The organism is Nocardioides lacusdianchii (assembly GCF_020102855.1).
GTDB classification, from domain to species: Bacteria; Actinomycetota; Actinomycetes; order Propionibacteriales; family Nocardioidaceae; genus Nocardioides; species Nocardioides lacusdianchii.
Genome location: NZ_JADHZD010000004.1, coordinates 56,732 through 280,821, shown reverse-complemented (window position 1 = coordinate 280,821; position 224,090 = coordinate 56,732). Strand labels below are relative to the sequence as shown.

Below are 224,090 nucleotides of genomic sequence, written 5' to 3'. Positions count from 1 at the left end.
TAGAAGTCGGCGGCGAGCCCGTCGCCGACGTAGGCCTTGATCAGGCCCTCGTAGTAGTCGGCGGGCGCGGTGTGGGCGTGGAAGCTGTCGAAGCTGGCCTGGAAGGCCTGCATCGCCTCGACCGGGTCGGCGCCGAGCTCCTCGAGACGGTCCACCAGCTTCTGCAGGTGGGCGAACTCGGCGGTCGCCATCGCGCCGATGGCGATCTTGTCGCCGATGCCCGGCGCCATCTTGGCGTCCTCGACGAGCCGCTCGAAGGCGGAGAGCTCTCCGTAGGCGATCGCCCCGAGGAGGTCGACGGCGGCGCGGCGGTAGTCCTCGTCGGGCGATTCAGTCATGCGCGCAGCCTAGCGATATCATCACCGTGACCGAGCCGCCGACTTCTTGACCGGCGGCCGCCTGTATGTGCGCGGTTGGCACTCCTGCTTGCACGCCTTCCCGAGTGGACTGACCGCATACGCGTGGGACATCCGACTCTTCGAAAGCGACACATCCGTGACCACCACCTTCCGCGACTTGGGCGTCCTGCCCGAGATCTGCGACGCGCTCGAGCGCGCCGGCATCACCACCCCCTTCGCCATCCAGGAGATGACCCTCTCGGTCGCCCTGCTCGGCACCGACCTGATCGGCCAGGCCCGCACGGGCACCGGCAAGACCCTCGCCTTCGGCATCCCGGTCCTCCAGCGCTCCATCGCGCCGAGCAACCCGGCCTACGCCGACCTCCCGCAGGGCAAGCCGCAGGCCCTCATCGTCGCCCCCACCCGTGAGCTCGCGCTCCAGGTGTCCAACGACCTCCACCTCGCCAGCAAGGACATGGGCCTGCGGGTCCTCACCGTCTACGGCGGCGTCGGCTACGACACCCAGCTCGAGGCCCTCGAGTCCGGCGTCGACATCGTGGTCGGCACCCCCGGTCGCCTCATCGACCTGGCCAACCGCCGTGCCCTCGACCTCTCCCACGTGCACGCGCTCGTGCTCGACGAGGCCGACGAGATGCTCGACCTCGGCTTCCTGCCCGACGTCATCACGCTGCTGTCGAAGACGCCCGAGACCCGCCAGACGATGCTGTTCTCGGCCACCATGCCGTCGGCGATCGTCGCGCTGGCCCGCACCCACATGCGCCACCCGATGAACATCCGCGCCGAGTCGTCGTACGACACCACGATGGTGCCGGCGACCGCGCAGTTCATCTACCTGGCCCACGACCTCGACAAGCCCGAGATCATCGGCCGGGTCCTGCAGGCCGAGGACGCCGAGAAGATCATCGTCTTCACCCGCACCAAGCGCCAGGCGCAGCGGGTCGCCGACGACCTCGCCGAGCGCGGGTTCAGCTCCTCCCCCCTGCACGGCGACATGGCCCAGGTCGCGCGCGAGAAGGCGCTGGCGAAGTTCCGCGAGGACAAGATCCGCGTGCTCGTGGCCACCGACGTCGCCGCCCGCGGCATCGACGTGCGCGGCGTGTCCCACGTCATCAACTACACCTGCCCCGAGGACGACAAGACCTACGTCCACCGCATCGGCCGCACCGGCCGCGCGGGCGCCTCGGGCATCGCGATCACCTTCGTCGACTGGGCGGACGTGCACCGCTGGAAGATGATCAACAAGACCCTCGACCTGCCCTTCCCGGAGCCGCAGGAGACCTACTCGACCTCCGAGCACCTCTTCCACGACCAGGGCATCCCGGCCGGCACCAAGGGCCGCATCGTCGACCCCGCGCCGGTGGAGAAGAAGGAGCGCCCGCAGCGCGAGCGCGGCTCGCGTGACGGTGGCTCGCGTGATGGCGGCTCCCGCGACGGCGGCACGCGCGAGAAGGCGTCCGGCGACGCACCGCGTCGGCGCAACCGCAGCCGCAGCAGGACCCGCGGCGGCGCCCCGGTGAAGGACACCCAGGCCTGAGCCCTAGCGGGCCGCCGTCCTCGTGGCGGCGGCCTTCTTGGCCGGCTTCTTCTTCGCCGTCTTCTTCGCCTTCGGCCGGGCGGCGCGCTCCACGAGGTTCTTCGCGACCTCGCGGTAGGCCTGCGCCCCCTTGTTGGTGCGGCTCGTCGCGAGGATCGAGCGACCCGCCGCGGGTGCCTCGGCGAACTTGATCGTCTTGGGGATCGGCGGCTCGACGACCTCGAGGTCGTAGGTCTCGCTGATGGTCTCCAGCACCGTGCGGGCGTGGTTGGTGCGGCCGTCGTAGAGCGTCGGCAGCACGCCCCACACCTCGAGGCCGCGGTTGGTGAAGCGGCGTACGTCGTGGACGGTGTCGAGCAGCTGGCCGACCCCGCGGTGCGACAGCGTCTCGCACTGCAGCGGCACCAGCACGCCGTCGGCAGCCGTGAGCGCGGCGACCGTCAGCACGCCGAGCGAGGGCGGGCAGTCGAGCAGCACCCAGTCGTACGCCTCGTCGCCGAGGTCCTCGGCGAGCTGCTCGAGCGCGCCCTTGATGACGTGCTCGCGCCCGGTGCGGGTCAGCAGGTCGGCCTCCGCGCGGGCGAGCTCGATGGTGGCGGGCAGGACGTCGACGCCGTCCTCGGTCTCGATGATCACCTCGATCGGGTCCACGCCCTGGGTCAGGACGTGGTGGACCGAGACGTCGAGGTCCTCGGGGTCGATGCCGAGGGAGAAGGTCAGGCACGCCTGGGGGTCGAGGTCGACCAGCAGGACGCGATGGCCCAGCTCGGCCAGCGCGGCCCCGATCGACGCGACGGAGGTGGTCTTGGCGACGCCACCCTTCTGGTTGGCGACGGCCAGCGTGATCGGGCTCTGTGTGCTCATCACCGCCCATTGTGCCGGACGGGGTCGCGGGCGGTGGGGTCGTCCTGAAATGCTGGCCGCATGCCTCCCCAGAAGACGACCTCCCTCATCACCGGCGCGACCGCCGGCATCGGCCACGAGTACGCCGTCCAGCTCGCCGCGCGCGGCGACGACCTCGTCCTGGTCGCCCGCGACGCGGCCCGCCTCGAGGCGGTGGCCGAGGAGCTTCGCCGCGCCCACCAGGTCGACGTCGAGGTGCTGGTCGCCGACCTCACCGACCGCGCGGACCTGGCCCGCGTGGAGGCGCGCCTGGCCGATCGCGACAACCCGGTCGACCTGCTGGTCAACAACGCCGGCTTCGGGCTGAAGAAGCGCTTCCTCGACAACACCGCCGACGAGGAGACCGCGATGCTCGAGGTGCTGGTCACCGCGGTGCTGCGGCTGAGCCACGCCGCTCTCGGCGCGATGGCCGAGCGCGGCCACGGGGGAATCATCAACGTCTCCAGCGTCGCCGCCTTCCTCCCCCGGGGCAGCTACTCCGCCGCCAAGGCGTGGGTCAACAGCTTCAGCGAGTGGGCGCACCTGGAGTACGCCTCGCGTGGCGTGAAGGTCATGGCCCTGTGCCCGGGCTTCACCAAGACCGAGTTCCACGAGCGGATGCAGGTCACGCGCGGCGACGGGTTCATGTGGCTCGACGTCGAGTTCCTCGTGAGCACGTCGCTGAAGGACTTCGAGAAGGGTCGCGTCTACTCGATCCCGGGAGCGCAGTACAAGGCCGTCCGCGCGCTCACCTCGGTCATCCCCAACCGGGTGCTGCGGCTGACGCAGTCGATGGGACGGAAGTAGTGCCCGCGACCGCCACCATCGCCGCCGTCCTGTGGGACATGGACGGCACCCTCATCGACAGCGAGCCGATCTGGATCGCGCAGCAGTTCGCCATGGCCGAGCAGCACGGCGGGACGTGGTCGACCGAGCAGGGCCTGGCGCTCGTGGGTGCGGACATGCACGACACCGCGCTGGCGATGCAGGCGGCGGGCGTCGACCTCGAGGCGGCCGAGCTGGTCGCGACGCTGGAGCGCGCGGTCATCGACTCGCTCCGCGAGACCGTGCCGTGGCGTCCGGGTGCACGGGAGCTGCTGACAGCCCTGCGGCAGCAGGGCGTCCCCTGTGCCATCGCGACCACCTCGAGCCACGAGATGGCCGCGCTGGTGGCGGGTGCCGCGCCGGACGGTGCCATCAGCGTGGTCGTCGGTGCCGAGGACGTCACCCGCACCAAGCCGTCGCCCGAGCCCTACCTGCGCGCGGCCGAGCTGCTCGGCGTACGCATCGAGCAGTGTGTGGCGGTCGAGGACTCGTCCAACGGGCTCGCGTCGGCCATGGCGTCGGGTGCCGCGACGCTCGCCGTGCCGAACGACGCGGTGCTGCCTGACGTCGGCGACTTCACCACCTGGCCGACCCTTGCGGGCCGGACGGTCGCAGACCTCGCCGCGCTGCTGGGGTGACGGAGGGCGCCCTGCGAACATCCGGATCTGGTACATGCGCGGTCATGCCTCAGGTCGGCTCCTCGCCCCACCACGGCTCGGTGACCACAACGCGGTACGCCGCCCCCAGCGCGGAGCGGATCTCACCGAGCAGGCGCTTGCCCTCTCGGAGCCATGCGGTGTCGCCGACCGAGTCCAGCGGCACCTTGTCCTCGCTATAGGCGCTGTTCCAGGCCGCCACCTCGGCAACGAGGTCAGGGTGCACCCCTAGCCGACCGAGGTCGACGGGCACGCCCTCCTCGGTCCACACCGGGCCGGGGCCGTAGTCGGGCCAGAACTCCAGGACGGTCACCGAGGCAGTCTGACCATCTTCGACGTGAAGCGCACTCATCTGCCGCGATCGAACAGCGGAGAAGGTCGTTCTGAGTCGGCCAGGAACCGGCCGGGTGCGCGCTTGCAGCCCGATCACCACGCGAATGATCGGGCTGTGGGGCGGTCAGGGTCTCGGGCAATGCCCGGGTGGGTCGCTCCTGATCGTGGCGCCGGAGGGAAGGGTCCACTCGTAGGACCCGTCGTCCAGGTGACGGTAGGAGAAGTCGCCGAAGGTCTTGGCGCGGTGGTGCCTGCGGCACAGGGGCGCGAGGTTCGCCGGTCGGGTCTGCCCCGGCGGACCACCCTCGTCCATCGGGACGTACTCCTCGGTGTGGTCGAGGTCGCAGCGGACTGAGGGGCGCCCGCACCGCGGGTAGACACACGTCTCGTCCCGCAACCGGACCATCTCGGCCATCCGGGCCGGCGGGTCATGGGCGTCGACCGGCGGATGCGCCGCGGGGTCGAGGTCCACGACCGGCTTGACGGTCACCTGCCCTGCACACAGCAGCCACGACCTCAGGCGACCGGCCAGCATCGGTCCCAGCGTGGGTGAGTGGGCGACGCCGTGCCTGTCGTCAAGGAGGTCGCGGTCCGTGACGTGGAAGACCAGCACCGCCTCGCCCTCACTGCCCGAGGACGTGCGGAACGGGTCGGCCGAGCCGTGGGCGACGTCATCGGCGATGCAGACCGCCGGATCGGACTCCGGGTCGAGACCTCGTTCCGGGTCACTGAAATCAGCTGCGGCCAGCAGGTCAAGGGCCTTCTGCGGGTCCGCGAGCACCCCGACAGCGTGCGCCCGCCGCACACCCGCCTCACCCTCGTGGCCCAGCGACCGCATCGTCGCGGCCATCGTCGACACCGTGTGGTCGAACGCGACCGCGTCCGCGGTGTCGAGGGTCATGAACACCGCGGAGGTGCCTGGTGCGCCCTCCTCGTGGTGCACCTCGACCTTCCGAGCGTCCATCGCGGCGTCGTGGTCGGCGATCGCACGGTCGGGGTCGGCGTACAACCGGGCCTCGTGGACCAGCACCCCGACCCGGTGCGGGTTCAACCGACGCGGCTGCCAGGCCAGCAACCGGTCCGCATGCTCTGCCGCACTCAAGGTGAGGTCGCGGGACTCGCTCGCGGCCAGACGGGCCAGGTGCACGGGGACCCGCAGCGCACGCACCAGCGCGCACAGCCGCGGGAGGCGGTGGGCCAGGTCGAGCACGTCACCCAGCAATGCCAACGTCGCCTCGTGGGACACGTCCAACACGGCCGCGAGCTCCATCACGCAGAACTCCGCCACCAGCGGCGTCCCCTCCCCGGCGAGGGGCAGCGCTCGCTCACCGAACAAGGCCGCAGCAGTCCCGGGCGTACGGATCGTGTCCGAGCGCCAGCCCGCAACCTCGCCCGATTCCGCGTCCGGCCCCACCACGTGCGCGTGTGCCCACGCCAGCGCCGCCTCCAGCACCTCCACCTCGACCCGCCGCTTCGCGCTCATCGCCGCGGCCGCACGATCCAGCGCCACCCGGTCGGCGACCAGGGTGTCGGAGGTGAGCGTCGAGGTGGACATGCGTCCATCGTCCCAGACGCCACCGACACCCTGACCTGCCAGATCAGATCTGTGGAGAACTATTTTCGAACAGGTGTCGCACCCGCTCCAATGAGCTCCTGGAGGAGCGCCGCTGAGCCGCTAACAGGCCACCTGACCGACCTCCTCCACGAGCACCGGCGCTCCCGGCTCGCGCAGCTCGGCGGCCGGGACGTCCGCCCACAGGTCGGCGAAGGCGAGGCCGGTGCGCTCCTCGAGCATGTCGAGCGGGACGAGGTAGGTGTCGAAGTCGTCGAGGAAGGCCTGCTCGTCCCAGCGCGCCAGCACGAGGCGCTGGGACAGGACGAACGCCTTGCACCTCAGCTCGCCGTCCATCCTGTAGACGACGACCTTCCAGTGCTCGCGGGGGACCTGCACGATGCCGCGATAGGTCGGGTCGTCCTCGCGGAGCACCGGGCCCGCGAAGAGCGTCAGCCGCCGGTCCTCGAGGCCGTCCTGGGCGAGGACGGCGTTCTCGAGCAGACCCCAGGCGCCACCCCGTCCGGACTGGTTGAAGTCGTCCATCTGGGGCGTGATGTTGGTGAAGAAGAAGGAGTCGGAGTTCGCCGCCCGGGCCTCCTCCAGGCTGCCCCACAGCAGGTCTGAGCGACGGGCCACGTGCCCGCGGTCGAGCCGGTTGTCGGCGTACGCCTCGTCCAGCGTCTGCGCCGACGCGGGGATGCGCGGGTCGGCCCGGAACCGCTCGCCGGACCGGCTGATCGACTCGCTGGGGAAGAGCCGGAGCCCGTCGATGTGCCACGCCACCCACCAGGCCAGGCGGCGGGTGGGGTGCATCTGCACGGTGAAGTGGGTGTAGTCCAGGAGTGCGCCGCCCGCGACCTCACCGGTGCCGGGTGGGGCGAGCGGGGTCTGCAGGAAGTCGCTGTCGTACCCGAGGTCGGCCATGGGACGAGTGTCCCGCGACCGGGACGTCATGAGAACCGGGCGTTCGGACCGCGATTTCCCATGACGCAAGCCCGGCGGCTTCTTCGAGCGGGTACCTAGCGGAGCGCGGCCAACCAGCGGTGCCCCGGATCCACCAGCTCCAGCGAGCTCTGCAACCACGACCGGGCGGTGGGAGCGAGCAGCGGCGCGCAGACCTCGAAGTCCACCTGGTCCTTCGGCCGCACCGCGCGCGCCTTGTGCAGCAGCTGCACCTCGGGTCGCAGGTAGGTGATGCCGTCCCGCTCCCAGAGGATCTCCGCCAGCGGCAGGCTGACCCGGGCATCGCGCTTGAAGGTCCAGGTGGTCTGCGTGGCGTGCATCAGGATGACGTCGTACTCCCACGGCTGCGCACCACTCGGGCGCAACCAGAGGTTCTCGCACTCATCGGAGAGCAGGTCCTCCCCGGGCGCCAGCGGGCGGAGCGTGCCCGAGTCCGCCTGCCAGACGTCGAGGCGACCCGACAGGTGCTCCCGCAGCGCCTGGGCATCGGAGCGCAGGATGCTCGGGTCGACGTCGTCGTGCGGGCGCGCGATGCCGGTGTACGCCTCGATGGCCCAGCCGCCGGCGATCCACCACGGTCGGTCGTAGCCCTGCATCAGGTCGACGGCGTCCTGCGGGGTGCGCGCCAGCCACGGCCCGTAGAGGCGGACGATCTCGTCGTGGTCGAGCACGCGGACCTCAGGGGGCCTGCGAGGAAGCCAGCGACAGCAGCCGTTCGTACTGCTCCGGGTCGGTCGTGTGCACGCCGAGGTCGTGGTCGATCTTGCCGAGCCCGTGGTGGTCGCTGCTGCCGGTGACGGCGAGGTCGAGGTCGCGGGCGATGCCGCGCACTCGGCCCGCTCGGCCGGCGAGTGGTCCTGGTGGTCGACCTCGATGCCGGCGAGGCCGAGGTCCTTGAGCCGTGCGAGCGCCGCGTCGTCGAGGACCGAGCGTCCGCTGCGGCCCCAGGGGTGCGCGATCACGGTGACGCCGCCGGCCGCGACGACGAGCCCGATCATCTCCTCCAGCGGCGTGGCGTAGCGGTTGGCGTAGCCCGGACGGCCCGGGTTGAGCAGGTCGTCGAAGGCCTGGGTGCGGTCGCGCGCGACGCCCATCCGCACCAGCGCGTCGGCGACGTGGGGGCGTCCGGCGGCGACGGATCCGCCTGCCTCACGGCGTACGTCGTCCTCGGTGATGTCGATGCCGTGCCCGCGCAGGGCCGCGACGATCGCAGGGGTGCGCTCGGTGCGGCCGGCGAGGATGCGGTCGAGGGCTGCGACGAGGGGCGGGTACGTCGGGTCGGGGAGGTAGCCGAGCAGGTGCACGCCGCGGTGGCCGAGCCGCGTGCTGATCTCGAGGCCCGGCACGAGCGTGATGCCGACCTCCTCGGCCGCGCGACCTGCCTCCGCCCAGCCCGACATCGCGTCGTGGTCGGTCAGCGCGACGACGTCCAGCCCGGCCGCCGCGGCCGCGCGCACCAGGTCGCCGGGGGTGTCGGTGCCGTCGCTGGCCGCGGAGTGGGTGTGGAGGTCGATCCGCACGTCGGCCTCAGCTGTTCCACTTCAGCAGGACGGGGGTCTCCCGCTCGAAGCCCAGCACCGAGATCGTCGAGACGTCGAGGCGGAAGAAGCGTCCCTCGGTCGCGGACTGCTCGAGCCAGCGGGCGGTGAGCACCCGCAGCGAGTGGCCGTGGGCGAAGACGAGGGTGCGGCGCTGGCCGCGGGCACGCTCCACGACGCGGTCCAGGCGGGCAGCCACTTCCTCGGCGCTCTCGCCACCCGGCGACGGGTGCGTCCACACCGTCCAGCCGGGCACGGTCTCGCGGATCTCGGGCGTGGTGATGCCCTCGTAGTCACCGTAGGCCCACTCGACGAGGTCCTCGTCGGGCTCGGCGTCGGCGAAGCCCGCCAGCTCGGCCGTACGCCGGGCGCGCTGGCGTGGGCTGGTGAGCACGAGGTCGAACTCCACGTCGGCCAGGCGCGGGGCCAGCTCGCAGGCGGCGGCCTCGCCGACCTCGGTCAGCGGCAGGTCGGTGGTGGAGGTGTGCTTGCCGTCGCGGCTCCACTCGGTCTCGCCGTGGCGCACCAGCCAGAGCTCAGGGGCAGGGGCAGACATGCCCGCGAGTCTGCCACGGAGCGGTGCGAGGCCTGCCACGATGCTCGGCATGAGCGCGTCGCCGCCCGCGGACCCCGGCCTGCGGCGCGCCCGCGCGGCGATCGCGGCAGCCTTCTTCACCCAGGGCCTGGTCTTCATCAGCCTCACCACGCGGCTGCCGCGCTTCCAGGACCGCTGGGACCTCGGCGAGCTCGCGCTGTCCGGGGTGCTGCTGATGATGGTGCTGCTCGCCGGCGCCGGGTCGCTCGTCGCCGAGCGGCTCGCCCCGCGCCTCGACAGCGCCGTCGTGCTGCGTGCGGGGCTGCTCGTCATCGCCTGCTCGGTGGCCGCGGTCGTGCTGGCGCCGACCACGCTCGTCTTCGTGCTCGCCCTGGCGGCGTACGGCGTGGGGCTGGGGCTGGTCGACGCGACCGGCAACATGCAGGCGGTCGCCCTCGAGCACCGCATGGGCCGGGTCGTGCTGCCGTCGTGCCACGGCGCGTGGACGCTCGGCGGCGTCGTCGCAGCCGTGCTCACTCTCGCGACGAGCGGGGCACCCTGGTCGGCCGTCGCAGCCGTCGCGGTGCTGCCGCTGGCGGCCACCGCAGCGCCGTACCTCGCCCGCGACCACGGCACGGCCGCCACCTCGACCGAGACGGACGTGCCGTGGCGCGCGATCGTGATGATCGGGCTCGCGCTCGTCGTCTTCTACACGGTGGACACCGCTGCGGCGACGTGGGGACCGGTCTACCTCGACGACGTCTTCGACGCCCCGGAGGACCTGGTCGCCCTGGCCACGCTCCCCTACCTGGTTGCGAGCGGGCTGGTGCGCCTGGTCGGCGACCGGCTCACCGAGCAGGTGGGGGCCGTACGCCTGCTGCGCGCGGGCGCCGCGGTCGCGTTCGTCGCGCTCGCACTCGTGGTGGCGGCCCCGTCGTGGCCGGTGGCCGTGGTCGGCTTCACGCTGCTCGGCTGCGGGGTCGCGGTCGTGGCGCCACTGAGCTTCTCAGCCGCCGCGGCCCTCGCCGGTCGGGACGCCGACCCGGCGACGCGGCACGCGCGGGTGGACGCGGTGGTGGCGCGGTTCAACCAGTTCAACTACGCCGGTGCGCTGCTGGGCGCGGTCATGACCGGCGCAGTGGGCGCGGGCTCGCTGCGCGTCGGCTTCGCCGTGCCGCTGGTGCTGGTCGTGGCGCTCTTCTGGCTGGCGCGCGCCTTCGCGCCGGCGGACGACGTGGTGTCGGAGCCGTCCGCCGGCACGTGAGGCTCAGACCCGGGGCTCAGACCCCGCCGCCGCCGGCCTTGCGGCGGTGCATCGGCTTGGCGACGTTCTTGTCGTTGACCTCCGAGCCGTGGGCCTTCTCGCGCGCCGCTGCGCTGTCGTCGGGGTGGTCGTGGCCCTTCTTGCGCTCGAGGGCCTCCCTCATCTTCGCCTTGATGTCCGCGTTGGGGTCCTGGTCGGCCATGGGGTCCTCCTGGGTTGACGTGAGGGCTCTCGTGCGTCGGACCACCCACCCTGCCAAAGGCGTCAAGAGGGGTCGAGCGATTAACCGCGGCGCGGCTGCCTGAGCACGTCGAGGCGTCCTGCGAGACCGCCCGACATGCGGTGCACGTGCCACCGGCAGTCGCCGAGCATCACGTCGTACGCCGCGTCGCCGAACTCGGCGCGGTAGCGCTCGGGCTCGCGGAGCAGGCGCGCCAGGTGCAGCAGCGCGCGGCCGCCCGCCCCCTCCTGCTCCTGCGACCACTCGCCCCACTCCCCTGCCAGGTCGATCGAGTCGACCACCTCGAGGCCGGAGCGCGCGATCGCGTCGTCCACGACCCGCGCGTCGGCACTGGCGGGCACCACGCCCATCACGTCGAAGAGCCAGTCGGCCTCGTCGAGGGGAAGCAGGTCGGTCGCGACCACCTGGTAGGACACGACGTGGCCGCCCGGACGCAGCACCCGGGCGAACTCCGCCCAGGCGTCCTCGGGGTGCTCGACGTGGACCATCACGTCGCGGCACCAGACCAGGTCGAGCGAGGCGTCGGGCGTCGGGCGTCGGGAGGGCCGTCGCGGTGCCGCGCTCGAAGGAGACCCGCGACGCGATCTCGGGCACGAGGTCGCGCCGGGCCGCGCGGGCCAGGTCGAGGTGGCGCTGCACGGGGTCGATGCCGAGGACCCGCAGGCCGAAGTGCGTCGCCAGCCGGAAGGCGTGGGCCCCTTCACCGCAGCCGACGTCGACCACCCGGCTGTCGGGCGGCAGGTCGAGCTCGCGCACCACCTGCAGCATGATCGAGGGGTCGCGCGGGGCGAGGCTCTCGTCGAGGCGCGACGCGAAGGCCTCCTCGAGGCGCGGGTAGGTGTCGTAGAAGAACTCGCGATCCCAGGCCACGGGGGGAGTCTGCCGCACCCAGTAGGGTCACCGGCATGGCTCGGCGCGTGTTCCTCCACGTCGGCACGGCCAAGTCGGGCACCACCTACCTCCAGGACCTCTGGTGGCGCCACCGCGACGAGCTGCGCGAGCGCGGGCTGCTGCTCCCGGGGACCGGTCGTCGCGAGCACTTCACCGCCGCCGCGCTGGTCAAGGGCATGACCGCCCACGTCGAGCGGCTCGACGAGCACGAGCTCGCGACCTGGCCGCGCCTCGTCGACGAGACCGGATCATGGGCGGGCGACGTCCTCCTCAGCAACGAGCACTTCGCCGACTCACCACCCGACGCGGCTGCCGCGGCGCTGGCCGACCTCGCCGCCGCGGCCGACGAGGTCCACGTCGTGATCACCGCACGCGACCTCGGCCGCGTCCTGCCCTCGGCGTGGCAGCAGCGCGTGAAGATGGGCGCCCGCCAGCCCTACCGCCGCTTCCTCGCCACCGTGCGGCGCGGCGAGGACGACCAGAAGTTCTGGCGCTACCAGGACGTGACCGCCATCGCGGACCGCTGGTCCGCCGGCCTCCCGTCCGACCGCGTCCACCTCGCCGTCGTACCCCCGTCGGGCGCGCCGCGCGACGAGCTCTGGTCGCGCACGGCCGCGGTCCTGGGCCTCGACGTGACGGGGCTCGACACCGAGTCGCGCCGACCGAACGACTCGCTCGGGCTCGTGGAGGCCGAGCTGCTGCGGCGCGTCAACGAGCGCGTCCCCCGCCCGCGCCGCTCACCGGCGCTCACCCGCCACGTCAAGGGCACGTTCGTGCCGGAGGCGCTGGCCGGCTCCGCCGAGCGGGAGTCGTTCGTGCTGCCCGCCCGGCACCACGCCTGGGTCCTCGAGCGCTCGCAGGCCACCGTCGCCGAGCTGGGCGCACGGGCGTACGACGTCGTCGGCGACCTCGTCGACCTGCTGCCCGCCGACCCGCGCGCGGGTCGTACGCCCGACGACGCGACCGATGCCGAGCTGCTGGCCGCGGCCACGACCGTGGTCGCACGCCTGGGCGTCGCGACCGTGCCCGCGACCCTCGACGAGGCGCTCGACCTCGTCACGGCGGACCTCCTGCGGCGGAGCTGACCTCAGCGCGGGACGAGCGCCCAGTAGTCGAGGTCGAGCAGCACGCCGTCGGCGTACTTCCCGTCCTCACCACGCAGCGTCATCGACTCGTCGCGTCCACGGGTCGCCACCAGGCGCAGCCGCAGCGCGCCGACGCCGGGCGCGGCGAGCTCGGCGACGTCCAGCACCTCCGACCACGCGTGGACGGTGTCGGCGGCGAAGGCCGGTGCGACGTGGGCGCCCGCGTTGATCGCGGCGACGAGCTGGGCGTTGGCGAGGCCGTTGAAGGAGAGCGCGCGGGCCAGCGAGATGACGTGGCCGCCGTAGACGAGGCGGCGGCCGTCGGGACGGGCGTCGGTGTTGAAGTGCACCTTCGCGGTGTTCTGCCACAGGCGCGTGGCCATCATGTGCTCGGCATCCGTGAGGGTCACGCCGTCGACGTGGTCGATCCGCTCCCCCACCTCGTAGTCGCCGAGCCGGTGCGGCGATCCGGCCGCCGCGGCGTCGTACGCCGAGAAGTCGAGGCCGGCGGGCACCACCAGGTCGCCGGGAGCGACGGCGTCGGCGAGCGTGGGCACCACGGTCTCGGGGGCCGGGGACTCCGCAGAGCGCTTGTGCACCATCACCCAGCGCGCCCAGTCGAGGACGACCTCGCCGCGCTGGTTGGTCGCGGTCGAGCGCACCCAGACCACGCCCGTGCGACCGTTGGAGTTCTCCTTGAGGCCGATGACCTCCGACCGGGTGCGCAGCGTGTCGCCCGGCACGACGGGCAGGTGGAAGCGGCACTCCGCGTAGCCGAGGTTGGCGACCGCGTTGAGCGAGACGTCGGCGACGGTCTTGCCGAAGGCGACGTGAAAGCCCACCAGCTCCTCGACGGGGTGCGGCGAGAGGCCGACCGAGGCGGCGAACTCCGCCGAGGACGGCACCGCGAAGCGGGTCGGGTAGATCGCGCCGTAGAGCGCGCGGTCACCCTCGGTGATCGTGCGCGGGGTGGCGTGCTCGATGACCTGCCCGAGCGTGAAGTCCTCGAAGAAGTTGCCGGCGTTCGTCTTCATGCCGCACATCGTGCCGCAGCGGCCGCCGTCCGGGCGGCCGCAGTCACGTGGGATGCGTCACGACCGCGTCGGGCCGTCCAGGACCTCGCCCTGCAACGTGGTGACCAGCCGGGCCGTCGCGCCCGAGGGCGAGCGGACGAGGATGGTGATGCGGGGACCGGCTCCGCGGTCGGCCAGGAGCGCCTGCACCAGCCGACCGCGCGGCCCCAGCAGGGAGCGCGTCGCGTCGACATTGGCCGCAAGGCCGCTGGAGCCGAGCGTGCCGAGGTCGACCATCGCCGCAGGGTCGCGGGTCGAGGCCGCCTCCTGGCGCCAGCTCCCGTCGTAGGACCACACCTCCGACCGCGACCGCCCTCCCGGCACCGGGACCCGCACGGTGACGCCGTCGGGCTCGACCCGGACCTCTCGGGCGAGGGTGGTGCCGAACCGTTCCTCGTAGGACCCCACGAAGCGACGGAGCTGGCCGGGCGTGACCTCGAACCCGATCGTCGTCGCCGGCGCGGCGGTCACGTCCTCCCGGAACGTGGTCTCGGAGGAGGGCCCCGCGGCGAGCGCGAAGAGCGCCACCAGGCCCGCGACGCCGCCCCCGACGACGACCAGGAACAGACTGAGGCCCACCAGCACGCCCCCGGAGTGGCGTGCCCGCAGCCCCGGACCTCGCACCGGCACGCGCGCCATCGGCGCCGCCGCGGGCGCTCCGGCGACGGGGCGCAGGTCGCGGGTCAGGGTGACGAGCTCGTCGCGGGTCTCCGCTCCCCGGGCCCTGTCCAGGCGCAGGTCGCGGTCGGCCTGGCCGATCTGGCCGTCGGCGTACGCCGCCTCGATGAGTGCGACGAACCGCTCGCGCTCCGCGTCCTTGACCCCGAACCCCCGCATGGGAGGTGAGTCTAGGCCTCCGACTGCTTGCTGAAGGCGGCGTCGAAGGACTGCGCCGGCGGGTCGAAGTCGAGGGAGCGCAGGTGCGCCAGCGCCTCCGGAGCACCCCGCAGCCGGTCCATGCCGGCGTCCTCCCACTCGACCGAGATCGGGCCGTCGTAGCCGATCGCGGTGAGCGTGCGGAAGCAGTCCTCCCACGGGATGTCGCCGTGCCCGGTGGACACGAAGGTCCAGCCGCGGCGCGGGTCGTCCCAGGGCAGGTGCGAGGAGAGGATCCCGTTGCGGCCGCCGCCCATCCGCATCCGGGTGTCCTTGCAGTCCACGTGGTAGATCCGGTCGGCGAAGTCGGTGATGAAGGCGACCGGGTCGATGCCCTGCCAGAGCATGTGGCTGGGGTCCCAGTTGATGCCGAAGGCCGGGCGGTTGTCGACGGCGTCCAGTGCGCGGCGGGTGGTCCAGTAGTCGTAGGCGATCTCGGACGGGTGCACCTCGTGGGCGAACCGCACGCCGCACTCGTCGAAGACGTCGAGGATCGGGTTCCACCGGTCGGCGAAGTCCTGGTAGCCGGCCTCGATGCGCTCGGCCGGCACGGGCGGGAACATCGCGACGTACTGCCAGATCGAGGACCCGGTGAAGCCGACGACGGTCTTCACGCCGAGCTTCTGCGCGAGCCGGGCGGTCAGCTTCATCTCCTCCGCGGCGCGCTGGCGCACCCCCTCGGGGTCGCCGTCGCCCCACACGCGCTCGCGCACGATCGCCTGGTGGCGGAAGTCGATCGGGTCGTCGCAGATCGCCTGACCGGTGAGGTGGTTGGAGATCGCGTGCAGCTGGAGGCCGTGCTCCTCGAGGATCGCCAGGCGCGAGGCGACGTAGTCGTCGTCGTCCCAGCGCCACGCGTCGAGGTGGTCGCCGGACACCGCGACCTCGAGGCCGTCGTAGCCCCACGAGGCGGCGAGGCGCGCGACCTCCTCCAGCGGCAGGTCGGCCCACTGGCCGGTGAACAGCGTGAACGGTCGTCCCATCAGATCTCCACTCCTCGGTCCACACGGACATGATCGCCGTCGCGCTCGGCGCTGGCCTCGATCGCGGCCAGCACCCGCTGCACGGCGAGCCCGTCCTCGAACGACGGCGTCGGGTCCTGCCCCGCGGCGAGCGCGGCGAGGAGGTCGGCGGCCTGGTTGGTGAACGTGGCGTCCCATCCCAGCACATGTCCCGGTGGCCACCAGCCGTCGACATAGGGGTGGTCCGGCTCGGTGACGAGCACGCGGGAGAAGCTGTCGGCGCCGTCGAGGCACACGTCGAGGTGGTTGAGCGACTCGAGGTCGAAGCGCAGCGCGCCGTCGCTGCCGTAGACCTCGATGCCGAGGGCGTTCTTGCGGGCGGTGGCCATCCGGGTGACCTCCAGGCTGACCACGGCGCCACCGTCGGTGCGCATGGTGGTCCAGGCGGCGTCGTCGACGGTCACGTCCTCGACCCCGTCCGCGCCCGCACGCTGCGGCACGAAGGTGCGGGTCACCGCGTTGACACCGGTGACCTCCTGGCCGAGCAGGAACCGCACCTGGTCGACCGCGTGGGAGGCCAGGTCTCCGAGCGCGCCCGACCCGGCGGTCTCGCGGCGCAGCCGCCACGTCATGGGCGCTGACGCGTCGGCGAGCCAGTCCTGGAGGTAGGCGATGCGCACCTGGCGCACGTCGCCGATGCGGCCGGCGGCCACGTGCTGCCGCGCGAGCGCGAGGGCCGGCACCCGGCGGTAGTTGAAGCCCACCATCGAGTGGACGCCGCGCTCGCGTGCGGCACGGGCGGTCGCGACCATCTTCTCGGCCTCGGCCATCGTGTTGGCGAGCGGTTTCTCGGCGATCACGTGCTTGCCGGCCTCGAGCGCGGCGATCGCGACCTCGGCGTGGAGGTGTCCCGGGACGCAGACGTCCACGACGTCGATGTCGTCGCGCTCGAGCACCGAGCGCCAGTCGGTGGCCGACTCGGCCCAGCCGTACTGGTCGGCGGCCGCCGCGACGGCGTCCGCGTCACGTCCGACCAGCACCTGCTGGCGTACGCCGGGGGCGCCGGGGCGCAGTGCCGCGGCGTTGCGCCAGGCGTGGGAGTGCGCCTTGCCCATGAAGGCGTAGCCGATGACGGCGACGCCGAGGGCGGGAGGTGGGGTGCTCATGGGGTCTCCTGGTGGACCGGTGCGGGGAGGGAGCGCAGGAATGCGAGGCCGTCGCGGGCCAGGTCGTCCTGGGTGGTGGCCAGCGGCCGCCAGATGGAGGCGGCGGTGGCGATGGAGGCGTTGTCGGCGGTGAAGCTCTCGATGACGAGCGGGCCGCCGTAGCCCACCTCGTCGAGCGCGGCGAGGAGCGCCGGCCAGTCGGTCTGGTCCCCGCCCGGGGCCCCGCGGTCGCTGCCGCAGACCTGGACGTGGACGAGGTGCTGCCCGGCGGCGCGCACGGCGTCGGCGCTCGAGCGCTCCTCGATGTTGAGGTGGTAGGTGTCCAGCGCCAGGCCGAGGCCCTCGCCGAGCAGCGGGCCGAGGGCGGTCAGGGCCTGGTCGACGGTGTTGACCAGGGAGGTCTCGTAGCGGTTGAGCGGCTCGATGCCCAGGCGTACGCCGCGGTCGACGGCGTGCGCGACGACGGGTGCGAGGTGGGTGCGCACGGCGTCGTACGCCGCCTGCCGCTCCCCCGCGTCCATCCGCCACACCCGTCCGGTGGCGGCGTAGAACGGTCCGCACACCGACCGCGCGCCGATCGCGGCGGCGAGGTCGATGCAGGCGCGCAGGTAGTCCTGCGTGGCCGGCACGCACGCCGGGTCCACGAGGTCGCGGCCCGGCGCCATCGCGCCCACGACGTACGGCCTCAGGCCGGTCGCGGCGAGCGCGTCGGCGACCACAGGTGCGGTGAGGTCGCCGGCGTTCTCCAGCGGCAGCTCGACGGCGTCGAAGCCCATCGCGGCGACGCGGCGGAGCAGGTCCGCGACGTCCGCGTCGGTGAGCGGTGAGGTCCAGACCCACGTGTTCACGCCGATCTCGCGCATCGGGTCACGGTCCTTTCAGTCAGGGGGTGTCGGTGGGCCGGGCTCGGGACCCGACCCACCGACGTACGGAGGGCGCTGCTCAGCGGTGCCGGATCAGGGGATCTGGCGCTCCTGCCAGACCTCCGGGTAGCCCGGCAGGTCCTCCCCGCCGAACTTCGCGTAGTGGCCGTCAGGCATCCCGTCGTTGGCCTCCAGGAAGTCACCGCGCTCGTCCTCGGTGATCGGGACCTGCGGCAGGACCCACTCCTTCGGGACCTCCTCGCCGGCCCAGATCTTCTCCAGCGCCAGGAGCGGGGTGCGCCACTGGAAGTTGCTGTAGACGGGAGCCAGGCCGGTCAGTCCGGTGTCCTCCCACTTGCGCAGGAAGCTCATCTCGTCCTCGCCGGTCATGACCGGCAGGTCGGCACCGAAGTCCTCGAAGGCCTCGATCGCGGCGACGGCACCGTCGCCGGCGTCCATCCACACACCGTGGACCTCGCCCTTGTTGAGCTCGTCGGTGATGAAGGTCTTGATCTCGGTCGGGTCGGCGCCGGTGAAGAAGTCGACCGCCTCGATCCCGTTCTCGTCGAAGAGCTTCTCGGCTGCGGCCCAGCGCTGCTCGAGGACGTCGACACCGGGCAGGATGCGCAGCGCGACGACCTTGTCGCCCTCCTCGAGGTTGTCGATGAGGAACTCGGCGGTGTCGATGCCCCACGCGAAGCCACCGATCGGGTGGATGAAGGTGGTGGCGCAGTCGGTCTCCACGCCGCGGTCGAAGACCACGACGGGCTTGCCGGTCTCGCACGCACGCTCGACCGCATCGGTCATGGCCGCGGTGGAGTTGGGCGAGATGATGAAGGCGTCGCAGTTGCCCTCGGAGATGAAGTAGTCGATGTCGGCGATCTGGGTGTTGTCGTCGTCGCCGGCGTCGCGGGTCTCCATCTCGGAGATGACGCCCTTGTCCACGAGCGCCTCGAGCTGCTGGTTCATGGTGATCCAGCCGGTCTGGCGCCAGGGGTTGGAGATCGAGGCGTTGGCGAAGCACGCCTTGCCCGCCTGGTCCGACGCGTACTCGGCGGTGTCGGTCATCTCACCGTCGATGTACTGCAGCCACGGGGTCTCGGGGTCGCCCTCGAAGGTCGCAGAGCGCTGCTCGAACTGCTCGTCGTAGACGGCCTGGTCGAACCACTCCTGGTCGTCGGCCGGGCTCTCCTCCGAGGCGTCCGGGGACTCGGAGGACTCCGAGCTCTCGTCGGTCCCCGAGGTGGAGTCCGTGGGGTCCTCGGTGCTGCAGGACGTGGCGAACACCCCGAGCAGCAGTGCCGAGGCCACGGCCATCGGCGCGCGGTGAATCCTTCTGCGCATCAGATTTCTCCTGTTTCTGTGCCCGGGCGGGCAGTGGTGGGTGATGGTGCGGATGCAGCGGGTGGTGCGGGTGGTGAGCTCTTCGAGGGGCGCCGGCCCAGGGACCAGGCGCGGCCGGCGGCAGCGACGGCGAGGATGATGATCACGCCCTGCACGGTCGGCCTCCAGGTCGATTCGATCTCCTGGAAGTTGAGGAACGAGAACAGCAGCTCGAGCGCGAAGGCGCCGGCCGCGGCGGACAGGATCCAGCCGCGTCCACCGCCGAGCACGACCCCGCCGAGGACGACGGCGGTGATCGCCTGGAACTCGTAGCCGGCCCCGACCGAGGGATGCACGCCGGCGTAGCCGACCAGCAGGATGCCGGCGACCGTGGCCGAGAGCGAGGAGAGCATGAAGGCGCGGGTCTTGACCCACCACACGTGCGCGCCGGCCAGCGCGGCGGCGTCCGGGTTGTCGCCCGTCGCGATGATGGTCCGGCCGAACGGCGAGCGCATCAGCCACACACCGCCGACCATGACCAGCACCAGGACGATCACGGGATAGGGCAGCACCTCGACCACGGGCACGTCCTGGATGCCGCCCCGACCGATCTCGCGGAACGAGTCGACCGGGTTGCCGGTCGCCGCCCCGCCGGTCAGGAAGCGGACGAGCCCGCCGAGGGCCAGCATCGTGCCGAGGGTGACGATGAAGCTCGGCACCCGCAGCAGCGTCGTGCCGAGGCCGTTGACCAGCCCCACCAGGGCGCCGATGACCAGCATCAGCACGAGTGCCGGGAGCACCCGTCCCTCGTCGTCGCCGATGTAGTTGCCCGCGATGACGACCTGGGTGGCGATGACCGCGCCCATGGAGAGGTCGAACTCGCCGGAGACGATCACGTAGTACTGGCCCATGGCCGCGATGGCGATCGGCGCGGTCCGGCCGATGAACCGGATCAGCTGCGGCGGCTCGCCGAAGGACGGGTTGGCCGAGAGGACCGCGACGAAGAGGATCGCGGCCAGGATGAAGACCGCCCCGCCGGGCGTGACGGCCCCGCGCACCAGGCGCCGGGGCAGCGAGCCATCGGTCAGCGGGAGCGTGCGGCCGGGCCGGCCCTGGGCGGTCGTCGCGCTCATGCCGACTCCCCCTTCCGGCCCGCGCGGGACGGACCGGTCACGACGTCGAGGACGGCTGGTCGCGAGGCGCCGAAGCGCGGAGGACGGCGTACGACGCTGCGGCGGGCGTAGACGGCGACCGCCAGCACGATCACCAGCCCGCGGACGAAGTCCTTGAGGAACGGGTTGACCTGCATCACGCCCATGACGTTGTCGAGGACCGCGAAGATCGCGACGCCGCCGATGGTGCCCACGACGCTGCCCTTGCCGCCGGCGAGCAGGGTGCCGCCCAGGACGACGGCGGCGATGGAGAGCAGGTCGTAGCGTCCCTGCGACCCGATCGTCGGGGAGCCGACGCCCGTGCGGGAGAGCAGGAGCAGCGCGGCCACGCCGGCCAGCACCGAGCAGAGCACGTGGGCGGCGACCACCGGGAGCGCGGTCCGCACGCCCGACATCCGGGCGACGTCGCGGTTGCCGCCGATGGCGTAGACGTGGTGGCCCAGTCGGGTGTGGCGGAGCATGAGGGTCACGAGGACGGCACAGACCAGCAGGATGACGAAGGCCGTGGGGATCCACCCCGCGATGCCGCTGCGGCCGAGCAGCCTCAGGTCGGGGGCGGCGGCGCCGTGGCTGCCCTGGTAGTTGGTGCCGAGGTAGCCGCTCACGACCAGGCCGATGCCCAGGCTGGCGATGAAGCCGTGCACGTGCAGCAGGCTGACCAGCAGCCCCATCACCAGGCCGATCACGGCGCACAGCGCCAGGGTGTTGACGACCGCTGCCGGGATGTTGCCGTCGAGGCCCTTCATGCCGCCCGCCGCGATCACGGTCGCGAGGCTGACGACGTAGGGCACCGACAGGTCGAGGCTCCCGACCAGGATCACCAGGGTCTGGCCGATCGCGATCAGGCCGAGCACGCTCATCGCGGTCAGGACCGCCCACACGTTGCCCTGGCTGAAGAAGTTGCGGCCCTCCACGCCAGTGAGCACGGCGGAGACGGCCACGACGGCGACCAGCACCAGGTAGATGAGGGCCGTGGAGTCCAGCCGGGTCGCGCGCGTCATGCCGCGTCCCCCTCGTCCACGCCCGTTGCGCCGGTGGCCATGGCGAGCACGGCCTCCTCGCTCGACCCGGCAGGCAGCTCGCCCGCGAGCGTGCCGTCGCGCATCACCAGGATCCGGTCGGACATCCCGATCACCTCGGGGAGCTCGCTGGAGACCATCAGCACGGCCACGCCCTGCCGGGTCAGCTCGCGCATGAGCTCGTAGACGCGGTGCTTGGCGCCCACGTCGATGCCCCGGGTGGGCTCGTCCATCAGCACCACCAGCGGGTCGATGCTCAGCCAGCGGGCGAGCACGACCTTCTGCTGGTTGCCGCCGGAGAGGAACTGCACCTCCTGGCCGAGGCTGTGCGCGGCGACGTCGAGGTTCGACAGCACGCCCGGCATCTCGCGACGGGCCTCGCCGGTGCGCCGCGGGAACACCGAGCGCACCACGCCGAGCGCGTTGTCGAGGATGGACTGGTTGAGCGCGAGCCCCTTGGCCTTGCGGTCCTCGGTGATGAAGGCCAGCCGGGCGCGTACGCCTTGGCGCGGGCTGGTCACCCGCAGCGGGGCGCCGTCCAGGCTGAGGCTGCCGCGGGCGACCGGGTGGACGCCGAAGACGGTCTCGAGGAGCTCGGTGCGGCCCGAGCCCTGCAGGCCGGCGAGACCGACGATCTCCCCCGCCCGGACCTCGAGCGTCACGTCGTCGACGTAGCCGTTGCCGACCCCGCTCAGCGCCAGGCGTACGTCACCGACCTCGACGTCGTCCGGCTTGTCGGGGAAGTACGTCGTCAGCGACCGCCCCACCATCAGCCGGACGAGCTCGCCCTCGGAGAGCTCCGAGGCCGGCTTCGTGGCGACGTGCCGGCCGTCCTTGAGGACGGTGATCGTCTCGCAGAGCTCGAAGACCTCCTTGAGCCGGTGGGAGACGTAGAGGATCGCCACGCCCCGGTCGGTCAGGCGCCGGATGATCGAGTAGAGCAGCTCGACCTCGTGGTCGGCGAGCGCGGCGGTCGGCTCGTCCATCTGGATCACCCGCGCGTCGAAGCTCACCGCCTTCGCGATCTCCACCACCTGCTGCTCGGCGACCGAGAGGCTGCGGACGAGGGTGCCGGCACGGAGTCCGGACACGCCGAGCCCGGCGAGCAGCTCGTCGGTGTCGCGCCGCATCCGGGCGGTGTCGACCGGGCCCACGGCCCCGAAGCGGCGGGGCTCGCGACCGAGCCAGATGTTCTCCGCGATCGTGCGCTCGAGGAGCAGGTTGAACTCCTGGAACACCGTGGAGACGCCGGCGCGCTGGGCCTGCACGGGGTGGCCGAAGGAGACCTGCTCGCCGCCGACCACGATCTCGCCCCGGTCGGGCGTGTGCACGCCGGCCAGCATCTTCATCAGCGTCGACTTGCCGGCGCCGTTCTCGCCCACGAGTCCGTGGACCTGACCGGCGTGCAGCGTCAGGTCCACGTCGGCGAGCACGGTGTTGCCGAAGAAGCTCTTGGTCATCGCCGTGGCGACGAGTGCAGGGGTGTCGGGCACGCGGCAACTGTGGCATGCGTCACGGGCTTTTGTCGAGCACCTTTCAAAAGTCTCATGCCTAGCGTGGAAAGTCGCCGATGTGCTTGACTCCGGCGGTGCGCACCGGCGAGCTCTTCGACCTCCTCCGCGACGGACGGCCGTGGACCCGCGCGCAGCTCGCCGAGGCCACCGGCCTCGCCCGCTCCACCATCACCGCCCGGATCGACGTCCTGATGCGCCTCGGGCTCGTCGCGCCGTTTGGCGGCGCCCGGTCGACGGGCGGCCGGCCGCCCGCCCTCTTCGCGCTCAACCCGACCGCGCGACTCGTCGTCGGGGTCGACGTCGGCGCGACCCACGCCCGGGCCGCGCTGACCGACCTCAACGGCTCGATCCTGGGCGAGGTGGATGCGAGCCTGGCCGTCGCGGAGGGCCCGGAGGTCGTGCTCTCCTGGGTGGTGGAGTCGGTGCGCGACCTCATCGCCGCGAGCGGACGCCCGATCGAGCACCTCGCCGCCATCGGGATCGGCCTGCCGGGCCCCGTCGAGCACTCCACGGGGCGTCCGATCAACCCGCCGATCATGCCCGGCTGGGACCGCTTCGACGTCCCCGGCCGCCTGCAGCAGAGCTATCCGGTGCCGGTGCTCGTCGACAACGACGTCAACATCATGGCGCTGGGCGAGCGCCGCCTGCACCTGCGCGACGTCGACGACCTGGTGCTCATCAAGGTCGCGACCGGCATCGGCGCCGGCATCGTGTCCGGTGGTGTGCTCCAGCGCGGCGCGCAGGGCACCGCGGGGGACCTCGGGCACGTCCGGGTCCCGGGCGCCGACGACGTCCTGTGCCGCTGCGGCAACTCGGGCTGCCTGGAGGCCGTCGCGGCCGGTCCGGCCCTCGCCGCAGCGGTGCGCGCCGAGGGCGTGGCCGCCGAGACCGGCGGCGACGTGGTCGACCTGGTCCGCGCCGGCAGCCGGCCGGCCATGGCCGTCGTGCGGCAGGCCGGGCGCGACATCGGCGAGGTCGTCGCCACCATGGTGAACCTGATCAACCCGTCGGTGGTGGTGATCGGCGGGCAGGTCGCCGGTGCCGGCGAGCACCTGCTGGCCGGGATCCGGGAGTCGGTCTACCAGCGCTCGCTGCCGCTGGCCACCGAGCACCTGCGCATCGTCACCTCACGCGCGGGCGGCGAGGCGGCCGTGCTGGGAGCCTCGGCGCTCGCGATCGAGCACGTGCTCTCCCCCGACGCCGTCGAGGCGGCGAGCGAGGCCCTCGCCATCGCCGACGCGGCGCTCGAGGCAGCCGGTCAGCGCAGCTTGTAGTCCTTGAGCAGGCTGCGCCCGATGATCATCTTCTGGATGTCGGAGGTGCCCTCGCCGATCAGCATGAAGGCCGACTCGCGGTAGAGCCGCTCGATCTCGTACTCCTTGGAGTAGCCGTAGCCACCGTGGATCCGGAAGGACGCCTCGACGACCTCGTTGCAGTACTCCGAGGCCAGCATCTTCGCCATGCCCGCCTCGACGTCCATGCGCTGGCCGGAGTCCTTCATCCGCGCCGCCTTCACCATCATGGTGTGGGCGGTCTCGACCTTGGTCGCCATCTCGGCGAGGCGGAACAGCACGGCCTGGTGCTCGGCGATCGGCTTGCCGAACGTCTCGCGCTGCTGCGAGTAGGCCACACCGAGCTCGAAGGCACGGTTGGCGATGCCGCAGGCCCGGGCCGCGACGTTGACGCGACCGACCTCGACGCCGTCCATCATCTGGTAGAAGCCCTTGCCGGGCTCCCCGCCCAGGACCTGGTCGGCGGAGATGCGGTGGTTCTCGAAGATGGCCTCGGTCGTGTCGACGCCCTTGTAGCCCATCTTGTCGATCTTGCCCGGGATGGTGAGGCCGGGTGCGGTCTCGCCGAAGCCGGGCTCCTTCTCCACCAGGAAGGTCGTCATGTTCTTGTACGGCGTCTCGGCACCCTCGTCGGTCTTGGTCAGCACCGCGATCAGGGTCGACGACCCGCCGTTGGTCAGCCACATCTTCTGGCCGTTGATGACGTAGTCGTCACCGTCACGCACGGCCTTGGTCGAGATCGCCGACACGTCGGACCCGAGGCCGGGCTCGGACATGGAGAAGGCGCCGCGCACCTCGCCGGTGGCCATGCGGGGCAGGTACTTCTGCTTCTGCTCCTCGGTGCCGTGGTGCATGAGCATGTAGGCCACGATGAAGTGGGTGTTGATCACGCCCGAGACGCTCATCCAGCCGCGGGCGATCTCCTCCACGCACAGCGCGTAGGTCAGCAGCGACTCGCCGAGGCCGTCGTACTCCTCGGGGATCATCAGGCCGAAGATGCCGAGCTCCTTGAGCCCCTCGACGATCTCGGTGGGGTACTCGTCCTTGTGCTCGAGCTCGTTGGCCACCGGGATGATCTTCTCGTCCACGAACTGCCGCACGGCCTTGAGGATCTCGGTCTGGTCCTCGGTGAGACCTTCGGTCTGGCAGAGACGAGGCATGGCGTGGGCTCCTGTGCGGTCGCGGGGCGGAACGTTCGGGAGTCTAGTTACGAGTCGTTCACCTGGGCAGGGGCTGCGCCGGAGACTGATGTCACATGCCCGTGCGTGAGAGAATCGCTCCATGCGACCGACTCGTACGACCGCACCCGTCCTCGCCTTCTCGCTCGTGCTGCTGGCCGGCGCCTGCGGTGAGGGGACCAGCCAGTCCGCCGACGACCCCGCTGCGACCAGCGCCAGCCCGGAGCCCACCGCCACGGCGGAGCCGGTCGAGCCGGTCGACTTCGGCAGCGAGCCGACCATCAGCCCGACCTACAAGGACGCCGCCCTGCGCGCGGTCGACGACGAGCTCATCACCATGGTCCCGACCGTCCTCCCCGAGGGCTGGACCACCGTCGGCGGCGGCTACAGCCCCGACCCGCAGTGGTGGCGCATGGAGTTCACCGCCCCCACCGGCGACGTGGTGCTCGACCAGCTCCCCGGCACCAGCGCCGACGCCCTGGCCGAGGCCGACGTCACCGAGGCCGAGGGGGTCGACCTCACCGACTGGGGCACCGGCACCTGGTCGGCGTGGGACCACGACGGCGCCAGCGTGCTGGCGTACGACCTCAAGGGCAGCACCGTGGTCCTCCAGGGCCCGGACGTGGAGACCGTCCGGAGCCTGGCGGAGTCGCTGCTGCCCGCCGAGGACGCGGTCGACCAGGAGGGCTGACCTCCCGGTCCGACCTCCTGCGTCAGTCGTTCTCCCACGTCGGGCCGCCGCCGCGCAGGCGGTCGGGCTCGACGGTCACCATCGGGTTCATGCCGACCCGGCGACCGTTGACCATCCGCCACGACGAGTACGTCGTGGTGTAGGCGTCGCGGCTGTAGGGCTTCTCCCACATCAGGTTGAAGTTCGCCATGTAGTCGCGGACCAGGCCACGGCCGTGCATCGAGAACATGATCTCGTCCTGCGGGGTGCCCAGGCTCGACCAGTTGGTCGACCCGGTCCAGACGATGTGCGAGTCGGGGACGCCCTTGTAGGAGCCCTTCAGCACGAAGTACTTGTGGTGGGTGTAGCGCTCGATGCTCTCCGGCATGTTGTCGATCTCGGGATCACCGGTGGGCACGTCGTCGCGCAGGTTGAAGCCGGTGGAGCGCAGGGGCACGCGGCCCCGCGCAGTCGGCGCACCGATCTGCTGCTTGGTGTGGAAGCCCATCAGGCCGTAGTTCACCCGCAGGTTGCATCCCTGCGCGTGGAGCTCGCGGAGCTTGTCGGCGATGTAGTTGCCGCGGTTGCCGCGCATCGTGTGCATCGACAGCGCCAGCTGGGTGCGGCGCGGCGCGCCGGCGGCGTCGGTGTAGGTGCACTGGATGTTGTTGAGGATGCCCATGACGACATCGGTCTTCTGCGTGGTGTAGCGCGGGAAGACGATGTTGAAGTACTTCTCCATGTCGCCGGCGGGGCACACACGCCCGGCGGAGCAGAAGCCGTAGGACGGCCGGCGCTTGTCCCAGTCGGGGCGCATGTCGTTGAAGAGCGCCTCGAACTGGTCGTAGAGGGTGCGCTTGCCGACCGAGGTCCACAGGTCGTTCCACTGCCAGCGCACGGCGTTGAGGGTCATGTTGTAGGAGCCCAGCATGACGACGTTGCGGTTCCGGCCGGTGCGCGAGAACAGGTAGAACTTGCTGTGCAGGTTGTTGTACTCGTTGTTGTCGGCGCGGCAGCCGGAGACGCAGCGCTTGAGGAAGCTCTTCTTCCTGGTGTTGTTGCCCAGCACCTTCTGGATGCGCACCTGCGCGCCGGGGACCAGGTGGTCGTTGAGGAGGACCTGCACCTTGACGCCGCGCTTGTGGGCGCGGATGAGCTCGTCGGCGACGACCTGGCGGTCGAGGGAGTAGGCCGAGATGATGATCTTCTCGCCCTTGGGCGTGTTGCGGATGGCCCGGAGCAGGTGACGCTCGATGACGAAGCGGTCCTTGGGCACCATCGGGTTGTTGAACTTCGGCCCGATCGGCACCTTCCAGCGCTTGTTGGGCTTGCCGGGCTTGCGAGCCGCGAGGGGCGCCGTCCGGAGGTCCGTGGCGGACACGCTGCCGCCCGGCGCCGCGGCGCCCGCGGACGAGGTGCCCACGACGGCAGGCGCCATCAGCGAGGCGGCGAGGCCACAGGTGGCCAGCAGGGCAATGAGCTTCGAACGCACGTACAACTCCCTCGGGGTGCCCCATGGCACCCGGGTCAGTGATTCCCCCGGGACCGCGGCGGCACGTCACCCGTGCTCGCGCGGACGTCGGCCACGATATCAGCGACCAGGCGGGCGGCCGATTCGAGCAGCTCGTCGGCCGTGACGGTCCCGGGCTCGCGACCGGCACCCTTCCCGGCCCCGGCGGCAGGCTCCCCCACTCCCAGGGAGGAGAGGTCCCCGAGCACGTCGAAGCCCCGCGCGGTGATCAGCTCGGCCGCGGAGCGGTCCAGCTCGTCGAACCGGGCACGGTGGTGCTCGGGCAACCCGCCGCGCTCACGCGGCTGCCGCGCCAGCAGGTCCTCGGCCAGGTAGCCGCGGATCCACACGCCGCGGTCGTGGGCGGAGTACGCCGGCAGGTGCTGGTTGACCAGGCGCAGCGTCTCGATCTGCACGATGCCCAGGGCCGGGTTCACCGACTCGGTCGGTACGTCGTAGGCGTCGGGGTCCACGCCCAGCACCTGGGCGAAGTGGCGCCAGTGCAGGTCGGGGGCCTGACCACGGCCCGGCATCATCAGCACGTGGACCCGCTCCCCCGGGAGGTCCGGGGTCCAGCGCTCGAGGACCCCGGCGAGGTCCCAGGTGCGCATGCTGAACTCGGGACCCCCGGCGGGCCGCCCGGCCATCACGTCGTCGAGGCCGACGCTGCTGCCGTTCTTCACCGACTCCTGCCACCCGGCCGAGACCACGCTGGCGGCGTCGCGGGCGGTGACGACGACGTGGACCTCGGCGTCGGGGAAGGCCGCGACGGCGCGCGAGGCCTGCTCGGCGCTGGCCCCGCAGAGGAACTCGTGGGTCAGCAGCACGTCACCGTCGTACGACGCGGCCTCGTCGACGAGCCGCTGCCAGGCGCCGGGCGCGTTCTTGTGCCGCTTGGCCAGTCGCGGGCGCTCCTGCAGGTCGAGGGCGGCCCAGAGGTGCTCGCGGTGCCCGAAGCCGGGGACGAGGAGGCCGTCGGACCGCAGCCGGTCGCGGTTGGCCCAGACGACCTGCTGGAGGTAGGTCGTCCCGGTCTTCGGCAGGCCGATGTGGAGGAAGACCCGGCGCGGACGGCCGGCGCCCCGGCCTGGGCTCAAGAGAAGTCCCCGCGGTACTTCCCGAGCAGCTCCTCCAGCCTCTTCTCGTCGCGGGCGGCGACCGGGAGGAGGAGCTCGGAGACGACGTCGGTGAGCTCGGCGAGGCGCACGTTGAGGGCCCGGTTCTCCTGCACGGCCTCCTCGAGGGCGGCGACGCGTCGCTCGAGGTCGCCTCCCTGGGCTCCCTGCCGGTTCTTCAGTCCGAACATCCCTGCTCCCTCACACGTTCCAGTCGATGATCATGCGGCACACCTGCGAGCTGCCGGAGTCCGCCGAGACGCGCTCACGCACCTCGTGGAGGATCCGGCCGCCCGACTCGGCGACCTCGGCGGCCACGACCGCCGGGTCGAGGGGCTTGCGCGCGCCCGTGCGCCGAGCGTAGCCGTCGCGGCCCTTGTCGCTGAGGAACTGCAGGTGCAGCGCCTCAGTGGTGCCGGCGACCATCATCCGCGCCGAGCGGAGCATGTTGAGCCGGCCGCGGTGCCCGAGGCGCTCGATGACGTGGACGCAGCCCACGGCACGCGGACCCGGGGTCCGCGCGACCCACGCCGACACCGCGAGGACGTGGCGCAGCTCGAGCAGGTTGAACAGCTGGAAGCTCACCCGCGGGTCGTCGGCGCGCCGCTGCGCCTCGGCCTCGTAGGCGAAGGGCTGGAAGTCCAGGCCGATGGCGCGGGTGCCGCGGTCGGCGAAGAACGCCACGTCCGCGCCGCGGCCGCAGCCGATGTCGACGTACGTCGCCAGGTCGGGGTGGCGCTCGACGACCTCCCTCGCGACGGCGGAGACCGACACCTGCTGGTGGATGGTGCGCTTGTGGTAGCCGTGCCACCCGGCACGGCCGGTGCGCATCCCGCGGAACCAGCCGTTGAAGAGCTCGATCGTGCTGGCCGGGGTGGTGAACTTGTAGGCCGGGTCCGGCACCCGCCAGCTCGGTCCGTAGGTCGCGGTGAGGAACTTGTCGGTGTTGGCCGGGACCGGGAACTCGCGGCCCTCCAGCGAGGCGGTGCCGAGGGGGTAGATCCAGTCGCGCCGGAACGGCACGGCGATCTCCCCCATGAGGTAGAGGGTGCCGTCGCGCATGAAGCCGCCGAAGACGTCCAGGCCGCGGTCGAGCCCGTCGCTCTCGCGCACGTGCACCTTGAGCGCGATGGCGCTGTAGCGCGTGACGCGGTAGCCCATGTCGGTGAGCGCACGCTGGATCCGGAAGGACTCGCGGATGACGTCGACCGGGTGGTCGTAGGTGCTGACGTAGCCGAGGTCGGCGTCGCTGTCGTGGCCGATGAGCCCACCGTCGCGGATCGCGCCCAGGGCGGTGCCGTAGGCCAGGAAGGCGTCGAGCCCCGCCTCGCGCAGGGCACCGAGCACCTCCTCGATGGCGTCGAGCAGCGGCTCGACGTGGGCGGCGTCGCGCAGGTCGAACGTCTCGACCAGCTTGAGCGACTTGTCGAGGGCCAGCGGGCGCCCGGCCGGGTTGACGACCTCGATGCGCTCCTGCTTCTCGCCGAGGTGGACGGTGGCGGCGTGGAGCACCGCCCCGCTGCCGGGATCGGTGAGGGTGAGGTCGGTGGTGCCGTCGATGTAGGGCCGCAGCGGCTTGGGCCACCGCACGAGGTGGCCCTCGTCGTGGGGCTCGCCGTCGCGGTGCAACCAGAAGGACCAGATCCGCCGGCCGTCGAAGGCGACGTCGAGCAGCTGCTCGCAGGGGTTCGCGAGGAGCAACCCCTCCTCGTCGATGCGGTGCACGTCCAGCGCGCCGGCACGCCGCAGCTGGCCCAGTGACTTCACGCGGCGGAGTATATCGAGGCCGCGACCGGTCATGGGCCCTCGGTCAGCGTGGCCTGAGCGTGGACCAGCGCGTGGTCGGACGCGCGCCCGCTGTCGGTAGCGGCGTAACCGTCGAACGCAACGCCGGTGGAGCCGAAGACCCAGTCGACCTGCATGCTCGTCGGCGGCGCGCAGGCGGCACCCGTGCTGCCGCCGGAGGCAGACGAGAACACCCCTCCGGCGGTGAAGCGGCAGAAGATCTCCGCGCGCTCGTTGAAGTCGCCGGTGACGATGACGGGGGTGCCGTCCTCGGCGTGCAGCGCCGTCAGGTGGGCAATCTCCATGCCCGCCGCCTCGGCACGCCAACGGGCGTTGTTGCCCAGACGGGGGGTGTCGGCCGGGTTGTGGAAGTTGGCGAACCAGGCGCGGCGGCCCGTGGTGGTCGACTCCAGCAGCACGACCGGCATCTCGATGCGGCTGCCGCCGGCGTACGGGATCGGCAGCGTGTGCGCCTCGACGAGGCGGAACATGCTGGAGCGCCAGGCGATGTTGAAGCGCACGGACTTCGTGCCGAGCGAGAGCCCCGGGTAGAGCGAGTACTCACCCGCGCGGGCGGCGAACATGTTGTGCTGGGTGGACTCGAACTCCTGGAACCCCACGACGTCGATGCCGTTGCTGCGCAGCATCGAGATCGCCATGTCCATGCGTGGGCCGGCGTCGGGGTAGGAGGCGGGCTTGTTGCCCCCCGGGCCGGTGTGCGAGTCGCCGAGGACGTTGAAGCTCGCGACCCGGAAGGAGACGGGCTGGGTGCGCGCCTCCAGCTGCTTCGAGACGCGCTTGGCCAGGCGCCGCTGGGCTGCGCGAAAGCGCCTGACGGACCGGTTGAGCGCCGCCTCGGCCGAGGCGCCGTCGGCGGAGCCGGGCTCCGCCTGGTCCCCGTCCCCGTCCCCGTCACCGTCACCGGAACGGCCGCTGTCCTCGCCCGTCGCCGGCTCGGCGGACCCGCTGCCGGAGGCGTCCGAGGTCTCCGAGCTCGCCGGGTCGGCCGAAGGGCCGACCGGCCCCGGGCCGGAGAAGAACGAGGCCCACACGACGACGGGGACGAGCAGGAGCACCAGCACGGGTGCCCACACCTGCGCGCGCGGCCGGGAAGGGCCGGGCTCGCTCAGTGAGGGATCCTTGTGCTTCACGGCCACCTTCTGCGAGAACGGGAGCCGGAGGTTCGCGGCAGACCTCGACGCAGGGCGGGACCGGCTCGTGAGGCCAGCCTAACCGACGATCAGGACCCCGGCACCGCCAACGGGTCGAAGGCGGAGAACAGCTGGTAGGGGTCCATCGTCGATCCCGGAACCGGCGGCAGGCCGAGCGAGCGGGTCACCAGGTTGGCGACGTCACCGACCCGGACCGGCTGGGTCCCGGAGTAGGCCGGCTGCTGCTTGCCGGGCGAGGTGAGCGCCGGGTTGAGGGCGTAGAGGTCACTGCCCGGCGCCACGCCGGGGCCGGAGACCCACATCGGCACCCGATAGCTCTGCGCCCACGTGGCCGAGGAGCCCTTGGTGCGCTGCGCGCCGCCGGTGCCGGTGACGACGAAGAGCGTGGTGCCGTTCATCGCCGACTGCTTCTCGATGCCGCGCCGGATGGCCGCGATGCGCTGGAACGTCTTGCGCACCGCCTTCTGGTAGGCCGGGCCAGTGTAGCCGTCGGCCTGTCCGGCCTTCATGACGCCCGAGAGCTCGATGACGCTGAGCTGGCTGGCCCGGCGCGCGATCTTCTCGCGCCACCAGCCGACCGCCTTTGCGTCGTCGCTCGTCACCTTGAAGGAGTCGATCTTGGCGGTGCCGTCGTCCTTGCCGTAGGGGTCCTTGCCCCCCGACTGCCGGTTCCAGCTCCGGCGTACCAGCTCGGCCTGTGGGCGGGAGGCGAGGAACGTGGTGCGGTGCGAGGTGTTGTGCGAGAGGTCGAAGATGCTGGAGACGTACTGCCCGGCCGAGGCGTGCACGGTCGAGGGCAGGGACTTCCCCTTGCCGACGCCGTGGCCCCCACCCTTCGGGAAGACCCGGCGACCGCTCAGCAGCGAGACCAGGTTGGCGTCCGGTCCGGTGTTCTCCACGACGGTGCGCGCGTTGGTGGTCAAGGCGCCGTTCTCGGTCAGGCGACCGACCTCGGCGAGGTCGGCACCGTAACCGTTGACGACCGTCGAGGTCAGGCCCGGGACCGCGACGACGACAACGTGATCGATGACGGGAGGCGCGGAGGCCGGGACGACGGCGTTGGCGTAGTAGAGGGGGTGGTCGCTGGTGCGGGCGACGAAGTCGTTCGTGAAGCGGGTGTAGCCGTTGAAGAAGACGTCCTTGGATCCCATGATCCAGTCGATCGCCCCGCCCGTCGGCGCCGAGCAGGTCGAGCCGTCGACGAAGCCGCCGCTCGCGGACCAGAGGTCTGCCGCAGGCGCGACGGCGCAGTAGTAGCCGCTGCCACGCTCGTTCTTGTCGCCGAGGGATATGAACGGCACCCCTGGGTAGGCCGCGCGCAGCTCGTTGGCCAGCGCGACCTCCATGGCGAAGCCCGCGTCACGCCACTGCTGGGCGGGTCCGCGCACGTCGGCGGGGTTGTGGGTGTTGAAGAACCACACCCGGCGACCGGTGTCCTGGTTCTGCAGCAGCACCGCCGGCATCCGGCTCGGCACGCCGTCGAAGTAGGGGATCGGCAGCGTCCGCGCCTCGAGGAGCTGCCAGACCGAGGCGTCCCATCCGATCGAGTTCACCGAGGGTCCAGCGGGGTTGTTCAGCCCCGGGTAGGTCTGCCAGGAGGCGCCCATGAGCTCGGCGAAGCGGGCAGCCTGCGGCGGCTGGAACTCCTGGAAGCCGACCACGTCGAGGTCGCGGTCGCGCAGGATGCTCACCACGCGGTCCATGCGCACGACACCCGAGTCCCAGCCCTTGCGCTTGCCGCCCGGCGCGGTGTGGTCGGCGCCCAGGATGTTGAAGTTGCCGACGCGGAAGGAGGTGGCGGGCGTCGTCTGCACCGCCTCGTCGGCCACGGCCGCCGCCGAGGCGGGCGCCGACGGGCTGAGGAGGAGGCCGGAGGCCAGCGTCAGCGCGACGGCGCAGAGGCGTCGTACGGGGCGCGTGGTGCGCTGGGGAGCGGTCGTGCCGAACATGCTGGGAGCCTCACAGTCGTCGGGGAAGTGGCGTCGTCGAGGTGTCACCGACCAGGCCACTGACCGCGTCAGACCGGCCCCGATCGATGTGACAGAAGTGACTAAAGCGATCAAAGGGTAACACCTGCCCCCGGGTGTGGCCCTGACTCCGCGAGCACCCCGCACGCTACGGTTGCGGACGTGAGCACCACCCCGACCCGCGTCTTCGTGGCCCGGCTCGTCGGGCTGCCGATCTTCGACCCCCAGGGCGACCAGGTGGCCAAGGTGCGCGACCTGGTCGTCGCGCTCCGCACCGAGACGAGCCAGCCGCGTGTCCTCGGCATGGTCGCCGAGGTGTTCGGCCGCCGCCGGATCTTCGTCCCGATGACCCGCATCACCGCCATCGACAGCGGCCAGGTGCACACCACCGGGCTGCTCAACATGCGCCGGTTCGAGCAGCGCTCGACCGAGACGCTCGTGATGGGTCAGATGCTCGACCGGACCGTGACCATCAAGGACCCCTCGGGCGGGGCCGGCGTCACCGGCGTGGTCTTCGACGTGGCGATGGAGCAGGCCCGCAACCGCGACTGGGTGCTCTCGCGCGTGGCCGTGCAGGAGCCCAGCAAGGGCTTCCGCCGGCGCGGGCAGACCCACGTCGCGGAGTGGCGCGACGTCACCGGCCTCACCCGCCACGAGCCCGCGCAGGGCGCGACGCACCTGATCGCCGCGCTCAACGACATGCGCCCCGCCGATGCGGCCAACATGATCCACGACCTGCCCCGGGAGCGGCGTACGGCCGTCGTGGCGGCCCTGGACGACGAGCGCCTGGCCGACGTGCTGGAGGAGCTGCCGGAGGAGGACCAGGTCGAGATCCTCGAGCACCTCGACTCCGAGCGCGCCGCCGACGTCCTCGAGGAGATGTCGGCCGACGACGCCGCAGACTTGATCGCCGACCTCAACCCGGAGACAGCGGCCACCCTGCTCGGGCTGATGGAGCCCGACGAGGCCGAGGACGTGCGGCGCCTGATGTCGTACGCCGACAACACCGCCGGCGCGATGATGACGCCCGAGCCGGTGATCCTCTCCCCCGACGCCACCATCGCCGACGCGCTCGCCCACGTGCGCAACCCGGAGCTGACCCCGTCGCTCGCGGCGCTCGTCTACATCTGCCGCCAGCCGCTCGAGACCCCCACCGGCCGCCTGCTCGGGGCCGCCCACATCCAGCGCCTGCTGCGCGAGCCCCCGTCGACGCTGGTGGCCGCCGCCCTCGACGACTCCATGGACCCGCTGCGCGCCGACGCCTCGATGGACGAGGTGGCCGCCCACCTCGCGACCTACAACCTCGTCGCCGCGCCCGTCGTGGACGACGAGGGCCGCCTCATCGGCGCGGTCACCGTCGACGACCTGCTCGACCACATGCTCCCCGAGGGCTGGCGCGACCGCGCCCCGCGACCGGGTCCGATCGCCGGCCCGGGCAGCGGAGGTGGTGGGCGATGAGCGACAACCGCCGCACCCGGCTGGACACCCCGCGCGACGTCCGTCGCCACCTCGTGCGCCGCCCCTCCTACGACTCCGACGCCTTCGGCTCCTTCGCCGAGCAGTTCGCTCGCTTCATGGGGACCGCGAAGTTCCTGATGTACATGACGCTCTTCGTCATCGTCTGGATGGCGTGGAACACCCTGGCGCCGGCCGACCTGCGCTTCGACGAGTTCCCCTTCATCTTCCTCACCCTCATGCTCAGCCTGCAGGCGTCGTACGCCGCGCCCCTGATCCTGCTCGCGCAGAACCGCCAGGAGCAGCGCGACAAGGTCGTCGCCGAGCAGGACCGGCAGGCCAACGCCCGCGCCCACGCGGACATGGAGTTCCTCGCCCGCGAGGTCGCCTCGCTGCGGATGGCGGTCGGCGAGGTGGCCACCCGCGACTTCCTCCGCTCCGAGCTCCGCGGCCTGCTGGGCGACATCGAGGACCTCTCGACCCGCGGCCCGGAGGACAACGCACAGGCCCCTCCGGACCGCGTGCAGCGGCCGGGACAGTGAGGTCGCGGGGCGGCTCGTAGACTTCGGCATCATGAGCACCCCCACGCAGCAGCAGGTGATGGACGCACTGGCGACCGTCAACGACCCGGAGATCAAGCGGCCGATCACCGACCTGGGGATGGTGGACACCGTCGAGGTCGCCGAGGACGGCTCCGTGGCGGTGCACGTGCTGCTCACCGTGGCCGGGTGCCCGCTCAAGGACACCATCAACCGCGACGTCACCGCGGCCGTCTCGGGCGTCCCCGGGGTCACCTCGGTGGAGCTCACGCTCGGCGTGATGACCGCCGAGCAGCGCGCCGGGCTCAAGGAGATCCTCAGCGACGGCCGCGCCCAGCGCGAGATCCCCTTCGCCCAGGCCGGCTCGCTCACCAAGGTCTACGCCATCGCCAGCGGCAAGGGCGGTGTCGGCAAGTCGTCCGTCACGGTCAACCTCGCCCTCGCGCTCGCCGCGCAGGGCCTGCGCGTCGGCATCGTCGACGCCGACATCTACGGCCACTCGGTGCCCGCGATGCTGGGCATCGCCGACGCCCGCCCGACCCAGGTCGACGACCTGATCATGCCGGTCCCCACGCCCAGCGGCGTCTCGGTCATCTCGATCGGCATGCTCAAGCCGCGCCGCGACCAGGTCGTCGCCTGGCGCGGACCGATGCTCGACCGGGCGCTCGTGCAGATGCTCGCCGACGTCTACTGGGGCGACCTCGACGCCCTCCTGCTCGACCTGCCCCCGGGCACCGGCGACGTGGCGATCTCGCTGGGCCAGCACCTGCCGAGCGCCGAGGTCGTCGTCGTGACGACGCCGCAGGAGGCGGCCGCGGAGGTCGCCGAGCGCGCCGGCACGATGGCCTCGATGATGCACCAGCGCGTCGTCGGCGTCGTGGAGAACATGAGCTACCTCCCCTGCCCGCACTGCCCGGCCGAGGACGACCACCGCCTCGAGGTGTTCGGCAGCGGCGGCGGTGACCGGGTCGCGGCGACGCTGTCGGAGCGCTTCGGCTACGACGTGCCGGTGCTGGCGCGGATCCCGCTGGACATCTCCCTGCGCGAGGGCGGCGACGTCGGCAAGCCCATCGTGGAGGCCGACCCCACGGCCCCTGCGGCGCGGGAGCTCACCAAGGTCGCCACGACGCTGTCGGGTCGCGGTCGAGGACTCGCGGGCCTGCAGCTCGGACTGACCCCCTCCAACAGGTTCTGACCAGTAGGTTCTGACCCATGTTCGACGTGGGGCTCCTCGAGCTGGCCGTGATCGCCCTGGTGGCGGTCGTCGCGCTGGGTCCCGACCGCCTGCCCGACCTGGCCCGGCAGGCCGCCCAGCTGCTGCACCGCGCCCGCGGGCTGGCCCACAACGCGCGCGACGAGCTGCGCAACGAGCTCGGACCGGAGTACTCCGACCTCCAGCTGCGCGACCTCGACCCGCGCTCGATCGTGCGCAAGCACCTGACCGAGGCGATGGCCGAGGTCGACCGCGAGGCCGCGAAGGAGAAGGCCAAGGACTCGCTGCCCCAGGGACAGGTCCCGCCCTACGACGTCGAGGCGACCTGATCCCCGCCTGAGCAGCTAGTCCTCGCGGCTCTGCACGGCGACCAGGCCGGCGTACGGCACCAGCAGCTCGCTGCCCGCGCTGTTGCGGGCCTCCAGGAAGTCGGCGCCGACGCGGTGGACGTATGCCTCGTGGCGGGTGCCGTCGGCCAGGTGCAGGAGGCACCGCGCCCCCGCATCGGCAAGGCGGCGCAGCGCCGCCCGCAGTCCCAGCCGGTCGATCGGCGACCACGCCACCTCGGGCACCGAGCGCCCGCTGGCCCCGTGCACCGCGGCCACCGCGCGGAGCGGGACGATCCAGTCCTGCCGTGTCGCGCCGAGCAGGCACCACTCCTCCCCCACCCGGGCCAGTCGACCCTCGAGGCGACCGACGTGCGGCAGGTCGAGCGCCACGTCCTGGCCGCGGGAGGCCATGAGCCGGCTGGCGAGAGTGACGCCTCCGTACTCGGTGCGGGCCCGATCGGCGAGCTCGGCCTCCCGGTCGGCCTCCCAGGCAGCGGCGGCCTGTCCCTCGAGGTCGTCGAACAGGGCGAAGAGGTCGTGCTCCCAGGACATTTCCCAAGCCTAGGCCGTCGCGGACGGCTGTGGAGAAACCTTTGACAAGCCGGCCAAACCTTCGTTGAATGATGCAAACGCACGCAAACGAAAGGTTCGCGATGTCTCGGGGGACAGCTCGCGCCGCACGACCGGTCGCCGTCTGGCTGGCGGTGAGCGTCGTGGCGCTCGCCTCGGCCGCGGCACTTCCGGGCGCCTGGCAGGCCGTGGCCGACCGGGCCGGACGTCCCGGCGCCGAGGTCGACCTGCTGGTCGCGGCGTGCGCGACCGGGCTCGCGGTGTCGCTCGCCTGGCTGTGGGCGATCACCACGGCCACGGTCGCCGGCGTCCTCGTCGGCTCCGGGCGTCCCGCTGCTCCGCACGGCGCCACTCGGCGACTGGTGCTGCTGGCCTGCGGCGTTGCTGTCGTGGCCGGCAGCGGCACCCCCGCGCTGGCGGCCGACGGCGACGCCAACGGCGCCACGCTGCTCGCCGGGCTCCCGATGCCTGACCGTGCCGTGGCACCTGCTTCCGTGGCGCCCCGGCAGCCCGAGGTGCGGCCAGTCGCGCGTCCTGCTCCCACCGCCGTCTCGCAGACCTACGTCGTGCGCCCCGGCGACTCCCTGTGGTCGATCGCCGACTCCCACCCCGGGCCCGGCACCTCCGGCTCCGTCCACGAGCGGTGGCAGGCGATCTGGCAGGCCAACCGCGACGTCGTGGGCGACGACCCCGACCTGATCCTCCCCGGCCAGGCGCTCCGCCTGCCCGGACCCCACCACCCCGACCGGCCCCAGCCGCGGGCACCGAAGGACGGAGATCGATGATGAGCACACCGGACACCACCCACGCCGAGGTCCACGCCGAGGTCATCCACCTCCGGCCGGCGGCGGCACACGTCCCGGGCTCCCCCGCGAGCGTGCAGGGCGCCCTGGCGCTGGACCTCACCCCGCGCACCGCTCCCCCACGCCCGCGCCTGCGCAGCGCCCGTGCCTCCGACGTGGTCGCGCTCGCCCGCGCCGAGCGCAGCCACGTCGACGCCTTCGTCGGCCGCTACCTGCAGGCGCTCGTGGAGATCGCCTCCGGCGACCGGCCGGTCAGCCAGGTGCTCCGGCACACCGCGCCCGAGGTCTACGAGGACCTGACGTCCCGCGCCCGGACGGTCGCCGCGGCGGCCGGCACCACGCCGGGGCGGACCAGCAGGCCCAACCCGACGCGGCCGGTCGTCGTCGGCGTACGCACCGCGCTGATCCGCGACGACGCGGTCGAGGCCAGCGCGCACGTGCGCTACGGCCGTCGCTCGCGCGCGGTCGCCGCCCGCTTCGAGATCAGGCGGGACCGCTGGCAGTGCGTGGCGATCGCCTGGGGCTGAGCCCCGGGCGATCGTCGCTCAGCCGCCGGCGCGCGTGGTGTGGCCCGAGGCCCCGCCGGGGGCGCCGTGGCACCGCTTGAACTTCTGGCCCGAGCCGCAGGGGCACAGCGAGTTGCGACCGATCCCGGCGAACTCGTCGTCCTCGTCGGCGGGCGCGGCGTGCACCTCGGCCTCGCCGTCCTCCGACGGAGCGCTGTAGGACAGGTTCTGCGGCCGGCTCGGCTTCTCCAGGCCCTTGGCCCGGATGGTGGGCGCCGAGGCGTGGGCGGTGGCCTGCGCGAAGTCGATCTGCGGCGTGGCCGCCGAGACCTGGGGCGCGGCGGGCACGACCTCGTCGTCACCCTCGGCGCCGTCGTCACCGTCCTCCTCGACCTCCACCTGGAGGTTGAAGAGGTAGCCGACCGACTCCTCCTTGATGCCGTCCATCATGGCGGTGAACATGTCGAAGCCCTCGCGCTGGTACTCGACCAGCGGGTCGCGCTGGGCGTAGGCACGCAGCGAGATGCCCTCGCGGAGGTAGTCCATCTCGTAGAGGTGCTCGCGCCACTTGCGGTCGAGGACCGAGAGGACCACGCGGCGCTCGAGCTCGCGCTGGACCTCCTCGCCCATCTCGTCCTCGCGGCGGTCGTAGGCCTCCTGCACGTCCTTCTGGAGGTCCTCGACGAGCTGCTCGCGGCTGATGTTCTCCAGGCCGCCGGCGGCCTTGATGACGCCGTCCTTGGTCAGGCTGACCGGGTAGAGCTGGCCGAGCGCGGTGAAGAGGGCGTCGAGGTCCCACTCCTCCGCATAGCCCTCGGTCGCGCCGCGGACGTAGCCGGCGACGACGTCGTCGAGGAAGCCGCGGATCTGCTCGCCGAGGTCGGCGCCCTCGAGGACACGGCGACGCTCGGCGTAGATGACCTCGCGCTGGCGGCTCATCACGTCGTCGTACTTGAGCACGTTCTTGCGCGACTCGAAGTTCTGCGACTCGATGTTGGCCTGGGCGCCGGCGATGGCGTTGCTGACGCGCTTGGCGTCGATCGGCACGTCGTCGGGGACCTTGAGGACCGTCAGGATCCGGTCGACCCACTCGGACTTGAACAGCCGCATCATCTCGTCCTGGAGCGAGAGGTAGAACCGGGACTCGCCCGGGTCTCCCTGACGCCCGGACCGACCACGCAGCTGGTTGTCGATGCGGCGCGACTCGTGGCGCTCGGTGCCGACGACGTAGAGGCCGCCGAGCTCGCGGACCTCGTCGTGCTCGGCCGCGACCTGGGTCTTGATGCGCTCGAGCATGGCGGGCCACGCGGCGTCGTACGCCTCGGGGTCCTCGACCGGGTCGAGACCCTGCTTGCGCAGCTCCTGGTCGGCGAGGAAGTCGACCGAGCCACCGAGCATGATGTCGGTGCCTCGACCGGCCATGTTGGTGGCGACGGTGACCGCGCCGCGGTGGCCGGCGAGCGCGACGACCTTGGCCTCGTCGGCGTGCTGCTTGGCGTTGAGGACGGTGTGCGGGATGCCGCGCTTCTTGAGCAGGTTGGAGAGGTACTCGGACTTCTCGACCGAGACCGTGCCGATGAGGATCGGCTGGCCCTTCTCGTGGCGCTCGGCGACGTCGTCGGCGACGGCCTCGTACTTCGCCTCCTCGGTGCGGTAGACGAGGTCGACGTTGTCGACGCGCTGCATCGGGCGGTTCGTCGGGATCGGCACCACGCCGAGGCTGTAGATCTTGTCGAACTCCGAGGCCTCGGTCATGGCCGTGCCGGTCATGCCGGAGAGCTTGTCGTAGAGGCGGAAGTAGTTCTGGAGGGTGATCGTGGCGAGGGTCTGGTACTCCTCGCGGACGGTCACGCCCTCCTTGGCCTCGATCGCCTGGTGCAGGCCGTCGTTGTAGCGGCGCCCGGCCAGGATGCGGCCGGTGTGCTCGTCGACGATGAGCACCTCGCCGTCCATGACGACGTACTCCTTGTCGGTGCGGAACAGCTCCTTGGCCTTGATGGAGTTGTTCAGGAACGAGATCAGCGGCGTGTTGACCGAGTCGTAGAGGTTGTCGATGCCGAGGTGGTCCTCGACCTTGGTGATGCCGGGCTCGAGGACCGAGATGGTGCGCTTCTTCTCGTCGACCTCGTAGTCGGTGTCCTTGACGAGCTTGCGGGTGATCTTCGCGAACTCGGCGTACCACTTCACCTCGTCCTGGGTCGGGCCGCTGATGATGAGCGGGGTCCGGGCCTCGTCGATGAGGATCGAGTCGACCTCGTCGACGATCGCGAAGTTGTGGCCGCGCTGGACGCACTCCTCGACCGAGTCGGCCATGTTGTCGCGCAGGTAGTCGAAGCCGAGCTCGTTGTTGGTGCCGTAGGTGATGTCGCAGGCGTAGGCCTCGCGACGCTCGGCGGGACGCATCGACGGCAGGATCACGCCGGTCGTCAGGCCGAGGAAGTGGTGGACGCGACCCATCTGCTCGGACTGGAACCGCGCGAGGTAGTCGTTGACCGTGACGACGTGGACGCCCTTGCCCTCGAGGGCGTTGAGGTAGGCCGGCAGCACCGCGACGAGGGTCTTGCCCTCACCGGTCTTCATCTCGGCGATGTTGCCGAGGTGGAGGGCCGCCGCGCCCATCACCTGGACGTCGAAGGGCCGCATGCCGAGCACGCGCTTGCTGGCCTCGCGGACCGTGGCGAAGGCCTCCGGCATGAGGTCGTCGAGGGTCTCGCCGGCGGCGAGCCGCTCGCGGAACTCCCCGGTCATCGCGCGGAGCTCGTCGTCGGTCATCTTGACGAAGTCGTCCTCGATGGCGTTGACGGCCTTGGACACGGCTTCGAGCTCACGGAGGATCTTGCCCTCGCCGATACGGAGGAGCTTGTCGATGATGGCAGGCACGAGTGGTAACTGTACCTACCGCTCCCACGAGCGGTGCAATGCGTGCGCCAGCTCGCCCGCGAGGTCGCCGCGACCGTCCACCACGACGTCGTCCAGGCCGAGCCAGCCCGCGAGGTGGCGCAGCTCGCCGGCCAGCTCCTCGGCCGTCCCCGGAGGCGCTCCCACCTCGGCGTACGCCCCCGGCACCCGCAGGACGCCGGCGGCGCGGTCCGCCTTGAGGTCGACGCGCGCCACCAGGCGGTCGCCGAGCAGGAACGGCAGGACGTAGTAGCCGTGGACCCGCTTCGCGGCCGGGACGTAGATCTCGATGCGGTAGAAGAAGTCGAACAGCGCCTCGGTGCGCGCCCGCTCCCACACGAGCGGGTCGAAGGGGCTCAGCAGCGTCCGGGCGGCCACGCGCCGCGGCAGGCGGGCGTCGCGGTGGAGGTACGCCGCCCGCTTCCACCCCTGGACCGACACGGGCTCCAGCTCGCCGGACTCCACGAGCTGCTCGATCGCGACGCGCACGCTGGGCGCACCGGGCGCGGGCTGGAGGCGCAGGCGGTAGTAGTCGGCGAGGCACTGCGCGCTCGCCACGCCGTGGGAGCGTGCGGCACGGCGTACGAGCTCGGTGACCGCGTCCTGCGGCGCGGGCGTGGGGGCGTCGAGGACTGCCGCCGGCAGCACCCGCTCGGGCAGGTCGTAGAGCACCTCGAACTGGCTGGTGCGCCCGGCGATCGCGACGTCACCGACGAGGTAGAGGTAGTCGAGCACCTTGCGCGACTCCGACCAGTTCCAGCCCCAGTGCTCCTTGGTGCGGGGACCGGTGCTGAACTCCTCCTCGAGGTCGCGCGCGGTCACGGGGCCGCGGTCGCGCACAGCGGCCAGCACGCGCGGCTCGAGCGCGGCGTCGGCGGTGAAGCCCCACTTGCCGCGCTCGGAGCGGTAGGTCTCCATCCGGTGGCGCATCAGCGGCCACAGGTCGACCGGCATCAGGGCCTGGACGTGCGCCCAGTACTCCACGACCCGTCGCGGCCGGCGCTCGGCGGCACGCGTGAGCAGCCCGGTGTCGTAGGGGCCCATCCGCGAGTAGAGCGGCATGTAGTGGGCGCGCTGGAGCACGTTGACCGAGTCGACCTGCAGGACGCCGGTGCGCTGCAGGGTGCGGTCGAAGGTGCGCGTGGTCGGGGTCGCGTGGGCCCGGTCGGTGAAGCCCTGCGCGGCCAGGGCGACGCGGCGGGCCTGGAGGCGGGTCAGCGACTCCATCGGACCTAGGGCAGATCGAGGAGCTTCTCGCGCATGGCGTACATGACGGCCTCCATGCGGGAGTGGAGCTGGAGCTTCTCGAGGATGTTGCGCACGTGGTTCTTCACCGTGTTCTCGGAGATGAAGAGCTCCTTGGCGACCTCGCGGTTGTTGAGGCCCTTGGCCACCAGTCGCAGCACCTCGAGCTCGCGCTCGGTCAGCTTCAGGGCCGGGCCCTGCTCGCGCTCGGGCTTGGACATCTGCTTGAACTCGTCGATCAGCTTGACCGCCATCGACGGGCTGATGAGCGACTGCCCCTCGTTGACCACGCGGACGGCCTGGGCGACCTCCTCGATGGAGGAGTCCTTGAGCAGGTAGCCCGACGCACCGTTCTTGACCGACTCGTAGAGGTCGGCCTCCTCGTCGGAGACGGTCAGCATGATGATCTTGGCCGAGGGCACGGCCTCCTTGATCGCGCGGCAGGCCTCGACGCCGGTGCGACGCGGCATGCGGACGTCGAGCAGGATCACGTCCGGGGCGGTGGTGACCGCGAGGTCGGTCGCGGTGACCCCGTCGGCGGCCTCCCCCACGACCTCGATGTCGCTGTCGCCGCTGAGCAGCATGATCAGGCCTCGACGGAAGAGCTCCTGGTCGTCGACCACCAGCACGCGGACGGGTTCACTGCCTTGAGCCTCGGTCACGCGCGCATCATGTCATGCGCGCGTGACCGGGGCGGTGGCGCAGCGCGTGGGTCAGCCCGCGACCTGCCCGTCGACGTCCAGCGAGATCACGCCGTAGTCGTAGCCGCGGCGTCGGTAGACCACCGACGGACGCTCGCTCTCCTTGTCGACGTAGAGGTAGAAGTCGTGCCCGACCAGCTCCATCTCGTAGAGCGCCTGGTCGAGCGTCATGGGGGCTGCGGGGTGCGACTTCTCGCGCACCACCAGCGGTCCGTCCCCGGTCACGGTGATCGGGCCGACCTTGTGCTCGACGACCGTGTCGTCGTTCGCGGCCTCCGTGTCCTCCACGGTGGCCATGCCGGCGAGCGCCTCGCCGACCGACACGTGGTCGTTGCGCCCCTTGTGCACCCGTCGCCGGTCGGCGGCGCGGCGCATCTGCGCCTGCATCTTGTCGAGGGCCAGGTCGAGCGCGCCCATCTTGTCCTCGGCCGCCGCCTCGGCGCGGATCACAGGTCCCTTGGAGAACGCCGTGAGCTCGACCTTGGTGGCGCGGTCGTGCTGCCGGGGGTTCTTCTCGAGCTCCACCTCCACCTGGACCCGCATGATCCGGTGATCATGCTTCTCCAGGCGGCTGAGCTTCTCGGACACGTGCTCGCGGAACCTGTCGGACACCTCGCAGTGCCGTCCCGTGACCACAACCTCCATGTGAACCTCCTCAACTAGCGAGCGGACCGCACCCTTCCATGGGCCGCGGCGGCAACCGCCGGGGCAGGGTGGGATGGAGTCCGCCCGGCCGACCTGGTCTTCGACCCCACAATCGCCTGCTGAGACGTTCGCAGCTTCTCCGCCACTACTGGCCTTCTCCCGGCTGCCGGCACATCTGGTGCCGACGACGGGGCAGGACTTACTTCTAAGCCGCACCGTGATCGTCCTAGGGACTTACGTGGACCGTTTCGCCTGCGACTGGCATCGGCTTGCCACGGGACGGACCGCCCGACGCACCTGACGGTGCAGCGCACAGCCCTCTCCGTGACGCAACCACGGACCCGGGCGGACTCCATGACAAGACGCTAGCCCCTCGCGGCCCCCGGGCCAACTGTGGGGGCCACCTGTCGGGCAGTACGCCGGGTGGCTGCGACCGCGGCGATCGCGACGGGTGCCAGGCCGACCGCCTCCAGCGCGCGTTGCGCCTCTCGGGCGGTGGCGCCGGTGGTCAGCACGTCGTCGCACACCACGACGTACGCCGTGCCGCGGCGCCGGGCGAGTCGGGCCAGCGCGGGCGACGGGCAGCGCATCGAGCCGGCCACGTTGTCGGCCCGACCGCGCGCGTCCAGGCCCGCCTGGTCGGCGGCTCCGCGCGACACGAGCAGCGGGGCGACCGCGACCACCCGCTCCGGGCGCAGCACCCTCGCGGCCCGGCGGACCAGGGCTGCGGTGGCCTCGTAGCCGCGCTGCCGGCCGGCGCCGGGGCGCGACGGGACCGGCACGAGCACCAGCGGCACGGCCGGGTCCAGGTCCGCGGCGGCGGCCCGCACCGAGGTGGCGAGCAGCTCTCCGAGGACCCGGCGGTGCGACCACTGGCCGCGGTCCTTGTGACCCACGACCAGCGCGCGGACCGCGCCGTCGTACACCTCCGTCGCCCACGGCGCCACCAGTCCGTCGGGGACCGGGGCGGGCCAGGCCGGGGCGGCACGGCGCGACAGGGCGCCGCGGCAGCCCTCGCACAGCATCCGTCCCGGCGCGTCGCACCCCACGCAGCGGCTGCCGAGGAACAGGTCGAGGGCCGCGTCGATCACCCGTCCATGCCAGCAGCCCGCGGCCCGGGGCCGCAACCGGTCGGCGCTGGGCTGTGGAGGGTCAGCCGACGTAGGTCAGGGAGGTGAGCCCCCGCGCCAGATCGGGGACCGGGCGCTCGAGGCGGGTCAGGCTGGTGACGGCCCGACCGGCGAGCGCGAAGACCTCGCTGCCGTCGACCGGTGAGGAGACCAGCTGGCGGGTCGGTCCGCGCAAGCGGGTGGTGCCGCCGCTCGCGACCTCGCCGGGGGCACCGTCGACGGAGATGGTGCGCACCTCGGAGAGGTCCTCGGTGATGTCGCTGAGGACCGAGACCGCGGTCGGCGAGCGCCAGCCGATGTCCCGGATGCGCGGGCTGCCCTCGGTGGGGCGCGGCAGCGTGCGGACCCGGGTGGCGCCCAGGACCGTCCCGGCCGCGTCCTGGCGGACCCGGCTCGAGACCACGCGGTCGGCCTTGGCCCCGCGCACGACGGCCACCAGCCGGCTCCCGTCGCGCGAGACCAGGAGCGACCTGGCTGGCCGGCCGGTGATGCCCGGGACGTCGACCTCCCTCGCGGAGCCGTCGACGACCACGATGACCCGCGCTCGCCCGGCCCCGCGGTCCAGCAGCCAGATGCGGTCGCGGTGGTCCCAGCCCGGCGCGGCGAGGTCGACCGCGCCGACGACCGGCCTCGTCGTCTCCCCCGCCGCCGCCTGGACCGGCGCGACCAGCAGGTCCGCACCGTCGTCGGTGACGGCGGCGGCGCGGGCGCCGGTGAGGTCCACCCCGACGGAGCGCACGCCGAGGTCCACGGTGCCGAGCGGTCCGGCGGTGGGCTCGAAGGCGCCGATCCCTCCGGAGACGAGCAGCCCGCGGTCGAGCGCGAACAGCTCGGCGCTGGGGCGTACGCCGTTGGGGTCGTAGGCACTGCCCACGTCGAGGTTCACCTGCGTCGAGCCGCCCGGTCCGCCCAGCGCGCGTCCACCGATGCTCAGCTCCACGGCCCGGATGCGCGGCTCTTGGCGCAACGTCCACACGAGCTGGGCCAGCATCCGCTGCGCGGTCTCCTCGTCCACGGCGTCCGGGTCCCCGGCGAGGGCCACGGTGGCGATGCCCGCGCTGCTGATCGGGACGGCGAGGCCCTCCGCGCTCCCGGTCGGGAAGTAGGTCTGCACCACGTCGGGCGAGATGTCGTCGGGCTGCACCGCGAGCCCCCGCACGAGCGAGGAGGCGAACTGGTCGCCGCTCGGCACGAAGACGGGCTCGGGCACCAGCACCTGGGCCGTGGGGTCGAAGAAGTAGAGCGAGACGCGCTGGTAGGCGTCGTCGAACCACGAGTCCGGGACGATCAGGGCGTTCGGCAGCTCCTCGATGCGCCACTCGCCGTCCTCGAGCGCCAGCCCGAGCCCGAGCAGGGCCTCGGCCTGCGTGCGCTGCCACGCCCCGCGGGCGTCGTAGCGGTTGACCTCGGAGAGCGGGATGCGCACCGACGTCTCGCCCACGGCCGTGCCGAGCTCGGCGTAGGTGATGATCTGCTGCTCGGGCACCCAGGAGTCAGCGGCCTCCTCGGAGAGGAACTGGCGTGCGACGGTCGGGCTGATGGGCGTGGCCTTCATCGCCTCCAGGAAGCCGGCCACGATGTCGGCGGCCGAGTCCCCGGCCTGCGGGGGCCTCGGGTCGAAGGAGATGCCGGGGACGTCGTCGGCGGCCGCGGAGACCAGGGGCTCGACGACCGGGCCCTCGCTCGGCATCTGCACGCAGCCCGACAGCAGCGCGAGGGCCGCGACCAGGCACCCGCCCCGTGCCGCCTTCCTCATGGCGGTCCTCATGCGGTCTCCCGGGCGTCGTCGGGCACCAGCGGCAGGGGCGAGTGCCGCAGCTGGGTGCCGAGCGGGCGCGGCAGCGTGAGGCGGAACTGCGCACCCTCGCCCGGACGCCCCCACGCCTGGAGCCACCCGTCGTGCAGGTGGGTGTCCTCGAGCGAGATCGACAGGCCCAGGCCCGTGCCGCCGCTCGTGCGGGCCCGGGCGGGGTCGGCACGCCAGAAGCGGTTGAAGACCATCGCGGACTCCCCCGGCCCGAGGCCGATCCCGTGGTCGCGCACCGCGATGGCCGCGGACTGCCGGTCCGAGCCGACGAAGATCTCGACGTCACGCGACTCCGCGTGGTCGATCGCGTTGGTGACCAGGTTGCGCACGATCCGCTCCACCCGGCGTACGTCCGCCTCGGCGACGCACGGCGAGCCGGGGTCGTGCAGCACGACACGGGTGTCGCGCTGCGCGGCGAGCGCCGAGGTCATGTCGACCACGCGCCGCGCGACGTCGACGAGGTCCACGTCCTCCGCCTCGAGCACGGCGGCGCCGGCGTCGAAGCGGCTGATCTCGAGCAGGTCGGCCAGCAGGGTCTCGAAGCGGTCGAGCTCCTTCTGGAGCAGCTCGGCGGCGCGACCGGTGACGGGGTCGAGGAAGGGCCGCGCGTCGTGGATGACGTCGCTGGCCATGCGCACCGTCGTGATCGGCGTACGGAGCTCGTGGGAGACGTCGGAGACGAAGCGGCGCTGGAGCCGGCTGAGCTCCTCGAGCTGGCGGATCTGTCGCTGGAGGTTGGAGGCCATCTGGTTGAAGGACGTCGCGAGGCGGGCGAGGTCGTCCTCGCCCCGCACCCGCAGCCGCTCCTGGAGGTGGCCGGCCGCCAGTCGCTCGGCGACGCGTCGCGCCATCCGGATCGGCGTCACGACCTGCCGGGTCACCAGCCAGGTGAGGCCCGCGACGAGCAGCAGCAGCGGGACGCCGGCGACGAGCATGGCCCGCGAGACCAGCGCCAGCGTCTCCTGCTGCTCGGCGAGGGGGTAGAGGTAGTAGAGGGTGTAGGTGTTGTCGTCGGCCGGTAGCCGGACCTGGCTGCCCACCACGATGCCGGGGCCCTCCGGCAGTCCGGGGATCTCGCGCGTGGTGCGGATGTCGGTGTAGGTCCAGGCGGTCGGCGAGACGGAGTCGAAGCGCGCCTCGAGCTTCTCCGGCACGCTGCTGAGGTCGAGGCCCTCGGTGAACTTCGCGCCTCCGTCGGCCAGGCGTACGCCCTCGCTGATCGGCGGCGACAGCACCACGGCGAAGCCGCGGGTCGCACCACGGGCCTGGATCGGCTCGACGAGCGCCTGCTGCTGCGCGGACTCGTCGACGTCGAGGCCCGGCTGGGCGGCGAGCCCGGCGCGGGCCGCCTCGGTCTCGCCCTCGGCCTCCTGCACGACTGCGTCGACACGGTTCTCGAGCAGGCCGTCGCGGGTCTGCTGGATGAGGAACCACCCGACGATGCCGACGACGGCGGCGGACAGCAGCACCGTGCTGACCACGACGCGTGCCTGCACCGAGCGTCGCCAGAAGGCAGGCCCGTGGCGCAGGACCGGCGGCAACCGGTCGAGGAGCCTCATCGGGTCACGCCGGGGACTTGCCGGCCTTGTAGCCGACACCGCGGACGGTCACCACGACCTCCGGGTTCTCCGGGTCGTGCTCGACCTTGGAGCGCAGGCGCTGCACGTGCACGTTGACCAGCCGGGTGTCGGCGCTGTGGCGGTATCCCCAGACCTGCTCGAGCAGCACCTCGCGGGTGAAGACCTGCCAGGGCTTGCGGGCCAGGCACACGAGGAGGTCGAACTCCAGGGGCGTGAGGTTGATCGGCTCCTCGCCGCGCGTCACGGAGTGGCCGGCGACGTCGATGGTCACGTCGCCGATGGTGAGGCCCTCGTCGGGGGTGACGTCGTTGCGACGCATGCGCGCCCGGACGCGGGCGACGAGCTCCTTGGGCTTGAAGGGCTTGACGATGTAGTCGTCGGCCCCGGACTCGAGGCCGACGACCACGTCGACGGTGTCACCCTTCGCGGTGAGCATCACGATCGGCACGCCCGACTCGGCGCGGATCTCCTTGCACACGTCGATGCCGTCCTTGCCGGGCAGCATCAGGTCGAGGAGGACCAGGTCGGGCTTGTAGTCGCGGAACGCGTCGAGGGCCACGTCGCCGCGGCCCACGATGCGGCTGTCGAACCCCTCCTGGCGGAGGACGATGGAGAGCATCTCCGCCAGGGAGGCGTCGTCGTCGACGACGAGCACGCTTCCGCGCGCGGGTTCGACAGGATCGTTCATGGCGCCAGTCTAGGGCTGGCACCCGCAGTCATGAGCAGGACTCAGTAGCGGTAGTGGTCGGACTTGAAGGGACCGGCCACGTCGACACCGAGGTACTCGGCCTGCTCCTTGGTGAGCTCCGTCAGCTCGACACCGAGGGCGTCGAGGTGCAGGCGGGCCACCTCCTCGTCGAGGTGCTTGGGCAGCACGTGGACGCCGAGCTCGTAGTCGTCGGCCTTGGTGAACAGCTCGATCTGCGCCAGCACCTGGTTGGTGAAGGAGTTCGACATGACGAACGACGGGTGCCCGGTGGCGTTGCCCAGGTTGAGCAGGCGACCCTCGGACAGCACGATGATCTTCTTGCCGGGCTCGTCGCCCTCGCTGGGGAAGATCCACTGGTGGACCTGCGGCTTGATCTCGTCCTTGACGATGCCGGGGATCTTCGCCAGGCCGGCCATGTCGATCTCGTTGTCGAAGTGACCGATGTTGCCGACGATCGCCTGGTGCTTCATCTTGTGGAAGTGCTCGACCGTGATGATGTTGAAGTTGCCGGTCGTGGTGATGAAGATGTCGGCCGTCTCGACGACGGACTCCAGGCGACGCACCTCGTAGCCGTCCATGGCGGCCTGCAGGGCGCAGATCGGGTCGATCTCGGTGACGATGACGCGCGCACCCTGGCCACGCAGGGACTCCGCGGAGCCCTTGCCGACGTCGCCGTAGCCGCACACGACCGCGACCTTGCCGCCGATCATGACGTCGGTGGCGCGGTTGATGCCGTCGATGAGCGAGTGGCGGCAGCCGTACTTGTTGTCGAACTTCGACTTGGTGACCGAGTCGTTGACGTTGATGGCCGGGAAGAGCAGCGTGCCCTCGCGGAAGCGCTCGTAGAGGCGCAGCACGCCGGTGGTGGTCTCCTCGGACACGCCCTTGATGTCCTTCGCGACGGCGGTCCAGTAGCCCGGCTTGCTGGCCACGGAACGGGCCAGGACCCGCAGGACCTCCTTGAACTCCTCGTTGTCGGTGCTGTCCTGCGACGGCACGACACCGGTCTTCTCGAACTCGACGCCGAGGTGCAGCAGCATCGTGATGTCGCCGCCGTCGTCGAGGAGGACGTTGGGGCCGACCGGGTTGCCGTCGGCGTCGCTGAAGGCGAAGACCTTCTCGGCCTCGTCCCAGTACTCGCCGAGGGTCTCGCCCTTCCAGGCGAAGACGGGCGTGCCGGCGGGGGCGTCGACCGTGCCCTCGGTGCCGACGACGACGGCCGCGGCAGCGTGGTCCTGGGTCGAGAAGATGTTGCAGGTGGCCCAGCGCACGTCGGCACCGAGCGCGACGAGCGTCTCGATGAGGACGGCGGTCTGGATCGTCATGTGCAGCGAGCCGGCGACGCGGGCGCCCTTGAGGGGCTGCTCCTTGCCGTAGCGCTCACGCATGGCCATCAGGCCGGGCATCTCGTGCTCTGCGAGCTCGATCTCCTTGCGGCCGTAGGCGGCGAGGCTGAGGTCGGCGACCTTGAAGTCCATCTGTGTCTCCTGGTGTCGAGGAGGTGCGTCTGCGCCGCACATCTGTGCATCGTCGGGATCTCCCGCGCGGACCAGAAGAGGGTAAAACCGCCTTCAGCGATTCGGAGAATCCTCGGCGGTGCCGCCGGGGGCCGCCTCGTCGTGCCTGGCGTCGTGCCCGTCGACGCCGCCCTCGTCGTGGGAGTCGTGCCCGGAGCCGTGGCCGGAGCCGTGGCCGCCGCCGATCCCGAAGGCGTGCAGCACGGCCAGCACCAGACCGCCGACGACGAGGCCGACGACACCGGAGAGCAAGGTGTTCACCACCCAGCCGAGCAGCGCACCGAGGGTCCCGCCGACGGCGTCGTGCACGGCGTCCTCCCAGTGGTGGATCGCGTCGTACGGCGCATACAGCACGTCACCGAACGCGGTGCCGTCGAGCAGGCCGCCGTCTCCGCCGATCTCGTAGAGGCTGACCAGGAGGATGTGGCCGCCGACCCACAGCATGGCCAGCGTGCCGATGAGGGAGATCGCGGTGAGCAGGCGCGGCATCGCGGACACGAGGGCGAGACCCACGCGCTGGGCTCCCTTGGAGGGCTTCTCCGCGAGGTGGAGCCCGACGTCGTCCATCTTCACGATGAGCGCGACCACGCCGTAGACCAGGACCGTGATCAGCACGGCGACCGCCGCCAGGACGATCGCCCGCATCCAGATGGTGGCGTCGGGGTCGGACGTGACGACCTCCTTGAGCGCGATGACCATGATCTCGGCGCTCAGGATGAAGTCGGTCCGGATGGCGCCGGCGACCGTCTTCGCCTCGTGCTCAGGGCTCAGCTCACCCGCGCTGGTGAGCTCCTCCTCCGCCTCCTCGGCGACCGGCTCGTGGCCGCTGACCTTCTCCCACACCTTGTGCGCGCCCTCGTAGGCGAGGAACCCGCCGCCGAAGATGAGGATCACCGGCAGCAGCTGCGGGAGGAACTGCCCCAGGAGCACCGCGGCCGGCAGGATGAAGAGCAGCTTGTTGCGCAGCGAGCCGATCGCGATCTTCTTGATGATCGGCAGCTCGCGCTTGGCCGGGGACCCGTGGAGGTACTGCGGCGTGACGGCCGTGTCGTCGACGACCACGCCCGCGGCCTTCATGCTGGCCCGCCCGGCGGCGGCGCCCACGTCGTCCACGCTGGCCGCGGCGATCCGGGCGAGTGCGGCGACGTCGTCGAGGAGGGCGAACAGTCCGCCGGCCATGGGTGGTCCTCCGGGTCAGGGGTCGGGAAGGGGTGGTGCGTGGGGCAGCCTATCGGCGCACCCGCTTCCCCCGGGTGGCCGAGTCGCCGAGCACGCCCCCACCGCCGGTGGTCGAGCAGCCGGAGCGAGGAACGAGCGAGGCGCATCGGAGACCTGGCCCGTTGTCGGACCCCTTCCCTAGGATCGAACGCATGATCGAGGAACTGGAAGTGGAGCCGGAGGCCGGGGCAGACGCCCTCGGCCCCACGGCCCTGCTCGCCTCGATCCGCTCCGCCCGCAGCGTGGAAGACGCTGCCGCCGCCCGCCAGCTCGACCTCGCCGCCCGGTGGGCCGACCTGCACCCTCCGGAGTCGATCCACTCCGCCGCGTCGTTCACCGTCGCGGGGTGTGAGCACGAGGAGCCCATCGCCGGTCCGGGTACGCCGCTGGTGGCGGAGTTCTGCGTCGCCGAGCTCGGCACTGTCCTCGGCATCACGAGCGTGTCGGCGAAGAAGCTCATCGGCCACGCCCTCGAGCTGCGGCACCGTCTCCCGCGGTTGTGGGCGCAGGTCCACGCCGGGCGGGTGCCGGCCTGGCGAGCCCGGGCGGTGGCGGAGGCGACCATCCACTCGAGTCCGGCCCTCACCGTGGAAGCCGCCCGGTTCGTCGACGCGCAGGTCGCAGCGGTCGCGGGGAAGATCGGACCCGCCCAGCTGGACCGGCTGGTCGCGGAGACGATCAAGCGGTTCGACCTGGCCGAGACGGACCTGGCCGCGGACCCGGAGGACGGGTACCTCCACGTCGACCCGCGCCACGTCACGATCCACGACGAGGACGTCCACTTCGCCGGGACCGTGCGGCTCGAGGCCGAGATCGACCTCGCCGACGGACTCGACCTCCACCAGGCCCTCGCCCACGGCGCAGCCACCATGAAGGCCCTCGGGTCCGAGCTGCCGCTCGACGCCCGTCGGGCCAAGGCGCTGGGTGACCTGGCGCGGACGCAGACCGCGCTCGACCTCCACGACCCTGCTGGTGGTCGACCGGCAAGTGACTCTGCTGGTGGTCGAGTAGCAAGTGACTCGGCTGGTGGTCGAGTAGCCGGTGAGGAACGAGCCGGCGTATCGAGACCAGACCTCCCTGCCGCCCGCGAGGTCGTCCTCCACGCCCATTTCGACGCCACCCTGTCCGGCGACACCACCGTGTTCGGGTCGACGGGGCGGCTGGAGGAGGGGCAGAGGCTGGTCCTGCTGGAGCAGCTGAAGTCGTGGTGTGGCGACTCGCGGACGAAGGTCACGGTCAAGCCGGTCATCGACCTCAACCAGGAGAAGTCCGCGCCCGGTTACGAGATCCCGGACCGGATCCGTGAGCACGTGGTTCTTCGCGATCGCACCTGCGTGTTCCCATTCTGCGGTCGACCGGCGCGCGGGTGCGACGTCGACCACGTCATCGAGTACGACCATGACGCCGAGGCGGAAGGTCGACCCCAGCCCGGACCTACGGAGACCGAGAACCTGGGTGCGCTGTGCCGGTTCCACCACCGCCTCAAGACCCACAGTGCTTGGCGCTATGACATGGCCGCGCCCGGAGTGTTCGAGTGGACGTCCCCGCACGGGCACCGCTACCGCCGAGACCGCACCGGCACGACCGCGCTTGATCCACCCGACTCCAGCACACCGCGGATCCCGTCACCGCGAAGATGACCCCGCCCCACACCCCGCCACCCACGTGATGGCGGGGCCACAGGCACGTCCTCCTCGGCTACTAGCGTGCACCTATGCCGTCCTTCGTGAAGTCCGTGACCTTCGACTGCCACGATCCGCTCGCACTGGCGGCCTTCTGGGCGGCCGCGCTCGGCTCTGACGTCGACGAGGACAGCACGTCGGAGCGCGCGTGGGTCGAACCCGCCGGGTGGGGAGGCCCCAGCTTGTGGTTCCAGCGGGTTCCCGAGACGAAGGTCGCGAAGAACCGCCAGCACTTCGACCTGCGGGCGATGGGTCCACTCGCCGACGAGCGGGACCGGCTCGTGGCGCTGGGCGCTCGGACCGTCCGCCAGGACGACACCCTCGTCGTGATGCTCGACCCTGAGGGCAACGAGTTCTGCTTGGAATCCTGACTACTCGCCGAGCACTGTCGGTCCCCCGCGCCACACTCGCGACATGGACACCGCCGCCCTGCTCACCCGCCTCGCCGAGGTCATCGACGCCCACGACTGGGCAGGGTTGCCCGACCTCCTGCACCCCGACTTCACCTGTCGGCTGGTCCACACCGGTGAGGTCTTCGACCGCGACGGGTGGGTCCGGCTCAACGCCGACTACCCGGGCTTCCAGCGCATGCACGTCGAGGACCTCGTCGCCGCCGACGACCGCGGCGTCCTCCGCGCGAAGGTGATCGGGACCGAGCCCCACGGCGGGGACCAGGTCTTCGCCGTCGCCAGCTTCGCCACCGTCCGGGACGGACTCCTCGCCGAGCTCACGGAGGTGTGGACCGACGTCGACCAGCAGGCACCCGACGGCACCCGGCCACTAGCCTGAGCCGGTGCTGCCCGAGCCCACCGAGCGCCTGCGCTTCCGTCCGATGACGATGGCCGACCTCGACGACATGACCACTCTCCTCTCGGCCCCGGATCCCGTGTTGGTGGACCGACCGGCCCGCGACCGCGACGACGCCGTGCGCTGGATCGAGTGGCAGGAGCGCAACTACGCCGACCACGGGTTCGGGCTGTGGGTCGTCGAGACCCATGAGGGTGAGTTCGTCGGCGACTGCGGCCTGACCGTTCAGGAGGTCGAGGGTGAGCCCCACGTCGAGGTCGGCTACCACGTCGTGCCGGCCCTGCGCGGCCACGGCTACGCCACGGAGGCCGCGATCGCCGTACGCGACTGTGCGGCCGCCGCCGGCATCGAGCACCTCGTGGCGATCATCCGCCCGGAGAACACCCCCTCGCAGGGCGTCGCCCGCGGGCTCGGGATGGTCCTCGAGCGGACGGCGTACGTCCACGGCGGCGACGCGCTCGTCCTCGGGACGAGGCTGACGACGCCGGCGAGGGCCGAGCCGACCTAGTCGTCGACCAGCCCGACGCGGAGGTACTCCGCGGCGTAGGTGCCGGTCAGCAGCAGCGAGGCGTAGCGCGCCACCTCGGCGTCGGCGTCGGTCTCGAGCGTCTCGACGCGTACGCCGTGGCGCGCGGCCGCGGCCCGCAGCTCACCCGCCTGCTCGCGGACCACCGGGTCGTCGGCGCGGTCGTCGAGCACCAGCAGCAGCGGGCGCAGGTCGGCCTGCTCGTCGGAGAAGGGATCGGCGAAGGTGTCGTGCGGCTTGGTGGCCTCGATCACCGGCAGCAGGTGCTCGGCGTCGCCCGCGATCGCGGAGCGTCCGCTCGTGCGGCGCAGCGACTCCGCAAGGCGACGGGCCGCACGGGCGGCAAGCACGGACCCGCCCCACACGAGCGGGTTGGTGTCGGCCATCGCGATGGCCAGCATCTTGGCCGGGTTGACGGCCAGGTCGCGGTGCGGCGAGCAGCTGGTGGCGACCTCGTCGAGCGACTCCGCCACCGACTCGGCCTCGGCGTGGGGTCCCAGCTGGATGTGGGCGAGGTAGTCGAGCATCACCACGGCCGTGGCGAGCTGGTCGCCGGTCACGGTCGGCAGCAGCGTGACGTGGCGACCGGCGGCGTGCTCGGCGACCATCGAGCGCTCCGGGCACGCGACGGCCACCTGCGCGCCGCGGCGTACGGCCTCGGCGACCGCGGACGCGGACCCGTGGTCGTTGCCCTCGGGCGCGAGCATCACGACGAGGTCGAGCGAGCCTGCCCAGCCCGGGAGCCCGGGGTTGGGCCAGGCGACGAAGGGCACCGGGCACCACGGCTCGAGGACCGCGCGCAGCAGCCGCGAGTCGGGACCGGCGGCGATCACCGCACGCGGACGCGCCTCGTCGCGACCCCGGGCGATGGCCTCGGCCGTCGCCGCGGCGGCCGCGTGGGCCTCGCGACGCACCCGGGCACCGCTCTCGGCGAGGGTGCGCAGGCGCAGGTCGACGGTCTCCAGCACGCCGTCGTCGTCGAGACGGGCCTCGTCGAACCAGGTCGCCACGTCGGACCCCGGCCTCAGGCCGGCTTGCGGGCTTCGTCGACGAGCAGGACGGGGATGTCGTCGCGGACGGGGTAGGCGTTGCCGCACCCCTGGCAGACGAGCTCGTCGGCGCCGGCGTGCGTCGCGGGCGACAGCTCGCCGTGGCAGGCCGGGCAGACGATGATGCTCAGCAGCTGCGGGTCGATGTTCACGCGCACGATCCTAGGTCAGTCGGTGGACGTCAGGACACGCAGGTGCCCGCGCTTGGCGCCGCGGGACGGGTCGTCGGTCGAGTGCAGCGGGACCGGCGCCGGCGCGGGGCGGCCGGCCTCGCGGACGGCGTCGGCCAGGGCGAGGAGGTCGTCGCTGCTCGGGCCCTGCGCCTTGGGGTCCGGGGCCAGCCGCAGGACCTCCCAGCCGCGCGGGGCCGAGAGCCGCTCGCTGTGCACGTCGCAGAGGTCGTAGGCGTGCGGCTCGGCGTAGGTCGCCAGCGGCCCGAGGACGGCGGTCTGGTCGGCGTACACGTAGGTCAGCGTGTTGACCGCGGAACGGCCACACGCCGTACGCGAACAACGACGGGCAAGGCTCACGGCGCCGACGCTACCCGCCGCACGCACGCGCGGCGCTTAGGCTCGCGGCGTGGACGACGTCAGCCCCACCCGCCCCGACCGCCCGCGCCGCACCCGTGACCGGCGCGGCCGCGGCATGCGCGGCCCCGGGGTGATGCCTGCCGTGCCGGGGACGCCGGCGCTGCGCACCGACCGGCAGCGCTTCGACCAGCTCGTCCTCGACGTGGTCACCCCGCTCGACGAGCGCTGGCAGCGCCACCTCGGGCTGGTGGAGTACGCCGTCGAGGACGCCCCGATGCTGCCCGACGACTGGGGCGACGACACCGTGCCGCTCTCCTCGCTGGTGCGCGGCAAGGGACAGGACCCGACCCGGCTGGTGATCTTCCGCCGCCCCGTCGAGCACCGCGCGAACGACCGCGACGAGCTCGAGGCGATGGTGCACACCGTCGTGGTCGAACAGCTCGCCGAGCTGCTCAACCTCACCCCCGGGCAGGTCGACGAGAGGTACGCCGACTAGCGGGGGCTACCTCTGCGCGGGCCGGACGTCCGGGACCTGGCCGGTCGTCACCAGTGGGGACAGCGGCAGCACCGACAGCCCCCGGTCCTCGACCTCCACCGACACGACCGCACCGGTGCGCTCGACCCGGACGACGGCCAGCACCGCGTCGTCGGGCAGCCGGATGCGAGCCGCGGTTGCGGGCTCCACCTCGACGCGCCGCTCACGCACCACCGGCTCGCCGTCGGCGTCCCATGCCCGGAGCACGAGCACACCGGACGCCTCTGCCCCGGCGACGACGACCCGCTTGGAGCCGGCGGGCAACGCCACGGCGGTGTCGCCCTCCACGACGGGGCCCGCCACGGAGAAGGCGAGGTCGGAGGCGGTCCGCGTCCGCAGCGCGGCGGTGACCGGACCGGTGGCGTCGAGCCGCAGGGCCTGCACCCCCTCGGCGGTCGGGCCGCGCAGCACCCCGGCGAGGTCGACCTCGGTCACCGTCGCGGGTGCGAGGGTCACCTCCTCGACGCCTGATGGGGCGAACTCGCTCTCGCCGCTCACCAGCCTCAGCGCCACCCGGACCTCGCTGTCGCCCGGGTTGGCCAGGGTGAGGGTGCGGTCGGCGGCCGCTGCCTGCACCCCGACGACGTACGACGTCTCGGCGGGGGCGTCCTGCGCCGGCAACCACTCGCGCATGGCCGGGTCGGTGCCCACCGGGTCGAGCACGTCGACGACGCCGGCGGAGAGCCGTCCGCGCGAGACGAGGACCTGGGCGGCCAGCGCGTCGCGGTTCGGGGCGACCTCGGCGAGGTCGAAGGAGACCGACCGGCCCCCCGGCACCCGGACGCCGCGCAGCGCCGGGACGTCCACGAGCCCGCTGCCGTCCCACAGGGCGACGTCTGCGACGGCCGGGCCCCGGTCGGGGTTGACGAGCGTCAGGGTGGAGGGGTGCTCCGCGGAGGCGCCCAGGCCGGTGAACCAGCGCTCGGGGGCGGGCTGGTCGCAGGCCACCGCCGACCCGGCACCCGAGCGCCCGGCGAGGAGACCGGGGGCGAGCTCGCCGGCGCCGTCGACGACGACCGAGGCGCGCTCGTCGAGGCTCGCGACACCGTCGTCCAGGGTGACCGTGCGCTCGTCGCGCCCGACCCGCACGGCGAGGTCCCCGGACGCGAGGGAGGCGCTGCCCAGGCGCACCTGGTCCGCCCCGGGCAGGCGCGCGGGGCAGACGGCGGTCGAGCGGTCGAGCGGGGCGTCGGAGGGGGCGTACGCCGTCGTCGGCTCCGCTGCGGGCCGGACGAGGGCCAGTGCCGCGACGGTCAGCAGCGGGATCGCCACCGCGAGCAGGGTCAGGGGTGAGGGGCGTCGACCAGCCGCGTCGGCGACGCGGCGCCTGCCGGTCGTGGGTGCGTCAGTCATGGCTGCGTCCCTCCCGGCGCTGGCGCACCGTGGGCGCGGCCAGCACGATCGCGGCGAGGACCGCCAGCCCCTGGACGACCAGCAGCGCGGTGCGCCACCACGGCTCGGGACCGTCGAGCGCGGCTGCGTCGAGCGGCCGGTCCACGCGCCAGGCGCGGGTGCTGCGGTCCTCGGCGCTGGCCTGCTCGAGGCCCGCCGTGGCGTCGAGGCGGGCCGAGATCCGTCCGTCGGCGGGCGAGGCGAGCACGACGTACTCGACGCCGCGGTCACCGAGCGCGGCGACCACGCCCGGGGTGGGCGCCGACACCAGTGCCTGCACCTCACCGGTCAGGTCGGCGTCCTCGTCGGCGAGCGTGAGGATCTCGTCCTCGCCGACGGTGGTGCCGTCCTCGCGGCGGATGCGGTAGGTGACGCCGTCCTCCACGGATCCGTCGACCACGAGCACGCCGTGCTCCGGGCCGAGCAGCGAGCTCTGCTGCATGTAGACCGGGACGGTCGTCTCGGCGTCGCGTGCCATCGCGTTGTCGGGGGTGGTCAGCCACCACCCGAGGCCCCCGAGGGGCACGGCCGCCGCCACCACGGCCAGTGCGGCGGCGACGCCTCGCTGCCAGGCGGGGTGGTGCTCCTCGAGCCGGCGCAGGTAGGCGTCCGCACCGAGCGCGACCGCGACGATCGCGGTGCCCTGGAGGATCACCACGAACAGGCCGAGGCTGGGGCGCGTGGTCACCGACGGCAGGTCGAGCGAGACATGGGAGAGCACCCCCGACACCAGCGCTGCGGCCAGCGCGACGAGCCAGCAGATCACGACCGGCACACGCGTGCGCCGCGGGAGCAGGGCAGCGACCGCCAGGACCCCCAGCACGATGCCCAGGCAGTCGGGCGCCCCGAGCTCGTTGAGCCGGCCGGTCAGCAGCCCGCCGAAGGTGACCTGGTCGACCGTCAGCCGCCCCGCCTCGAGGAGCAGCCCGGAGCCGGAGCCCGTCGTCAGCAGCGGCAGCAGCCAGGGCGCGAGCAGCAGCGGCGTCGCGGCCACGGCGGCCACGGGCGGTCCCCAGCTGTCGCGCTCGCGCAGCAGCCGCGGCGAGATGACCGCAGCGGCACCGAGCACTACCGCGGTGGCCAGCAGCGCGAAGAGCCAGAAGCCCGGAACGAAGGCCGCGCCGAGGGCGAGCAGGAGAGCCGTACGCCACGCGGCGCGCCAGCGGCGATCGCGGTCGGGGTCGACGAAGCCCAGCGCGGCGTGGGCGGCCCACGGCAGCAGCGCCGCGACGGCGACGGTGCCGAAGCGTCCCTCGCCCCAGGCTCCCGACGTCACCGGGACCAGCGCGTAGGTGAGCGCGCCCCACACCACCAGCCAGCGCGGGAGCCCGAGCGGGTCGACGAGGCGGCCCACGACCTTGAGCAGGCGCCAGGCGCCCCACGCGGAGAACGGCACCGCCAGCAGCATCAGTCCCGACACCACCGCGCCGGTGCTGCCGAGGAGGAGCGACGCCGCGAGGGCGAAGGGCAGGACGTAGGCGGGTGCGGGCACGTCGGTGCCGGTGCCGAGCGGGTGCCACGAGGTGGCGTGCAGCCGCCACCAGTCCCCCGCCGACACGGGGACCGGTGAGAGCGCACCGCCGGTGATCGAGCCGAAGGCCTCGCGCCCGGCGAGGATCGCCAGCACGCCGAAGAGCACCAGCACGACCGCGACCGGGTTGGTGAAGAAGCGGGCGACCATCCCGGTGTCGGTGAGGTAGGCGTCCTCGTCGTCCTCGACCGGACGCCGCTGTCCGCGGGCGGCCTGCTCGCCCGGGGCCTGCGCGAGACGACGCCGCTCGGCGACGTCGGCGGCCTGGCTGGTGGCCGCGGACGCCAGGTCGGTGACGAAGTCGAGGCCGTGGCGGTAGGGCAGCCACGCCGGGGCCAGGAGGCGGCGTACGTCCGACGGCTCGCCCACGCGGCGCTCGGCACGCTGGCGGCGGGCGGCCAGCACCTGCCGCGGGCGGCCGTGCACCGAGAGCACTGCGGCCAGCTCGTCGAGGGCCTCCCCGACCGAGCGCACGCCGAGGTAGCCCACGACGCGCAGCAGCGAGCCGAGGAAGAGCCGGACGTACTGCCAGGCGAAGCCGCGCGACGACACGTTGGCCAGCGAGGTGAAGAGCGCGGCGCGACGCTCCTGGTAGTGGGTGTGGCGCCCGGTCAGCGGCGTGCGGCGTACGCCGCGGTGCGCGGCCTCGGCGTGGAAGACCACCGCCTGCGGCACCACGAGCGTGCGGTGGCCGGCGAGGGCGGCGCGCCAGCCGAAGTCGATGTCGTTGCCGAAGATCGGCAGCTCCTCGTCGAGCCCGCCCAGCGACTCGAGCACGTCGCGGCGCACCAGCATGCCGGCGGTGTTGACGGCGAGCACCTCGCGCACGGCGTCGTGCTGGCCCTGGTCGTACTCGCCGCGCTCGAGACCGGTCTCGCGGTGACCGGTGCCGGTGATGGTCAGGCCGACCTCGAGGAGCCGCCGCAGTGAGGGCCACTCGCGCAGCTTCGGGCCGAGGATCGCGGCGTCAGGATGCTCCTCGGCCGCGGCGAGCAGCTCGGCGAGCGCCGTCGGGGCGGGGTTGCTGTCGTCGTGGAGCAGCCAGACCCACTCGTCCTCGCCGTCCGCCCCGAGGGCAGGCGCCAGGTCGAGGCCGTGGCGCACGGCGGCGGGATAGCTGGTGGAGCCCGGGACGACGTCCACGACGAGTGACGAGCCGTTCAGACCGGCGCGGCCGAGGCCGTCGCGCACCAGGTCGAGGCTGTCGTCGCGGCTGGTGGTGTCGACCACCGCGACGCGGTCCACCCGGAGGGTCTGCCCGGTCAGACCAGCGAGAACTGCTGGGAGCCACCTCGCCCCGTCATGACAGACGAGAAGCGCAGTGACAGACACCGGAGCACCTTAGCGAGGCGCGCCGGACCGTCCGAAAACGGCGTGGAGGCGCTCGGTCAGACCGCGCGCTTCTTGAGCTTGCGGCGCTCGCGCTCGGACAGGCCGCCCCAGATGCCGAAGCGCTCGTCGTTCATCAGTGCGGACTCGAGGCAGTCGTCACGCACCTCGCACGTGAGGCAGACCTTCTTGGCCTCGCGGGTCGAGCCACCCTTCTCGGGGAAGAACGCCTCGGGGTCCGTCTGCGCGCACAGCGCGCGGTCCTGCCACCCGAGCTCTTCGCCCTCGGGTTCGAGAAGAAACAGTTCTGCTCTCATGGTGGTAAGCCCTTTCGACCCGGCTACGAACAACCCAATGACACTGTGGGAATTACATGCCTGTCGTTCCCGTAAGTCAAGCCCGGATCTGATATACCCGTTCGCCTTCCGGCAGGCTGCTCCTATGCCATCATCACCGTCCCCGACCGCCACACCGCTCCGCCGTGTCACCGTCCTCTCGGGAGGTGTTGGTGGGGCGAGGTTCGTCCAGGGCCTGCTCCACGGCCTGCGCACCGGCGCCGTCCCCGGCGGGAGCGCCGACACACACGTCACCGTCGTGGCCAACACCGCCGACGACTGGTGGATCCACGGGCTGAAGGTCTGCCCCGACCTCGACACCGTGATGTACACCCTCGGGGAGGGGATCGACGTCGAGCGCGGGTGGGGCCGCAGCGAGGAGACGTGGAGCGCGAAGACCGAGCTGGAGGCGTACGGCGTGGAGCCGACGTGGTTCGGCCTCGGCGACCGCGACATCGCCACCCACCTCGTGCGCACCCAGATGCTCGAGGCCGGCTTCGGGCTCTCGCAGGTCACCGAGGCTTTGTGCCGCCGGTGGCTCGAGCCGCTCCACGGCGACCGGGTCCGGCTGCTGCCGATGAGCGACGACCGGGTCGAGACGCACGTCGCGATCGCGGACCCCGACAGCGTCAGCGGGCGCCGCGTCGTGCACTTCCAGGAGTACTGGGTGCGGCTGCGCGCCGAGGTGCCCGCGGAGGCGGTCCTCGCCGTGGGCCAGGACTCCTCCACGCCCGGCCCCGGCGTGCTCGACGCCATCGCGGACGCCGACCTCGTGGTGCTGCCGCCGTCCAACCCGGTCGTGTCGGTCGGCACGATCCTCGGCGTCCCCGGGATCCGTGATGCCGTGCGCGCCACCCCCGCCCCGGTCGTGGGACTGTCCCCCATCGTCGGTCCCTCGCACGTGCACGGCATGGCTCGCCAGATGCTCACCAGCATCGGCGTGGAGGTCAGCGCCGCGGCCGTCGGGATCCACTACGGCGCACGCTCGCGCGGCGGCGTCCTCGACGGGTGGCTGGTCGACAGCCGCGACGCCGACCAGCTCCCGCGGCTCGAGGAGGCCGGCATCGCAGCCCGCGCGGTTCCGCTGATGATGACCGACCACGACGCGACCGCGGCGATGGCGGCGGCCGCCGTCGCGCTCGTGCCGGCCCCCGGCCCGGACGCAGGCACGTGAGCCGGCTCGAGGTCTGGGCCCCCGACGGCCTCCCCGAGGTCCAGCCCGGCGACGACCTGGCCGGCGTGCTGCTCGGCGCCCTCCAAAGCGGTGCGGGCCTCGCGGACGGCGACGTGGTCTGCGTGACCAGCAAGGTGGTGAGCAAGGCCGAGGGTCGCACCCGCAGGGGTGGGCGCGAGGAGGCGATCGACGAGGAGTCGGTGCGCCTGGTCGCCCGCCGCGGCGCGACCCGCATCGTGCGGCACCGCCTGGGCCTCACCATGGCGGCGGCCGGCGTCGACGCCTCCAACGTCGCCGCGGGGTCGGTCGTGCTCCTGCCGCTGGACCCCGACGCGTCGGCCCGTGCCCTGCGCCGCGAGCTCCGCGACCGCACCGGCGTCAACGTCGCCGTCGTCGTCACCGACACCGCCGGCCGGGCCTGGCGCGAGGGCCAGACCGACCTCGCCATCGGCGCCGCGGGCCTCGTGGTGGCCGAGGACTTCGCGGGACGCACCGACCCGCACGGCAACCCCCTCGCCGTGACCCTCCCCGCGGTCGCCGACGAGCTCGCCGGTGCCGCCGAGCTGGCGCAGGGCAAGCTCGCCGGCCGGCCGCTCGCCGTGGTGCGCGGCCGCGCGGACCTGGTGCTGGCGCCCGGCGAGGACGGGACCGGCGCTGTCGCGCTGGTGCGCCCGGACGGGGCGGACCTCTTCGGGTGGGGTGCGCGCGAGGCCGTCGTACGCGCCCTGGCCGGGGACGACGCGGACCGCTTGCCCTTCGGAGCACCCGCCGGGGCCGACGAGCTGGCGGCGGCGATCGGGCGGCTCCCCGACGCGGCCGACCGCACCGCCGTCGCGGCCGTCTGCTTCGCCCACGGGTGGCGGATCGAGGACTGGGAGCAGGCCTGATCCGACGTCGTGTGCGACGGATCACCGACGACTACGTAGACTCTGCCAGCGCAGTCCGTCGTCCACCGACCGAGAGACACCGAGCACCGTGGCCAAGCAGGCAAAGAAGACCGACCGTCAGGCGGTCATCGACTCCATCCGTTCCCAGCAGGCCCGCGGCGAGAACCGTCGCGGCATGGCGATCGTCGGCGTGTGCGTCCTGGTCGCCGTGCTCATCGTCGGCGCCGCCGCGTTCAAGCCCGTCAAGGACTGGTACGACCTGCGTGCCTTCTCCTCCGACTCGCTGAGCGACATCGGCGCCGCGGCCTCGGTGTGCCAAGAGGTCACCACCCAGCCCGCGGAGGGCAACCAGGAGCACGTGGACGTCGGCACCCCGCTGACCTACCCGGACTCGCCGCCTGCCTTCGGCACCCACTGGAACATGTGGGACAGCATGGACCGCAAGCTCTACACCACCTCCGACCGCCCTGAGACCGGTGAGCTGGTGCACAACCTCGAGCACGGCTTCACCATCCTCTGGTACGACGAGACCATCGCCGACGACGCGGAGAAGATGGACCAGCTGCGCGGCATCGCCTCGAAGCTCCAGGGCACCACCAACCTCCGTGACAAGTTCAAGGCCGTGCCGTGGACGTCCGAGGACGGCGAGCCCTTCCCCGAGGGCCAGCACGTCGCCATGACCCACTGGTCCGTCGGCGGCGTCGGCGAGACCGACCCGTCCAAGGCGGTCGGCGTGTGGCAGTACTGCTCGGACGTCAGCGGTGCCGCCCTCGACACCTTCATGACCGACTACCCCTACATGGACTCCCCCGAGCCCAACGCGGTCTGAGCGGGCTGCGTGCCCACCTTCGCCGAGACGCTCGGCGCCCACCTGCGGCGCGATCCCGGCCGGCCCCTGGTCACCTTCTACGACCACGCCACCGGCGAGCGCGTCGAGCTGTCGTTGACGACGTACGCCAACTGGGTGGCCAAGGCGTCCAGCCTGCTCGTCGACGTGGCCGACCTCGAGCGCGGGATGTCGCTGCGGATCGACCTGCCGCCGCACTGGCTCTCGACGGTGTTCCTCGGCGCGGCCTGGACGGTCGGGCTGCGCGTCACGACCTCCGACGAGCCCGACGCGGTCGTGTGCGGGCCTGACGGCCTCGCCGACTGGGCCCCCGGCGCCCGAGCCCTGCCGGTGCTGGCGTGCAGCCTGCGCCCGCTGGGCGTCCGGTTCGCCGAGCCGCTCCCGGCCGGCGTCCTCGACGTCGGCGTGGAGATCTGGTCGCAGCCCGACGGCTTCACGGCCTGGGACCCGCCCACCGGGGACGACCTCGCCACCGACGCCCTCACCCAGGACGGGCTGCACGACCTGACGGCCGCCGTCGGGAGTGCACTCACCGACGGCGGCCGTCTTCTGTCGGTGGCCGACCCGGCTTCCCCACCAGGAATGGCCACCTTCACCGAGCCCCTCCGAAGGGGAGGCTCGCTGGTCCTCGTCCGCAATCCCGACCCGGACCGCCTCGACGACGTCTTCGACGCCGAACGGGCGACTGCGCGGGCCTGACTGCGCAGCTCTGATTGCGCCGGCTGATCACCCGGCCAGGTCGAAGGCCCCCAGTCCCTCGCCCAGCACGCGCGGGGTCGAGACGCCCGAGCGACGACCGCTGTATACGTAGACCACGCCGCTGGCGCGCTCGCGCACGACGTAGTCGCTCCTGCCCTTCAGCGTCATCGGCTGGACGCCGAAGACCCAGTCGAAGCCCGAGAGGTCCGACGGGAGCCCGGCCGGCATCGGGACGCCGCCCTTGATCGGCACGGCGGCGTCGAAGCCCGACCCGTTGCCGCGCCACACCACGAGGGTGCCGCCGGTGTTGCCGACCAGGTCGGGGTTGCCGTCGCCGGTCACGTCGCCGACCGCGGTCAGGCCGGAGATGGCGCCCCAGCCCGCACCGAGCACGCGACCCGGCGCCAGGGCGCCCGTCCCGTTGCCGGCGAAGAGCAGCAGCTGGCCGGAGGTGTCGCGGCCCAGCACGTCGCCGGCGCCGTCGCGGTTCACGTCGCCGGCGTTGAGCAGCATGTCGAGACCTGCGAAGGAGACGCCGGTGTCGACCGGGGCGCCGAGCTCAAAGGTGTCCCTGTTGGCGACGACCACGAGCTGCTTGCCCGCCACGCCGATCAGGTCGGCACCCTGGCCGGCGACCAGGTTGGTGCCGGTGATCCAGCGCATGCTCTTGAGGTTGGAGACCGGGCCGCGCCCGGCGCCGTACGACCCGTCGCCGCGTCCGGGGAGCATCAGCATCTTGCCGGTGCTGGTGCGGGCCACGAGGTCTGAGGTGCCGTCACCGTTGAAGTCACCGGCGACGAGGCGGTTGTAGCCGCTCCACCTGCCGGCCACGCGCTGCGGCGGGGCGAAGCGCCCGGTGCCGTAGCCGGTCTGCAGGAAGAGCCGGTTCTTGGTACGCATCAGCAGGTCGGCGCGGCCGTCGCCGTTGAGGTCCCCGGCGCCGATGAGCTGGCGGTAGCTGCTGTAGCCCTTGCGGGTGACCTTGCGGTCGAAGCCGCCGCGGCCGGTCGCCAGGAGCGTGGTGAGGCGGCCCTTGAAGCGGGCGACCAGGTCGTTGCGGCCGTCACCGTTGATGTCGCCGACCGCCGTGATGAGCGAGTAGCCGCGCAGGGACATCTTCTTGGTGGTGGCGCCGAACTTCCCGTTGCCCTTGCCGGCCCGGACGCGCACGACCCCGGAGCGGTCCACCGCCACCAGGTCGGCCAGGCCGTCGCCGGTGAGGTCGGGTGAGACCAGGACGTCAGCGCGCTTGTCCCAGCCGCTCCTGCCGACCACGGTCCGCTTCTGGAACGACGTCAGGCCGCCCGTGGGGATCATCAGGCCGCGGCCGTCGGAGGCGCGGCGCACGACGAGGTCGGGGTAGGGCGAGGCGTCGAGGTTGTTCTGCGGGGCGGGCGCCGAGACCTCGACGGGCTGCACGGTCGGTGGCACCGGGGTGATCGGCGCCGCGCTGCTGGCGTACTGCCGGATGACCGGGAGCTTGGCGTAGAGGTAGCGCCCCGGGCAGGCGGTCGAGCCTGCGTCGCGGTGGCCGTTGATGGCCGGGAAGGTCGAGCGACCGACCTTCTGCGAGACCGACGCCGGGTTCACGCCGTGCAGGGAGAGCTTCCAGGCGAAGAGGGCGCCGTAGGCCCGCAGCATCACGTCCGGCGGCTGCACGGTGTCGAAGTTGCCGATGGCCGACATCGCGAAGGCGTAGTCGTTGTAGTTGAGCGTGTGGGCACCGACGACCGGCTTGTCGATGCCGCCGAACCGGCCCTCCCAGATCCGGCCGAACCGGTCGACGAGGAAGTTGTAGCCGATGTCGCTCCAGCCGCGGGACTTCACGTGGTAGGCGTAGATGCTGCGCAGGATCGCCGGCACCTGGGCCTCGGTGTAGTCGTTGGCGTTCACGGTGTGGTGCACGAAGCCGGCGCTGATGGAGCCGTAGCGCAGCGCGCCCTTGTTGCGGATGCTCTCGTCGGCGCCCCACTGGGCGCGCGAGAAGATCGTGGGCTGCGCTGCGGTCTTCCTGGCGGTCGCCGCCCGCAGGCTGAGGCCCTCGGACTGCATCAGCTCGTCCTGGTCGGCGAAGTCCTGCTCGTACGCCGCGGTGCCGTCCGCGTCGGACTGCTCGGCCGGAGCCTCGGTCTCGCTGCCCCGGGCCGTGCCGGGGTCGACCAGCGCCAGCGAGAGGTCGTCGGGCAGGGTCGTGCCGTCGGTGCTCGCCTCGACCTGGACGTCGTCGACGTCGCCGACGAACATCGGCTCGGTGCCGGGACGCGACGCGCGACCCTCGGCGCTGTCGGCGTCGGGACCGTGCTCGTCGTGGTACTCGAGGTCCTCCCAGGCGCTCCACTCCTCGCCGGTGCGGGTGCGCACCTTGAGCGAGATCTGGTCCTCCTCGAGGTCCTCCCCGTGCTCCCAGGTGACGCCGATGGCCGCGAAGCCGGTGACCGGCTGCGGGGTGCTCTGCACGCGAGCCGTGGTGGGGCTGCCGGCGACAGTACGGCCCTTCAGGCCGGAGAACCCGCCGGCTGCGCCCGTCAGCGGCACCTCGGTGACCTCGGGCGTGACCGCGGAGGTCGGCACGGTGGCCGACACCAGCGCGGCCGAGGCGTCCGGGGCGGTCTGCGAGGGGTGCTCACCGACGATGTCGAGCGACACCACACCGGAGGCCGGGGTGAGGACGACGAGGACGACACCCAGGGCCAGCACCTGCTGGCAGAGGGTGACGAGACGTGCCTGAAGAGGGCGCATGGGAATCTCTACTCCTGTGTGGGGGAAGGTCACACAAGGCAGAAGTTCACACCAGTCACACCAGTCACGGAAGAGTTTCTGAGTAACTACAAGAGTGTAATTTCCACTCGACACGCCGTTACATCAGTGTAATTCTGGATCAGAGTGCCACAGATGCGCCAGTAACGGGCCGAAAGCAGCACTCCCGCCCCCATCGATGGGGGCGGGAGTGCGCGCACGGACCCGTTAGTCGCGGGGAAGCGGAGGCTCAGATGTCGGCGCCGAGGCCGTCGTCGTCGCCGTTGTCGTCGCTCTCGTCGTAGTGGAGGTAGCGGATGCCCTCCTCGACGTCACCGTCGAAGCCGAGCTTGCCGCTCTCCATCACGAGCACGCGGTTGCAGAGGTTGCGCACCGAGCCGGGCGCGTGGGAGACGTAGAACATCGTGACGCCGGAAGCGACGATCTCGTCCATCCGCTTCTTGCACTTGCGCTTGAACGGCCGGTCCCCCACCGCCAGCGCCTCGTCGGCGATGAAGATGTCGGCGTCGACGTTGACCGCGACGGAGAAGCCCAGGCGCGCCTTCATGCCGGAGCTGTAGTAGGCGACGTCGGTGTCGAGGAACTTGCCCAGGTCGGCGAAGTCGACGATCTCGTCGAACTTGCGGTCGGTCTCGGCCCGCGACATCCCCAGGATGGCGGCGTTGAGGTAGAGGTTCTCGCGGCCGCTGAGGTTGTTGTCGAAGCCGGTGCCGGTGGCGATCAGGCCGGCGATCCGCCCGCGGGTCAGCACGGAGCCCGAGTCGGGGCGCATCACGCCACTGATCAGCTTGAGCAGGGTCGACTTGCCGGAGCCGTTGAGCCCCATCAGGCCGACCGCTTCCCCCTCGCTGACCTTGAAGCTCACGTCGTCGACGGCGTTGAAGACGTCGTGGGTCTTGCGCCCACGGGCCTTGGCCAGCACGGTCTGCTTGAGCGAGCGCTGGTAGGACAGCGTGAAGGACTTGGTGGCGTTCTCCACCTGGATCATCGTCGTCATCAGAGGCGCTCCGGCACCCGCGCCTCGAGGCGGGAGAAGACCCGCTGGGCCAGCACGAGGAGGACCAGCGAGATGCCGGTCATGATCAGGCCACGGGTGAAGAGGTGGTCGGGCAGGTGCACCGCGGCGGTGGCCTCGGGGTCGCTGGTGGTGCCGATCCAGAAGCCGCGCTGGATCAGCAGCACCGCCTCGGCCATCGGGTTGAGGAGGTAGTAGCTCGCGAGCGGCTCGCCGAAGCGCTCCTGCACCAGCGTGAAGGGGTACATCATCGGCACGCTGAAGGTGACGAACTGCGTGAGCGTCTGGGCGACCTTGCCGATGTCGCGCATGAAGACGTTGCCCACGCTGAAGAGCAGGCCGAGCGCGAGCCCGAGCGCCGCCGTGAGGGTGAAGCCGAGCAGTGCGGCCGCCATCCCGACGGCATCGGGACGCCAGCCGAGGAACAGGCACGGGATGAGCAGGATGATCAGCATCGGCACGGTGTGCCACGCGGCCACCAGCATCCGCGCGACCGGGAACATCTCCCGTGGCACGGGCAGCTTGGTGATGAGCGAGCGGTTCTGCACCAGCGACTGGGTGCCGCCGTTGAAGGTCTCGGTGAAGAAGTGGACGATCACCATGCCGGCGAACAGGTGGATGGCGAAGTTCTCGATCGTCCCCTCACCGCGGCCGATCATCACCTGGAACAAGAAGTAGAACATGCAGAACCGGATCGCCGGCTGCAGGTAGCTCCACACCCAGCCCAGCACCGTGCCCTGGTAGCGCGACTTGATGGTGTTGCGCACCAGCATGCCGAGCAGGTAGCGACGGCGTACGACCTCGGCGAGGCCGGTCGCCGCCGGAGGCGCCAGCGGCAGCGCCTCGAGCTCGGCGGAGGTGGGTCGGGGACGCCCGACGGGGGGCGTGCTCACGGCCTGCTCACTCGTCACCGTCGCGCTGCTCGGTCCACGGCGCGAAGGTCTTCTCCCACGCCTCGGGCGAGGTGATCTCCCCCAGCGCCTCGCGGTACTGGCGGGCCAGCTCGGGCCACTCGCGGTGGAAGCGACGGTGGATCTCCACGGTGCGCTTCATCAGGTCGCGGTAGTGGGCCGGGTCGCGCTGGTAGAGCGCGACCGAGCTGCCGTCGTTCATCGAGACCACGGCGGAGTCGTACTTGACCAGGTTGAACCAGCCCGAGTCCATCGCCGGGAGCTCGGCCTCGGGGTACTGGCGCGACATCTCGCGGACCGGGCGCAGCTGGCGCAGCGGGGCCAGGCCTGCGGCCACCAGCGTGCTGAGCCGGCCGGGGATCTCGATGTCGGACTTGCCCTTCTTCGGGGGCTTCTTGCGTCGCACCGGCGGCAGGTCGTCGCGGTCCTCGATGAGCTGGGCGTCGGTGAACTGCTTGCGGAAGGCGTTGATCTCACCGAGCTTGGTCCCCAGCTCGCCGTGCAGGGCGTGGGGGCCGCGCAGCACGTCCTCGAGCGCGAGGTGGCGCAGCTCGGCGGTGGAGTACTGCAGGGAGGCGAGGTGCTTGACCTGGTGGTTGAAGCTCTCGCGCACCATGCGACCACCGCGGTCGTACGGCGAGTGCAGCAGCGCGGCGATGAAGCGGTTGCGCTGGTGGAAGTAGGACTGCCAGTCGACGCCGTCGTTCTTGTCCGTCCACGGCACGTGCCACACCGCGGCACCCGGGAAGGACACCGTCGGGTAGCCCGCCTGCTTGGCGCGCAGGCCGAACTCGGAGTCGTCCCACTTGATGAAGACCGGCAGAGACAGGCCGACCTCCTCGAGCACGACCCGCGGGATCAGGCACATGAACCAGCCGTTGAAGTCGACGTCGGCGCGCTTGTGCAGCCAGCGCGCCGAGCGCAGGTTGCGGGCGCCGAAGTCCCACTGGCTGTAGCCGTCGAGACGGGTCTGCCACCAGAAGCGCCACGGCTGCACGATCTCGCCGAACGAGTGCAGCTGCGAGCGGTTGTAGATGTTGAACATGTGGCCACCGACGATGGTCGGCCGCTTGGCCAGGTCGCCGAAGGTGACGGCGCGGATCACGCCCTCCGGCTCGCAGACGACGTCGTCGTCCATCATCAGGGCGTACGTCGCGGTGCCCTTGCGCACGCTCTCGAGCTGGCCGCGGGCGTAGCCGCCCGAGCCGCCGAGGTTGCCCTGGACGAGCACCCGCAGGCGGTCGCCGAGCACCCCCTGGGCGTGCGGGAAGAACTCGGAGTCCGCCACGAGGTCCTTGCCCTGCTCCATCACCATCACGGTGTCGAGGTAGGGGGCCAGCACCTCGTCCTCACCGAGCTGGGTGAGTAGCTTGGCGCAGAAGTCGGGGCGGTTCATGGTGGTGATGCAGATGTCGGCCGTGCCGTGCTCGGCGCGGTCGGCGGGGACCTGCGCGTTCCACTCGGCACCCTCGACGACGGCGCCGTGGTCGCCAGCGACGACGTCGTACCAGTACCACCCGCCGTCGACGAACGGCTTGAGCGGCAGGTCGAAGGTGAACGTCCCCGCCTCTCCCCCGACGACGGCGGACTCCACCCGCTGGGCGTGACCGCGCGCCATCGACTTGTAGACGGTGACGACCGAGCCGGCACCGCTCACGCGGACGGTCAGCTCGACGTCGGTGACGACGGTGTGGCGGCGCCAGTAGGACGCCGGGAAGGCGTTGAAGTAGGTGCCGAAGGACAGCAGCTGGGACGGCTCGAGCCGCAGCTCGGTGCGCGAGCGGATCTGGTCGGGGTGCAGCTTGCGCCCCGTCGAGGTCGACTGCCGGATGGCGGCGTTGTTGAGGTCCTTGGCCGCCTTGCTGCCGCCGACCTCGTGCCGGTCGGTGTCGAGCACGGCCTCCTCGAGGTCGACGTAGAGCGGGAAGACGTCGGTGTCGCGGTCCGTGGGCAGGATCTGCCGCTGGAGGAGCCGGGTGACGGTCTGCTTCTCCGTGTCCGCGCTGGTGGCCGTGGGGGTGGTGCTCATGCGTCGATGCCTCCGCTGGTCAGCTCCGCGCCCTCGGTGAAGTGGGGCTTGAGCTTGTTGTCGTACATCGACAGCGCGGCCCCGATGGCCATGTGCATGTCGAGGTACTTGTAGGTGCCCAGGCGCCCGCCGAAGAGCACCATCGGCTCGGCCTTGGCCAGCTCGCGGTACTTCAGCAGCTTGGCGCGGTCGTCCGCGGTGTTCACCGGGTAGTAGGGCTCGTCGCCCTCCTCCGCGAAGCGGCTGTACTCGTGGACGATCACGCTCTTGCCGGGCAGGTGGGTCTTCTCGCGCTCGGGGTGGAAGTGCTTGAACTCGATGATGCGCGTGTAGGGGACGTCCTGGTCGTTGTAGTTGACCACGCCGGTGCCCTGGAAGTCGTCGGTGTCGACGACGCTCTCCTCCAGGTCCACGGTGCGCCACGACAGCCGGCCCTCGGAGTTGCCGAAGTACTCGTCCACCGGGCCGGTGTAGACGATCGGGACCTTGCCCTTGAACTCGTCGGCCACCGCGAAGAAGTCGGTCTCCAGGCGGACCTCGATGTTCGGGTGGTCGGCCATCTTGGTCAGCCACGCGGTGTAGCCGTCGGTGGGCAGGCCCTCGTAGGTGTCGCTGAACCAGCCGTTCTGGAAGGTGAAGCGCACCGGGAGGCGCGTGATGATGTCCGCGCTCAGCTCGGTCGGGTCGGTCTGCCACTGCTTGGCGGTGTAGCCCTTGATGAACGCCTCGTAGAGGGGGCGCCCGATGAGGCTGATCGCCTTCTCCTCGAGGTTCGAGGCGTCCTCGGTGGCGACCTCGCTCGACTGCTCGGCGATGAGCGCGCGCGCCTCGTCGGGGGTGTGGGACTTGCCGAAGAACTGGTTGATCAGCGCCAGGTTGAGCGGCAGGGAGTAGACCTGCCCCTGGTACTTGCCGAACACCTTGTGCCGGTAGTCGGTGAAGGAGGTGAACCGGTTGGCGTACTCCCACACGCGCTCGTTGGAGGTGTGGAAGAGGTGCGCGCCGTACTTGTGCACCTCCACGTTGGTCTCCGGGTCGCGCTCGCTGTAGGCGTTGCCACCGAGGTGGTGGCGGCGCTCGAGGATGAGCACCCGCAGGCCCAGCTCCTCGGCGCAGCGCTCGGCGATCGTGAGGCCGAAGAGTCCGGCGCCGACGATGACGAGGTCGGGAAGCGTTTCCGTGTCGTGCGTGGGGCCCTGGGACAAGGGATGAACTCCTGTGGGTGAGATGCGCTGGGTGAGTCTATCGAGGGGGACGTGCGGAGTCGGTGAGGCGGCGCATGCCCCGCGCCGAGGCCATGGCCCGGATCACGTTGCGGGCCTCGGCCCGGCCGCCGCGCAGGGGGCTGAGCAGGAGCACCGCGAGGGTGATGAGCCACGGCTTGGCCCGCACGAGCGGGTTCTCCCCGTGGCGCAGGTGCACCACGAAGAGGTTGCGGTACATGTAGAAGCCCTTCCAGCCCGACAGGTCGTGCTGCTGGTTGAAGTCGAGCTGGCGCACGAGCACCGCGTCGCGGACGCCCCAGATCCGGCGACCGGTCCGGCGGGCACGCACGGCGTACTCGGCGTCGTCGTAGAAGATGAAGAACGAGGGGTCGGGGAAGCCGATCTCCTCGATCACGCTGCGCCGGGTCATGAAGCCCTCGAAGGCCACGTTGTGCACCTCGACGAGGGCCGGCATCGACGCGCGGTCGGCGTACGTGCTGTCGACCGTCGCGCGCTTGGGCTTGATCGCCAGCGGGTTGCGCAGGTCGAAGTCGACCGCCGCCTTCTCCACCAGCGCGCCCGAGAGGTCCTCGCGCACCGCGATGAGGCAGTCCTCGTCGACGGCCATGAGCGCGGCGAGGCAACCGGGGGCGGGGACGACGTCGTCGTCCATCAGCCACACGCGGTCGAAGCCCTGGTCGTACGCCGCCCGCACCCCGCGGTGGAACCCGCCGGCACCGCCGAGGTTGTCCTGCCGGATCACCTCGAGCCGCAGGTCGGTGCGCGCGGCCAGCACCTCGGGGGTGTGGTCGGCGCTCGCGTTGTCGACGACGATCACCGCGTCCGGGGCGTGCGTCTGGGCGGCGATGCCGTCGAGCATGGCGACCAGCAGGTCGGCGCGGTCGTGGGTGACGACGACGACCGCGACGCTCTCACCTGCGGAGCTCCCGGTGGTTGAGGTGCGAGCGGAGCGAGCCTCGAAACTCATGCGAGGAACCTCCGGTGGCCGTCGAAGTCCCCGGCGATGCCGGCGCGCATGGCGCCCAGGCTGAGCCGCAGGCGCGCCAGGCTCGGGCGGGTGAAGGTGTAGAACCAGGCGGTCTTCACCACGAAGGCGAAGGCGTGCAGCGGACCGCGGTAGTCGCGGAGGTTGACCAGGTTGTTGCGCGCCATGCAGTAATGCTTGAGGTCGCTCGGCGAGTCGTTGTAGGTCGTGCGGCCGAACATCATCGGGGTGCCGAGGTTGCCCACGCTGGGGTGGCGCACGGTGGCGGTGACGACGGTGGCGACGCGGGCGCCGGCCTCCTCGGCGCGCAACCGGTACTCGTGGTCGTCGCCCCAGATGAAGAACTCCTCCCGCGGCAGGCCGATCCGGTCGACGAGCTCCTTGGTGACCAGCACCCCGTTGAAGGGGATCACGATCCCGTCGATGCGGTCGGCGCGCGCGGCACTGCGTACGTCGTCGACGGCGTGCACGACGCGGGTGCCGCCGGGCAGCCGGATCGGGAAGACCAGCCGGCCGGGGTCGGCCTCGTCGACGACAAGCGGGCCCCAGAAGTCGAGGTTGTCGGTCTCCTCGAGCAGCCGCTCGAGGCAGTCGGGGTCGGGCAGGCCGTCGTCGTCCATCAGCCAGACCAGGTCGGCCTCGCGGTCGATGGCCCAGGCGAGCCCGTCGTGGAAGCCGCCGGCGCCGCCCCGGTTGGTGGTCAGCGTCCGCCCGGACAGCGGGATCTCGCCGGTGTGCCCGCGTGCGGCCAGCCACTCCCCCGTGCCGTCGGAGGAGGCGTTGTCGATCACCAGCACCTCGGCCAGGCCGTCGATCTCACCGAGCCGCGCGACGAGGTTCTCGAGCAGACCGAGGCGGTTGAATGTGACCACGACCGCGACGATGCGGGGCAGGGGTCCGGTGGTCACGGCGTACACAGTAGGGGTCGGGCGCGGGGCCTCAACAAACCGCGCCGAGGTCCTCCGACTGGTTCGCCGCGTAGCCGGTCGACAGGGAGCCGAGCGAGCCGCCGGTGACCGCCGGGGGCGGGGTCGGGGTGGTCGGCGCGGAGGGGGTGGCCGGAGCCGCGGGCGTCGCGGAGTCGTCCGCGTCCGCTGCGGGGGCCTCGGCCGCCGGCGCGTCGGCCGCCTCGGCGGTCTCCACGACCGGCTTCTGGCCCTCGGCGCGCGCGATGGCGGCGGCGACCTTCTGGTGCACCAGCTCGATGTCGGGGTTCGCGGTGTTGATCATCGGCGGCACCAGGGACAGCGTGGCGATCTTCTGGCCGCGGGCCTTCAGAGCGAGGTCGACGAAGCGGTCGACCTCACCGCGCGGGATGTCGGTGGAGACCATGGCCGAGCTCGCGCCGGCGATCTGCTCGAAGTTGCGCAGCGCGACCTGAGGGCTCACCTGCTGGAGCATCGCGCTCATCACGCACTTCTGTCGCGCCATGCGCGAGTAGTCGTCGGAGTCGTAGCGGGCCCGGGCGAACCAGAGCGTGTCCACGCCGTTGAGCGTGCGCGTGCCGGGCTCGATGTAGTGGAAGAAGGAATCGCTCGGGAGGCCGACCGGGATCTTCTGCCGGACGTTGAGCTCGACACCGCCGACCGCGTCGACGAGGTCCTTGAAGCCCTCGAGGTTGACCATTGCCCAATAGTTCATCGTGAGGCCGGTGATCCCCTCGACGCCCATGATGGTGGCGTCGACGCCAGGGTTCTTCGAGCCCTTGAAGAGTCCGGCGTTGTCGAGCGCCCACGTGGAGAGCCCATTGAGGTACATGCCCTCCTCGTCGAACCCGTCGGGGAACTGCTCGGCCAGCACCGAGCCCTCGGCGAACGGGAAGTTCTGCATGTTGCGCGGCAGCGAGATGAGCACGGTCTTGCCGGTCTCGGCGTCGATGCTGGCGACCGTCAGGGAGTCGGGTCGCAGGCCCCAGCGTCCCGCGCCGGAGTCGCCGCCCATCAGCAGCACGTTGTAGCGGCCATCGCTGGCGTCGACCGCCGCGCCGTTGCCGAACATCGAGATCATGAAGTCGCGCTGCACGCCGACGACGTGGGCACCGAAGAGCAGGGCGCCGGCGACGCTGAAGCACAGCAGGCCGTTGACGCCGACGATCGCGAGGCGGTGCTGGCGCTGCAGGGTCAGGGGCTGGCCCAGGCGCCAGGCATCCACGAACAGGTAGGCCCAGGCGACCGCGAGCCCGATCAGCGCGATGCGCAGCACCAGCAGGAAGGTCGTGTCGGTGCCGGCCCAGAAGGCGACGCCGTGCCAGAAGTAGGACGACACCAGCGCCGTCGCGCCCAGCGCGAGGAGCACCAGCCAGGTGCGCAGCGCGAGCAGGCCCACGCGACGGTTGCCGGAGACCAGCTGCGCGGAGCCGGGCAGGACGAGGGTCATCAGCATCAGGGTCACCGCGCGGCGGAACCGCACACGCTGCGCGCGGTCGAGCGTGGTGAAGCGCGTCTGGTGCGACCCGGAGGGCGGGACGGGCGGCATCGGGGGGCCTTTCAGCTGGGGGAAGTCAGCCCGACCAGTATCACCAGTCACACCCGTCCCATCGGTGCGCGACTCGCCGTGGCAGGCAGGCTGCGCGATCAGGCTGTGCGATCAGCCCTCGCGGCCCCGGTCGATCTCGGCCTTGCGCGCGAGCCGGTGCGCGCGCCGGATCTCGGCCTCGCGCTGGCGGCGTACGTCGTCGGGCGTCTCGGTCTCCAGCGGCGGGACGGGCCGGGGGTGGCCCTCCTCGTCGATGGCCACGAAGACGAAGTAGGCGCTCGCGACGTGGACCGGCTCGTCGCCGGCGTTGCCCCACGGCTGGGCCTCGACGCGCACGCCGATCTCCATCGAGGAGGTGCCCGCCCAGTTGACCTGGGCGTAGGTCTTGATGATGTCGCCCACGTGGACGGGGGCGAGGAAGGTCATCTCGTCCATCGCCGCCGTGACCGCCGGGCCACCGCTGTGGCGGTGCGCGACGGCGCCGGCCGTGGAGTCGGCGAGCTTCATCACCTCGCCACCGTGCACGTTGCCGAGGAGGTTGGCCTCGCTCGAGTGCGCCATGATCCCGAGGCTCACGCGGCTGTACGACGTGGGGCGCGGGTTGCTCACCCTCGGCACGGTAGCGTCTTCGCCCATGGCTGATCGTCCGCAGGGTTCCGGGGTGCCCGAGAAGGGAACCCCCGAGTACGACTGGCTCTACGGGGGCTCGTCGCAGAAGCCGCCGGGTGACGCCACCCAGAAGGTGCCGACCCAGGGATCGGGCCAGGGAGCCCCCCAGGCCCAGCGCCCCGACGAGACCCGCGTGATGCCGGTCGCCAGGCGTGAGGCGCGCGGGTCGGGCGGGCAGCCGCCGGGACGTCCGCGCACGTCGGCCGCCGCGCCGCCGCCGCGCCCGGAGAAGAAGCGTCGCCGGCTGCCCCGCTTCCGGCTGGGGCTCATCCCGCTGCTGCTCCTGCTGGTGCTGGTCTACCTCGCCGGTGTCCCGCTCTACCACTGGACGACGATCGACCAGGTCGACGCGACCCCCGGCGGTGACCGGCCGGGCGACCAGCCCGGCACCAACTACCTCATCGTCGGCTCGGACAAGGCCGACGACCTCACCGACGAGCAGCGCGAGGTGCTCGACACGCCCGAGCGCGGTGGCACCAACACCGACACGATCATCGTCCTGCACACCGGCTCCGGTGGTCGCACGATGATGTCGATCCCCCGCGACACCCTCGTCGAGGTGCCGGACGGCGGCACGCAGATGATCAACGCCGCCTTCGCGAGCGGCGGGGCCCCCCTGCTGGTCCAGCGGGTGGAGGCGCTGACCGGCATCCACATCGACCACTACGTCGAGCTCGGCTTCGGCAGCGTCATCAACACGGTCGACGCCTTCGGCGGGGTGCAGATCTGCCCCAAGCAGGACATGCGCGACCCGCGGGCCCGACTCGACATCAAGAAGGGCTGCCAGGAGGTCGACGGCCTCACCGCCCTGGGCTACTCGCGCTCCCGCTACGTCACCGCGCTCAGCGACCTCGACCGGGTCGCCCGCCAGCGCGAGGTGATCAGCGCGGTCGGCGACGAGGCCCTGTCCCCGTGGACGTTCGTCAACCCGGTGCGCTACTGGCGGATCAACGACGCCGCCTTCGGCGCCATCCGCGTCGACGAGGAGATGGGCCCGGTCGACCTCGGCCGGTTCGCCCTGGCGATGACGGGCGACACCCAGACGTGCACGATGCCCAACCTGCCGGCGCCGAGCGACCCCAACCGGATCGTCGCCGACCCGGAGCGGGCGCCGGCGCTGTTCGACGCGATCATCGAGGACGCTGAAGTGCCGAGGCGGGCGTGCACGCCCACCGGGCGCGCCCGCTCGTAGCGCATCTCGGGGTCGGACCGGGGTCATCCCTGCTTGTCCGGGTCCTGGCGTCGGCGTACGCTCGCGATATATCGCGATAGGTCACCGATAGGTCACCCGCCGCACCACCCAGGACACGAGGAGCACACCATGGGACACCACTGGCCCGGGGCCGACTGGCCCGAGAGCAACGACGACAACCGCCCCGACCGCGCCGAGGGCGAGCGCGACTACCGACGCCCCTCCGGCGGCGACTGGAGCAGCTGGGGGCAGGCCTTCAGCGCTGGCGGCAGCCGCGGTCGCAAGGCCGGCGGACCGCCGCCGTGGCTCGGCGAGATCTTCGGCTTCGCGAGCGCCCCGCAGCGTCCGCAGCAGCGCAGCCCGCGCGTGCGCCGCGGCGACGTGCGGATGGCGATCATCGACGTGCTGCACCGTGCCCGCACGGCCGAGGAGCCGATCAACGGCTACCAGGTGATCCAGGAGATCGCCGAGCTGAGCCACGGCGAGTGGCGCCCCTCCCCCGGGTCGGTCTACCCCACCATCCAGCAGCTGCAGGACGAGGGACTCGTCGAGGCCGACGACGAGCGCGGGCGCCGTACGATCCGGCTCACCGACGCCGGCGTCGCGTGGGTCGAGGCCCACACCGACGAGCTCGCCTCGGTCTGGGCTCCCTTCGCCCGGACCGAGCCGGCCCCCGACGACCAGCCGTCCGGCCAGGCCGACATCAAGAGCGAGATCGGCCAGGTCATGAGCGCGGTGTGGCAGCTGACCACCCAGGGCTCGGAGCAGCAGAAGAAGGCGGCACTCGGCGTGCTCGTCGACACCCGCCGCAGCCTCTACGGCATCCTCGCGGACGGACGGGACGCCCCGCGATGACCTCGCCCGACCCCCGGATGCGCATCGCCGACAGCGATCGCGAGCGCGCGATGGCCGACCTCGCCGGCCACTACGCCGAGGGACGCCTCGACCACGAGGAGTACGACGAGCGGCTCGACGCGATCTGGACCGCGCGCACCCGCGCCGACCTGGCACTGCTCTTCGGCGACCTGCCGCGGGTCCCGGCGCCTCTTCCGCCGCGGCCGAAGCCGGCCGCTCCACGCCGGTCGAGCGCCTGGCAGCGGGTGCCGCTGCTGCCCGTGCTGGCGGTGCTGATCGTGCTGAGCCTGCTCACCGAGGCTCCGTTCTGGCTGCTGGTCTTCCCGCTGATGTTCATGAGGAGCCGCCACCGCGGCGGCTCCTGCGCTCCGCCGCACGGACACGCCGACTACCGCCGGCCGCGGGGCTCGCACGGCTGACCCCGGACGGCCCGTCGCCCCGGGACAGGCCTCTGGGAGCATGGGTCCGTGGCGGGTGAGGTGCGGGTGGTGCAGGCGCGAGCGCCGTACGCCCTCGCGCGCGCCCTCGCCGCGACGGTCCTCACCGTCACCGGGGCCGCGTCCGCCCACACGTGGGCCGGCGGCGACGTCCCCACCGCACCCGGTCTGGCGCTGATCGCCGCGGTGGTCCTGGCCGCCAGCCTGCTCGTCCTGCGACGTGGTGTCCCCGCGCCGGTCCTGCTGCCCGTGGTGGCGGTGGCGCAGCTCGGCGTGCACTCGTCGTTCGGTCTCGTGTCCTCGCACGACCACATGACCGGTGCGGCGACCGACTCCGGCTGGTCGTGGCAGATGGTCGCCGCCCACGCCTTCGTCACCGCCCTCACCGCCGTCCTGTGGTGGGCCGCGCGCCGCGCGGCGGCGTACGCCGTCCACCTCGTCGCCCGGCCCGCCCTGCCCGTCGCCGGGCAGCTGCGCCGGCCGGTCGCCTCGGCGACCCCGGTCGCTCACGTCCACCTCCTCGTCCCTCTCCTGCGCGGGCCACCCGCGGCGGTCCTGCCCACCTGAGCCCGGACCGGGCTCGGGGGCGCACGCGACCCCAGATCCCACCTGCCCTGCGGCAGGCGCACTCCAGGAGAGACATGTCCATCCGTACGTTCGCGCGCCTCGGCGCGCTCCCGGCCGCCATCGCGGCCATCGCCCTCTCGCTCGCCTCCCCCGCGAGCGCCCACGTCACCGTGACGCCGTCGTCGGCCGCGGCCGGCGCCTACACCATCGCGACCTTCAGCGTCGGTCACGGCTGCGAGGCCTCGCCGACGACCAGCATCGAGATCCAGGTGCCCGAGTCCGTGCTCTCGGTGACGCCGACACGCACCAGCTTCTACGACGTCGAGAAGACCATGGTCGACCTCGACGAGCCGATCGCCGACAGCCACGGCAACGAGGTCACCGAGCGGGTCGGCTCGATCGTCTACACGGCTCGCACCCCGCTCCCCGACGGCATGCGCGACACCTTTGAGCTGTCGTTCCAGGTCCCCGACGCGGAGGGCGAGACGCTGACCTTCCCGACGATCCAGACGTGCGAGGAGGGTGAGACGGCCTGGACCGAGGTGGCGGCGGACGGCCAGGACTCCGACGAGCTCGACAGCCCGGCGCCGGCCTTCGAGATCCTGCCGGCGAGCGGCAGCGACGGACACCGCGGCGGGACCGCGGGCCCGGCCGCCGACACCTCCGGCGAGGAGACCGAGGCCACGGCGACGACCGCGGCCGCGGACGAGGACTCCTCGATGCTGGGCTGGGTGGGCCTCGGCGCCGGCCTGCTCGGCCTCCTGGCCGGCGGAGCGGCACTGGCCCGCACTCGCACCACCTCGTGATCCCGCTGGCGCGACCGGCGCCGTGGCGACGGGCGCTGCGCCCGGTCGCTGCGGCGCTGGTCGCGCTCGCGCTCGTGCTGCTCGGCGCCGCCCCGGCATCGGCGCACGCGGAGCTCGTCGGGAGCGACCCTGCCGAGGGGGCCGTCGTCGAGACGGCGCCCTCGGAGGTGACGCTCACCTTCAACGAGCCGGTGCGCCTGACCCCGCAGGAGATCGCGGTCTACGACGCCGAGGGCGACCCGGTCGCCTCGACCGCCGGTGCGACCGGCACCGAGGTCACGGTGGGGCTCACCGACGCGGCCGACCTCGCGGACGGCACCTACGTGGTGTCCTGGAACGTCCTGTCCGACGACGGGCACCCGATCTCGGGTGCCCTCACGTTCTCCGTGGGCGCGCCGAGCGCGTCGGTGGCGGCACCCCCCGAGCCGGCGACCTCCTCGGCGGTCGTCACGGTGGCGCGCGACCTGCTCGCCGGGGTCGCCCTCGTCGGCCTGCTGCTGGCGGCGGGTCTCGCACTCTTCGTCGCACTCGTGGTGCCTCGCACGTGGTCCGGGACGACGGTCCGGGCCCGGCTGCGCCGCGTCATCTCGTACGCCGCCGGGGCGGGCGCCGCGGCCGCGGTCCTGCAGGTGCCGGTGGCGGCGGTCTACGGCCAGGGGCTCGAGCTCACCGACGTGGTGTCGGCCTTCGACGCCTCGCTGGTCTCCAACGAGCTGCTGAGCGCCGCCGTCGTGCTCCTCGGCCTCGCCGTCGTGGTGCGCGCGGGCTCCGACAGCGCGCCCGGCCGCACGACCGGGTGGCTGCTCGTCGGCGGTGCACTGCTGGCACTCGCCGGGCCGTCGCTGGTCGGCCACACCCGGGCGTTCAGCCCGTCCCCGCTGCTGGTCGCGGCCGACGTCCTGCACGTCACCGCCGGTGCGGTGTGGCTCGGTGGGCTCGTCGGACTGGCGCTGACGCTGCGCGCGCTGGCGGGCCGCGAGGTGCTCGCCGCCCGGGCGCTGGCCCGCTTCTCCGCCCTGGCCGGCGGTGTCCTCCTCGCCGTGGCCGCCACCGGCACCTTCCTCGCGTGGCGCGTGGTGGGGTCCTGGGACGCCCTGGTCTCGACGGCGTACGGCTGGCTGCTGCTGGCCAAGGTCGCGATCGCCCTCGTCGTCGCCGCGGTCGGCGGCTGGAACCGCTGGCGCACGCTCCCCGCGGTGCGGGCAGCGGTCGGGTTCGGCGACCGGGAGCGCGCCGCGGCCGCCGTGACCCGAACGGTCCGGGTCGAGGCGGTGCTCCTGGTGGCGCTGCTCGGGGTCACGGGCTTCCTCGTCAGCTCCTCCCCGCGGCCGGTGCCGGTCGCCGCTCCCACCGGCACCACCGGCGTCGGCGCCGCCACCGCCGGCGACCTCCGCGTGCTCGCGGTGCTCGACCCCCGTCGTACGGGCAGCAACTCCGTGCTGGTGCAGGTCCAGGACGCGACGGGCGAGCCCTTCGACCCGCCCGTGAACCCGGTCGTCGAGCTGCGCACCGACGGCCTCGACCTCGGCCAGGTGGCGCTCACCCCGATCGCCGCGGGGACCTACCGCGGCGAGGTCGTGGTGCCGCGTGCCGGCGAGTGGGAGGTCCAGGTCAGCATCGCGCTGAGCCGCTTCGAGAACCCCGTGACGACCGTCAGGCTGACCGTGCGACCGTGAGCTCCACCGGCACGGTGTGAAGGAAACCGTCGACGCGCACCTGCACGAAGAGGCGGTAGTCGCCCGGCTCCTCGATCTCGGAGTGGAAGGTCAGCTCGGCGCCGTCCTCGGTGACCTCAGGGGCGGCGAGCGGGTGCAGGTGCACCATCGCACCGGTCTCGGTGTCGAAACCCGTCACGTGGCCGTAGGCACCGAGGTAGGTGCCGAGGCCGACCGGTCCGCCCGACTGGTCGCGCACGACGAGCCGCAGCTCACCGTTGGGGCCGGTCGCCGGGGCCTGGGAGACGCTGACGTCGACGACCCGGTCCGCTGCCGCCGTGTCGCCCGGGTCCCCCGGTGGCATCGCCAGCGGGCGCCCGAGCACGACGTGGTCACCGTTGCCGCCCTCGTCGACCGCGACGAACTCCGTCACCGCGCGATAGCCGCCGGCGTCGGGCACGTCGAAGGGAGCGGTCCACGTGCCGTCGTCGGCCCGCGTCGGGTGCAGGTGACGGAAGACGGTGAGGTCGTCGTTGACGACGTAGAGGTGCAGCTCCAAGGTGTGCTCCTCGACGTAGTCGGTGACCGGCTCGCCGTCGTAGTCGTCGATGCGGAAGCGCAGCTCGCCGATGCCGTCGGGCTGCTCGCGCACCTGGAGGCCGGCCAGGGTGTAGCCGACCTCGGAGACCTGCGTGCCGTCGCCGACCGCCAGCGAGGTGTGGCCCTGTCCCGGGGCGTGCGTGTGCCCGGCCTCGACGCTGCCGTCGCCGGAGGCGGAGGAGCACCCCGCGGCCGCGCCGAGCGCCACGACGGCCAGCGCCAGGGCCGTACGTCGGGGGCGGGAGGTCACGGCGGCAAGCCTACGAGGCACGATCCACGCTCAGAGCTCGGACTGCACCCCGGCCAGCAGCTGGCGCGCCATCACGATGCGCTGGACCTGGTTGGTGCCCTCGTAGATCTGGGTGATCTTGGCGTCGCGCATCATCCGTTCGACCGGGTAGTCGCGGGTGAAGCCGTAGCCCCCCAGCACCTGCACGGCGTTGACGGTGACCTCCATCGCGACGTCGGAGGCGAAGCACTTGGCGGCCGCACCGAAGAAGGTGAGGTCGTCGTCGCCGCGCTCGGAGCGGCCCGCGGCGGCGTACGTCATCTGGCGGGCGGCCTCGATCTTCATGCCCATGTCGGCGAGCATGAACTGCAGGCCCTGGAAGTCGGCGATCGACTTGCCGAACTGCTGGCGCTCCTTGGCGTAGTCCAGCGCGTAGTCGAGCGCTCCCTGGGCAACGCCGACGGCCTGCGCGGCGATGGTGACGCGGGTGTGGTCGAGGGTCTGCATCGCGGTCGCGAAGCCGGTGCCCTCCTCGCCGATCATCCGGTCGGCGGGGATGCGGACCTTGTCGAAGTAGACCTCGCGGGTCGGCGAGCCCTTGATGCCGAGCTTCTTCTCCGGCGCACCGAAGGACACGCCCGCGTCCGACTTCTCGACCACGAAGGCCGAGATGCCGCCGCGCGTCTTCTTCTCGGTGTCGGTGACGGCCATGACGGTGTAGAACTCCGACTCGCCGGCGTTGGTGATCCAGCGCTTCACGCCGTCGATGACCCACTCGTCGCCGTCGCGCACCGCGCGGGTCTTCATGCCACCGGCGTCGGAGCCGGCGTCGGGCTCGGAGAGGCAGTAGGAGAAGCCGCCCTCGCCGCGCGCCAGCGCGCCGAGGTACTTCTGCTTGAGCTCCTCGGACCCGGCGATCTGCACCGGCAGCGAGCCGAGCTTGTTGACCGCGGGGATCAGCGAGGACGAGACGCACGCGCGGGCGACCTCCTCGATGACCAGCACGGTGGCCAGCGCGTCCGCGCCGGCGCCGCCGTAGGCCTCGGGCACGTGCGGGGCGTGGAAGTCGGAGGCGAGCAGCGCCTCGGCCGCCTCGTGGGGGTAGCGTGCCTCCTCGTCGACCGCGGCCGCGAACGGTGCGATCTTGGCGTCGGCGACCGCGCGGACGGCCTCGCGGATGGCCTGGTGCTCCTCGGAGAGGGCGTACATCGGGAAGTCGCTCATGGCCGGAATTCTAGGACGTCCAATCTTTCAGGGGCAGAGGTCTACGGTGTGGCCATGACCACGTCCGGAGATGCCGGACGCCCGGCCGGCGCCGAGGGCACCGACCGGGCGTTCGAAGGCTGCGACGGGGTCAGCGGACCCGGATCACGACCTTCTTGTCCTTCGACTTCGCGGTGAAGTCGTCGCCGAGGTAGAGCACCTTGACCTTGGTCTTGCCCGCGGGCAGCGCCTTCTTCAGCGTGACCTTGACCTTGCCCTTGGCGTTCAGGGTGCCCTTGCCAAGCACCTTCTTGCCCTTCATGACCGTGACCTTGCCGGTGGGCACCTCGTTGTCGGCGTCCACGACGACCTTGAGCTTGGTCTTCTGGCCGAGGGGGGTGACCTTCTTGGTGGGCTCGGCCTCCGTGGTCGACTCGTTCTCGGCCAGGATGATCGAGCCGAGGCTCGACGCCGAACCGGCCTTGAGCGCACACGGGACGTCAGCCAGCATCGTCACGTCACCCTGCTTGGTGGCGGTGAACTTGAACGCCGACGGCACGACGATGTCGTACGTGCCAGCGCCCGGCAGGCTGACCGGCACGGTCGAGGCCGGGACCGCACCCTGGGTGGCGAGCGGGTTCGGAGTGTTGAGCGTCAGCGCCGTGTTGGGCGTCGTCGGCACAGCGGTCTGCGGGAAGCGCGCGTTCTGCAGGGGCAGGTCGGCCGTGTCCGCGGAGGACAGCTCGTCGAGCGTGGCGACCATGTCGTTCGAGAATCCACCGATGGTGGTGGCCTGGAACAGGCCCTTGGCGGCGTCGACCACGTCACCGGGGAGGGTCACGCTCAGGAGCACCGGGATGGCCGGGGCGTCGAGGCCCGCATTGGCCGCCGGCGGCAGGGTGGCCGTGATGGAGACCGGGATGTCCCGGGCGCCCAGGGCCGGGAACGTGCAGGTGTAGGTGGTCGCGGCGGTGGCTGCCTGCGCAACGGGCGCGGCGAGGGCGACGAGTGCGCTGGCGCCCAGGGCGCCGGCGGCAGCGACGGCGCCGAGGCGCCGGGTTGCAGTGTGGAGCATGTAGGAATTTCCCCTCGTGGTGTGGTGTGACGGGGCTCATCCCACCACACGGGTCCCGCCGGGCACTCGAGAAACGCTGATGTTCTACCGGCGGTACCCCCACCCGGTCGATTGCCGCACGGTGACGTCGTCGTCCGGAGCTACCGTGACTCCATGAGCTCGAGCTGGCAGGACCCCGCGACGATCGACCGGATGCTCGACGACCTCGATACCTGGGCGGTCGTCGGCCTCTCCGGCGACCCGTCCCGCACGGCGTACTCGATCGCCGCGCTGCTGCAGGAGCGCGGCAAGAAGGTGGTGCCGATCCACCCCTCGTTCGCGGACCCCGAGGCGCCCCCGGTGCTGGGCGAGCAGGGGTACGCCACCCTGGCCGACGTCCCGTTCCCCGTCGACGTGGTCGACGTCTTCCGACGCTCCGAGGCGGCCGGCGAGTTCGCCGACCAGGCCGTGGCGATCGGCGCGGCAGGGGTGTGGTTCCAGCTCGGCGTGGTCGACGAGGACGCCTTCGCCTGCACCACCGATGCGGGCGTCGCGATGGTCATGGACACCTGCCCCGCCATCGAGTGGCGCAGGCGCGGTCGCTGATCGACGAGGAGGGACGGGCTCAGACCACGCCCATCGCCAACATGGCGTCCGCGACCCGGACGAAACCGGCGATGTTGGCCCCGAGCACGTAGTCCCCCGGACGGCCGTAGTCGTCGGCGGCCGCGGCGCACCGCTCGTGGATGCCGGCCATGATCTCGGCCAGCCTGGCCTCGGCGTGGTCGTGCGTCCACGAGTCGCGCGACGCGTTCTGCTGCATCTCCAGCGCGCTGGTCGCGACGCCGCCCGCGTTGGCCGCCTTCCCGGGCGCGAACAGCACGCCGGCGTCCACGAAGGTGGCCACGCCTGCAGGGGTCGTCGGCATGTTGGCGCCCTCCGCCACGACGAGGCAGCCCTGCTTCACCAGGGTGCGGGCCGCCGCGTCGTCGAGCTCGTTCTCGGTCGCGCACGGGAGCGCCACCCGGCACGGCACGTCCCAGATCGACCCGCCCGCGACGTACGTCGCCCCCGGGCGCCGCTCGGCGTACTCACTGATCCGCGCGCGCTCGACCTCCTTCAGCTCCTTGAGCAGCTCGAGGTCGATGCCGGCCTCGTCCACGACGTAGCCGGCCGAGTCCGAGCACGCCACCACGGTCCCGCCCATCTCGTGGACCTTCTCGACGGCGTAGATGGCGACGTTGCCCGAGCCCGACACCACGACCTTCTTGCCGTCGAGGGAATCGCCGCGCTGCCGCAGCATCTCCTGCACGAAGAAGGCGGTGCCGTAGCCCGTCGCCTCCTTGCGGACCGCCGATCCACCCCATCCGGTGCCCTTGCCGGTGAGCACCCCGGACTCGTAGCGGTTGGTGATCCTCTTGTACTGCCCGAACAGGTAGCCGATCTCGCGCCCGCCCACGCCGATGTCACCGGCCGGGACGTCGGTGTACTCGCCGATGTGACGGTAGAGCTCGGTCATGAAGGACTGGCAGAAGCGCATCACCTCGCCGTCCGAGCGGCCCTTGGGATCGAAGTCGGAGCCGCCCTTGCCGCCACCGATGGGCATGCCGGTGAGCGCGTTCTTGAAGACCTGCTCGAAGCCCAGGAACTTCACGATGCCGAGGTAGACGCTCGGGTGGAAGCGGAGACCACCCTTGTAGGGCCCGAGCGCGGAGTTGAACTCCACACGGAAGCCGCGGTGGATCTCCACCCGACCGGCGTCGTCGACCCACGGGACCCGGAAGATGATCTGGCGCTCCGGCTCGCAGATCCGCTCGATCACCCGTGCGTCGGTGTACTCCGGGTGTCGGGCCACGACCGGCCCGAGGCTGTCGAGCACCTCGCGGACGGCCTGGTGGAACTCGCCCTCGCCCGGGTTGCGTCGGACGACGAGGTCGTAGATCGATTGCAGTCGGGCTTCCTCACGGGTCACCGACGCACTCTAGTCAGGCGCTCCACCGCGGCCGGCCGGCGTCCGGTTCCTGAACGTGCTCACAGCTCGACAAGCGCCTCGGACATCGCGATGCCGAGCTGGTCCAGGCACTCCTCCAGCACCCACTGCACGTCGAGGGTGTCGGTGAGCGGCATGACCGGGCTCTCGGTGAGCCCGGCGGCGAGGCAGCGCTGCACCTCCTCGGCCTGGTGGACGTAGCCGCGCCCCGTTGCCGGGCGCTCGATCGCCTCCGGCTCCTCCCCGTTGCGGCGTACGACGACGCGCTCGGGGTGGTGGAAGGGCGGCTCGAGCTCGATGGAGCCCTCCGTTCCGACGATGACCGCGCGGCCCGGCGTCGAGCTGGCCAGCGAGCAGGTCAACGCCGCGGCGCGGCCGTCGGCCCACGCGAGGTGGATCGCGGCGGACGCGTCCGCGCCGTTGGGGTAGAGGGTGCCGGTCGCGGTGACCCGGTCCGGGCGGCCCAGGAGGTGCTGGGCCAGCGAGATCGGGTAGACGCCGAGGTCGAGCACGGAGCCGCCGCCCAGGGCCAGGTCGAAGAGCCGGCTGACCGGGTCGAAGGCGCGGTGGGCGCCGAAGTCGGCCTGCACCAGCACGACGTCGCCGATCTCGCCCGCCGCGACCAGCTCCCCCACGTGGGCCACCGCAGGCTGGAAGCGGGTCCACATCGCCTCCATGCAGAACACCTCGGCGGCGCGGGCCGCGGCGACGACCTCCTCGGCGCCGGCGAGGGTGGCGGTGAAGGCCTTCTCGACCAGCAGCGGCGTGCCCGCCTCGATCGCGGCGAGGGCCAGCGCGTGGTGCTGGGGGTGCGGTGTCGCGACGTAGACGACGTCGACGTCACCGGCACGGCCGGCCGCGACGAGGTCGGCGTACGTGCCCGAGGCGCCGGCCCCGAACCGCCCGGCGAAGTCCGCGGCCGAGTCCGGCGAGCGGCTGCCGACGAAGGCGACCTCCGCGTCGGGGAGCAGGGCGAGGTCGGAGGTGAAGGCGGCGGCCATCCGGCCGGTCGCGGCGATTCCCCAGCGCGTGGTCATGGCACCGACCCTAGGCGCCGAGCGGCTGCCCCTGCGTCCGGCCCCGCGACTCCCCCGGCCAGGTGGCGTCCACGAGGTGCGCCGCGATCGCCAGGCTCGACGTCGCACCGGGTGACGGCGCATTGCGCACGCACGTCACGCCGTCGGCGTGGGTGATGCGGAAGTCGTCGACCATGCTCCCGTCGCGGTCCACCGCCTGCGCCCGCACCCCGCTGCCGGCGCGGGAGACGTCGGCGACGCCGATCGCGGGGACGTAGCGCGAGGCCGAGCGCATGAAGGCGCGCTGCGAGGCCGAGCCGATGACCTCGTCGACGCCCGTACGCCAGTGGGCGCGCGCCAGGCGCCACGAGCCGGGCCACGACAGCACGTCGCGCAGGTCGCGGGCCGAGACGTCGCGGCGGCGGTAGCCCTCGCGGCGCGTGGCGAGCACGGCGTTGGGCCCCACCTCGAGGCCGCCGCCGACCCGGCGGGTGAAGTGGACCCCGAGGAAGGGGTAGCGCGGGTCGGGGACGGGGTAGACCATGCCGCGCACCAGGTCCTGCTTGGCCTCGCTGACGCCGAGGTACTCGCCGCGGAACGGCACGATCACCGGTCCCCGCTCGCCGTCGACCATCGAGGACACCCGGTCGGCCTGGAGCCCGGCGGCCACCACGACGTGGTCGAGGTGGAGCGGCGCGGCGTCGCCCTCCACGCGGACCACGACGCCGTCGGCAGTGCGCCGGATGTCGACCACGCGCGCACGGAGGCGCACCTGCCCGCCGGCGGCGGCCACCTCGGCGGCCAGGGCCCGGGTGATCGCGGTGTAGTCCGTGATGGCCGTGCCCGGCGAGTGGAGGGCCGCCAGCCCGACGGCGTGCGGCTCGACCTCGCGGATCTCCTGGGGCGAGAGCCGGCGCAGCCCCGGGACCCGGTTGTCGGTGGCGGTCCGCTCGAGGGTGTCGAAGCGCCCCATCTCGTCGGCGTCGACGGCCACGACGAGCTTGCCGCACTCGACGTAGGGGATCGCGTGCTCGGCGCAGAAGTCACGCAGCAGGCCGCGGCCGCGGGTGCACAGCTCGGCCTTGAGGCTGCCGGGCTTGTAGTAGATGCCGGCGTGCACGACGCCGGAGTTGTGCCCGGTCTGGTGCGCAGCCAGGCGGTCCTCCTTCTCGAGCACCACCACCTGCGTGCCCGGGCGTCGTCGTACGACCTCGCGTGCGATCGCGACGCCGAGGATGCCGCCCCCGACGATGCCGACCCGTGCGTCCCCCATGGGGAGGACGGTGCTCGCTCCCGCTGGACGCGTCAAGCGACACTCTGCTCCATCCCATAATGGGGGGATGCGCGACCTCCACGTCCCGGCCGGCCCGGGCCTGCCCGAGGGTCTCGTCGTGCCCGCCGCCGACCTGGTCGAGCGGTTCTCCCGCTCGCCCGGCCCCGGCGGACAGTCGGTCAACACCTCCGACTCGCGCGTCGAGCTCGAGCTCGACCTCACCGCCACCACGGCCCTCACCGACACCCAGCGCACGCGGGCGCTGCGCCGCTGGCCGGACGGCCGGATCGCGATCGCGGCCTCGGAGCACCGCTCGCAGCACCGCAACCGCGTCGCCGCGCGCGAGCGCCTGGCCGAGATGCTCCGCGGGGCACTGGCTCCCCCGCCCCCGCCGCGGCGCACGACGCGGCCGACGCGCGGCTCGAAGGAGCGGCGGCTGCGCGCGAAGAAGGAGCGCGCCGGCACCAAGGCCCTGCGCGGGCGGGTGCGGGACCGGGACTAGAAGCCCACGCGCCGGGTGTCCCCGGCAGCCGCACGGCGTACGACGTCGCCCTTGGCGTGGGCGGTCTCGGCGAGCTCGGCCTGGTAGTCGACGAGACGCTGCTGGAGGTCGGGGTCGCTGGTGCCCAGGATCCGGGCGGCGAGGATTCCGGCGTTCTTGGCGTTGCCGATCGCGACCGTCGCGACCGGGATGCCGCCGGGCATCTGCACGATCGAGAGCAGCGAGTCCATTCCGTCGAGGTACTTCAGCGGCACCGGGACGCCGATCACCGGCAGCGGAGTGAGCGAGGCGAGCATGCCCGGCAGGTGGGCCGCTCCCCCGGCGCCGGCGATGACGACCGACAGGCCGCGGGTGTGGGCCTGCTGGCCCCACGCGACCATCTCGGTCGGCATCCGGTGCGCGGAGACCACGTCGGCCTCCCAGGCGATGCCGAGCTCGGTGAGGACCTCACCGGCGGCCTGCATCACGGGCCAGTCGGAGTCCGAGCCCATGACGATGGCGACCTTCGGGGTCGCGGTGGTGTCGTCCATCTGCTCACTCACTTTCGTTGCCGAGGTCGCCGCGGAACCATGCGGCGGCGTGCCGCGCGCGCTCGAGGCAGTCGTCGAGGTCGTCGCCGAAGGCGTTGACGTGGCCGACCTTGCGGCCCGGTCGCAGGTCCTTGCCGTAGAAGTGCACCCGCAGGTGCGGGTCGCGGGCCATCGCGTGGGGCAGCCCGTCGTAGAGCCGGCCGGTGTCGGTGGGTCCGCCGAGGATGTTGACCATCACGGTCCAGCGCGAGCGCGGGGCCGGCGAACCCAGCGGGAGGTCCATGACGGCGCGCAGATGATTCTCGAACTGGGACGTCACGGCGCCGTCCTGGCTCCAGTGGCCGGTGTTGTGGGGGCGCATCGCCAGCTCGTTGACCAGGATCCGGCCGTCGGTCGTCTCGAAGAGCTCGACGGCGAGGATGCCCGTGACGTCGAGCGCACCGGCGACGCGCAGGGCGATCTGCTGCGCCTCACCGGCCAGGGCGGGCTCGAGGTCCGGTGCGGGGGCGATCACCTCGTGGCAGATCCCGTCGAGCTGGGTGGAGGCGACGACGGGGTACGCCGCCGCCTGCCCGCTGGGCGACCGGGCGACGAGGGCGGAGAGCTCGCGGCGGAAGTCGACGAGCTCCTCGGCCAGGACCTCCACGCCGGCAGCGGCCGCGGCGTCGAAGGCCACCTGCGCCTCGTCGAGGGCGCGGACCACCCACACGCCCTTGCCGTCGTAGCCACCGCGCGTGGTCTTGAGGACGCACGGCAGCCCGAACGCCTCGACCTCGGCGGTCGAGGTGACCACGGCGTTGCGGGGACACGGCACGTCCAGCTCAGCGAGCCGGCGGCGCATGACGGCCTTGTCCTGGGCGTGCACCAGCGCGCTCGGCCCGGGACGTACGGCGACCCCGTCGGCCTCCAGCGCGTGCAGGTGGTCGGTGGGGACGTGCTCGTGATCGAAGGTGACCACGCTGGCGCCCTCGGTGACGCGGCGCAGGGTCGGCAGGTCCTTGTAGTCACCGACCAGCTGGTCGGGGATGACCTGGGCGGCGGACACGCCCTCGGCCTCGGCGAGCAGCCGCAGCGGGAGCCCGAGCGCGATGGCGGGTTGCGCCATCATCCGGGCCAGCTGGCCTCCCCCGATGACGGCGAGCGTGGGGGCACGGTGCTGACCTGGCGACGACACGACGGCGAGCCTATAGAAGGACTACCCGAGCAGCGCGACGGGTCGCTTGACAGCGGAGGGCTGAGATTGTTTAGTCCTTCACAATGAACACCTCCGCCCCGGACTCCCGCCGCTTCGCCCTGGCGCTGCACCGCGCCACGACCCTGGTCGACCGCGTCGCAGACACCTATCTGCGCCCCGCCCACGGGATCGGCGTCTCCGAGCTCGGTGCGCTGGCCACGATCGACGCGATCGGACCGGCGCGCCAGACCACGCTCGCGGACGCCCTGGACGTCACCCGATCGGCGGTGACGCAGCGGCTCGCCTCTCTCAGCGCACGCGGACTGGTGGAGGTCGTCGCGGATTCGGTCGACCGCCGGGCCCACGCGGTCGCGCTCACCGACGCCGGCCGCGACCTGCTCGCGGCGGCCTGGACCGGTCTCGCCGGGCTCGACGACGGGCTCGAGGACGGCATCGACCTGACGGCCCTCCTGGACGCGCTGGAACGGATCGCCGTCAACGCCGAGCGGCACCTGCAGGCTTCCAGGTGAACGCCGCAAATCTCATTGCCGCCGCGACCGCCACACTGGTCCTCGCCGCCATCGCGGTCGTCCAGGTGCTTGCGGCCGCTGGGCGTCCCGTCGGTCGGCTCGTCTGGGGTGGCCGGCACGAGGTGCTCCCCCGACCCCTGCGGATCGCCAGTGCGCTGTCGGTCCTGCTCTACGTCGCGATCGTGCTGGTCCTCCTCGCCCGGGCAGGCGCCTCCGGCGCTCCGGGCACGAACACGTCCGTCGCCGCGTGGGTGCTGGTCGGCTACTTCGCGCTCGGGATCGTCCTCAACGGCATCTCGCGCAGCCGTGCCGAGCGCCTGACGATGGCGCCCGCGTGCCTCGTGCTGACCGCCTGCTGCCTGGTCGTGGCGACCGGCTGAGGGTCCGACGGACTAGCTCGCGACCGTGTCCTGGGCGGTCTCGAAGCGCAGGCCGCGTCCCCGGTGCGTCGTGATCAGGGTCGGGTTGCGCGGGTCGTCGTCGAGCTTGCGGCGCAGCCAGCCGAGGTGGACGTCGATGGTCTTGGAGTTGGTGTAGAACGACGTCTGCCACACGTCGGCCATCAGCTCGCCGCGCGTGACGATGTCACCGGGGCGCGCCATCAGCGCATGGAGGAGCTGGAACTCCTTGCGCGAGAGCCTGATCTCGCGCTCGCCCCGCCACACCTGCCGCGTGGTCGGATCCAGTCGTACGTCCTGCACAGCCAACACGGGCCGACGGTAGGGACGGCACCCCTCCCGGCGGGCCCGTATGGCAGAAAATGACCCCGGTGGTCCAGTCCACCGAGCGATGCCGCGTGCGCGTCAGCGACGGCGTACGGCGACCGGCTCGACCAGCCCGAAGCCCCGCACCGGACGGGCCGGCAGGCGCCGGCTCTCCCAGTCGGCGGCCGGCAACAGGTCGGCGGTGTTCTGGTCGACGATGAGCCGGTTGCGGCGCGCGACCTGGGTGAGCCGGGCGGCCATGTTGACCGGCGGACCGAAGATGTCGCCGAGGCGCTGGACCACCGGTCCGCTCGCCAGCCCGAGGCGTACGTCGGGCATCTTGGGGTCCCGGCCGATGACGTTGATGATCCCCTCGGCCACCGCGACCGCGTCCTCGGCGTCGCTGGTCACGAAGAGCACCGAGTCGCCCAGGCTCTTGATGATGCGCCCGGCGTAGCGCGCCACCACGTCCTGGCAGCGGCTCTCAAAGACCTCGACCAGGTCACCGATCTCGTCGCGGTCGAGGGTGTTGGACAGGGCGGTGAAGGACACCAGGTCGGCGAAGCCGACGCTGACGTCGATGGTGTGCAGGTCCTCGTCCTTGGCGCCCATCGCCTCGATGCGACCGACGGCCGCGGCGAGGTGGCGGCGCCAGGCGTAGATCAGCAGCCGCTCGAAGGGCGGGTTGACCTCGTTGATCAGGCGCAGGGCCGAGCCGATGCGCGAGCCGGTGGCCTCCTCGCCGGCCTCCATCTCCTCCACGCGGCTGACCAGCGTCGAGACCTCCCAGTCGGCCAGGCGGGCCATGGTCTGCCCGACACCGCGGGTGAGGTTGACGGCCATGTCGAAGTCCACGGCTCCGGCGTCGACGAAGCCCATGAGGGTGGCCACGGCCTCGATGTCGGCCGCCGTGTAGGCCTTCTCGCCGACGAACTCCGGGAAGCCCAGCGCGCGCCACAACCGCCGGGTCTGCTCGATCGTGATGCCGGTCTCGGCGGCCACCTCGAGGGCGTTGAAGGCAGGCTGGCTCCGCAGGATCGCGTCGTCGAGCTGCTCCCCCGGGGGCCGGTCGGGGCGCTCGCCCCGCGATGCGCGGTCAGGCGCCATCGTCGCGGCGGTCACCACCGGCGAGGCGATGGAGCTCGTTGGACACCTGGAGCTGGACCTTCTCCACGTCGGGGATGTCGGAGAGCTCGACGCTGCCGTCGGTGCTGGCGTCGGAGACCACGAGCGTGCCGCAGCCGAAGATCCGGTCGATGACGCCGATCTCGAAGTCGACGCCACTGATCCGGTTGAGCGGGATCGTGCGGCCCTCCTTGGCGATGAAGCCGGAGCGCTTGATGAAGCGGCGGTTGGTGAAGGTGTAGGTCGTGGTGAGCCAGTCGACGAAGGGCCGCAGGACCCACCAGAAGACGATGCCCACCGACACGGCGCCGACGATGGCGCCGATGACCGTGGAGTCGGTGTAGCGGCTCAGGACGATGATGCCGACCACGAGCAGCAGGAGCACCAGGAAGGGGCCGATCAGCGCCTTCGGGTGCGTCCGGGTCGAGACGACGACGTGTTCGCCCTCGTTGAGGAGCTTGGTCGGAAAGGCCACGGGCCGATCATGTCACTACGCACGTCGCTTCGCGACGCATCACGCAGGGCGCACGTGCACCACGTCGCCCGCGGCCACCGTGAAGGTGCCGTCGTCCGTCCCGACGACCAGCGCCCCGCTCGCGTCGATGTCGAGCGCCTCGCCACGACGTACGTCGCCCGCGGGCAGGTGGACGTCCACCGTCGCGCCCAGCGTCACGCACACGTCGGCGTACGCCCGGCGCAGCGACTCGGTGTCGTCGAGCAGGCCCTGCAGGCCGTGGATCGAGCCGAGCACCTGCCCCAGCAGCCCGGTGCGCTCGACCGGCTCGCCGGTCTCCAGCGCGACCGACGTGGCGAGCGCGATCGGCAGCTCGGCAAGGGTCTGGTCCACGTTGATGCCCACGCCCACCACGGCCATCGGACCGCGGTCGGTCTCGATCCGCTCGACGAGGATGCCGCAGACCTTGCGGCCGGCGCCGGCGCCGGCGCCGCTGTCGACGAGCACGTCGTTGGGCCACTTCAGCGCGATGTCGGGGAGCCGGTCGGCGAGCGCGGCCTGGACGGCGTACCCGGTCAGGAGCGGCAGCCACGACCACGAGGTCGGCGGCACGTCGGGGGCGAGCAGCACCGAGAAGGTCAGCGACGACCGCGGCGGGGTCTCCCAGACGCGGTCCAGGCGGCCGCGACCGGCTGTCTGGTGCTCGGTGACCAGCACGAGGCCGGGCTCCTCGCCCGCCCGGGCGCGCTTGGCCAGGGCGGCGTTGGTCGACGGCGTCGCCTCCTCCACCTCCACGCGCCACCCGTGCGGCACCAGCAGCCGGGCGGGATCGAGGGGTGGGCGCGGTGCCGGTGCGTCGCTCATGGCACTAGATTGCCCGATGGACCTGACCAGCGACCGACCAGGAGACCATCGCGTGAGTGCACAGCCGGGTGAGGGCACCGACGTCCCCTCGCAGGAGACAGGCATCGACATCCACACGACCGCGGGCAAGCTCGCCGACCTCGAGCGGCGTCTCGACGAGGCTGTGCACGCCGGGTCGGACAAGGCCGTGGAGAAGCAGCACGCGAAGGGTCGCAGGACCGCCCGCGAGCGCATCGAGATGCTCTTCGACGAGGGCACCTTCGTCGAGCTCGACGAGCTCGCGCGCCACCGGTCGACCGCGTTCGGGCTGGAGAAGAACCGTCCGTACGGCGACGGCGTGGTGACCGGCTACGGCGAGGTCGACGGGCGCATGGTGTGCGTCTTCAGCCAGGACTTCACCGTCTTCGGCGGCTCGCTGGGCGAGGTCTACGGCGAGAAGATCACCAAGGTCATGGACCTGGCGATGAAGACCGGCTGCCCGATCATCGGCATCAACGAGGGCGCCGGCGCCCGCATCCAGGAGGGCGTGGTCAGCCTCGGCCTCTACGGCGAGATCTTCCGCCGCAACGTGCACGCCTCGGGCGTGATCCCCCAGATCAGCATGATCATGGGCAACTGCGCCGGCGGTCACGTCTACTCTCCCGCGGTCACCGACTTCACGGTCATGGTCGACAAGACCTCCGCGATGTTCATCACCGGTCCCGACGTCATCAAGACCGTCACCGGCGAGGACGTGACGATGGAGGACCTCGGCGGCGCGCGCACCCACAACACCAAGTCGGGCAACGCCCACTACATGGCCTCCGACGAGGAGGACGCCATCGACTACGTCAAGGCGATGCTGTCCTACCTCCCGCAGAACAACCTCGACCCGGCTCCCGAGCTCGACGAGGTCCCCGACATGGAGGTCACCGACCTCGACCGGGCGCTCGACACGCTCATCCCGGACAGCCCGAACCAGCCGTACGACATGCACGATGTGATCACCGCCGTGCTCGACGACGAGGAGTTCCTCGAGGTCCAGGAGCTGTTCGCCCCCAACATCATCGTCGGCTTCGGCCGCGTCGAGGGGCGCTCGGTCGGTGTCGTGGCCAACCAGCCGATGCAGTTCGCCGGCACCCTCGACATCGACGCCTCGGAGAAGGCCGCGCGCTTCGTGCGCTTCTGCGACGCCTTCAACCTGCCGGTGCTGACCTTCGTCGACGTGCCGGGCTTCCTGCCGGGCACCGACCAGGAGTGGGACGGCATCATCCGCCGCGGCGCGAAGCTCATCTACGCCTACGCCGAGGCGACCGTCCCGCTCGTCACGATCATCACCCGCAAGGCCTACGGCGGCGCCTACGACGTGATGGGCTCCAAGCACCTCGGCGCCGACATCAACCTCGCCTGGCCCACCGCCCAGATCGCCGTGATGGGCGCGCAGGGCGCGGCCAACATCTTGCACCGCAAGATCCTCAAGAAGGTCGCGGACTCGGGTGGCGACGTCGAGGCGACCCGCGCCGAGCTCATCGAGGACTACGAGACCACGCTGGCCAACCCCTACATCGCGGCCGAGCGGGGCTACGTCGACGCCGTCATCACCCCGCACGAGACCCGGACCGAGGTCGTCCGTGCGCTGCGCCTGCTGCGCTCCAAGCGCGAGACCCTGCCGCCCAAGAAGCACGGGAACATCCCCCTCTGATGGCCACGGTGAGCGGTCAGGACGAGCAGCGCCCGCTGCTCGAGGTGGTCAACCCCGACGCGACGCCCGAGGAGGTCGCCGCGCTGGTCGCGGTGCTCTCCGCGGTGTCCGCGGGGGGCGCCGAGGCCCCGCGCCGGACCCGGCAGTCGTGGGGCGCACCCGCCCGCGACGTGCGGCGTACACCCCGTCCGGGTCCGGAGGGGTGGCGGACCAGCGGGCTTCCCCGCTGAGGTTCGTCCACCTCCCGTCGAGGACCCTGCGGGCGGGCGCGGGGCTGTCGCCCGGCGGGACTAGGGTCGCCCGCGTGAGCGAACGTGCCATCGATGCCCTCTGCGACGCCTACGTCGACGACTTCTGCGCCCTCGACCCGCTGACCGCCACCTCGATCGGGGTGGCCGGCCACGAGCACGAGATGACCGACTACTCCCCGGCCGGGTTCGACGCCCGCGAGGCGCTCGCCCGCGCCGCGGTGGCAGCGGTGGAGGCGGCGACGCCGGTCGACGACCGCGAGGCCGCGGCCCGCGACGCCTTCCTCGAGCGCACCCGGCTCGAGATCGAGCTCGAGGAGGCCGGCGTCAACCGCTCGCGCATGTCGGTGCTCTGGAGCCCGCTGCACGAGATCCGCGGCGTCTTCGACCTCATGCCCACCGAGGGCGAGGAGGCCGTGGCGGCGATCGCGTCCCGCCTCGCCGCCGTGCCCACCGCGCTCGAGGGGCTGCGCGTCACCCTGTCCGACGAGGCACGCAAGGGCCACGTCGTCGCCGCGCGGCAGTACGCCGAGGTGGCCGAGCAGGTGCGCCGCTGGACCGGTCAGACCGGTGACGCGGGCGACTTCTACCTCGGCCTCGTCGAACGCCTCGAGGGTGGCGACCGCGACGAGCTGCGCCGCCTCGCGAGCGCAGCGAGCGCCGCGACCGCCGCCTTCGGCCTCTTCCTGAGCGACGAGCTCGAGCCGCAGGGCAAGGACCGTGAGGGGGTGGGCCGCGAGGTCTACGCCCTGGCCAGCCGCTACTTCCTCGGCGCCGAGGTCGACCTCGACGAGACCTACGCCTGGGGCTGGGGCGAGCTCCAGCGGCTCTCGGACCTGATGCACGCGACCGCCGAGCGGACCCTGCCGGGCGCCGGGGTCGATGCGGTGGTCGCCCACCTCGACACCGATCCCGAGCGGGTGGTGCAGGGCCGCGAGGCCTTCCGCGGGTGGATGCAGGACCTCGCCGACCGCACCATCGCCGCGATGGCCGACGTGCACTTCGACATCCCGGCGCCGATCCGGCGCATCGAGTGCATGCTCGCGCCCACCAACGACGGCGGGATCTACTACACCGGCCCCTCGGAGGACTTCTCCCGACCGGGCCGGATGTGGTGGTCGGTGCCCGACGGCATCGAGGCCTTCCACCCGTGGCGAGAGGTCACCACCGTCTTCCACGAGGGCGTCCCCGGGCACCACCTCCAGGTCGCCCAGACGGCCTACCGCAGCGACACCCTCAACCGCTGGCAGCGCCTCATGTGCTGGTGCAGCGGTCACGGCGAGGGCTGGGCGCTCTACGCCGAGCGGCTGATGCAGGAGCTCGGCTTCCTCGACGACCCGGCCGACCTGCTGGGCATGCTCGACGGCCAGTCGCTGCGGGCAGCGCGGGTGATCGTCGACATCGGTATGCACCTCGAGCTGACCATCCCCGAGCACAACCGGCTCGGGCCCGACGGCAGTGCGTTCCACCCCGGTGAGACCTGGACGCCCGACCTCGGTCTGGAGTTCATGCGGCTGCACTGCCGCATGGACGACGAGGTGATCCAGTTCGAGGTCAAACGCTACCTCGGCCTGCCCGGCCAAGCCCCGTCGTACAAGGTCGGCGAGCGCATCTGGCTGGAGGCGCGGGCGGCCGTGCAGCAGCGCCAGGGCGACGACTTCGACCTCAAGGCCTTCCACCGCGCCGCCCTCGACCTGGGCTCGCTCGGTCTCGACCCGTTGCGCGCCGCGCTGGAGCGACTGTGAGCACCCGTCCGGTGGTGCCGCTGGTGCTGGCGTCGGCCTCCCCCGCACGGCGTACGACGCTGCAGGCCGCGGGCCTGGACCCGATCGTCGTCGTGAGCGGCGTCGACGAGTCCCAGCTGGTCGACCTCCCGCCGGCCGAGCTCGCGCTCCAGCTGGCCGAGCTGAAGTGCGCGGCCGTCGTCGGGCGCGACGAGGTGCCGGCCGGCGCCCTCGTCCTCGGCTGCGACTCCGTGCTCGAGCTCGACGGCGAAGCCCTCGGCAAGCCCCACGACCCGGACGAGGCGAGGCGACGTTGGCAGGCGATGCGTGGTCGCTCGGGCGTGCTCCACAGCGGCCACTGCCTGCGCGACACGACCTCCGGTCGCGTGGCGGCGGCGACCGGTTCCACCACCGTCCACTTCGCCGACGTGGGCGACGACGAGATCGACGCCTACGTCGCCACCGGTGAGCCGCTGCACGTCGCGGGCGCCTTCACCATCGACGGCTTCGGCGGCGCCTTCATCGCCGGGATCGAGGGCGACCACCACAACGTGGTGGGTGTCAGCCTGCCCCTGCTGCGCGAGCTCGTCCTCGAGCTCGGGCACGGGTGGCCCGACCTGTGGCGGTGACCCGCTAGCATCGCGACCGTGGGGAGCGGGGTTCGGGGGAGCGTGCAGGCACAGCCTGTGGCCGATCCCGACGACCGCTACGGCGTGCGCGACGAGCGCCTGCTGACCGGCGCGACGGTGATCACCGGCGTCCGCACGGTCGCCTCCGTGGTGCTCGCCGCCGCAGCGGCGTACGAGCAGAGCCTGACGCTGCTGGTGGTCGCGCTCGTCGTCTACTGGGTCGGCGACATGCTCGACGGGTTCTATGCGCGGGTCCGTGACTGCGAGACCCGCATCGGCGCCGTGCTCGACATCATGTGCGACCGCTTCAACGCCGCCGCCTTCTACATCGGCCTGGCCTGGCTCCAGCCCGACCTGTCACCGGCGATCTTCGTCTACCTGGCCGAGTTCATGGTCGTCGACTTCTTCCTGTCCATCGCGTTCCTCGCGTGGCCGGTGCGCAGCCCCAACTACTTCTTCGTCATCGACCGGCCCACCTGGCTGTGGAACTGGTCCAAGCCGGCCAAGGCGGTCAACAGCGCGCTCTTCGCGGTGCTCCTGCTCGTCACCGGCTGGATGTGGGTCGGCCTCGCCATCGCCACGGCGCTGCTGGTGCTCAAGTGCGTCTCGCTGCACCGACTGCTGCAGATCGGGCTCCCGGTGCCGGACGGACGCGGCTGATGCTCTTCTGGAGCGTGCTGGTCGGCTCGATCGGGTCCGCCCTGCTCCCCCTGATCAACATCGAGGCGATCCTCGCCGTCGCGGTCAGCCAGGCCCCCGCCGCGACGTGGGGCCTGATCGCGGCGGCGACCGCGGGCCAGATGATCGGCAAGGTCCTCTGGTACTGGGGCGGCATGCACATCGACCGCGCTCCCTGGGTGCACAAGCACCTGCAGAAGCCGAAGGCCAAGGCGTCCCTCGACAAGTGGCACGCACGTGCCGAGGGACGGCCCTGGTTCACCGCGGGACTGCTCTTCGTGTCCGCCAGCACCGGCATCCCGCCGTACGCCGTCACGGCGGTGCTGGCCGGGATGCTGCGGGTGCCCTTCTGGATCTTCATGGTCACCGGCCTGCTGGGACGCGGGCTGCGCTTCTGGGCCGTGGTCGCGGGCACCACGTCGCTCATCGACCTCTTCTGAGGGCCCGGCCCGGCGTGGGCCGGCTACTCCGCGGCCGACCAGGCCTGGCGCAGGCTCACCCGGCCGCCGGTCTGCAGCAGGGCGCGGCGGTAGAGCCGCTCGCCCACCCAGACGGTGATCGCGGCGAAGACCGCCAGGAGGCCGAGGGCGACCAGCGGCTCCCACCACTCCACCCCACCGGCGAGGATGCGCTTGGGCATCACCACCGCGGAGACGGGCGGGACGAAGGACGCGATGACCTGACCGCGGCCGTCGAGGGAGAGACCGCCGAAGAACATCACCAGCATCAGCATCGTGAGCGGCGTCGAGGTCGACTGCAGGTCCTCGGTGCGCGAGGCCAGCGAGCCGGCCACCGCCCACAGGCAGGCGAGCGCGACGAACCCGGCGAGGAAGAAGCCGATGAACCACGCCGTCGGCCCCGAGAGCGCCGGCACGAACGACTTGTAGGGCGTGAACGTCAGCCCGATGAGCCCCACGACGAGGTAGACGAGCAGCTGGATGACCGCGAGCGCGGTGTTGCCCAGCACCTTGCCCGCCAGCAGGTGCCGCAGCGGGATCGCGGCGGCGATGATCTCGACGATGCGGCTCTGCTTCTCCTCGATGACCGAGGAGGCCAGCTGCATGCCGAAGACGAGCGCGGCGAAGTAGAACAGGAAGACGAAGACGAACCCGACCGCGTCGGCCACGGCTGCCTTTTCCGCGTCGCCGCGGAGGAAGTCGGTCGAGACCGTGCTGCCGGCCTCGAGCGCCTCCACGGTGGTGCCCACGCCCGCCGCGTTGTCGGCGAGCACCTGCTGCCGCACGACCGCCTCGGCGACCGCGGTCAGCGAGTCCTGCGTGCTCGACTCCGAGGTGAGCTGCCAGACGCCGTCGACCTCGTGCAGCCAGGCGTCGGCCTCGTCCCCGGTGAGCGCGGTCTCGGCGGCCTCCCTGTCGGCGACCTCGAGGACGGTGACGTCCAGGTCCTCGTCGACCTGCGCCGCGCCGTCCTTGATCGCGGTCGCCATGGCGACGGCCTCGGGGGTCGCGGCGAGGGTGGCGTCCTCGCTGCGGTCCTCCTGCCAGGCCGTGAAGCCGATGAAGCCCGCGATCAGCAGGACCATGAAGGCCGTGCCGAAGAGGAACGACTTGTCGGTGATGCGCGAGACGACCTCGCGCCGGGTCACGAGCAGCCAGGCGCGCTCGCGGTCGTCGTGGGTGCTCATGCGGTGGCCTCCCGGTAGATCTCGCTGAGTGCCGGGCGGACCCGGACGAACTCGTGGACGTCGCCGCGGCGGGTGGCCTCGGCGACCAGGTGCTGCTCGGCGCCGTCCTCACGCACCTCGACGAGCGCGGTGGCGCCGTCGAGGTCGAGGACGTCGAGCCCGCGCTGGTCGCGGACCCAACCGGCGTCGCCGCCGAGGACGAGACGGAAGCGCGGCACCCCCGCGTCGCGCAGCTCCGTCACCGTCCCGGCGGCGACCCGGCGTCCGTGGGCCAGCACGACCAGGCGGTCGCACAGGCGCTCGACCAGGTCGAGCTGGTGGCTGGAGAACAGGACCGGCACGCCGTCGCGGGTGTGCTCGCGCAGCAGGTCGACCATCGAGTCGACCGCCACCGGGTCGAGCCCGGAGAAGGGCTCGTCGAGGACGAGCGCGGCAGGCTTCGGCAGCACCGAGGCGATGATCTGCACCCGCTGCTGGTTGCCCAGCGAGAGCTTCTCGAGGTGGTCCTTGCCCCGCTCCCCGAGGCCGAAGCGCTCCAGCAGCTCCTGCACGCGGGTGCGTGCCTCCACGCGTCCCATGCCCTTGAGCTGGGCGACGTAGACGAGCTGGTCGAGGATCGGCTGCTTGGGGTAGAGCCCGCGCTCCTCCGGCATGTAGCCGAACGAGCGGCGGTCCAGCCGGGTGATGGGCTGGTCGCGCCACAGCACCTCGCCCTCGTCGATGCCGAGCACGCCCATCACCATCCGCATGGTGGTGGTCTTGCCCGCGCCGTTGCCGCCGACGAAGCCGGTCATCAGCCCGGACGGCACCTCGAACGAGACGCGGTCGACGGCAGTGTGCTCGCCGAACCGCCTGGTCAGCTCCCGGATCTCCAACATGCCACCGACGCTAGGGGCGAGCGGTGCCGTCGCGGATCCCCCGCGGGACTGAACCCGAGGCCCTCACTCCTCCGTCGGGAGGACGAGGCCGGCCTCGTAGGCGTAGACGACGGCCTGCACGCGGTCGCGGAGGTGGAGCTTGGCGAGCACGTTGGACACGTGGGTCTTCACCGTCGCCTCCCCCAGCACCAGCGAGCCGGCGATCTCGCCGTTGGACAGCCCGCGGGCCAGCAGCACCAGCACCTCGCGCTCGCGCGCGGTGAGGCGGGACAGCTCGTCGGGCTCCGTCCGGGCAGCACTCGCGCGTCCGCCCGACCGCTGCGCGATGACGCGGCGCGTCACCTCGGGGGCGAGGAGCGCGTGCCCCCGCCCGGCCGCGCGTACGGCGTCCAGGAGCTGCTCCGGCCCGGCGTTCTTCAGCAGGAAGCCGCTCGCACCCGCGTCGAGGGCGTCGAAGAGGTAGTCGTCGCGGTCGAAGGTCGTCACGATCACCACGTGCCCCAGGTCCTCGGCGACGAGGTGGCGGGTGGCCTCGATGCCGTCCATGCGCGGCATCTGGACGTCCATGAGCACCACGTCGGGACGCGTCGCCCGGGCCTGCTCGAGGGCCTGGAGGCCGTCGGCGGCCTCCCCCACGACCTCGATGTCGTCCTCGAACGAGAGCACCATCGCGAAGCCGGAACGCACCATGGCGTGGTCGTCGACGAGCAGGACCCTCAGCGGCGCGGTCACGGGCGCGCCCCGAGCGGGTAGCGCACCCGGACGCGGTAGCCGCCGGTGACCCGTGGGCCGATGTCCACCTGGCCGTCGTGCGTGGCGGCGCGCTCGCGGATCCCGAGCTGGCCCAGGCCGCTGCCGGACGTGCCGTGGCGCGGGCGTCCGTTGTCGACGACCTCCACCTCGGCATAGGACACGACCTCGTCGACGCGCACGACCACCGACACGGCATCAGCGGTCGAGTGGCGACGGACGTTGGTGAGCGCCTCCTGCACCGTGCGGAAGACAGCGAGGCCGATGCCGCGCGGGAGCCGGCCCGCCGCGCCTTCCTGGGCCTCGACCACGTCGAGGGAGACCGCGAGGCCCTGGTCGCCCACCTCGGCGACCAGACCGGGGAGGTCGCGGACGCCCGCGTCCGTCGTACGCGTCCCGCCGGGCTCGCGCGCGTCGTCCTCCCCCACTCCCTCACGCAGGGTGCCGAGGAGGGCGCGCATCTGCGCCACCGCGTCGCGGGAGGCCTCCTCGACGTTGGCGAGGGCCGTACGCGCGGCGTCGGGGTCGCGGTCGAGCACCCGGCGCGCGGCGCCGGCCTGGATGCCCATCGCGGAGACGCCGTGCGCGACCACGTCGTGCAGCTCGCGGGCGATGCGGAGCCGCTCGTCGACGACCGCCTGCTCCCGCAGCCGGCCGGCCTGGCCGGCGATGGTGGTGGCCTGCTCCTGCAGCCGGTGGCGCTGGCGGGCCGCGCGCCAGGAGACGCCGCCGCCGACGATCGCGCCCCCGAAGTAGATGGCGTTGACGACCAGCGTGATCGCGACCGCGGCGGGGATCTGCGGGAACAGACCGATCCGCTCGGCGCCCATCTCCTCGTCGACCCAGTCCTGCGCCGCCGAGCCGACGGCGAACTGCCAGCCGATCCAGGCGAACATGAAGAGCACGATCACGCTGACCGTGATGACCATCGCGCGCCGGTCGCGCGCCCACGCGACGCCCGAGAGCAGGGCGAGGAAGTAGACGATCTGCAGCGACGCCTGGCCCATGACCTGCGGCATCGTGACCCCGGCGACGAACATGTGCCCGGCGGCGAGGAGGGCCACGGCCAGCGGCCAGCGGCGGCGACCGAGCAGCAGCGCCGCGCCGCTCGCGACCGCGAGCCACTGCGCCCACACCGGGACGTCGGTCTGCTCGAAGCCGCCGGCGCTGCGCACCAGCTCGAGGGCCAGCAGGCTGATCGCGGCGACGCTCGCTGCCAGTACGACGTCCTGGCGCCCGAGGGCCGGCCGCGGGCGCTCCCACACGTCGTCGACGCCGAACCAGTCGAGCATGCGCTGGGTCGGTCGGGACATGGGGCGAGGGTAGATCGCCGCGCGACCCGATGGATCCGTCGGGAGGGGGAGATCCCTGCAGCGGGCGTCACGACCTGGGGCACAATCGCGGCCAAGTCGGCAGGGACCACGAGAATCCTGGACGACCTGCCGTGCCTGACGATGGAGCACCCGTGACCACTCTTGTGGCGTACTACGACACCGAACCCGTGGACCTGAAGGGAAAGGTCGAGATCCAGCAGGTTCCGATGCCCAAGGCGGTGGAGGCCCGCGTCGCGGACGGCGCGCTCCGGCCGGGGCTTGTCTACGTGCTCGTGCCGAGCCCCGTCGGTCCTCCGCTTCACGTGCCGTTCGCAACCTATGACGAATGGTCGCTGCGCGATCGCTACAACGAGGCACTGCGGATCGTGAACACGCTGGGCGCGTCCCACGTCGACTGCCAGAGCTTCCGTGAGGCCAAGAAGGGGGCGCGCTTCAAGGTCGGGGTGAAGGGCTTCGGCGGCAAGGGCGGCATCCAGAAGGTCCAGAACAGTGGCTTCGACTACTCCCACACCGGCACCGGTAGTCCCGCTCGCGATCCGCGGCCTCTTCAGTGGCCGCACGAGCCTGGTTTCGCTGCTGCCGTCGAGGGGGTGCTGGACAACAAGGCCACCCAGGTGACGATCAACATCCACAGCAGTCAGACCTTCTCCGCCAACGGCAGCACCGGGAAGGCGTTGCGCAAGCTCGGCTTCGAGCTGGGCGCGAACGCTGAGCGCAGCGAGGTCTCCAACCTGCACATCACAGCGCAGTTCCCGGCGTTCAAGAAGTCCTGGCTGTAGCCTCCGGGCGGCGCCTCGATCTCGTCGGTTCGTAGCCCATTACCGTCCACAGTCACCGCCCGCCAGAAGGTTGTCCACAACCCCATCCGGATTGTCGGACCCTTCCTGTTGAGTGGACGCATGCCCACCACCCAGCCCCCGCTCACCGCAGTCGCAGTCGCGGCCATGCGGCGTGAGGTGCAGGTGGCGCTCGACGGCCCGAGCGGCCTCGACGACGCTGGCCGGCTCGACGCCATCCGGGCGCTGGAGGAGCTCGCCTGCACGGTGAGCGCTGCGCAGACAGCGCTGGCGGCGGAGCTCGCCGAGTCGATCGACGCCGACCACGAGGTGCTCGGCATCCCTGCCGACCGACGCGGCCAGGGCCTCGCCTCCATGGTGGCCCTCGCGCGGCGCGAGTCGCCGCACCGCGGTCGACGACACCTCGGCCTCGCCCGGGTCGTCCAGCGCGAGCTGCCCCACACCTGGTCGGCCTGGCGCGCGGGCCGCATCACGGAGTGGCGAGCGACGGTGATCGCGCGGGAGACCGCGTGCCTCTCCCTCGAGCACCGACTCGCGGTGGACGAGGTGCTGGCCGCCGACCACGACGCGATCGAGGCAATGAGTGAGCGCCAGGTCGTCGCTGCGGCTACCGCCGAGGCAGCCCGGCTCGACGCCGCCTCCCTGGTGCTGCGGCGCCGCAAGGCCGAGTCCGAGCGGCGCATCTCGATCCGGCCAGCGCCCGACACGATGGTCTGGCTCACCGCACTGCTCCCGGTGGCCGAGGGCGTTGCGGTCCACGCCGCTCTCACCCGCCAGGCTGACACCGCCCGCGCCCAAGACGATCCACGGACGAAGGGGCAGGTGATGGCCGACGAGCTGGTTGCTCGGGTCACCGGTGACGACACCGACCGTGGCCCCGGCGTCACCCTCGACCTCGTCATGCCGCACGACGCCCTCTTCGGCACCAGCGACGAGCCGGCCCATCTCCCCGACCTCGGTCCCGTCCCGGCCGAGCTCGCCCGCGAGCTGGTCGCCGGAGCGGTGGCGTCGGGTGACGAGGTCTGGCTGCGCCGGCTCTACGCCTCGCCCACGACCGGCGAGCTCGTCGCCATGGACAGCCGGGCACGCCTGTTCCCCGCCGGCCTGGCCCGCTTCATCCGGCTGCGCGACCAGGTGTGCCGCACCCCGTGGTGCGACGCCCCGATCCGTCACACCGACCACGTGCAGCGCCACGACGACGGCGGTCCCACGTCGGGCCGCAACGGCCAGGGTGCCTGCGAGGCCTGCAACTACGCCAAGGAAGCACCTCGCTGGCGGGCAAGACCCGGGCCGGACGGCAGCGTGACGACCACCCTCCCGACCGGCCACACCTACTCCACGAGACCGCCGCCGGTCGCGACGATCCGCAGGCGGGTGCTCCCGGCGCTCCAGATCGACTACGTCCTGACCGGGTGAGCCGCGGGACGGTGCGAGACTCGTCCCCATGACGATCGCCAAGTCGCTGCTGCTCTTCGCCCTCGCCGCAGTCGCCGAGATCGGAGGAGCGTGGCTGGTGTGGCAGGGCGTGCGCGAGCACCGCGGCTGGCTGTGGATCGGGGCAGGCTTCGTGGCGCTCGGCCTCTACGGCCTGGTCGCCACGCTGCAGCCGGACGCCAACTTCGGGCGGATCCTGGCGGCGTACGGCGGGGTCTTCGTGGCCGGCTCGCTGGCGTGGGGCATGGCCGTCGACGGCTTCCGGCCCGACCGCTACGACGTCGTCGGTGCGCTCGTGTGCCTCGTCGGCGTCGCGGTGATCATGTACGCCCCACGCCCCGCTTGAGTCGGGTCAGAGGCCGAAGCCCGCCAGCCAGTCCTGGACCACGCCGATCTCGACGCGCTGGTAGCCGTCGATGTAGCGGCAGTTGGACGTGTATCCGTAGCTCGTGACGCCGACGATCTCGCCGCCGAGGAGGAGCGGGCCGCCGGAGTCGCCGAAGCAGGTGCCGCCGGTGCCGGCGTTGTCGTTCTCGTTGCCGTTGGTCTGCAGGATCTGCGGCGTGAGCTTCTGGCCGGGCATGTCGACCCAGCGACGGACGATCGGGTAGCTCTGGGGCGTCGGGTTCTGCGGGCCCGACTCGGCCTTGCGCACCTCGGTGCCGTAGCCCACGGCACGGAAGATGGTCTTGCGCAGCTCGCGCCGCTTGATCTCGTCCAGCGTCCCCTCGTCGGCGATCGGCATGATGTCGACGTCGGTGACCGGGGTGTCGAGCAGCACCACGCCGACGTCGTTCCAGTTGTCCAGGTCGGTGAAGTCTGAGTACTCCGGGTGGGTGACGGCCGTGCCGGAGACGTAGCCCGTGCCGGCGAGCTCCGCGGCGGTGTAGCCCGCGGCCGGGTCCGCGGCGACGGGCAGGTTGGCCGGCGGCGCGTCATCGACGAAGGGCTCGAAGGTCACGGCGGTCTTGCCGTCGGTGCCGAACGTGCAGTGGGCAGCGGTCAGCAGGACGGTCGGGCTGACCAGCGTGGCGGAGCAGCGGTAGCGGCCGCTGCCGTCGTAGAAGGCGATCATGCCGACGCCGGAGTAGCGGTTCGCCGAGTCGACGGTTCCGCCTGTGCTGGCCGTCGCAGGTCCGGTCGGTGCGACCAGGGCGAGCCCCAGGGCGGCGGTGGAGAGGACGGCGGCAAGACGTGTGCGCATGAGAAGCCTTCCGAGGACGAGGGTGGTGCCCCTCAGTGGACCAGACCTACCCCGCCCGGTGGAACGCCCTTCGACGAATCAGCGAGAACAACTGACGCCCCGCCTCACTCGACCGGCAGGCCGAGCCCCCGCGCGATGAGCATCCGCTGGACCTCCGAGGTGCCCTCGCCGATCTCGAGCACCTTGGCGTCGCGGTAGAACCGGACGACGGGGTACTCCTCCATGAAGCCGTAGCCGCCGAAGACCTGGGTGGCGATGCGGGTGGCGGTCACGGCCGACTCGGTGGCGTAGAGCTTGGCGACGGCGGCGGCCTGCTTGAACGCGCCCATCGAGACGGACTTCCCGGCGTCCATGGCGTCCTTCATCGCGGCGGCCTTGTAGGTCAGCAGGCGCGAGGCGTCGAGCATGACCTGGAGGTCGGAGATCTGGAAGGCGAGACCCTGCTTGCGCCCGATCGGGCCCTGGGACGTCTGGCGCTCGCCGGCGTACTGGACCGACATGTCGAGGCAGGCCTGGATGCAGCCGACCGCGAGGGCGGCGATGGCGACCCGGCCGTCGTCGAGGGTGGCGAGGAACTGGGCGTAGCCGCGACCGCGCTCACCGAGCAGGTTGGCCTCGGGGACGCGTACGTCGCTGAAGGACAGGGGGTGGGTGTCGGAGGCGTGCCAGCCGAGCTTGTCGTACGCCTTCTCGGCGACGAAGCCGGGCGTGCCCGAGGGGATGATGACCGTCGAGATCTCGGGGCGGCCGTCGGCGCGCTCGCCGGTGCGGGCCGTCACGGTCACCAGCGAGGTGATCGAGGAGCCGGAGTTGGTGATGAACTGCTTGGACCCGTTGACGACCCACTCGCCGTCCTCGAGGACCGCCTTGGTCTTCGTCGCCCCTGCGTCGGAGCCGGCGCCGGGCTCGGTGAGGCCGAAGCCGGCGAGCTTGTCGCCGGCGATGAGGTCGGGCAGCCAGGTCTTCTTCTGCTCGTCGGTCCCGAAGGTCAGGATCGGGTTGATGCCCAGGCCCACGGCCGCCTCGAGCGTGATGCCCATCGACTGGTCGACGCGCCCGACCTCCTCGATGGCCAGGCACAGCGAGGTGAAGCCGCCGTCCTCACCCGCCATGCCGGCGCCGCCGAACTCCTCGGGCGCGGTGAGGCCCATCAGGCCGAGTGCGCCCATCTTCTGCACGACGTCGGTCGGGAAGTGGTGCTCGCGGTCCCACTGCGCCGCGTGCGGCGCGATCTCGGCCTCCGCGAAGTCACGGACGCTGCGACGGAACTGCTCGTGCTCGGGGGACAGCTCGAAGGTCATGCCCTGCATGCTAGCGGGACGGGTTAATGATCGCTAACCCCTGTGGCGACGCGTCGTCGACGTAGGCTGCCGATCCCCGCAGCCGACGGAAGGACCGCCGTGAAGCGCCGCACACTGCTGGTGGCAGGCACCGCACTGGTTGCCGGGGCGGCAGGAGCCGCGATCGGCACCGTCGCCTCCGACGACGCCCCCGCGCGCCCCGCCGCGGGCAGCCCGGTGGCGGCGGCACCACGGAGCGTCATCCTGCTCATCGGCGACGGCATGGACGACTCGATGATCACGGCCGCCCGCAACTACTCGGCGGGCGCCGCCGGCCGGCTCGCCCTGGACGAGCTGCCCGCCACCGGCGCGATGACGACGTACGGCCTCCTGACCGGCCCCGGACCCGACCATCCCATCGCCTACGTCTCCGACTCCGCGGCGACGGCGAGCGGCTTCTCGACCGGCCGCAAAACGGTCGACGGCCGCATCTCCCAGGGGCCGTCGAGCGCCCAGGACGTGCCGGGCGAGGACCACGAGACGGTCCTGGAGACCTTCGCGCGGCTCGGCAGGCCCACTGGCAACGTCAGCACCGCCGACATCACCGACGCCACGCCGGCGGCCGCTGCGGCCCACGTGAACGCCCGCTCCTGCCAGGACCCCACCACGATGGACGCGTGCCCGAGCGCGCGGAAGTCGGCCGGCGGCCGGGGGTCGATCGCCGAGCAGCTGGTGGACAACGAGGTCGACGTCCTGCTCGGCGGGGGCAGGGAGCGCTGGGACCGGTTGCTCGAGGACGGCTCCCAGACGCTGCTCGACTACGCCACCACCGAGCACGGCTACCGGGCGATCGGCACGGCGGACGACCTCGACGCCGTCGACGACCTGGACGACGGACCGGTCCTCGGGCTCTTCGCCCCCAACCACCTGACCCGCTCGTACGCCCCGCTCGTCGCCGCGCGGGGCGGCGCCACCACTCCGGACGGGACCTGCACCGCGCAGGACCGCGGCACCGAGCCGACGCTCCGGCAGATGACGGCCAAGGCGATCGAGCTGCTCGACAACCCCGACGGGTTCTTCCTCCAGGTGGAGGGCGCGAGCGTCGACAAGGCCGAGCACGAACGTGACATCTGCGGCGCGATCGGCGAGCTCGAGGAGCTCGACCAGGCGGTCGAGGTCGCCCTCGCCCACCAGCGCGCCCACCCCGACACCCTCGTCATCGTCACCGGCGACCACGCCCACTCGACCCAGATCGTGACGAACGACGCCGGCGGCAGCAGGACCGCGACCGTCCTCACGGCCGACGGCGTCCCGATGACGGTCGCCTACTCGTCCGCCGAGGGCGGCGACCCCGGACGATCCAGCCACACGGGGACGCAGATCCGGGTGGCGGCCGTCGGCCCGCAGTCCGACCGGGTCACCGGCGTCATCGACCAGACCGACCTCTTCGCCGTCATGACCAGCGGACTCGACACCGGCGAGGAGTGACCCCGCGGGTGTGACGTACGCGATTCACCACACGAGGGCCTGCGCCACTAGAGTTAGGCGAGCCTAAGCAAAGTAAGGATGCCCTCGTGACGACCTCCCCCCGCCGCTCGGCCACGCGCGTCAGCGTGGCCCTCGCCAGCACCCTGCTCACCGCCTCGACCCTGTCGGGCTGCGGGGTCTTCGGCTCCCCCGACCTCGTGATCTACAACGCCCAGCACGAGCAGCTGCTCGACGAGCTGGTCCCGCTGTTCGAGGAGGAGTCTGGCCTCGACGTCGAGCTGCGCCACGGCAAGGACCTCGAGATGGCCAACCAGATCACCGAGGAGGGCGAGGACTCGCCCGCCGACGTGTTCCTCACCGAGAACTCCCCCGCGATGACCATCGTGGACAACGCCGGGCTCTTCACCGAGCTGCCCGAGGCCGTGACCGCCACCATCCCGGACGACTACGTGCCGGCGGACCGCACGTGGACGGGCTTCCTGGCCCGCTCCACCGTCGCGATGTACAACACCGACACGATGACCGAGGCCGACATGCCCGCCTCCATCCTCGACTTCGCCGACCCCGAGTGGGAGGGCCGCGTGGCCTTCTCCCCCACCGGCGCGGACTTCCAGGCGATCGTGTCCGCCGTCCTCGAGCTCGAGGGCGAGGAGGCCACCCGCACCTGGCTGGAGGGCCTCGAGGCCAACGGCGTGATCGTGCAGAACAACCTCGTCGTCATGCAGTCGGTGGACTCCGGTGAGGTCGACGCCGGCATCGCCTACCACTACTACTGGTACCGCGACCGCGAGGAGAACGGCACCGACTCCGACACCTCGGCGCTGCACTTCTTCGGCGACCAGGACCCGGGCGCGTTCCTCAGCATCTCCGGCGCGGGCATCCTCGCCAGCAGCGAGAAGCAGGCGGAGGCCGAGGAGTTCCTCACCTGGCTCACCGGCACCGAGGCCCAGCAGGCGATGGCCGAGTCGTACGCCCTGGAGTACCCGCTCAACCCGGACGCCAGCCTCAACCCCGAGGTCAAGCCGTTCGGCGAGCTCGAGCCGCCGCAGGTCGACGTGTCCTCGCTCAACGGCCCGCAGGTGACCGACCTGATGACCGAGGCGGGCCTGCTCTGACCGACTCCGGGCGCCGCACGCCGCCCCTGCTGCTCGCAGCAGGGGCGCTCGTGGCACTCCTGGCGCTGGTCCCGTTGGCCTACGTGGCCTCCTACGTCGTGATCATCGGGCCGGTCGACCTGTGGCAGCTCGTCGCCCGGCCGCGGATCGCGGAGCTGCTCCGCAACACCGTGACGCTCGCGGTCGCCTGCATGGCCGCGACCGCCGTGCTCGGGGTGGCGCTCGCGGTGCTGGTCGAGCGCACCGACCTCCCCGGGCGCCGGCTCTGGCACGGGCTCCTGGTCGCCCCGCTGGCCGTGCCGGCCTTCGTCAACGGCTACGCCTGGGTCTCCCTCGACCGCAGCATCAACGGCTTCGGCGGAGCCTTCCTCGTCGTCACGCTGTCCTACTACCCCCTCGTCTACCTCCCGGTCGTGGCGATGCTGCGTCGCCTCGACCCCGCGCTCGAGGAGTCGGCCTGGTCGCTCGGCCACTCCCGCACCCGCACCTTCCGCACCGTGGTCCTGCCGCAGTTGCGCCCGGCGCTGCTCGGCGGGGCCCTGCTGGTCGGCCTGCACCTGCTCGCGGAGTTCGGCGCCCTGTCGCTGCTGCGCTTCCCGACCTTCACGACCGCGATCTACGACCAGTACGGCTCGACCTTCAACGGTGCCGCCGCGACCGCGATGGCGGGCGTGCTGGTGCTCCTGTGCCTGGTGCTGCTGCTCGCCGAGCTGCGCCTGCGCGGCGACCGCCGCTACGCCCGCGTCGGCCGCGGTGCCGCCCGCAGCGCCGTCCCGCTGGCGCTCGGCACCTGGCGCTGGCCCCTCGTCGCCACGGTCGGCGCGGTGGTGGTCCTCGCGATCGGCGTGCCCGCGTTCTCCCTGGTGCGCTGGCTGCTCGTCGGCACCTCGACCGAGTTCCCCCTCGGCGAGCTGGCGCAGGCGCTCGTGTCCACCGTCGTCCTCGCCCTGGCCGGCGCGGTCGCCACCACCCTCGCCGCGATCCCGGTGGTCTGGCTCGCGGTGCGCCACCGCGGCTGGGCCTCGACGGTCATCGAGCGCAGCACCTACGTCGCCAACGCACTGCCCGGCATCGTCGTCGGCCTGGCCCTCGTGGTCGCCTCACTGCGCCTGGTGCCGGTGGTCTACCAGACCGCGGGACTGCTCGTGGCGGCGTACGCCATCCTCTTCCTGCCGCGTGCCGTGGTGACCGTGCGTGCCGGGCTGGAGCAGGCGCCGGTCGTGCTCGACGACGTCGCGCACGGCCTCGGGCTCGGCCCGCTCGCCACCGCGCGCCGCGTCACGCTGCCCCTGATCGCGCCGAGCCTGGGCGCCGGCGCCGCGCTCGTCTTCCTCGCGATCTCCACCGAGCTGACCGCCACGCTGATGCTGTCGCCGATCGGCACCAGCACCCTGGCCACCGAGTTCTGGTCGGCGTCCTCGGAGCTGCGCTACGGCGCCGCGGCCCCCTACGCGCTGCTGCTGGTGCTCGTCTCGATCCCCGCGACGGTGCTGCTGATGCGCACCGACAGCCCCGCCACCACCGCCGCCGTCGAGGAGAGGGTCCCCGCATGAGCTCCCTGACCATCACCGGGGTCACCAGGTCCTTCGGCTCCACCCGCGCGGTCGACGACGTGACCCTCGAGGTCCCGCACGGCTCCTTCACGACGGTGCTCGGCCCGTCGGGCTGCGGCAAGACGACCCTGCTGCGCCTCATCGCCGGCTTCCTCGTGCCCGAGTCCGGCACCATCGCCTTCGGCAGCACCGTCGTCGCCGGCGACGGCGTACGCCCCATGCCCCCGCAGACGCGCCGGGTCGGCTACGTCCCCCAGGAGGGGGCGCTGTTCCCGCACCTCGACGTCGCCGCCAACATCGCCTTCGGCCTGCCGCGCGACGAGCGCGGCACGACCGGCGAGGACCGCGTCGCGGAGATGCTCGACCTCGTCGAGCTGCCGCGCGACTTCCGCGACCGCCGCCCCGACGAGCTCTCCGGTGGCCAGCAGCAGCGCGTCGCCCTGGCCCGCTCGCTGGCGCCCGCGCCCGCGGTCGTGCTGCTCGACGAGCCCTTCTCCTCACTCGACGCCGGGCTGCGCGGCAGCACCGCGCGTGCTGTGCGCCGGGCGCTGCAGGCCACCAACACCACGGCCCTGCTGGTGACGCACGACCAGAACGAGGCGCTCTCCCTGGCCGACCAGGTCGCGGTGATGCGCGGCGGACGGCTGGTGCAGTCGGCGCCGCCGAGCGAGGTCTACCTCTCACCCAGCGACCCGCAGGTGGCGGAGTTCGTCGGCCGTGCGGTCGTCCTGCCCGGCACCGCTCGCGGCACGCGCGCCACGTGCGCGCTCGGCGAGGTCGTGCTGACCGCCCCGGCCGAGGGCGACGTCGCGCTGATGGTGCGCCCCGAGCAGGTCTTCGTCGACCTCGCCCACGCCGAGGGCGTGCGCGGAACGGTCGAGGAGGTCAGCTACTACGGCCACGACTGCGCGGTGCAGGTGCGTCTCGACGAGGGCACCTCGGTGCTCGCCCGCATGGCCGGCGTGCGCCACCCCGTCGCCGGCGACCCCGTCCACCTGCGCGTGACAGGACTGGTCCGGGCCTACACGTCCGCGGGGCTGCCGTGACCCTCACGTCCCCCTCGCCGCGCCTGCCCACCGGCACGACCACCGCGGTCCTCCAGCACGCCGGTCGCGACGACGCCCCGGCCGTGGTCACCGACCACGAGGTGCTCAGCCATGCCGACCTCGCCCGACGCGTCGCCGACCGGGCGCGGACCTGGGGACCGGCCCGCCGCCTGGTGCTGGTCGAGGGCGCCAACGACCTCGACGCGCTCGTCGCCTACCTCGCCGCGCTCCAGCACGGCCACGTCGCGCTGGTCGTGCCCGACGGGCGCGAGGCCCAGCGCGCCGCGATGGTCGCGGCCTACGACCCCGACATCGTCTGCACGACCGGTGCCCCCGACGACGTACGCCGTGACGTCTCCGCGCACGAGCTCCATCCCGACCTGGCCCTGCTGCTGAGCACCTCCGGCACCACCGGGTCGCCCAAGCTGGTGCGGCTCTCGCGCGACAACGTGGCCAGCAACGCCGCCGCCATCGCCGACTACCTGCGCCTGACCCCCGACGACCGCGCGATCACGGCGCTGCCGCTGCACTACTGCTACGGCCTGTCGGTGCTGCACTCCCACCTCGTCGCGGGCGCCAGCGTCGTGCTGACCTCGCTGAGCGTGGTCGACGAGTGCTTCTGGGACCTCTTCGCGCGCACCGGCGCCACGACGCTCGCCGGCGTCCCCCACACCTTCGACCTGCTGGCCACCAGCGGCTTCGAGGACCGCGACCTCCCCCGCCTGCGGCAGGTGACCCAGGCGGGCGGGCGCCTCGACCCCGACGCCGTACGCCGCTGGAGCCGGTTCGGGCGCAGCCGTGGGTGGGACCTCGTGGTCATGTACGGCGCCACCGAGGCCACGGCGCGGATGGCCTGGCTGCCGCCGGACCTCGCCGAGGAGCACCCGGGCGCGATCGGCGTCGCCATCCCCGGTGGCGAGCTGCGCCTCGACGAGACCGTGGACGACCGTCCCGGCGTCGGCGAGCTGGTCTACACCGGGCCCAACGTGATGCTGGGCTACGCCGAGGCGCCCGCCGACCTCGCGCTCGGCCGGGTCACCACCGAGCTCCGGACCGGCGACCTCGCCCGCCGGGTCGACGGCCTCCTCGAGGTGGTCGGCCGCCGCAACCGCTACGGCAAGGTCTTCGGCCTGCGCATCGACCTCGACGCCGTCGAGCAGACCCTTCGCGCCACCCTCGACCGCCACGCCCGGGTGGTGGCCACCGAGCGGATGGTCCACGTCTTTCTCACCCACGGGCGCGCGAGCGGCGCGGCCCGGTCGCTCGCGACCAGCCACAGCGGCCTGCCCGCCCACGCCGTACGCGTCACGGTCCTCGCCCAGGTCCCGCTCACCAGCACCGGGAAGACCGACTACTCCGCGCTCGGCGACCTCGCCGACCTCACCGAGCAGGCCGACGACGCCCCGGCCGAGGCCGCCGGGCTCGACCCCGTCCGCGCGGACTTCGTGCGCGTCCTCGGTCGCCCCGACGCCGACGGCTCGGACTCCTTCGTCGACCTCGGCGGCGACTCGTTGTCCTACGTCGAGCTCGCGACCCGGCTCGCGGACCACTTCCCGCAGGGCCTGCCCGCGGGGTGGCACACCCGGCCCCTCGACGAGCTCGAGGAGCTGGCCGCCCGCCCGGTGGAGGGCGACGCCGGTCCGCGGCGCTGGGCCCGCCTCGACACCACGGTCGCCCTCCGCGCGCTGGCGATCGTCTTCGTCGTCGCCAGCCACGTCGACCTGGTCGGCCTCGAGGGCGGCGCGCACCTGCTGCTCGCACTGGCCGGCTTCAACTTCGCCCGCTTCCAGCTCTCCGGAGCGGGCGGCGCGCGCGACCGGTTGCGCCACGGCCTGTCGGGCCTGGCCCAGCTCGTGGTCCCGTCGCTGATCTGGGTCGGTGGCGTCGCGCTGCTGCTCGGCACCTACGACCTGACGACCGCGCTCTTCGTGCGCGAGGTGGTCAACGGCACCGAGTGGGACGACCAGTGGCAGCTGTGGTTCCTGGAGTCACTGGTCTGGATCACCGCCGCCGCCCTCGCCGTGTCCTGCGTGCCCCGACTGCACCGCCTCGAGCGGCGTACGCCCTTCGGCTTCGCGCTGGGCGTGCTCGCCGTCACCGCGCTCGCACGCTTCCTCGACGTCGGCCTGCGCGCCGGGGCCACCGAGCGCTACACGACGCTCGTGGTGGCGTTCTTCTTCGCCCTCGGCTGGGTCGCGGCCCGTGCGACCGACACCCGTCGGCGCCTGCTCGTCACCGCGCTCGCAGCAGCCCTGACGGTCGGCTTCTTCGGCCAGCCGCACCGCGAGGTGATCGTGCTGGGCGGGTTCCTGCTCATGCTGTGGCTGCCCCACGTGTCCCTGCCGCCGGTCCTGGCGCGCGCTGCCGGCGTCCTGGCAGGGGCGAGCCTGTTCATCTACCTCACCCACTGGCAGGTCTACCCGGCCCTCGAGGACGCCGGCCACCAGTGGCTGGCCCTTGTGGCGTCGCTCACAGTCGGCATCGCCTACGCGCGCGTCGTGCGTCCGGTGCATCAGGCTGTCGGTCGCGCCATCCTCGCCTCGCGGTAGCCTGCCGAGCGGCACGCCTCCCGTCCACCGCACAGCCGATCCAGGAGTCCTCGCGTGAGCTTGAAGAAGGTCCTCATCGCCAACCGCGGCGAGATCGCCGTCCGCGTCATCCGCGCCTGCAAGGACGCCGGCATCGGCTCCGTCGCCGTCTACGCCGACCCGGACCGCGACGCGCTGTTCGTCCGCCTGGCCGACGAGGCCCACTCCCTCGGCGGAGCCACGCCCGCGGAGTCCTACCTCGACATCGCCAAGATCATCGCGATCGCCGAGAAGTCCGGCGCGGACTCGATCCACCCCGGCTACGGCTTCCTCGCCGAGAACGCCGACTTCGCCCAGGCCGTCATGGACGCCGGGCTGATCTGGATCGGCCCACCGCCGGCCGCGATCGAGGCGCTGGGCGACAAGGCGAAGGCCAAGCACATCGCCGACCGGGCGAACGCCCCCCTGGCCCCGGGCACCAAGGACCCGGTCAAGGACGCCGACGAGGTCGTCGAGTTCGCCAAGGCCAACGGCCTCCCGGTCGCGATCAAGGCCGTCTTCGGTGGTGGCGGTCGCGGCCTCAAGGTCGCCCGCACGCTCGAGGAGATCCCCGACGCCTACGAGTCCGCCGTGCGCGAGGCCGTGACCGCCTTCGGTCGCGGCGAGTGCCTGGTGGAGAAGTTCCTCGACAAGCCACGCCACGTCGAGACCCAGTGCCTGGCCGACCAGCACGGCAACGTCGTCGTGGTCTCCACGCGCGACTGCTCGCTCCAGCGCCGCAACCAGAAGCTGGTCGAGGAGGCGCCCGCGCCGTTCCTCACCGACGAGCAGATGACCGAGCTCTACGAGTCGTCCAAGCGGATCCTCACCGAGGCCGGCTACTACGGCGCCGGCACCTGCGAGTTCCTCGTGGCGCAGGACGGCACCATCTCCTTCCTCGAGGTCAACACCCGCCTCCAGGTCGAGCACTGCGTGTCCGAGGAGGTCACCGGCATCGACCTGGTCCGCGAGATGTTCCGCATCGCGGCGGGCGAGGAGCTCGGCTACGGCGACCCGGAGGTCCGCGGCCACTCGATCGAGTTCCGCATCAACGCCGAGGACGGCGGGCGCAACTTCATGCCCGCCCCCGGCACCCTGTCGGCGTGGTCGCCGCCCAGCGGTCCCGGCGTACGCCTCGACGGCGGCTACGAGAACGGCGAGACCATCCCGGGCTCGTTCGACTCCCTCATCGCCAAGCTGATCGTCACCGGCACCACCCGCACCCAGGCGCTCGAGCGCTCGCGCCGCGCCCTCGACGAGTTCGTCGTCGACGGCATGCCGACCGTCATCCCCTTCCACCGCGCGGTCGTGTCCGACCCGGCCTACGTCGGCGCCTCGACGCCGTCCGGCGAGGGCGAGTTCACCGTCTACACGCAGTGGATCGAGACCGAGTTCGACAACCAGATCGAGCCCTACTCGGGCGACTCCGCGGAGGCCGAGGAGGCCGGCGAGCGCCAGAAGGTCGTCGTCGAGGTCGGCGGCCGCCGCCTCGAGGTCGTCCTCCCCGCCGGGCTCGGCGGACTGTCCGCCGGCGGCCCCGCGGGTGGCGCCAAGAAGTCGAAGCGCTCGGCCAAGAAGGCCGGCGCCGCCGCGTCCGGTGACGCGGTCACCTCCCCCATGCAGGGCACGATCGTCAAGGTCGCCGTCGAGGAGGGCGCCTCCGTCGCCGAGGGCGACGTCATCGTCGTCATGGAGGCGATGAAGATGGAGCAGCCCCTCAAGGCCCACCGCGCCGGCACCGTCACCGGCCTCCAGGCCGAGGTCGGGGCCACGGTGACCAACGGCGCCGTGATCTGCGAGATCAAGGACTGACCTCGGGGAGTCACCGCTTGAGCGGGGACCCCCGCGCGGTCGGGCCGTTGCAACGCCCGGTCCGCGCGGGACTCACCACTTCAGCGGTGACTCCGACAATAGATAGCAAGTCCTCACTTTCTATGTGAGACTGGAGCGGTGAGCTTCCCACCGCCTCCCCGCCGCACCCAGGCCGACCGCCGCGCCGGCACGATCACCGCCCTGCTCGACGCGAGCGTGACGTGCCTGGCCGAGCGGGGGTACGCCGCCACCTCGACCGCCGCTGTCTGCGCCGAGGCGGGCGTGAGCCAGGGAGCGCTCTTCCGCCACTTCCCCACCCGGCAGGCCCTGCTCGTCGCCACCGCGGAGCACGTCGCGACGCGCAACGTCGCGGCCTTCCGCGAGACCGTGGGATCCGACGTGGACACCGTCGACGACGTGGCCGCAGTCCTCGCCCACCTGCGCACGGTCGTCCTCTCGCCGGCCAACCAGACCTGGCGCGAGCTGCTCGTCGCCGCCCGCGCCGACGCCGACCTCCGCGAGGCGCTCCGCCCCGCCCGCGAGTCGCTCCAGGCACAGATGCTCGACGCCGCGGCCGACCTCTGGGGCGACCGCCTCCCCGCCGACGACCTCGCGCCCGTGCTGAGCGTCGTCGTCAACATGCTCGACGGGCTGGCCTTCTCCGCCCTCGACCCCGACCCCGCGGCCGCCCCCGGCCGCACCGTCGACCGGGCGCTGCGCCTGCTCGCCGAGATGATCGTCCACCGCTACGACCAGCAGGAGACCCGATGAGCGACACAGGCACCGACTTCACCCCGGACGTGATCGTGGTCGGCGCGGGACTCGCCGGCCTCGTCGCCACCCACGAGCTCGCCCTCGCCGGCAAGCGGGTGCTGGTCCTCGACCAGGAGAACCGCCACAACCTCGGCGGCCAGGCCTGGTGGTCACTCGGCGGGCTGCTCTTCGTCGACAGTCCCGAGCAGCGACGGATGGGCATCAAGGACTCTCCCGAGCTGGCCTGGCAGGACTGGCAGGGCTCGGCACAGTTCGACCGCCTCGGCGACGGCACCGACGGCCCCGGCCGCGGCGAGGACTTCTGGCCGCAGCAGTGGGCCAGGGCCTACGTCGACTTCGCCCACCGCGAGAAGCGCGCCTACCTCCACGACCTCGGCCTCAGGTCGCTGCCGTTCGTCGGGTGGGCCGAGCGTGGCGACGGTCGCGCGACGGGCCACGGCAACTCGGTCCCGCGCTTCCACCTCACCTGGGGCACCGGCCCCGAGGTGGTCCGGATCTTCGCCGAGCCCGTCGAGAAGGCCGAGGCGCAGGGGCTGGTACGCCTCGCGTTCCGCCACCAGGTCGACGAGGTCGTGGTCGAGGACGGCGTGGTCGTCGGCGTGCGCGGCACCGTCCTGGCCGACGACGACGCCGAGCGCGGCGTGAAGTCCGGCCGCGACGCGGTCGGCACCTTCGAGCACCGCGCCGCCGCGGTCGTCGTGACGAGCGGGGGCATCGGCCACAACCATGAGCTGATGCGCCGCAGCTGGCCGACCGAGCGGGTCGGTGCCGCCCCCGACCACATGATCAGCGGTGTCCCGGCGCACGTGGACGGGCGGATGCAGGCGATCTCCGAGGCCGCGGGCGCGACGATGGTCAACAAGGACCGGATGTGGGCCTACGTCGAGGGGATCCACAACTGGGACCCGGTGTGGCCCGACCACGCGATCCGGATCCTTCCCGGCCCGTCGTCGATGTGGTTCGACGCCACGGGCAAGCGACTCGAGGGGATGTCGGGCGTGCCCGGCGCCGACTCGATCGGCGCGATGAAGCAGATCCTCGCCGCAGGCCACGACTACTCGTGGTTCGTCCTGACCCAGTCGATCATCGAGAAGGAGTTCGCCCTCTCCGGCTCGGAGCAGAACCCCGACATCACCGGCAAGGACCTGAAGTTCCTGGCGAGGACCCGGCTCGCGAAGGGCGCCCCCGGGCCCGTCGAGGCCTTCAAGGAGCACGGCGTCGACTTCGTCGTGGCCCAGGACCTCGACGAGCTCGTCACCGGGATGAACGAGCTGGCCCGCGGCCCGAAGCTCGACCCCGCCGACCTGCGCACCCAGATCGAGGCCCGCGACCGCGAGATGGACAACTCCTTCACCAAGGACATCCAGGTGATGGCGATCCACAACGCCCGCCGCAGCCGCACGGACAAGCTGATCCGGGTCGCCAAGCCGCACCAGGTCCTCGACCCGGCGCACGGCCCGCTCATCGCCGTACGCCTCAACATCCTGTCGCGCAAGACGCTCGGCGGCCTCGAGACCAACCTCGACGGCCAGTGCGTGGCCGCCGACGGCACCCCGGTCCCCGGCCTGTACGCCGCGGGAGAGGTCGCCGGCTTCGGCGGGGGCGGCGTGCACGGCTACAACGCCCTCGAGGGCACGTTCCTCGGCGGGTGCATCTTCTCCGGGCGCGCGGTGGGGCGGGCGCTGGCCGGCTGAGGATCCGGCGGCACCCGGACCCGCCGACGGGGACTGGGCCGCTCCTGCCTCAGCCGAGGTCGACCGTGGCGCTCACCTCGGCCGTGGCGTCCTCGGGGCCCTTCCCGTCGGTGAGGAGACCGCTGAGCCGACGGACGATGTCGAGCTGCGCCGGCTCGCCCTTCGCGACGACCCTGGTGGTCAGGCGGTTCAGCAGCTCATCGGCGACGGTCGACGACCCTGTCGTGCCGTCGAAGCCGGAGCCGTCTTCGGTGCCCTGCACGGCGTACGTCCCCCTGCCGCGGACGAAGGTGTCACCGCGGGTCTCGACCTGCGCGACCGTCCAGCCGTCGTCGGACCACCCGCTGCCGGCAAGGTAGGGAACAGTCGTGACGAGGTAGGAGCAGGTGATCTCTGCCTGCACGCCTGAGCCTCGCAGCGGCGGGCAGTCGTCGGCGACCGGTGCCGCGAGCTCGCTGATCGCGTCGGCCCTGTCACCCGACACCTCGCCCGTGCTGGTGTCAATGCTCGCGGTGACGCCGTCGAAGGTCACCTCGATCACTGGGGCGGAACCGGTGTCGGCTGCGACGTAGACGGTGCCAGAGGTCCTCGTCGCGGCGGGTGTCGTCGTGGACCCTGGCGCCTCACCGAGGTCGACCGTCTCGTCCCCGGTGCGGAGCGTGAGGCCGGTGCGCTGGGCCTTGTCCTCCATCAGCGCGCGTTGGAAGGGTTCGACACCCTCACCCGGTTCGAGACGCCAGTCGAGAGCGACCCACTCCGTGCCGTCCGGCGCCTCGTGCGTCTGACCGTCTGCGGCCTCCGTCTGGCTGATCGAGGGCTGGCCGTCACCGACGATGAACGTCAGCCGCCCGTTGGGCAGGGACAGGGGGTACGACGTTCCGTCGATGTCGCCGAGTCGTCCCTGCACCAGGTCGCCCGCGGCTGCGGACCCCTCGCCGTCCCCGCAGCCACCGACCAGCACGACGGCGGCCAGGGCCAGGGCCAGGCCGGCTGCCGGTGCCCTCATCGCGACCAGAGCTGCTGCTTGTAGTCCGCGAGCACGAGGAGCCAGGCGGCGACCATCTCGTTGGCGGCGCTGGTCAGTGCCGCGCCGAGGCCGTCGCTGCCCAACCGGGCACAGGTGCCCGGTTGGAGCTGGACGATGAACTCCTTCATACCGATCGAGGTGACCTCGACCGCGCCGCTGTCGGCGTACCCGCTGACCTGCTTGTCCTCCACGGACCCCTCCAGGTGGTCGCGCGAGCGCCGCAGCGACACCGGGTTGGGTTGGAGGTGGACCTCCATCAGCCGGTAGTACTCCCGGGTCCGCGCCACGAAGAGCCGGCGCGCGAGCTGGGTCACCTGCGCAGCCATCTCGGCGTCGTCGGTCCGCTCGGCGTGGCCGGACCTCACGGTGACGCGGACGGCGTACCAGCCGTTCATCTCGCCGAAGAGCGCGTCGTCGGCCGCAGTCGCCGTCACGTGCATCGCGTCCACAGCCATGCCGAACGGGCTGATGTGACCCTCGGACTGAGGGACGTACTGGAGCTGGGTGTCACTCACCTGTCGTAGCCTCCCAGACCGCCGGGACCGTTGGCGAAGCCGGTGGGCTTGAACTTGAACTGCGGGTAGTCGCCGTCGGCGTAGTCGGTCCTGTTGATGTCGGCGTTGACCGCGGCGGCGTAGCCGCTCAGGCCAAGGCTGATCTCTTCCTGACGGGTGCGGACGTGGTTCTCCACCTGCCCGACGGCCTCGTAGAACTGGGTCATGACCCCCTGGGGGTCACCCGCACTGAAGTCGAGGGACGTGGCGGAGGCGCCCACCGAGGCCGCACCGGCGGCGATGGCAATGACGATCGCGCCCGTCCCGGCCGTCGCCACAGTGATCGCCACAGTGCCGACCGCGGCCAGGACGGTCAGGGCGAAGCTGCCGTCAGCACTGCCTCGACCGTCCGCTGCCTCGAGCGCAGAGAGCGTCTTGTTGCCGATGTCGAGGATCGACTCGTAGGCCGTCGTGTAGAGCTCGTGCTGCGCCTCGAGCGCGGCGATGGCCACCGACATACCGGTGAACTGTGAGTCGGCGACGAAGGGGAGCTGCGCCTTGTAGTTCTCGATGAAGTCCGTCGCCGCGTCGCCCGTCCAGTCGTCGACGTCGGTCGCGATGCGCTCCATGTTGGCGAACACGTCGTTGGGCGTGACAGTGACCGCGCCCGCGATGAGGCCCGAGGAGCCCTGACCGGCGACAGCGACGCTGTTGAGGGCGGTGGAGAACGAGTCGTAGGAGCCGGTGATCGCCTCGACGGGCAGGCCGTCGTACTGGCTGAACGACGGACCGATGTCGGCATAGGACCCGCCGATCGTGACGTAGCCCGGAGGAGTGCCGTCGATGAGCTCTGACGCCTTCGCCCCGACGGCGCACCCGATGTCGTACGCGGCGCCCATCAGAGCGTGCCGCCGGCCGCGACGAACGCCGACCGGATCTCGTCGTCGGTGCGGGCGAAGTCGCGCGCGGTCGTGACCAGCGCGTCGGCGACGTCGTTCATCACGGAGCCGGACTTCTGCGTGGCGGACGCGAGTGCGCCCATCAGGTCCGCCATGTCGGACTGGGGGTTGTTGCTGTCGAACGGTCCACCCGAGGTGAACATGCCCCCGGTCGAGATGCCCGACAGCGTCGTGCTCGCCAGCGTGAAGGAGTCCGCGATCGGCGGCAGCTCGGAGAGCCCCGCCTTCTCGAGCTCCTCGAGATTGGCGCCCATGTCCTGCTTCCTGCCCACTGTCTCCTCGCTTCCCGACGGCGTCGTGCCGTCGCCAGCCCCTCCTACCCGCCGCTTCCCGGGCGAAACCCGAGTGGGCCTGCTCCCGAGCCGCAGCTGCGGCTACCCGAGCCCGACCGCCTCCACGAGGGCGTCGAGGTGGAGCTCGAAGATGTCCTTCGGGTCGGTGAAGGTGCTCGCGCCGTACTGCCCGAACACCTCGAAGCTGACGCAGCCGAACAGCGCCGCCCAGGCGAGCATCCCGCGCGCGACCAGCGCGTCGGGCGCCGTGATCCCCATCTGCTTGCGGATCCGGGCCAGGTCGCGCGCCAGCCGGCGGGGTGCCACCGGCGCGTCCGGGAGCGATCCCGCGCCGGCGACCCAGGCGTCCTCCCAGACCTCGACGAGCCGCCCGACCACCCGCGTCCCGGGGCCGGTGGTCTGCTCGGCAGGGGCTTCGTAACCGGGCACCGGGCTGCCGAAGAGCAGGGCGTACGTCGCCGGCTCGGCGAGCGCCCAGGCCCGGACCGCGCGACCGATCGCGCGCATCCGCTCCGCGTGGCTGTCGCGGTCGACCCGCTCGACCGCCGCGTCGACGGCGTCGCCGAGCTCGTCGTAGCCGTCGACGACGAGCAGGGTCAGCAGCTCGTCACGGCTGGCGACGTAGCGGTAGACCGCCGACGAGACGACCCCGAGGTCGCGGGCGACGGCACGCAGGGACAGGGCGGCCGCGCCGTCCGTGGCCAGGTGGACACGGCCGATGCGGACGATGTCGCGCATCGTCTGCTCGCGAGCCCGGGCGCGGGGAGAGGGAGTTTCCGGCATCTCTTCAGTGTGACACATCTGTGAGCAGCGGTGCCGAAAGAGAGCAGTGCTCTTGCATTTCGGGGTGCGGGAAGCCATGATGATTAAAATGAGAGCACCGCTCTCACAATCGCCACCCATCCAGGAGATCGCCATGACCACCACCCACGTCGTCACCGGAGCCGGCCCCGTCGGCTCGACCGTCGCCCTGCAGCTCGCCGAGGCAGGCCTCCCGGTCCGGCTGCTCACCCGCTCGGGCAGCGGCCCGGTCCACCCGCTCGTCGAGCGCCGCCGGGTCGACGTCTCGAAGCCGGCGGCACTCGACGCGGCCTTCGAGGGCGCCGTCGCCGTCCACCACTGCATCCACGGATCGGCGTACGACGCGAAGGTCTGGCGCGCCGAGCTCCCCGCGGCCGAGCGGGCGGTCCTCGACGCCGCCGGCTGTGTCGGCGCGGTCGTGGTGTTCCCCGAGAGCCTCTACTCCTACGGCCGTGTCGACGGGGTGATGACAGAGGCGACGCCCCGCGCCGCCACGACCGGCAAGCTCGGCGTGCGCACCGAGCTGCTAGCCCAGCGCGAGGCGTCAGCGACGCCGACCGTGAGCGTCGCCGCGTCCGACTTCTACGGCCCGGTGGTGCGCACGTCCCACGCGGGCGAGCGGCTGGTGCCGACGGTGCTGGCCGGACGCACCATGCGGGTGATCGGCAGCCTCGACCAGCCGCACTCGTTCACCTACGTCCCCGACCTGGCCGCCGCGATGATCAGGGCTGCCACGACACCCGAGCTGTGGAACTCCTTCCTGCACGCACCCACGGCCGCGCCGGTGACCCAGCGCCAGCTGATCACGAGGGTCGCGGAGGCGGGCGGCGTACGCGTCCCGAAGATGTCGGCGGTGCCGGTGCCGGTGCTGGGCGCCGTCGGGCTGGTCTCGCGGGACATGAGGGAGCTCGCCGAGACCGGCTACATGTTCGCGCGGCCGTTCGTCGTGGACTCGACCGCCAGCGAGGAGCGCCTCGGCCTGTCCCCCACGTCGCTGACGGACGGACTGGCCGCGACAGTTGCGTGGTGGCGCGCGCAGGAGCAGGCGGCGGCCTGAGCGGGGACGGCGACCGGGGTACGGACAGGTAACCCACGTCACACCCGTCACTGGATAGCGTTCGGCGCATGTTCTCCAAGGTGCTCGTCGCCAACCGTGGCGAGATCGCAGTCCGGGCCTTCCGAGCCGCGCGTGAGATCGGCGCGCGCACGGTGGCCGTCTTCCCCCACGAGGACCGCTGGTCCGAGCACCGGATGAAGGCCGAGGAGGCCTACCAGATCGGTGAGGTCGGCCACCCGGTCCGCGCCTACCTCGACCCGCAGGCGATCGTCGAGGTGGCCGTGAAGTGCGGTGCCGACGCGATCTACCCCGGCTACGGCTTCCTGTCGGAGAACCCCGCCCTCGCCGAGGCCTGCGCCGAGGCGGGCATCACCTTCATCGGCCCCAGCGCCGAGGTGCTGACGCTGACCGGCAACAAGGCCCGCGCGATCGCCGCGGCCAAGGCCGCCGGCGTACCGGTGCTCGAGTCGGTGCCGCCCTCGACCGACGTCGACGAGCTGCTGGCCGCAGCCGAGCAGATCGAGGCGCCGCTCTTCGTCAAGGCCGTCGCCGGAGGCGGCGGGCGCGGCATGCGGCGCGTGGACGACCGCTCCGACCTCCGCGAGGCCATCGAGACCTGCATGCGCGAGGCCGAGGGCGCCTTCGGCGACCCGACCGTCTTCATCGAGCAGGCCGTGGTCGACCCGCGCCACATCGAGGTGCAGATCCTCTCCGACGGAACGGGCTCCGACGACGGCGTGATCCACCTCTACGAGCGCGACTGCTCGGTGCAGCGCCGCCACCAGAAGGTCGTCGAGATCGCACCGGCACCCAACCTCGACCCCGAGGTCCGGAAGAGCATGTGCGCCGACGCGGTCCGCTTCGCCCGCGAGATCGGCTACAAGAACGCCGGCACCGTCGAGTTCCTGCTCGACCCCACCGGCAAGTACGTCTTCATCGAGATGAACCCCCGCATCCAGGTCGAGCACACCGTCACCGAGGAGGTCACCGCCGTCGACCTGGTGCAGTCGCAGATGCTCATCGCGGCGGGGGCGACGCTGGCTGACCTCGACCTCACCCAGGACTCGGTGCAGCCGCGCGGCTTCGCGCTGCAGTGCCGCATCACCACCGAGGACCCCGCCAACGGCTTCCGGCCGGACACCGGGAAGATCACCACCTACCGCTCCCCCGGCGGGCCCGGCGTACGCCTCGACGGCGGCACCACCTACACCGGCGCCGAGATCAGCCCCCACTTCGACTCGATGCTCGCCAAGCTCACCTGCCGCGGGCGCACCTTCGAGGCGGCCGTGCAGAAGGCGCGGCGCGCGCTGCTGGAGTTCCGCATCCGCGGGGTGTCCACCAACGTCGGCTTCCTCCAGGCGGTGCTCGCCGATCCCGACTTCGCCGCCGGCGGCGTCACGACCTCGTTCATCGAGGACCACCCCTCGCTCCTCAAGGCCCAGCTCGGCCGTGACCGCGCCACCAAGCTGCTCGCCTACCTCGCCGACGTCACGGTCAACCAGCCGCACGGCGCCGCCCCCGTGACCGTCGCCCCGGCCAGCAAGCTCGCCGAGCTCGACCGCTCCCAGCCGGTGCCCGACGGCACCCGCCAGCTGCTGCGCGAGATCGGGCCCGACGAGTTCGCCCGTCGCCTGCGCGCGCAGGACCGCGTGGCCGTCACCGACACCACCTTCCGCGACGCCCACCAGTCGCTGCTCGCCACCCGGGTGCGCACCCGCGACCTGCTCGCGGTCGCCGACCACGTCGCCCGCACCACCCCGCAGCTGTGGTCACTGGAGTGCTGGGGCGGGGCGACGTACGACGTCGCGCTGCGATTCCTCTCCGAGGACCCGTGGGAGCGGCTGGCCGCCCTGCGCGAGGCGGTGCCCAACATCGGCCTCCAGATGCTGCTGCGTGGGCGCAACACCGTCGGCTACACGCCCTACCCGACCGAGGTGACCGAGGCCTTCGTCCAGGAGGCTGCCGACACCGGGATCGACGTGTTCCGCATCTTCGACGCCCTCAACGACGTCTCCCAGATGCGCCCGGCCATCGATGCCGTGCGCGGCACCGGGACGTCCGTGGCCGAGGTCGCGCTCTGCTACACCGGCGACCTGTCCTCGCCAAGCGAGAGGCTCTACACCCTCGACTACTACCTCCGCCTCGCCGAGGAGATCGTCGACGCCGGCGCCCACGTGTTGGCGATCAAGGACATGGCCGGCCTGCTGCGCGCCCCCGCCGCTCGCACCCTCGTCACCGCGCTGCGCGAGCGCTTCGACCTCCCCGTGCACCTCCACACCCACGACACCCCCGGCGGGCAGCTCGCCACGCTGCTCGCCGCGATCGACGCCGGGGTCGACGCGGTCGACGCCGCCTGCGCGGCGATGGCCGGCACCACGTCGCAGCCGGCGCTCTCCGCGCTGGTCTCCGCGACCGACCACTCCGAGCGCGAGACCGGTCTCTCGCTCGCCGCGGTCAACGCGATGGAGCCCTACTGGGAGGCCACCCGCCGCGTCTACGCACCCTTCGAGTCGGGCCTGCCCGCCCCCACGGGTCGCGTCTACCGCCACGAGATCCCCGGCGGCCAGCTCTCCAACCTGCGCCAGCAGGCGATCGCGCTGGGCCTGGGCGAGAAGTTCGAGCAGGTCGAGGACATGTACGCCGCGGCCAACGACATCCTCGGCAACGTCGTGAAGGTGACGCCGTCGTCGAAGGTCGTCGGCGACCTCGCCCTGGCGTTGGTCGCCGCGGGTGCGGACCCGGCGGAGTTCGAGGCCGACCCGGCGTCGTACGACGTGCCGGACTCGGTGATCGGGTTCCTCAGCGGCGAGCTGGGTGACCCGCCCGGCGGCTGGCCCGAGCCCTTCCGCACCAAGGCGCTGGCCGGGCGCACCTGGAAGCAGCCCACCGAGACCCTCACCCCCGAGCAGCAGGCGAGCCTGGCCACCGACCGGCGCGAGACGCTCAACGAGCTGCTCTTCCCCGGCCCCAACGCCGCCTTCCACGACTCGCGCGAGACCTACGGCGACCTGTCGGCGATCTCCACCGTCGACTACCTCTACGGCCTGCGCCGCGGCGAGGAGCACCGGGTGCTGGTGCGCGAGGGACGCGAGATGCTCTTCGGTCTCGAGGCGATCAGCGAGCCCGACGAGCGCGGCTACCGCAACGTGATGGCCACCATCGACGGCCAGCTGCGGCCGGTGTCGGTGCGCGACCGGAGCGTCGCGGCCGAGGAGGTGTCGACCGAGAAGGCCGACCCGAGGACGCCTGGCCACGTGGCCGCGCCCTACGACGGCGCCGTGACGGTGACGGTGGCCGAGGGCGACGAGGTGGAGGCCGGGCAGACGGTCGCCACGATCGAGGCGATGAAGATGGAGGCCTCCATCACCGCGCCCGTCGCCGGGACCGTGTCGCGGCTCGCCGTGCGGACCACGCAGGCCGTCGAGGGTGGCGACCTGGTGCTGGCGATCAGCCCTCGTTGAGGACGAGCACGTCGGGGTCGGGCTCGGCGTACTCGGTGACCTCCGGCTCCTCGCCGGTGATCTCGCCGTAGACCTCGACCGCGACGGCGCGCATGCCGTTGACCTTGGGGTGGAACGGCGCGGCGACACCGGGACGGAGCTGCGGACCGTTGACCCACGCCCGACCCTTGGCGCAGACGTCGTGCCCCTCCGAGACGGCCTCCATGTCGACGTACGACGCCCCTGCCGCCTCCGCGCCGCGACGCAGGGAGGCGTTGAGGACCTCCGCCACCTCGGCGACCGGTCCGAGCACGTCGGCCGGGACGCCGACCGCGCGGCAGGTGCCCTCGGTCGGCAGGATGTCGGGGTAGCCGACGACGTAGACGCTCGCAGCGGGGGCGGCCTCGGTGATGCGGCGCACGGCCTTCTCGATGCGACCGGCGACCTTGCGGGCGTCGGCGGTGAGCTCGTCGACGGCGCACGGCTGACCGGACTGGCAGCGGATGAGCGAGTCGTAGATGCGGAAGTCGTTGCCGCCCATCCCGATCGTCACCAGGTCGGTCTCGGAGGTCACGGCGTCGAGCTGCGGACCGGTCGTGGCGCCGTTGAACATCGTCATCGTGCCGTAGAGGTCGGTCGTCGTCGCCGCCGAGCAGGTGACGTCGGTGTAGCTCTTGACGTCGAGCCAGTCGGCGAGGAAGGCGGGATAGTTGTCGCGCGAGCGCGCGCAGCCCTCGGGGTCGCTGCGCATGGTGCCGATGAAGGGGCCTGCCGAGAACGAGTCGCCGAGCGCGACGTAGTTGATGCCGGAGTTCACCTCGGGCTCGACGAGGCCGGGGAGGTCGGCCTCGCTCGCGCCGCCTGCCTCGCACGCCGTGGTCGCGAGGACGAGGGCGCCGAGCGTGGCCGCGAGTCGTCCGGTGCCCCTCACTGCCGGGCCCGGCCCTTCTGCCGCGGCTCGACCGCGAAGGTGAACCAGTCGGAACTGAGGCCGAAGGCGGAGCGGACGGTGTCGCCGTCGACGCGCGCGATGCCCTTTTCGCCGACGAAGGCCATGTCGGTGATCCGGCCGCCCCAGTCGCCGTTGCCGTCGCGGGCGGTCACCTCGATGCTGGTGAGGTCGCCGATGGCGGGCCACTGCTTCTCGACCATGGTGTCGTCGAGGGTCTCGGTCCAGGTCGAGTACGTCGGGTTCGCGAGGCCGTCGTAGGGGTCGGGCTGCGCGACGAGGTAGGGCATGGACCCGGCCGAGGAGAAGCCGCCGTTGCTGGCGGAGAACTGGGTGAAGGCCGGCTGGCCGTCGTAGAGCACGCCCTGGCCCCGGGTGGCCTTGATGGCCGCGGTCGCGGCCGGGTGCTCGACGTCGACGCCGCCGTAGACCTGGCACTGCGTGGTGTCGCAGAGGTCGTAGCGCTCGCCCTTGTTCGCCCGGCGCTCGAAGGCGGCGTAGGTGCGCGCGGCCACGGACTGCGCGCTGACCGCGTCCGGCTCCCAGAGCGCGGGCACCTCCTGCGGCACGACGCCGCGCAGATAGGCCTCCATGCCCACCTTGTTGACCGTGATCCGCTTGCCCCCGCGCGGCGCCACCGACTGCAGGGTGCCGCGGTAGTCGCGGCGGGCGCCCGGCACGACGAGCGTGAGCACGCCGTCGGCCGCGGAGAGCTCGGCCTCGCCGGGGACGGTCCGCCAGGTCTTCCAGCGCCCACCCCTGGTCCACTGCACCGCGGTGTCGCTGCCCTGCGCGACCAGGCGCCACTTCCTCGCTCCCACGGCCGGGAGGCGCCAGGTCCGCTGGCGGGCGAGGCTGGTCACCTTGATCGCGCGCTCGGAGACGACCTGGACGTCACGACCGGTGTCGGCGGTGATCCAGATGCGCAGCTTTCCGCCGACCCGGCCCCAGGTGGTGCCGGGGTAGTAGAAGCCGACGATCTGCTGCCAGGTGAGGCCCTGGCCCGCGGCACCCAGGGCGCCGTACTGCGAGAGCCCGTGGCCGTGGCCGAAGCCGTGGCCGGTGACCGTGATCGCGGTGCTGCCGGGGGTCGGCCAGGTCTCGACCGCGCGGCGCTCGTCGCCGCGCTCGGCGGAGGCGCCGGTGGCCAGGGCCGGGACCAGCAGCAGGCCCGCGGCGGCAGCGAGCAGCCGACGGGCACGTCGTGGGCGGGCGGTGATGGGCATGGCGTGGGTTCTCCCCCGAGACATCAGTGAGCAGAACCTCCGAGAATACAGGCGGAGTGCGAACCCTCGCAGGGGTCCGCGTAGACCCGATCGGTGGCACAGTGGAGGGATGATGGGCCGTCGCCGACGGGAGCGCCACGAGCAGGAGCTGGCGGAGCAGGACACGTTCCGGCTGGTGCGGCGCGCTGCCGACGAGGACGTCACGCGCTTCGGGGAGGAGCTCGGCGGCCTGCACCTCGACACCCTCGGCACCGAGCTCGACGAGCAGATGCGCACCGACTACCAGCGCGCGCTCGACGACTACGAGCGTGCCAAGTCCGTCCTGGCGCGCGCGTCGTCGGCCCCGGAGGTCACCACCGTGACCAGCACCCTCGCCGACGGCCGCTTCCACCACGCGTGCGTGCTGGCCGCGCAGGCCGGGGACGTACGCCCCGTCCGCAGGCCTCCGTGCTTCTTCGACCCTGCCCACGGCCCGGCGTCGCGCGACGTCGAGTGGGCGCCGGCGGGCGGGGTCGCACGCTCGGTCCCCGTCTGCTTCCGCGACGCCGAGCGCCTCGCCGCAGGTGGGCTGCCGGAGGTCCGGCTGGTCCGCCTCGGGGACCGCCGCGTCGCGTGGTTCGCCTCCGGGCCGCGCTACGCCGCCTGGGCCGGCGGGTGGTACGCCGAGCTCGTGGCCGAGGGCCGGATCGAGGCCGAGCGCCTCACCATGGCGTACGCCGGCGCGGACCTCCCCGGCCGCGCAGGCGGCCCCCAGCTGCCGATCGCGGCGGCGTGGAGCGACCCCGGCGCGTGGTCCGACGGCGGGATGATCGGCGGCCACGACTACTCCGGGTGGGGCGACGGCGGCATCGGCGGGGGCGGTGACGGTGGCGGTGCTGGCGGGGACGGCGGTGGTGGGGGCGGCGGGGACGGCGGCTGACCCGGTGTCGCACCCGCCTGTGACACTGGCCGGGTGCCCGAGGGAGACAGTGTCTGGAAGCTCGCGCGCCGGCTGGACCGTCAGCTGCGCGGTCACACGGTCGTGCGCTCGGACTTCCGCACCCCGCGGCTGGCCACGCGCGACGTGGCGGGTCGCGAGGTGCTGGGCCACGACACCCACGGCAAGCACCTGCTGACCCGGCTCTCCGCGACCGCTGGGTCGCCGGCGGCCACCCTCCACAGCCACTTGAAGATGGACGGCTCGTGGTCGACGCTGGCGCCGGGCAAGCGGCTGCCGGCGAAGCTCCAGCCCCACGTGCGGCTGGTCCTGGGTCTCGACGACGACCGCACCGTGCACGGCATCCGGCTCCACGACCTGGACCTGGTCCCGACCGACCGCGAGCACGACCTCGTCGGCCACCTCGGCCCGGACCCGTTGCGCGAGGACTGGGACCCCGCCGAGGCCGTACGCCGCCTCGCCGCCGACCCACAGCGACCGCTGGTCAGCGCCCTGCTCGACCAGCGCGCGATGGCCGGTCTGGGCAACCTCTGGGCCAACGAGCTGGCCTTCCTCACCGGCGTCAGCCCGTGGACCCCGGTCGGCGACGTCGACGTCGAGCGCCTGGTGGAGCGCTCCGCGACGATGCTGCGGCACTCGGCCACCGTCGAGGGCGCCTACCAGGTGACCACCGGCTCCTCGGCCCGGGGCGACGACCACTGGGTCACCGGGCGCCAGCGCCGCGGCTGCCGGCGCTGCGGAGGACCGATCAGCGTCACCGCGGAGGTGCCCGGCGACGCCGCCAACCGCCGCACGTGGTGGTGCCCCGCGTGCCAGCCCGGGCCCGGCCCGGAGGCGCGGACCGGACCGGGTCTCAGACCCGGTGGAGCCGTCGGGCGGCCTCGGCGATCGAGCCGCTCATCGAGGGGTAGACGGTGAAGGCCTGGGCCAGCTGGTCGGCGGTGAGCGACTCCGACACCGCGATCGACACCGGGTGGATCAGCTCGGAGGCACGCGGCCCGACGACCACTCCCCCGACGACGATGCCGGTCCCGGGGCGGCAGAACAGCTTCACGAAACCGTCCCGCACGCCCTGCATCTTGGCCCGTGCGTTGCCGGCCAGGGGCAGCATGACGACCTCGGCGGTGATCTCACCGGCGTCCACGGCCTGCTGCGACCAGCCGACGGTGGCGATCTCGGGCGAGGTGAAGACGTTGGACGAGACCTTCTTGAGGTCCAGCGGGGCCACCGCGTCGCCGAGGAAGTGCCACATCGCGATCCGTCCCTGCATCGCTGCGACGGAGGCGAGCATCAGCACGCCGGTGCAGTCGCCGGCGGCGTAGATGCCGCGGGCCGAGGTCCGCGAGACGCGGTCGACGGTGATGAAGCCACCCTCGTCGGTGGCGACGCCGGCCTCCTCGAGCCCGAGGTCCGCGGTGTTGGGGATCGAGCCGAGCGCGAGGATGCAGTGGCTGCCCGAGACGGTGCGTCCATCGGTGAGCGTCACGGTGACGGTGTCGCCCTCGCGGGTCACCGACTGCATCCGCGACTGGCCGAGCACGTTCATCCCGCGTCGCGTCAGCACGTCCTCGAGGACGGCGGAGGCGTCGGCGTCCTCGCCGGGCAGCACCCGGTCGCGGCTGCTCACCAGGGTGACGTCGATGCCGAGGGACAGGTAGGCGCTCGCGAACTCCGCGCCCGTCACGCCGGACCCGACGACGATCAGCTTCTCCGGCACCTCGGTCAGGTCGTAGACCTGCTCCCAGGTGAGGATCCGCTCGCCGTCGGGCTGCGCGCTCGGGAGCGTGCGCGGCGCTGCGCCGGTGGCGAGGATGATGGCGTCGGCCTGCACGGTCTCGCTGTCACCGTCGGTGGTGACCTCGACCGTCATGTCCGGTCCGAGGCGACCGCGGCCGGTGAGGACGCGTACGCCGTCGCGGTCGAGGCGGGCCGCGATGTCGCTCGACTGGTCGGCGGCGAGCTGCTTCACGCGGGCGTTGACCCGGGCCAGGTCGACCGAGATCGTCGTGGCCGCGTCGCCCTGGTGGTCGTGGAAGTTGACGCCGAGCTCGGCCGCCGCGGACATGTCGGTCATCAGCTCCGACGTGGCGATCAGCGTCTTGCTCGGCACGCAGTCGGTGAGCACGGCCGAGCCACCGACACCGTCGGTGTCGACGACCGTGACCTCGGCGCCCAGCTGGGCCGCGACGTGCGCGGCCTCGTAGCCGCCGGGTCCGCCGCCGATGATGACGATGTGGTCTGTCACGTGGGTCTGTTCCTTCGTCTGGAGGCTGCTGGCCTCTAGGTCTCGATACACCGCTTCGCGGCTTCGTTCCTCAGCCGCGGCGGCACTCGACCTCTTCGGCCGACGCAGGCACCTCGCGAGCTCGGTGCCTGCTGGCCTCAGAAGTTGATCATGTGGCCGGCGATGCCGTGGACGGCCTCCTTGACGGCCTCACCCAGGGTCGGGTGCGCGAAGACGTTGCGGGCCACCTCGTCGGCGGTGAGGTCCCACTGCTGGGCCATGGTCAGCACCGGCAGCAGCTCGGTCACGTTGGGGCCGATCATGTGCGCACCGATGATCTCGTTGTGCTCGGCGTCCGCGACGACCTTGACGAAGCCGATCGGCTCCCCGAGGCCCATGGCCTTGCCGTTGGCGCTGAAGGGGAACGACGCGGTCTTGACGTCGTAGCCCTTGTCCTTGGCCTGCGCCTCGCTGTAGCCGAAGGACGCGATCTGCGGGTTGCAGTAGGTCGCGCGCGGGACGAAGTCGAAGGCGACCGGCATGGTCTCGGCGCCGTTGATGGTCTCGGCGGCCACGATGCCCATCGCCTCGGCGACGTGGGCGAGCATCATCTTGCCGGTGCAGTCGCCGATGGCGTAGACGTTGTCGACGTTGGTGCGGCCGAAGTCGTCGATCTCGATCGCGCCGCGCTCGGAGACGCTGACGCCGGTGTTCTCCAGGCCGTAGCCCTTCACCCGCGGCGCGAAGCCGAAGGCCGCGAGGAACTTGCCGGCCTCGAGCACCTGCTCGTCGCCGCCTGCTGCGGGGGCGACGGTGACCTTGACCCCGGAGCCGGTGTCCTCGACGTTCTTCACCGCGGTGGAGGTCAGCACCTTCACGCCGAGCTTCTTGTACTGCTTGGCAAGCTCCTTGGAGATGTCCGCGTCCTCGGTCGGCACCATCCGGTCGAGGAACTCCACGATCGTGACGTCGACGCCGAAGTTGGCCATTACGTAGGCGAACTCGACGCCGATCGCGCCGGATCCGCCGATGATGATCGACTCGGGGAGCTGGTCGGTGAGGATCTGCTCCTCGTAGGTGACGACGTTCTCGCTGAGCTCGACGCCGGGGACCAGGCGCACGGTCGCGCCGGCGGCGATGATGAGGTTGTCGAAGGTGTAGCCGGTCTTCTGGCCGTCCTTCTCGACGTCGATCCCGGTCGGGCCGGTCAGCGTGCCCCAGCCGTCGATCTCGGTGATCTTGTTCTTCTTCATCAGGAAGTGGACGCCCTTGACGATGCCGGCGCTCACGTCGCGACTGCGCTTGTGGGTGGGGCCGAACGCCATCGTGGCGTCGCCCTCGATGCCGAACTTCGCCTTCTCGTGCTGGAGCGTGTGCGCCAGCTCGGCGTTCTTCAGCAGCGCCTTGGAGGGGATGCAGCCGACGTTGAGGCAGACACCTCCCCAGTACTTCTCCTCCACCACGGCCACCTTCTGGCCGAGCTGGGCTGCGCGGATCGCGGCGACGTAGCCACCGGGGCCGGCGCCGAGGACGAGGGTGTCGAAGTGGGTGTCGGTCACGCCCCCAGCCTAGTGTTCCCGACCGCGGGGGGAACACCCGCCCGTCCGGGCTAGGTACCCTGTGGCCCGTGACGCTCTACGCCGCCTACGGGACGAACCTCGATCCCGCCCGGATGGGCGAGCGCTGCCCCCACTCGATCCTCCACTCCACGGGCTGGCTCGCGGGCTGGCGACTCACCTTCGGCGGCGAGGAGCACGGCTGGGACGGCGCGTTGTCGACGATCGTCCAGGACCCGTTCGAGCAGGTCTTCGTCGCCGTCTACGACGTCACGCCCGAGGACGAGCGCGCCCTCGACGGCTGGGAGGCCGCCGACACCGGGCTCTACCGCAAGACCAAGGTGCGGGTGCAGACGCTGACCGGGCCGCTGGTCGTGTGGGCCTACGTCCTCGACGCCTACGAGGGCGGCCTGCCGTCGGCGTCCTACCTCGGCGTCCTGGCCGACGCCGCCGACGCCGCCGGTGCGCCCGAGGACTACGTCGCGGCGCTGCGCCGGCGCGCGTGCCGCTCGACCGGGCTCTAGATTCCTGACCTCTGATGCTGGCCCTAGAGTGCGGCCCATGAGCGACCAGAACCCGTACGACGCCGCCACTGCCGCCGCCGAGAGGCTCGCCGAGCTGACCGGCGTCGAGCGCCACGACATCGCCCTCGTGCTGGGCTCTGGCTGGCTGCCGGCCGTCGACGCCCTCGGCGAGGCCACCGCCGAGATCGACACCACCGACCTGCCGGGCTTCAGCGCTGCCGCCGTCGCGGGCCACAGCGGCAAGATCCGCTCCATCAAGCAGGGTGACCGCAACCTCCTGGTCTTCCTCTCGCGCACCCACTTCTACGAGGGCAAGGGCGTCGCCGCGGTCGTCCACCCGATCCGTACGGCGGCCGCGGCCGGCTGCTCGGCCATCGTGCTGACCAACGGGTGCGGCGGGCTCAAGCAGGGCTGGCAGCCGGGCCAGCCGGTGCTGATCTCCGACCACATCAACCTCACCGGGACCAGCCCGATCGTCGGTGCCAACTTCGTCGACCTCACCGACCTCTACAGCCCGCGCCTGCGCGCGATGTGCCGCGAGATCGACCCGAGCCTCGACGAGGGCGTCTACGTCCAGTTCCCCGGGCCGCACTACGAGACGCCCGCCGAGGTCCGGATGGCCGGCGTCCTCGGCGGCCAGCTGGTCGGCATGAGCACCACGCTCGAGGCGATCGCGGCCCGCGAGGCCGGCATGGAGATCCTCGGCATCAGCCTGGTCACCAACCTCGCCGCGGGTCTGAGCGGCGAGCCGCTCAACCACGAGGAGGTCCTCGAGGCGGGCAAGGCCGCAGCGAGCCGGATGGGCGGCCTGCTCAGCCAGGTCGTGTCGAAGATCTGATGCGCGTCCTGGTCGCCGGCGCGGCGGGGAGCCTGGGCCGGGTCGTCACCGTCGGGCTCGCCGACCTCGGCCACGAGATCGTCGGCCTGGACCTCGTGCCCGGCCCCGAGGGCTCGCCCTTCGCCTGGCACGAGGCCGACTGCGCCGACGCCGACGCCGTGGCGGCGGTGTTCGCCGACGAGCGGATCGACGCGGTCGTGCACCTCGCGGGCGCGCCGGAGGAGCTCTCGCTGCCCGACGAGCTGACGTCCCACGTCGTCACCACCGCGGCCCTGCTCGACGCGATGGTGGCACACGACGTGACGCGCATCGTCTACGCCTCCTCCAACCACGCGGTGGGGCGCACGCCCCGCACGGACGGCGAGCTCACCGAGCAGGCCCTCCCCCGCCCCGACACCTACTACGGCGTCGCGAAGGTGGCGGCCGAGGCGCTGCTGCACCTCTTCGCCGACCGCCACGGGATCGATGCGGTGGTGTGCCGCATCGGCTCGTTCCTGGAGGAGCCGACCAGCCTGCGCGGGCTGTCGACGTGGCTCTCGCACCCGGACGGCGTACGCATGGTCGAGGCCGGGCTCACCGCCCCGGCCCCCGGCTTCGCGATCCTCCACGGCATCAGCGCCAACACCCGCGCCTGGTGGGACCTCGAGCCGGGGCGGCGGCTGGGCTACGAGCCGCAGGACGACGCCGAGGTCTTCGCCGACCGGATCGAGCCCGGTCCCGACGACGCGGCCGAGGCGGAGTTCGTCGGCGGCCCGTTCGCCACGGCGCAGTTCCACCGCCCCGCGATCGGCTGAACGACCTCAGGTCCCGGGTCGCGGCGGCGTGTAGAGGGCCACGCCGGAGATCGCGCCCAGCACGTTGTCGAACAGGTCGATGGTGAGCCCGCACGCGTCTGTCGAGCTCTCGCCACCGGTCGTCAGGACGACCCGCGTGGACGGGAGGACCGCCCCGGCCGGCGTGGCCCGGGGGTGTCCGCACGTCGTCGGTGGCGGCACGCCGTACGAGATGGAGACCACCGGCTGCCCGAGGGGGTTGGCTGCCGGGCGGGACGCGTAGGCCAGGACGGGGTCGCGCACCACCGACTGCCACCCGGGCGTGTCTGCCGCTTCTGCCCCGCCCACCACCGTGACCTCCTCCCCGTCGACGAACAGCCGCACCCCCTGCGCGAAGCCCGGGCTCGCCGTCCCCGACACGAGGAAGCGGAGGAACGTCCAGGCACGCTCACGCGCGGCCGCGTCGTCGGGACACCTCCACTCCGGCGTCGACGTCGCGATGAGCGTCACCACCTCGTCCACCCCGACCGCCGATCCCGGGGGTGGCTCGGAGCCCAGCACCTGTCCGGCGGGGTTGCACTGGGGCACCTCCACCACGCGCGACGCGATGTCGTCACGCTGCAGGGCGCGGGTGGCCTCGCTCGTCGTCAGCCCGAAGAGCGAGGGCATCACCGCGGGCGAGTCGTCGCGGGTGACGTACGCGATCGGCACTGCGACGACGACGGCGAGCAGGGCCAGGAGCACGACCAGCGTGGTCCTCCTGCCGGCCCTCGGCCCGGCCAGGATCGCGTCCCGCAGCGCAGGTACGACGACCTCGTCGGGATCCTCCGCGCGACGGATCCTTCGTCGCTGCTCCTCGATGACCCGGTCGACCAGGAGACCGGCCTCGTCGGCAGGCAGGCCCAGCTCGACGGCGCGCTCGACCAGCCGGGTGCGACGTGCGGCGCGGTACTCCTCGACGTCCATCGGTGGGCTCTCCGACCTTCAGGGCCTCAGTGTCGCCGATCTCGCGTAGGCGAGCCACCCGCTGGCAAGCCCGACCAGCGCCATCCCGACGACCCCGGTCGGCGCGAAGATGTGGTCCGTGTGCACCAGCCATGCGCCGGGCACCAGCAGCAGGCCCGGCAGCGCGAGCCGCCCGGTCCGCCGCAGGGCGTCGACGGCCACGACCACGGCACACGCGACCAGCGCCCAGGAGCCCACCTCACCGAGGCGGCCCCCGATGGCGAAGAGGTGGCGCACCTCGTCCGGCCGGGCCACGCCCTCGCCCAACCGCCAGGTCACGTAACCCGCGCTGATCCCGCTGATGACGTCGAGCGCCGTGTACGCCGTGGCGTACACGAAGGCGCTGACGCGCACCAGCCAGGCGACGGGGTCCGGGCGTCCCCGCACCAGCCACATCAGCGCCACGCCGACCAGGGGGAACACGAACAGGCCGGCGACGTGCAGCAGGGTCCAGCGCGGCGCGGTGGCCCAGGACAGCGAGTGGGGGTGGAACAGCCCGGCCGCGGCCAGCACGAGGCCCGGCCCCGCCACCGCGGCCGTGACGACCAGGTCCCGCCGAGATGCGCTCATGCCCCGAAACTAGCCGTGCCCGCACAAGCCGGGCGCCTCCTCGACCTCGACCTTGACTTCGAGCGCGCTGCAAGGCGGAGACTGGTCGGGTGACGAGCCTGAGCATCGCCGAGGCGGCCGAGCAGACCGGCCTGACGGCGCACACCCTTCGCTACTACGAGCGCGACGGCCTGCTCCTGCACTCGGTCGAGCGCGCCCCGTCGGGGCACCGCCGCTACACCGACGAGGACCTGCGCTGGATCCAGATGGTCACCCGCCTGCGCGCCACGGGCATGCCGATCCGCGACGTACGCCGCTACGCAGCCCTGGTGCGCGAGGGCGACGGCAACGAGGCCGAGCGGCTCGCGCTGCTGCTCGCGCACCGCGAGCTGGTCGAGCACCAGCTGGCCGAGGTCTCCTCCCACCTGCGGGCGATCGACCACAAGATCGCGCTGTACGAGAACAGGGTGAACCCCGCCTCGTGAGCCCCTTGACTTGGAGCGCGCTCCAAGGAGCAGGGTGGAGGGCATGAGCATCCAGAAGCGACAGATCGGCTCCCTGACCGTCTCGGCCCTCGGCCTCGGCTGCATGGGGATGTCGGAGTTCTACGGCACCACCGACGAGCAGACCGGGATCGACACCGTCCGCCGCGCCCTCGACCTGGGCGTCACCTTCCTCGACACCGCCGACATGTACGGCCCCTTCACCAACGAGCAGCTGGTCGGGCGCGCGATCGCCGGGCGCCGCGACGAGGTGCAGCTGGCCACCAAGTTCGGCAACGAGCGCAACCCCGACGGCAGCTGGGTCGGGATCAACGGGTCCCCCGACTACGTCGCACGGGCGTGCGATGCCAGCCTCCAGCGGCTCGGCGTGGACCACATCGACCTCTACTACCAGCACCGCGTCGACCGGACCGTCCCGATCGAGGAGACCGTCGGCGCGATGGCCGGGCTCGTCGAGGCCGGCAAGGTCCGGCACCTCGGGCTGTCCGAGGCCGGCGCCGACACGATCCGCCGGGCGCACGCGGTGCACCCGATCACCGCGCTCCAGACCGAGTACTCCCTCTTCACCCGCGACCTCGAGGACGAGATCCTGCCCACGATCCGTGGCCTCGGCATCGGTCTGGTGCCCTACTCCCCGCTCGGACGCGGCATCCTCACCGGCGCGATCGGCACCGGCTCACTCGAGGACGGCGACTTCCGCAGCTCCAACCCGCGGTTCCAGGGCGAGGCGCTCGACGCCAACCTCGCGCTGGTGGACAAGGTCCGCGAGATCGCGGCTGCCAAGGGCTGCACGCCCGGCCAGCTCGCGCTCGCCTGGGTCCTGGCGCAGGGCGACGACGTCGTGCCCATCCCGGGCACCAAGCGCGTGCGCTACCTCGAGGAGAACGTCGGTGCCGCCGACGTCGAGCTCACCGCCGACGACCTCGCCTCCCTCGAGCAGGCCGTCCCGCGCGACGCCGTCGTCGGGCAGCGCTACCCCGACATGTCCAGCATCGACGCCTGAGGCGCAGGCAGCCCGCGAGGGTCAGGTGGCGGCGATGCCGACCCGGCCCTCGCGGAAGGCGTCGACGAACAGTGCGTGGTCCTGGCGCACCCGCTCGGCGTACGCGATGCCCCAGTCGCCCAGCCAGGCGACGTAGTCGTTGCGGCGGCCCTCGAGGGACTTCGCGATGGCCTCCTCGACCTGGAAGTCGATGAGGTCCTGGTCGCTGTCCTCGTCGGACGCGCAGTGGATCTTCGCCGTCGCCCGGCCGAGCAGCTCGACGACGGCACGCATGTCGGCGGGCTCGTTGATCTCCCCCCAGTCGAGGTCGACCTCGTAGGGCGAGACCTCGGAGACGACGTAGCCGACGCCGCCGATCTGCGTGTGCCCGAGCAGCGGGTCGGTGTGCACCTGCAGGGCGCGCTGGCTGACCGACGTGCGGTGCCCCTCGTGGTCGAAGTAGGCGTCGACGTCGCTGGTGTCGACGAAGCGGCCCACCGCGGGGATGTTGGCCTGCTTCATGCTGAGCACGACGTCGTTGTCGAGGGCCTGGCTGTAGCCCTCGAGCAGCACGTTGTACGCCGGCAGCCCTGCGCTGCCGATGCCGAAGCCGGACTTGCCCACGACGTCGCGCAGCTCGTAGAAGAGCTCGCGGTCGAAGCGCTTGGACTCCGGGATGGTGTCGAGGTAGGCGCGGAAGGCGGCCACCACCTCGGTGCGCTCCTCGCGCGGCAGCCGGCGCGTGGAGGCGTCATCGGCGAACTTCCGGATGCCCTTCTGCATCACCGTCATGCCGTCGAGCAGGTCGGCGCGCCGCATCGCCCGTGCCTCCTCCAGCGCGATGAGCACCGGTCCGTGGGCGGTGTCGAGGGTGATCTCGAAGTCGTCGTCGGAGTCGGAGGCGACGTAGTGGTTGACCTGCGCGAGGTAGGAGCGGACGTAGTGGGCGATGAGCTTGCGGATCGCGTCCTCGGGCAGCGCCTTCTGCCAGGCGACCAGCGCCAGGCTCGCGGCGAAGCGCTGGAGGTCCCACGTGAAGCGGCCGAGGTAGGCCTCGTCGAAGTCGTTGATGTCGAAGACCAGCCGGCCGTCGGAGTTGAGGTAGGTGCCGAAGTTCTCCACGTGGAGGTCGCCGTGGATCCAGATCCGCTCGGCGCCGTGGCGCGACCAGTCGTCGGCCTCGGCCGTGACGTCGCTGTAGAACAGGCACGCGGTGCCGCGGTAGAACGCGTGCGGGTCGCGGGCCATCTTGCGGTACTTGGCCCGGAAGGCAGCCGGATCGGCCCGCATGAGCGGGGCGAAGGCGTCGCGGAGCACGTCGACGATCACGGCGGTGCGGTCGGTGGCGGCCATGGGGGCACTCTAGGGGCCGTCCACCCGTGACCCGTGGCGTACGACCGGGGTGTGCGGGGCGGCTAGGTTTGCGCCATGGCAACCACACAACTCGGCGACAACACCGTCAACACCGTGGGCGAGCTCCCCGCGGTCGGCTCGCAGGCACCCGGCTGGGACCTGGTGGGACTGAAGTTCCAGCCCGTCACCGACGCCGACGCGGCCGGCAAGCGCGTCGTGCTCAACATCTTCCCCAGCATCGACACCGGCGTGTGCCAGGCGAGCGTGCGCAAGTTCAACGAGCTCGCCGCCGGCCTCGACAACACCACGGTCGTCAACGTCTCGGTCGACCTCCCGCTGGCCCAGGCCCGCTTCTGCGGTGCCGAGGGCATCGAGGCCGTCGAGGTCGGCTCGGCCTTCCGCTCCAGCTTCGGCCAGGACTACGGCGTCGCGATGGCCGACGGCGGCTGGCAGGGCCTGCTGGCCCGCGCGGTCGTCGTCCTCGACACCGACCGCACCGTGCTGCACACCCAGCTCACCGACGCGATCGGCCAGGAGCCCGACTACGACGCCGCGGTCGCCGCGCTGTCCTGACCCACCTGCTCGCACCGGCCGGCTGGTCTCGCACCGGGACGTCGCCCCGACGTCACTGGCGCGAGGCCAGCCAGTCGTGCTCGACCTGCGGCAGCACCTGCGCGTCCAGCAGGACGGCGGCCAGCTCCTTGTCGCCCATCAGTGCCCGGAAGTACATCGGCAGCCTCAGCCCGTGCCCGGGCCGGTGCACCACCTCGACCGGGTCTCCGGCCCTGACGGCTCCCGGCTCGCGGACCGCGAGGTAGGCCCCGGTGAGTCCTCGCTCCGCGAAGCGGCGCACCCATGCCCGCTCGGCCATGTGCTTGGCGAAGGTCGCGCAGGGGATGCGGGGGCCGCACACCTCGAGCAACGTGCCGCCGACGCGCCACAGCTCGCCCACCTCGGCGGTGTCGACCTCCAGATCGGTCGTGGTGAGGTTCTCACCGAACATTCCGTCGGGCAGCTCGCGACCGAGGTGGTCGCCCCACCAGTCGAGCTCCTCCCGCGCGACGGCGTAGACCGCCTGGGTCGTGCCGCCGTGGTGCTTGCGGCTGATGATCGCGTCGCCGACCACGCCACTGCCGAGCCCACCTCGCTTCGGGCCGGGGTCGCGCACCTCGATCACCTCGACCGGGCGCTTGCGGATGCCGCTGGGGCGCTTGAGCCCCGGGACCGGCTCGGGGCTGCCTGCACTGACGGAGCGGACGGCGGCTGGCACGCGCACACGCTAACCGTCAGGAGTCGCCGGTGTGGCAGACCGCCTCGATGTTGTTGCCCTCGGTGTCGCGGACGAAGGCGCCGAAGTAGCCGGGGTGGTACTCCGGCCAGAGCCGCGGCTCGTGCAGTGACTCGGCGCCGGCAGCGACGGCCTCGGCGTGCCACGCCCGCACCGCTGCCGCGTCGCGTGCACGGAAGGCGACATGGACCTCACGGTTGGGCCCGATCCCGTCGAAGGTGCTGATCCAGAAGTCCGGCTCGTCGGTGCCGTAGCCGATGGCCACTCCCACGTCCATGACCCGGCGATGGCCCAGCACGCCCAGGACCCGGTCGTAGAACGTCGCCGCGCGCTGCAGGTCGGTGCAGTTGATGCCCAGGTGATCGATCATGGGCAGATCCTGACAGCGCCCACCGACAGCCACGCCCGATAGCGTGCGCCCCATGACCGACCTGACCCCCCTGCTCGAGCAGGCCCGCGCCTGGGCCGCCGAGGACCCCGACGAGCACACCCGCGCCGAGCTCGAGGCCCTCGTCGACGCCGCAGAGCGCGGCGAGGTGACCGACCTGGCCGATCGCTTCGCCGGCACCCTCGAGTTCGGCACGGCGGGCCTGCGCGGCGCGCTCGGCGCCGGCCCGAACCGGATGAACCGCGTCGTGGTCACGCGCGCGGCGGCCGGCCTCGCGGCGTACCTCAAGGACACCGGCCACGCCGGCGGGTCCGTGGTCATCGGCTTCGACGCCCGCCACAACTCCGACGTCTTCGCCCGCGACACCGCCGAGATCATGACCGGCGCCGGCCTCAAGGCCCTGGTGATGCCCCGCACGCTCCCCACCCCACTGCTCGCCTACGCGATCCGCGAGCTCGGCTGCGCGGCCGGGGTGATGGTCACCGCGAGCCACAACCCGCCGCAGGACAACGGCTACAAGGTCTACCTCGGCGACGGCAGCCAGATCGTGCCGCCGGCCGACGTGGAGATCGCCGAGCGGATCGCCGCCGTCGGTCCGCTGACCGACCTCCCCCGCGGCGACGCGGGCCGGGTCGTGGGCGAGGACATCGTCGACAACTACCTCGACACCGTCGCCGGCCTCGCCCAGGACGGTCCGCGCGACCTCTCCATCGTCTACACCCCGCTGCACGGCGTCGGCGGCACGACCGTGGCGCAGGTGCTCGAGACGGCCGGCTTCGACGCGCCCCACGTCGTGGAGCAGCAGGAGCACCCCGACCCCGACTTCCCCACGGTCTCCTTCCCGAACCCCGAGGAGCCGGGCGCGATGGACCTCGCCATGGCGCTCGCGGCCGAGCACCGCGCCGACCTGGTCGTGGCCAACGACCCCGACGCCGACCGCTGCGCGGTGGCCGTGCCGGACGCCCACGGCTGGCGGATGCTGCGCGGCGACGAGGTCGGCGCCCTGCTCGCCCACCACCTCATCGACCGCGGCGCCACCGGCGTCTTCGCCAACTCGATCGTGTCCTCGAGCCTGCTGGGCAAGATGGCCGCCGCCGCGGGGCAGCCCCACGAGGAGACCCTGACCGGCTTCAAGTGGATCGGTCGCGTCGAGGGCCTGGCCTTCGGCTACGAGGAGGCGCTGGGCTACTGCTGCGACCCCGAGCACGTCCGCGACAAGGACGGCGTCTCCGCCCTGCTGCTGGTCTGCGAGCTCGCCGCCGCTGCCAAGGCCGACGGTCGCGGGCTGCCCGACATCCTCGACGACATCTCGCGCGAGCACGGCCTGCACGCCACCGACCAGCTCTCGGTGCGCTTCGAGGACCTCGCTGACATCCCCGCCACCATGGAGCGCCTGCGCGCCACGCCGCCGAGCACCCTCGGCGGGCTCGCGGTGGAGCGCGTCGAGGACCTGTCCGAGGGCTCCGACCTGCTCCCCCCGACCGACGGCCTGCGCTACACGCTCGCCGAGGGCGCCCGCGTCATCGTCCGCCCGAGCGGCACCGAGCCGAAGGTCAAGTGCTACCTCGAGGTCGTCATCCCCGTGGGCGACGAGGACGTGGACGCGGCCCGGATCTCCGCGGCGGGGCGGCTCGACGCGATCAAGGCCGACCTGCGCGGGGTCGCCTTCGGTCCCGTGCTCGGTGGCTGAGGCGCGAGCGGAGCGAGCCTCGAAGCCACTCGCCCTCGCCCTCACGCTCGTCCTCCTCGGCCTCGCGCCCGCCCCGGCGCTGACCCCGACGGCGTACGCCGACGACGGACCGCGCACGTGGCGGGTCGGGCCCGACCGGGAGCTGACCGCGCCCAGCCAGGCCGCGGCGGTGGCGGGCGACGGCGACACCGTGCTCATCGACGCCGGGAAGTACGACGGCGACGTGACCACGTGGACCCAGGACGACCTCACGCTGCGCGGCGTCGGCGGTCGCGCCCACCTGCGCGCCGCGGGCCGCAGCGCCCAGGGCAAGGCGATCTGGGTCGTCGCCGGCGACCGCACACGGGTCGACCGCATCGAGCTCAGCGGCGCCGCCGTGCCGGACCAGAACGGCGCCGGCATCCGTCAGGAGGGCACCGACCTCACCGTCACGCGCAGCTGGTTCCACGACAACCAGAACGGCATCCTCACCGGCGCCGATCCCGACAGCGACATCGTCATCCGTCGCTCGCGCTTCTTCCGCAGCGGCGCCGGTGACGGCTACACCCACAACCTCTACGTCGGCGCGGTCCGCTCGCTGACGGTCACCGGGAGCTGGCTCTGGGGCGCCGACGTCGGCCACGAGGTCAAGTCGCGGGCCGCACGCACCACGATCGTGGGCAACCGGATCGACGACGCCGACGCCACCGCGAGCTACTCCATCGACGTGCCCAACGGTGGTCGCCACCCTCGTGGCCGGCAACGTCGTCGTGCAGGGCCCGCGCTCGGAGAAATCGACGCTCGTGTCCTACGGCGCCGAGGGCCTCACCCACCGCTCCCGCACCGTGTGGGTTGTGCACAACACCTTCGTCAACCGGCGCACGGCCGGCACCTTCGTCGCGCTCGCCGACGGCGCCGTCGCGCACCTGCGCAACAACCTGCTCGTCGGGCCCGGGGAGCTCACCAGCCGTCCGCCGGCCAGCGCCCGCGCCAACCGCCGCGTGGGTCCGGACGGCTTCGTCGACGCCGCCGCGGACGACTACCACCTGCGCACCTCCTCCCCGGCGGTCGACCGGGGCGTGCGAGTCCCGCGCCAGTGGCGCCCGCGCTGGGAGTACGCCCACCCCGCACGCCTGGTGCGGCGCCCGTCCACGAGCCGCGCCGACCTCGGCGCCCACGAGCTGCGCTGAGCCGGGCCCACCTGCCCCGCCCCGGGCGTACGCTGTGGACGTGACCCGGACCGCCAGCGAGCTACTCGCACGGGGCCGGTCCGTCCTCACGCTGCTCCTCGTCGGCGTCGCCTCCGCTCTCGCCGCGTCCGCGCTGGCGCCCCTGACCTCCGCGGAGTCGGTGCTCGTCATCGCGGCGCTCGGCACCGCGGCCACCGCCCTGCTCGGCTCGCGTCACCTCCTGGTGCTGCCGCCGTCGCGCGTGCTGATGCTGCCTGCCAGGTGGGCCGGTGAGGTGCTCGTGCACCTGGCCGGACGCTCCACCGACGTGGTCCACCACCCGCAGCGTCCGCGCGCTCCCGGACTCGTCTGACCCGTCGCACCGCGACGTCCGTCCGACCCGTCCCACCTCTTCCAGGAGCCTCCGCATGTCCCTGCTCGAACCGATCTCGCACGCCCTCGCCGCGGTCCTCGCGGCCACCCACGACGCCCTCACCGCCCTCGGTGCCGACCCGACGGCGGGCGCCACCTGGCTGCTGTGCGTCGCTGCCGTCGTCGTCGTCCTGCGTCTCGCCCTCCTCCCCGCCGTCGTCCACGGCGTCCGCCAGGCACACGCCGGCGCGCGGGCACGGCCCCACCTGCGCGAGCTGTCCGGCCGCCTCGGGGAGCGCCCGGACGCCGAGGCCCTGCGCCGCCATCTCGAGGAGCGCCGCCGGGTCTCCGCGGAGCACGGTGTCAGCCGGCTCGGGTGCCTGCCGGTGCTGCTGCAGCTGCCCGTGTGGCTCGCGCTCTACCACGTGCTCTCGGACGTCGCCTCCGGGACCGCGGTCGGCGCGATGGGCCCCGGCCTCGTGTCGTCCCTGGGAGCCGCGTCGGTCCTCGGCGTCACCCTGGCCGGCAGCGGTTACCTCGGGGGCGGGCCGGCACACCTCGCCGTCGTGGCCGGGCTCGCCGTCACGGCCGCCGCGCTGTCGTACGTCACCCAGCGCCACGTCGTGGCGCGCAACACCCTCACCGAGGGCATGCCCGAGGCGGTCCTGTCGGCACAGCAGCTGGTGCCCGCTCTGTCGGCGCTCGGCCTGCTGGTCGCGGGCGGCGTCGTGCCGGTGACGCTGCTGGCCTACTGGGTGTGCAACTCAGCCTGGACGCTGGGCCAGTCCGTCGTCATCGCGCGCTGGTTCCCCACCCCGGGCACGGCGGCGGCCGCGGCTAGGGGGTGAGGACCAGGTTGCCGACCTTGCGGCCGGAGTCGACGACGCGGTGGGCCTCGGCGATGTCGGCGAGCGGCAGGGTCTGCGTGACCACCGGCTGCAGCTCCCCCGCCGCGAGGCGGTCGAGCAGCCAGGCGAAGTGGGCCGGGTCCTCCGGCCACGGACCCGCGCGCACGGCGCCGCGGGCCTGCACGGTGTCGAGCAGGCTCGCCACGGCGAGCACGAGCACGCCGTCCGGCGCGAGCAGGCGGCGGCCCGAGCGGCGGTCGAGGTTGCCGACCGCGTCGAGCACGACGTCGTACGCCGCAGGCAGGTCGTGCACCGACGTCCCACCGTGGTCGACCACCTCGGCGGCCCCGAGGGAGCGGACCAGGTCGGCGTTGCGCTCGCTGCAGACGGCGGTGACCCGAGCCCCGGCGAGGTGCGCGACCTGCACGGCCGCGCACCCGACGGCACCCGACGCGCCGTTGACGAGCACCCGGGTCCCGGGGGTCGCCACGTCCTGCAGCACGTGTCGCGCAGTGGTGCCGCCGAAGATGACGGCTGCAGCGTCGGCATGGGACACCGACGCCGGCTTTGGCACGAGGCGGTCGGCGCGTACGGCGGCGAGCTCGGCGTGGGCGCCCATGCCGGCGCCGGTCATCCCGACGACCTCGTCGCCCACCGCGACGCCCTCGACAGCCGGGCCGACGGTCTCGACGGCACCGGAGTAGACGACGCCGAGCACGCGACGCCGGGGGCCGTTCCAGCCGAGCGCGAGGCGACCGGGCACCGCGAAGCCCGCAGGGAAGCGGCAGCCGCGGATGCGGGCGTCACCGGAGTTGACGGTCGTCGCCCGGACGCGCACCACGACCTGGCTCTTCCCCGCGCGCGGCTCGGGCACGTCCTGCACCTGCACCACCTCCGGCGGCCCGTACCGCTCCACGACTGCTGCTCTCACGACCATCTCCCTTACGCCTGTAAGCCTGATGCAGGAGAGAGTAGCCTTACGGATGTAAGTCCCACAAACGAGGAGCATCGTGTCCAGACCACCGCTCACCCCCGCGCGCGTGATCGACGCCGCCAGCCGCGTCGCCGACGCCACCGGCCTGGCCGGGGTGAGCATGCGCAGCGTCGGACGCGAGCTCGGCGTCGAGGCCATGTCGCTCTACCACCACGTCGCCAACAAGGACGCGCTCCTCGACGGGCTCGCCGACTGGGTCTTCGCGCAGATCCTGACCCCGTCGCTCGGTGTGCCGTGGCGCAGCGAGATGGAGGCACGGGCCCGCTCGGCCCGCACGGTCCTCGCGGCCCATCCGTGGGGCCTGGGACTCGTCGAGTCCCGCCGCTCCGCCGGCCCGGCGACCCTGCGCCACCACGACGCGGTGCTCGGCTGCCTGCGCACCGACGGCTTCCCGGTGGCCCTCGCCGCGCACGCCTTCTCGGTGCTCGACGCCTACACCTACGGCTTCGTGCTCACCGAGGTGAACCTGCCGTTCGAGCCCGGCACGGCCGACGAGTTCATCGAGGAGATCGCCGCCTCCCTCGCCGACCGCCCCTGGATGAGCGAGCTCGTCGCGGAGCGGATCACGGGCCGGGACTACGCCTACGGCGACGAGTTCGAGTACGGCCTCGCACTGGTGCTCGACGGGATCGAGGCGCGATTCGTAGCCGGCGTCGGTTGAGGTGCGAGCACAGCGAGCCTCGAAACCAGGTCACGCGAAGAACGTCACGACCAGCACCAGCGTCGCCACCGCGATCAGAGCGAGGGGCAGCCGGTCCCGGGTGCGGCGTACGGCGTCGGGCAGCGCCAGCTGCTCCTTCGACCCGGGCCTGACCCCCTCGGCCCGACGGGCCTGGTCGACCAGGTCGTAGAGGCGGGTCTCGACGAAGTCGGCGTAGGCCATGCCCTCGCGCGCCTCGCCCGACGCGGACGGCCGGGCCGTGACCGCCTTGCGCCACGAGCGACCCACCACGGTGGACACCCAGCGGCGGTCGCCCGCGCGCACGGCCAGCACCTGGCGCACCGCCATCTCCTCGACCGCGGCGAGGCGGATGTGGACCGTCTCCACCAGGTTGCGCATGACCAGGTGCTCGTCAGTGGCCCACAGCGCGGGGCGCAGCATCGCCGCCCACGCCAACACCCCGACCAGCAGCGCGAGCCCCACGACCCACGCCGGGAAGCCGGCGTCGAGGTAGGCCAGGCCGGCCAGCACGACGACCGCCGAACCCACCACCGCGAGCCACCCGGTGACCTGTCCGCTGGTGGGGTGGAACCGCTCCACGACGTCGTCCGAGTGGTCCTGCAGGGGTGCCATGTTCTCCTCGTCCTTTTGGGCAGACTCTGGCCCTCCGTGGATTGTCCGGGTGCTCGCGGCCAACTCTATGCTGGGTCGGTGACACCCACTTCCAGCTCCACGGCGAGCACAGCCTCCAGCGCCGGCGTCTTCGACGACATCGTGCGCTCGGAGTCCTCGCTCCGCCGATTCCTCCACGGCCTCCCCGGGGTCGACCAGGTCGGGTGCGAGGCCCGCGCCGCAGGCCTGGCCACCCGGTCCATCAAGACCACGTCGAAGGCCTTCGCCATCGACCTGGCCATCCGGATGGTCGACCTGACCACGCTCGAGGGCCAGGACACCCACGGCAAGGTCCGCGCGCTCGCCTCCAAGGCGATGCGCCCCGACCCCGCGGACCCGTCCTGCCCCGCCACCGCCGCCGTCTGCGTCTACCCCGACATGGTCGCCACGGCGAAGCAGACCCTCGGCGAGAGCGGCGTCAACGTCGCCGCCGTCGCGACGGCGTTCCCGAGCGGTCGCGCCGCGATGGACATCAAGCTCGCCGACACCCGCGACGCGGTCGAGGCCGGCGCCGACGAGATCGACATGGTCATCGACCGTGGCGCGTTCCTGTCGGGTCGCTACCTCGACGTCTACGAGGAGATCGTCCAGGTCAAGGAGGCCTGTGGAGACGCGCACCTCAAGGTGATCTTCGAGACCGGCGAGCTCCAGACCTACGACAACGTCCGTCGCGCCAGCTGGCTCGCGATGATGGCCGGCGGCCACTTCATCAAGACCTCCACCGGCAAGGTGCAGCCGGCGGCGACGCTGCCGGTCACCCTGATCATGCTCGAGGCGGTCCGCGACTTCCGCGACCAGACCGGGCAGATGGTCGGCGTGAAGCCCGCCGGCGGCATCAAGACCACCAAGGACGCCATCAAGTACCTGGTGATGGTCAACGAGATCGCCGGTCCCGACTGGCTCGATCCCGACTGGTTCCGCTTCGGTGCGTCCACGCTGCTCAACGACCTGCTGATGCAGCGCACCAAGATGACGACCGGTCGCTACTCCGGTCCCGACTACTTCACGCTGGACTGAGGCTGAGTCACATGAGCAACATCTTCGAGTACGCCCCCGCCCCCGAGTCGCGCGCCGTCGTCGACATCAAGCCGTCCTACGGCCTGTTCATCAACGGCGAGTTCGTCGACGGCCACGGCACGTCGTTCAAGACCGTCAACCCCGCGACCGAGGAAGTCCTCGCCGAGGTCGCCGAGGCCAACGACGCCGACGTCGACGAGGCCGTCAAGGCCGCCCGCCGCGCCTACACCCGCGTCTGGTCGCGGATGTCGGGTGCCGAGCGCGCCAAGTACCTCTACCGGATCGCCCGGATCATCCAGGAGCGCGGCCGCGAGCTCGCCGTCCTGGAGTCGATCGACAACGGCAAGCCGATCAAGGAGTCGCGCGACGTCGACATCCCCGTCGTCGCCGCCCACTTCTTCTACTACGCCGGCTGGGCCGACAAGCTGGAGCACTCCGGCTACGGCTCCACCCCGCTCGGCGTGGCGGGCCAGGTCATCCCGTGGAACTTCCCGCTGCTGATGCTGGCGTGGAAGATCGCGCCTGCGCTGGCGTGCGGCAACACCGTCGTGCTCAAGCCGGCCGAGACCACCCCGCTGACCGCACTCCTCTTCGCGGAGATCTGCCAGCAGGCCGACCTCCCGCCCGGCGTGGTCAACATCGTCACCGGCGCCGGCGACACGGGCCGCGCGATCGTGTCGCACCCGGACGTCGACAAGGTCGCCTTCACCGGCTCGACCGAGGTCGGCAAGGCCATCGCCCGCGCGGTGGCCGGGACCGAGAAGAAGGTCACCCTCGAGCTCGGCGGCAAGGCCGCCAACATCGTCTTCGACGACGCGCCGCTCGACCAGGCGATCGAAGGCATCGTCAACGGCATCTTCTTCAACCAGGGCCACGTCTGCTGCGCCGGCTCGCGCCTGCTCGTGCAGGAGTCCGTGGCCGACGAGGTCATGGAGCGCCTCAAGCGCCGCATGGCCACGCTGCGCGTCGGTGACCCGCTCGACAAGAACACCGACGTGGGTGCGATCAACTCCGCCGAGCAGCTGGCCAAGATCCGCGAGCTCTCCGACATCGGCGAGGCCGAGGGCGCTGAGCGCTGGTCGACCCCGTGCGAGCTGCCCACCAACGGCTACTGGTTCGCCCCGACCGTCTTCACCGGCGTCTCGCAGGCCCACCGGATCGCGCGCGAGGAGATCTTCGGTCCCGTCCTGTCGGTGCTGACCTTCCGCACCCCGTCCGAGGCGGTCGAGAAGGCCAACAACACGCCGTTCGGCCTCTCCGCCGGCGTGTGGACCGACAAGGGCTCGCGCATCCTGTCCATGGCCAACCGCCTGCGGGCCGGCGTGGTGTGGGCCAACACGTTCAACAAGTTCGACCCGACCTCGCCGTTCGGCGGCTACAAGGAGTCCGGCTACGGCCGCGAGGGCGGTCGCCACGGGCTCGAGGCCTACCTGAAGGGAGCGGACTCGTGAGCCGCATCGACGTGCGCAAGACCTACAAGCTCTACATCGGGGGCCAGTTCCCCCGCTCGGAGTCGGGCCGCTCCTACGTCGTCAACGACGCCAAGGGCCGCCTGATCGCCAACGCCGCGCAGGCCTCGCGCAAGGACGCCCGCGACGCCGTCGTGGCCGCCCGCGCGGCCTTCGGCGGCTGGTCGGGCAAGACGGCGTACAACCGTGCGCAGGTCGTCTACCGGATCGCCGAGGTCCTGGAGGGCCGCCGCGAGCAGCTCGAGGCCGAGCTCCGCGCGGCCGAGGGCATCTCCGCGGCGAAGGCCAGGACCTACGTCGACGCCGCGATCGACCGCCTCGTCTGGTACGCCGGGTGGGCCGACAAGATCACCCAGGTCGTCGGCAACGCCAACCCGGTCGCCGGCCCCTTCTTCAACCTCTCCACCCCCGAGCCCAGCGGCGTCATCGCCGTCGTCGCCCCCCGGGGCGCCCTCCTGGGCCTGGTCAGCGTCGTGGCGCCGCTCATCGTCACCGGCAACACCGTCGTGGTGATCGCCAGCCAGGACAACCCGCTGACAGCGATCACCCTCGGCGAGGTCATGGCCACCAGCGACCTGCCCGGCGGCGTGGTCAACGTGCTCACCGGCTCGCAGGCCGAGATCGCCCCGTGGCTGGCCTCGCACATGGACGTCAACGGCCTCGACCTGACCGGCGTCGAGGACGCCGAGGTGGCGAGGGAGCTCGAGGTGGCCGCGGCCGACAACCTCAAGCGCGTACGCCGTCCCGCCCCCGACACCGACTGGCTCTTGGAGCCCGGCCTGGACCGGATGACCCGGTTCATGGAGACCAAGACCGTCTGGCACCCGATCGGGGTCTGACCTCTCCCCCAGCGCCATCGTGGAGCTCCTGTGCCGACATCCGGCACAGGAGCTCCACTGTCTCTGGGCCCTGCTGGCTGCCCCGCGGTGCCGGATGTACTTCCACACGCACGGGTGGGAGTACATCGAGCGCTGAGCGTGGACGACGCAGGACAGGGATGGACTTCCACTCCTGCGAGTGGAAGTCCATCCCTGTTGTCTGCTCGGAGCGAGGAGCCTCAGCGGTTGAGCAGCGCCTGGGCCAGCACGCCGAGGATCTCGTTGGGGTTCTCCACCAGGAAGTTCTGCCCGCCGGTCGCCGCAGCGATCTGCTCGAGCTCACCGGTGTCGGCGTCCTGCGAGATGCCGATAATGATCACCTTGACCGGCTTCGCGGGGTCGCGGACCGACTTCAGCTGGTTGACCAGCGACTCCAGCGACAGCGAGCTCGAGTCGTCGCTCGCGCCGTCGGTCATGATCACCACGGAGTTGAACCACGCCGGGTCCCACTTCTCCTGGGCGTACTTGTAGGCCGCCAGCGTGGTGTCCATGACACCGGTGCCACCGTTGACCCGGCCGGGGAGGCCGCCGGCCACCTTGCGCACCACGTCGCCGTGGGTGCCGGCATCGCCGGCCGGCGCGTCGAGGCGGTCCAGGGTGGCGTACTCCTCGTAGGAGGCCCCGCCCTCGCCGCGGTTCTTCGAGAAGCCCCAGATGCCGATGCGGGCCTGGGCCGGGAACGCGTCGAGCGCGACCTGGGAGGCCGTGACGGCCAGCTGGATGCGGGTGGTGTCACCGATGGCGGTCTTCATCGAGCCCGACAGGTCGACCACCGCGAGGATGCTCGAGGGCACCGACAGCACGCGCCACTGGCGCAGCGCGTCGTCGGTGGTCTTCTGCGGCACCGTGTTGAGCACCTGGGCGTTGCCGAGGCCGATGTCGTTGGGCAGCGGGGCACCGTCGGGACCGCGCAGCTCGGCGGCGGCGATCGCCTCCACGCCGGCGCTCGAGGTGAACCAGCGCGTCACCGCACGGCCGACGCGCGCCGAGATGTCCCCGCCGGAGGCCAGGATGTCCTTGTTGCCGCGGTTCACGTCGATCAGCGGGTACTGCAGCATCGGCACACCGGTCTTCGGTGCCACGAGGCTGAGCTGGTCGTTGCTGCGGCGGGCCGCGAGGTAGGCCTGCTCGGTGGCGGGCACCAGCTGCGTGCTGGAGGCGGAGATCGTGGAGAGGTCGGTCTCGTTGGCGCTGCCGGCCACGGCGCGCTCGCCGTAGGTCTGGGCGACCGGGACGGTCTTCTGCTCGATGGTCGCGGCGGTCTCGCCGGTCTTCTTCATCTCAGCGTAAGGAGCGAGCAGCGCGAGCGCCGAGGCGCCCTCGGCGCTCGGGTCGGCCATCGCCAGGCTGCCGCCGTCGAGGACACCGGCCCACGACGCGGGCGCCTTGGCGGCCGGGCCGCCGATGAGGCCGACGGGCGTCTGGGCGAGCACCTCGGCGATCGGCGAGCCGGTCCACCCGGCGGCCGTGAGCTGGCCCTTCCAGGTCGGGCTGTCCGGGATCCAGATGTCGGGCAGCTGGGCGTCGGGGTCGCTGAGCAGCGCCACCACGTCCTTCACCGAGCCGGTGGTGACCTCGATGTCGATGCAGGGCTCGTCGGCGTTGACGTCCTTCACTGCCTCGCGGACCAGCTCCTCCATCACCGGCGCGGTGGTCAGCGTGACCTGCTCGGAGACGCAGTCGGCGCCCCCGGGGGTGTCGCTGTTGCCGCGCATGGCGAAGAATGTGATGAAGGCGAGCACGAGCACCAGCGCGAGTCCGCCCAGCACGAAGGGGTTGCCGGAGCGGCGTACGGCGGCTCCGGAGTTGTCCGCGCTTTCGGGCGCAGTCGAGTCGTCCTGACTCATGAGGTCCTCCCACAAGAACGTCAATCGGGGGTTTCGGCGAGACTAATCTCCGGCAGGATCGTCCGTGGCCGAACGAGGAAATGAGTTCGTAACAATGAGCACAGCCCAGGTGGTCGTCCTGGCCGGCCCCAGCGGCGCCGGGAAGTCCCGGCTCGCCGAACGGCTCGGACTGCCGGTCCTGCGGCTCGACGACTTCTACAAGGACGGCGACGACCCGACCCTGCCGCGCATCGACCACGGCGCCAACGCGGGCCTCGTCGACTGGGACCACCCCGACTCCTGGCACCAGTCCGACGCGATGGCCGCGCTGCGCGAGCTCTGCGCCACCGGGCGCAGCGAGGTGCCGATCTACGAGATCGCGCAGAACGGCCGCTGCGGGTCGCGCGCCGTCGACCTGCACGGCAGCACGCGCTTCGTCGCCGAGGGCATCTTCGCCCCCGACGTCGTGGCCGCGTGCCGCGAGGAGGGCCTGCTGGCGGCGGCCTACTGCATCACCCAGCACCCCCTCGTCACCTTCTGGCGCCGGCTGAGCCGCGACCTGCGCGAGCACCGCAAGCCGCCGCTGGTGCTCGTGCGCCGCGGCTACGCCCTCGCCCGCGACCAGCGCCGCGTGGTCGCTCACGCCCTCCGCCAGGGCTGCCGGCGCGCCACCGGCGACCAGGCGTACGCCGAGCTGACCGCGAACGTCCAGGCGTCCTCCGGCTCCCGGTCCGACTCCCGCTTCGACGCCGGGTCCGCGTGAGGCTCCAACAGCCCGACCGCCGCTCCTGCGGTGCCGCGGCCCTGGTGATGGCACGCCGGCTGGCGCTGCCCCGCTACGCCGGGCTCGTCGGCGACCAGGCGAGCTTCGCCCACGAGGTGAGCACCCTGCACCGCCGGCTCACCTCCCTGTCCGACACTGCGGGCGGCTGGCAGGTGCCGTGGCCCCGCGCGCTCGGCACCCCGCCGTGGGCGGTCGCGCGCGAGCTCGGCCTGCTCACCGGGGTGCCCTACGCGACCCGGTCCGTACGCGTGGGGCGACGCGTGTGGCCGCACCTGGCCGCCGCGACCCCGCTGCGGCCGGTCGCCGTCTACGTCGGCGACCAGTGGCTGCCGCGCCACGTCGTGCTGGTGACCGGAGCCGGGGCGGACGGCGCCTCGACCTACGAGCCCGCGTCCGGTCTCGTCACGCCGGTGGCGTCCGGACGCTGGGAGCGCGGCGACCTCGCGCTCGCCGGCTGGGACCGGCCGTGGCTGGTCGTCAGCCCGCGATGAGGGCTGCGTAGCCCGGCTTCACGACCTCGTCGATGATCTTCAGTCGCTCGTCGAAGGGCAGGAAGGACGACTTCATCGCGTTGATGGTGAACCACCGCAGGTCCTCCAGCGTGTAGCCGAAGGCCTCGACCAGGCCGAACATCTCCTTCGTCATCGACGTCTGGCTCATCAGACGGTTGTCGGTGTTGACCGTCACGCGGAAGCGGAGGTCGGTGAGCAGCCCGATCGGGTGCTCGGCGAAGGAGGAGGCGGCGCCGGTCTGGATGTTGGAGCTCGGGCACATCTCCAGCGGGATCCGCTTGTCGCGGACGTAGGCCGCGAGCCGGCCCAGCTCGACCGAGCCGTCGTCGGCGACGGTGATGTCGTCGGCGATCCGTACGCCGTGGCCGAGCCGGTCGGCGCCGCACCACTGGATCGCCTCCCAGATCGACGGCAGCCCGAAGGCCTCGCCGGCGTGGATGGTGAAGTGCGCGTTCTCGCGCTGGAGGTACTCGAAGGCGTCGAGGTGGCGGGTGGGCGGGAAGCCCGCCTCCGCGCCCGCGATGTCGAAGCCCGCGACCCCGCGGTCGCGCCAGGAGATCGCGAGCTCGGCGATCTCCATCGAGCGAGCCTGGTGGCGCATCGCGGTCAGCAGCTGGCGTACGACGATCCTGCCGCCCGCGGCGGCCATGCCGGCGTCGAAGCCCTCCTGCACGGCGGCGACGACCTCGTCGAGCGTCATGCCGTTGGCGACGTGCTGCTCGGGCGCGTAGCGCACCTCGGCGTAGACGACGCCGTCGGCGGCGAGGTCCTCGACGCACTCGCGGGCGACGCGGGCGATGGCCGGGCCGTTCTGCATGACCGCGACGGTGTGGTCGAAGGTCTCGAGGTAGCGCACCAGCGAGCCCGAGTCGGCCGACTCCGCGAACCACTGCCCCAGCGACTCCGCGTCGGGGGCCGGCAGCTCGTGGCCGATCTCCGCGGCGAGCTCCACGATGGTCTGTGGACGCAGCCCACCGTCGAGGTGGTCGTGCAGCAGCACCTTGGGCGCGGCGTGGACCTGCTCGCGGGTCGGGCTGGTGGAGGTCGGGGTCTCGGTCACGTCGTTCACGTGCCCATCCAACCAGTCGCCCGGCAGCGTCCTAGGGTGAGGCCATGCGCACCTTCACCACGCTCGACGACGTCGCCGCCGCCGCAGGCTCCGAGATCGGGACCAGCGAGTGGCTCGCGGTCGACCAGGCCCGCATCGACGCCTTCGCCGACGCCACCCTCGACCACCAGTGGATCCACGTGGACGCCGAGGCAGCCGCAGCCGGCCCCTTCGGGACCACGATCGCCCACGGCTTCCTCACCCTGAGCCTGCTCCCCCACTTCGCCTCGCAGGTCTTCAGCCTCGAGACGCCCGGGGCGCGGCTCAACTACGGCCTGGAGAAGGTGCGCTTCCCCGCACCGGTGCCGGTCGACAGCCGGCTTCGTTCGCACGTGCGCTTCGGCGAGGTGCGCGACCTGCCCGCGGGCAAGCAGCTCATCGTCGAGCACACGGTCGAGATCGAGGGCCAGGACAAGCCCGCCTGCGTTGCCCAGCACGTGGTGCTGCTCCTCGCCTGAGGGCGCCGCTGGTCGTCGCTGCTCGTCGCGATCCCCGGGTACCCGGGGAAACTGGAGCCTCCACCCCGAAGTTTCGGGGGTGAGGCTCCAGCTTGGGTCGTGAGGCTCAGCTGATCCGGTCGAGCACGATCGGACCGGCGGCGAAGCCGGCACCGTCGCCGATGTCGTAGCCGCCCTCGAGCGAGGCGAGGGCGCGGTCGAAGCGCTCGGGCTCGTCGGTGAGCAGCGTGAAGAGCGGCTGGCCCTCGGTGACCTCGTCGCCGGGGCGTGCGTGCCAGACGACGCCGGCACCGGCCTGCACCGGGTCCTCCTTGCGGGCGCGGCCGGCGCCGAGACGCCACGCGGCCAGCCCGACCGCCATCGCGTCGAGGCGGGTGAGGGTGCCCGTCGCGGGGGCGTTGATCACGTGGCTCTCACGAGCCACCGGGAGCGCGGCGTCGGGGTCACCGCCCTGGGCGCGGACCATCGAGTTCCAGGCGTCCATCGCGGAGCCGTCGGCCAGCTTGTCGGCCGGGTCGACGTCGTCGCGCCCGGCACCGGCGAGCATCTCGCGGGCCAGGGCGAGCGTCAGCTCGACGACGTCGGCGGGACCGCCACCGGCCAGCACGTCGACCGACTCCTGCACCTCCACGGCGTTGCCGGCGGTCAGGCCGAGCGGGGTGGCCATGTCGGTGAGGAGGGCGACGGTGTGCACGCCGGCGTCGGTGCCGAGCGCCACCATCGTCTCGGCGAGCTCGCGCGCGGTCGTGAGGTCCTTCATGAAGGCGCCGCTGCCGACCTTGACGTCGAGCACCAGCGCGCCGGTGCCCTCGGCGATCTTCTTGCTCATGATCGAGCTCGCGATGAGCGGGATCGCCTCGACGGTGCCGGTCACGTCGCGCAGGGCGTAGAGCTTCTTGTCGGCCGGGGCCAGGCCGTCACCGGCCGCGCAGATGACCGCGCCGACGTCCTCGAGGATCGAGAACATCTCGTCGTTGCTCAGCGCGGCGCGCCAGCCGGGGATGGACTCGAGCTTGTCGAGCGTGCCGCCGGTGTGGCCCAGCCCGCGGCCGGACAGCTGGGGCACGGCCACGCCGCAGGCCGCCACGAGCGGGGCCAGCGGGAGCGTGATCTTGTCGCCGACGCCACCGGTGGAGTGCTTGTCGGCGGTCGGGCGCGAGAGCGTGGAGAAGTCCATCCGCTCCCCCGACGCGATCATCGCGGCGGTCCAGCGCGCGATCTCGGTGCGGTTCATCCCGTTGAGGAGGATCGCCATCGCGAGCGCCGACATCTGCTCGTCTGCGACCTCGCCGCGGGTGTAGGCGTCGATGACCCAGTCGATCTGGCTGTCGCTGAGCTCGTGCTTGTCGCGCTTGGCGAGGATCACCTCGACGGCGTCGTGTGCGGGCATCAGCGGCTTCCTTCGTTCTTGGTGAGGTCGTCGGGACCGAAGGCGTCGGGGAGCACCTCGGACATGGGCTTCACCCCCGAGACGGTCCAGACCAGCAGGTCCGGCCCACCGTGCTCGAAGAGCAGCTGGCGGCAGCGTCCGCAGGGCATGATCACCTCGCCCGCACCGTCGACGCACACGAAGTGCGTCAGCCGACCGCCGCCGGTGGCGTGGAGCTGGGACACGAGTCCGCACTCCGCGCACAGCACGACGCCGTACGCCGCGTTCTCCACGTTGCAGCCCACCACGCGCCTGCCGTCGTCGGCCAGCGCGGCGGCGCCCACGGGGTAACGGGAGTAGGGCGCGTAGGCGCGTCCCATCACCTCGACGGCGGCAGCCTTCAGCTCGTCCCAGTCCTTCTGATCCACGCGGCCACTATGACCTATGGGGGCGCCAGCGGGTTTTGGCAGGTTCTGCCGAAAGAGGCTGGCGACGTTTTATGTCTCAACCTGATACCAGAAGTAGCGATCCGCGTGACGCGTGGCACAGGGGCAGGCATCATTCCCCCGGAAAGCTGACCCCATCCCGGGGTGCACGAACTTGGAGGCATTTGTGAAGAAGTCGAGGAAGGTCGTCTCGAGCGGTCTCGTGGCGCTGCTCGCGGCCGCGACCCTTGCTGCGTGCGGCGACGCGCCCGAGGAAGACACCACTGACAGCGGGAGCGAGGCCGCTGCGAGCGACTTCCAGCCGTGCATCGTCTCCGACGCCGGCGGTTTCGACGACAAGTCGTTCAACCAGCTCGGCTTCGAGGGCGCCACCCAGGCCGCCGAGGAGCTCGGCGTGGAGCTGATCCCCGTCGAGTCCAACAGCGAGAACGACTTCGGTCCGAACCTCGAGAGCCTGGTCGGCCAGGGCTGCGACGTCATCGTGACCGTCGGCTTCGCCCTCGCCTCGGCGACCAAGGAGTCGGCTGCCGCCAACCCCGACATCGAGTACGTCCTCATCGACGACTCGGCCGACGGCGGCGACGACGGCGCGACCTTCGACGGTCAGGCCGACGTGGAGAACATCAAGCCGCTGCTCTACAACACCGCCGAGGCTGCGTTCCTCGCCGGCTACGCCGCTGCGGACTACACCAAGACCGGCAAGGTCGGCACCTACGGCGGCATGCCCTTCCCGACCGTGACGATCTTCATGGACGGCTTCAAGCAGGGCGCCGAGTACTACGCCGAGGAGAACGGCAAGGACGTCGAGGTCGTCGGTTGGGACGGCGAGAACGGCTCCTTCACCGGTGGCTTCGAGGCCAACGAGGCCGCGACCAGCACCGCCAAGCAGATCCTCGACCAGGACGTCGACGTGATCCTTCCCGTCGGTGGCCCGATCTACCAGGGCGCGATCACCGCGATCCAGGACTCGGGCGACGACATCGCGATGATCGGCGTGGACGCCGACCTCTACGAGACCGACCCCACCACGCAGGACTACGTCATGACCTCGATCCTCAAGGGCATGAAGGTCTCGACCTACGAGGCCGTCCTGGCCGCGGGCAACGACGAGTTCGACTTCGAGCCCTACATCGGCACCCTCGAGAACGACGGGGTCGGCATCGCGCCGTTCCACAACTTCGAGGACAAGGTCGACGGCGGCCTGGCCGACAAGCTCGACGAGGTGAAGGCCGGCATCATCGACGGCTCGATCACGGTCGAGTCCTACCTGGGCTGAGGCACCAGCACGCTGCACCACGCTCCACCACGCGGGGGAGGTCGACGTTCGTCGGCCTCCCCCTCGTGTGCCGGTGGCCAGTTGCCAGAACGGTCCCCCGACCTTTGGCACATCTCGGGGCAGTGCCTCCGGATCCCCCACGGTTACCCTTCCCGCGCGCTCCCGCGCGGCCGTACGCGACCGCCCCACCAGGCAGGCCGTACCACGACCCCGGTCCAGACCTGCGGACCCTTGCGACCCCTAGGATGCGATGCCATGAGACTCGTCCTGCGAGGCATCACCAAACGCTTCGGCAGCGTGGTGGCCAACGACTCGATCTCCCTGTCGGTCGAGCCCGGAGAGATCCACTGCCTGCTCGGTGAGAACGGCGCAGGGAAGTCGACCCTGATGAACGTGCTCTACGGCCTCTACAAGGCCGACGAGGGCGAGATCGAGCTCGACGGCGAGGTCCAGCACTTCACCGGACCCGGCGACGCGATGGCCGCCGGCATCGGCATGGTCCACCAGCACTTCATGCTCATCCCCGTCTTCTCCGTCGCCGAGAACGTGATGCTCGGCAACGAGACCACCGGCTTCGCCGGCACCCTCGACCTCGACGCCTCCCGCGCGCGCGTCACCGAGATCTCCGACCGCTTCGGCTTCCACGTCGACCCCGACGCGCTCGTCGAGGACCTCCCGGTCGGCGTGCAGCAGCGCGTGGAGATCATCAAGGCCCTGTCCCGCGACGCCGAGCTCCTCGTCTTCGACGAGCCCACCGCGGTGCTCACCCCGCAGGAGACCGACGAGCTGATGGAGATCATGCGCCAGCTCAAGGAGGCCGGCAAGGCGATCGTCTTCATCACCCACAAGCTCCGCGAGGTCCGCGCCGTCGCCGACCGGATCACGGTGATCCGCCTCGGCAAGGTGGTCGGTGAGGCCGAGCCCACCGCCAGCAACGCCGAGCTGGCCTCGATGATGGTTGGTCGTCCGGTCGAGCTGACCGTGCACAAGGACGCCCCGACCCTCGGTGCCGACGCCCTCGTCGTGAAGGACCTGCGCGTCACCGACCTGGCCGGGCACCGTCAGGTCGACGGCCTCAGCTTCACGATCCGCGCGGGCGAGGTCCTCTGCGTGGCCGGCGTCCAGGGCAACGGGCAGACCGAGCTCACCGAGGCCCTGCTCGGCCTCCAGGACGACGTCAGCGGGTCGATCACCCTCGACGGCGAGGAGCTGGTCGGGCGCTCGACGCGCAGGATCCTCGACGCCGGCGTCGGCTTCATCCCCGAGGACCGCCAGGTCGACGGTCTGGTGCCCAACTTCACCATCGCCGAGAACCTCATGCTCAACCGCAGCTTCAAGTCGCCGTTCGTCAAGAACGGCTCCCTGCGCCTGGGCGCGCTGCGCGAGTTCGCGCAGAAGAAGCTCAAGGAGTACGACGTCCGGGCCCGCGACATCGACTCGCTGGCCGCCAACCTCTCCGGCGGCAACCAGCAGAAGGTCGTCGTTGCCCGGGAGCTCTCGCGCGAGCTGCGCCTGCTCGTCGCGGCCCAGCCCACCCGCGGCGTCGACGTCGGCTCGATCGAGTTCATCCACAAGCAGATCGTCGCCACGCGCGACAGCGGCATCCCCGTCCTGGTGGTCTCCACCGAGCTCGACGAGGTGGTCGCGCTCGCCGACCGCATCATGGTGCTCTACCGCGGCAGGGTCGTCGGCATCGTGCCGGCCGACACGCCCCGCGAGACCCTCGGCCTGATGATGACCGGCGAACGCCCGAAGGACCTGAAGGACGTGGCCTCGTGAACGACACCGACAAGCCCCAGCCGGACCCCCAGCCGGACCGGCCGGAGGACTCCGCCGGTCAGACCCTGACCGAGCCCGCCACCGAGGACCGCCAGCAGGAGGAGCGCTCGCGCTCGGTCCTGCGCGAGATCGTCTCCGGCGACGCCATGGCCGGCGTGCTCGCGGTGTTCCTCGCCGTGTTCGTCGGCTCGGTGATGATCGCCGCGACCGACGAGGGCGTCCGCGAGACCGCCAGCTACATCACGGCCCGCCCCTCGGACTTCTTCACCGCCCTGTGGGACGCCATCTCCGGCGCCTACAGCGCGATGTTCCGCGGCTCGGTCTTCAACTACCTCCTCACCGAGCCGGCCCAGCAGTGGCGCCCGCTGACGGAGACCCTGAAGTTCGCCGGCCCGCTCATCCTCGGCGGCCTGGGCGTCGGCCTCGCGTTCCGCGCGTCGCTGTTCAACATCGGTGGTCGTGGCCAGATGCTCGTCGCCGGCGGCGCTGCCGGCTACGTCGGCTTCCAGTTCGACCTGCCGACGGTCGTGCACCTCCCGCTCGCGCTCATCGTCGCCATGGTCGCCGGTGCGCTCTGGGGCGGGATCGCCGGCCTGCTGAAGGCCCGCACCGGCGCGCACGAGGTGATCGTCACGATCATGCTCAACTACGTCGCCTACTACCTGCTCTTCTACGCCCTCACCAAGGAGTGGCTCCTCAAGACGCCCGGCTCGGTCAACCCGAAGTCGCCGCCGATGAAGGAGACCGCCATCCTGCCGAAGGTGCTGGGCGACCAGTTCAACCTGCACCTCGGCTTCATCATCGCGCTGGTCGCGGTCGGCGTGGCGTGGTGGCTGCTCAACCGCTCCACCCTCGGCTACCGCATCCGCGCGGTCGGCGAGAACCCCCACGCCGCCCGGGCCTCCGGCATCAACGTCGGCATGACCTACACGATCGTGATGATGATCGCGGGCTCGCTGCTCGGCCTGGCCGGCGCCAACCAGGTGCTCGGCACGGTCACCAGCGGCGTCTCGCTCGACCTCGACGCATCCATCGGGTTCGACGCCATCACCGTCGCCCTGCTCGGCCGCTCGAAGCCGCTGGGCATCCTGGCCGCCGGCATCCTGTTCGGCGCCCTCAAGGCCGGCGGCTTCACCATGCAGGCCTCGGAGAACATCTCCGTCGACCTCGTGCTGGTGGTCCAGTCGCTGATCGTCCTCTTCCTCGCCGCACCTCCCCTGGTGCGCGCGATCTTCCGGCTCCCCGCCCAGGAGGCCAAGTGAGCACCGTGACCACCCCCACCCCCGAGAGCGGTGGGCTGGCTCCCGACGCCGCCGTGACCCCCGCCAAGGGCATCGGCGCCAAGAAGCTGCCGATCATCTTCGGCGTGATGACGGCCCTGCTGGCCGTCGTCCTGCTGCGCTCGAGCCACGCCGGTGACACCACCTTCCAGCTGGCGGCCGACACCGACTTCGTGACGCTGCCCGACATCGTCGTGCCGTCGGGTCCCACCGCCTGGGTGATGGTCGTGCTGTGCCTGGCGCTCACCGCCGAGGCCGTACGCCGCATGCTGGCGCACACGCGGCAGCCGGTCTGGGTCCCGATCGCCTTCGCGGTGGCGTGGATGACCGGCTTCCTCAGCTGGGCCGCAGCCGACGAGCGCATCCGCCTCGTCAGCCTCTTCGCCGGCGCCGTGGCGCTCGCCATCCCGCTCGTCTTCGGCGCCCTGGGCGGCGTGCTCGGCGAGCGCGCCGGCGTGGTCAACATCGCGATCGAGGGCCAGCTGCTCTTCGGTGCCTTCGCGGCCGCCGTCACCGCCTCGCTCACCGGTTCCCCGTGGGCCGGGCTTGTCGCCGCGATGGTGGCCGGTGCCCTGATCGCGCTGATCCTGGGGCTGTTCGCGATCACCTACTTCGTGGACCAGGTCATCGTCGGCGTCGTGCTCAACGTGCTCGTCGTCGGCCTGACGAACTTCATGTTCCGCCAGGTCCTGGCCCCCAACTCCGACACCCTGAACTCCCCCGACCGCTTCAGCGCGATGCCGATCCCGATCCTCGGCGACATCCCGCTGATCGGCCCGGTGCTGTTCCGGCAGACCCCGCTGGTCTACGTGCTCTACGTCGTCGTCGCGCTCGTGGCGTACGCCCTCTACCGCACCCGCTGGGGCCTGCGGGTCCGCGCGGTCGGCGAGCACCCGAAGGCCGCCGACACCGTCGGCATCAAGGTCAACCGCACCCGCTACCGCACGATCCTGCTCGCCGGCGCGATCGCGGGCATGGGCGGCGCCTACTTCAGCCTGGTCTCGGTCGCGGGATTCAACCGTGAGATGACCGGCGGTGCGGGCTACATCGCCCTCGCCGCGGTGATCTTCGGCAAGTGGGACCCGATCCGCGCCACCCTGGCCGCGCTGCTCTTCGGCTTCGCGTCCAACCTGCAGGGCGTGCTCTCCGCGATCGGCTCGCCGGTCCCGAGCCAGTTCATGCTGATGCTCCCCTACCTCGTCACCATCTTCGCGGTGGCGGGCCTGGTGGGACGCTCCCGGCCCCCGGCGGCCGACGGAGTCCCCTACCGACAACAGTGACCCGTCGCTGATCGATCGACCAGGAGGGCCCGGTGCACACGCACCGGGCCCTCCTGCTGTCCCACGGACGGTCCGACGTGACGTACGGTCATCGCGACCGGCAACGACCCTGCGGAGGTTCTCGTGGACCAGCTCGATCCGTCCGCCCCGTCGACCCCGACGGGCGGCGAGGAGTCACTGGCTCAGAGCAGCGAGCGCTATGCCTCGATGTTCACCCACCACCCGCACGCGGCCTACAGCGTCGACGTGCGCGGCTACTTCACCGACGCGAACGGCCGCGCGCTCGAGATGACCGGCCTCACCCTCGAGGAGATGCACGAGACCCACTTCTCCGAGGTCATCCACCCGGAGGACAAGCACTTGCTCGAGGGTGCCTTCGGTCGCGCGATGGCAGGAGAGCCCCAGGTCGTCGAGGCACGCGTCCTGCGACCCGACGGTGTGGTCGTGGACATCCGGTGCACCGGCATCCCACTGGTCCTTGCTGGCGAGATCGTCGGCATCCACGGCATCACCGAGGACATCACGGAAGCCAAGCAGCTGCTGCGCGACCTCGAGGAGGCCAACCTCGCCAAGACGCTCTTCCTCGCCACCGTGAGTCACGAGCTCCGTACACCGCTCGCGGCCCTGGTCGGGGCCACCGACCTGCTGATGGCCTCCGACCTCGAGGCCGAGCCTGCGCACTTCTCCCGGCTCATCCACCGCTCCGGGCAGCGGCTGATGCACCTGGTGCACGACCTGCTGGAGTTCTCCGGGCTGGAGGCGCACCAGACCGTCCTGCACCCGCGTCCCTTCGACGTGCGCGAACTGGTCGAGGACGTCGCGGAGTGGGCGGTGCCGTTCGCCGAGAGCCGCGACCTCTCCATCTCGTTCGTGGTCGACGAGGTGGTGCCGCGGACCGCGGTCGGCGACGCGCGCCGGATCACCCAGGTCGTCACCAACCTGGTGCAGAACGCCCTCACCTTCACATCCGCCTGCGGGTCGGTGTGCGTGCGCGTCCGGGCCGGCGCCGCCCACTCGGACGCAGCGGCCGACAGCACCTGGGTCGAGTTCACGGTCGTCGACAACGGCATCGGGATCGCCGAGGAGCACGTCGAGAGCCTCTTCGACCCCTTCACCCAGACCGACCGCTTCACCGCGCGCGAGCAGCGCGGGATCGGGCTCGGGCTGGCGATCTGTCGCGCGCTGGTCGACCTCATGGGCGGCCGGCTGGACGTCTCCTCCGCGCTCGGCGAGGGCAGCACCTTCACGTTCGCCGTGCCGCTCGGTCGCGCCGACGAGCCGGCGAGGGCCTCAGCCGGCGGCTGACAGGGCGGTGACCGCGGCCTCGGCGAGCACCCGCGAGGCGATCGGGGTGGCCGCCTCGTCGATGCGCAGGTTGCCCTGATGGAGGTCGTACGTCGCCCCGCCGGACGTGCGGGTCCCGAGCCGGGCCATCGCGCCCGGCACCGAGTCGAGGAACCAGCCGAAGTCCTCACCGCCCAGGCTCTGCGCGGTGGAGACATGGCCGTGCGGGCCGAGGACGTTCTCGACCCCGATCCCGAGCAGCCGCGTCGACTCCTCGTGGTTGACCACCGGCGGCACGCCGCGCTGGTAGGTCACCTCCGCGGTCACGCTGTAGGGCGCGACGATCGCGGTGATCAGCTGGCGGATGAGGTGCTCGGCGTCGGCCCACGCGACCGCGTCGAGCATCCTGACCGTGCCGGCGACGACACCGCCGTGCGGGATCACGTTGGGCGCCGAGCCCGCGCGCACCATCCCCCAGACCACGCTGACACCGGCGCGCGGATCGAGGCGGCGGCTCAGGATGGCGGGCAGCTCGGTGATCACCTTGCCCAGGGCGAAGGTGAGGTCCTCGGTGAGGTGCGGACGCGAGGTGTGCCCGCCCTTGCCGATCAGCCGGACCGTGAGCGAGTCGGCGGCGCCGGTCAGCGGTCCCTCCCGCAGCCCGATCCGGCCGACGTCCAGGCTCGGGTCGCAGTGGAGGCCGAAGACGTGCGAGACGCCCTCGAGCGCCCCCGACGAGATGAGGTGCAGCGCTCCTCCGGGCATCACCTCCTCGGCCGGCTGGAAGAGCAGCCGCACCCGTCCCGGGAGCAGGCCACGGGTGGCGACCTCCGCCAGGGCCAGTCCGGCGCCGACGAGTCCCGCGGTGTGCACGTCGTGCCCGCAGGCGTGGGCCACGCCGGGGACGGTGCTGCGCCACGGGTCGGAGATCAGGTCGTCGACGGGCAGGGCGTCGAGGTCGGCGCGCAGCGCCACCAGCCGCTCGCCGTGACCGATCTCGGCGATCACTCCGCCGCCCTCGGGGCGGGTGATGTCCCACCCGGCTCCCTCGAGCGCGGTGACCACGGCGTCGGACGTGCGGTGCTCCTCCCAGCTGAGCTCGGGGTGGGCGTGCAGGTCACGCCGGAGGGCGACGAGGTCGTCGGCGTACTTGTCGACGATCTCGGCGATCACGGCGGTGGTGACGGACGAGGCGGAGGGTGTGTCAGGCATAACCCTCGCAGTCTAGTTCGCGTCCCCGTCGTAGGCGGCGAGAAGCCGGTCCGCGGCCAGCGGGGCGGGCAGCTCGCCCGCCAGCACCGCACGGCGTACGTCGTCGCGCACCGCCGCCACGCCCGGCGAGGTCCGCAGCCGCTGGGCGAGCTCGTCGCGCACGAGCGCCCAGGTGAAGTCGAGCTGCTGCCCGGCGCGCTTGTGGGCCAGGCCGTCGGCGCCGAGGTGGGCGCGGTGCTCCCCCACGCGCTGCCAGACGTCGTCGACGCCGGCGCCGGTGAGCGCGGAGCAGGTGACGACCGGCGGGGCCCACTCCGCGTGGCCGCGCACGAGGCGGAGCGCCCCGGCGAGCTCGCGGGCCGCGACGCGGGCGTCGGCCTGGTGGGGTCCGTCGGCCTTGTTGACCGCGACGACGTCGGCGATCTCGAGAATGCCCTTCTTGATGCCCTGCAGCTGGTCGCCGGTGCGCGCGATGGTGAGGAAGCAGAACGTGTCGACCATCCCGGCGACGGTGACCTCCGACTGGCCGACCCCGACGGTCTCCACGAGGACCACGTCGTGGCCGGCGGCCTCCAGCACCAGCATCGCCTGGGTGGTCGCCCGGGCCACGCCACCGAGCGTCCCGGCCGTGGGCGAGGGACGGATGAAGGCGTTGGGGTCGACGGCGAGCGACGCCATCCGCGTCTTGTCGCCCAGCACGGACCCGCCCGTGCGCACCGACGACGGGTCGACGGCGAGCACGCCGACGCGGTGCCCGGCAGCGGTCAGCCGCGTGCCGAGGGCCTCGATGAAGGTCGACTTGCCCACCCCGGGCACCCCGGAGATGCCCACGCGGGTCGCCGGCGGGAGGTCGGTGTCGGCGAGCGCCGTCAGCAGCTCGCGCGCCGCCGTGCGGTGCTCGGTGCGCGACGACTCCACCAGCGTGATGGCGCGCGAGACGTCGGCACGACGCCCGGCGCGGACCCCCTCCACCAGTGCGGCGACGTCCACGGGACGAGCCATCAGGCGGTCTGCTCCCGCAGGCGTGCGATGAGGTCGAGCGCGGACTCCGCGATCACCGTGCCGGGCAGGAACACCGCGGCCGCACCCATCTCCCGGAGCGTCTCGACGTCGTCGGGCGGGATCACGCCACCGATGACGATCATGATGTCCGGGCGCCCCTGGTCGGCCAGCGCCTGCTTGAGCGCCGGCAGCAGGGTCAGGTGTCCCGCGGCCAGCGAGGAGACGCCGACGATGTGCACGTCGGCGTCGATCGCCTGCTGGGCGACCTCCTCGGGCGTGGAGAACAGCGGGCCCACGTCGACGTCGAAGCCGAGGTCGGCGAAGGCGGTGACGACGACCTTCTGACCGCGGTCGTGGCCGTCCTGGCCCATCTTGGCCACGAGGATGCGGGGGCGACGCCCCTCCTCGGCCTCGAACTCCTCGGTCGCGGCGAGGACCTCGGCGACCTTGCCGCCGGCCGCGCCGTCGGACTTGGCTGCCTCGTCGCGGTACACGCCGCTGATCGTACGGATCACGGCCTGGTGGCGGCCGTAGACCTTCTCCAGCGCGTCGGAGATCTCCCCGACGGTGGCCTTGGCGCGGGCCGCGTCGACGGCCAGCGCGAGGAGGTTGCCCTCGAGGGAGCCGCCGCCGACCGGGCCGCGCTCGGCCGAGGCGGTCAGCGCGTCCAGCGAGCGGCGTACGGCGTCGTCGTCGCGCTCGGCGCGGAGTCGCTCGAGCTTGGCGACCTGCTGGCGGTAGACGTCGTCGTTGTCGACCCGCAGGACGTCGAGCTTGTCCTCGACCGGGAGGCGGAACGTGTTGACGCCGATGACCTTCTGCGCGCCCGAGTCGATGCGCGCCTGGGTGCGGGCTGCCGCCTCCTCGATGCGCATCTTGGGGATGCCCTGCTCGATCGCGGCTGCCATGCCGCCGGCGCGCTCGGCCTCGAGGATGTGGGCCCAGGCCCGCTCGGCGAGGTCGTGGGTCAGCTTCTCGACGTAGTAGGAGCCGGCCCACGGGTCGATGACCTGGGTGGTGCCGCTCTCCTGCTGCAGCAGCAGCTGGGTGTTGCGGGCGATGCGGGCCGAGAAGTCCGTCGGCAGCGCGATCGCCTCGTCGAGGGCGTTGGTGTGCAGCGACTGGGTGTGGCCCTGCGTGGAGGCCATCGCCTCGATGCAGGTGCGCCCGACGTTGTTGAAGACGTCCTGCGCGGTGAGCGACCAGCCCGAGGTCTGGCTGTGGGTGCGCAACGAGCGCGACTTGGGGTTCTGCGGGTCGAAGTCGTCGACCAGCCGCGCCCACAGCGCCCGGGCCGCACGCATCTTGGCGACCTCCATGAAGAAGTTCATCCCGATGGCCCAGAAGAAGCTCAGGCGCGGGGCGAACTGGTCGATCGTCATGCCGGTGCCGAGGCCGGCACGGATGTACTCCACGCCGTCGGCCAGCGTGTAGGCCAGCTCGAGGTCGGCCGTCGCCCCGGCCTCCTGGATGTGGTAGCCGGAGATGGAGATGGAGTTGAAGCGCGGCATCTTCTGGCTGGTGAAGGCGAAGATGTCGCTGATGATCCGCATGCTCGGCGCGGGCGGGTAGATGTAGGTGTTGCGGACCATGAACTCCTTGAGGATGTCGTTCTGGATGGTCCCCGCGAGCTGCTCCGGCTTCACCCCCTGCTCCTCGGCCGCGGCGATGTAGAGCGCGAGCACCGGCAGCACCGCGCCGTTCATCGTCATCGACACCGACATCTCGTCGAGCGGGATGCCGTCGAAGAGGGTGCGGGTGTCGTAGATCGAGTCGATCGCCACGCCCGCCATGCCGACATCTCCGCGCACCCGTGGATGGTCGGAGTCGTAGCCGCGGTGGGTCGCGAGGTCGAAGGCGACGCTCAGGCCCTTCTGCCCGGCCGCGAGGTTGCGGCGGTAGAAGGCGTTGGACTCCTCCGCGGTGGAGAAGCCGGCGTACTGCCGGATCGTCCACGGCTGGGTGGTGTACATCGTCGGGTAGGGCCCGCGCAGGAACGGCGCGATGCCCGGCCAGGTGTCGAGGCCGTCGAGGCCCTCGAGGTGCTCGGGGCCGTAGACCGGGAGGATGTCGATGCCCTCCGGGCTCGTCCACGCCTCGCCCGCGCCCCGGGTCTCGGTGGTTGAGGTGCGAGCGGAGCGAGCCTCGAGACCCAGACCCACCTCGGCAAAGTTCTCGGGAATGCTCATCGGCTGAGCTCCTCTCGGATCCGGCCGAGGAAGCCGAGCGCATCGACCCCCATGGCACACGAGTCATCGACGTCGGTGACGGTCTTCTCCCCCGGCTTCCCGGCCAGCACGACGTACGCCGCACCCGCCGCACGGAGGGCGGCGACGAGGTCGGCACCCCACTCGGCGTACGCCGCGTCGGTGCCGGCCAGGCACACGACGCGCTGGCCGGACCAGGCCGCCGTGACTGCCTCGACGCCGTCGGTCGGGCCCGCCGCCTCGACGGCGACCCCGCCGGCGGCGAACAGGTTGGTGGCGAAGGTGGCGCGCGCGGTGTGGGCGGCGATCGGGCCCATCGTGGCGAGGAAGACCTTCTCCGTGGCGGGCTCGGCCCGCATGTCCTCGTAGGCCCAGCCGTAGTGGCGCACGCCGCCACGGCCCCACGGGGCGCGCTCGGGCAGGACCTCGGCGAGGTTCGGGAACTCCGAGACGCCGGTCAGCGGGCGCGAGCGGTCGGCGATGCCGGCGTCCCGGGCGGCCGCGACGGCGCGCACCCGCTCCTTGACGCCCGTCGCTGCCTGCTCGCCGAACCCGCCGTCCGCCTCGATCCGGCCGAGCTCGGCCCAGCCGGCGACGGCGAGGTCGTCGGTCAGCTTCTCGACGGCGTACGACCCACCGGCGGGGTCGGACACCGCGGCGACGTGGGCCTCCTCGATGAGCAGCGAGGAGGTGTTGCGGGCGATCCGCCGGCCGAGGGCGTCGGGCTGCCCCAGCCGCTCGTCGAAGGGGATCACGCTGATCGCGTCCGCGCCCCCGACGCCGGCCGCGAAGGCGGCGATGGTGCCGCGGAGCATGTTCACCCACGGGTCCTGCTTCGTCATCATGGCGCGGCTGGTGACGACGTGCTGGCGCTGCGCGACGTCATCGGCACCGCTCGCCTCGAGCACCCGCGCCCACAGCCGTCGGGCCGCGCGCAGCTTGGCGATCGTGGGGAACTGCTCGTCGGTCGCGGCGTAGCGGAACTCGATGAGTCCGGCCGCCTCGTCCACGGTGAACCCCGCCTCGACCAGGATCCGCAGGTAGTGGACGCCGACGGCCATCGTCCAGCCGAGCTCCTGGGCGTCGCTGGCCCCGCGGTCGTGGAGCGCCGTGCCGTCGACGACGGCGCCGAGCACGCCGAGCGCCTGTGCCCGGCGGACGGTGTCGACGAAGGAGTCGAAGGGCGTACGCCCGTCGTCGGCGACCCGGTGGCCGAACATCTCGGCGGTGGCCGGGTCGGCGGAGAGGTTGCTGCCGGGGTGGGGGTCGTTCGCGGTGTCCTCGAGCAGCCGGGCGAGCGCCTCGGACTGCCCGGCATCGGGTCGCTCGAGGGTGACCGGGGCGAGGTCGAGCAGCACGCCGCGCAGCGCGCGGGACAGGTCGACGGAGCGGGACAGGTCGAGGTGCAGCGAGGTGGCGCCGTTGTCGAGGTCGACCAGGGCCGCCTCGTTGACGGCCGCCGCGTCGTCGCCGACCAGGGGCGTACGGATGTCCCAGGCGCCGGCGCGCGTGGGGCGGCCCTCGGTGCGGAGGTCGTCGAGGTCGGACGGCTGCCCGATCGGCGGCACGTCGATCCCGTCCAGCGTGGTCCGCGTCAGCACCGACCAGACCTCGGAGTCGGGCGCGTCGTCGCGCAGGCGCCGGGCCTTGCGCAGCACCGCGGCGGTCGCCGCCTCCCAGGCTGCGGGGCCGTAGGTGTCGCCCTCGCCCACCAGCCGGAGCGAGCCCTCCTCGGGCTGCAGCTCCTCGGGCTCGTCCAGTCCACCGTCGAGGTCGCTCATGAGTCGCAGGATAGGGCGAGCGTCACATCCGTGGCACGGGTGAGACCTATGGGATAGGTCTCACGGACGGTTCCAGCCCCCACGACGCGAGCACGGGCAGCGCGGCCGCGGTGGGCGAACCGGGCTGGGCGGTGTAGACGATGAGCCGCTGCTCGGGGTCGTGGGGTGACACCAGCGCCTCGATGCCGAAGGCCAGCCTCCCCACGACGGGGTGCGCGATCTGCTTGTCCACCGAGGTGCGGTCGGTGACCCCGTGGTCGTCCCACCAGCGGGCCACGTCGGGGTCGGCCGTGCGGAGCTCGTCGACCAGTCCCTGCAGGCGACGGTCGGTCGGATGCCGACCGACCTCGTAGCGCAGCGCGCCCACGGCAGCAGCGGCGTAGTCGGACCAGTTCTCGATGCGTCCTCTCGCGCGAGCGTCGAGGAAGAGCCACCGCACGAGGACCTCGCCGGTGTCGACCTCGGCGCCGAGCACGGCGCGCAGCAGCGCGTTGCACCCCAGCACCTCGGACCGGCGTCCGAGCAGCAGGACGGGGACGTGGTCGAGGGTGGTCATCACGCGCAGGAGTCCCGGGTCGGCGCGCTGGGCGACCTCCCACGTCGCCGCAGTGCGGCGCTGTGGAGCGGCGAGGTCGCGCAGGTGAGCGCGTTCGACGTCGTCGAGGCGCAGCGCCCGGGCGAGTGCCTCGACGACGTCGTCGGTCACCGTGTGCTGGCGGCCCTGCTCGAGGCGGCTGTAGTGGTCCGGACTGAGCCCCGCCAGCACGGCGAGCTCCTCCTTGCGCAGACCCGGCACCCGGCGCGGACCCGGGAACGGGGTGATCCCTGCCTGGGCGGGGGTCAGCCGGTCGCGGCGGGACCGCAGGAATGCTCCCAGCGCGGATCGGTCGGCAGGCACATCGCAAGCCTACGGAGGCGTACGCCGTCGTGCGTGGTCACGCCGTGCCCCGGCAGGGCCTGCACTGGTGCGCGCGTGGCCGAGCGGGTGCACTCGTCCCATGAGCACCCCACCCACCACGTCCCTCGCCGGCCGCACCGCCGTCGTCACCGGATCCACCAGCGGCATCGGCGCCGCCACCGCCCACCACCTCACCGCCCGCGGCGCCCGGGTCGTCGTCACCGGCCGTGACGCCGCGCGCGGGGCCGAGGTGGTCGATGCGATCACCGCCTCCGGCGGCGCTGCCGTCTTCGTCGCAGGCGACCTCACCGCGCCCCCTGCCGCCCTCCGGGACCTGGCTGCCGCGTGGACCTCCGCGCTCGACGGTCGGATCGACGTCCTGGTCCACAACGCCGCGGTCTGCCCGGCCGTCGACACGGTCTCGCTGAGCGACGAGGACCTCGAGGCGACCCTGGCCGTCAACGTCCGCGCGCCACAGGTCCTCACTGCCGCGATCGCGCCGGCGATGGCCTCGCACGGTGCGGGGGCCATCGTCGTGGTGGGGTCGTGGATGGCCGGGGTCGGCCACCCCTTCGTCGGGTTCTACTCAGCCACCAAGGCGGCCGAGGCGCAGCTGGCGCGCAGCTGGGCCGCCGAGTTCGGCCCGCGGGGCGTACGCGTCAACACCGTGGCGCCCGGCGCGACGCGTACGCCGATCAACGCCGGGGACGACGACGTCATCGCCCGGATGACCGCGAGCACCCCCGCGGGCCGGCCCGGGACCCCTGACGAGGTCGCGGCCGCCATCGCCTGGCTGGTCTCCGACGAGGCGGCCTACGTCCACGGCGCCGTGATCCCCGTCGACGGTGGCATCACCGCGACGCGACCGGTGTAGCCGCCGGCGCCTCAGACCTCGGTGCGGCCCTCGACGTCCTTGTTGCGCAGCCCGATCTTGTTGCCCAGCCAGACCAGCGGGTCGAACTTCCTGTCCACCACGCGCTCCTTCATGGGGATGATCGCGTTGTCGGTGATCTTGATCCCCTCGGGGCAGACCTCGGTGCAGCACTTGGTGATGTTGCACATCCCCAGGCCCGCCGCGCCCTGGGCCAGCTCGCGCCGGTCGTGGGTGTCGAGCGGGTGCATGTCGAGCTCGGCGTAGCGCAGGAAGAAGCGCGGCCCGGCGAACGCCTCCTTGTTGTCCTCGTGGTCGCGCACCACGTGGCACACGTCCTGGCACAGGAAGCACTCGATGCACTTGCGGAACTCCTGGCCGCGCTCGACGTCGACCTGCGCCATCCGGCGCTTGCCGTCGGCGTCGCGGGGACCGAGCTTCGCCGCGGGCAGCTGCTTGGCCTTCTCGTAGTTGAAGGACACGTCGGTCACCAGGTCGCGGATGACCGGGAAGGTGCGCATCGGCGTCACCGTGATGGTCTCGTCCTGCTCGAAGTCCGAGAGCCGGCACATGCACATCAACCGGGGTCGCCCGTTGACCTCGGCGCTGCACGAGCCGCACTTGCCGGCCTTGCAGTTCCACCGCACGGCCAGGTCGCCGGCCTGGGTGGCCTGCACGCGGTGGATCGCGTCGAGCACGACCTCGCCGTCGGACACCTCGACCGGGAAGTCCTGGATCTCCCCGCCGTCGCTGTCGCCGCGCCAGATCCGCAATTTCAAGGTGTAGCTCATGCGAAGTACCCCTTCAGCTCGTCCGGCATCTCCGGCAGCGGCTTCTCGTGCAGCTCCACCCCGGTGCCGGCGGCGTCGAGGGTGACCACGAGGTTCTTGGTGCCCCACGCGGGATCGGGGCCGGGGAAGTCGTCGCGGGTGTGGCCGCCGCGCGACTCCTCCCGGGCGAGCGCGGCCTTGGCGATGCACTCGCTGACGATGAGCATGTTGCGCAGGTCGAGCGCGAGGTGCCAGCCGGGGTTGTACTGCCGGTGGCCCTCGACGACCATCGTCCGCGCCCGCTCCTTGAAGGCCTCGATCTCGCCCAGCGACTCCTCGAGCTCGGTGCGGGTGCGGATGATGCCGACCAGGTCGTTCATCGACTGCTGGAGGTCGGACTGGATGGAGTAGGGGTTCTCCCCACCCTCGACCTCGAAGGGCGCGAGTGCGCTCGCCTGCGCAGCCCTCACGTCGGCCTCGTCGACCTGCGGGCGCGCACCGCGCAGCGAGGCGGCGTACGTCGAGGCGTGCTCGCCGGCGCGCTTGCCGAAGACCAGCAGGTCGCCGAGCGAGTTGCCGCCGAGGCGGTTGGAGCCGTGCATCCCGCCCGAGCACTCGCCGACCGCGTAGAGCCCGGTCACCGCGCTCTCCTGGGTGTCGGCGTCGACCTCGACGCCGCCCATCACGTAGTGGCAGGTGGGGCCGATCTCCATCGGCTCGGCGGTGATGTCGACGTCGGCGAGCTCCTTGAACTGGTGGTACATCGACGGCAGCCGCTTGCGGATGAACTCCGGCGAGCGCCGCGAGGCGATGTCGAGGTAGATCCCGCCGTGCGGTGTGCCGCGGCCGGCCTTGATCTCGGAGTTGATCGCACGGGCCACCTCGTCGCGCGGCAGCAGCTCGGGAGGACGGCGGTTGTTCTTCTTGTCCTCGTACCACGCGTCCGCCTCCTCGACGGTGTCCGCGGTCTCGGCCCGGAAGAACTCGGGGATGTAGTCGAACATGAAGCGCTCGCCCTCGGAGTTCTTCAGGATGCCGCCGTCGCCGCGCACCGACTCGGTGACCAGCAGCCCCTTCACCGAGGGCGGCCACACCATGCCGGTGGGGTGGAACTGCACGAACTCCATGTTGATGAGGCTCGCGCCGGCCCGCATCGCCAGCGCGTGGCCGTCGCCGGTGTACTCCCACGAGTTCGAGGTGACCTTGAAGGACTTGCCGATGCCGCCGGTGGCGAGGATGACGCTGGGCGCGTCGAAGACGATGAAGCGTCCCGACTCGCGCCAGTAGGCGAACGCGCCCGAGACCCGGTCCCCCTCCTTGAAGACGTCGGTGACCGTGCACTCCATGAAGACGTCGATGCCGAGCGACACCGCCCGCTGCTGGAGCGTGCGGATCATCTCCAGGCCGGTGCGGTCGCCGACGTGCGCGAGCCGGGCGTACTTGTGGCCGCCGAAGTCGCGCTGGGAGATCAGCCCGTCCTCGGTGCGGTCGAAGAGCGCACCCCAGTCCTCGAGCTCCTGCACCCGCTCGGGCGCCTCCTGCGCGTGCAGCTGCGCCATCCGCCAGTTGTTCAGCATCTTGCCGCCGCGCATGGTGTCGCGGAAGTGGACCTCCCAGTTGTCCTCCGGCCAGCGGTTACCCATCGCCGCCGCGATGCCGCCCTCGGCCATCACCGTGTGGGCCTTGCCGAGCAGCGACTTGCACACGATCGCCGTACGCGCACCCGCGTCGTGGGCCGCGATCGCCGCGCGCAGCCCCGCCCCGCCCGCACCGACCACCACGACGTCGTACGCGTGGCGCTCCATGCCGCCGCGGGCGTCGCCGGACATCGCGTTGCCGGTCATCGGGTGGCGCCCCTCCGCCGGCCCGTTCGTGTCGCTCATCAGAAGAACCTCAGGTCCTGGATCGTGCCGGTGGCCAGCAGGAAGATGTAGAGGTCGACGAGCGCGACCGAGAAGAGCGAGTACCACGCCCACCTGCCGTGGCTGGTGTTGAGCCGCGAGACCCACGTCCAGAGCCGGTAGCGGACCGGGTGCTGGGAGAAGTGGCGCAGCCGGCCGCCGACGATGTGGCGGCACGAGTGGCACGAGAGCGTGTAGAGCCAGATGAAGACGACGTTGACGATCATCAGCAGCGTGCCCAGGCCCATGTGGATCCCGGAGGTCTCGCCGTCGCCGACGGCGTACTCGGCCGGCATCGGGCGGAAGGCGAGCACCACGTCGAAGGTCAGGACCAGGCCGACCACCACGGCGGCGTACCAGAAGTAGCGGTGCACGTTCTGCAGCACCAGCGGGAGCCGCGTCTCGCCGGAGTAGGCGCCGTGGGGCTCGGCGACCCCGCACGCCGGCGGGCTCAGCCAGAAGGCGCGGTAGTAGGCCTTGCGGTAGTAGTAGCAGGTCATCCGGAAGCCCAGCGGGAAGATCAGGATGATCAGCGCCGCCGACAGCGGCCACCACGCGAACGGCTGGCCGAAGTCGGACGCTCCCTCGACGCAGTCGCCCAGGCACGGCGAGTAGAACGGCGAGAGGTAGGGCGAGGCGTAGTAGTCACGTCCCATGAACGCGCGCACGGTGGCGTAGACGACGAAGGCGGAGAAGACGACGAAGGTCGTCAGCGGCTGCAGCCACCACCGGTCCTGTCGCAGGGTGCGCTCCCCGATGCGGGCGCGGCTCGGGCTGGTGACGCCGTGGTCGGTCGTTGGCATACGTCCTCCAAGGGTCCGGAACGGTGTCCGGGCGACACAGGCGACTATGGCCTGTGTCACACCTGAGCGGGAAGACAACGCGCCCAGTGAAACCTCACACCAACTCGGCGCGTCGTGGCTGTGCGTGCCGCGATACCGTCTACATGTGGCAACCCAACTCAACGGTCCCCGACTGTCTGGCCCCACCCTCGTCAAGGGTGCACGCGCCTCTCGCACCACCATCGCGCTGAAGCTCGGCATGGCGCTGAGCGGCATGGTGTTCCTCGGCTTCGTCCTCGCGCACATGTACGGCAACCTCAAGGCGTTCGCCGGCCACGACGCGTTCAACGAGTACGCCGAGCACCTCCGCGAGATCGGGGAGCCGATGCTCCCGCACGGCGGCCTGCTGTGGATCCTGCGCGTCGGCCTCATCGCCTCGCTCGTGGTCCACGTCTACTGCGCCGTGGTGCTGTGGCGGCGTGCGGCGAAGGCCCGCACCACCAAGTACGTCGTGAAGAAGGACACCGGCGCCACCCGCGCCAGCCTGATGATGCGCTGGGGCGGGGTGACCATCCTGGTGTTCCTGGTCTGGCACCTCCTCAACTTCACCATCGTCAAGGTCAACCCGCAGGGCGGGGAGACCAACGACCCCTACAACCTGATGGTCGACACGTTCGACGTGTGGTGGCTGACGGTCATCTACCTCGTCGCCATGCTGGCGCTCGGCGCCCACCTGCACCACGGCATCTGGAGCGCCGCCCAGACGCTCGGCTGGACCGGCACCGCGGCCAAGCGCCAGCGCGCCAAGGTCACCGGCTTCGTCATCGCGCTGATCGTCTCGGTCGGCTTCTCCCTCGTCCCGCTCGGTGTCCTCGCCGGCATCATCACCAAGTAAGGGGTCTGCAGCTCGTGAGCCACGACATGGACATGCCCGACACCGTCAGCGCCGCCGAGGCCTCGGCCAGCGGCTTCCTCGACGGCGACTACGACGACGCGGCGGGCTACTACACGCCCGGCACGCCGCTGGTCGACACCAAGGCGCCCGAGGGCCCGATCGCCGAACGCTGGCAGAACCGCAAGTTCGAGGCCCGCCTGGTCAACCCGTCGAACCGGCGCAAGCTGTCGATCATCATCGTCGGCACCGGCCTGGCCGGCGCCTCGGCCGCAGCCACGCTCGGCGAGGCCGGATACAACGTGAAGTCCTTCTGCTACCAGGACTCCCCGCGTCGCGCGCACTCGATCGCTGCGCAGGGCGGCATCAACGCCGCGAAGAACTACAAGGAGGACGGCGACTCCGTCCACCGCCTCTTCTACGACACGGTCAAGGGCGGCGACTACCGCTCGCGCGAGTCCAACGTCTACCGCCTCGCCGAGGTCAGCACGAACATCATCGACCAGTGCGTCGCGCAGGGCGTCCCGTTCGCCCGCGAGTACGGCGGCCTGCTCGACAACCGATCCTTCGGTGGCGTGCAGGTCTCGCGCACCTTCTACGCCCGCGGCCAGACCGGCCAGCAGCTGCTGATCGGCGCCTACCAGGCGCTCGAGCGCCAGGTCGCGGCCGGCACCGTGTCGACCTACACCCGCCACGAGATGCTCGAGCTCATCACCGTCGACGGCAAGGCGCGCGGCATCATCGCCCGCGACATGGTCACCGGTGCGGTCGAGACCCACCTCGCCGACGTCGTCGTGCTCGCCTCGGGCGGCTACGGCAACGTGTTCTACCTGTCGACCAACGCGATGGGCTGCAACGTCACCGCCGCGTGGCGTGCGCACCGCAAGGGCGCCTACATGGCCAACCCCTGCTACACGCAGATCCACCCGACCTGCATCCCCGTCTCGGGCTCGCACCAGTCGAAGCTGACGCTGATGTCGGAGTCGCTGCGCAACGACGGCCGCATCTGGGTGCCCAAGAACCAGGCCGACTGCGACAAGGACCCGCGCGACATCCCCGAGGAGGACCGCGACTACTACCTGGAGCGGATCTACCCCTCCTTCGGCAACCTGGTCCCCCGCGACATCGCCTCGCGCGCTGCCAAGAACGTCTGCGACGAGGGTCGCGGCGTCGGGCCCGAGGTCGACGGCGTACGCCGTGGTGTCTACCTCGACTTCTCCGCCGCGATCGAGCGACTGGGCAAGAAGGGCATCACGGAGAAGTACGACAACCTCTTCGACATGTACGAGCGGATCACGGGCGAGAACCCGTTCGAGGTGCCGATGCGCATCTACCCCGCCGTGCACTACGTCATGGGCGGCCTGTGGGTCGACTACGACCTCCAGTCCACGATCCCGGGCCTGTTCGTGACGGGTGAGGCCAACTTCTCCGACCACGGCGCGAACCGCCTCGGCGCCTCCGCGCTGATGCAGGGCCTGGCCGACGGCTACTTCGTCCTCCCCCACACCATCCGCGACTACCTCGCGGACGGGCCGTTCGAGGAGATCACCGAGGACCACCCCGCCGTCGTCGAGGCGCGCGAGTCGGTCAAGGGCCGCATCGACCACTTCCTGTCCGTCAACGGCACCCGCAGCGTCGACTCCTACCACCGCGAGCTCGGCAACATCATGTGGGAGTACTGCGGCATGGAGCGGACCGAGACGGGCCTGAAGAAGGCCATCGACCTCATCCGCTCGCTCAAGGACGACTTCTACCGCAACGTGAAGGTCCTGGGCGGCGCCCAGACCCTGAACCAGTCGCTCGAGAAGGCCGGCCGCGTGGCCGACTTCTTCGAGCTCGGCGAGCTGATGTGCATCGACGCCCTCAACCGACGCGAGTCGTGCGGCGGCCACTTCCGTGGCGAGTCGCAGACCGAGGACGGCGAGGCGCTGCGCCACGACGACGAGTACGCCTACGTCGCCGCGTGGGAGTGGGCCGGTGAGGACTCCATCCCCGTCCTGCACAAGGAAGACCTCGTCTACACCGCCATCGAGATGAAGCAGCGGAGCTACAAGTGAGCATGAACCTGACCCTGAAGATCTGGCGCCAGCCGGACGCCTCGTCCGCCGGGGCGATGCACACCTACCAGCTCGCCGACGTGTCCCCGGACATGTCGTTCCTGGAGATGCTCGACGTGCTGAACGAGCAGCTCAACGACAAGGGCGAGGATCCCATCGCCTTCGACCACGACTGCCGCGAGGGCATCTGCGGGTCGTGCGGGCTGATGATCAACGGCGACGCCCACGGACCGGAGGTCACCACGACCTGCCAGCTCCACATGCGCTCGTTCAAGGACGGCGAGACGATCACGATCGAGCCGTGGCGCGCCGACGCCTTCCCGGTCGTCAAGGACCTGATCGTCGACCGCAGCGCCTTCGACCGGATCGTCCAGCAGGGCGGCTACATCTCGGTCAACACCGGCTCGGCCCCCGAGGCCCACTCGGTGCCCGTCCCGCGTGACGACGCGCTGCGCGCCTTCAACGTCGCGACGTGCATCGGCTGCGGCGCCTGCGTCGCGGCGTGCCCCAACGGCTCGGCCTCGCTCTTCATGGGTGCCAAGATCACGCACCTCGGCGAGCTCCCGCAGGGGCAGCCCGAGCGTGACAGCCGCGTGGTGAACATGGTCGCCCAGCACGACCACGAGGGCTTCGGCGGCTGCACCAACATCGGTGCCTGCACCGCCGCCTGCCCCAAGGAGATCCCGCTCGACGTGATCTCCCAGCTCAACAAGGACCTGCGCACCGCGATCCGCCACGGCCACTGAGCCACACGCTCCACTGACGAGGGCCGGGGGTCTCCCCCGGCCCTCGTCTGCGTCTCGGCTCGGGGCGACGCCCCCTCTTGGGCGGTGAGTGAGGGGGCTTCTGGAACCGCAGCTTCCGCCTCAGCCACCGCTGAGCGTGCTTGGCCTGCGTCGCGCAACCGGCGGCGGTGAGTGACGAGGATCTAGGGGTCGTCGACTCCCCCTCACACACCGCTCGAGCAGGTCACCCCCGCCTTCGGCGTACGAGCTCGCTGAGCGGCAGGAACAGCGAGTCCCACAGCTCACCGAAGTTCGGCGGCGGCCCGTCGTAGCCCGCAGCGACAAGTGCCGCGTGAACCCGCCTGATCGTGGCCTTCGGCGATCGCATCCGTTCCTTGGTGACCAGCTCGTACGGCACGTCGTGCCGCCGGTAGAGCGCGTAGCGGTCGATGTCGGCGTTGTACTGGGCGCGATCGTCCTGGTGATGCGCCCCCTCGTACTCCACCACCAGTCCGTGGTCCTCGAACCAGAGTCAGGCGTGAGCTCGACACCGTCATCGAGGCGGAGCGAGCGGTTGACCTCGGGCATCGGCAGCGACGCAAAGACCACAGAGGCGAAGAGCCTCGCCTCAGGGATGGATCGGCACCGTCCCTCGAGGTGCGGCAAGGCGTAGACGGCCTCAGGCACGCCGCGCCGCCACTTCTCCTTGGTCAGGACCAGGTCGAGAAGTCTGAGGTCGAGCAACTCTTCGTGCAACAGGTAGCTCCCGACGCCGATCGCGTCGATGAGTCGGGCCTCGGCGCAGAACGCCACGAAGGCGGCCTCGATGGTGGCTCCCACTTCGTCGCACGCCGGCATCTTCACGGTGCGGTGGAGGAACACCCCGTCGAGCACCAGGTGGTGGTCCCCCTCGATCACGAAGTGCAGCGGAAACACCGCGCCGACGTCGAGCCCGAGCTGACGCAACCTGGTCACACCGGTCGTACGCGCCGTGGTCGGCAGCGCCAGCCTCGCTGCCTCCACGTGGTCGGCCCAGGTCATCTCGTGGTCGCGATGGACGTACACCGCCTCGTGGAGGCGGCGGAACTGGACACCCTCGAGAACGTCCCTGCTCACGCCCGACTCGAGTGCGACGCGACGGTGGACGGCGCCCATACGGAGATGATCTGGTACGGCGAACATCGCGCCATTGGTCCATCATCCGATCTTGGCCACCACCGCCGTCCGGTCGGCCTGTGGACGAGAGGCGCCGAGCGGTCCGTGTGGACGGCTGGTGGCCCGCAAACAGCGGTGGGCAGAGAGGCTACTGAGCCGCGTGTGCCCTCCTCACGCACCGCCCAGTGGGCGAGTTGTTCTCCTTTGCCCACCAAGCGGTGAGCAAGGAGGACTCCGCACCCCAAGGAGCCCCCTCACTCACCGCTCAAGCGGCAGGAGAACAGCCCTAGCGCCGACGGCGTACGAGCGCGACGAGGCCGAGCATCGAGGCCGCTCCCGCGGCGAAAGCGGCCTTCGGGGAGGACCCGGCGGGAGCAGGAGCGGAGCGTACGACGTCCGCTGCCGCCGCGAGGTCGATGCGCGGGCCCTCGACGGTCTGGTCGGCGACGAGCTGGGCCTCGCGCGCGGCGCGGGCCTCGGGCGAGGTGTGCGCCCAGGCGGCGGCGAGGACCACGACGCGGGAGAAGTAGTTGATCCACACGAGCAGGATCAGCGCGATGCCGAAGGCCTGGACGGCCGGCTGCTCACGGGTGGCCTGCAGCAGCACCGTCGAGAGCTGCTTGAGCAGCTCGAAGGCGATCGCGCCGAGCAGCGCCCCCGACCAGAGCGAGCGCGACGGCACGTTGGGGCTGGCGAGGAGGCGGAAGAAGGCGAAGAAGAGCACCGTGCTCGCCGCGAGGCCGAGCGCCAGCGCGAGCGCCCAGAGAAGGGGCTTGGCACCGGCGCCGAGGCCGAGGAGCTCGAGGATGGGGGTGGCGATCTTGGTCGCCACGCCCGACACGGCGACGCTCACCAGGAGCACCGAGCCGAGGGTCAGCAGCGCCAGCAGGTCGCGCACCTTGCCGACGACGAAGTTGGGCTGCTCGCGCTCGGGCTCCTCGAAGACCGCGATGAGCGCAGTGCGCATCCCGGACAGCCAGCCGAGGCCGGAGTAGAGGGCGAGCAGGAGCCCCACGCTGAGGATGCCGGGCGCGTTCTCCTGGAAGGTGGCCAGGTCGAGACCGTCCTGGCCTCCCACGATCCCCGGCAGGATGTCGTTGATCGCGGTGACGAGGTCGTCGTCGGCGTTGGAGTAGGCCCGCGACACGAGGCCGATCACGGCGAAGGCGAGCGCCAGGATCGGGAAGAAGGACAGGAACGCGAAGTACGTCACCGCGGCGGCGAGTGCCGAACCGTTGACGTTGCCGAAGTGCTCGACCATCCGCACGAGGTGGTCGACGAGGGGCCGACGCTCGCGTACGTCGGCGACCTTCGCCTTGACCGAGTCGAGGAGCGCCATCAGCCGAGCTCGTAGCGGTCGGTGGGCCGCCAGCCGGCCTGCTCGTCGTGGACGTAGAGGCTGAAGGCGTCGACGCCGAAGCGGCACTCGAAGGTGGCCAGCTCGTCGAAGGCCCGGTCCAGGACCGGGTCGTCGAGGTGGTGGGCGATGGTGACGTGCGGGTGGTAGGGGAAGTCGAGGTCGACCGCGAGGGGACCCTTGCGTACGGCGTCGGCGAGCACCTCGCAGTGCGAGATCCCCTCGGCCACCGTCACGAAGACCACCGGGGACACCGGGCGGAACGTGCCGGTGCCGCGCAGGTGGATGTCGAAGGGCTCCACGGCCGAGGCCGCGTGCGCGAGATGCTCGGTGACGGTGTCGAGCTCGGCGTCCTCGACCTCCGCCGGAGGGATGAGGGTGATGTGCGTCGGGATCTGCGTCGCGGTCGTGTCACCGACCGAGGTGCGGTAGTCCTGGAGCTCACTCGCCCAGGGCTCGGGGATCGCGATGGCTACTCCGATGGTGGGCACTCGCCGACCCTACATAACCGGTTCGCCGCACCGTGCAGCCGGGAAGTAGGCTCGCCCGTCGTGAGTGACACCTTCCGCGCCGCCCAGGCCCGCAGCGAGGCGATCGAGCAGCAGATGGCCGACGACCCGGCCTCGCTGCGGATGCTGACCGGGGACCGTCCGACCGGAGCGCTGCACATCGGCCACTACTTCGGCTCGATCCGCAACCGCCTCCGCCTGCAGGACAGCGGCGCCGAGATCTGGCAGCTCATCGCCGACTACCAGGTGATCACCGACCGCGAGGTCGCCGGCGACATCGCCGGCAACGTGCGCAACCTGCTGCTCGACAACATCGCGGCCGGGCTCGACCCCGAGAAGGCGACGATCTTCACCCACTCCTCCGTCCCGGCGCTCAACCAGCTGATGCTGCCCTTCCTCAGCCTGGTCAGCGTCGCGGAGCTCCAGCGCAACCCCACCGTGAAGGACGAGGCCAAGTCGGCCGGCATCACCTCGATCGGCGGGCTGCTGCTCACCTACCCCGTCCACCAGGCCGCCGACATCCTGTTCTGCAAGGCCAACGTCGTCCCGGTGGGACGCGACCAGCTCCCCCACCTCGAGCAGACCCGGGTCGTGGCGCGACGCTTCAACGACCGCTACGCAGCGGTCTTCCCCGAGCCCGGTGCCCTGCTGTCGGAGGCGCCGCTGATCCTCGGCACCGACGGCACCAAGATGAGCAAGTCCAAGGGCAACGTCGTCGAGCTGCGGATGACCGCCGACGAGACGGCCAAGAAGCTCAAGGGCGCCAAGACCGACAGCGACCGCGTCATCACCTACGACCCGGACGGGCGTCCCGAGGTCGCCAACCTCCTCACCCTCATCGCGCTCTGCGAGGGCACCGAGCCGGCCACCGTCGCCGAGGAGGTCGGCGACGGTGGCGGTGGGGCGCTCAAGGGCCGGCTCACCGACGCGATCAACACCGAGCTCGCCCCGCTGCGCGCGCGCCGCGCCGAGCTCGAGGCCGATCCCGGCTACCTCGTCGAGGTGCTGCGACGCGGCAACACGCGCGCCAACGAGGTGGCCGAGGCGACGCTCGACGAGGTGCGCGAGGCGATGGGCATGGTCTACGGGTGAACCCACCCGCCGTGCTGCCCCGGGTCCCGAGGGCCTGGCCGTCGCTGCGCTCGTCCTGGCCTCGGTCTACACAGTCGTCGAGGTGCTGCTCTTCGTGACGTCCTTCGGCGCCGCAGAGGCGTACGCCGACGCGGCGCGCGAGGGTGCCGACGTGACCACGGTCCTCACCGCCTACGACGTGCTGAGCATCGGTTATGCCGTGCTCCTGCCGCTGTGGATCGTGACGAGCCTGTTCCTCCAGCGGGCCCGACGCATCGCGGAGGCGCTCGCTCCCGGGTTCCCCCACCAGCGCGGTCCGGCGTGGACGTGGCTCGGCTGGGTCGTGCCAGTCGTGGGTCTGTGGTTCCCCTACCAGGTGGTGCGCGACATCGTCCGCAACGCCTGGCGCGACCCCTGGGGCGACCAGCGGCGACGACTCAACCTCGGCCTGTGGTGGGGACTGTGGGTCGTGGCGCTCTTCGCCGGGCAGATCGCCTCGCGCCTGCTCCCCTGGTCGGGGACCCCCGACGCCGACCTGGTGGCCCTGCTGCCCCTGTTCCACGGGATCACGGCCGCCGTCACCGTGGCCGGCCTGGTGCTCTGGGTGCGCATCGTCAACTCACTCATGCACGCGCTCAAGGAGCCTGTCGAGGTGACGAACGTCACACTCCCACTGTGATGTGACTCACCAGTAGGTTTCCGCTCGAGGCCGGGTCGTCCGGTCCGGGAGGGAAGCCACCATGGCAGCAACATCTCGCCGTCGAACCCACGCTCGGGGTCGGTCGGCACGCGCGATCGCGTCACTCTTCACCGTCCTCACCGCCACGCTCGTGACCGGAGCCCTCGCTCCGACCACGGCCCACGCAGCCGTCGCGGAACCGCCGCGGCCCGCGTTCTACGAGACCCCAGCCTCGCTACCCAGCGCCAACGGCGCGCTGATCCGCAGCGAGCCGATGACGTTCCTGCTCGACCCGCTCGACGTGACGAGCCTGGTCCGCAACGCCAAGCGGGTGCTCTACAAGAGCACCAACCGCGCAGGCAGGCCCATCGCGGTCTCCGGCACCGTCCTGGTGCCGAACGCACCGTGGATCGGCGTGGGCTCGCGCCCGGTCATCGGCTACGCACCCGGCACCCAGGGCATGGCGGACCGGTGCGCCCCGTCGCGACAGTTCTCCGAGGGCATCGAGTACGAGGGCATCGGCATCGAGGGCCTGCTGCTGCGCGGGTACGCCGTCGCGATGCCCGACTACGAGGGCCTCGGCACCGTCGGCGTCCACACCTACATGGACCGGGTCTCGCAGGGCCGGGCCACGCTCGACGTCGTACGCGCCGCGCAGCGCCTGTCCGGCACGGGGCTGAGCAGCACCAGCCCGGTCGGGCTGATGGGCTACTCCCAGGGCGGGGGCGCCGCAGCCTCCGCGGTCGAGCTCGCCTCGACGTACGCCCCCGAACTGCGCCTCAAGGGTGCGGTGGTCGGCGCGGTCCCGGCCGACCTCACCAAGGTCGCCACCAACCTCGACGGCGGGCTCTACTCCTCGTTCGCCTTCTTCGCGCTGCGCGGCCTCGCGGCCAGCTACGACGTCGACCTCTCGCCCTACCTCAACGCGACGGGTCGCGCGACCAGCGACCGGGTCGAGACCGAGTGCGTCTTCGACCTGCTCAACAACGCCTTCGTGAAGTCCTCGACGCTGAGCTACAACGGCCAGCCGATGTCGACCCTGATGGCCGCGGAACCGTTCAAGTCGATCGTGGCCGCCCAGCGCATCGGCACCATCAAGCCGAGGGTCCCCGTGCTGGTCACCCACTCAGCGCTCGACGACGTGATCCCCTACTCGGTGGGCAAGCAGATGGCGAAGTCGTGGTGCGGCAAGGGCGCCAACGTCTTCTTCTCCACCAACGTCGCCCCGCTCCACGTGGGCGGCATCGTGCCGCAGACGGTGGAGGCGCTGCCGTTCTTCGAGGCGAGGTTCCTCGGCCTGCCGCAGATCAGCAACTGCTGGCTGATCTGAGCCGGCCCCACCCAGGACGACACGAGCCCCGCCCGCTCCCCGGGCGGGGCTCGTGCTGCGTCAGCGCTGTGGGGCTCAGACCACCCAGCCGAGGTTGTCGACGACCAGGTCGGCCATCGGGTAGACCCCCTTGAGCTCCTCGCGCCGCTTCAGCAGCTCCACCACGTCGTGCACGTTGCGGTCGCGCAGCTCGCGACGGCGCTCCATCGCGGTGATGATCGTGTCCTCGTCCATGCCTGACCTCCGGAAAATTTCGGGGCGGACCCCCCGCCTCCATGACTTGGATCGTTCCAAGTCTGGCTTACGCAGGAGTTCCGTTTGTGTTAACGCCAGGAAAATCAGCTGGCGGTCGACGCGCGGCCACGCACGTGGAGGGTGGCGGAGAGCAGCAGGATCGCCACCCCGGCCAGCGACAGCCCGAGGCCCACGAGCGCCGGGGCGCGCAGGCCCCAGCCGGCGGCGATGACCAGGCCACCGAGCCAGGCGCCGAGGGCGTTGGCGATGTTGAGCGAGGCGTGGTTCATCGCCGCACCGAGCGTCTGGGCCTCTCCGGCGACGTCCATCAGGCGCAGCTGGAGGTTGACGACGAGCACCGATCCCAGCGTGGTGATGAGGAAGACCACCGGCAGCGCCGCCCAGCCGTACGGCGCGGCGACCCAGAAGGCCAGCAGGGCAGCCGCCATGCCGACCCCGCCGATGATCAGCGAGCGGAAGATCGACCAGTCCGCCATGATCCCGGCCAGCCAGGTGCCGGCGACCATGCCGAGGCCGAAGGACAGCAGGAAGATCGCGACCGACCGCTCCCCCAGGCCCGCGACGTCGGTGACGACGGGCGCGATGTAGGTGTAGACGGCGAACATGCCGCCGAAGCCCACTGCGCCGGCCAGCAGGGTCAGCCACACCTGGGGGACCTTGAAAGCGGAGAGCTCACGGCGTCCGCTCGCCTCGGCGTCACCCGGCACCGAGGGGACGAACCACGCGACCAGGGCCAGCGTCACCACGGCGAGTCCGGAGGCTGCCCAGAACGCCGCACGCCACCCGAGCTCCTGGCCGAGCACGGTCGCTGCAGGTACGCCGAGCACGTTGGCGACCGAGAGGCCCAGCATCACCTGCGAGACCGCCCGTCCCTTGCGCGAGGGACGGGCCATGCTGGCCGCGACCAGGGACGCGACGCCGAAGTAGGCGCCGTGCGGGAGACCGGCGGCGAAGCGCGCGAGCATCAGCTGCTCGTAGGAGGTGGCCAGGGCGCTGACGCTGTTGCCCAGCGCGAAGGCGGCCATCAGCGCGAGGAGCAGCGCCCGCCGCGGGAGCCGCGCGCCGAGGAAGGCGAGCACGGGGGCGCCCACCACCACGCCCACGGCGTACGCCGAGATGACGTGGCCGCCGGTGGGGATCGAGACGTCGACCCCTCCGGCGATCTGCGGCAGCAGGCCCATCGTCACGAACTCCGTCGTGCCGATCGCGAAGCCGCCCATCGCCAGCGCCAGGACGGCGAGCCCGAAGTGCCGGGCGGTCACCGAGGGGACGTCGAGGTCGTCGAGCGTGGGTTCGGCCGGGGCGGGAGCAGCAGTCGTCATCACCTCCCGCAAGAGCCCCTCGCGGGGGGATATTCCCCGGCCGGGCGCCGGGTGGTCGAGGTCACCCGGTCGCGGCAGCCGCTCCCGCGCCGGCGCGGGAGCGTTCCCAGAGGTGCAGCCCGAGGTCGACCACCGTCTTGAGGCCGAGCAGCACGAGCACCGGCGCGACCTCGCGCACGCCACCGGGCGAGCCACCGGGGGCGACGGTGCCCATCACGAGGCCGAAGCCCACGAGGATCCCGACGTGCAGCACCAGCATGCGGGGATAGGGCAGCCACATCGCGCGCTGCGCGGAGACGACGAGACGCTCGCCGCCGTCGTACCAGTTGATCCAGAGCGAGGCGAGGTGGCTCAGCCCGAGCGCGACACCGGCCAGCAGCCAGGACGCCGGGTGCAGCTCACCCCCGGCGAGGAAGGCCATCACGAAGGCGAAGACCCCGTGGACGAAGGTGAAGATGCCGTAGTGGAGGGCGAAGAAGAACGCCAGCGGGCGGGGGTCGTCGGGATCGACCGGGCGGCCGTTCAGCTTCCACGACGAGGCGGCCCGTCCCGGCACGCCGCGGGCGGTGCGGACCTTGACGATCGTGATCGCCCAGACCGCGACGTTCTCGAGCCAGTAGACGACGAAGACGTCCCCCACCGACATGTGGCCGGCCCAGACCGCCCAGACGGGCAGGAGGTTGCCGACGACCAGGGAGACGGCGGAGAGCAGGGGCGCCCGCGGCGGCCCCTGCTCTCCCGTGCTCATGTGCGGATGCTCAGCCGATGGTGGCGAGCGCCTCGTTGAAGGTCGTCGACGGGCGCATCACCGCCGCCGCCTTCTCCGGGTCGGGGCGGAAGTAGCCACCGATGTCGGCCGGCTTGCCCTGCACCGCGAGCAGCTCCTCGACGATCGTCTGCTCGTTCTCGCGCAGCGTGCCGGCCAGGGCGGCGAAGGCGGCCGCGAGCTCGGCGTCCTCGGTCTGCTTCGCGAGCTCCTCGGCCCAGTACAGGGCGAGGTAGAAGTGCGAGCCGCGGTTGTCGATCGTGCCGAGCTTGCGGCCCGGGGAGCGGTCCTCGTTGAGGAAGGTCTCCGTCGCGCGGTCGAGCGTCTCGCCGAGGATCCGGGCGCGCGCGTTGTCGTCGTAGCCGCCGAGGTGGTCGAGCGAGGCGGCCAGCGCGAAGAACTCGCCCAGGCTGTCCCAGCGCAGGTAGTCCTCCTTCACCAGCTGCTGCACGTGCTTGGGCGCCGAGCCGCCCGCGCCGGTCTCGAAGAGGCCGCCACCGTTCATCAGCGGGACGATCGAGAGCATCTTGGCGCTGGTGCCGAGCTCGAGGATCGGGAACAGGTCGGTGTTGTAGTCGCGCAGCACGTTGCCGGTCACCGAGATCGTGTCCTCGCCGCGGCGGATCCGCTCGAGCGAGTACGTCGTCGCCTCGGCCGGCGCCATGATCTCCAGCGTCAGGCCCTCGGTGTCGTGCTCGGGCAGGTAGGCCTCGATCTTGGCGATCAGGTTGGCGTCGTGCGCGCGGCTCTTGTCGAGCCAGAAGATGGCGGGCGTCGCGCTGGCGCGGGCCCGGGTCACGGCGAGCTTGACCCAGTCGCGGATCGAGGCGTCCTTGGTCTGGCAGGCACGCCAGATGTCGCCGGGCTGCACGTCGTGCGACATCAGCACGTCACCGGCGGCGTTGCGGACCTCGACCTTGCCCGCGGCAGGAACCTCGAAGGTCTTGTCGTGCGAGCCGTACTCCTCGGCCGCCTTGGCCATCAGGCCGACGTTGGGCACCGAGCCCATGGTCGAGGGGTCGAGCGCTCCGTGGGTGCGGCAGTCGTCGATCGTGGCCTGGTAGATGCCGGCGTAGGAGGAATCGGGGATCACCGCGAGCGTGTCCTGCTGCTCGCCGTCGGCGTTCCACATCTGGCCCGAGGTGCGGATCATCGCCGGCATCGAGGCGTCGATGATGACGTCGGAGGGCACGTGGAGGTTGGTGATGCCCTTGTCGGAGTCGACCATCGCCAGGGCCGGGCCCTCGGCGAGGCCCTTCTCGAAGGCGGCCTTGATCTCCGCGCCGCCCTCCACCTTGTCCAGGCCGGCGAGGATGCCGCCCAGGCCGTCGTTGGCCGAGAGGCCGGCGGCGGCGAGCTGCTCGCCGTGCTGGGCGAACACGTCGGCGAAGTAGGCGCGCACGACGTGGCCGAAGATGATCGGGTCGGAGACCTTCATCATCGTGGCCTTGAGGTGGGCGGAGAAGAGCACGCCGTCGGCCTTGGCCTTCGCGACCTGCTCCTCGAGGAAGGCGTCCAGCGCGGAGGCGCTCATGAAGGTCGCGTCGACGACCTCGCCCTCGAGGACCGCGAGGCCCTCCTTGAGGACGGTCTCCTCGCCGCCCGCGCCGACGTGCACGATCGAGAGGGTGTCGTCGGACTCGAGCACGACCGACTGCTCGTTGCTGCGGAAGTCGTCCTGGCCCATCGTCGCGACCGACGTCTTCGACTCGCTGCTCCAGGCACCCATCGAGTGCGGGTGGGCCTTGGCATAGTTCTTCACCGACGCCGGGGCGCGACGGTCGGAGTTGCCCTCGCGCAGGACCGGGTTCACCGCGGAACCCTTGACCTTGTCGTAGCGGGCGCGGACCTCACGCTCGTCGTCGGTCTGAGGGTTCTCCGGGTAGGCCGGCAGGTCGTAGCCCTGCGACTGCAGCTCGGCGATGGTCGCCTTGAGCTGCGGGATCGAGGCGGAGATGTTGGGCAGCTTGATGATGTTGGCCTCGGGCTTGGTGGCCAGCTCGCCGAGCTCGGCGAGGGCGTCGTCGAGACGCTGCTCCTCCGTCAGGCGGTCGGGGAACTGCGCGATCACGCGGCCGGCGAGGGAGATGTCGCGCGTCTCGACCTCGACACCGGCGGTCTTCGCGTAGGCGGCGATGATCGGGAGGAAGGAGTACGTCGCGAGCAGCGGCGCCTCGTCGGTGTGGGTGTAGATGATCTTGGCCATGGGACGACAGCTCCTGGTGGTCGCTCTGGGTGGTCGATCGGGCGGCATAACTCTTGACGTCAAGATACCTGACACCGGGCTGCGCCGCGACTCGCCTACCCTCGCACCCCGGTGCGAGCGAGGCTAGGCTTCGCGTGGCCTACGCGGGGTACGGCCACCACGACTCTGGAGGGGACTCGCCAATGAGCGACACCGTCGAAGCCACACCGACCACCGGGCAGAAGTTCACCGCCGAGACGTTGGGCACGTTCGTGCTCGTGTTCTTCGGCTGCGGCGCCGCCGTCTACAGCGGCGGCGACCTCGTCGCGACCGCCCTGACCTTCGGCCTCACCGTCGTGGTGATGGCGTACGCCGTCGGCCGCATCTCGGGCGGGCACTTCAACCCGGCCGTGACGCTGGGCGCCGTGCTCGGCGGCCGCCTGCCGTGGAACCAGGTCGGCATCTACATGGCCGCCCAGCTCCTCGGCGGCCTGCTCGCCGGCGCGATGCTGTTCGGGCTCGGCAACGGCTTCGAGGGCTTCAGCGCCGAGGGCAACATGGGGCAGAACTTCTTCGGCGACCAGGGCTCGGGCTACGCCTGGTGGGCAGCGCTGCTGGTGGAGATCCTGCTCACCGCGATCTTCCTCTGGATCATCCTCGCGGTCACCGACGAGCGCAACGAGGTCAACGCCGTGATGGGGCCGCTCGCGATCGGCCTGGCGCTGGCGATGATCCACTTCGTCGCGATCCCGCTCACCGGCACCTCGGTCAACCCGGCCCGCTCGATCGGCGTGGGTGTCTTCGCCGGCACCGACGCGATCGTCCAGCTCTGGCTCTTCGTCGTCGCCCCGCTCGTCGGCGCGGCCATCGCCGGACTCACCTACCCGCTGCTTTTCGGCCAGGGCGCGACCCCGGTCGCCGGCTCCGGCCTCAACTTCGGCGGCGGCCGCAAGGACCAGTTCGTCCCCGGCAGCTACGAGGCCCAGTGGAACCAGGGCCAGCAGGGCGGCTGGGGCCAGCCCGGCGCCGCGTGGGGCGCTCCCCCGCAGCAGCAGTGGGGCCAGCCCGCGCCGCAGCAGCAGCCCGACCCGTACTCCACGCCCCAGGCGGCACCGCAGCAGCCCGGCCAGTGGGGCCAGCCGGCCCCGGCAGAGCAGCCGCAGCAGCAGCCGCCGTCGCAGCCCGGTCAGTGGGGTGCTCCGCAGCAGCAGCCCGGGCAGCAGCCCGGGCAGCCCGGCGCTCCGGGCCACTGGGGCAACCCCGACGGCGACGACGACGGCCGCACCCAGGTGCGCCGGCCGGACTGACCGACCTAGCGCGAGAGGACTGCCTGCCAGCCGGCGGTGAGGTCCTCGACACTGGCGAGGCCGACGCCCCGCTCGTAGACGTTGCGAGTGGTGGTGCCGGCCTCGTCGCGCGTCTGGACCAACGTGTCCGACTGGTCCTCGACCCGGGTGCGGGCCTCGAGGAGGTTCGGCACGCTGAACCGCAGCCAGCCGTCACCGAGCCGCGGGTCCGCGGGCATCGCCAGGCCCGCCTCAGCGGAGTCGACACCGGCACGCCAGGACAGCCCGGTGGCCGAGTCGACGCCCACCAGCCAGACGTTGCCGGCCTCGTCCTGGGCGTAGAAACGGATCTCCTCGGCGGTGGGGCCGTCGAGGTCCATCACGACCCGCAGCGCGGTCGCCTCCAGCCCGGCGATCTCGGTGGTGGCATCGAGGACCTCGGCGTCGATCGTCCCGAGAGGGCGCCCCTCCTCGCTCACGTCGTAGCGCCACGTCGCGCCGGGCTCCAGCGCGAGCCACGGGTTGTCGACGCCGCTGACGAAGTCGTCGGGCGAGGGGCTCGGCGTCGGGATGACCAGGCCGTTGATCCCCGGGGAGTCGTAGGGCTGCGGCTGGCCCAGGCCCGCGCAGCCCGACAGCCCGAGCGCGAGGCAGGCCGCCAGCGCTGCTGCGGCCCGCGGGCGGCGTACGGCTCCGGGGGGCCTCGTCATGGGCGCCAGCATGCCAGCCGCGCACCAGCCCGCCACCAGCGGCGGCGGCGCTGCTAGCGTCAGCGGGACACCACGCTCGCGCTCACCTCACGAGGAGAAACCCACCGTGACCTCCGAACCGCTCAAGGTTGCCGTCACCGGCGCCGCCGGTCAGATCGGCTACAGCCTGCTCTTCCGCCTCGCCAGCGGCGCCCTCGCCACGGACCGCCCGATCGAGCTCCGCCTGCTCGAGATCGAGCCTGCCCTCAAGGCGCTCGAGGGCGTCGTGATGGAGCTCGACGACTGCGCCTTCCCGCAGCTCGCGGGCGTGGAGATCGGCGCGGACGCCGAGAAGATCTTCGACGGCGTCAACCTCGCCCTGCTCGTCGGCGCGCGCCCGCGCGGCCCGGGCATGGAGCGCGGCGACCTGCTCTCGGCCAACGGTGCGATCTTCACCGCGCAGGGCAAGGCCCTCAACGCGGTCGCTGCCGACGACGTCCGCATCGGCGTCACCGGCAACCCGGCCAACACCAACGCCCTCATCGCGATGAGCAACGCCCCCGACATCCCGCGCGAGCGCTTCTCCGCGCTGACCCGCCTCGACCACAACCGCGCGATCAGCCAGCTCGCGGCCAAGACCGGCGCGTCCGTGACCGACATCAAGAAGATGACGATCTGGGGCAACCACTCCGCGACCCAGTACCCCGACCTCTTCCACGCCGAGGTCGGCGGCCGCAACGCCGCCGAGCTCGTCGGCGACCAGGCCTGGCTGGAGAACGACTTCATCCCGACCGTCGCCAAGCGCGGCGCCGCGATCATCGACGCCCGGGGCTCGTCCTCGGCCGCCTCGGCCGCGTCCGCCACCATCGACGCCGCCCGCGACTGGCTCTTCGGCTCCGCAGCCGACGACTGGGTCTCGATGGCCGTGGCGTCCAAGGGCGAGTACGGCGTGCCCGAGGGCCTGATCTCCTCGTTCCCCGTCACCACCTCCGGTGGCGACTGGTCGATCGTCGAGGGCCTCGAGATCGACGACTTCTCCCGGGCGCGCATCGACGCCTCGACCGCCGAGCTGGCCGAGGAGCGCCAGGCGGTCACCGAGCTCGGCCTCATCTGAGGCACTGACGCACCCGAGCGGTGCGTGGGACAGGTTCTGCAGTCGAGAAACCTGTCCCACGCACCGCTCGTGCGTTGGACGGGCTAGAAGCCTCCGGGCTGGTCCGGGATCGAGCCGGCGAGGAAGATCAGCGAGCCCCCGAGCGCGAGCAGGATGAGCGCGTCGAGCACCTTGTGGCGTACGGCGAGCATGCCGGCGTTGCGCGTGGGCAGCACCAGGCGTACGGCGGCGGCGAGGAGCAGCGAGCCGCCGAACAGGCGGATGCCGTTGCGCCACTCGCCGAGGGAGACGAGCAGCAGGGCGAACCCGACCACGCCGAGCACGACCAGGTAGAACGCCCCGCCGAGCGTCGAGGGGTAGCGGCGCGGCTCCTCGGGGTCGACCGGCTCCGCCGAGACCGGATCCACGGAGTCGGGCGGCTCGATGCGGTCCGGCTCGCCCATGTCAGGCGACGGACCGCTCGGCGATCTCGACGATGTTGCTCAGCAGCATCGCGCGCGTCATCGGTCCGACGCCCTTGGGGTTGGGCGAGACCCAGCCGGCGACGTCCCACACGCCCGGGTGCACGTCACCGGTGACCTTGCCGGCGACACGGGAAACCCCGATGTCGAGCACCGCGGCACCCGGCTTGACCATGTCGGAGGTGATGATCCCCGGCACGCCGGCCGCGGCGATCACGATGTCGGCGCTCCGCACGTGCCCGGCCAGGTCGACGGTGCCCGTGTGGCAGAGCGTGACGGTGGCGTTCTCCGACCGGCGGGTGAGGAGCAGACCGAGCGGGCGCCCGACCGTGAGACCACGGCCGACCACGACCACCTCGGCGCCGGCGATGGCGACGTCGTGGCGGCGCAGCAGCTCGATCGCCCCGACCGGGGTGCAGGGCAGCGGACCGGACTCCCCCAGCACCAGCTTGCCGAGGTTCATCGGGTGCAGGCCGTCGACGTCCTTGTCGGGGTCGACCCGCGAGAGCAGCGCGAACTCGTCGAGGCCGGTCGGCTGCTGCACGAGGAAGCCGGTGCACCCGTCGTCGGCGTTGAGCTCGTCGATCACCGCCTCGACCTCGGCCTGGCTCGCCGTCGCGGGCAGGTCGCGCCGGATCGAGGTGATGCCGATCTCGGCGCAGTCCTTGTGCTTCGCGCCGACGTACCAGTGCGAGCCGGGGTCGTCGCCGACCAGCACGGTGCCGAGGCCGGGGACGACCCCCTTCTCCTTGAGCACGGCGACGCGCTGCGCCAGCTCCGCCTTGATGGTCCGCAGCGTGGCTGCGCCGTCCAGGGTCTGTGCCGTCACGGTGTCATCCTAGGGATCGTCGATGGGGCTGGGGCTCGCGGAGTCGCTTCGCCTCCGGCGGTCGGGTCTCGAGGTCGGGTCTCGATACACGCCGTCGCGACCTCGTTCCTCGGTCGCGGGCGCACTCGACCTTTTCACTCACGGGTCCGCTGGCGCGTCCCCTAGTGAAAAAAGTGCCGCGTGCCGGTGAGGTACATCGTCACGCCGGCTGCCTCGCAGGCTGCGACCACCTCGGCGTCGCGCACCGAGCCGCCGGGCTGGACGATGGCCTTCACGCCGGCGTCGATGAGGATCTGCGGACCGTCGGCGAAGGGGAAGAAGGCGTCGGAGGCAGCGACCGCCGAGGCGGCCCGCTCCCCTGCGCGCTCGACGGCGAGGCGGCACGAGTCGACGCGGTTGACCTGTCCCATCCCGACGCCGACGGACGCACCGCCGGAGGCGAGGAGGATCGCGTTGGACTTCACCGCGCGACAGGCGCGCCAGGCGAAGGCGAGGTCGGCGAGGACGTCGTCGGACGCGGCCTCGCCGGTCGCGAGCGTCCACGTCGAGGGGTCGTCGCCCTCGGCGGAGATGACGTCGCGGGCCTGCAGCAGCAGCCCACCCGAGATCGCGCGCATCTCGCCGCCACCGCGCGTGAGCGGCGGGCACTCGAGGACCCGGATGTTCTTCTTGGCCTGGAGCGCCTCGATCGCGCCGTCCTCGTAGGCCGGGGCGACGATGACCTCGGTGAAGATCTCCGCGACCTGCTGGGCCATCTCGACCGAGACCGGCACGTTGGTCGCGATCACGCCGCCGAAGGCGCTGACGGGGTCGCACTCGTGGGCCAGGCGGTGGGCCTCGGCGACGTCAGCGGCGACGGCGATGCCGCACGGGTTGGCGTGCTTGATGATCGCCACGGCCGGTTCGTCGAAGTCGTACGCCGCCCGGCGGGCAGCGTCCGCGTCGACGTAGTTGTTGTAGGACATCTCCTTGCCGTGGTGCTGCGTGGCCTGGGCGAGACCGGGCCCCTCGGGGAGGAAGCCGTTGGAGTAGAGCGCGGCGCCCTGGTGGGGGTTCTCGCCGTAGCGCAGCACCGCCTCCTTGCTCCACGTGGCACCCATCCAGGCCGGGAAGCCCGACCCCTCGCTGGTGTCGGTGAGCACGTTGCTCATCCAGGAGGCGACGTGGACGTCGTACGTCGCGGTGTGCACGAACGCCTCGGCGGCGAGGCGCTTGCGCTCGGCCAGCGTGAAGCCGCCGGCGGCCACGGCGGCGAGCACGGCGTCGTACGCCGCGGGCGAGGTGACGATGGCGACGCTGGGGTGGTTCTTCGCCGCGGCGCGCACCATCGACGGGCCGCCGATGTCGATCTGCTCCACGCACTCGTCGGGGCTCGCGCCGGAGGCCACGGTCTGGGTGAAGGGGTAGAGGTTGCTCACGACGAGGTCGAACGGCTCGACGCCGAGCTCCTCGAGCTGCGCGACGTGGGAGTCGAGGCGGCGGTCGGCGAGGATGCCGGCGTGCACGCGCGGGTGCAAGGTCTTGACCCGGCCGTCGAGGCACTCGGGGAAGCCGGTGAGGTCCTCCACCTCGGTCACCGGGAGGCCGAGCGACTCGATCAGCGCGGCCGAGCCGCCGGTCGAGACGAGCTCGACGCCGGCGTCGTGCAGGCCGCGGACGAGGTCGTCGAGGCCGGTCTTGTCGTAGACGGAGACGAGCGCTCGGCGGACGGCGATGCGCATCGGGTCGGGCTGGTCGGACACGGGACTCCTCGGATGGTGATTGAGTCGAGGCACCCAGGCGTTCGATGTCCTCGCGCGTCACTCCCTGGTGGTGACCCACCTGCGCCAGTCGTGTGGCAGCAGACTACCGAGGACCGGCGCCGATGCGAACCCGGCGGCCCTCCACCGAGAGGCCGTCGCGGGCGATGCGGCCGACCGCGTCGACGAGCATCGCGCGCTCGGCGGTCTTGATCCGCTCGTGGAGCGAGGCGACGTCGTCGTCCTCCTCGACGGTCACGGGCACCTGCGCCACGATCGGGCCGGTGTCGATCCCGGCGTCGACGACGAACAGGGTCGCGCCGGTGACCTTCACGCCGTGCTCGAGGGCGTCGCGCGGGCCGTGCATGCCCGGGAAGGCCGGGCACAGCGCAGGGTGGGTGTTGAGGGTGAGGAAGCGCTCGAGGAAGTCCGCGGACAGCAGCTTCATGAAGCCGGCCGACACCACGAGGTCGGGCTCGAAGGCCCCCACCTTGTCGCCGAGCGCCCGGTCCCAGTGCTCGCGCGAGGTGTAGTCGTCGACCTTCGCCACGAAGGTCGGCACCCCCGCACGGTCGGCCCGCGCCAGGCCCTCGATGTCGTCCCGGTCGGCCCCGACGGCGACCACGCGTGCGCCGTACGACGACTCGGCGCAGGCGTCGAGCAGGGCCTGCAGGTTGGTGCCGGCACCGGACACCAGGACGACGACGCGGGCGGGACTGTTCACGCGGAGGAGTCTAGGCGCGGTGGGAGGGACCGGCGTCCGCCGTCCGCTCCCGGACCAGCCGTCCCGCGACCAGGGCCGCGATCAAGGTGGTGACCGGCACGGCCGCGAGGATGCCGAGCCCGCCGACGAGGCCGCGCACGACCTCCTGCGCGACGATCTCCTGGCTGACCGCGATGCCGAAGGGCAGGTCGAGGGCGGAGAAGACCAGCATCAGCGGCAGGGTCGCGCCGACGTAGGCCAGCACGAGGGTGTTGACGGTGGAGGCGGCGTGGGAGCGCCCGATGCGCATGGCGCGCACGAAGAGGGTCCGCGTGCTGGCGTCGGGGTCCACGTCGGCCAGCTCCCACACCGCCCACGTCTGGGTCACGGTGACGTCGTCGAGCACGCCGAGCGCGCCGATGACGAGGCCGGCCAGCAGCAGGCCGCGGAGGTCGACCTGCGCGGCGATGCCGGAGATGTACTGGCTTCCCTCGTCGACGAGCCCGGTGAAGTGGCCGACGCCGGTGAAGACCCACCCGATCGTCCCGATCACCAGCAGCGAGATCAGCGTGCCGAGCATCGCGACGGTCGAGCGCACGTCGAAGCCGTGGGAGAGGTAGAGGGTGACGAGCATGATCGCCGCCGCGGTGACCACGGCGACGGCGAGCGGGGAGGAGCCCTCCATGATCGCCGGCAGCGTGAAGACCGCGATGAGGACCAGGGAGTAGGCCAGGCTGGCCAGCGCCCCGATGCCGCGCCAGCGCGACAGCGCGAGCACGCCGACGGCGAACAGGAGCGTCAGCACGAGCAGCGGCGGGCCGCGGTCGAAGTCCTGGAAGGCGTACTGCTCGCCCTCGGGTGCCTCGGCGGTGTAGGACACGATGATCCGGTCGCCGGGCTCCACGACGGGCGCACGCTCGCCGTAGGGCAGCAGCGCCTCCGCCTCGCCGGGCGCACCCGGTCCGCTGAGCAGCTCGACCTGGGCCAGCTGGCAGCCGACCACGTCTTGGCGACACTCGCCGATCTCCTGGACCTGCGCGGTGCCCCGCTGCACGTCGACCCCCGGTCCGCTGATCTCGAGGTCGCCGTCGGGCCAGAGCACCGCCACGCCGATGACGGTCGCGAGGACGAGCGGTCCCACGAGCAGCGCCATCAGCACCCTCAGCTGCCGCGGCGCGGGTCCCAGCCCGGGACGGTCGCCGTGGCTGTGGCCAGCCCCCACGCTCAGTCCTCGTCCACCCGGGTGCGGGCGGCGCGCCACGCCTGGAGCGACACCACGGCCGCACCGAGCAGGGCACCGACACCGCAGGCGGTGACGGCGTGCACGAGGACGTCAGGCACCAGCGGACCGACGAAGCGCATCCGGCCGGGGCCGGCGGCTCCCCCGGAGAGGGCGGCCAGCACGGCGAAGCCGACACCGGCGACGAGCCCGCCGCCGCACCCGGCGAGCGCGATGCGGTCCCAGGTGAGCGGGCGGCCGCGCAGGGTGCGCAGGGCCGCGGCGGCAGCCACCAGCGGCGGCACGACCATCATCGCACCGACCCAGGCGGGCGGCGTGCCCACAGCCGGCAGCGCGGCGAGCAGCGGCAGCGCCGGGAGCGGCCCGAGCACCACGGCGGCGGGCGAGACCAGCGTGGCGCCGCCGACGACGAAGCCGGGGCCGAGCAGGAACGAGCCGGAGAAGAGCGCGGCGTTGGGCAGCAGCGCGGCGTTGAGCAGGGAGTAGAGGCCAATCTCCGAGGGGCTCGGGTGCAGCTGGGCGGTCGTGGTGGCCGCGTCGCTGAAGGACAGGCCGAGCGCGACGAGAAACACCAGCGTCGAGACGACGAGCAAGGAGGTGAGGACGGCGCCGGCGACAGCCGCCCCGGCGCGGACCGTCGCGGGGAGGAAGGCCGCCCAGATCGAGGCACGCCCGGAGCCGACCGCGATGGCGGGCGCCGCCACGAGTGCCGTCATCGCCAGGCTCCAGGCCAGCACCCGGGGCACGGACGGGTCGACCGTGGTGCCGGCGGCGAGCGTGGCGACCACGACCGCCACCACGGCGTAGCCGGCGAAGAAGGTGGCCACCGCGGTGGGGACGGTGAAGTCGCGCTCGCCGTCGGAGATCCGGTCGGCGTCGGGGCCGTGGCCGGACACCGCGTCACCGACCCGGTGGCCCAGGCGCCACATCGACCAGGCAGCGATCGCGGTGATGCCCAGCGGCACGAGCGTCACCCGGGAACCCATGACCGTCACGCCGGACCCGTGCCCGGCCAGCCAGGCGAGGGCACCGACGCGCATCCCGTCGCGCGGGGCGCCGTGCACGCCGGCGTCGGTGATGAACCAGCCGATCACACCCACCGCGAGGAGCACGACCAGCGGCCCCAGGGCCGCCAGCACTCCCCCGAGTGTCGCGACCAGCACCAGCGGGCGCGGTCGGGCAGGGGTGACCCGCGCACTGTCGGGTCGGGTGAGGAGCGACGTCATGACCGTCCCATCATCACCCGGGCCGTGGTGCTGATCGTGCTCCCACGCCGCCCCCGGCGATCCCCCACGGGATCAGCAGGAGGATGTGCGCGCCGTGGTCGGCTCCCGTACCGTGGAAAGGTCATGAGGAGCCCCGAGACGTTCGACGCCTACTACGTCGAGACCCGCACCCGACTCCTGCACGAGGCCTATGCGCTCACCGGTGACGCGCCCGCGGCACGTGCGGCCGTCCGCGACGCCTTCGTCGTGGCCTGGCACCACTGGCGCAAGGTCGCGCTCCTCGACGACCGCGACGCCTACGTCCGCCCGATCGCCCTGCGCCGGGCACGCCGGCGCCACACCGCGCGCATCTGGCACCGGGACAAGTCGCTCGACGCCGAGGCCCGCAGCACCCTGGACGCCCTGTCGAAGCTGACCGCGCGCCAGCGCGAGCTGCTCGTGCTCAACGGCCTCTCCGCCCTCTCCCTCGCCGACCTCTCCCGCGAGGTCGGCCTGCCGCGCGGCGACGCCGAGCGCGAGCTGCAGACGGCGACCGCGCAGTTCGCGCTGCACCGTGACGTGCCGACCACGGAGGTGTCGCGCCTGCTGCACGACCTCGCCGCGCCGCTGGAGGAGATCCGCTGGCCCCGCGCGACCGCCGTACGCCGCTCGGGCTCGGCGCGACGGCGCACCCACACCGTCATCGGGGCCGGGCTGGCCACCGCCGCGCTCGTCGTGTCGGGGTCCCTCGTCGCGACCGGCTCCGGCGCCGAGCCGACCAGCCTCGACGAGGAGAAGGCCACCGCTGGCGTCACGGTCCACGCCCCCGTCGACGACTCCGCCGGCGAGGAGATCATCGGGGAGTCCGCCCTGCTGTCGGCCGCCCAGATGTCGCGCTTCGGCGCCGGCCTGGACTGGGAGGAGACCGCGACCACCGACAACCTGTCCGGCGACGGCCTCCTGGCCCCGTGCCAGCGCGAGCGCTTCTCCGACCCCGACGGGGTCACGGCAATGGCGCGCACGTGGGAGGGATCCGCGACCCGCGTGGTCCGCCGCACCGTCGGCCAGGGTGAGGATCGCCGCACGAAGAAGCGCAAGGTCAGCAACGTCGAGTCGACGGCTGTCCAGATGGTCGAGATGTCCCGCGGGCCGCGGCAGGCGGCGCGCGGCTTCGACACCGCGTCGTCGTGGTTCGCCGGGTGCGCGGACCCGCGCACGCAGCTGCTGTCGACGCGCACGGTCAAGCGGGTGGGCGACGAGGCCCGCACCTTCCGGCTCCGCTCGTGGGGCAAGCAGCCGGCCACGATCACCGTCGGCGCCGCCCGCACGGGCAGCCTCGTGCTCACCCACGTCGTCCGCAGCCAGGGCCGCGCCGCCTCGGACAAGGCCGTCCTCACCGGGCTCGCCGCCGCCGTCAACGCCGTGTGCGGGTCGGAGGGGGCCGGCACCTGCGCCGGCCGCGCCCGGGCCCGTGCCACGGGACCGCTCGACGTCGGTACGCCGCCCGGGTTGCTGTCCGCCGTCGACCTCCCGCCGGTCGCGGCCGTGCGCGGTCCCTGGGTGGGCACAGACGCGGAGAAGGCCCGCAAGAACTACGCCTCCACCCGCTGCGACCGCACCACCTTCACCGGCAAGGGGATCAGCCGTGCCCTGACCCGGACCTTCGTGTTCCCCGCGACCCCGAACGCCGCCCAGCTCGGCCTGACCCAGACGGTCGGGAAGATGGAGCAGGCGCGCGCGCGCTCCTTCGTCGAGCAGGTCCGGAGCCGGATCCGCGACTGCGGTCGCGCCAACCTGGGCACCACCGTCACCCAGCTCAAGTCCTCGTCCTCCCAGGCCGCCGACCTGAGCGTCTGGGCCCTGACGATCGAGCTCAGCGACCGCCAGTCGTTCCCGTTCCTGATGGCGATCGTGCGCGACGGCTCGGCGGTCTCCCAGCTCGGCTTCGCCCCGGACCGCAACATGACGATGTCGCGCCCCGACTTCGTCGCCCTCGCCGACCGGGTGATGGAGCGCCTCGGCCCGCTCGACGACGCCGGTTGAGGGGCTGACGCAACCTTTTCCCGCTCCCGGGTGTCTCAACATGCATGAGGCTCCGCGCACCGCTGGTCACCGGCGCCGCCGCCTGCCTCCTCGCGCTTGCCGGCTGCGGCGACCGGGGCCCGGTCGACGCCTCGATGGCCGGCGGTGCCGACAGCGCCGCCGACGTGAGCGCGGCTGACGCCTCGGTGGCGACCGGCACCGCGATCCCCGACGACTTCGCGCTGGCCGCCGGGATGGGCGGACCCTCCGACACCGTCGCGACCTCGCGCAGCGGCACCGGCCTGCGCGACCTGTCGCTGTGCGGGACCTCGCCGCTGCGGGGACTCGGCCTGCGCGACCGGATGGTCGCGGACAACAGTGGCGGCGAGTCGGCCGACACGCGTGAGCTGGTGCTCCTGGGGACCCCCGATGAGGCGCAGGAGGTGGCGCAGACCTTCACCGACCTGCCGGCGGAGTGCGACCCGGCCGACGGCGGTGACGACGACGCCATGGAGACCCTGACCGAGGTGCGGGAGTCGCCCTTCGGAGGCGCTCCTGCGACGACGCTCGTGCAGACCTACACCTTCGACGGGACTCCCGGCGACGGCGCGACCGTCCTCCACGTCGTACCGGTCGGTGCCGCGCTCCTGGTCACCTCGACCTACGGCCAGTGGCCGTCCGACGGCCTCGACGAGGGCGTCGCTTCCACCGTGGAACCGCTGCGCGCCACCGTCGACGCGCTGGCGATCTTCGAGGACGGCGCCGAGCCCTCCGCCGCACCCGAGCCCTCCGCCGCACCCGAGCCCTCCGCCGCACCCGAGCCCTCCGCCTCGGCCGAGCTTCCCGAGCCCCCTGACATCCCCGCGGACTTCCCGCTGGACGTCGGCATGCCGCCGGCCGACAGCGACACCCGGGTCTCGGCGCCGTCACCCGACGGCGACGGCCTGGGCGAGGTCGAGATGTGCGGACAGGTGGTCTGGCCGCAGCGCGAGACACCCGGAGGCATCCGCCGCCTGGTGGCCTCCGCGCTCGCTCCCGAGGACTACGAGTGGCGCGAGCTGTTCGTCCACGCCGACTCCGACCACGCCGGCTCCGCCATGGACGTGCTGCAGCAGGCCACCGAGGAGTGCCGCGGATCGGGAAACCTGGTGTGGACGGTGCTCGAGCGCGACACCGGCCACGACACCGTGACGGTGGGCCTGACCTACTCCGACGGCCTCGGGAGCTCGGTCTTCCAGGTCACCCGGGTCGGTTCGGCCCGCCTGCTCGTCGCCACGTACGGTGAGGGCTCGCTCGCATCGCTGGACGAGCAGGCCGACGGGGTCACGGGGACCACGGAAGAGATCCTTCCGGCGATGTGTGTGTTCACGAGAACGGGGTGCTAACAACCATGTCCATTCCCTCCACGCTGGCCAGCTCGGCCTGCCCGACGCTGCCCTCCTCGCCCCGCCGTGCCGTGGCGCCCGTACGCCTGCTCGGCGCCCACGTCGTGTGGCGCGTGCTCTGGGAGGCGCGGCGACCGGCCCGCCACGAAAGCCAGACGGCCCCGCAGGTGGACCTGCGGAGCCGTCTGGAGGGATCTGGCGCGAGCCTCGATCAGAGGTTCTGAAGGATCTCGCGCATCAGCGCGGCAGTCTCGGACGGCGTCTTGCCGACCTTGACCCCGGCGGCCTCGAGGGCCTCCTTCTTGGCCTGCGCGGTGCCCGAGGAGCCGGACACGATGGCGCCGGCGTGGCCCATGGTCTTGCCCTCCGGAGCGGTGAAGCCGGCGACGTAGCCGACGACCGGCTTGGTGACGTGGTCCTTGATGTAGGCCGCGGCACGCTCCTCGGCGTCTCCACCGATCTCGCCGATCATCACGATCGCCTTGGTGTCGGGGTCGTTCTCGAAGGCCTCGAGCGCGTCGATGTGGGTGGTGCCCACGATCGGGTCACCGCCGATGCCGATGGCGGTCGTGAAGCCGAAGTCCTTCAGCTCGAACATCATCTGGTAGGTCAGCGTGCCCGACTTCGAGACCAGGCCGACCGGGCCCTTGCCCGCGATCGTGTGGGGCGTGATGCCGGCGAGCGACTCCTCCGGCGTGATGATGCCGGGGCAGTTCGGGCCGATCATCCGGGTGGACTTGCCCTCGAGGTACTGCACGACCTCGGCGGTGTCGAGGACGGGGACGCCCTCGGTGATGACCACGAGGAGCGGGATCTCGGCGTCGATGGCCTCGATGCAGGCGTCCTTGGTGAAGGCGGGCGGCACGAAGGCGACGGACACGTCGGCGCCGGTCTCCTTCATGGCCTCCTCGACGGTGCCGAAGACCGGCAGCTCCTTGCCGCCGAGCTCGACGGTCGTGCCGGCCTTGCGGGCGTTGACGCCGCCGACGATGTTCGCGCCCGACTCGACCATGAGGGTGGTGTGCTTGGCCCCCATGCCGCCCGTCATGCCCTGGACGATGATCTTGGAGTCCTTGTTGAGGTAGATGCTCATGTGATTGTGTCCAGTTCTCTCTCAGGCCTGGTGGGCGAGCTCGGCGGCCTTGTCGGCCGCGCCGTCCATCGTGTCGACCTGGGTGACCAGCGGGTGGTTGAGCTCGTCGAGGATGCGGCGACCCTCCTCGACGTTGTTGCCGTCGAGGCGTACGACGAGGGGCTTGGACGCCTCGTCACCGAGGATCTCCAGCGCGCCCTTGATGCCGTTGGCGACCTCGTCGCAGGCGGTGATGCCACCGAAGACGTTGACGAAGACGCTCCTGACCTGCTCGTCGTTGAGGATCACGTCGAGGCCGTCGGCCATCACCTGGGCGTTGGCGCCGCCGCCGATGTCGAGGAAGTTGGCGGGCTTCACGCCGCCGTGCGCCTCACCGGCGTAGGCGACGACGTCGAGGGTGCTCATCACGAGGCCCGCGCCGTTGCCGATGATGCCGACCTGGCCGTCGAGCTTGACGTAGTTGAGGCCCTTGTCCTTGGCCTTCGACTCGAGCGCGTCGGCCTCCTCGCGGATCTCGAACTGCGCGTGGTCGGGGTGGCGGACCTCGGAGGCGTTGTCGTCCAGCGACACCTTGCCGTCGAGGGCCTCGAGCTTGTCGCCCTCGAGGCGGGCCAGCGGGTTGACCTCGACGAGGGTGGCGTCCTCCTCGACGTAGACCTTCCACAGCGCCTGGACCATCTCGATGGCCTGGTCACGCAGCTCGGCGGGGAACTTGGCCTCGTCGACGATCGCGGCGGCCTTCTCGGGGGTCACGCCCTCGAGCGCGTCCACGCGGATCTTCTTGACGGCGTCGGGGTTGGTCTTGGCGACCTCCTCGATCTCCACGCCACCCTCGACCGAGGCGATGCACAGGTGCGAGCGGTTGGAGCGGTCGAGCAGGAAGGAGAAGTAGTACTCCTCCACCGGGGGCGTCGCCGGGGTCACCAGGACCCGGTTGACGGTGAGGCCCTTGATCTCCATGCCCAGGATGTCGCGGGCGTAGGACTCGGCCTCGTCGGCGGTCTTGGCGAGCTTCACGCCACCCGCCTTGCCGCGGCCGCCGGCCTTGACCTGCGCCTTGACGACGGTGACTCCGCCCATCTCCTCCGCGGCCGCGCGAGCAGCCTCGGGGGTCTCGGCGACCACACCCAGCGTGGTTGCGACTCCGTGCTTGGCGAAGAGCTCCTTCGCCTGAAATTCCATCAGGTCCACGAGGTGACCAGTCCTTTTCGTCTGCGAACAGTGGCGGGGTTTCCCTCTCGGCACCCTAGACCTCCTCGCGGGGGTCGCACGAGGTCGGGTGAGCGTGGTGGTGGTCACCCCCCGGCTACGTTGAGGCCATGTCCTCGGAGAAGTCGTCGGTGATGTGGTTCAGGCGCGACCTCAGGATCCGGGACAACCCGGCCCTGCTCGCCGCCCTCGAGGAGGGCACGGTCACGGCGCTGTTCGTGCTCGACCCCGCGCTGTGGAAGGGCGCCGGAGCCGCCCGCCGGGCCTGGCTGTCGGCCAACGTCCTCGCCCTCGCCGAGCGCATCCCGCTGACGGTCCACCACGGCGATCCGCGCGATGTGGTGCCGCGGGTGGCCGACGGGCGCCGGGTGCACGTCTCCGCCGAGACCACGCCCTACGGACGCCGCCGCGACGACGCGATCGGCTCGCAGGTCGACCTGGTCCCCACCGGCTCGCCGTACGCCGTGGGGCCGGGGCTGGTCCGCAACGGCAGCGGCGGCGCCTACCAGGTGTTCTCCGCCTTCGCGCGGGCCTGGCGCGAGCACGGGTGGCCGGAGCCGGCGCACACGCCCCGCTCCCCCGACCTCGCACCCGCCGACTCCCACCAGCGCGCGCTCGACATGATGGAGAAGGCGGTCGCCGACGCGCCGTTCGACCTGCCAGGGGCCGGCGAGGACGCAGCGTGGCGCCGCTGGCGGGAGTTCCGCGACAGCGGGCTGGACGACTACCCCACCGAGCGCGACCGCCCCGACCACGACGGCACCTCGCGGCTCTCGGCGTACCTCCACCTCGGCGTGCTCCACCCGCGCTCGCTCCTCGCCGACATCGACACCGGCTCCACCTGGGCCACCGAGATCGCCTGGCGAGAGTTCTACGCCGACGTCCTGTGGCACGAGCCCGCCTCGGCGTGGCACGACCTCAAGCCGGCGCTGGAGGGGATGCGCTACGACGACCCCGAGGACGCGATCGAGGCCTGGCGCACCGGCACGACCGGCTACCCCATCGTCGACGCCGGGATGCGCCAGCTGCTCCACTCGGGATGGATGCACAACCGCGTGCGGATGATCACCGCGTCCTTCCTCACCAAGGACCTGCACGTGTGGTGGCCGGTCGGGGCGCGGCACTTCCTCGACCTGCTCATCGACGGCGACGTCGCGTCCAACAACCACGGCTGGCAGTGGGTGGCCGGCACCGGGACCGACGCCTCCCCCTACTTCCGGGTCTTCAACCCGATCACGCAGGGCCTCAAGTTCGACCCGCAGGGCGACTACGTGCGCCGCTGGGTGCCCGAGCTGGCCCACCTGCCCGGCAAGGCCGCCCACGAACCCTGGAAGTCCGACGTCGGCTACGAGCACGACTACCCCCGGCGCATCGTCGACCACGCCGACGAGCGCAAGGAGGCGCTCGAGCGCTACCAGGCCGCACGGGGCTGAATGAGCGTGAAAGTGTCCGCATAGCGACCGTATGCGCGATTCGTCCACCTTTTTCCCGGGCATTGCCCGATCCCGTGATCTATCCGTTACAGTCGTGCGCGGTCTTGCCGACCCGACCCCCCTGACCCGGCAGATTGGTAAATACCCCTATGGGCAACCACCGAGCGGAGCGCGCTCCCCAGCGACGCACCTCGGCACCAGCCGCACCTGTGCACGGCAAGCGCCGTGCCGCAACGCCGCCGCGGCGGTCCCCCCTCCGGCTCCCGTCCCTGCCCCTCGTGGCCGGAGTCGCGGTGCTCGCGATCTCCGCAGGCGGCGCTGTCACCGCGTCCACCGCGGGGACGTCGGCCCTCGCCAGCACTGGTTCCCAGCTCGACGCGAGCGGCTCCATCGGCTCCGTCGCCGGCCAGTCGATGTCGCGCCGCGGCGTGGTCGTCAGCCGTGACGGCACCCGCCAAGCGAGCGAGGAGAGCGATCCCGAGCTGATCGCCCTCGCCGAGAAGCAGATGGTTGAGCGCGCCGCCAAGCTCGACGAGATGCGCAAGGCGGCCGAGGCGCAGGCGGCGAAGATCGAGGAGAACAAGTGGGTTCTTCCGTTGGCCACATACCAGCTCACCGCCACCTACGGCGAGTACGGCCTCTGGGCGAGCTATCACACCGGTCTCGACTTCAATGGGAACAGCGGGGACCCGATCCTGTCGGTGGCCAACGGCACCGTCACCCAGACCGGCTACGACGGCGCCTACGGCAACAAGACCGTCGTCACCCTCGATGACGGCACCGAGATCTGGTACTGCCACCAGACCTCGATCTACGTCTCGGTCGGCGACCGCGTGAACGGCGGCGAGACCATCGGCACCGTCGGCGCGACCGGCAACGTCACCGGCTCCCACCTCCACCTCGAGGTGCGTCCCGGCGGCGGCGGTCCGGTCGACCCGTTCCAGGCGTTCGTCGAGCACGGGATTGTTCCGTGACCGACGCGGCGGAGCCGCGTCGTCGTCACGGAAGATCGAGTAGCGCCAGCGCCTGAGCTCGCGAAGGCGCTACGGCGCGTATCGAGATCTCTCGACCCACGTGACCGCCCACCTGAGCCACGCGACCCGCGGCTGAGGGACGAAGCCGCAGAGAGCGTGGCGACCACGCAGCTGGGTCTCGATACGCCCACTCGTCCCTCGCGGCCTACTCGACCACCGAGGAGTGGCCGGGTCTCGATACGCCCACTCGTCCCTCGCGGCCTACTCGACCACCGAGGGGTGGCCGGGTCTCGATACGCCCACTCGTCCCTCGCGGGCTACTCGACCACCGAGGGCCGGGCTGTGGCCTGCTCGACCACCGACAGGTGGGCGCTACAGCTTCTCGACCGGCGCGTAGCGCAGCAGCAGGCGCTTGACGCCGTCGGAGCCGAAGTCGATCGAGGCGACCGACTTCTCCGCCACCCCGTCGACGGCGACGACGGTGCCCATGCCGAACGAGTCGTGCAGGACGCGGTCCCCCGGCGACAGGCTGGGGATCTCGCGTGCCGGCTTGGCCTTGGCGGCAGCGTCGGCCCGCAGCGCGGCGGAGGAGAAGTTGCGGCGTCCGGCCTCGGTGGGTGCACCGAGGCGGGCGGAGCCGCCGGCGTGGTCGGCACGGCCCCAGCGGGTCTGCTCGGCAGCCGTACGCCGCCAGTCGACGAGGTCGACGGGCAGCTCGTCGAGGAACCGGCTGGCCGGGTTGTGGCTGGGCGCGCCCCACGCGGAGCGCACGAGCGCCCGGGAGACGTAGAGGCGCTGCTGGGCGCGGGTGAGCCCGACGTAGGCCAGGCGGCGCTCCTCCTCCAGCTCGGGCTGGTCGCCCAGGGAGCGCTGGTGGGGGAAGACGCCGTCCTCCAGCCCGGTGAGGAACACGACCGGGAACTCCAGGCCCTTGGCGGTGTGGAGCGTCATCAGCGTGACGACACCCGAGTCGTCACCGTCGGGTGAGTCGGGGATCTGGTCGGCGTCGGCGACCAGCGCCACGCGCTCGAGGAAGTCGCCGAGCCCCACCGCGACCGTGCCGGCCTCGACCTCGGCGGGGTCCGCGCTGGGACCGGGCTGGGGGTCCTCGGCGAACTCGCGGGCGACGGCGACCAGCTCGGCGAGGTTCTCCACACGGGTGTCGTCCTGCGGGTCGTCGCTGGCCTCGAGCTCGGCGAGGTAGCCCGAGCGCTCGAGCACCGACTCCAGGATCACGTCGGGGCGCTCGTCGGCCTCGACCATCGACTGGAGCTCCTGGATGATCGCGACGAAGGCCTCGATGTTCTTGAGGCTGCGGGTGGCCAGGCCCGGCGCCTCGGCGGCGCGGGTCAGCGCCTCCCAGAAGGTCGTGCGGTCGCGCTCGGCGAGCGCGGCGATGCAGGCCTCCGCCCGGTCGCCGATGCCGCGCTTGGGGGTGTTGAGCACCCGCCGCAGGGAGATCTCGTCGGCGGTGTTGACCAGCAACCGGAGGTAGGCCAGCGCGTCGCGGACCTCCTTGCGCTCGTAGAAGCGGACCCCGCCGACGACCTTGTAGGGCTGGCCGGTGCGGATGAACACCTCCTCGAAGACGCGGGACTGGGCGTTGGTGCGGTAGAAGACGGCCACGTCGGCGGGGCGGACCCCGGCGTCGTCGACGAGGGTGTCGATCTCCTGGCTGACGAAGCGCGCCTCGTCGTGCTCGTCGTCGGAGACGTAGCCGACGATGCGGGCGCCCTCCCCGGCGTCGGTCCACAGCCGCTTGGGCTTGCGGCTGCGGTTGTTGCCGATCACCGCGTTGGCCGCGGACAGGATCGTCTGGGTGGAGCGGTAGTTCTGCTCCAGCAGGATGGTCGTGGCGTTGGGGAAGTCCTGCTCGAAGTCGAGGATGTTGCGGATGTCGGCGCCGCGGAAGGCGTAGATGGACTGGTCGGCGTCACCCACGACCATGAGCTCGCTCGGCTCGACCCGCTCCCCTGCGGCGTCCGCCTCCTCGAAGGACTGCCCGCACAGCTGCTGGATGAGGCTGTACTGGGCGTGGTTGGTGTCCTGGTACTCGTCGACCAGCACGTGGCGGAAGCGGCGGCGGTAGTTCTCGCGCACGTCGGGGAACGCCTGCAGCAGGTGGACCGTGGTCATGATCAGGTCGTCGAAGTCGAGGGCGTTGGCGTCGCGCAGGCGGCGCTGGTAGTGGGTGTAGGCCTTGGCGTAGGCCTCCTCGAAGCTGTTGCGCGCCTCCTTGGTGACGTCCTCGGGGTCGCGCAGCTCGTTCTTCTGGTCCGAGACCCAGTTGAGCACCGCATTCGGCTGGTAGCGCTTGGGGTCGAGCTCGAGGTCGCGCAGCACCAGGGTCATCAGGCGCTTGGAGTCGGCGGCGTCGTAGATGGAGAAGCTCGACTTGAAGCCGACGCGGTCGATCTCCTTGCGCAGGATCCGCACGCACGAGGAGTGGAAGGTCGAGACCCACATGATGCGGGCGCGGTTGCCGACCAGCTCCTGCACGCGCTCCTTCATCTCGGCCGCCGCCTTGTTGGTGAAGGTGATGGCCAGGATCGAGCCCGGGTGGGCCTTGCGCTCGTTGATCAGCCAGGCGATGCGGCGGGTCAGCACGCGGGTCTTCCCCGAGCCCGCACCGGCGACCACGAGCAGCGGCGCGCCCGCGTGGGTCACCGCCGCGCGCTGAGGGTCGTTGAGGCCCTCGAGGAGGGGGTGGTCGACGAGGGCGGCATCGGTAGGACTCATGACCGGCCAAGCCTATGCGGGAGGTGGGACAGGAGGCGGCCCCGCCCGCTCCTGTGGATCAGGCGTGGGTGGGCGACCAGAACACCGCGACCGCGATGTTGGCGATCGTGAGCGCGAGGAGCCCGAAGTAGAGGCCCTGCGGGATGCTCGGCTTGCGCATGTTGACCATCACCAGGACCAGGATCACCAGCCCGACGGCGAACTTCACGCCGATCTTGGCGTGGTCGGGCGAGCCGAGGCTCTCCAGGACGCCGACCAGCAGCAGCCCGGCGAGGAACGCGGTCCCGATGCCGTCGCGCATGAGGGAGTTGACGGCCTTCGGCTCCGAGCGCAGCTGCACCAGCAGGCCGCCGAGCAGCGCGGCGAAGCCGAGGATGTGGACGAAGAGCAGCACCAGCCGCAGGGTCTCCATGGCGGGGATCCTACGGCTGGTGGTGGCTACTTCTTCTTCCGGGGCGCGGGGCGTACGACGAGCACCGGGCAGGGCGCGTAGTGCTGCACCCGCTGCGCGGTGCTGCCGACGAGGACGGCGTCGCTCAGGCCGCGACCGCCGGCAGCGACGACGACCAGCCCGGCGTCGTACTGCTTGGCCGCCTTGATGATCTCGTTGGCCGCCGAGCCGCTGCGGATCCGCTTGTGGACCTTGGGGCCCCAGCCGTCGTAGACCGCGGCGATCGTGTCGACCGCGCTCTGGGCGGCGTCGCGGAACGACCCGTCCGAGGGCCACTTGCCCTCGGAGGTGTCGTCGGCGAAGGCGACCGAGGCGAGCGGTCGGATGACCGCGACGACCGAGATGTCCGTGACCTTGGTCGGGTCGGCGAACGACTTCAGGTGCTTGGCGGCTGCCAGGGACTGCCTGGAGCCGTCCGTGGCGACGATGACATGCATGTCAGATTCCCTTCACGTCGTCAAGGTCCGGCGCTCGGGAGCCGGTGCCCTTGCTTCCGAAGAAGTACTCAGCGAGGAAGAGCACCCCGCCGACGCCCAGCAGCGCGGCGCACCAGAGCAGCGAGGTCGGGTCGTCGTAAATGGAGAAGCCGAGGATGGCGAGGTTGCCGACGATCCCGAGGTACAGCAGCGGCGTGTTCGCGCGGTAGGTGCGCTCGTCCTCGTCCTGCCCGCGCAGCTTCAGGCAGCAGACGATCACCAGGGCGTAGATCGCGAGCAGGAGGACCACCGTCACCAGCGCGAGCCGCTCGACCAGGGGCGTTCCCTCGACCTCGGGGACCAGGTTGCCGATGACGAGCAGCGCGGCGACCACGGCGCCGGAGAAGAAGAGCGCGATCCAGGGGCTCCGTTGGGTCGGGTGGATCTTGGCGAACACGCCCGGGACGACGTCCTCCTTGGCCATCCCGTAGAGGATGCGCGGCTGGGTGACCACGGTGACCAGGGTAGTGTTCGTGATCGCGATCAGCGCGATGATCGTGAACAGCTTGGTCATGAAGTCGGTCGAGATGGGCAGGATGCCCGTCTTCACCACCTCGAGCAGGGCGGCGGGCGAGTCCGCGAGGGTGTCGGTGGGCACGGTGAGGGCCGCGGCCATGGAGACCAGGACGTAGACGACCCCGGCCACGATCATGCCGGTCACCAGCGACCGCGGGAAGTTCTTGTGCGGCTCGATCGTCTCCTCGGCGACGTTGGCGGTGTTCTCGAAGCCGGTCATCGCGAAGAACGAGAACGCGATGCCGGCGAGGACGGCGAGCGCCGGGTTGGTGTAGGTGCCGGACGTGTCGATGTCCACCAGGACACCGAAGTCGGCGTCGCCCTGGGCGATGAACCAGATGCCCGTGACCATCACGATGATCAGGCCGGACACCTCGACGAAGGTCATCAGCATGTTGATGACCACCGACTCGGTGATGCCGATGAAGTTGATGACGACGAGGACTGCGAGGAAGACCAGCGACACCAGCAGCGGCGGCGGCGCGTCCCACAGCTCCGAGAAGTAGGACGAGAAGCCGGTGGCGAGCGACCCGGTCGCCGCCATGCTCGCCGCCAGGAACGACACGGTCGTCAGGAACGTGAGCGCCCTGTTGCCGAACGCCTTGTTGACGTAGAGCGAGGCACCCGCCGCCTGGGGGTACTTGGTCACCAGCTCGGCGTACGCCGAACCCGTGATGGCCGCCACGGTCACACCGAGTGCGAAGGCGATCCAGAAGGCCCCGCCGACCGCAGCCGCGACGAGTCCGACGAGGACGTAGATGCCGGAGCCGAGCACGTCGCCCAGGGTGTAGAAGAACAGCTGCTTGCCGGTGATCGACCGCTTGAGCCCGCCCTCGTCGTCGAGATCCGGGTCTGCGGTGCTGGTGTCAGACATTCTCCGACCCCACCGCTTCGTCAGCCGGTTGTCAAACGTTGCCCACCCGGACGGAGGCGCCCCACGCCTACAGCAGACGCCGGTCCGAGGCCCACTTCGTCAGCTCGTGACGGCTCGAGAGCTGGAGCTTGCGCAGCACCGACGACATGTGGGTCTCCACCGTCTTCACCGAGATGAACAGCTCCTTGGCGACCTCCTTGTAGGCGTAGCCACGGGCGATCAGGCGCATCACCTCGCGCTCGCGCTCGGTCAGCCGGTCGAGGTCCTCGTCGACGGCCGCGACGTCGATGGACCCGGCGAAGGCGTCGAGCACGAAGCCGGCCAGGCGGGGCGAGAAGACGGCGTCGCCGCCCGCGACCCGCACGATCGCGTCGACCAGCTCGGGGCCGGTGATCGTCTTGGTGACGTAGCCGCGGGCGCCGCCGCGGATGGTGCCGATGACGTCCTCGGCGGCGTCGGAGACCGACAACGCGAGGTAGAGCGTGTCGGGCGACGGCTGACGGCGCATCACCTCCACGCCTCCCCCGCCGGGCAGGTGCACGTCGAGCAGCACGACCTGGGGGCGGAGCTCGCGCACGACCGCGACGGCGGCGTCCGCGTCGGCGGCCTCCCCAACGACCTCCACGACCCCGGCCCCGCTGGCGGCCAGCTCCGCACGGACACCGCCCCGGAACATCGCGTGGTCGTCGACCAGGACGACCCGCACGGGGGCGGCGTCGGGAGTGGGCTGGCTCATCGGTTCTCCTCGTCTGCTGCCGGGCCGTGGTGGCCCGCGCGGGGGGCGGTGCGGGGCATGTGCAGCCGGACCTCGGTGCCCTCGCCCGGCGCCGAGCGTACGTCCGCCCGACCGCCGTGGCGCGCCATCCGGTCCACGATGCTGCTGCGTACGCCGTGGCGGTCGGTCGCCACGGAGGCGAGGTCGAAGCCGGCGCCGCGGTCGCGGACGAAGACGTCCACGGCCGACTCGGACGTCTCGGCGTAGACGTCGGCCCGCTCGGTGCCGGCGTGCTTGGCGACGTTGACCACCGCCTCCCGCGCGGCGTGCACCAGCGGGCGCAACGCCTCGTCGACGGGGCAGTCGCCGACGGTGACGACGTCGACGACCACGGGGTGCTGGGACTCGACGTCGGCGGCCATCTCCTTCAGCGCGCCGGCCAGCGTGGTGGCGTCGGTGGTCTCGGCCTCGAAGAGCCACTGGCGCAGGTCGCGCTCCTGGGAGCGGGCGAGCCGGGCGACGGTGGTGGCGTCGTGGGAGTTCTTCTGGATCAGGGCCAGGGTCTGGAGCACGGAGTCGTGCAGGTGGGCTGCCATGTCGGCGCGCTCCTGGGTGCGCACCCGCTCGGCGCGCTCGGCGCTGAGGTCGTCGACCAGGCGGAGCGCCCACGGCCCGACCACGATCGCCAGGCCGAGCAGCCCCAGCAGCCCGGCGACCACCACGGGCACGGCGAAGCGGGCCTGGCCGGCCGCGACCGCGAAGACGATGAGGGCGGAGAGGATCAGGCCCAAACCCGCGGCGATGCGGCCGTACGCCGCCCAGCCGCCGTTGCCGAAGACGGCGCGGAACGGGTCGATGCGTCCCGTCGTGTCGGTCCAGCGCTCGCGCTGCGCCTCGTCGGCCTGGCGCCAGAGCAGGGCGATGCCGGAGACGCCGAGGACGACCGGCCAGAAGAGCGCACCCTGGCCGAAGATGCCCTCGAAGCCGAGCACGACGCCGAAGAACAGCGCCCCGAGGGCGATCGCCGGACCCGCGTCGCGCAGCCGTGAGCGGCGCCCGGGGCGCTTGCCGGTGCGCGACGCGCTCTCGAGGCCGGGCGCGCCCACCTCGAAGCGCTGGTCGGCGGGCAGGAACATCCACAGCCCGGCGTAGAGCATCAGGCCGAAGCCCCCGAGGAGCGCCGTGGCGACGAAGAAACCGCGCACCCACAGCACCGGGACCGCGAGGTGCACCGCGAGACCACCGGCGACGCCACCGGCGATCGGCGACGACAGGTCGCGGAAGGCGCGGCGCGAGCGGCTGCTGCGGGGCGGGGAGGTCTGCGTCATCGTGGCTCCATCGTCGCAGGACGCCGCGCGCGCCACCATGAGGACAGACCCCGAGCCGACCCTGAGTCGCCTCCCCCGCAGCACGCCTGCGAATCAGGGCTGTCCCCGATGGTGGCGGGCGTCGCAGGCGAGCAGAGTGGAGCCATGGACACCCCGAGCACCACCCCCACCGGCACGGACGAGCAGCCGCCGCCTCCGTCGTCGGCTCCTGCCGGCCCCCGCGTGAGCCGCGAGGAGATGAAGGACCTCGGCCGGCTGCGGCGCAGCATCACCGACCGGCACGTCGCCGGCGTCGCCGGCGGCCTGGCCCGCCACCTCGACGTCGACGTCATCATCATCCGCGTCGCGCTGGTCGTCGGGGTCTTCTTCGGCGGCGCCGGTCTCATCGCCTACGTCGGCGCCTGGCTCCTGGTGCCCGAGGAGGGCACCGACGACCAGCCGCTCGGCCTCGACGTGCGCAGCCGCTCGCTCGCCCTCGCAGGTGTCGGCATCCTCGCGCTGCTGAGCGCCGTCGGCGACTGGGCCGGGGCCTTCTGGTTCCCGTGGCCGCTGGCGATCGTCGCCGCGATCGCCATCTGGTTCCTCAACCGCAAGGACCGCGCTCCCTCCGGCTACGGGTACGCCGGTCCTGCCGCGCCCGGCACCGCGCAGCAGCCGGACCACACGACCGGGCTCGACCCCACCGGGTGGGACCAGACCGGGTGGGACCAGACCGGGTGGCAGCAGACCGCGTGGCAGCCGCCGGAGGCGTACGCCCGGGCGCCGCGGCAGTACCGCAACCCGCGCCGCCGCGGCCCGATCCTCTTCTTCTTCACCGTCGCGCTCATCGCGCTCGCCGAGGGTGTGCTCGGCGTGGTCGACCTCGTCGGGGTCGCCGTGGCGGAGAGCGCCTACCCGGCCCTCGCCCTCGGCATCACCGCGGCCATGCTCGTGGTCGGCGCCTTCTGGGGCCGCGCGGGTGGCCTGATCGCCCTCGGCCTGGTGGCCGCACTGGCCACGGCGGCCACCACCGCCACGAGCAGCTTCCCCGACGACCGGCTCACCTACGCGCCGACCAGCGCTGCCGAGGTGCGCGACTCCTACGACCTCGGCGGCGGCGAGCTCACCCTCGACCTGTCCGACGTCTCCGACGTGGACGCGCTCGACGGGCGTGCGGTGACCGTCGACGGCGTCGGCGGCCGCGTGGAGGTGGTGGTCCCCGACGGCATGGACGTCACCGTGCGGACCGACCTCTTCGCCGGCGACAGCCGGGTCTTCGACGAGCGTCGCGACGGCCTCGACGTCAACCTCGACGGCTTCCGTGACGGCGGCGACGAGGTCCCCGACATGTCCATCACCATCGACCTGTTCGCCGGCGAGGTCATCGTCCGCGAAGCAGCCTGAGGAGCACCGAGATGAGCACAGGCATGAACGAGCCCGGCAGCCACGACACCGGCATCTACGGCTACGACGAGCCGATGGTCGGCCCCCTCGACGCACCGGAGCGGCCCAGCGGCTTCCACCCGGTCAACGTCGGCCACCTCGTGATGGGCGTCGCCTTCGCCGGGATGGTGCTGGTGTGGGCCCTCGTCCAGGGCGACGTCGTCGCGGAGGAAGAGCTGCGGTGGCTGATGCCGATGCCGTGGATCGCGGCCGGCGCCGCCGGCCTCGCGGCGACGGTGTGGGGCTCCCGCCGTGCGGGCGAGGGTCGCGCCTAGCCCAGCGAGCAGGCCGGCAGGGCGAACCACCGGAGGTCGTCGAAGTCCGCACCGAGGTGCGCGGCGTCCGACCAGTCGGGCGGGGACGCGGCGGCCATGATCGCGCGGCCCTCGTCGAGGTGCTCCCCGAGCACCGAGGCGGGGGCCGTCATCGTGTGCGAGGGCCAGGTCATCGCACCGTCGGCGGCGTACGACACGTCGGCGAGGCGCAGCGGCGGCTCCACCGGTCCGGTGCGGTGGTGCCACAGCCCGGTGATCGGGTCGAAGCGGTAGTCGCCGAGCAGCCGCCAGCCCTCGCGGGCCACGAGCCGCACCGCCTCCACGACGTAGGAGAAGACCTCCTCGTCGACGAAGTAGTTGAAGTTGACCCGCACCCAGCCGGGCTTGATGCCCTCGCACCCGCCGGCGATCTGCGCCTCGAACTGGTGGCTGGTGTCGAGGTCGATGTCGAGCAGCCGGTGGCCGTAGGGACCGGCGCACGAGCAGCCACCGCGCGTCTGGATGCCGAAGAGGTCGTTGAGCAGCGCGACCACGAAGTTGTGGTGGAGGTAGGACCCGTCGGGCGCCTTGATGACGAAGGAGACGATCGAGAGCCGCTGCGAGTCGAGGTTGCCGAGGATCTGGATGGTCGGCTCGGCGACCCACGCCTCGACCGCGCGGCCCAGCAGCTCCTCCTCGTGGGCCTGGATCGTCTCGACCCCGACCGCCTGCTTGAGCTGGAAGACGAGCCCGGCGCGGATCGACTCGACGATCGCGGGCGTGCCGCCCTCCTCGCGGTGGGCGGGGTCGTCGAGGTAGCGGTGCTCGGTCGGGTTGACGTACATCACCGTGCCGCCACCGGGCACGACCGGCACCCGGTTGGTCATCAGCTCGCGGCGCACGACCAGCACGCCCGGCGTGCCCGGACCGCCGATGAACTTGTGCGGGCTGATGAAGATCGCGTCCTTGACCGAGCGGCCGGGGCCGTACATCTCGATGTCGACGTAGGGCGCGCACGCGGCGAAGTCCCAGAAGCTCAGCGCGCCGTGCTCGTGGAGCAGGTCCGCCACACCCTCCGTGTCCGTGACGATGCCGGTGACGTTGGAGGCCGCGGAGAAGGACCCGATCTTGAGCGGCCGGTCGGCGTGGGCCTCGAGCTCCTCGCGGAGGTGGTCGAGCGAGACCCGGCCGTCGGCGTCCTCGTGGATCGTCACGACGTCGGCGATGGTCTCGCGCCACGGGACCTCGTTGGAGTGATGCTCGAAGGGGCCGATGAACACCACCGGGCGCTCCGCGGGCGGGATGGCGGCGGTGAGGTCGTAGCGGTCGTCGAGCGCTGCCGGGACCCGCAGTCCCAGGATGCCGATCAGCTTGTCGATCGCGGCGGTGCTGCCGGAGCCGCAGAACACCACGACCGTCTCGTCGTCACCGCCCACGGCGTCGCGGATGATCCGTCGCGCGTCCTCGCGGAGCCGCGTGGTCTGGAGGCCGGTGCCGCTCGCCTCGGTGTGGGTGTTGGCGTAGGCCGGCAGCACCTCGGCGCGGATGAAGTCCTCGATGAAGGTGAGGCTGCGACCGGACGCGGTGTAGTCGGCGTAGGTCACGCGGCGCGGTCCGTAGGGACCCTGCATCACCTGGTCGTCGCCGATGACCGCGGCGCGGATGCGCTCGAGGAGGGCGGACGAGGCGGCGGATTCGTGCGTCACGACCCGAGCCTACGCCCGACCCGCCCCCGCGGTCAGCGCGCGTCGAGGACCTCGGCCACCACGTCGGGGTGGTCGCTGAAGATGCCGTCGACACCGGCGTCGAGGAAGGCCCGCGCCTCGGCGGCCAGGTCGCCGGGAGCATTCGGGTCGGTGCCGGTCGTGAACCGGGTGTCCATGAACTGGTTCTCCAGCCGGAGCGTCCACACGTGCACGATCAGCCCGGCGGCGTGGGCGTCGGCGACGACGGCCGTCGGGGTCGTGGCACCACGCGGGAGCACGACGAACTTGTTGGCGCCGACCCCGTCGGCGTACGTCGCGATCGTGCGCAGGCCGGCGGGGGTGAGCATCGAGGCGTACGTCGTGCCCGGGAGGTCGGCAGGCCCGCCCGCGGCGTCGACGAGCTGGGCGAGCGGGACGTCGACCATCGTGTCGAGCTCGCGGAGGTTCGACACCTCGAAGGACTGGATGATCACCGGGTCGTCGGCGTCGGCCCACTTCCGCTTCTCCAGTGCCGCGACGAGCGGCTCCTCCAGCGAGAGGCCGATGGAGTCGAAGTAGGTCGGGTGCTTGGTCTCGGGGTAGATGCCCACGCCGGCGCGGCGAGCCAGCTTGATGACCTGGTCGAGGGTCGGGATCCGCTCCTGGCCGTCGTACGCCGTGTTGTCGGGGCGCACCTGCGGCAGCCGCTCCTTCGCACGGAGGGTGCGCAGCTCGCGGTAGGTGAAGTCCTCGGTGAACCAGCCGGTCACCGGTCGGCCGTCGATGACCTTGGTGGTGCGGCGGTCGGCGAACTCGGGGTGGTCGGCGACGTCGGTGGTGCCGCTGATCTCGTTCTCGTGGCGGGCGACGAGGACGCCGTCCTTCGTGCTGACGAGGTCGGGCTCGATGTAGTCGGCGCCCTGGGCGATGGCGAGGCGGTAGGCGGCGAGCGTGTGCTCGGGGCGGTAGCCCGAGGCGCCGCGGTGCCCGATCAGGATCGGCTCCACCAGCGACGCCTCGCGCGCCCCGGTCGGAGCAGCGGGTGCGGCGGTGGCGGGTGCCGAGAGGGAGGTGAGGGTGGCGGCGAGCGCCAGGGCGAGGGTGGCCGCGGGGGCCTTCCGAGAGGTCATGGCACCGAGGCTTCCCTGCCGGGGCGGCGTGCGGAGCACGGCCCGGTGAACGTGCCGTGACAGATCAGCGACCGACGGCCACGACGCCCTCGCGCAGCACAGCGAGGGCCGCCTCGGGGTGGTCGGTGATGACGCCGTCGACACCGGCCGCGAGGAGGGCGCGGACCTCACCGGCCATGTCCCCCAAGGCGTCGGGGGCGGTGCCGCGGCGCAGGTTGGTCGGGAGGTAGCGGTTCTCCCCGCGCACGGTCCACACGTGCACCGTGAGGCCACGGCGGTGCGCGTCGCGCACCAGCCCGGACGGGGCACCGATCGCCCCGGTCCGGTCACGCGGCAGCACCAGCGAGGTGTGCGGCCCGATGCCGTCGGCGTAGTCGTCGACCCAGGCCAGGCCCTCCGGCGACACCAGG

The 224,090-nt window shown here is 71.9% G+C and carries 213 protein-coding genes, 2 pseudogenes and 1 riboswitch (2 of these 216 running past the window's edge); of the genes and pseudogenes, 91 read left to right on the top strand and 124 right to left on the bottom strand.

Features of this window, described 5'->3' with window-relative positions:
• Nucleotides 1-338 carry the 5' portion of a ferritin-like fold-containing protein gene (locus IRX98_RS07835; protein WP_224275564.1) on the bottom strand. Its footprint begins 337 nt before the window's first position, so only the first 338 of its 675 coding nucleotides appear in the window; it begins with the start codon at nt 336-338; the stop codon falls past the left edge of the window.
• Nucleotides 339-495: 157 nt separating this feature from the next.
• On the opposite strand from IRX98_RS07835, the gene IRX98_RS07830 reads away from it, so the two are divergent.
• Nucleotides 496-1,893, top strand: coding sequence for a DEAD/DEAH box helicase (locus IRX98_RS07830; RefSeq protein ID WP_224275561.1), 1,398 nt, complete (start codon nt 496-498; stop codon nt 1,891-1,893).
• Nucleotides 1,894-1,896: 3 nt separating this feature from the next.
• Here IRX98_RS07830 and IRX98_RS07825 read toward each other — a convergent pair whose 3' ends face one another.
• The gene (locus IRX98_RS07825; RefSeq protein ID WP_224275556.1) at nt 1,897-2,757 is read right to left on the bottom strand and encodes a ParA family protein; all 861 of its coding nucleotides are present in this window, start codon (nt 2,755-2,757) and stop codon (nt 1,897-1,899) included.
• A 60-nt stretch (nt 2,758-2,817) separates the two neighbouring features.
• On the opposite strand from IRX98_RS07825, the gene IRX98_RS07820 reads away from it, so the two are divergent.
• On the top strand, nt 2,818-3,582 hold the full coding sequence (locus IRX98_RS07820) for an SDR family NAD(P)-dependent oxidoreductase (RefSeq protein ID WP_224275553.1): 765 nt from the start codon (nt 2,818-2,820) through the stop codon (nt 3,580-3,582).
• Nucleotides 3,582-4,238 (top strand): HAD family hydrolase, encoded by a 657-nt coding sequence (locus IRX98_RS07815; protein ID WP_224275551.1) that lies wholly within the window; start codon nt 3,582-3,584, stop codon nt 4,236-4,238. Before IRX98_RS07820 ends, IRX98_RS07815 begins: the two co-directional genes overlap by 1 nt.
• Nucleotides 4,239-4,287: 49 nt before the next feature.
• On the opposite strand, the gene IRX98_RS07810 is transcribed toward IRX98_RS07815, so the two are convergent.
• The 5 genes from IRX98_RS07810 to IRX98_RS07785 all read right to left on the bottom strand — a co-directional run bounded on the left by IRX98_RS07810 (nt 4,288) and on the right by IRX98_RS07785 (nt 9,201).
• The gene (locus IRX98_RS07810; RefSeq protein ID WP_224275548.1) at nt 4,288-4,569 is read right to left on the bottom strand and encodes an immunity protein CdiI family protein; all 282 of its coding nucleotides are present in this window, start codon (nt 4,567-4,569) and stop codon (nt 4,288-4,290) included.
• 144 nt (nt 4,570-4,713) lie between these two features.
• On the bottom strand, nt 4,714-6,144 hold the full coding sequence (locus IRX98_RS07805) for an HNH endonuclease signature motif containing protein (protein WP_224275544.1): 1,431 nt from the start codon (nt 6,142-6,144) through the stop codon (nt 4,714-4,716).
• Between the two features lie 120 nt (nt 6,145-6,264).
• Nucleotides 6,265-7,068, bottom strand: coding sequence for a DNA/RNA non-specific endonuclease (locus IRX98_RS07800; RefSeq protein WP_224275541.1), 804 nt, complete (start codon nt 7,066-7,068; stop codon nt 6,265-6,267).
• Between the two features lie 95 nt (nt 7,069-7,163).
• Nucleotides 7,164-8,627 (bottom strand): PHP domain-containing protein, encoded by a 1,464-nt coding sequence (locus tag IRX98_RS23385; RefSeq protein ID WP_308044412.1) that lies wholly within the window; start codon nt 8,625-8,627, stop codon nt 7,164-7,166.
• A gap of 7 nt (nt 8,628-8,634) precedes the next feature.
• Entirely contained in the window at nt 8,635-9,201 is a 567-nt protein-coding gene (locus IRX98_RS07785; protein ID WP_224275536.1) for a histidine phosphatase family protein, read from the bottom strand.
• A 49-nt stretch (nt 9,202-9,250) separates the two neighbouring features.
• On the opposite strand from IRX98_RS07785, the gene IRX98_RS07780 reads away from it, so the two are divergent.
• Nucleotides 9,251-10,444 (top strand): MFS transporter, encoded by a 1,194-nt coding sequence (locus IRX98_RS07780; RefSeq protein WP_224275533.1) that lies wholly within the window; start codon nt 9,251-9,253, stop codon nt 10,442-10,444.
• Nucleotides 10,445-10,460: 16 nt separating this feature from the next.
• Here the strand turns inward: IRX98_RS07780 and IRX98_RS07775 are convergent, their stop codons facing one another.
• From IRX98_RS07775 to IRX98_RS23725, 3 genes and pseudogenes are all read right to left on the bottom strand, one after another.
• Entirely contained in the window at nt 10,461-10,646 is a 186-nt protein-coding gene (locus IRX98_RS07775; protein WP_224275530.1) for a DUF5302 domain-containing protein, read from the bottom strand.
• Between the two features lie 80 nt (nt 10,647-10,726).
• A pseudogene (locus IRX98_RS07770) lies at nt 10,727-11,206 on the bottom strand (methyltransferase domain-containing protein); the annotation flags it as partial.
• Between the two features lie 16 nt (nt 11,207-11,222).
• Nucleotides 11,223-11,453: pseudogene (locus IRX98_RS23725) on the bottom strand (SAM-dependent methyltransferase); the annotation flags it as partial.
• A 137-nt stretch (nt 11,454-11,590) separates the two neighbouring features.
• On the opposite strand from IRX98_RS23725, the gene IRX98_RS07765 reads away from it, so the two are divergent.
• Nucleotides 11,591-12,661 carry a hypothetical protein gene (locus tag IRX98_RS07765; protein WP_224275528.1) on the top strand — a complete coding sequence of 357 codons (1,071 nt, stop codon included), beginning with the start codon at nt 11,591-11,593 and terminating at the stop codon, nt 12,659-12,661.
• 2 nt (nt 12,662-12,663) lie between these two features.
• On the opposite strand, the gene IRX98_RS07760 is transcribed toward IRX98_RS07765, so the two are convergent.
• The 9 genes from IRX98_RS07760 to IRX98_RS07720 all read right to left on the bottom strand — a co-directional run bounded on the left by IRX98_RS07760 (nt 12,664) and on the right by IRX98_RS07720 (nt 22,608).
• The gene (locus tag IRX98_RS07760) at nt 12,664-13,695 is read right to left on the bottom strand and encodes a MaoC family dehydratase (RefSeq protein WP_224275526.1); all 1,032 of its coding nucleotides are present in this window, start codon (nt 13,693-13,695) and stop codon (nt 12,664-12,666) included.
• Nucleotides 13,696-13,752: 57 nt separating this feature from the next.
• Nucleotides 13,753-14,571, bottom strand: a complete 819-nt coding sequence (locus IRX98_RS07755) for a DUF1707 SHOCT-like domain-containing protein (RefSeq protein ID WP_224275522.1) — start codon at nt 14,569-14,571, stop codon at nt 13,753-13,755.
• An 11-nt stretch (nt 14,572-14,582) separates the two neighbouring features.
• Entirely contained in the window at nt 14,583-15,593 is a 1,011-nt protein-coding gene (locus tag IRX98_RS07750; RefSeq protein WP_224275519.1) for a sugar phosphate isomerase/epimerase family protein, read from the bottom strand.
• The gene (locus tag IRX98_RS07745) at nt 15,593-16,738 is read right to left on the bottom strand and encodes a Gfo/Idh/MocA family protein (protein ID WP_224275516.1); all 1,146 of its coding nucleotides are present in this window, start codon (nt 16,736-16,738) and stop codon (nt 15,593-15,595) included. The genes IRX98_RS07750 and IRX98_RS07745 overlap by 1 nt, the downstream gene beginning before the upstream one ends.
• Complete coding sequence (locus IRX98_RS07740) at nt 16,735-17,601, bottom strand: sugar phosphate isomerase/epimerase family protein (protein ID WP_224275513.1); 867 nt, start codon at nt 17,599-17,601, stop codon at nt 16,735-16,737. Before IRX98_RS07740 ends, IRX98_RS07745 begins: the two co-directional genes overlap by 4 nt.
• Nucleotides 17,602-17,694: 93 nt before the next feature.
• Entirely contained in the window at nt 17,695-18,945 is a 1,251-nt protein-coding gene (locus tag IRX98_RS07735) for a substrate-binding domain-containing protein (protein WP_224275509.1), read from the bottom strand.
• Nucleotides 18,945-20,057 (bottom strand): ABC transporter permease, encoded by a 1,113-nt coding sequence (locus tag IRX98_RS07730; protein WP_224275507.1) that lies wholly within the window; start codon nt 20,055-20,057, stop codon nt 18,945-18,947. The genes IRX98_RS07735 and IRX98_RS07730 overlap by 1 nt, the downstream gene beginning before the upstream one ends.
• Entirely contained in the window at nt 20,054-21,097 is a 1,044-nt protein-coding gene (locus IRX98_RS07725) for an ABC transporter permease (protein WP_224275503.1), read from the bottom strand. The genes IRX98_RS07730 and IRX98_RS07725 overlap by 4 nt, the downstream gene beginning before the upstream one ends.
• A complete protein-coding gene (locus tag IRX98_RS07720; RefSeq protein ID WP_224275499.1) occupies nt 21,094-22,608 on the bottom strand; it encodes a sugar ABC transporter ATP-binding protein in 1,515 nt (504 codons plus the stop codon). Before IRX98_RS07720 ends, IRX98_RS07725 begins: the two co-directional genes overlap by 4 nt.
• Before the next feature lie 95 nt (nt 22,609-22,703).
• On the opposite strand from IRX98_RS07720, the gene IRX98_RS07715 reads away from it, so the two are divergent.
• On the top strand, nt 22,704-23,903 hold the full coding sequence (locus IRX98_RS07715) for an ROK family transcriptional regulator (RefSeq protein ID WP_224275497.1): 1,200 nt from the start codon (nt 22,704-22,706) through the stop codon (nt 23,901-23,903).
• On the opposite strand, the gene IRX98_RS07710 is transcribed toward IRX98_RS07715, so the two are convergent.
• Nucleotides 23,888-25,081 carry an acyl-CoA dehydrogenase family protein gene (locus IRX98_RS07710; protein ID WP_224275494.1) on the bottom strand — a complete coding sequence of 398 codons (1,194 nt, stop codon included), beginning with the start codon at nt 25,079-25,081 and terminating at the stop codon, nt 23,888-23,890. The genes IRX98_RS07715 and IRX98_RS07710 overlap by 16 nt on opposite strands.
• A gap of 121 nt (nt 25,082-25,202) precedes the next feature.
• On the opposite strand from IRX98_RS07710, the gene IRX98_RS07705 reads away from it, so the two are divergent.
• Nucleotides 25,203-25,790, top strand: coding sequence for a hypothetical protein (locus IRX98_RS07705; RefSeq protein ID WP_224275491.1), 588 nt, complete (start codon nt 25,203-25,205; stop codon nt 25,788-25,790).
• 22 nt (nt 25,791-25,812) lie between these two features.
• Here IRX98_RS07705 and IRX98_RS07700 read toward each other — a convergent pair whose 3' ends face one another.
• The 6 genes from IRX98_RS07700 to IRX98_RS07675 all read right to left on the bottom strand — a co-directional run bounded on the left by IRX98_RS07700 (nt 25,813) and on the right by IRX98_RS07675 (nt 33,300).
• Complete coding sequence (locus IRX98_RS07700; protein ID WP_224275488.1) at nt 25,813-27,261, bottom strand: phospholipase D-like domain-containing protein; 1,449 nt, start codon at nt 27,259-27,261, stop codon at nt 25,813-25,815.
• 35 nt (nt 27,262-27,296) lie between these two features.
• Nucleotides 27,297-28,376, bottom strand: coding sequence for a hypothetical protein (locus tag IRX98_RS07695; RefSeq protein WP_224275486.1), 1,080 nt, complete (start codon nt 28,374-28,376; stop codon nt 27,297-27,299).
• Entirely contained in the window at nt 28,373-28,585 is a 213-nt protein-coding gene (locus IRX98_RS07690) for a DUF6752 domain-containing protein (RefSeq protein ID WP_224275483.1), read from the bottom strand. Before IRX98_RS07690 ends, IRX98_RS07695 begins: the two co-directional genes overlap by 4 nt.
• A 10-nt stretch (nt 28,586-28,595) precedes the next feature.
• Nucleotides 28,596-30,161, bottom strand: a complete 1,566-nt coding sequence (locus IRX98_RS07685; RefSeq protein ID WP_224275481.1) for a LicD family protein — start codon at nt 30,159-30,161, stop codon at nt 28,596-28,598.
• Between the two features lie 29 nt (nt 30,162-30,190).
• Complete coding sequence (locus IRX98_RS07680; RefSeq protein ID WP_224275479.1) at nt 30,191-31,330, bottom strand: endonuclease/exonuclease/phosphatase family protein; 1,140 nt, start codon at nt 31,328-31,330, stop codon at nt 30,191-30,193.
• A gap of 89 nt (nt 31,331-31,419) precedes the next feature.
• Nucleotides 31,420-33,300 carry a hypothetical protein gene (locus IRX98_RS07675; protein WP_224275476.1) on the bottom strand — a complete coding sequence of 627 codons (1,881 nt, stop codon included), beginning with the start codon at nt 33,298-33,300 and terminating at the stop codon, nt 31,420-31,422.
• A 180-nt stretch (nt 33,301-33,480) separates the two neighbouring features.
• Here IRX98_RS07675 and IRX98_RS07670 point away from each other — a divergent pair, with 180 nt between their 5' ends.
• The 4 genes from IRX98_RS07670 to IRX98_RS07655 are packed head-to-tail and all read left to right on the top strand — an operon-like array spanning nt 33,481 to nt 36,854.
• Nucleotides 33,481-34,776 (top strand): magnesium transporter MgtE N-terminal domain-containing protein, encoded by a 1,296-nt coding sequence (locus tag IRX98_RS07670; RefSeq protein WP_224275472.1) that lies wholly within the window; start codon nt 33,481-33,483, stop codon nt 34,774-34,776.
• A complete protein-coding gene (locus IRX98_RS07665; protein WP_224275469.1) occupies nt 34,773-35,315 on the top strand; it encodes a DUF1003 domain-containing protein in 543 nt (180 codons plus the stop codon). The genes IRX98_RS07670 and IRX98_RS07665 overlap by 4 nt, the downstream gene beginning before the upstream one ends.
• 31 nt (nt 35,316-35,346) lie before the next feature.
• Nucleotides 35,347-36,507 carry an Mrp/NBP35 family ATP-binding protein gene (locus tag IRX98_RS07660; RefSeq protein WP_224275465.1) on the top strand — a complete coding sequence of 387 codons (1,161 nt, stop codon included), beginning with the start codon at nt 35,347-35,349 and terminating at the stop codon, nt 36,505-36,507.
• A gap of 17 nt (nt 36,508-36,524) precedes the next feature.
• On the top strand, nt 36,525-36,854 hold the full coding sequence (locus IRX98_RS07655; protein WP_224275462.1) for a sec-independent translocase: 330 nt from the start codon (nt 36,525-36,527) through the stop codon (nt 36,852-36,854).
• Between the two features lie 15 nt (nt 36,855-36,869).
• On the opposite strand, the gene IRX98_RS07650 is transcribed toward IRX98_RS07655, so the two are convergent.
• Nucleotides 36,870-37,406 carry a hypothetical protein gene (locus IRX98_RS07650; RefSeq protein WP_224275459.1) on the bottom strand — a complete coding sequence of 179 codons (537 nt, stop codon included), beginning with the start codon at nt 37,404-37,406 and terminating at the stop codon, nt 36,870-36,872.
• 101 nt (nt 37,407-37,507) lie between these two features.
• On the opposite strand from IRX98_RS07650, the gene IRX98_RS07645 reads away from it, so the two are divergent.
• Together IRX98_RS07645 and IRX98_RS07640 are read left to right on the top strand one after the other, a co-directional pair.
• Nucleotides 37,508-38,209, top strand: coding sequence for a LysM peptidoglycan-binding domain-containing protein (locus IRX98_RS07645; RefSeq protein ID WP_224275455.1), 702 nt, complete (start codon nt 37,508-37,510; stop codon nt 38,207-38,209).
• On the top strand, nt 38,209-38,754 hold the full coding sequence (locus IRX98_RS07640; RefSeq protein ID WP_224275453.1) for an Rv3235 family protein: 546 nt from the start codon (nt 38,209-38,211) through the stop codon (nt 38,752-38,754). Before IRX98_RS07645 ends, IRX98_RS07640 begins: the two co-directional genes overlap by 1 nt.
• Nucleotides 38,755-38,772: 18 nt before the next feature.
• Here IRX98_RS07640 and secA read toward each other — a convergent pair whose 3' ends face one another.
• From secA to IRX98_RS07590, 10 genes are all read right to left on the bottom strand, one after another.
• Complete coding sequence (gene secA, locus IRX98_RS07635; protein WP_224275451.1) at nt 38,773-41,613, bottom strand: preprotein translocase subunit SecA; 2,841 nt, start codon at nt 41,611-41,613, stop codon at nt 38,773-38,775.
• Nucleotides 41,614-41,628: 15 nt separating this feature from the next.
• Nucleotides 41,629-42,858 carry a winged helix-turn-helix domain-containing protein gene (locus IRX98_RS07630; RefSeq protein WP_224275449.1) on the bottom strand — a complete coding sequence of 410 codons (1,230 nt, stop codon included), beginning with the start codon at nt 42,856-42,858 and terminating at the stop codon, nt 41,629-41,631.
• Between the two features lie 5 nt (nt 42,859-42,863).
• Nucleotides 42,864-43,538 (bottom strand): response regulator, encoded by a 675-nt coding sequence (locus tag IRX98_RS07625; protein WP_224275447.1) that lies wholly within the window; start codon nt 43,536-43,538, stop codon nt 42,864-42,866.
• Nucleotides 43,539-43,589: 51 nt separating this feature from the next.
• Nucleotides 43,590-44,222 carry a ribosome hibernation-promoting factor, HPF/YfiA family gene (gene hpf / locus IRX98_RS07620; protein ID WP_224275444.1) on the bottom strand — a complete coding sequence of 211 codons (633 nt, stop codon included), beginning with the start codon at nt 44,220-44,222 and terminating at the stop codon, nt 43,590-43,592.
• Nucleotides 44,223-44,587: 365 nt separating this feature from the next.
• The gene (locus IRX98_RS07615) at nt 44,588-45,313 is read right to left on the bottom strand and encodes a ComF family protein (protein ID WP_224275441.1); all 726 of its coding nucleotides are present in this window, start codon (nt 45,311-45,313) and stop codon (nt 44,588-44,590) included.
• A gap of 61 nt (nt 45,314-45,374) precedes the next feature.
• On the bottom strand, nt 45,375-47,108 hold the full coding sequence (locus tag IRX98_RS07610; RefSeq protein WP_224275438.1) for an LpqB family beta-propeller domain-containing protein: 1,734 nt from the start codon (nt 47,106-47,108) through the stop codon (nt 45,375-45,377).
• A gap of 8 nt (nt 47,109-47,116) precedes the next feature.
• Nucleotides 47,117-48,718, bottom strand: coding sequence for an MtrAB system histidine kinase MtrB (mtrB, locus tag IRX98_RS07605; RefSeq protein ID WP_224275435.1), 1,602 nt, complete (start codon nt 48,716-48,718; stop codon nt 47,117-47,119).
• A gap of 4 nt (nt 48,719-48,722) precedes the next feature.
• Nucleotides 48,723-49,427 (bottom strand): MtrAB system response regulator MtrA, encoded by a 705-nt coding sequence (mtrA, locus tag IRX98_RS07600; RefSeq protein ID WP_224275432.1) that lies wholly within the window; start codon nt 49,425-49,427, stop codon nt 48,723-48,725.
• Nucleotides 49,428-49,468: 41 nt separating this feature from the next.
• Nucleotides 49,469-50,926, bottom strand: coding sequence for an adenosylhomocysteinase (gene ahcY, locus IRX98_RS07595; protein ID WP_224275430.1), 1,458 nt, complete (start codon nt 50,924-50,926; stop codon nt 49,469-49,471).
• A gap of 93 nt (nt 50,927-51,019) precedes the next feature.
• Nucleotides 51,020-52,144, bottom strand: a complete 1,125-nt coding sequence (locus IRX98_RS07590; protein ID WP_224275427.1) for a DUF808 domain-containing protein — start codon at nt 52,142-52,144, stop codon at nt 51,020-51,022.
• A 191-nt stretch (nt 52,145-52,335) separates the two neighbouring features.
• Between IRX98_RS07590 and IRX98_RS07585 the strand changes: the two genes are divergently transcribed.
• The 4 genes from IRX98_RS07585 (at nt 52,336) to IRX98_RS07570 (ending at nt 55,180) form a co-directional block, all read left to right on the top strand.
• Nucleotides 52,336-53,823 (top strand): HNH endonuclease signature motif containing protein, encoded by a 1,488-nt coding sequence (locus IRX98_RS07585; RefSeq protein ID WP_224275423.1) that lies wholly within the window; start codon nt 52,336-52,338, stop codon nt 53,821-53,823.
• Nucleotides 53,824-53,897: 74 nt separating this feature from the next.
• Nucleotides 53,898-54,236, top strand: coding sequence for a VOC family protein (locus IRX98_RS07580; RefSeq protein WP_224275421.1), 339 nt, complete (start codon nt 53,898-53,900; stop codon nt 54,234-54,236).
• 43 nt (nt 54,237-54,279) lie between these two features.
• Nucleotides 54,280-54,654, top strand: a complete 375-nt coding sequence (locus IRX98_RS07575) for a nuclear transport factor 2 family protein (RefSeq protein ID WP_224275417.1) — start codon at nt 54,280-54,282, stop codon at nt 54,652-54,654.
• A gap of 4 nt (nt 54,655-54,658) precedes the next feature.
• Nucleotides 54,659-55,180 carry a GNAT family N-acetyltransferase gene (locus tag IRX98_RS07570; protein WP_224275415.1) on the top strand — a complete coding sequence of 174 codons (522 nt, stop codon included), beginning with the start codon at nt 54,659-54,661 and terminating at the stop codon, nt 55,178-55,180.
• Here IRX98_RS07570 and IRX98_RS07565 read toward each other — a convergent pair.
• The 3 genes from IRX98_RS07565 to IRX98_RS07555 are packed head-to-tail and all read right to left on the bottom strand — an operon-like array spanning nt 55,177 to nt 56,777.
• A complete protein-coding gene (locus IRX98_RS07565) occupies nt 55,177-56,208 on the bottom strand; it encodes an SIS domain-containing protein (RefSeq protein ID WP_224275414.1) in 1,032 nt (343 codons plus the stop codon). The genes IRX98_RS07570 and IRX98_RS07565 overlap by 4 nt on opposite strands.
• Before the next feature lie 14 nt (nt 56,209-56,222).
• Nucleotides 56,223-56,399 carry a Trm112 family protein gene (locus IRX98_RS07560; protein WP_308044409.1) on the bottom strand — a complete coding sequence of 59 codons (177 nt, stop codon included), beginning with the start codon at nt 56,397-56,399 and terminating at the stop codon, nt 56,223-56,225.
• Between the two features lie 15 nt (nt 56,400-56,414).
• On the bottom strand, nt 56,415-56,777 hold the full coding sequence (locus tag IRX98_RS07555) for a DUF3499 domain-containing protein (RefSeq protein ID WP_224275413.1): 363 nt from the start codon (nt 56,775-56,777) through the stop codon (nt 56,415-56,417).
• A gap of 49 nt (nt 56,778-56,826) precedes the next feature.
• Here IRX98_RS07555 and IRX98_RS07550 point away from each other — a divergent pair, with 49 nt between their 5' ends.
• Nucleotides 56,827-57,273, top strand: a complete 447-nt coding sequence (locus IRX98_RS07550; RefSeq protein WP_224275411.1) for a metallopeptidase family protein — start codon at nt 56,827-56,829, stop codon at nt 57,271-57,273.
• A 6-nt stretch (nt 57,274-57,279) separates the two neighbouring features.
• On the opposite strand, the gene IRX98_RS07545 is transcribed toward IRX98_RS07550, so the two are convergent.
• From IRX98_RS07545 to IRX98_RS07535, 3 genes are read right to left on the bottom strand one after another with little or no spacing between them, the layout of a single operon-like run.
• On the bottom strand, nt 57,280-58,665 hold the full coding sequence (locus IRX98_RS07545) for a DUF5719 family protein (RefSeq protein WP_224275409.1): 1,386 nt from the start codon (nt 58,663-58,665) through the stop codon (nt 57,280-57,282).
• The gene (locus IRX98_RS07540; protein ID WP_224275406.1) at nt 58,658-61,567 is read right to left on the bottom strand and encodes a glycosyltransferase family 2 protein; all 2,910 of its coding nucleotides are present in this window, start codon (nt 61,565-61,567) and stop codon (nt 58,658-58,660) included. The genes IRX98_RS07545 and IRX98_RS07540 overlap by 8 nt, the downstream gene beginning before the upstream one ends.
• Nucleotides 61,568-61,623: 56 nt before the next feature.
• A complete protein-coding gene (locus IRX98_RS07535) occupies nt 61,624-61,881 on the bottom strand; it encodes a WhiB family transcriptional regulator (protein WP_091199910.1) in 258 nt (85 codons plus the stop codon).
• A gap of 124 nt (nt 61,882-62,005) precedes the next feature.
• Here IRX98_RS07535 and cofD point away from each other — a divergent pair, with 124 nt between their 5' ends.
• The 4 genes from cofD (at nt 62,006) to IRX98_RS07515 (ending at nt 65,506) form a co-directional block, all read left to right on the top strand.
• Nucleotides 62,006-63,073: a 2-phospho-L-lactate transferase gene (cofD, locus tag IRX98_RS07530; protein ID WP_224275403.1), complete on the top strand. Its 1,068-nt coding sequence runs from the start codon at nt 62,006-62,008 to the stop codon at nt 63,071-63,073.
• Nucleotides 63,070-63,960 (top strand): coenzyme F420-0:L-glutamate ligase, encoded by an 891-nt coding sequence (gene cofE / locus IRX98_RS07525; RefSeq protein WP_224275399.1) that lies wholly within the window; start codon nt 63,070-63,072, stop codon nt 63,958-63,960. Before cofD ends, cofE begins: the two co-directional genes overlap by 4 nt.
• Before the next feature lie 88 nt (nt 63,961-64,048).
• A complete protein-coding gene (locus IRX98_RS07520) occupies nt 64,049-64,789 on the top strand; it encodes a DUF3105 domain-containing protein (RefSeq protein ID WP_224275397.1) in 741 nt (246 codons plus the stop codon).
• Between the two features lie 9 nt (nt 64,790-64,798).
• Nucleotides 64,799-65,506, top strand: coding sequence for a TIGR03089 family protein (locus tag IRX98_RS07515; protein ID WP_224275393.1), 708 nt, complete (start codon nt 64,799-64,801; stop codon nt 65,504-65,506).
• 27 nt (nt 65,507-65,533) lie between these two features.
• Here the strand turns inward: IRX98_RS07515 and IRX98_RS07510 are convergent, their stop codons facing one another.
• The 9 genes from IRX98_RS07510 to IRX98_RS07470 form a co-directional block, all read right to left on the bottom strand.
• Entirely contained in the window at nt 65,534-68,245 is a 2,712-nt protein-coding gene (locus IRX98_RS07510) for an FG-GAP-like repeat-containing protein (RefSeq protein WP_224275390.1), read from the bottom strand.
• A gap of 247 nt (nt 68,246-68,492) precedes the next feature.
• Complete coding sequence (locus tag IRX98_RS07505) at nt 68,493-69,260, bottom strand: ABC transporter ATP-binding protein (protein WP_224275388.1); 768 nt, start codon at nt 69,258-69,260, stop codon at nt 68,493-68,495.
• On the bottom strand, nt 69,260-70,171 hold the full coding sequence (locus IRX98_RS07500; protein ID WP_224275385.1) for an ABC transporter permease: 912 nt from the start codon (nt 70,169-70,171) through the stop codon (nt 69,260-69,262). The genes IRX98_RS07505 and IRX98_RS07500 overlap by 1 nt, the downstream gene beginning before the upstream one ends.
• A gap of 7 nt (nt 70,172-70,178) precedes the next feature.
• Nucleotides 70,179-72,218: a glycosyltransferase gene (locus IRX98_RS07495; protein WP_224275383.1), complete on the bottom strand. Its 2,040-nt coding sequence runs from the start codon at nt 72,216-72,218 to the stop codon at nt 70,179-70,181.
• The gene (gene glf, locus IRX98_RS07490) at nt 72,215-73,423 is read right to left on the bottom strand and encodes a UDP-galactopyranose mutase (protein ID WP_224275379.1); all 1,209 of its coding nucleotides are present in this window, start codon (nt 73,421-73,423) and stop codon (nt 72,215-72,217) included. The genes IRX98_RS07495 and glf overlap by 4 nt, the downstream gene beginning before the upstream one ends.
• Nucleotides 73,424-73,460: 37 nt before the next feature.
• The gene (locus tag IRX98_RS07485; RefSeq protein ID WP_224275377.1) at nt 73,461-74,411 is read right to left on the bottom strand and encodes a glycosyltransferase family 2 protein; all 951 of its coding nucleotides are present in this window, start codon (nt 74,409-74,411) and stop codon (nt 73,461-73,463) included.
• Nucleotides 74,408-75,337 carry a glycosyltransferase family 2 protein gene (locus IRX98_RS07480; RefSeq protein WP_224275374.1) on the bottom strand — a complete coding sequence of 310 codons (930 nt, stop codon included), beginning with the start codon at nt 75,335-75,337 and terminating at the stop codon, nt 74,408-74,410. Before IRX98_RS07480 ends, IRX98_RS07485 begins: the two co-directional genes overlap by 4 nt.
• A 31-nt stretch (nt 75,338-75,368) precedes the next feature.
• Entirely contained in the window at nt 75,369-76,904 is a 1,536-nt protein-coding gene (locus tag IRX98_RS07475; protein WP_224275372.1) for an LCP family protein, read from the bottom strand.
• A 111-nt stretch (nt 76,905-77,015) separates the two neighbouring features.
• Nucleotides 77,016-77,513 carry an acyl-CoA thioesterase gene (locus tag IRX98_RS07470; protein WP_224275369.1) on the bottom strand — a complete coding sequence of 166 codons (498 nt, stop codon included), beginning with the start codon at nt 77,511-77,513 and terminating at the stop codon, nt 77,016-77,018.
• A gap of 25 nt (nt 77,514-77,538) precedes the next feature.
• On the opposite strand from IRX98_RS07470, the gene IRX98_RS07465 reads away from it, so the two are divergent.
• The 6 genes from IRX98_RS07465 (at nt 77,539) to IRX98_RS07440 (ending at nt 83,106) form a co-directional block, all read left to right on the top strand.
• Nucleotides 77,539-78,765 carry an LCP family protein gene (locus tag IRX98_RS07465; protein ID WP_224275367.1) on the top strand — a complete coding sequence of 409 codons (1,227 nt, stop codon included), beginning with the start codon at nt 77,539-77,541 and terminating at the stop codon, nt 78,763-78,765.
• 129 nt (nt 78,766-78,894) lie between these two features.
• The gene (locus tag IRX98_RS07460) at nt 78,895-79,620 is read left to right on the top strand and encodes a PadR family transcriptional regulator (RefSeq protein WP_224275364.1); all 726 of its coding nucleotides are present in this window, start codon (nt 78,895-78,897) and stop codon (nt 79,618-79,620) included.
• The gene (locus IRX98_RS07455; protein WP_224275360.1) at nt 79,617-80,039 is read left to right on the top strand and encodes a DUF1707 SHOCT-like domain-containing protein; all 423 of its coding nucleotides are present in this window, start codon (nt 79,617-79,619) and stop codon (nt 80,037-80,039) included. Before IRX98_RS07460 ends, IRX98_RS07455 begins: the two co-directional genes overlap by 4 nt.
• A gap of 48 nt (nt 80,040-80,087) precedes the next feature.
• On the top strand, nt 80,088-80,624 hold the full coding sequence (locus tag IRX98_RS07450) for a hypothetical protein (RefSeq protein ID WP_224275358.1): 537 nt from the start codon (nt 80,088-80,090) through the stop codon (nt 80,622-80,624).
• Nucleotides 80,625-80,698: 74 nt separating this feature from the next.
• Nucleotides 80,699-81,430, top strand: a complete 732-nt coding sequence (locus tag IRX98_RS07445; protein WP_224275355.1) for a YcnI family copper-binding membrane protein — start codon at nt 80,699-80,701, stop codon at nt 81,428-81,430.
• The gene (locus IRX98_RS07440) at nt 81,427-83,106 is read left to right on the top strand and encodes a copper resistance CopC/CopD family protein (RefSeq protein ID WP_224275353.1); all 1,680 of its coding nucleotides are present in this window, start codon (nt 81,427-81,429) and stop codon (nt 83,104-83,106) included. Before IRX98_RS07445 ends, IRX98_RS07440 begins: the two co-directional genes overlap by 4 nt.
• Here IRX98_RS07440 and IRX98_RS07435 read toward each other — a convergent pair.
• The 3 genes from IRX98_RS07435 to IRX98_RS07425 all read right to left on the bottom strand — a co-directional run bounded on the left by IRX98_RS07435 (nt 83,084) and on the right by IRX98_RS07425 (nt 86,192).
• On the bottom strand, nt 83,084-83,935 hold the full coding sequence (locus IRX98_RS07435) for a DUF8832 domain-containing protein (protein ID WP_224275349.1): 852 nt from the start codon (nt 83,933-83,935) through the stop codon (nt 83,084-83,086). The two genes, IRX98_RS07440 and IRX98_RS07435, sit on opposite strands and share 23 nt — an antisense overlap.
• 30 nt (nt 83,936-83,965) lie before the next feature.
• Nucleotides 83,966-85,138 (bottom strand): acyl-CoA dehydrogenase family protein, encoded by a 1,173-nt coding sequence (locus tag IRX98_RS07430; RefSeq protein WP_224275348.1) that lies wholly within the window; start codon nt 85,136-85,138, stop codon nt 83,966-83,968.
• A gap of 130 nt (nt 85,139-85,268) precedes the next feature.
• Complete coding sequence (locus IRX98_RS07425; RefSeq protein ID WP_224275346.1) at nt 85,269-86,192, bottom strand: DUF6801 domain-containing protein; 924 nt, start codon at nt 86,190-86,192, stop codon at nt 85,269-85,271.
• Nucleotides 86,193-86,345: 153 nt separating this feature from the next.
• Between IRX98_RS07425 and IRX98_RS07420 the strand changes: the two genes are divergently transcribed.
• Nucleotides 86,346-86,777 carry a CoA-binding protein gene (locus IRX98_RS07420; protein WP_224275345.1) on the top strand — a complete coding sequence of 144 codons (432 nt, stop codon included), beginning with the start codon at nt 86,346-86,348 and terminating at the stop codon, nt 86,775-86,777.
• Nucleotides 86,778-86,796: 19 nt separating this feature from the next.
• Here the strand turns inward: IRX98_RS07420 and gdhA are convergent, their stop codons facing one another.
• Genes gdhA through lhgD form a run of 3 tightly spaced genes read right to left on the bottom strand, consistent with a single transcriptional unit; the run spans nt 86,797 to nt 90,450 of the window.
• On the bottom strand, nt 86,797-88,143 hold the full coding sequence (gdhA, locus tag IRX98_RS07415) for an NADP-specific glutamate dehydrogenase (protein WP_224275344.1): 1,347 nt from the start codon (nt 88,141-88,143) through the stop codon (nt 86,797-86,799).
• 59 nt (nt 88,144-88,202) lie between these two features.
• Nucleotides 88,203-89,198: a Gfo/Idh/MocA family protein gene (locus tag IRX98_RS07410; protein ID WP_224275342.1), complete on the bottom strand. Its 996-nt coding sequence runs from the start codon at nt 89,196-89,198 to the stop codon at nt 88,203-88,205.
• 10 nt (nt 89,199-89,208) lie between these two features.
• Complete coding sequence (gene lhgD / locus IRX98_RS07405; RefSeq protein WP_224275340.1) at nt 89,209-90,450, bottom strand: L-2-hydroxyglutarate dehydrogenase; 1,242 nt, start codon at nt 90,448-90,450, stop codon at nt 89,209-89,211.
• A 67-nt stretch (nt 90,451-90,517) separates the two neighbouring features.
• Here lhgD and arfB point away from each other — a divergent pair, with 67 nt between their 5' ends.
• Nucleotides 90,518-90,952 carry an alternative ribosome rescue aminoacyl-tRNA hydrolase ArfB gene (arfB, locus tag IRX98_RS07400; protein ID WP_224275337.1) on the top strand — a complete coding sequence of 145 codons (435 nt, stop codon included), beginning with the start codon at nt 90,518-90,520 and terminating at the stop codon, nt 90,950-90,952.
• Here arfB and purE read toward each other — a convergent pair.
• Both purE and IRX98_RS07390 read right to left on the bottom strand, forming a co-directional pair.
• Nucleotides 90,949-91,482, bottom strand: coding sequence for a 5-(carboxyamino)imidazole ribonucleotide mutase (gene purE, locus IRX98_RS07395; RefSeq protein WP_224275334.1), 534 nt, complete (start codon nt 91,480-91,482; stop codon nt 90,949-90,951). The two genes, arfB and purE, sit on opposite strands and share 4 nt — an antisense overlap.
• A gap of 4 nt (nt 91,483-91,486) precedes the next feature.
• Complete coding sequence (locus IRX98_RS07390) at nt 91,487-92,590, bottom strand: 5-(carboxyamino)imidazole ribonucleotide synthase (RefSeq protein ID WP_235745263.1); 1,104 nt, start codon at nt 92,588-92,590, stop codon at nt 91,487-91,489.
• Nucleotides 92,591-92,739: 149 nt separating this feature from the next.
• On the opposite strand from IRX98_RS07390, the gene IRX98_RS07385 reads away from it, so the two are divergent.
• Together IRX98_RS07385 and IRX98_RS07380 are read left to right on the top strand one after the other, a co-directional pair.
• Complete coding sequence (locus IRX98_RS07385) at nt 92,740-93,186, top strand: MarR family winged helix-turn-helix transcriptional regulator (protein WP_224275330.1); 447 nt, start codon at nt 92,740-92,742, stop codon at nt 93,184-93,186.
• Nucleotides 93,183-93,566 carry a hypothetical protein gene (locus IRX98_RS07380; RefSeq protein WP_224275326.1) on the top strand — a complete coding sequence of 128 codons (384 nt, stop codon included), beginning with the start codon at nt 93,183-93,185 and terminating at the stop codon, nt 93,564-93,566. The genes IRX98_RS07385 and IRX98_RS07380 overlap by 4 nt, the downstream gene beginning before the upstream one ends.
• Before the next feature lie 12 nt (nt 93,567-93,578).
• Here the strand turns inward: IRX98_RS07380 and IRX98_RS07375 are convergent, their stop codons facing one another.
• The 4 genes from IRX98_RS07375 to IRX98_RS07360 form a co-directional block, all read right to left on the bottom strand.
• Nucleotides 93,579-93,896, bottom strand: a complete 318-nt coding sequence (locus IRX98_RS07375) for a winged helix-turn-helix domain-containing protein (RefSeq protein ID WP_207084277.1) — start codon at nt 93,894-93,896, stop codon at nt 93,579-93,581.
• A gap of 93 nt (nt 93,897-93,989) precedes the next feature.
• Complete coding sequence (locus IRX98_RS07370) at nt 93,990-94,997, bottom strand: adenylate/guanylate cyclase domain-containing protein (RefSeq protein ID WP_224275324.1); 1,008 nt, start codon at nt 94,995-94,997, stop codon at nt 93,990-93,992.
• Nucleotides 94,987-95,490 (bottom strand): PH domain-containing protein, encoded by a 504-nt coding sequence (locus tag IRX98_RS23380; protein ID WP_224275322.1) that lies wholly within the window; start codon nt 95,488-95,490, stop codon nt 94,987-94,989. Before IRX98_RS23380 ends, IRX98_RS07370 begins: the two co-directional genes overlap by 11 nt.
• Before the next feature lie 39 nt (nt 95,491-95,529).
• The gene (locus IRX98_RS07360; protein WP_224275320.1) at nt 95,530-96,333 is read right to left on the bottom strand and encodes a biotin--[acetyl-CoA-carboxylase] ligase; all 804 of its coding nucleotides are present in this window, start codon (nt 96,331-96,333) and stop codon (nt 95,530-95,532) included.
• A 16-nt stretch (nt 96,334-96,349) separates the two neighbouring features.
• Between IRX98_RS07360 and IRX98_RS07355 the strand changes: the two genes are divergently transcribed.
• The 6 genes from IRX98_RS07355 (at nt 96,350) to IRX98_RS07330 (ending at nt 101,733) form a co-directional block, all read left to right on the top strand.
• On the top strand, nt 96,350-98,014 hold the full coding sequence (locus IRX98_RS07355) for an acyl-CoA carboxylase subunit beta (protein WP_372456048.1): 1,665 nt from the start codon (nt 96,350-96,352) through the stop codon (nt 98,012-98,014).
• Nucleotides 98,014-98,244 carry an acyl-CoA carboxylase subunit epsilon gene (locus tag IRX98_RS07350; protein WP_224275317.1) on the top strand — a complete coding sequence of 77 codons (231 nt, stop codon included), beginning with the start codon at nt 98,014-98,016 and terminating at the stop codon, nt 98,242-98,244. The genes IRX98_RS07355 and IRX98_RS07350 overlap by 1 nt, the downstream gene beginning before the upstream one ends.
• 74 nt (nt 98,245-98,318) lie before the next feature.
• Entirely contained in the window at nt 98,319-100,007 is a 1,689-nt protein-coding gene (locus tag IRX98_RS07345) for a DUF885 domain-containing protein (RefSeq protein ID WP_224275315.1), read from the top strand.
• The gene (locus IRX98_RS07340; RefSeq protein WP_224275313.1) at nt 100,004-100,615 is read left to right on the top strand and encodes a Maf family protein; all 612 of its coding nucleotides are present in this window, start codon (nt 100,004-100,006) and stop codon (nt 100,613-100,615) included. Before IRX98_RS07345 ends, IRX98_RS07340 begins: the two co-directional genes overlap by 4 nt.
• Before the next feature lie 57 nt (nt 100,616-100,672).
• Nucleotides 100,673-101,275 carry a CDP-alcohol phosphatidyltransferase family protein gene (locus IRX98_RS07335; protein ID WP_224275311.1) on the top strand — a complete coding sequence of 201 codons (603 nt, stop codon included), beginning with the start codon at nt 100,673-100,675 and terminating at the stop codon, nt 101,273-101,275.
• Nucleotides 101,275-101,733, top strand: coding sequence for a VTT domain-containing protein (locus IRX98_RS07330; protein ID WP_224275308.1), 459 nt, complete (start codon nt 101,275-101,277; stop codon nt 101,731-101,733). Before IRX98_RS07335 ends, IRX98_RS07330 begins: the two co-directional genes overlap by 1 nt.
• Nucleotides 101,734-101,756: 23 nt before the next feature.
• Here the strand turns inward: IRX98_RS07330 and IRX98_RS07325 are convergent, their stop codons facing one another.
• The 4 genes from IRX98_RS07325 to IRX98_RS07310 form a co-directional block, all read right to left on the bottom strand.
• On the bottom strand, nt 101,757-102,938 hold the full coding sequence (locus tag IRX98_RS07325; protein ID WP_224275306.1) for an ABC transporter permease: 1,182 nt from the start codon (nt 102,936-102,938) through the stop codon (nt 101,757-101,759).
• Nucleotides 102,935-103,816 carry an ABC transporter ATP-binding protein gene (locus IRX98_RS07320; RefSeq protein WP_224275303.1) on the bottom strand — a complete coding sequence of 294 codons (882 nt, stop codon included), beginning with the start codon at nt 103,814-103,816 and terminating at the stop codon, nt 102,935-102,937. Before IRX98_RS07320 ends, IRX98_RS07325 begins: the two co-directional genes overlap by 4 nt.
• Nucleotides 103,817-103,879: 63 nt before the next feature.
• Complete coding sequence (locus IRX98_RS07315; protein ID WP_224275301.1) at nt 103,880-104,548, bottom strand: response regulator; 669 nt, start codon at nt 104,546-104,548, stop codon at nt 103,880-103,882.
• A complete protein-coding gene (locus tag IRX98_RS07310; protein WP_224275297.1) occupies nt 104,545-105,879 on the bottom strand; it encodes a sensor histidine kinase in 1,335 nt (444 codons plus the stop codon). The genes IRX98_RS07315 and IRX98_RS07310 overlap by 4 nt, the downstream gene beginning before the upstream one ends.
• A gap of 152 nt (nt 105,880-106,031) precedes the next feature.
• Between IRX98_RS07310 and IRX98_RS07305 the strand changes: the two genes are divergently transcribed.
• From IRX98_RS07305 to IRX98_RS07295, 3 genes are all read left to right on the top strand, one after another.
• Nucleotides 106,032-106,679, top strand: a complete 648-nt coding sequence (locus IRX98_RS07305; RefSeq protein WP_224275295.1) for a hypothetical protein — start codon at nt 106,032-106,034, stop codon at nt 106,677-106,679.
• 120 nt (nt 106,680-106,799) lie between these two features.
• On the top strand, nt 106,800-108,113 hold the full coding sequence (locus IRX98_RS07300) for an HNH endonuclease (RefSeq protein WP_224275291.1): 1,314 nt from the start codon (nt 106,800-106,802) through the stop codon (nt 108,111-108,113).
• Nucleotides 108,114-108,141: 28 nt separating this feature from the next.
• Nucleotides 108,142-108,477: a YnfA family protein gene (locus tag IRX98_RS07295; RefSeq protein WP_207084261.1), complete on the top strand. Its 336-nt coding sequence runs from the start codon at nt 108,142-108,144 to the stop codon at nt 108,475-108,477.
• A 6-nt stretch (nt 108,478-108,483) separates the two neighbouring features.
• Here IRX98_RS07295 and IRX98_RS07290 read toward each other — a convergent pair whose 3' ends face one another.
• Nucleotides 108,484-109,335 (bottom strand): S1 family peptidase, encoded by an 852-nt coding sequence (locus IRX98_RS07290; protein WP_224275288.1) that lies wholly within the window; start codon nt 109,333-109,335, stop codon nt 108,484-108,486.
• Between the two features lie 104 nt (nt 109,336-109,439).
• Entirely contained in the window at nt 109,440-110,636 is a 1,197-nt protein-coding gene (locus tag IRX98_RS07285; RefSeq protein WP_224275286.1) for an acyl-CoA dehydrogenase family protein, read from the bottom strand.
• Between the two features lie 99 nt (nt 110,637-110,735).
• Here IRX98_RS07285 and IRX98_RS07280 point away from each other — a divergent pair, with 99 nt between their 5' ends.
• From IRX98_RS07280 to IRX98_RS07245, 8 genes are all read left to right on the top strand, one after another.
• The gene (locus IRX98_RS07280) at nt 110,736-112,103 is read left to right on the top strand and encodes an alkaline phosphatase (protein ID WP_224275281.1); all 1,368 of its coding nucleotides are present in this window, start codon (nt 110,736-110,738) and stop codon (nt 112,101-112,103) included.
• 86 nt (nt 112,104-112,189) lie between these two features.
• Complete coding sequence (locus IRX98_RS07275; RefSeq protein ID WP_224275278.1) at nt 112,190-113,218, top strand: iron ABC transporter substrate-binding protein; 1,029 nt, start codon at nt 112,190-112,192, stop codon at nt 113,216-113,218.
• A gap of 50 nt (nt 113,219-113,268) precedes the next feature.
• Nucleotides 113,269-114,771, top strand: a complete 1,503-nt coding sequence (locus IRX98_RS07270) for an ABC transporter permease (RefSeq protein ID WP_224275277.1) — start codon at nt 113,269-113,271, stop codon at nt 114,769-114,771.
• Entirely contained in the window at nt 114,768-115,817 is a 1,050-nt protein-coding gene (locus tag IRX98_RS07265; protein ID WP_224275275.1) for an ABC transporter ATP-binding protein, read from the top strand. Before IRX98_RS07270 ends, IRX98_RS07265 begins: the two co-directional genes overlap by 4 nt.
• Complete coding sequence (locus IRX98_RS07260) at nt 115,814-118,366, top strand: AMP-binding protein (RefSeq protein WP_224275274.1); 2,553 nt, start codon at nt 115,814-115,816, stop codon at nt 118,364-118,366. The genes IRX98_RS07265 and IRX98_RS07260 overlap by 4 nt, the downstream gene beginning before the upstream one ends.
• Before the next feature lie 54 nt (nt 118,367-118,420).
• The gene (locus IRX98_RS07255) at nt 118,421-120,196 is read left to right on the top strand and encodes an acetyl/propionyl/methylcrotonyl-CoA carboxylase subunit alpha (RefSeq protein WP_224275273.1); all 1,776 of its coding nucleotides are present in this window, start codon (nt 118,421-118,423) and stop codon (nt 120,194-120,196) included.
• Between the two features lie 138 nt (nt 120,197-120,334).
• Nucleotides 120,335-120,967 (top strand): TetR/AcrR family transcriptional regulator, encoded by a 633-nt coding sequence (locus IRX98_RS07250; protein ID WP_224275272.1) that lies wholly within the window; start codon nt 120,335-120,337, stop codon nt 120,965-120,967.
• Nucleotides 120,964-122,664 carry an FAD-binding dehydrogenase gene (locus IRX98_RS07245; protein ID WP_224275268.1) on the top strand — a complete coding sequence of 567 codons (1,701 nt, stop codon included), beginning with the start codon at nt 120,964-120,966 and terminating at the stop codon, nt 122,662-122,664. Before IRX98_RS07250 ends, IRX98_RS07245 begins: the two co-directional genes overlap by 4 nt.
• A 49-nt stretch (nt 122,665-122,713) precedes the next feature.
• On the opposite strand, the gene IRX98_RS07240 is transcribed toward IRX98_RS07245, so the two are convergent.
• The 5 genes from IRX98_RS07240 to IRX98_RS07220 form a co-directional block, all read right to left on the bottom strand.
• Nucleotides 122,714-123,670 (bottom strand): hypothetical protein, encoded by a 957-nt coding sequence (locus IRX98_RS07240; protein ID WP_224275264.1) that lies wholly within the window; start codon nt 123,668-123,670, stop codon nt 122,714-122,716.
• Complete coding sequence (locus IRX98_RS07235) at nt 123,667-124,206, bottom strand: hypothetical protein (protein ID WP_224275262.1); 540 nt, start codon at nt 124,204-124,206, stop codon at nt 123,667-123,669. Before IRX98_RS07235 ends, IRX98_RS07240 begins: the two co-directional genes overlap by 4 nt.
• Nucleotides 124,203-125,084 (bottom strand): hypothetical protein, encoded by an 882-nt coding sequence (locus IRX98_RS07230; protein ID WP_224275260.1) that lies wholly within the window; start codon nt 125,082-125,084, stop codon nt 124,203-124,205. The genes IRX98_RS07235 and IRX98_RS07230 overlap by 4 nt, the downstream gene beginning before the upstream one ends.
• Nucleotides 125,084-125,398 carry a hypothetical protein gene (locus IRX98_RS07225; RefSeq protein WP_224275257.1) on the bottom strand — a complete coding sequence of 105 codons (315 nt, stop codon included), beginning with the start codon at nt 125,396-125,398 and terminating at the stop codon, nt 125,084-125,086. Before IRX98_RS07225 ends, IRX98_RS07230 begins: the two co-directional genes overlap by 1 nt.
• Before the next feature lie 120 nt (nt 125,399-125,518).
• On the bottom strand, nt 125,519-126,220 hold the full coding sequence (locus IRX98_RS07220; RefSeq protein WP_224275255.1) for a TetR/AcrR family transcriptional regulator: 702 nt from the start codon (nt 126,218-126,220) through the stop codon (nt 125,519-125,521).
• A gap of 133 nt (nt 126,221-126,353) precedes the next feature.
• On the opposite strand from IRX98_RS07220, the gene IRX98_RS07215 reads away from it, so the two are divergent.
• Together IRX98_RS07215 and IRX98_RS07210 are read left to right on the top strand one after the other, a co-directional pair.
• On the top strand, nt 126,354-127,295 hold the full coding sequence (locus IRX98_RS07215; RefSeq protein ID WP_224275252.1) for an NAD-dependent epimerase/dehydratase family protein: 942 nt from the start codon (nt 126,354-126,356) through the stop codon (nt 127,293-127,295).
• Between the two features lie 68 nt (nt 127,296-127,363).
• Entirely contained in the window at nt 127,364-130,756 is a 3,393-nt protein-coding gene (locus tag IRX98_RS07210; protein WP_224275249.1) for a pyruvate carboxylase, read from the top strand.
• On the opposite strand, the gene IRX98_RS07205 is transcribed toward IRX98_RS07210, so the two are convergent.
• Entirely contained in the window at nt 130,743-131,666 is a 924-nt protein-coding gene (locus tag IRX98_RS07205; protein ID WP_224275246.1) for an SGNH/GDSL hydrolase family protein, read from the bottom strand. The genes IRX98_RS07210 and IRX98_RS07205 overlap by 14 nt on opposite strands.
• On the bottom strand, nt 131,663-132,910 hold the full coding sequence (locus tag IRX98_RS07200) for a SpoIID/LytB domain-containing protein (RefSeq protein WP_224275243.1): 1,248 nt from the start codon (nt 132,908-132,910) through the stop codon (nt 131,663-131,665). The genes IRX98_RS07205 and IRX98_RS07200 overlap by 4 nt, the downstream gene beginning before the upstream one ends.
• A 109-nt stretch (nt 132,911-133,019) precedes the next feature.
• On the opposite strand from IRX98_RS07200, the gene IRX98_RS07195 reads away from it, so the two are divergent.
• Together IRX98_RS07195 and IRX98_RS07190 are read left to right on the top strand one after the other, a co-directional pair.
• A complete protein-coding gene (locus IRX98_RS07195) occupies nt 133,020-133,829 on the top strand; it encodes a hypothetical protein (RefSeq protein ID WP_224275240.1) in 810 nt (269 codons plus the stop codon).
• Nucleotides 133,830-133,862: 33 nt separating this feature from the next.
• Entirely contained in the window at nt 133,863-134,765 is a 903-nt protein-coding gene (locus IRX98_RS07190; protein ID WP_224275237.1) for a DNA-formamidopyrimidine glycosylase family protein, read from the top strand.
• On the opposite strand, the gene IRX98_RS07185 is transcribed toward IRX98_RS07190, so the two are convergent.
• Nucleotides 134,701-136,092 carry an NAD(P)H-quinone dehydrogenase gene (locus IRX98_RS07185; RefSeq protein WP_224275235.1) on the bottom strand — a complete coding sequence of 464 codons (1,392 nt, stop codon included), beginning with the start codon at nt 136,090-136,092 and terminating at the stop codon, nt 134,701-134,703. The genes IRX98_RS07190 and IRX98_RS07185 overlap by 65 nt on opposite strands.
• 137 nt (nt 136,093-136,229) lie before the next feature.
• Nucleotides 136,230-137,630, bottom strand: coding sequence for a dihydrolipoyl dehydrogenase (lpdA, locus tag IRX98_RS07180; RefSeq protein ID WP_224275232.1), 1,401 nt, complete (start codon nt 137,628-137,630; stop codon nt 136,230-136,232).
• A gap of 68 nt (nt 137,631-137,698) precedes the next feature.
• Here lpdA and IRX98_RS07175 point away from each other — a divergent pair, with 68 nt between their 5' ends.
• The 3 genes from IRX98_RS07175 to IRX98_RS07165 are packed head-to-tail and all read left to right on the top strand — an operon-like array spanning nt 137,699 to nt 139,783.
• Nucleotides 137,699-138,151 (top strand): gamma-glutamylcyclotransferase, encoded by a 453-nt coding sequence (locus IRX98_RS07175; protein WP_224275229.1) that lies wholly within the window; start codon nt 137,699-137,701, stop codon nt 138,149-138,151.
• 37 nt (nt 138,152-138,188) lie between these two features.
• A complete protein-coding gene (locus IRX98_RS07170) occupies nt 138,189-138,989 on the top strand; it encodes a purine-nucleoside phosphorylase (protein ID WP_224275226.1) in 801 nt (266 codons plus the stop codon).
• Nucleotides 138,989-139,783 (top strand): NAD-dependent epimerase/dehydratase family protein, encoded by a 795-nt coding sequence (locus IRX98_RS07165; protein ID WP_224275222.1) that lies wholly within the window; start codon nt 138,989-138,991, stop codon nt 139,781-139,783. Before IRX98_RS07170 ends, IRX98_RS07165 begins: the two co-directional genes overlap by 1 nt.
• A gap of 6 nt (nt 139,784-139,789) precedes the next feature.
• On the opposite strand, the gene IRX98_RS07160 is transcribed toward IRX98_RS07165, so the two are convergent.
• Entirely contained in the window at nt 139,790-140,728 is a 939-nt protein-coding gene (locus IRX98_RS07160; RefSeq protein ID WP_224275219.1) for a PASTA domain-containing protein, read from the bottom strand.
• A gap of 18 nt (nt 140,729-140,746) precedes the next feature.
• Entirely contained in the window at nt 140,747-141,337 is a 591-nt protein-coding gene (locus tag IRX98_RS07155) for a hypothetical protein (RefSeq protein ID WP_224275216.1), read from the bottom strand.
• An 89-nt stretch (nt 141,338-141,426) separates the two neighbouring features.
• On the opposite strand from IRX98_RS07155, the gene IRX98_RS07150 reads away from it, so the two are divergent.
• Both IRX98_RS07150 and IRX98_RS07145 read left to right on the top strand, forming a co-directional pair.
• Nucleotides 141,427-141,801 (top strand): MerR family transcriptional regulator, encoded by a 375-nt coding sequence (locus IRX98_RS07150; protein ID WP_224275214.1) that lies wholly within the window; start codon nt 141,427-141,429, stop codon nt 141,799-141,801.
• Between the two features lie 43 nt (nt 141,802-141,844).
• Nucleotides 141,845-142,822, top strand: a complete 978-nt coding sequence (locus IRX98_RS07145) for an aldo/keto reductase (RefSeq protein WP_224275210.1) — start codon at nt 141,845-141,847, stop codon at nt 142,820-142,822.
• A gap of 21 nt (nt 142,823-142,843) precedes the next feature.
• Here IRX98_RS07145 and IRX98_RS07140 read toward each other — a convergent pair whose 3' ends face one another.
• Nucleotides 142,844-144,154 (bottom strand): DUF2252 domain-containing protein, encoded by a 1,311-nt coding sequence (locus IRX98_RS07140; protein ID WP_224275206.1) that lies wholly within the window; start codon nt 144,152-144,154, stop codon nt 142,844-142,846.
• 75 nt (nt 144,155-144,229) lie between these two features.
• On the opposite strand from IRX98_RS07140, the gene tpx reads away from it, so the two are divergent.
• Nucleotides 144,230-144,727, top strand: coding sequence for a thiol peroxidase (tpx, locus tag IRX98_RS07135; RefSeq protein ID WP_224275204.1), 498 nt, complete (start codon nt 144,230-144,232; stop codon nt 144,725-144,727).
• Between the two features lie 52 nt (nt 144,728-144,779).
• On the opposite strand, the gene IRX98_RS22575 is transcribed toward tpx, so the two are convergent.
• Complete coding sequence (locus IRX98_RS22575) at nt 144,780-145,424, bottom strand: MOSC domain-containing protein (protein ID WP_224275202.1); 645 nt, start codon at nt 145,422-145,424, stop codon at nt 144,780-144,782.
• Between the two features lie 16 nt (nt 145,425-145,440).
• Nucleotides 145,441-145,812 carry a VOC family protein gene (locus IRX98_RS07125; RefSeq protein WP_224275199.1) on the bottom strand — a complete coding sequence of 124 codons (372 nt, stop codon included), beginning with the start codon at nt 145,810-145,812 and terminating at the stop codon, nt 145,441-145,443.
• 52 nt (nt 145,813-145,864) lie between these two features.
• On the opposite strand from IRX98_RS07125, the gene IRX98_RS07120 reads away from it, so the two are divergent.
• Nucleotides 145,865-147,520 carry a phospho-sugar mutase gene (locus IRX98_RS07120; RefSeq protein WP_224275196.1) on the top strand — a complete coding sequence of 552 codons (1,656 nt, stop codon included), beginning with the start codon at nt 145,865-145,867 and terminating at the stop codon, nt 147,518-147,520.
• Here the strand turns inward: IRX98_RS07120 and IRX98_RS07115 are convergent.
• Complete coding sequence (locus tag IRX98_RS07115) at nt 147,471-147,968, bottom strand: hypothetical protein (RefSeq protein WP_224275194.1); 498 nt, start codon at nt 147,966-147,968, stop codon at nt 147,471-147,473. The two genes, IRX98_RS07120 and IRX98_RS07115, sit on opposite strands and share 50 nt — an antisense overlap.
• Before the next feature lie 268 nt (nt 147,969-148,236).
• Between IRX98_RS07115 and IRX98_RS07110 the strand changes: the two genes are divergently transcribed.
• The 3 genes from IRX98_RS07110 to yidC are packed head-to-tail and all read left to right on the top strand — an operon-like array spanning nt 148,237 to nt 149,888.
• Nucleotides 148,237-148,689, top strand: coding sequence for a hypothetical protein (locus IRX98_RS07110; protein WP_224275191.1), 453 nt, complete (start codon nt 148,237-148,239; stop codon nt 148,687-148,689).
• 40 nt (nt 148,690-148,729) lie between these two features.
• Complete coding sequence (locus IRX98_RS07105) at nt 148,730-149,041, top strand: hypothetical protein (protein ID WP_224275188.1); 312 nt, start codon at nt 148,730-148,732, stop codon at nt 149,039-149,041.
• Between the two features lie 55 nt (nt 149,042-149,096).
• Nucleotides 149,097-149,888: a membrane protein insertase YidC gene (gene yidC / locus IRX98_RS07100; RefSeq protein ID WP_224275186.1), complete on the top strand. Its 792-nt coding sequence runs from the start codon at nt 149,097-149,099 to the stop codon at nt 149,886-149,888.
• On the opposite strand, the gene IRX98_RS07095 is transcribed toward yidC, so the two are convergent.
• Entirely contained in the window at nt 149,878-150,825 is a 948-nt protein-coding gene (locus tag IRX98_RS07095) for an NAD(P)-dependent alcohol dehydrogenase (RefSeq protein ID WP_224275182.1), read from the bottom strand. The genes yidC and IRX98_RS07095 overlap by 11 nt on opposite strands.
• Before the next feature lie 73 nt (nt 150,826-150,898).
• On the opposite strand from IRX98_RS07095, the gene IRX98_RS07090 reads away from it, so the two are divergent.
• Entirely contained in the window at nt 150,899-151,543 is a 645-nt protein-coding gene (locus tag IRX98_RS07090; protein ID WP_224275180.1) for a TetR/AcrR family transcriptional regulator, read from the top strand.
• Between the two features lie 30 nt (nt 151,544-151,573).
• Here IRX98_RS07090 and IRX98_RS07085 read toward each other — a convergent pair whose 3' ends face one another.
• Complete coding sequence (locus IRX98_RS07085) at nt 151,574-152,176, bottom strand: hypothetical protein (RefSeq protein WP_224275177.1); 603 nt, start codon at nt 152,174-152,176, stop codon at nt 151,574-151,576.
• 78 nt (nt 152,177-152,254) lie between these two features.
• Between IRX98_RS07085 and deoC the strand changes: the two genes are divergently transcribed.
• The 3 genes from deoC to IRX98_RS07070 are packed head-to-tail and all read left to right on the top strand — an operon-like array spanning nt 152,255 to nt 155,540.
• Complete coding sequence (gene deoC / locus IRX98_RS07080) at nt 152,255-153,232, top strand: deoxyribose-phosphate aldolase (protein WP_224275175.1); 978 nt, start codon at nt 152,255-152,257, stop codon at nt 153,230-153,232.
• An 11-nt stretch (nt 153,233-153,243) separates the two neighbouring features.
• The gene (locus IRX98_RS07075) at nt 153,244-154,683 is read left to right on the top strand and encodes an aldehyde dehydrogenase family protein (RefSeq protein ID WP_224275173.1); all 1,440 of its coding nucleotides are present in this window, start codon (nt 153,244-153,246) and stop codon (nt 154,681-154,683) included.
• Nucleotides 154,680-155,540 carry an aldehyde dehydrogenase family protein gene (locus tag IRX98_RS07070; protein WP_224275170.1) on the top strand — a complete coding sequence of 287 codons (861 nt, stop codon included), beginning with the start codon at nt 154,680-154,682 and terminating at the stop codon, nt 155,538-155,540. Before IRX98_RS07075 ends, IRX98_RS07070 begins: the two co-directional genes overlap by 4 nt.
• A gap of 218 nt (nt 155,541-155,758) precedes the next feature.
• On the opposite strand, the gene IRX98_RS07065 is transcribed toward IRX98_RS07070, so the two are convergent.
• The gene (locus IRX98_RS07065) at nt 155,759-157,426 is read right to left on the bottom strand and encodes a substrate-binding domain-containing protein (protein ID WP_224275168.1); all 1,668 of its coding nucleotides are present in this window, start codon (nt 157,424-157,426) and stop codon (nt 155,759-155,761) included.
• A gap of 94 nt (nt 157,427-157,520) precedes the next feature.
• Between IRX98_RS07065 and IRX98_RS07060 the strand changes: the two genes are divergently transcribed.
• Nucleotides 157,521-158,168: a nucleoside/nucleotide kinase family protein gene (locus tag IRX98_RS07060; RefSeq protein WP_224275166.1), complete on the top strand. Its 648-nt coding sequence runs from the start codon at nt 157,521-157,523 to the stop codon at nt 158,166-158,168.
• On the top strand, nt 158,165-158,680 hold the full coding sequence (locus IRX98_RS07055; RefSeq protein ID WP_224275164.1) for a hypothetical protein: 516 nt from the start codon (nt 158,165-158,167) through the stop codon (nt 158,678-158,680). The genes IRX98_RS07060 and IRX98_RS07055 overlap by 4 nt, the downstream gene beginning before the upstream one ends.
• Here IRX98_RS07055 and IRX98_RS07050 read toward each other — a convergent pair.
• On the bottom strand, nt 158,667-159,761 hold the full coding sequence (locus IRX98_RS07050; RefSeq protein ID WP_224275750.1) for an adenosine deaminase: 1,095 nt from the start codon (nt 159,759-159,761) through the stop codon (nt 158,667-158,669). The two genes, IRX98_RS07055 and IRX98_RS07050, sit on opposite strands and share 14 nt — an antisense overlap.
• 53 nt (nt 159,762-159,814) lie before the next feature.
• On the opposite strand from IRX98_RS07050, the gene IRX98_RS07045 reads away from it, so the two are divergent.
• Entirely contained in the window at nt 159,815-160,267 is a 453-nt protein-coding gene (locus tag IRX98_RS07045; RefSeq protein WP_224275161.1) for a MaoC family dehydratase, read from the top strand.
• A 106-nt stretch (nt 160,268-160,373) separates the two neighbouring features.
• Here the strand turns inward: IRX98_RS07045 and IRX98_RS07040 are convergent, their stop codons facing one another.
• Together IRX98_RS07040 and IRX98_RS07035 are read right to left on the bottom strand one after the other, a co-directional pair.
• Complete coding sequence (locus tag IRX98_RS07040; RefSeq protein WP_224275157.1) at nt 160,374-161,657, bottom strand: thymidine phosphorylase; 1,284 nt, start codon at nt 161,655-161,657, stop codon at nt 160,374-160,376.
• Nucleotides 161,657-162,064: a cytidine deaminase gene (locus IRX98_RS07035; protein ID WP_224275155.1), complete on the bottom strand. Its 408-nt coding sequence runs from the start codon at nt 162,062-162,064 to the stop codon at nt 161,657-161,659. The genes IRX98_RS07040 and IRX98_RS07035 overlap by 1 nt, the downstream gene beginning before the upstream one ends.
• Before the next feature lie 184 nt (nt 162,065-162,248).
• On the opposite strand from IRX98_RS07035, the gene IRX98_RS07030 reads away from it, so the two are divergent.
• The 5 genes from IRX98_RS07030 (at nt 162,249) to IRX98_RS07010 (ending at nt 169,002) form a co-directional block, all read left to right on the top strand.
• Nucleotides 162,249-163,358: a BMP family lipoprotein gene (locus tag IRX98_RS07030; protein ID WP_224275153.1), complete on the top strand. Its 1,110-nt coding sequence runs from the start codon at nt 162,249-162,251 to the stop codon at nt 163,356-163,358.
• Nucleotides 163,359-163,613: 255 nt separating this feature from the next.
• Nucleotides 163,614-165,137, top strand: a complete 1,524-nt coding sequence (locus IRX98_RS07025) for an ABC transporter ATP-binding protein (RefSeq protein ID WP_224275150.1) — start codon at nt 163,614-163,616, stop codon at nt 165,135-165,137.
• Entirely contained in the window at nt 165,134-166,399 is a 1,266-nt protein-coding gene (locus tag IRX98_RS07020) for an ABC transporter permease (RefSeq protein ID WP_224275146.1), read from the top strand. Before IRX98_RS07025 ends, IRX98_RS07020 begins: the two co-directional genes overlap by 4 nt.
• Nucleotides 166,396-167,697: an ABC transporter permease gene (locus IRX98_RS07015; protein WP_224275143.1), complete on the top strand. Its 1,302-nt coding sequence runs from the start codon at nt 166,396-166,398 to the stop codon at nt 167,695-167,697. Before IRX98_RS07020 ends, IRX98_RS07015 begins: the two co-directional genes overlap by 4 nt.
• Nucleotides 167,698-167,820: 123 nt before the next feature.
• Nucleotides 167,821-169,002, top strand: coding sequence for a sensor histidine kinase (locus IRX98_RS07010; protein ID WP_224275140.1), 1,182 nt, complete (start codon nt 167,821-167,823; stop codon nt 169,000-169,002).
• On the opposite strand, the gene IRX98_RS07005 is transcribed toward IRX98_RS07010, so the two are convergent.
• The 5 genes from IRX98_RS07005 to IRX98_RS06985 are packed head-to-tail and all read right to left on the bottom strand — an operon-like array spanning nt 168,988 to nt 176,081.
• Nucleotides 168,988-170,193: an amidohydrolase gene (locus IRX98_RS07005; RefSeq protein ID WP_224275137.1), complete on the bottom strand. Its 1,206-nt coding sequence runs from the start codon at nt 170,191-170,193 to the stop codon at nt 168,988-168,990. The genes IRX98_RS07010 and IRX98_RS07005 overlap by 15 nt on opposite strands.
• Before the next feature lie 12 nt (nt 170,194-170,205).
• Nucleotides 170,206-171,195 (bottom strand): methylmalonyl Co-A mutase-associated GTPase MeaB, encoded by a 990-nt coding sequence (meaB, locus tag IRX98_RS07000; protein ID WP_224275135.1) that lies wholly within the window; start codon nt 171,193-171,195, stop codon nt 170,206-170,208.
• Entirely contained in the window at nt 171,195-173,384 is a 2,190-nt protein-coding gene (scpA, locus tag IRX98_RS06995) for a methylmalonyl-CoA mutase (RefSeq protein ID WP_224275132.1), read from the bottom strand. Before scpA ends, meaB begins: the two co-directional genes overlap by 1 nt.
• Nucleotides 173,381-175,183, bottom strand: coding sequence for a methylmalonyl-CoA mutase family protein (locus IRX98_RS06990; protein ID WP_224275130.1), 1,803 nt, complete (start codon nt 175,181-175,183; stop codon nt 173,381-173,383). Before IRX98_RS06990 ends, scpA begins: the two co-directional genes overlap by 4 nt.
• Before the next feature lie 46 nt (nt 175,184-175,229).
• Nucleotides 175,230-176,081 carry a helix-turn-helix transcriptional regulator gene (locus IRX98_RS06985; protein WP_224275127.1) on the bottom strand — a complete coding sequence of 284 codons (852 nt, stop codon included), beginning with the start codon at nt 176,079-176,081 and terminating at the stop codon, nt 175,230-175,232.
• 100 nt (nt 176,082-176,181) lie between these two features.
• Here IRX98_RS06985 and IRX98_RS06980 point away from each other — a divergent pair, with 100 nt between their 5' ends.
• Complete coding sequence (locus tag IRX98_RS06980) at nt 176,182-176,955, top strand: SDR family NAD(P)-dependent oxidoreductase (protein WP_224275124.1); 774 nt, start codon at nt 176,182-176,184, stop codon at nt 176,953-176,955.
• An 11-nt stretch (nt 176,956-176,966) separates the two neighbouring features.
• Here IRX98_RS06980 and IRX98_RS06975 read toward each other — a convergent pair whose 3' ends face one another.
• Genes IRX98_RS06975 through sdhC form a run of 3 tightly spaced genes read right to left on the bottom strand, consistent with a single transcriptional unit; the run spans nt 176,967 to nt 180,426 of the window.
• Nucleotides 176,967-177,743, bottom strand: coding sequence for a succinate dehydrogenase/fumarate reductase iron-sulfur subunit (locus IRX98_RS06975; protein WP_224275122.1), 777 nt, complete (start codon nt 177,741-177,743; stop codon nt 176,967-176,969).
• On the bottom strand, nt 177,740-179,605 hold the full coding sequence (locus IRX98_RS06970; protein ID WP_224275120.1) for a fumarate reductase/succinate dehydrogenase flavoprotein subunit: 1,866 nt from the start codon (nt 179,603-179,605) through the stop codon (nt 177,740-177,742). The genes IRX98_RS06975 and IRX98_RS06970 overlap by 4 nt, the downstream gene beginning before the upstream one ends.
• On the bottom strand, nt 179,605-180,426 hold the full coding sequence (gene sdhC / locus IRX98_RS06965; RefSeq protein WP_224275117.1) for a succinate dehydrogenase subunit SdhC: 822 nt from the start codon (nt 180,424-180,426) through the stop codon (nt 179,605-179,607). Before sdhC ends, IRX98_RS06970 begins: the two co-directional genes overlap by 1 nt.
• A 145-nt stretch (nt 180,427-180,571) precedes the next feature.
• Between sdhC and IRX98_RS06960 the strand changes: the two genes are divergently transcribed.
• From IRX98_RS06960 to IRX98_RS06950, 3 genes are read left to right on the top strand one after another with little or no spacing between them, the layout of a single operon-like run.
• Entirely contained in the window at nt 180,572-181,300 is a 729-nt protein-coding gene (locus IRX98_RS06960) for a succinate dehydrogenase cytochrome b subunit (protein ID WP_224275115.1), read from the top strand.
• Between the two features lie 32 nt (nt 181,301-181,332).
• On the top strand, nt 181,333-183,354 hold the full coding sequence (locus tag IRX98_RS06955) for a fumarate reductase/succinate dehydrogenase flavoprotein subunit (RefSeq protein ID WP_224275748.1): 2,022 nt from the start codon (nt 181,333-181,335) through the stop codon (nt 183,352-183,354).
• A gap of 2 nt (nt 183,355-183,356) precedes the next feature.
• Complete coding sequence (locus IRX98_RS06950; protein WP_224275113.1) at nt 183,357-184,100, top strand: succinate dehydrogenase/fumarate reductase iron-sulfur subunit; 744 nt, start codon at nt 183,357-183,359, stop codon at nt 184,098-184,100.
• 120 nt (nt 184,101-184,220) lie between these two features.
• Here the strand turns inward: IRX98_RS06950 and IRX98_RS06945 are convergent, their stop codons facing one another.
• From IRX98_RS06945 to IRX98_RS06935, 3 genes are all read right to left on the bottom strand, one after another.
• Nucleotides 184,221-185,234 carry a hypothetical protein gene (locus IRX98_RS06945; protein ID WP_224275111.1) on the bottom strand — a complete coding sequence of 338 codons (1,014 nt, stop codon included), beginning with the start codon at nt 185,232-185,234 and terminating at the stop codon, nt 184,221-184,223.
• Nucleotides 185,235-185,520: 286 nt separating this feature from the next.
• Nucleotides 185,521-186,573, bottom strand: a complete 1,053-nt coding sequence (locus IRX98_RS06940) for a YihY/virulence factor BrkB family protein (RefSeq protein WP_224275109.1) — start codon at nt 186,571-186,573, stop codon at nt 185,521-185,523.
• Nucleotides 186,573-187,082 (bottom strand): 2'-5' RNA ligase family protein, encoded by a 510-nt coding sequence (locus IRX98_RS06935; protein WP_224275107.1) that lies wholly within the window; start codon nt 187,080-187,082, stop codon nt 186,573-186,575. The genes IRX98_RS06940 and IRX98_RS06935 overlap by 1 nt, the downstream gene beginning before the upstream one ends.
• A 60-nt stretch (nt 187,083-187,142) precedes the next feature.
• Here IRX98_RS06935 and trpS point away from each other — a divergent pair, with 60 nt between their 5' ends.
• The 3 genes from trpS (at nt 187,143) to IRX98_RS06920 (ending at nt 190,180) form a co-directional block, all read left to right on the top strand.
• Complete coding sequence (gene trpS, locus IRX98_RS06930; RefSeq protein ID WP_224275105.1) at nt 187,143-188,192, top strand: tryptophan--tRNA ligase; 1,050 nt, start codon at nt 187,143-187,145, stop codon at nt 188,190-188,192.
• An 82-nt stretch (nt 188,193-188,274) separates the two neighbouring features.
• Nucleotides 188,275-188,850 (top strand): DUF4328 domain-containing protein, encoded by a 576-nt coding sequence (locus IRX98_RS06925; RefSeq protein ID WP_224275103.1) that lies wholly within the window; start codon nt 188,275-188,277, stop codon nt 188,848-188,850.
• Nucleotides 188,851-189,001: 151 nt separating this feature from the next.
• Nucleotides 189,002-190,180, top strand: coding sequence for a lipase family protein (locus tag IRX98_RS06920; RefSeq protein ID WP_224275101.1), 1,179 nt, complete (start codon nt 189,002-189,004; stop codon nt 190,178-190,180).
• 75 nt (nt 190,181-190,255) lie between these two features.
• On the opposite strand, the gene IRX98_RS06915 is transcribed toward IRX98_RS06920, so the two are convergent.
• The 4 genes from IRX98_RS06915 to IRX98_RS06900 all read right to left on the bottom strand — a co-directional run bounded on the left by IRX98_RS06915 (nt 190,256) and on the right by IRX98_RS06900 (nt 194,729).
• The gene (locus IRX98_RS06915) at nt 190,256-190,414 is read right to left on the bottom strand and encodes a hypothetical protein (protein WP_224275099.1); all 159 of its coding nucleotides are present in this window, start codon (nt 190,412-190,414) and stop codon (nt 190,256-190,258) included.
• A gap of 104 nt (nt 190,415-190,518) precedes the next feature.
• Nucleotides 190,519-191,757 (bottom strand): MFS transporter, encoded by a 1,239-nt coding sequence (locus IRX98_RS06910; protein WP_224275097.1) that lies wholly within the window; start codon nt 191,755-191,757, stop codon nt 190,519-190,521.
• Between the two features lie 61 nt (nt 191,758-191,818).
• A complete protein-coding gene (locus IRX98_RS06905) occupies nt 191,819-192,505 on the bottom strand; it encodes a DUF6498-containing protein (protein ID WP_224275094.1) in 687 nt (228 codons plus the stop codon).
• 10 nt (nt 192,506-192,515) lie between these two features.
• Complete coding sequence (locus tag IRX98_RS06900) at nt 192,516-194,729, bottom strand: NADP-dependent isocitrate dehydrogenase (protein ID WP_224275092.1); 2,214 nt, start codon at nt 194,727-194,729, stop codon at nt 192,516-192,518.
• A 182-nt stretch (nt 194,730-194,911) separates the two neighbouring features.
• On the opposite strand from IRX98_RS06900, the gene IRX98_RS06895 reads away from it, so the two are divergent.
• The gene (locus IRX98_RS06895) at nt 194,912-196,015 is read left to right on the top strand and encodes an MIP family channel protein (RefSeq protein WP_224275089.1); all 1,104 of its coding nucleotides are present in this window, start codon (nt 194,912-194,914) and stop codon (nt 196,013-196,015) included.
• Between the two features lie 5 nt (nt 196,016-196,020).
• Here the strand turns inward: IRX98_RS06895 and IRX98_RS06890 are convergent, their stop codons facing one another.
• On the bottom strand, nt 196,021-196,704 hold the full coding sequence (locus IRX98_RS06890; RefSeq protein WP_224275087.1) for a hypothetical protein: 684 nt from the start codon (nt 196,702-196,704) through the stop codon (nt 196,021-196,023).
• 106 nt (nt 196,705-196,810) lie between these two features.
• On the opposite strand from IRX98_RS06890, the gene IRX98_RS06885 reads away from it, so the two are divergent.
• A complete protein-coding gene (locus IRX98_RS06885) occupies nt 196,811-197,797 on the top strand; it encodes a malate dehydrogenase (protein ID WP_224275085.1) in 987 nt (328 codons plus the stop codon).
• 83 nt (nt 197,798-197,880) lie between these two features.
• On the opposite strand, the gene IRX98_RS06880 is transcribed toward IRX98_RS06885, so the two are convergent.
• The 6 genes from IRX98_RS06880 to IRX98_RS06855 form a co-directional block, all read right to left on the bottom strand.
• The gene (locus tag IRX98_RS06880) at nt 197,881-198,240 is read right to left on the bottom strand and encodes a DUF3017 domain-containing protein (RefSeq protein ID WP_224275083.1); all 360 of its coding nucleotides are present in this window, start codon (nt 198,238-198,240) and stop codon (nt 197,881-197,883) included.
• Between the two features lies 1 nt (nt 198,241).
• The gene (locus IRX98_RS06875; protein ID WP_224275081.1) at nt 198,242-199,087 is read right to left on the bottom strand and encodes a bifunctional methylenetetrahydrofolate dehydrogenase/methenyltetrahydrofolate cyclohydrolase; all 846 of its coding nucleotides are present in this window, start codon (nt 199,085-199,087) and stop codon (nt 198,242-198,244) included.
• 161 nt (nt 199,088-199,248) lie between these two features.
• Complete coding sequence (gene purH, locus IRX98_RS06870; protein ID WP_224275745.1) at nt 199,249-200,808, bottom strand: bifunctional phosphoribosylaminoimidazolecarboxamide formyltransferase/IMP cyclohydrolase; 1,560 nt, start codon at nt 200,806-200,808, stop codon at nt 199,249-199,251.
• Nucleotides 200,809-200,853: 45 nt separating this feature from the next.
• Nucleotides 200,854-200,931, bottom strand: a riboswitch (ZMP/ZTP riboswitch).
• 1 nt (nt 200,932) lies between these two features.
• A complete protein-coding gene (gene purN, locus IRX98_RS06865; RefSeq protein WP_224275078.1) occupies nt 200,933-201,550 on the bottom strand; it encodes a phosphoribosylglycinamide formyltransferase in 618 nt (205 codons plus the stop codon).
• Between the two features lie 10 nt (nt 201,551-201,560).
• The gene (locus tag IRX98_RS06860; RefSeq protein ID WP_224275076.1) at nt 201,561-202,751 is read right to left on the bottom strand and encodes a YibE/F family protein; all 1,191 of its coding nucleotides are present in this window, start codon (nt 202,749-202,751) and stop codon (nt 201,561-201,563) included.
• 2 nt (nt 202,752-202,753) lie between these two features.
• Nucleotides 202,754-203,995 carry a cell division protein PerM gene (locus IRX98_RS06855; RefSeq protein WP_224275074.1) on the bottom strand — a complete coding sequence of 414 codons (1,242 nt, stop codon included), beginning with the start codon at nt 203,993-203,995 and terminating at the stop codon, nt 202,754-202,756.
• 123 nt (nt 203,996-204,118) lie between these two features.
• Between IRX98_RS06855 and IRX98_RS06850 the strand changes: the two genes are divergently transcribed.
• From IRX98_RS06850 to IRX98_RS06840, 3 genes are read left to right on the top strand one after another with little or no spacing between them, the layout of a single operon-like run.
• Complete coding sequence (locus tag IRX98_RS06850) at nt 204,119-206,017, top strand: SigE family RNA polymerase sigma factor (RefSeq protein WP_224275072.1); 1,899 nt, start codon at nt 204,119-204,121, stop codon at nt 206,015-206,017.
• Nucleotides 206,018-206,061: 44 nt separating this feature from the next.
• On the top strand, nt 206,062-207,381 hold the full coding sequence (locus IRX98_RS06845) for a hypothetical protein (protein WP_224275070.1): 1,320 nt from the start codon (nt 206,062-206,064) through the stop codon (nt 207,379-207,381).
• Between the two features lie 5 nt (nt 207,382-207,386).
• Nucleotides 207,387-207,605, top strand: a complete 219-nt coding sequence (locus IRX98_RS06840; RefSeq protein ID WP_224275069.1) for a hypothetical protein — start codon at nt 207,387-207,389, stop codon at nt 207,603-207,605.
• Here IRX98_RS06840 and sucD read toward each other — a convergent pair.
• On the bottom strand, nt 207,593-208,474 hold the full coding sequence (gene sucD / locus IRX98_RS06835; protein WP_224275068.1) for a succinate--CoA ligase subunit alpha: 882 nt from the start codon (nt 208,472-208,474) through the stop codon (nt 207,593-207,595). The genes IRX98_RS06840 and sucD overlap by 13 nt on opposite strands.
• A 21-nt stretch (nt 208,475-208,495) precedes the next feature.
• Nucleotides 208,496-209,665 carry an ADP-forming succinate--CoA ligase subunit beta gene (gene sucC / locus IRX98_RS06830; protein WP_224275067.1) on the bottom strand — a complete coding sequence of 390 codons (1,170 nt, stop codon included), beginning with the start codon at nt 209,663-209,665 and terminating at the stop codon, nt 208,496-208,498.
• Between the two features lie 128 nt (nt 209,666-209,793).
• On the opposite strand from sucC, the gene IRX98_RS06825 reads away from it, so the two are divergent.
• Nucleotides 209,794-211,116, top strand: a complete 1,323-nt coding sequence (locus IRX98_RS06825; RefSeq protein WP_224275066.1) for a cryptochrome/photolyase family protein — start codon at nt 209,794-209,796, stop codon at nt 211,114-211,116.
• 278 nt (nt 211,117-211,394) lie between these two features.
• On the top strand, nt 211,395-212,090 hold the full coding sequence (locus IRX98_RS23375) for a M23 family metallopeptidase (RefSeq protein WP_224275065.1): 696 nt from the start codon (nt 211,395-211,397) through the stop codon (nt 212,088-212,090).
• A gap of 372 nt (nt 212,091-212,462) precedes the next feature.
• On the opposite strand, the gene pcrA is transcribed toward IRX98_RS23375, so the two are convergent.
• From pcrA to IRX98_RS06790, 6 genes are all read right to left on the bottom strand, one after another.
• A complete protein-coding gene (gene pcrA, locus IRX98_RS06815) occupies nt 212,463-214,829 on the bottom strand; it encodes a DNA helicase PcrA (protein WP_224275063.1) in 2,367 nt (788 codons plus the stop codon).
• Between the two features lie 58 nt (nt 214,830-214,887).
• Complete coding sequence (locus tag IRX98_RS06810) at nt 214,888-215,241, bottom strand: hypothetical protein (protein WP_224275061.1); 354 nt, start codon at nt 215,239-215,241, stop codon at nt 214,888-214,890.
• Between the two features lie 26 nt (nt 215,242-215,267).
• Nucleotides 215,268-215,717: a universal stress protein gene (locus IRX98_RS06805; RefSeq protein WP_224275058.1), complete on the bottom strand. Its 450-nt coding sequence runs from the start codon at nt 215,715-215,717 to the stop codon at nt 215,268-215,270.
• Between the two features lies 1 nt (nt 215,718).
• Nucleotides 215,719-217,146 (bottom strand): APC family permease, encoded by a 1,428-nt coding sequence (locus IRX98_RS06800; RefSeq protein ID WP_224275056.1) that lies wholly within the window; start codon nt 217,144-217,146, stop codon nt 215,719-215,721.
• Nucleotides 217,147-217,213: 67 nt separating this feature from the next.
• On the bottom strand, nt 217,214-217,882 hold the full coding sequence (locus IRX98_RS06795) for a LuxR C-terminal-related transcriptional regulator (protein ID WP_224275053.1): 669 nt from the start codon (nt 217,880-217,882) through the stop codon (nt 217,214-217,216).
• Complete coding sequence (locus tag IRX98_RS06790) at nt 217,879-219,189, bottom strand: ATP-binding protein (protein WP_224275050.1); 1,311 nt, start codon at nt 219,187-219,189, stop codon at nt 217,879-217,881. Before IRX98_RS06790 ends, IRX98_RS06795 begins: the two co-directional genes overlap by 4 nt.
• A gap of 144 nt (nt 219,190-219,333) precedes the next feature.
• Here IRX98_RS06790 and IRX98_RS06785 point away from each other — a divergent pair, with 144 nt between their 5' ends.
• Nucleotides 219,334-220,572, top strand: a complete 1,239-nt coding sequence (locus IRX98_RS06785) for a PspC domain-containing protein (protein ID WP_224275048.1) — start codon at nt 219,334-219,336, stop codon at nt 220,570-220,572.
• An 11-nt stretch (nt 220,573-220,583) separates the two neighbouring features.
• Nucleotides 220,584-220,886, top strand: a complete 303-nt coding sequence (locus IRX98_RS06780) for a hypothetical protein (RefSeq protein ID WP_224275046.1) — start codon at nt 220,584-220,586, stop codon at nt 220,884-220,886.
• Here IRX98_RS06780 and IRX98_RS06775 read toward each other — a convergent pair.
• From IRX98_RS06775 to IRX98_RS06765, 3 genes are all read right to left on the bottom strand, one after another.
• The gene (locus tag IRX98_RS06775; RefSeq protein ID WP_224275043.1) at nt 220,883-222,571 is read right to left on the bottom strand and encodes an aminotransferase class V-fold PLP-dependent enzyme; all 1,689 of its coding nucleotides are present in this window, start codon (nt 222,569-222,571) and stop codon (nt 220,883-220,885) included. The genes IRX98_RS06780 and IRX98_RS06775 overlap by 4 nt on opposite strands.
• A 32-nt stretch (nt 222,572-222,603) precedes the next feature.
• Nucleotides 222,604-223,680: a glycerophosphodiester phosphodiesterase gene (locus IRX98_RS06770; protein WP_224275041.1), complete on the bottom strand. Its 1,077-nt coding sequence runs from the start codon at nt 223,678-223,680 to the stop codon at nt 222,604-222,606.
• Nucleotides 223,681-223,744: 64 nt separating this feature from the next.
• Nucleotides 223,745-224,090: the end of a glycerophosphodiester phosphodiesterase family protein gene (locus IRX98_RS06765; RefSeq protein WP_224275039.1), read on the bottom strand. 716 nt of this gene lie beyond the right edge of the window; 346 of the gene's 1,062 nt are visible here — the last part of the coding sequence; the start codon falls outside the window, past its right edge; its stop codon occupies nt 223,745-223,747.

Bases quoted from the DNA above. Each gene is read 5' to 3' on its own strand.
- IRX98_RS07750 (WP_224275519.1), bottom strand. From the start codon at position 15,593: ATGGGACGACCGTTCACGCTGTTCACCGGCCAGTGGGCCGACCTGCCG.
- IRX98_RS07155 (WP_224275216.1), bottom strand. From the start codon at position 141,337: ATGAGCGCATCTCGGCGGGACCTGGTCGTCACGGCCGCGGTGGCGGGG.
- IRX98_RS07575 (WP_224275417.1), top strand. From the start codon at position 54,280: ATGGACACCGCCGCCCTGCTCACCCGCCTCGCCGAGGTCATCGACGCC.
- IRX98_RS07265 (WP_224275275.1), top strand. From the start codon at position 114,768: ATGAGCTCCCTGACCATCACCGGGGTCACCAGGTCCTTCGGCTCCACC.
- IRX98_RS06990 (WP_224275130.1), bottom strand. From the start codon at position 175,183: ATGAGCGACCTCGACGGTGGACTGGACGAGCCCGAGGAGCTGCAGCCC.
- IRX98_RS06780 (WP_224275046.1), top strand. From the start codon at position 220,584: ATGAGCACAGGCATGAACGAGCCCGGCAGCCACGACACCGGCATCTAC.
- IRX98_RS07045 (WP_224275161.1), top strand. From the start codon at position 159,815: ATGCGCACCTTCACCACGCTCGACGACGTCGCCGCCGCCGCAGGCTCC.
- IRX98_RS06770 (WP_224275041.1), bottom strand. From the start codon at position 223,680: ATGACCTCTCGGAAGGCCCCCGCGGCCACCCTCGCCCTGGCGCTCGCC.
- IRX98_RS07740 (WP_224275513.1), bottom strand. From the start codon at position 17,601: ATGCGCGAGATCGGCGTGAACACGTGGGTCTGGACCTCACCGCTCACC.
- mtrA (WP_224275432.1), bottom strand. From the start codon at position 49,427: ATGAACGATCCTGTCGAACCCGCGCGCGGAAGCGTGCTCGTCGTCGAC.
- IRX98_RS07095 (WP_224275182.1), bottom strand. From the start codon at position 150,825: ATGGTCGTGAGAGCAGCAGTCGTGGAGCGGTACGGGCCGCCGGAGGTG.
- IRX98_RS07160 (WP_224275219.1), bottom strand. From the start codon at position 140,728: ATGGACGTCGAGGAGTACCGCGCCGCACGTCGCACCCGGCTGGTCGAG.
- IRX98_RS07170 (WP_224275226.1), top strand. From the start codon at position 138,189: ATGAGCGACCAGAACCCGTACGACGCCGCCACTGCCGCCGCCGAGAGG.
- IRX98_RS07310 (WP_224275297.1), bottom strand. From the start codon at position 105,879: ATGTCCCGACCGACCCAGCGCATGCTCGACTGGTTCGGCGTCGACGAC.
- IRX98_RS06945 (WP_224275111.1), bottom strand. From the start codon at position 185,234: ATGGGCGCCGTCCACCGTCGCGTCGCACTCGAGTCGGGCGTGAGCAGG.
- IRX98_RS07505 (WP_224275388.1), bottom strand. From the start codon at position 69,260: ATGACGACGATGATCCAGGTGGAGAACGCCACCAAGTCCTTCACGCTG.
- IRX98_RS06910 (WP_224275097.1), bottom strand. From the start codon at position 191,757: ATGACGACTGCTGCTCCCGCCCCGGCCGAACCCACGCTCGACGACCTC.
- arfB (WP_224275337.1), top strand. From the start codon at position 90,518: ATGCGCGACCTCCACGTCCCGGCCGGCCCGGGCCTGCCCGAGGGTCTC.
- lhgD (WP_224275340.1), bottom strand. From the start codon at position 90,450: ATGGGGGACGCACGGGTCGGCATCGTCGGGGGCGGCATCCTCGGCGTC.
- IRX98_RS06895 (WP_224275089.1), top strand. From the start codon at position 194,912: ATGAGCGACACCGTCGAAGCCACACCGACCACCGGGCAGAAGTTCACC.
- IRX98_RS07225 (WP_224275257.1), bottom strand. From the start codon at position 125,398: ATGGGCGCCAATCTCGAGGAGCTCGAGAAGGCGGGGCTCTCCGAGCTG.
- IRX98_RS07580 (WP_224275421.1), top strand. From the start codon at position 53,898: ATGCCGTCCTTCGTGAAGTCCGTGACCTTCGACTGCCACGATCCGCTC.
- IRX98_RS07425 (WP_224275346.1), bottom strand. From the start codon at position 86,192: ATGCTCCACACTGCAACCCGGCGCCTCGGCGCCGTCGCTGCCGCCGGC.
- IRX98_RS06980 (WP_224275124.1), top strand. From the start codon at position 176,182: ATGAGCACCCCACCCACCACGTCCCTCGCCGGCCGCACCGCCGTCGTC.
- IRX98_RS07065 (WP_224275168.1), bottom strand. From the start codon at position 157,426: ATGAGTCAGGACGACTCGACTGCGCCCGAAAGCGCGGACAACTCCGGA.
- IRX98_RS07040 (WP_224275157.1), bottom strand. From the start codon at position 161,657: ATGCCCGCACACGACGCCGTCGAGGTGATCCTCGCCAAGCGCGACAAG.
- IRX98_RS07330 (WP_224275308.1), top strand. From the start codon at position 101,275: ATGCTCTTCTGGAGCGTGCTGGTCGGCTCGATCGGGTCCGCCCTGCTC.
- IRX98_RS07295 (WP_207084261.1), top strand. From the start codon at position 108,142: ATGACGATCGCCAAGTCGCTGCTGCTCTTCGCCCTCGCCGCAGTCGCC.
- IRX98_RS06905 (WP_224275094.1), bottom strand. From the start codon at position 192,505: ATGAGCACGGGAGAGCAGGGGCCGCCGCGGGCGCCCCTGCTCTCCGCC.
- IRX98_RS07350 (WP_224275317.1), top strand. From the start codon at position 98,014: ATGGCCACGGTGAGCGGTCAGGACGAGCAGCGCCCGCTGCTCGAGGTG.
- IRX98_RS06950 (WP_224275113.1), top strand. From the start codon at position 183,357: ATGAACCTGACCCTGAAGATCTGGCGCCAGCCGGACGCCTCGTCCGCC.
- IRX98_RS07285 (WP_224275286.1), bottom strand. From the start codon at position 110,636: ATGACCTTCGAGCTGTCCCCCGAGCACGAGCAGTTCCGTCGCAGCGTC.
- IRX98_RS06955 (WP_224275748.1), top strand. From the start codon at position 181,333: ATGCCCGACACCGTCAGCGCCGCCGAGGCCTCGGCCAGCGGCTTCCTC.
- IRX98_RS07800 (WP_224275541.1), bottom strand. From the start codon at position 7,068: ATGGCCGACCTCGGGTACGACAGCGACTTCCTGCAGACCCCGCTCGCC.
- IRX98_RS07690 (WP_224275483.1), bottom strand. From the start codon at position 28,585: ATGTTCGGACTGAAGAACCGGCAGGGAGCCCAGGGAGGCGACCTCGAG.
- IRX98_RS07360 (WP_224275320.1), bottom strand. From the start codon at position 96,333: ATGAGCGACGCACCGGCACCGCGCCCACCCCTCGATCCCGCCCGGCTG.
- IRX98_RS07445 (WP_224275355.1), top strand. From the start codon at position 80,699: ATGTCCATCCGTACGTTCGCGCGCCTCGGCGCGCTCCCGGCCGCCATC.
- IRX98_RS07630 (WP_224275449.1), bottom strand. From the start codon at position 42,858: ATGGAGTCGCTGACCCGCCTCCAGGCCCGCCGCGTCGCCCTGGCCGCG.
- IRX98_RS06825 (WP_224275066.1), top strand. From the start codon at position 209,794: ATGTCCTCGGAGAAGTCGTCGGTGATGTGGTTCAGGCGCGACCTCAGG.
- meaB (WP_224275135.1), bottom strand. From the start codon at position 171,195: ATGGCTCGTCCCGTGGACGTCGCCGCACTGGTGGAGGGGGTCCGCGCC.
- IRX98_RS07735 (WP_224275509.1), bottom strand. From the start codon at position 18,945: ATGCGCAGAAGGATTCACCGCGCGCCGATGGCCGTGGCCTCGGCACTG.
- IRX98_RS06845 (WP_224275070.1), top strand. From the start codon at position 206,062: ATGAGGCTCCGCGCACCGCTGGTCACCGGCGCCGCCGCCTGCCTCCTC.
- IRX98_RS06850 (WP_224275072.1), top strand. From the start codon at position 204,119: ATGAGGAGCCCCGAGACGTTCGACGCCTACTACGTCGAGACCCGCACC.
- sucD (WP_224275068.1), bottom strand. From the start codon at position 208,474: ATGAGCATCTACCTCAACAAGGACTCCAAGATCATCGTCCAGGGCATG.
- IRX98_RS07075 (WP_224275173.1), top strand. From the start codon at position 153,244: ATGAGCAACATCTTCGAGTACGCCCCCGCCCCCGAGTCGCGCGCCGTC.
- mtrB (WP_224275435.1), bottom strand. From the start codon at position 48,718: ATGAGGCTCCTCGACCGGTTGCCGCCGGTCCTGCGCCACGGGCCTGCC.
- IRX98_RS07460 (WP_224275364.1), top strand. From the start codon at position 78,895: ATGGGACACCACTGGCCCGGGGCCGACTGGCCCGAGAGCAACGACGAC.
- IRX98_RS06840 (WP_224275069.1), top strand. From the start codon at position 207,387: ATGTCCATTCCCTCCACGCTGGCCAGCTCGGCCTGCCCGACGCTGCCC.
- IRX98_RS06800 (WP_224275056.1), bottom strand. From the start codon at position 217,146: ATGTCTGACACCAGCACCGCAGACCCGGATCTCGACGACGAGGGCGGG.
- IRX98_RS06810 (WP_224275061.1), bottom strand. From the start codon at position 215,241: ATGGAGACCCTGCGGCTGGTGCTGCTCTTCGTCCACATCCTCGGCTTC.
- IRX98_RS07710 (WP_224275494.1), bottom strand. From the start codon at position 25,081: ATGCCTCGTCTCTGCCAGACCGAAGGTCTCACCGAGGACCAGACCGAG.
- IRX98_RS07475 (WP_224275372.1), bottom strand. From the start codon at position 76,904: ATGCCGCCCGTCCCGCCCTCCGGGTCGCACCAGACGCGCTTCACCACG.
- scpA (WP_224275132.1), bottom strand. From the start codon at position 173,384: ATGAGCATTCCCGAGAACTTTGCCGAGGTGGGTCTGGGTCTCGAGGCT.
- IRX98_RS06900 (WP_224275092.1), bottom strand. From the start codon at position 194,729: ATGGCCAAGATCATCTACACCCACACCGACGAGGCGCCGCTGCTCGCG.
- IRX98_RS07665 (WP_224275469.1), top strand. From the start codon at position 34,773: ATGAGCGACAACCGCCGCACCCGGCTGGACACCCCGCGCGACGTCCGT.
- IRX98_RS07430 (WP_224275348.1), bottom strand. From the start codon at position 85,138: ATGAGCGACTTCCCGATGTACGCCCTCTCCGAGGAGCACCAGGCCATC.
- purE (WP_224275334.1), bottom strand. From the start codon at position 91,482: ATGGACGACACCACCGCGACCCCGAAGGTCGCCATCGTCATGGGCTCG.
- tpx (WP_224275204.1), top strand. From the start codon at position 144,230: ATGGCAACCACACAACTCGGCGACAACACCGTCAACACCGTGGGCGAG.
- IRX98_RS07290 (WP_224275288.1), bottom strand. From the start codon at position 109,335: ATGCGCACACGTCTTGCCGCCGTCCTCTCCACCGCCGCCCTGGGGCTC.
- IRX98_RS07245 (WP_224275268.1), top strand. From the start codon at position 120,964: ATGAGCGACACAGGCACCGACTTCACCCCGGACGTGATCGTGGTCGGC.
- IRX98_RS06795 (WP_224275053.1), bottom strand. From the start codon at position 217,882: ATGAGCCAGCCCACTCCCGACGCCGCCCCCGTGCGGGTCGTCCTGGTC.
- IRX98_RS07390 (WP_235745263.1), bottom strand. From the start codon at position 92,590: ATGATGGCGCAACCCGCCATCGCGCTCGGGCTCCCGCTGCGGCTGCTC.
- IRX98_RS07610 (WP_224275438.1), bottom strand. From the start codon at position 47,108: ATGAGGAAGGCGGCACGGGGCGGGTGCCTGGTCGCGGCCCTCGCGCTG.
- pcrA (WP_224275063.1), bottom strand. From the start codon at position 214,829: ATGAGTCCTACCGATGCCGCCCTCGTCGACCACCCCCTCCTCGAGGGC.
- ahcY (WP_224275430.1), bottom strand. From the start codon at position 50,926: ATGGACTTCAAGGTCGCCGACCTCAGCCTCGCCGCCTACGGCCGCAAG.
- IRX98_RS07660 (WP_224275465.1), top strand. From the start codon at position 35,347: ATGAGCACCCCCACGCAGCAGCAGGTGATGGACGCACTGGCGACCGTC.
- IRX98_RS06970 (WP_224275120.1), bottom strand. From the start codon at position 179,605: ATGAGCGACACGAACGGGCCGGCGGAGGGGCGCCACCCGATGACCGGC.
- IRX98_RS07165 (WP_224275222.1), top strand. From the start codon at position 138,989: ATGCGCGTCCTGGTCGCCGGCGCGGCGGGGAGCCTGGGCCGGGTCGTC.
- IRX98_RS07745 (WP_224275516.1), bottom strand. From the start codon at position 16,738: ATGAGCACCCCACCTCCCGCCCTCGGCGTCGCCGTCATCGGCTACGCC.
- IRX98_RS06790 (WP_224275050.1), bottom strand. From the start codon at position 219,189: ATGACGCAGACCTCCCCGCCCCGCAGCAGCCGCTCGCGCCGCGCCTTC.
- IRX98_RS07200 (WP_224275243.1), bottom strand. From the start codon at position 132,910: ATGCCCATCACCGCCCGCCCACGACGTGCCCGTCGGCTGCTCGCTGCC.
- IRX98_RS07775 (WP_224275530.1), bottom strand. From the start codon at position 10,646: ATGGCCGACCAGGACCCCAACGCGGACATCAAGGCGAAGATGAGGGAG.
- IRX98_RS07060 (WP_224275166.1), top strand. From the start codon at position 157,521: ATGAGCACAGCCCAGGTGGTCGTCCTGGCCGGCCCCAGCGGCGCCGGG.
- cofD (WP_224275403.1), top strand. From the start codon at position 62,006: ATGCCATCATCACCGTCCCCGACCGCCACACCGCTCCGCCGTGTCACC.
- IRX98_RS06890 (WP_224275087.1), bottom strand. From the start codon at position 196,704: ATGACGAGGCCCCCCGGAGCCGTACGCCGCCCGCGGGCCGCAGCAGCG.
- IRX98_RS07145 (WP_224275210.1), top strand. From the start codon at position 141,845: ATGAGCATCCAGAAGCGACAGATCGGCTCCCTGACCGTCTCGGCCCTC.
- IRX98_RS07410 (WP_224275342.1), bottom strand. From the start codon at position 89,198: ATGACCACGCGCTGGGGAATCGCCGCGACCGGCCGGATGGCCGCCGCC.
- IRX98_RS07125 (WP_224275199.1), bottom strand. From the start codon at position 145,812: ATGATCGATCACCTGGGCATCAACTGCACCGACCTGCAGCGCGCGGCG.
- IRX98_RS07230 (WP_224275260.1), bottom strand. From the start codon at position 125,084: ATGGGCGCCGCGTACGACATCGGGTGCGCCGTCGGGGCGAAGGCGTCA.
- IRX98_RS07215 (WP_224275252.1), top strand. From the start codon at position 126,354: ATGACCACCACCCACGTCGTCACCGGAGCCGGCCCCGTCGGCTCGACC.
- IRX98_RS07465 (WP_224275367.1), top strand. From the start codon at position 77,539: ATGGCTGATCGTCCGCAGGGTTCCGGGGTGCCCGAGAAGGGAACCCCC.
- IRX98_RS07510 (WP_224275390.1), bottom strand. From the start codon at position 68,245: ATGCGCCCTCTTCAGGCACGTCTCGTCACCCTCTGCCAGCAGGTGCTG.
- IRX98_RS07195 (WP_224275240.1), top strand. From the start codon at position 133,020: ATGATGGGCCGTCGCCGACGGGAGCGCCACGAGCAGGAGCTGGCGGAG.
- IRX98_RS07325 (WP_224275306.1), bottom strand. From the start codon at position 102,938: ATGAGCACCCACGACGACCGCGAGCGCGCCTGGCTGCTCGTGACCCGG.
- IRX98_RS07675 (WP_224275476.1), bottom strand. From the start codon at position 33,300: ATGTTCGGCACGACCGCTCCCCAGCGCACCACGCGCCCCGTACGACGC.
- IRX98_RS07085 (WP_224275177.1), bottom strand. From the start codon at position 152,176: ATGGCACCCCTGCAGGACCACTCGGACGACGTCGTGGAGCGGTTCCAC.
- IRX98_RS07785 (WP_224275536.1), bottom strand. From the start codon at position 9,201: ATGTCTGCCCCTGCCCCTGAGCTCTGGCTGGTGCGCCACGGCGAGACC.
- IRX98_RS07300 (WP_224275291.1), top strand. From the start codon at position 106,800: ATGCCCACCACCCAGCCCCCGCTCACCGCAGTCGCAGTCGCGGCCATG.
- IRX98_RS06915 (WP_224275099.1), bottom strand. From the start codon at position 190,414: ATGGACGAGGACACGATCATCACCGCGATGGAGCGCCGTCGCGAGCTG.
- IRX98_RS06785 (WP_224275048.1), top strand. From the start codon at position 219,334: ATGGACACCCCGAGCACCACCCCCACCGGCACGGACGAGCAGCCGCCG.
- IRX98_RS07420 (WP_224275345.1), top strand. From the start codon at position 86,346: ATGAGCTCGAGCTGGCAGGACCCCGCGACGATCGACCGGATGCTCGAC.
- IRX98_RS06880 (WP_224275083.1), bottom strand. From the start codon at position 198,240: ATGGGCGAGCCGGACCGCATCGAGCCGCCCGACTCCGTGGATCCGGTC.
- IRX98_RS07645 (WP_224275455.1), top strand. From the start codon at position 37,508: ATGTCTCGGGGGACAGCTCGCGCCGCACGACCGGTCGCCGTCTGGCTG.
- IRX98_RS07385 (WP_224275330.1), top strand. From the start codon at position 92,740: ATGAACACCTCCGCCCCGGACTCCCGCCGCTTCGCCCTGGCGCTGCAC.
- IRX98_RS07585 (WP_224275423.1), top strand. From the start codon at position 52,336: ATGATCGAGGAACTGGAAGTGGAGCCGGAGGCCGGGGCAGACGCCCTC.
- sdhC (WP_224275117.1), bottom strand. From the start codon at position 180,426: ATGCCAACGACCGACCACGGCGTCACCAGCCCGAGCCGCGCCCGCATC.
- IRX98_RS07120 (WP_224275196.1), top strand. From the start codon at position 145,865: ATGACCGACCTGACCCCCCTGCTCGAGCAGGCCCGCGCCTGGGCCGCC.
- IRX98_RS07820 (WP_224275553.1), top strand. From the start codon at position 2,818: ATGCCTCCCCAGAAGACGACCTCCCTCATCACCGGCGCGACCGCCGGC.
- IRX98_RS07650 (WP_224275459.1), bottom strand. From the start codon at position 37,406: ATGTCCTGGGAGCACGACCTCTTCGCCCTGTTCGACGACCTCGAGGGA.
- IRX98_RS07725 (WP_224275503.1), bottom strand. From the start codon at position 21,097: ATGACGCGCGCGACCCGGCTGGACTCCACGGCCCTCATCTACCTGGTG.
- IRX98_RS06940 (WP_224275109.1), bottom strand. From the start codon at position 186,573: ATGGCGCTCCTCGACTCGGTCAAGGCGAAGGTCGCCGACGTACGCGAG.
- IRX98_RS07210 (WP_224275249.1), top strand. From the start codon at position 127,364: ATGTTCTCCAAGGTGCTCGTCGCCAACCGTGGCGAGATCGCAGTCCGG.
- IRX98_RS07025 (WP_224275150.1), top strand. From the start codon at position 163,614: ATGAGACTCGTCCTGCGAGGCATCACCAAACGCTTCGGCAGCGTGGTG.
- IRX98_RS07455 (WP_224275360.1), top strand. From the start codon at position 79,617: ATGACCTCGCCCGACCCCCGGATGCGCATCGCCGACAGCGATCGCGAG.
- IRX98_RS07495 (WP_224275383.1), bottom strand. From the start codon at position 72,218: ATGAGCACCACCCCCACGGCCACCAGCGCGGACACGGAGAAGCAGACC.
- yidC (WP_224275186.1), top strand. From the start codon at position 149,097: ATGTCCCTGCTCGAACCGATCTCGCACGCCCTCGCCGCGGTCCTCGCG.
- IRX98_RS07140 (WP_224275206.1), bottom strand. From the start codon at position 144,154: ATGGCCGCCACCGACCGCACCGCCGTGATCGTCGACGTGCTCCGCGAC.
- IRX98_RS06975 (WP_224275122.1), bottom strand. From the start codon at position 177,743: ATGAGCTACACCTTGAAATTGCGGATCTGGCGCGGCGACAGCGACGGC.
- hpf (WP_224275444.1), bottom strand. From the start codon at position 44,222: ATGGAGGTTGTGGTCACGGGACGGCACTGCGAGGTGTCCGACAGGTTC.
- IRX98_RS06805 (WP_224275058.1), bottom strand. From the start codon at position 215,717: ATGCATGTCATCGTCGCCACGGACGGCTCCAGGCAGTCCCTGGCAGCC.
- IRX98_RS07705 (WP_224275491.1), top strand. From the start codon at position 25,203: ATGCGACCGACTCGTACGACCGCACCCGTCCTCGCCTTCTCGCTCGTG.
- IRX98_RS07640 (WP_224275453.1), top strand. From the start codon at position 38,209: ATGAGCACACCGGACACCACCCACGCCGAGGTCCACGCCGAGGTCATC.
- IRX98_RS06855 (WP_224275074.1), bottom strand. From the start codon at position 203,995: ATGACGTCGCTCCTCACCCGACCCGACAGTGCGCGGGTCACCCCTGCC.
- IRX98_RS07590 (WP_224275427.1), bottom strand. From the start codon at position 52,144: ATGGCCGGCGGACTGTTCGCCCTCCTCGACGACGTCGCCGCACTCGCC.
- IRX98_RS07240 (WP_224275264.1), bottom strand. From the start codon at position 123,670: ATGAGGGCACCGGCAGCCGGCCTGGCCCTGGCCCTGGCCGCCGTCGTG.
- IRX98_RS07355 (WP_372456048.1), top strand. From the start codon at position 96,350: ATGGACCTGACCAGCGACCGACCAGGAGACCATCGCGTGAGTGCACAG.
- IRX98_RS07655 (WP_224275462.1), top strand. From the start codon at position 36,525: ATGTTCGACGTGGGGCTCCTCGAGCTGGCCGTGATCGCCCTGGTGGCG.
- IRX98_RS07370 (WP_224275324.1), bottom strand. From the start codon at position 94,997: ATGGCGCCTGACCGCGCATCGCGGGGCGAGCGCCCCGACCGGCCCCCG.
- IRX98_RS07825 (WP_224275556.1), bottom strand. From the start codon at position 2,757: ATGAGCACACAGAGCCCGATCACGCTGGCCGTCGCCAACCAGAAGGGT.
- IRX98_RS07485 (WP_224275377.1), bottom strand. From the start codon at position 74,411: ATGAGTTTCGAGGCTCGCTCCGCTCGCACCTCAACCACCGGGAGCTCC.
- IRX98_RS07765 (WP_224275528.1), top strand. From the start codon at position 11,591: ATGGCTCGGCGCGTGTTCCTCCACGTCGGCACGGCCAAGTCGGGCACC.
- IRX98_RS07780 (WP_224275533.1), top strand. From the start codon at position 9,251: ATGAGCGCGTCGCCGCCCGCGGACCCCGGCCTGCGGCGCGCCCGCGCG.
- IRX98_RS07545 (WP_224275409.1), bottom strand. From the start codon at position 58,665: ATGACTGACGCACCCACGACCGGCAGGCGCCGCGTCGCCGACGCGGCT.
- IRX98_RS07730 (WP_224275507.1), bottom strand. From the start codon at position 20,057: ATGAGCGCGACGACCGCCCAGGGCCGGCCCGGCCGCACGCTCCCGCTG.
- IRX98_RS07220 (WP_224275255.1), bottom strand. From the start codon at position 126,220: ATGCCGGAAACTCCCTCTCCCCGCGCCCGGGCTCGCGAGCAGACGATG.
- IRX98_RS07805 (WP_224275544.1), bottom strand. From the start codon at position 6,144: ATGTCCACCTCGACGCTCACCTCCGACACCCTGGTCGCCGACCGGGTG.
- IRX98_RS07760 (WP_224275526.1), bottom strand. From the start codon at position 13,695: ATGAAGACGAACGCCGGCAACTTCTTCGAGGACTTCACGCTCGGGCAG.
- IRX98_RS07005 (WP_224275137.1), bottom strand. From the start codon at position 170,193: ATGCCTGACACACCCTCCGCCTCGTCCGTCACCACCGCCGTGATCGCC.
- IRX98_RS07755 (WP_224275522.1), bottom strand. From the start codon at position 14,571: ATGCGGGGGTTCGGGGTCAAGGACGCGGAGCGCGAGCGGTTCGTCGCA.
- IRX98_RS07535 (WP_091199910.1), bottom strand. From the start codon at position 61,881: ATGAGAGCAGAACTGTTTCTTCTCGAACCCGAGGGCGAAGAGCTCGGG.
- IRX98_RS07320 (WP_224275303.1), bottom strand. From the start codon at position 103,816: ATGTTGGAGATCCGGGAGCTGACCAGGCGGTTCGGCGAGCACACTGCC.
- purH (WP_224275745.1), bottom strand. From the start codon at position 200,808: ATGCGCATCGCCGTCCGCCGAGCGCTCGTCTCCGTCTACGACAAGACC.